This window comes from Butyricimonas paravirosa (assembly GCF_032878955.1).
Lineage (GTDB): Bacteria > Bacteroidota > Bacteroidia > Bacteroidales > Marinifilaceae > Butyricimonas > Butyricimonas paravirosa.
Genome location: NZ_CP043839.1, coordinates 3,746,708 through 3,977,393, shown reverse-complemented (window position 1 = coordinate 3,977,393; position 230,686 = coordinate 3,746,708). Strand labels below are relative to the sequence as shown.

General features: G+C 42.5%; 173 protein-coding genes, 4 tRNA genes, 3 rRNA genes and 1 riboswitch (1 of these 181 only partly in view). Of the genes, 50 read left to right on the top strand and 130 right to left on the bottom strand.

Annotated elements, in window-relative coordinates:
- Positions 1-52: 52 nt before the first annotated feature.
- Positions 53-1,090, bottom strand: a complete 1,038-nt coding sequence (locus F1644_RS16150; protein ID WP_118305524.1) for a hypothetical protein — start codon at positions 1,088-1,090, stop codon at positions 53-55.
- Complete coding sequence (locus F1644_RS16145) at positions 1,080-1,577, bottom strand: hypothetical protein (protein ID WP_118305523.1); 498 nt, start codon at positions 1,575-1,577, stop codon at positions 1,080-1,082. Before F1644_RS16145 ends, F1644_RS16150 begins: the two co-directional genes overlap by 11 nt.
- A 741-nt stretch (positions 1,578-2,318) precedes the next feature.
- Here F1644_RS16145 and F1644_RS16140 point away from each other — a divergent pair.
- Together F1644_RS16140 and F1644_RS16135 are read left to right on the top strand one after the other, a co-directional pair.
- The gene (locus tag F1644_RS16140; protein WP_158572065.1) at positions 2,319-2,717 is read left to right on the top strand and encodes a carboxypeptidase-like regulatory domain-containing protein; all 399 of its coding nucleotides are present in this window, start codon (positions 2,319-2,321) and stop codon (positions 2,715-2,717) included.
- Positions 2,718-2,757: 40 nt separating this feature from the next.
- A complete protein-coding gene (locus F1644_RS16135; RefSeq protein WP_118305521.1) occupies positions 2,758-6,024 on the top strand; it encodes a golvesin C-terminal-like domain-containing protein in 3,267 nt (1,088 codons plus the stop codon).
- Between the two features lie 67 nt (positions 6,025-6,091).
- Here F1644_RS16135 and F1644_RS16130 read toward each other — a convergent pair whose 3' ends face one another.
- The 6 genes from F1644_RS16130 to F1644_RS16105 all read right to left on the bottom strand — a co-directional run bounded on the left by F1644_RS16130 (position 6,092) and on the right by F1644_RS16105 (position 15,194).
- Positions 6,092-7,567 (bottom strand): PKD-like family lipoprotein, encoded by a 1,476-nt coding sequence (locus F1644_RS16130; RefSeq protein ID WP_118305520.1) that lies wholly within the window; start codon positions 7,565-7,567, stop codon positions 6,092-6,094.
- A gap of 18 nt (positions 7,568-7,585) precedes the next feature.
- Positions 7,586-8,371, bottom strand: coding sequence for a DUF4843 domain-containing protein (locus tag F1644_RS16125; RefSeq protein WP_118305519.1), 786 nt, complete (start codon positions 8,369-8,371; stop codon positions 7,586-7,588).
- 20 nt (positions 8,372-8,391) lie between these two features.
- A complete protein-coding gene (locus F1644_RS16120) occupies positions 8,392-9,894 on the bottom strand; it encodes a RagB/SusD family nutrient uptake outer membrane protein (protein ID WP_158572064.1) in 1,503 nt (500 codons plus the stop codon).
- Between the two features lie 17 nt (positions 9,895-9,911).
- On the bottom strand, positions 9,912-13,286 hold the full coding sequence (locus tag F1644_RS16115; protein WP_087420759.1) for a SusC/RagA family TonB-linked outer membrane protein: 3,375 nt from the start codon (positions 13,284-13,286) through the stop codon (positions 9,912-9,914).
- Positions 13,287-13,357: 71 nt separating this feature from the next.
- On the bottom strand, positions 13,358-14,524 hold the full coding sequence (locus tag F1644_RS16110) for a FecR family protein (protein WP_087420758.1): 1,167 nt from the start codon (positions 14,522-14,524) through the stop codon (positions 13,358-13,360).
- Positions 14,525-14,636: 112 nt separating this feature from the next.
- Positions 14,637-15,194 carry an RNA polymerase sigma factor gene (locus tag F1644_RS16105; protein WP_087421284.1) on the bottom strand — a complete coding sequence of 186 codons (558 nt, stop codon included), beginning with the start codon at positions 15,192-15,194 and terminating at the stop codon, positions 14,637-14,639.
- Between the two features lie 188 nt (positions 15,195-15,382).
- Between F1644_RS16105 and F1644_RS16100 the strand changes: the two genes are divergently transcribed.
- The gene (locus tag F1644_RS16100; RefSeq protein WP_087420757.1) at positions 15,383-15,574 is read left to right on the top strand and encodes a hypothetical protein; all 192 of its coding nucleotides are present in this window, start codon (positions 15,383-15,385) and stop codon (positions 15,572-15,574) included.
- A 207-nt stretch (positions 15,575-15,781) separates the two neighbouring features.
- Here F1644_RS16100 and ribH read toward each other — a convergent pair whose 3' ends face one another.
- The 26 genes from ribH to F1644_RS15970 form a co-directional block, all read right to left on the bottom strand.
- Positions 15,782-16,243: a 6,7-dimethyl-8-ribityllumazine synthase gene (gene ribH, locus F1644_RS16095; protein ID WP_027202226.1), complete on the bottom strand. Its 462-nt coding sequence runs from the start codon at positions 16,241-16,243 to the stop codon at positions 15,782-15,784.
- 11 nt (positions 16,244-16,254) lie between these two features.
- Entirely contained in the window at positions 16,255-17,508 is a 1,254-nt protein-coding gene (locus tag F1644_RS16090; RefSeq protein ID WP_118305517.1) for a bifunctional 3,4-dihydroxy-2-butanone-4-phosphate synthase/GTP cyclohydrolase II, read from the bottom strand.
- A 64-nt stretch (positions 17,509-17,572) separates the two neighbouring features.
- Entirely contained in the window at positions 17,573-18,220 is a 648-nt protein-coding gene (locus F1644_RS16085) for a riboflavin synthase (protein ID WP_118305516.1), read from the bottom strand.
- An 82-nt stretch (positions 18,221-18,302) separates the two neighbouring features.
- Positions 18,303-19,409 (bottom strand): bifunctional diaminohydroxyphosphoribosylaminopyrimidine deaminase/5-amino-6-(5-phosphoribosylamino)uracil reductase RibD, encoded by a 1,107-nt coding sequence (ribD, locus tag F1644_RS16080; RefSeq protein ID WP_118305544.1) that lies wholly within the window; start codon positions 19,407-19,409, stop codon positions 18,303-18,305.
- A 93-nt stretch (positions 19,410-19,502) separates the two neighbouring features.
- Positions 19,503-19,624: riboswitch (FMN riboswitch) on the bottom strand.
- A 62-nt stretch (positions 19,625-19,686) separates the two neighbouring features.
- A complete protein-coding gene (locus F1644_RS16075; RefSeq protein ID WP_118305515.1) occupies positions 19,687-21,600 on the bottom strand; it encodes a protein-disulfide reductase DsbD domain-containing protein in 1,914 nt (637 codons plus the stop codon).
- A gap of 51 nt (positions 21,601-21,651) precedes the next feature.
- Positions 21,652-23,061 (bottom strand): RagB/SusD family nutrient uptake outer membrane protein, encoded by a 1,410-nt coding sequence (locus F1644_RS16070; protein WP_118305514.1) that lies wholly within the window; start codon positions 23,059-23,061, stop codon positions 21,652-21,654.
- Positions 23,062-23,073: 12 nt separating this feature from the next.
- A complete protein-coding gene (locus F1644_RS16065) occupies positions 23,074-26,568 on the bottom strand; it encodes a SusC/RagA family TonB-linked outer membrane protein (protein WP_118305513.1) in 3,495 nt (1,164 codons plus the stop codon).
- A gap of 82 nt (positions 26,569-26,650) precedes the next feature.
- On the bottom strand, positions 26,651-27,772 hold the full coding sequence (locus F1644_RS16060) for a FecR family protein (protein WP_118305512.1): 1,122 nt from the start codon (positions 27,770-27,772) through the stop codon (positions 26,651-26,653).
- Positions 27,773-27,836: 64 nt separating this feature from the next.
- Complete coding sequence (locus F1644_RS16055) at positions 27,837-28,433, bottom strand: RNA polymerase sigma factor (protein ID WP_118305511.1); 597 nt, start codon at positions 28,431-28,433, stop codon at positions 27,837-27,839.
- Positions 28,434-28,535: 102 nt separating this feature from the next.
- Entirely contained in the window at positions 28,536-29,846 is a 1,311-nt protein-coding gene (locus F1644_RS16050; RefSeq protein WP_158572063.1) for a MutS-related protein, read from the bottom strand.
- Positions 29,827-30,501: an ATP-binding cassette domain-containing protein gene (locus F1644_RS16045; protein WP_118305509.1), complete on the bottom strand. Its 675-nt coding sequence runs from the start codon at positions 30,499-30,501 to the stop codon at positions 29,827-29,829. The genes F1644_RS16050 and F1644_RS16045 overlap by 20 nt, the downstream gene beginning before the upstream one ends.
- Positions 30,502-30,503: 2 nt before the next feature.
- On the bottom strand, positions 30,504-30,857 hold the full coding sequence (locus F1644_RS16040; RefSeq protein ID WP_273492705.1) for a hypothetical protein: 354 nt from the start codon (positions 30,855-30,857) through the stop codon (positions 30,504-30,506).
- Positions 30,830-31,570 (bottom strand): DUF169 domain-containing protein, encoded by a 741-nt coding sequence (locus tag F1644_RS16035; RefSeq protein ID WP_118305507.1) that lies wholly within the window; start codon positions 31,568-31,570, stop codon positions 30,830-30,832. Before F1644_RS16035 ends, F1644_RS16040 begins: the two co-directional genes overlap by 28 nt.
- Before the next feature lie 361 nt (positions 31,571-31,931).
- Entirely contained in the window at positions 31,932-33,968 is a 2,037-nt protein-coding gene (locus F1644_RS16030) for a M13 family metallopeptidase (protein ID WP_118305506.1), read from the bottom strand.
- Positions 33,969-34,181: 213 nt separating this feature from the next.
- A complete protein-coding gene (locus F1644_RS16025; protein ID WP_118305505.1) occupies positions 34,182-34,502 on the bottom strand; it encodes a 50S ribosome-binding protein YggL in 321 nt (106 codons plus the stop codon).
- 13 nt (positions 34,503-34,515) lie between these two features.
- A complete protein-coding gene (locus tag F1644_RS16020) occupies positions 34,516-36,594 on the bottom strand; it encodes an alpha-L-fucosidase (RefSeq protein ID WP_118305504.1) in 2,079 nt (692 codons plus the stop codon).
- 526 nt (positions 36,595-37,120) lie between these two features.
- Positions 37,121-39,415, bottom strand: coding sequence for a Gldg family protein (locus F1644_RS16015; protein ID WP_118305503.1), 2,295 nt, complete (start codon positions 39,413-39,415; stop codon positions 37,121-37,123).
- 21 nt (positions 39,416-39,436) lie between these two features.
- Complete coding sequence (locus F1644_RS16010) at positions 39,437-40,357, bottom strand: ABC transporter ATP-binding protein (protein WP_118305502.1); 921 nt, start codon at positions 40,355-40,357, stop codon at positions 39,437-39,439.
- A gap of 191 nt (positions 40,358-40,548) precedes the next feature.
- Positions 40,549-43,149, bottom strand: coding sequence for a zinc-dependent metalloprotease (locus tag F1644_RS16005; RefSeq protein ID WP_118305501.1), 2,601 nt, complete (start codon positions 43,147-43,149; stop codon positions 40,549-40,551).
- Positions 43,150-43,176: 27 nt separating this feature from the next.
- Complete coding sequence (locus F1644_RS16000) at positions 43,177-45,831, bottom strand: zinc-dependent metalloprotease (protein ID WP_168044486.1); 2,655 nt, start codon at positions 45,829-45,831, stop codon at positions 43,177-43,179.
- Between the two features lie 289 nt (positions 45,832-46,120).
- Complete coding sequence (locus F1644_RS15995) at positions 46,121-47,665, bottom strand: PKD-like family lipoprotein (protein WP_158572062.1); 1,545 nt, start codon at positions 47,663-47,665, stop codon at positions 46,121-46,123.
- Positions 47,666-47,681: 16 nt separating this feature from the next.
- The gene (locus tag F1644_RS15990; RefSeq protein ID WP_118305498.1) at positions 47,682-48,374 is read right to left on the bottom strand and encodes a DUF4843 domain-containing protein; all 693 of its coding nucleotides are present in this window, start codon (positions 48,372-48,374) and stop codon (positions 47,682-47,684) included.
- Between the two features lie 17 nt (positions 48,375-48,391).
- On the bottom strand, positions 48,392-49,885 hold the full coding sequence (locus F1644_RS15985; RefSeq protein ID WP_118305497.1) for a RagB/SusD family nutrient uptake outer membrane protein: 1,494 nt from the start codon (positions 49,883-49,885) through the stop codon (positions 48,392-48,394).
- 11 nt (positions 49,886-49,896) lie between these two features.
- Positions 49,897-53,346 (bottom strand): SusC/RagA family TonB-linked outer membrane protein, encoded by a 3,450-nt coding sequence (locus tag F1644_RS15980; protein ID WP_229782472.1) that lies wholly within the window; start codon positions 53,344-53,346, stop codon positions 49,897-49,899.
- Positions 53,347-53,447: 101 nt separating this feature from the next.
- Positions 53,448-54,608 (bottom strand): FecR family protein, encoded by a 1,161-nt coding sequence (locus tag F1644_RS15975; RefSeq protein WP_168044487.1) that lies wholly within the window; start codon positions 54,606-54,608, stop codon positions 53,448-53,450.
- 175 nt (positions 54,609-54,783) lie between these two features.
- Positions 54,784-55,353: an RNA polymerase sigma factor gene (locus tag F1644_RS15970; RefSeq protein ID WP_087420738.1), complete on the bottom strand. Its 570-nt coding sequence runs from the start codon at positions 55,351-55,353 to the stop codon at positions 54,784-54,786.
- A 227-nt stretch (positions 55,354-55,580) separates the two neighbouring features.
- Here F1644_RS15970 and F1644_RS15965 point away from each other — a divergent pair.
- The 3 genes from F1644_RS15965 (at position 55,581) to F1644_RS15955 (ending at position 58,769) form a co-directional block, all read left to right on the top strand.
- Positions 55,581-55,654 (top strand) — tRNA-Asn (locus F1644_RS15965).
- Positions 55,655-56,072: 418 nt separating this feature from the next.
- On the top strand, positions 56,073-57,725 hold the full coding sequence (locus tag F1644_RS15960; RefSeq protein ID WP_317147133.1) for a hypothetical protein: 1,653 nt from the start codon (positions 56,073-56,075) through the stop codon (positions 57,723-57,725).
- A 3-nt stretch (positions 57,726-57,728) separates the two neighbouring features.
- The gene (locus F1644_RS15955; protein WP_168044489.1) at positions 57,729-58,769 is read left to right on the top strand and encodes a WD40/YVTN/BNR-like repeat-containing protein; all 1,041 of its coding nucleotides are present in this window, start codon (positions 57,729-57,731) and stop codon (positions 58,767-58,769) included.
- 190 nt (positions 58,770-58,959) lie between these two features.
- Here F1644_RS15955 and F1644_RS15950 read toward each other — a convergent pair whose 3' ends face one another.
- Positions 58,960-61,614, bottom strand: a complete 2,655-nt coding sequence (locus tag F1644_RS15950; protein WP_168044490.1) for a sensor histidine kinase — start codon at positions 61,612-61,614, stop codon at positions 58,960-58,962.
- 272 nt (positions 61,615-61,886) lie between these two features.
- On the opposite strand from F1644_RS15950, the gene F1644_RS15945 reads away from it, so the two are divergent.
- The 6 genes from F1644_RS15945 (at position 61,887) to F1644_RS15920 (ending at position 68,568) form a co-directional block, all read left to right on the top strand.
- Positions 61,887-62,204 carry a TusE/DsrC/DsvC family sulfur relay protein gene (locus tag F1644_RS15945; RefSeq protein WP_087420736.1) on the top strand — a complete coding sequence of 106 codons (318 nt, stop codon included), beginning with the start codon at positions 61,887-61,889 and terminating at the stop codon, positions 62,202-62,204.
- A gap of 11 nt (positions 62,205-62,215) precedes the next feature.
- Positions 62,216-62,878, top strand: coding sequence for a hypothetical protein (locus tag F1644_RS15940; protein ID WP_168044491.1), 663 nt, complete (start codon positions 62,216-62,218; stop codon positions 62,876-62,878).
- Positions 62,868-64,169, top strand: coding sequence for a (Fe-S)-binding protein (locus tag F1644_RS15935; RefSeq protein ID WP_168044492.1), 1,302 nt, complete (start codon positions 62,868-62,870; stop codon positions 64,167-64,169). The genes F1644_RS15940 and F1644_RS15935 overlap by 11 nt, the downstream gene beginning before the upstream one ends.
- 188 nt (positions 64,170-64,357) lie before the next feature.
- On the top strand, positions 64,358-65,521 hold the full coding sequence (locus F1644_RS15930) for an aminotransferase class V-fold PLP-dependent enzyme (RefSeq protein WP_168044493.1): 1,164 nt from the start codon (positions 64,358-64,360) through the stop codon (positions 65,519-65,521).
- 286 nt (positions 65,522-65,807) lie between these two features.
- Positions 65,808-66,998, top strand: coding sequence for a glycine C-acetyltransferase (kbl, locus tag F1644_RS15925; RefSeq protein ID WP_087420732.1), 1,191 nt, complete (start codon positions 65,808-65,810; stop codon positions 66,996-66,998).
- 274 nt (positions 66,999-67,272) lie between these two features.
- Positions 67,273-68,568, top strand: a complete 1,296-nt coding sequence (locus tag F1644_RS15920; RefSeq protein ID WP_087420731.1) for an LruC domain-containing protein — start codon at positions 67,273-67,275, stop codon at positions 68,566-68,568.
- 432 nt (positions 68,569-69,000) lie between these two features.
- Here F1644_RS15920 and F1644_RS15915 read toward each other — a convergent pair whose 3' ends face one another.
- Together F1644_RS15915 and F1644_RS15910 are read right to left on the bottom strand one after the other, a co-directional pair.
- Positions 69,001-69,678, bottom strand: coding sequence for an HhH-GPD family protein (locus F1644_RS15915; protein WP_162613749.1), 678 nt, complete (start codon positions 69,676-69,678; stop codon positions 69,001-69,003).
- Between the two features lie 84 nt (positions 69,679-69,762).
- On the bottom strand, positions 69,763-70,665 hold the full coding sequence (locus F1644_RS15910) for a helix-turn-helix domain-containing protein (RefSeq protein ID WP_168044494.1): 903 nt from the start codon (positions 70,663-70,665) through the stop codon (positions 69,763-69,765).
- 211 nt (positions 70,666-70,876) lie between these two features.
- Between F1644_RS15910 and F1644_RS15905 the strand changes: the two genes are divergently transcribed.
- The 17 genes from F1644_RS15905 (at position 70,877) to F1644_RS15825 (ending at position 88,669) form a co-directional block, all read left to right on the top strand.
- On the top strand, positions 70,877-71,404 hold the full coding sequence (locus F1644_RS15905) for a flavodoxin (RefSeq protein ID WP_229128243.1): 528 nt from the start codon (positions 70,877-70,879) through the stop codon (positions 71,402-71,404).
- 160 nt (positions 71,405-71,564) lie between these two features.
- A complete protein-coding gene (locus F1644_RS15900; RefSeq protein ID WP_168044495.1) occupies positions 71,565-72,479 on the top strand; it encodes a helix-turn-helix domain-containing protein in 915 nt (304 codons plus the stop codon).
- Between the two features lie 276 nt (positions 72,480-72,755).
- A complete protein-coding gene (locus F1644_RS15895; RefSeq protein ID WP_087420727.1) occupies positions 72,756-73,403 on the top strand; it encodes a CoA transferase subunit A in 648 nt (215 codons plus the stop codon).
- 51 nt (positions 73,404-73,454) lie between these two features.
- Positions 73,455-73,841, top strand: a complete 387-nt coding sequence (gene kal / locus F1644_RS15890) for a 3-aminobutyryl-CoA ammonia lyase (RefSeq protein WP_087420726.1) — start codon at positions 73,455-73,457, stop codon at positions 73,839-73,841.
- Positions 73,842-73,855: 14 nt separating this feature from the next.
- A complete protein-coding gene (gene kce / locus F1644_RS15885) occupies positions 73,856-74,683 on the top strand; it encodes a 3-keto-5-aminohexanoate cleavage enzyme (RefSeq protein WP_087420725.1) in 828 nt (275 codons plus the stop codon).
- A gap of 32 nt (positions 74,684-74,715) precedes the next feature.
- Positions 74,716-75,759 (top strand): L-erythro-3,5-diaminohexanoate dehydrogenase, encoded by a 1,044-nt coding sequence (gene kdd / locus F1644_RS15880; protein ID WP_027201907.1) that lies wholly within the window; start codon positions 74,716-74,718, stop codon positions 75,757-75,759.
- A gap of 217 nt (positions 75,760-75,976) precedes the next feature.
- Positions 75,977-77,014, top strand: coding sequence for an L-erythro-3,5-diaminohexanoate dehydrogenase (gene kdd / locus F1644_RS15875; protein ID WP_118305607.1), 1,038 nt, complete (start codon positions 75,977-75,979; stop codon positions 77,012-77,014).
- A 318-nt stretch (positions 77,015-77,332) separates the two neighbouring features.
- Positions 77,333-78,577, top strand: coding sequence for a lysine 2,3-aminomutase (kamA, locus tag F1644_RS15870; RefSeq protein WP_087420723.1), 1,245 nt, complete (start codon positions 77,333-77,335; stop codon positions 78,575-78,577).
- Positions 78,578-78,670: 93 nt separating this feature from the next.
- Positions 78,671-79,675, top strand: coding sequence for a lysine 5,6-aminomutase reactivase subunit KamB (gene kamB / locus F1644_RS15865; RefSeq protein WP_189021507.1), 1,005 nt, complete (start codon positions 78,671-78,673; stop codon positions 79,673-79,675).
- A gap of 144 nt (positions 79,676-79,819) precedes the next feature.
- Complete coding sequence (gene kamC / locus F1644_RS15860; protein WP_229782471.1) at positions 79,820-81,232, top strand: lysine 5,6-aminomutase reactivase ATPase KamC; 1,413 nt, start codon at positions 79,820-79,822, stop codon at positions 81,230-81,232.
- A 15-nt stretch (positions 81,233-81,247) separates the two neighbouring features.
- Positions 81,248-82,804 (top strand): lysine 5,6-aminomutase subunit alpha, encoded by a 1,557-nt coding sequence (gene kamD, locus F1644_RS15855; protein WP_168044496.1) that lies wholly within the window; start codon positions 81,248-81,250, stop codon positions 82,802-82,804.
- 133 nt (positions 82,805-82,937) lie between these two features.
- Positions 82,938-83,726 (top strand): lysine 5,6-aminomutase subunit beta, encoded by a 789-nt coding sequence (gene kamE / locus F1644_RS15850; protein ID WP_027201901.1) that lies wholly within the window; start codon positions 82,938-82,940, stop codon positions 83,724-83,726.
- 92 nt (positions 83,727-83,818) lie between these two features.
- A complete protein-coding gene (locus F1644_RS15845) occupies positions 83,819-84,478 on the top strand; it encodes a 3-oxoacid CoA-transferase subunit B (protein ID WP_087420719.1) in 660 nt (219 codons plus the stop codon).
- Positions 84,475-85,680, top strand: a complete 1,206-nt coding sequence (locus tag F1644_RS15840; RefSeq protein WP_087420718.1) for an acetyl-CoA C-acetyltransferase — start codon at positions 84,475-84,477, stop codon at positions 85,678-85,680. The genes F1644_RS15845 and F1644_RS15840 overlap by 4 nt, the downstream gene beginning before the upstream one ends.
- A 46-nt stretch (positions 85,681-85,726) precedes the next feature.
- Positions 85,727-86,866, top strand: coding sequence for an acyl-CoA dehydrogenase (locus tag F1644_RS15835; RefSeq protein ID WP_087420717.1), 1,140 nt, complete (start codon positions 85,727-85,729; stop codon positions 86,864-86,866).
- A gap of 12 nt (positions 86,867-86,878) precedes the next feature.
- On the top strand, positions 86,879-87,661 hold the full coding sequence (locus F1644_RS15830) for an electron transfer flavoprotein subunit beta/FixA family protein (protein ID WP_087420716.1): 783 nt from the start codon (positions 86,879-86,881) through the stop codon (positions 87,659-87,661).
- 15 nt (positions 87,662-87,676) lie between these two features.
- Positions 87,677-88,669 (top strand): electron transfer flavoprotein subunit alpha/FixB family protein, encoded by a 993-nt coding sequence (locus F1644_RS15825; RefSeq protein ID WP_118305612.1) that lies wholly within the window; start codon positions 87,677-87,679, stop codon positions 88,667-88,669.
- A gap of 35 nt (positions 88,670-88,704) precedes the next feature.
- Here F1644_RS15825 and F1644_RS15820 read toward each other — a convergent pair whose 3' ends face one another.
- From F1644_RS15820 to F1644_RS15660, 33 genes are all read right to left on the bottom strand, one after another.
- Positions 88,705-89,907: an ATP-binding protein gene (locus F1644_RS15820; protein WP_373291460.1), complete on the bottom strand. Its 1,203-nt coding sequence runs from the start codon at positions 89,905-89,907 to the stop codon at positions 88,705-88,707.
- A gap of 147 nt (positions 89,908-90,054) precedes the next feature.
- On the bottom strand, positions 90,055-90,231 hold the full coding sequence (locus F1644_RS15815; protein WP_158572071.1) for a hypothetical protein: 177 nt from the start codon (positions 90,229-90,231) through the stop codon (positions 90,055-90,057).
- Positions 90,228-90,857 carry a hypothetical protein gene (locus F1644_RS15810; RefSeq protein ID WP_168044498.1) on the bottom strand — a complete coding sequence of 210 codons (630 nt, stop codon included), beginning with the start codon at positions 90,855-90,857 and terminating at the stop codon, positions 90,228-90,230. Before F1644_RS15810 ends, F1644_RS15815 begins: the two co-directional genes overlap by 4 nt.
- A gap of 216 nt (positions 90,858-91,073) precedes the next feature.
- A complete protein-coding gene (locus F1644_RS15805; RefSeq protein ID WP_168044499.1) occupies positions 91,074-91,679 on the bottom strand; it encodes an N-acetylmuramoyl-L-alanine amidase in 606 nt (201 codons plus the stop codon).
- Between the two features lie 19 nt (positions 91,680-91,698).
- Positions 91,699-92,073 carry a 3TM-type holin gene (locus F1644_RS15800; RefSeq protein ID WP_168044500.1) on the bottom strand — a complete coding sequence of 125 codons (375 nt, stop codon included), beginning with the start codon at positions 92,071-92,073 and terminating at the stop codon, positions 91,699-91,701.
- Between the two features lie 7 nt (positions 92,074-92,080).
- On the bottom strand, positions 92,081-92,704 hold the full coding sequence (locus F1644_RS15795; protein WP_168044501.1) for a DUF6266 family protein: 624 nt from the start codon (positions 92,702-92,704) through the stop codon (positions 92,081-92,083).
- Between the two features lie 268 nt (positions 92,705-92,972).
- Complete coding sequence (locus F1644_RS15790) at positions 92,973-93,374, bottom strand: hypothetical protein (protein ID WP_140402571.1); 402 nt, start codon at positions 93,372-93,374, stop codon at positions 92,973-92,975.
- Complete coding sequence (locus F1644_RS15785; RefSeq protein WP_168044502.1) at positions 93,310-93,588, bottom strand: hypothetical protein; 279 nt, start codon at positions 93,586-93,588, stop codon at positions 93,310-93,312. The genes F1644_RS15790 and F1644_RS15785 overlap by 65 nt, the downstream gene beginning before the upstream one ends.
- 165 nt (positions 93,589-93,753) lie before the next feature.
- Complete coding sequence (locus F1644_RS15780; protein WP_168044503.1) at positions 93,754-94,914, bottom strand: DegT/DnrJ/EryC1/StrS family aminotransferase; 1,161 nt, start codon at positions 94,912-94,914, stop codon at positions 93,754-93,756.
- Positions 94,915-94,923: 9 nt separating this feature from the next.
- On the bottom strand, positions 94,924-95,592 hold the full coding sequence (locus tag F1644_RS15775) for an LbetaH domain-containing protein (RefSeq protein WP_168044504.1): 669 nt from the start codon (positions 95,590-95,592) through the stop codon (positions 94,924-94,926).
- A gap of 9 nt (positions 95,593-95,601) precedes the next feature.
- Positions 95,602-96,234 (bottom strand): MBL fold metallo-hydrolase, encoded by a 633-nt coding sequence (locus F1644_RS15770; RefSeq protein WP_168044505.1) that lies wholly within the window; start codon positions 96,232-96,234, stop codon positions 95,602-95,604.
- Entirely contained in the window at positions 96,234-96,983 is a 750-nt protein-coding gene (locus F1644_RS15765; RefSeq protein ID WP_168044506.1) for an SDR family NAD(P)-dependent oxidoreductase, read from the bottom strand. Before F1644_RS15765 ends, F1644_RS15770 begins: the two co-directional genes overlap by 1 nt.
- A 2-nt stretch (positions 96,984-96,985) precedes the next feature.
- On the bottom strand, positions 96,986-97,747 hold the full coding sequence (locus tag F1644_RS15760) for an SDR family NAD(P)-dependent oxidoreductase (protein WP_168044507.1): 762 nt from the start codon (positions 97,745-97,747) through the stop codon (positions 96,986-96,988).
- Positions 97,747-97,953, bottom strand: coding sequence for a phosphopantetheine-binding protein (locus F1644_RS15755; protein ID WP_168044508.1), 207 nt, complete (start codon positions 97,951-97,953; stop codon positions 97,747-97,749). Before F1644_RS15755 ends, F1644_RS15760 begins: the two co-directional genes overlap by 1 nt.
- A gap of 9 nt (positions 97,954-97,962) precedes the next feature.
- Entirely contained in the window at positions 97,963-99,027 is a 1,065-nt protein-coding gene (locus F1644_RS15750; RefSeq protein WP_168044509.1) for a 3-oxoacyl-ACP synthase III family protein, read from the bottom strand.
- On the bottom strand, positions 99,024-99,257 hold the full coding sequence (locus tag F1644_RS15745; protein WP_168044510.1) for an acyl carrier protein: 234 nt from the start codon (positions 99,255-99,257) through the stop codon (positions 99,024-99,026). Before F1644_RS15745 ends, F1644_RS15750 begins: the two co-directional genes overlap by 4 nt.
- Before the next feature lie 2 nt (positions 99,258-99,259).
- Positions 99,260-100,066 (bottom strand): GNAT family N-acetyltransferase, encoded by an 807-nt coding sequence (locus F1644_RS15740; protein WP_168044511.1) that lies wholly within the window; start codon positions 100,064-100,066, stop codon positions 99,260-99,262.
- Positions 100,066-101,601: an AMP-binding protein gene (locus tag F1644_RS15735; RefSeq protein WP_209279554.1), complete on the bottom strand. Its 1,536-nt coding sequence runs from the start codon at positions 101,599-101,601 to the stop codon at positions 100,066-100,068. The genes F1644_RS15740 and F1644_RS15735 overlap by 1 nt, the downstream gene beginning before the upstream one ends.
- A 10-nt stretch (positions 101,602-101,611) precedes the next feature.
- Positions 101,612-102,220 (bottom strand): sugar transferase, encoded by a 609-nt coding sequence (locus F1644_RS15730; RefSeq protein WP_168044512.1) that lies wholly within the window; start codon positions 102,218-102,220, stop codon positions 101,612-101,614.
- Between the two features lies 1 nt (position 102,221).
- Entirely contained in the window at positions 102,222-103,424 is a 1,203-nt protein-coding gene (locus F1644_RS15725; protein WP_168044513.1) for a glycosyltransferase family 4 protein, read from the bottom strand.
- Positions 103,425-103,428: 4 nt separating this feature from the next.
- Positions 103,429-104,613, bottom strand: a complete 1,185-nt coding sequence (locus F1644_RS15720; protein ID WP_168044514.1) for a UDP-N-acetyl glucosamine 2-epimerase — start codon at positions 104,611-104,613, stop codon at positions 103,429-103,431.
- A gap of 22 nt (positions 104,614-104,635) precedes the next feature.
- Positions 104,636-105,784 carry a capsular polysaccharide biosynthesis protein CapF gene (locus tag F1644_RS15715; protein ID WP_168044515.1) on the bottom strand — a complete coding sequence of 383 codons (1,149 nt, stop codon included), beginning with the start codon at positions 105,782-105,784 and terminating at the stop codon, positions 104,636-104,638.
- 67 nt (positions 105,785-105,851) lie between these two features.
- Positions 105,852-106,907: a polysaccharide biosynthesis protein gene (locus F1644_RS15710; protein ID WP_168044516.1), complete on the bottom strand. Its 1,056-nt coding sequence runs from the start codon at positions 106,905-106,907 to the stop codon at positions 105,852-105,854.
- A 3-nt stretch (positions 106,908-106,910) separates the two neighbouring features.
- Positions 106,911-108,041, bottom strand: coding sequence for a glycosyltransferase (locus F1644_RS15705; RefSeq protein ID WP_168044517.1), 1,131 nt, complete (start codon positions 108,039-108,041; stop codon positions 106,911-106,913).
- A gap of 42 nt (positions 108,042-108,083) precedes the next feature.
- Entirely contained in the window at positions 108,084-109,100 is a 1,017-nt protein-coding gene (locus F1644_RS15700) for an EpsG family protein (protein WP_168044518.1), read from the bottom strand.
- Positions 109,101-109,117: 17 nt separating this feature from the next.
- Positions 109,118-109,987 carry a glycosyltransferase gene (locus tag F1644_RS15695; RefSeq protein WP_229782470.1) on the bottom strand — a complete coding sequence of 290 codons (870 nt, stop codon included), beginning with the start codon at positions 109,985-109,987 and terminating at the stop codon, positions 109,118-109,120.
- Between the two features lie 177 nt (positions 109,988-110,164).
- Entirely contained in the window at positions 110,165-110,782 is a 618-nt protein-coding gene (locus F1644_RS15690) for a PglD-related sugar-binding protein (protein WP_168044520.1), read from the bottom strand.
- On the bottom strand, positions 110,779-111,771 hold the full coding sequence (locus F1644_RS15685) for a hypothetical protein (RefSeq protein WP_229782469.1): 993 nt from the start codon (positions 111,769-111,771) through the stop codon (positions 110,779-110,781). Before F1644_RS15685 ends, F1644_RS15690 begins: the two co-directional genes overlap by 4 nt.
- Positions 111,772-112,212: 441 nt before the next feature.
- Positions 112,213-113,439, bottom strand: coding sequence for an ATP-grasp domain-containing protein (locus F1644_RS15680; RefSeq protein WP_168044521.1), 1,227 nt, complete (start codon positions 113,437-113,439; stop codon positions 112,213-112,215).
- Entirely contained in the window at positions 113,436-114,545 is a 1,110-nt protein-coding gene (locus F1644_RS15675; RefSeq protein WP_168044522.1) for a DegT/DnrJ/EryC1/StrS family aminotransferase, read from the bottom strand. Before F1644_RS15675 ends, F1644_RS15680 begins: the two co-directional genes overlap by 4 nt.
- Positions 114,545-115,996, bottom strand: coding sequence for a lipopolysaccharide biosynthesis protein (locus F1644_RS15670; protein WP_168044523.1), 1,452 nt, complete (start codon positions 115,994-115,996; stop codon positions 114,545-114,547). Before F1644_RS15670 ends, F1644_RS15675 begins: the two co-directional genes overlap by 1 nt.
- A gap of 276 nt (positions 115,997-116,272) precedes the next feature.
- Complete coding sequence (locus tag F1644_RS15665) at positions 116,273-117,028, bottom strand: hypothetical protein (protein WP_168044524.1); 756 nt, start codon at positions 117,026-117,028, stop codon at positions 116,273-116,275.
- Between the two features lie 9 nt (positions 117,029-117,037).
- Positions 117,038-117,559, bottom strand: a complete 522-nt coding sequence (locus F1644_RS15660) for a UpxY family transcription antiterminator (protein ID WP_168044525.1) — start codon at positions 117,557-117,559, stop codon at positions 117,038-117,040.
- 726 nt (positions 117,560-118,285) lie between these two features.
- Here F1644_RS15660 and F1644_RS15655 point away from each other — a divergent pair.
- A complete protein-coding gene (locus F1644_RS15655) occupies positions 118,286-120,052 on the top strand; it encodes an outer membrane beta-barrel family protein (protein ID WP_168044526.1) in 1,767 nt (588 codons plus the stop codon).
- A gap of 93 nt (positions 120,053-120,145) precedes the next feature.
- Positions 120,146-120,964, top strand: coding sequence for a KilA-N domain-containing protein (locus tag F1644_RS15650; protein ID WP_168044527.1), 819 nt, complete (start codon positions 120,146-120,148; stop codon positions 120,962-120,964).
- Between the two features lie 118 nt (positions 120,965-121,082).
- On the opposite strand, the gene F1644_RS15645 is transcribed toward F1644_RS15650, so the two are convergent.
- On the bottom strand, positions 121,083-121,928 hold the full coding sequence (locus F1644_RS15645; RefSeq protein WP_027201871.1) for a 3-hydroxybutyryl-CoA dehydrogenase: 846 nt from the start codon (positions 121,926-121,928) through the stop codon (positions 121,083-121,085).
- 75 nt (positions 121,929-122,003) lie between these two features.
- On the bottom strand, positions 122,004-122,783 hold the full coding sequence (locus F1644_RS15640; RefSeq protein WP_168044528.1) for a short-chain-enoyl-CoA hydratase: 780 nt from the start codon (positions 122,781-122,783) through the stop codon (positions 122,004-122,006).
- 97 nt (positions 122,784-122,880) lie between these two features.
- Here F1644_RS15640 and F1644_RS15635 point away from each other — a divergent pair, with 97 nt between their 5' ends.
- Both F1644_RS15635 and F1644_RS15630 read left to right on the top strand, forming a co-directional pair.
- Positions 122,881-123,477, top strand: coding sequence for a MarC family protein (locus tag F1644_RS15635; RefSeq protein ID WP_087420684.1), 597 nt, complete (start codon positions 122,881-122,883; stop codon positions 123,475-123,477).
- Positions 123,478-123,621: 144 nt separating this feature from the next.
- Complete coding sequence (locus tag F1644_RS15630; RefSeq protein WP_168044529.1) at positions 123,622-124,422, top strand: hypothetical protein; 801 nt, start codon at positions 123,622-123,624, stop codon at positions 124,420-124,422.
- A gap of 59 nt (positions 124,423-124,481) precedes the next feature.
- Here F1644_RS15630 and F1644_RS15625 read toward each other — a convergent pair whose 3' ends face one another.
- The 5 genes from F1644_RS15625 to F1644_RS15605 all read right to left on the bottom strand — a co-directional run bounded on the left by F1644_RS15625 (position 124,482) and on the right by F1644_RS15605 (position 131,257).
- The gene (locus F1644_RS15625) at positions 124,482-125,132 is read right to left on the bottom strand and encodes a tetratricopeptide repeat protein (protein WP_087420682.1); all 651 of its coding nucleotides are present in this window, start codon (positions 125,130-125,132) and stop codon (positions 124,482-124,484) included.
- Positions 125,133-125,404: 272 nt separating this feature from the next.
- Entirely contained in the window at positions 125,405-126,760 is a 1,356-nt protein-coding gene (locus tag F1644_RS15620; RefSeq protein WP_087421275.1) for a porin, read from the bottom strand.
- Positions 126,761-126,784: 24 nt separating this feature from the next.
- Positions 126,785-128,206, bottom strand: a complete 1,422-nt coding sequence (locus F1644_RS15615) for a glycerophosphodiester phosphodiesterase family protein (protein WP_168044530.1) — start codon at positions 128,204-128,206, stop codon at positions 126,785-126,787.
- 20 nt (positions 128,207-128,226) lie between these two features.
- Entirely contained in the window at positions 128,227-129,576 is a 1,350-nt protein-coding gene (gene glpT, locus F1644_RS15610) for a glycerol-3-phosphate transporter (protein WP_087420680.1), read from the bottom strand.
- 103 nt (positions 129,577-129,679) lie between these two features.
- Positions 129,680-131,257: a glycerol-3-phosphate dehydrogenase/oxidase gene (locus F1644_RS15605; RefSeq protein ID WP_087420679.1), complete on the bottom strand. Its 1,578-nt coding sequence runs from the start codon at positions 131,255-131,257 to the stop codon at positions 129,680-129,682.
- A 315-nt stretch (positions 131,258-131,572) separates the two neighbouring features.
- Between F1644_RS15605 and F1644_RS15600 the strand changes: the two genes are divergently transcribed.
- The gene (locus F1644_RS15600) at positions 131,573-132,346 is read left to right on the top strand and encodes a DeoR/GlpR family DNA-binding transcription regulator (protein ID WP_027201863.1); all 774 of its coding nucleotides are present in this window, start codon (positions 131,573-131,575) and stop codon (positions 132,344-132,346) included.
- A gap of 65 nt (positions 132,347-132,411) precedes the next feature.
- Here the strand turns inward: F1644_RS15600 and F1644_RS15595 are convergent, their stop codons facing one another.
- The 15 genes from F1644_RS15595 to F1644_RS15525 all read right to left on the bottom strand — a co-directional run bounded on the left by F1644_RS15595 (position 132,412) and on the right by F1644_RS15525 (position 150,080).
- Positions 132,412-133,557 (bottom strand): IS256 family transposase, encoded by a 1,146-nt coding sequence (locus F1644_RS15595; RefSeq protein WP_273493712.1) that lies wholly within the window; start codon positions 133,555-133,557, stop codon positions 132,412-132,414.
- Positions 133,558-133,765: 208 nt separating this feature from the next.
- A tRNA-Met gene (locus F1644_RS15590) sits at positions 133,766-133,839 on the bottom strand.
- Positions 133,840-133,876: 37 nt separating this feature from the next.
- Positions 133,877-133,987 (bottom strand): 5S ribosomal RNA (gene rrf, locus F1644_RS15585).
- A gap of 142 nt (positions 133,988-134,129) precedes the next feature.
- A 23S ribosomal RNA gene (locus F1644_RS15580) occupies positions 134,130-137,016 on the bottom strand.
- A gap of 139 nt (positions 137,017-137,155) precedes the next feature.
- Positions 137,156-137,229, bottom strand: a tRNA-Ala gene (locus tag F1644_RS15575).
- 106 nt (positions 137,230-137,335) lie between these two features.
- Positions 137,336-137,409 (bottom strand) — tRNA-Ile (locus tag F1644_RS15570).
- An 81-nt stretch (positions 137,410-137,490) separates the two neighbouring features.
- Positions 137,491-139,015, bottom strand: a 16S ribosomal RNA gene (locus F1644_RS15565).
- Together the 16S, 23S and 5S rRNA genes with 3 tRNA genes alongside form the textbook arrangement of a ribosomal RNA operon.
- 908 nt (positions 139,016-139,923) lie before the next feature.
- Positions 139,924-140,355: a hypothetical protein gene (locus tag F1644_RS15560; RefSeq protein ID WP_118305329.1), complete on the bottom strand. Its 432-nt coding sequence runs from the start codon at positions 140,353-140,355 to the stop codon at positions 139,924-139,926.
- Positions 140,356-140,385: 30 nt separating this feature from the next.
- Positions 140,386-140,943 (bottom strand): hypothetical protein, encoded by a 558-nt coding sequence (locus tag F1644_RS15555; RefSeq protein WP_118305330.1) that lies wholly within the window; start codon positions 140,941-140,943, stop codon positions 140,386-140,388.
- Between the two features lie 23 nt (positions 140,944-140,966).
- The gene (locus F1644_RS15550; RefSeq protein WP_118305331.1) at positions 140,967-142,541 is read right to left on the bottom strand and encodes a RagB/SusD family nutrient uptake outer membrane protein; all 1,575 of its coding nucleotides are present in this window, start codon (positions 142,539-142,541) and stop codon (positions 140,967-140,969) included.
- Positions 142,542-142,544: 3 nt separating this feature from the next.
- Positions 142,545-146,009 (bottom strand): TonB-dependent receptor, encoded by a 3,465-nt coding sequence (locus F1644_RS15545; RefSeq protein ID WP_118305375.1) that lies wholly within the window; start codon positions 146,007-146,009, stop codon positions 142,545-142,547.
- A 170-nt stretch (positions 146,010-146,179) separates the two neighbouring features.
- The gene (locus F1644_RS15540; RefSeq protein WP_118305332.1) at positions 146,180-147,343 is read right to left on the bottom strand and encodes a FecR family protein; all 1,164 of its coding nucleotides are present in this window, start codon (positions 147,341-147,343) and stop codon (positions 146,180-146,182) included.
- A gap of 96 nt (positions 147,344-147,439) precedes the next feature.
- A complete protein-coding gene (locus F1644_RS15535) occupies positions 147,440-148,609 on the bottom strand; it encodes an AraC family transcriptional regulator (protein ID WP_118305333.1) in 1,170 nt (389 codons plus the stop codon).
- A gap of 313 nt (positions 148,610-148,922) precedes the next feature.
- Positions 148,923-149,444: an FUSC family protein gene (locus F1644_RS15530; protein ID WP_087419730.1), complete on the bottom strand. Its 522-nt coding sequence runs from the start codon at positions 149,442-149,444 to the stop codon at positions 148,923-148,925.
- A gap of 51 nt (positions 149,445-149,495) precedes the next feature.
- Positions 149,496-150,080 carry an RNA polymerase sigma-70 factor gene (locus F1644_RS15525; protein WP_118305334.1) on the bottom strand — a complete coding sequence of 195 codons (585 nt, stop codon included), beginning with the start codon at positions 150,078-150,080 and terminating at the stop codon, positions 149,496-149,498.
- 381 nt (positions 150,081-150,461) lie between these two features.
- Here F1644_RS15525 and hisS point away from each other — a divergent pair, with 381 nt between their 5' ends.
- Together hisS and hutH are read left to right on the top strand one after the other, a co-directional pair.
- A complete protein-coding gene (hisS, locus tag F1644_RS15520; protein ID WP_118305335.1) occupies positions 150,462-151,832 on the top strand; it encodes a histidine--tRNA ligase in 1,371 nt (456 codons plus the stop codon).
- 240 nt (positions 151,833-152,072) lie between these two features.
- The gene (gene hutH / locus F1644_RS15515; RefSeq protein ID WP_087419727.1) at positions 152,073-153,569 is read left to right on the top strand and encodes a histidine ammonia-lyase; all 1,497 of its coding nucleotides are present in this window, start codon (positions 152,073-152,075) and stop codon (positions 153,567-153,569) included.
- A gap of 52 nt (positions 153,570-153,621) precedes the next feature.
- Here hutH and F1644_RS15510 read toward each other — a convergent pair whose 3' ends face one another.
- The 16 genes from F1644_RS15510 to F1644_RS15435 all read right to left on the bottom strand — a co-directional run bounded on the left by F1644_RS15510 (position 153,622) and on the right by F1644_RS15435 (position 176,975).
- Positions 153,622-156,888, bottom strand: coding sequence for a golvesin C-terminal-like domain-containing protein (locus F1644_RS15510; protein ID WP_118305336.1), 3,267 nt, complete (start codon positions 156,886-156,888; stop codon positions 153,622-153,624).
- Between the two features lie 51 nt (positions 156,889-156,939).
- Entirely contained in the window at positions 156,940-157,587 is a 648-nt protein-coding gene (locus tag F1644_RS15505) for a YiiX/YebB-like N1pC/P60 family cysteine hydrolase (RefSeq protein WP_229128350.1), read from the bottom strand.
- A 7-nt stretch (positions 157,588-157,594) separates the two neighbouring features.
- Positions 157,595-158,836: a DUF4857 domain-containing protein gene (locus F1644_RS15500; RefSeq protein ID WP_158572044.1), complete on the bottom strand. Its 1,242-nt coding sequence runs from the start codon at positions 158,834-158,836 to the stop codon at positions 157,595-157,597.
- Positions 158,837-158,849: 13 nt separating this feature from the next.
- Positions 158,850-159,515 (bottom strand): hypothetical protein, encoded by a 666-nt coding sequence (locus F1644_RS15495; RefSeq protein WP_087419724.1) that lies wholly within the window; start codon positions 159,513-159,515, stop codon positions 158,850-158,852.
- 4 nt (positions 159,516-159,519) lie between these two features.
- Positions 159,520-160,410: an ABC transporter ATP-binding protein gene (locus F1644_RS15490; protein ID WP_087419723.1), complete on the bottom strand. Its 891-nt coding sequence runs from the start codon at positions 160,408-160,410 to the stop codon at positions 159,520-159,522.
- A 16-nt stretch (positions 160,411-160,426) separates the two neighbouring features.
- On the bottom strand, positions 160,427-161,656 hold the full coding sequence (locus tag F1644_RS15485) for a DUF4857 domain-containing protein (protein ID WP_118305338.1): 1,230 nt from the start codon (positions 161,654-161,656) through the stop codon (positions 160,427-160,429).
- A gap of 2 nt (positions 161,657-161,658) precedes the next feature.
- Positions 161,659-162,336 carry a hypothetical protein gene (locus F1644_RS15480; protein ID WP_087419721.1) on the bottom strand — a complete coding sequence of 226 codons (678 nt, stop codon included), beginning with the start codon at positions 162,334-162,336 and terminating at the stop codon, positions 161,659-161,661.
- A 4-nt stretch (positions 162,337-162,340) separates the two neighbouring features.
- The gene (locus F1644_RS15475) at positions 162,341-163,231 is read right to left on the bottom strand and encodes an ABC transporter ATP-binding protein (protein ID WP_087419720.1); all 891 of its coding nucleotides are present in this window, start codon (positions 163,229-163,231) and stop codon (positions 162,341-162,343) included.
- Positions 163,232-163,409: 178 nt separating this feature from the next.
- Positions 163,410-164,990, bottom strand: a complete 1,581-nt coding sequence (locus F1644_RS15470) for a PKD-like family lipoprotein (RefSeq protein WP_087419719.1) — start codon at positions 164,988-164,990, stop codon at positions 163,410-163,412.
- A gap of 14 nt (positions 164,991-165,004) precedes the next feature.
- Positions 165,005-165,739: a DUF4843 domain-containing protein gene (locus F1644_RS15465; RefSeq protein ID WP_118305339.1), complete on the bottom strand. Its 735-nt coding sequence runs from the start codon at positions 165,737-165,739 to the stop codon at positions 165,005-165,007.
- 14 nt (positions 165,740-165,753) lie between these two features.
- Entirely contained in the window at positions 165,754-167,253 is a 1,500-nt protein-coding gene (locus F1644_RS15460; protein ID WP_087419717.1) for a RagB/SusD family nutrient uptake outer membrane protein, read from the bottom strand.
- A gap of 12 nt (positions 167,254-167,265) precedes the next feature.
- Positions 167,266-170,784, bottom strand: coding sequence for a SusC/RagA family TonB-linked outer membrane protein (locus tag F1644_RS15455; protein ID WP_229782493.1), 3,519 nt, complete (start codon positions 170,782-170,784; stop codon positions 167,266-167,268).
- Between the two features lie 30 nt (positions 170,785-170,814).
- Positions 170,815-172,197: a RagB/SusD family nutrient uptake outer membrane protein gene (locus tag F1644_RS15450; RefSeq protein WP_168044581.1), complete on the bottom strand. Its 1,383-nt coding sequence runs from the start codon at positions 172,195-172,197 to the stop codon at positions 170,815-170,817.
- 12 nt (positions 172,198-172,209) lie between these two features.
- Positions 172,210-174,996 (bottom strand): TonB-dependent receptor plug domain-containing protein, encoded by a 2,787-nt coding sequence (locus F1644_RS15445; protein ID WP_118594363.1) that lies wholly within the window; start codon positions 174,994-174,996, stop codon positions 172,210-172,212.
- A gap of 37 nt (positions 174,997-175,033) precedes the next feature.
- The gene (locus F1644_RS15440; protein ID WP_087419714.1) at positions 175,034-176,230 is read right to left on the bottom strand and encodes a FecR family protein; all 1,197 of its coding nucleotides are present in this window, start codon (positions 176,228-176,230) and stop codon (positions 175,034-175,036) included.
- Positions 176,231-176,396: 166 nt separating this feature from the next.
- Positions 176,397-176,975, bottom strand: a complete 579-nt coding sequence (locus F1644_RS15435; RefSeq protein WP_087419713.1) for an RNA polymerase sigma factor — start codon at positions 176,973-176,975, stop codon at positions 176,397-176,399.
- A 267-nt stretch (positions 176,976-177,242) separates the two neighbouring features.
- Between F1644_RS15435 and F1644_RS15430 the strand changes: the two genes are divergently transcribed.
- On the top strand, positions 177,243-182,966 hold the full coding sequence (locus F1644_RS15430) for an alpha-2-macroglobulin family protein (protein ID WP_168044580.1): 5,724 nt from the start codon (positions 177,243-177,245) through the stop codon (positions 182,964-182,966).
- A gap of 55 nt (positions 182,967-183,021) precedes the next feature.
- Here F1644_RS15430 and F1644_RS15425 read toward each other — a convergent pair whose 3' ends face one another.
- The 6 genes from F1644_RS15425 to alaS form a co-directional block, all read right to left on the bottom strand.
- Entirely contained in the window at positions 183,022-183,714 is a 693-nt protein-coding gene (locus F1644_RS15425; RefSeq protein ID WP_087419711.1) for a response regulator transcription factor, read from the bottom strand.
- Between the two features lie 26 nt (positions 183,715-183,740).
- Positions 183,741-185,342: a sensor histidine kinase gene (locus F1644_RS15420; protein WP_229782492.1), complete on the bottom strand. Its 1,602-nt coding sequence runs from the start codon at positions 185,340-185,342 to the stop codon at positions 183,741-183,743.
- A 161-nt stretch (positions 185,343-185,503) separates the two neighbouring features.
- A complete protein-coding gene (locus F1644_RS15415; RefSeq protein WP_118305377.1) occupies positions 185,504-186,187 on the bottom strand; it encodes a hypothetical protein in 684 nt (227 codons plus the stop codon).
- A gap of 140 nt (positions 186,188-186,327) precedes the next feature.
- Entirely contained in the window at positions 186,328-187,623 is a 1,296-nt protein-coding gene (locus F1644_RS15410) for a TlpA family protein disulfide reductase (RefSeq protein ID WP_118305345.1), read from the bottom strand.
- A 121-nt stretch (positions 187,624-187,744) separates the two neighbouring features.
- Positions 187,745-189,466, bottom strand: a complete 1,722-nt coding sequence (locus F1644_RS15405; RefSeq protein ID WP_118305346.1) for a tetratricopeptide repeat protein — start codon at positions 189,464-189,466, stop codon at positions 187,745-187,747.
- Positions 189,467-189,578: 112 nt separating this feature from the next.
- A complete protein-coding gene (alaS, locus tag F1644_RS15400; protein ID WP_087419797.1) occupies positions 189,579-192,206 on the bottom strand; it encodes an alanine--tRNA ligase in 2,628 nt (875 codons plus the stop codon).
- Between the two features lie 239 nt (positions 192,207-192,445).
- Between alaS and F1644_RS15395 the strand changes: the two genes are divergently transcribed.
- The 6 genes from F1644_RS15395 to F1644_RS15370 all read left to right on the top strand — a co-directional run bounded on the left by F1644_RS15395 (position 192,446) and on the right by F1644_RS15370 (position 199,193).
- Positions 192,446-193,420 carry a M23 family metallopeptidase gene (locus F1644_RS15395; RefSeq protein WP_027200388.1) on the top strand — a complete coding sequence of 325 codons (975 nt, stop codon included), beginning with the start codon at positions 192,446-192,448 and terminating at the stop codon, positions 193,418-193,420.
- Between the two features lie 106 nt (positions 193,421-193,526).
- Positions 193,527-193,859, top strand: coding sequence for a MerR family transcriptional regulator (locus F1644_RS15390; RefSeq protein ID WP_118305347.1), 333 nt, complete (start codon positions 193,527-193,529; stop codon positions 193,857-193,859).
- 45 nt (positions 193,860-193,904) lie between these two features.
- Positions 193,905-194,690, top strand: a complete 786-nt coding sequence (locus F1644_RS15385) for a Nif3-like dinuclear metal center hexameric protein (protein ID WP_118305348.1) — start codon at positions 193,905-193,907, stop codon at positions 194,688-194,690.
- A 3-nt stretch (positions 194,691-194,693) separates the two neighbouring features.
- Entirely contained in the window at positions 194,694-195,536 is an 843-nt protein-coding gene (locus tag F1644_RS15380; protein WP_087419705.1) for a zinc ribbon domain-containing protein, read from the top strand.
- A gap of 62 nt (positions 195,537-195,598) precedes the next feature.
- Positions 195,599-198,223, top strand: coding sequence for a valine--tRNA ligase (locus F1644_RS15375; protein ID WP_118305349.1), 2,625 nt, complete (start codon positions 195,599-195,601; stop codon positions 198,221-198,223).
- A gap of 67 nt (positions 198,224-198,290) precedes the next feature.
- Entirely contained in the window at positions 198,291-199,193 is a 903-nt protein-coding gene (locus F1644_RS15370) for a hypothetical protein (protein ID WP_118305350.1), read from the top strand.
- 373 nt (positions 199,194-199,566) lie between these two features.
- On the opposite strand, the gene F1644_RS15365 is transcribed toward F1644_RS15370, so the two are convergent.
- The 9 genes from F1644_RS15365 to F1644_RS15325 all read right to left on the bottom strand — a co-directional run bounded on the left by F1644_RS15365 (position 199,567) and on the right by F1644_RS15325 (position 214,137).
- Positions 199,567-201,645, bottom strand: coding sequence for a TlpA family protein disulfide reductase (locus F1644_RS15365; RefSeq protein WP_118305351.1), 2,079 nt, complete (start codon positions 201,643-201,645; stop codon positions 199,567-199,569).
- 70 nt (positions 201,646-201,715) lie between these two features.
- Entirely contained in the window at positions 201,716-202,885 is a 1,170-nt protein-coding gene (locus F1644_RS15360; RefSeq protein ID WP_118305352.1) for a thioredoxin family protein, read from the bottom strand.
- 9 nt (positions 202,886-202,894) lie between these two features.
- Positions 202,895-204,712 carry a CE1 family esterase gene (locus F1644_RS15355; RefSeq protein WP_118305353.1) on the bottom strand — a complete coding sequence of 606 codons (1,818 nt, stop codon included), beginning with the start codon at positions 204,710-204,712 and terminating at the stop codon, positions 202,895-202,897.
- Between the two features lie 19 nt (positions 204,713-204,731).
- On the bottom strand, positions 204,732-206,441 hold the full coding sequence (locus tag F1644_RS15350; RefSeq protein WP_158572046.1) for a PKD-like family lipoprotein: 1,710 nt from the start codon (positions 206,439-206,441) through the stop codon (positions 204,732-204,734).
- A 22-nt stretch (positions 206,442-206,463) separates the two neighbouring features.
- Positions 206,464-207,222, bottom strand: a complete 759-nt coding sequence (locus F1644_RS15345; RefSeq protein WP_158572047.1) for a DUF4843 domain-containing protein — start codon at positions 207,220-207,222, stop codon at positions 206,464-206,466.
- A 13-nt stretch (positions 207,223-207,235) separates the two neighbouring features.
- Positions 207,236-208,663: a RagB/SusD family nutrient uptake outer membrane protein gene (locus F1644_RS15340; protein ID WP_118305355.1), complete on the bottom strand. Its 1,428-nt coding sequence runs from the start codon at positions 208,661-208,663 to the stop codon at positions 207,236-207,238.
- 11 nt (positions 208,664-208,674) lie between these two features.
- Positions 208,675-212,040 (bottom strand): SusC/RagA family TonB-linked outer membrane protein, encoded by a 3,366-nt coding sequence (locus F1644_RS15335; protein WP_118305356.1) that lies wholly within the window; start codon positions 212,038-212,040, stop codon positions 208,675-208,677.
- Positions 212,041-212,173: 133 nt separating this feature from the next.
- Positions 212,174-213,316 (bottom strand): FecR domain-containing protein, encoded by a 1,143-nt coding sequence (locus tag F1644_RS15330; protein ID WP_158572048.1) that lies wholly within the window; start codon positions 213,314-213,316, stop codon positions 212,174-212,176.
- Between the two features lie 233 nt (positions 213,317-213,549).
- The gene (locus F1644_RS15325) at positions 213,550-214,137 is read right to left on the bottom strand and encodes an RNA polymerase sigma factor (protein WP_118305358.1); all 588 of its coding nucleotides are present in this window, start codon (positions 214,135-214,137) and stop codon (positions 213,550-213,552) included.
- Between the two features lie 148 nt (positions 214,138-214,285).
- On the opposite strand from F1644_RS15325, the gene F1644_RS15320 reads away from it, so the two are divergent.
- From F1644_RS15320 to F1644_RS15290, 7 genes are all read left to right on the top strand, one after another.
- Positions 214,286-215,092: a M48 family metallopeptidase gene (locus F1644_RS15320; protein WP_118305359.1), complete on the top strand. Its 807-nt coding sequence runs from the start codon at positions 214,286-214,288 to the stop codon at positions 215,090-215,092.
- Between the two features lie 125 nt (positions 215,093-215,217).
- On the top strand, positions 215,218-216,687 hold the full coding sequence (gene cysS, locus F1644_RS15315) for a cysteine--tRNA ligase (protein ID WP_118305360.1): 1,470 nt from the start codon (positions 215,218-215,220) through the stop codon (positions 216,685-216,687).
- A 92-nt stretch (positions 216,688-216,779) separates the two neighbouring features.
- Positions 216,780-217,898 (top strand): glutaminyl-peptide cyclotransferase, encoded by a 1,119-nt coding sequence (locus F1644_RS15310; protein ID WP_118305361.1) that lies wholly within the window; start codon positions 216,780-216,782, stop codon positions 217,896-217,898.
- A 95-nt stretch (positions 217,899-217,993) separates the two neighbouring features.
- Entirely contained in the window at positions 217,994-218,662 is a 669-nt protein-coding gene (gene ung, locus F1644_RS15305) for a uracil-DNA glycosylase (protein ID WP_118305362.1), read from the top strand.
- A gap of 240 nt (positions 218,663-218,902) precedes the next feature.
- Entirely contained in the window at positions 218,903-219,898 is a 996-nt protein-coding gene (locus F1644_RS15300; protein WP_087419689.1) for a class II fructose-bisphosphate aldolase, read from the top strand.
- Positions 219,899-219,979: 81 nt separating this feature from the next.
- On the top strand, positions 219,980-221,788 hold the full coding sequence (typA, locus tag F1644_RS15295) for a translational GTPase TypA (RefSeq protein ID WP_118260925.1): 1,809 nt from the start codon (positions 219,980-219,982) through the stop codon (positions 221,786-221,788).
- A 108-nt stretch (positions 221,789-221,896) separates the two neighbouring features.
- A complete protein-coding gene (locus F1644_RS15290) occupies positions 221,897-222,136 on the top strand; it encodes a hypothetical protein (RefSeq protein ID WP_087419687.1) in 240 nt (79 codons plus the stop codon).
- A gap of 3 nt (positions 222,137-222,139) precedes the next feature.
- Here F1644_RS15290 and cobC read toward each other — a convergent pair whose 3' ends face one another.
- The 7 genes from cobC to F1644_RS15255 all read right to left on the bottom strand — a co-directional run.
- Positions 222,140-222,667, bottom strand: coding sequence for an alpha-ribazole phosphatase (gene cobC, locus F1644_RS15285; protein ID WP_118305363.1), 528 nt, complete (start codon positions 222,665-222,667; stop codon positions 222,140-222,142).
- Positions 222,668-223,163: 496 nt separating this feature from the next.
- Positions 223,164-224,297, bottom strand: coding sequence for a hypothetical protein (locus F1644_RS15280; protein WP_118305364.1), 1,134 nt, complete (start codon positions 224,295-224,297; stop codon positions 223,164-223,166).
- Positions 224,298-224,387: 90 nt separating this feature from the next.
- On the bottom strand, positions 224,388-225,533 hold the full coding sequence (locus F1644_RS15275; protein WP_118305365.1) for a PDDEXK nuclease domain-containing protein: 1,146 nt from the start codon (positions 225,531-225,533) through the stop codon (positions 224,388-224,390).
- 552 nt (positions 225,534-226,085) lie between these two features.
- A complete protein-coding gene (locus tag F1644_RS15270) occupies positions 226,086-227,606 on the bottom strand; it encodes a PKD-like family lipoprotein (protein WP_158572049.1) in 1,521 nt (506 codons plus the stop codon).
- A 21-nt stretch (positions 227,607-227,627) separates the two neighbouring features.
- Positions 227,628-228,425, bottom strand: coding sequence for a DUF4843 domain-containing protein (locus F1644_RS15265; protein ID WP_118305367.1), 798 nt, complete (start codon positions 228,423-228,425; stop codon positions 227,628-227,630).
- A 15-nt stretch (positions 228,426-228,440) separates the two neighbouring features.
- Positions 228,441-229,928, bottom strand: a complete 1,488-nt coding sequence (locus tag F1644_RS15260; protein WP_118305368.1) for a RagB/SusD family nutrient uptake outer membrane protein — start codon at positions 229,926-229,928, stop codon at positions 228,441-228,443.
- 13 nt (positions 229,929-229,941) lie between these two features.
- Positions 229,942-230,686 carry the 3' portion of a SusC/RagA family TonB-linked outer membrane protein gene (locus tag F1644_RS15255; protein ID WP_229782491.1) on the bottom strand. 2,432 nt of this gene lie beyond the right edge of the window, so only the last 745 of its 3,177 coding nucleotides appear in the window; its start codon lies off the right edge, out of view; it ends in the stop codon at positions 229,942-229,944.

The following is a 230,686-nucleotide window of genomic DNA, read 5'->3' as shown; positions in this document are numbered from 1 at the left end:
CCGGGAGGGAGTTTGAAAAATGACTTTTTGGACTCCCTCGTTTTATAACCCACTAATTCAAAAAACTCCCCAATTGCCGATAAAACGATATGAATTCCTCAAAAGACAAATTTACAGATTCCAATTCGTTCACATTAATATCGTAACTGATCTCTACTCCCCGATCTTCCACCTTATCAATATGCTTTCGAACATAAGGTGGTGTCATGAAATGTGAAGCTCGGGAATCTTCATTCACTCTAAAATAAATTTCCCGACCAGACACAACAGGAGAATAATCCGCAACATCCCAACAAACCTTCCGATCTCCATTCTCTCCATACATTTTCAAGAATTCATAAATAATATCCGCCACCCTTTTCAATTGATCTGCCGACATACAATTCAAACTGGATTCAAACGTGTCAAGACCATATTCAACAAAAAACACTTCCTTACGTGCATCAAAATTTATACTCTTATCAATACTAATCGGATATCTGTTATACCCTTTAATATTGCAATCAAAAGGAGCTTTTTCTCGCTTGATGAATAAACCGACCGTCTTGTAAAGTTCTTCGAGTTGCTCGTACGTCACACCGTAGATTTCACTATTCCCCACGGTCATACAATAAGTCGTGGCTTCCATGGCAGGTTTATCATTACTGACAACTTTTTGCTTCTGTTTCTTAAACACCCGCTTCAGTTCTTTTTCTTGATGACAAAGGAATTGTTGCATCTGACAGATAAAATCATACCATTCCGTGAAATAACAGATCGAAGATATAAAGCCATTTGACGCATCAATAACAGCCTCATTCTCTTGTTTTGACTGTTTAGCGTTAGCGACATAATAGGCACAAGCTTTTTGTATTTTTCCACACTCGAAACTCCATGGACGACGAAGTACCCGGAAAAGATTATTGAGATGACAAATACAATTATAGATCGTTTCCAACGGATCTTCAGAAACCAAATCCACGTTACATTTTTTAAGATCCTCGACCATCTGTCGGTAAAAACGATTCTCGGTTAAGGAATCGGAAAGACATTCATCGCCTGCAAATTTTTCCGACACATTCGATGCTGGGATAAAATCACTATTCCCCATAATCCTGACTATTAATTGATTGTCCATCTACATTCAACGACATATCCTCCGTTTTCAATAACTCATTCAATTCACACGCTTGACGCTGATGATATTGTAAAAATCGGCCAAGCAACACCCGAAAGCGAGAATTATCTAACAAAAAAGTAGTCCAATCACCCCATACTTCTACAATCCGTAACCGCTCCTTTTTAGAAATACCCTCGGTAGTCAAATATTGCAGAACAGCTTTTTGAATCACCGAAATTTCATCTGCCCACGACCGATCGAATAATGTCAACATTTCAATCAATCTCGTGTTTCTTTTTTGGAGAGTCACAAGCCCCGCTTTATCCGTCATTCCCGGTGACGCAATCGGATACATCATTTCGAGTTGTTTCGAATAATACTCCATCAATTTTTGTTTCTCCTCAATTGATAACTGATTGGCTACCCGCCCGGGTACTTCCATGTCTACCGCAGACACACGGTTTACATCTTCTTCCATAATAATATGTATTAATTTAGACGGGTATTCCAAAAAGAACGGTCCCGCCTGACCCGTTGTACGTCACTTCAGCGAAGCCGGAGGCACATTAATGCACTCCACGGGGGTGCGGAACCGAATATCGGCAACAGCAGCAGGCAAAAAAAATGCCTGCCACTGAAATTGAAGCAGATCCACTACTTCGCTGATTATGACGTACGCCACAAATATACAACATTTTTAAACAAAGCAAACAGTAACAGGAGAATAAATTCATCAAAAATGTAACTATATACCCTAATCTATGGAAATTCCTATGGCAACGCAGCCACGAAAATTTATCGTTGCGCCCCTATTGACACCCGATTGCTTTCCATTACCCAAGTCCCGACAATGTTATTTTTACTTATATCCTGTTAAAATGGCGGCGATAATCGGGCGATGATCGGGCGACAATCGGGCGATGGCGCCTAACTGTCGCCCAACAGTCTGCCAACCATCAAGAAACGGGGCTGCTTATCCTTTAGAAAGGTATGTAAAGCTTGCTAAAGAAGGGATGGGGCTTTGATTCCTTCAATAATTGCATGGACCAGACTGCCCAAAGTACAATATATACCGAACATGGTAATTATATTGAACATTTCCTTTATCTCACTCATCTCTTCCATGTTTCAGTGGTGTCTTTATAAAAAGAGTATAAAGTTTGTGTACAGTACAAATTTTAAATTAAAACACCATGAAAATAGAAAAATCATAAAAACGATGGCAATCATAGCATTGCTTATTATAACATATCCTACAATTTCTCTGTCACGGGAAATTTCTGGAACAGTACGGAAGTATGGTTCACATGAAAAGTTATCGAACATTAAGGTTATTTTCAAAGGAACAACAAATGGAGTAACTACAGATTACAATGGTTCTTTCATGATAAAAACGACTTCTATCTCAGACACCATATTAGTTTTCAGTTACATTGGTTACATTACACAAGAACTCAATGTTGCTAAAACTAAGTATCATGTTATATATATGCGAGAAGACGATTCTACCAAAACAAACTACAATTTTCTTAATTCTTTAAACATTTTATATCAATTTCTAAGACAAGAAGATAAAGAAAAACCCATAAAAATACCCATGAGACCAGAAACAAATTAATTATACAACAATATTACACAAACTTTATTTCGACTACAACATGAAATATGATCACGTCATAACAATCGCAAAATACGAAGCAAGGTTATTGAGAAGAAGTACTTTGTTTCAAGTATTCACAGGATTGGCGATTTTAGGGATTCCATTTTTACAACTTATAAATCAAGGAGGAGACAATCTATTTTGGTATAAAATAGCCCTTCCTTCTTCTTTCCCATTCATAAATATTTACCTGTATAACCTATTGCAAACATTAGTAATTATCTTCGCTTGTACAGAGCGAGAAAAACAAAGTATGACTCAATACACAATCGAGGTTTTACAATGTCATCCCGCAAGTAATTACGAGTTTTGTATCGGTAAAATTCTTGGGATATTTAAAGAATTCATTAAAATCAACTTTTGTGTACTTATAATAGGCGTATTTATAAATATATGGGGAAGTAACGCTCCATTTCGGATTGAATTCTATTTATTTTATTTTTTGACATTAACTTTACCGACATTATTTTTCATAAGTGGATTTACATTATGGATGACTCGAATAATAAAAAGTCAGGTTTTAATTATCCTACTTTTAATTATTTATCTTCTATGCAATTATTTCTATTTTTCTAAAATACAATTCGGAACATTTGATTTTTTATCGCGCACGCTATCATATCAATTTTCCGATATAACAGGGTATACAGCACTACCAAAATATTTGTTGGTACGTCTCGGATATACATTACTAGGAATTGGATTCATGTACTTATGGGGTGGGATGTGGCAACGCCTTACCAACAAAATATCCAGTAAAGGAAACACGTACATGATTAGTATTCTATTCTTCCTACCGGGAAGTATTGCAATTCTTTACTCTTGGTACGATTGTAAAACCTTAGAAAACCGGAGAGAATTGTACAAAACAACTTATTTACGTTATCAGCCGGAAAATAAAGCCCGAGTTATACAGAACGACATTACCTATCGTTCATCCGGCAAACAGATGTCTGCCACAAGTAAATTAAGCGTGCAAAATCAAACTAAAGAAATCCTGTCACATATTATTCTCTATTTAAACCCAGCCCTACACGTGACCCGAATTCTGGATAAATCACAGGGCCTTGATTATTCTAGAGAAAATCAAGTAATTGTTTTGCATCGGAAATTGGCTCCGGCAGAAAAAATCACCTTAAATATAGATTATCATGGAAAAATTGACGATGCTATTTGTTATTTGGATTTCCCAACAAATGAAATCTCGAATGAAACGAGAATAAAACAAAACAACATCTTTCGATTTGGCCAACAATATACTTTTCTTACCGAGAACTACACCTTATTACACCCGGAATGCGTTTGGTATCCTGTTTGCGTTCCGCCAGTAAATATAGTATTCCCATATGCCCGTGAAACAAACTTCACTCATTTTACCCTAAAAGTAGAGACCTCCAAAGAAAAGGAAGTACTATCACAAGGGATCTCGAAAATAACAGATGAAGGCATTCTTTTTATCAACAAGCAAGCTCTCACGGGAATTAGTTTGTGCATCGGGAAGTACGAGAAAAAAGAGATGCTACTTGACAACACTTTATTGGAATTATACTATTTCCCGAAACATAAATTCATGTTTAGCTCTTATCAAATAACAGACGAACAACTACGAATACAGTTTGCTCAAATCAAAAATAGGATACAATCCAATTTTGGACGATATTATCCATTCAAAAAAATAATGTTTATCGAAAGTCCGACCACCTACACTTCTCACGAGAGAAAATGGAAAGGGGGAAGTGAATACATACAACCCGAAATAGTATTTTTTCCAGAAAGATTCTTCACGTTAACTTACAGTCCTCTTGGCATTAATAAAAAAATCGCCAGAAAAATGAATCCATCAGAAGATCAAGAATTATTGAATGTACAAGTAGAGAAAAATACGCTACATTCTTTCGGGACATCTTTACTAGGAGGTCCGTACAGCCTTTCCCCTATGTTCTACGACTACACAAGCTTTATATCATCAGACAAATATCCTGGGGTAAACACACTATTAAATGATTTAATTTTCCAACAAGATCAAAGAATAATGCTAATAAACAACGAGTTTTCCGAAGAATATATTGCCGTCACAGAATATTTGAAAAATAGATGTTTACAAGATGGCTTTCGGGAAGAAAATTTGTCAACAAAAACATTACGAGAAATCATTCGGTTAAAAGCACAATATTTAAAAGCTTATCTCTCGACTCAGATTTCCCTCGACGAACTTAAACAATTTTGCAATGACATGGCCTCTCGCCTCCAGTTCTCAGAAATAAAACTAGAACAGTTTTGCGAAGAATTTGCCCATCGTTATTCATTCGATCTACAAAAAATTTTAAATCATTTATACCAAGAAAAAGGATTACCCTCATTCATGATCAAAGATTTACGAGCGACAAAGATTGCAGGCGAAGAAAATAAATATCAAATCCACTACAAAGTGTGGAATACGGCACAAACACTAGGTATCATCTCACTTGGCGTACTTGATGTGGCAGGAAATAGTCTGGTAGAGCAAAATGATATTATCCCTCCTCAAACGTGCAATGAAATTTATTTGGAAACGACGCAGGAGCCAAGCCAATTATATATACAAACCCATTTATCACAAAACATCCCATCAGTTTATTACGTGGAATATGAAAACGGGATTCATCAATATGCGGATAAAAAAGCCATTGGTATATTACACACGGATAGTTCTGCTTTTTTATCCGGGGATATCATCATAGACAATGATTCCGACAATTTCCATTTTACAGATTCCGTGGAACAGAAAAGAGTCTTATTATCTTCAAAATTAGAACAAAAAAAATATACCCTTGTTTGCGATCCTTCCCAATGGATCGAAACGATAACCCACCACAGTTTCGGAAATCCTATCCGTAGCGCGTATTGTAAACTAGTCGGTCGTGGAAAAAGAAATGCAGTCTGGACAACCGACATTTCCCAAGAGGGAACCTATGAAATTTTCTTTTATCATCAAGATATCTCTGTAAGTTTCCCTCCCGTCAGCTCTATTTTTCCGGGAGCAAAGTTACATTATACCATATTATACTCCGGAATAAAAAAAGAAATTACAATTGAAGCTGACCTTGAAACTGAAGGCTGGGTTTCCTTAGGTAAGTTCGAACTGCCTAAAGGGAAAGTACAAGTTATTCTAAACGACAAAGGTGGTATCGTCGAGAAGGATGATTCCAAACAAGGTATTGAAGCTAAACGACAATTAATCATTGCCGACGCAATAAAATGGGTTCAGGTAAAGGGAAGTAACTAATAAGTGGCAACACTAATTATCAAATGGTTTTCCCCTCCCGGACAAGGAGGGGAAAGGAAATCCAATACTAGAACCACGGGTTCGCATCATATCCTTTTGCCACCACACATTTTCCCATCACGTTACGATGCACTTTAACTTCTTTCGTCGTAAGATCTACAAGAGCGAACGATCCTTTATTCTCGTGACTGCTGCCGGCATCATAAGTAGCGATGATCAAATGCGTCTCTTTTGACGACACGGCCACGGCAACCGGTACCCCCAAGTCATCCGGCAAGGTTGTCAAATCTGCAAGTTGCGGTTTCAAAACCGGAGAAGTGTACACTTTGTTACCTACCACGAAATACCAGTCCTGTCCGACCAAAATACCCCGTGTATTAGCATCCGCCCCCGCCAAAGAGAGAGATTCGGAAGTTTTCAATATACCCTGTTCCTTGATTTCAGGGTCTTCATCTTTTGCTGCCCTGAAATCAATATATTGCAGTGAAACCAGATTAATTTTTCCAGATTCAGCCAAAGCCAACGACAGGACATGAGCATCGGCATCCATCCCCACGGATTGTGTAATAAGAGTCTGTCCCTCGTAACTCGGTTGCTCCTTGATCTCGATAACCCGATCCAGCGCGTAGCTATCTGACACCAAGCCCTGCTCCGGATCGTTAATCTGATTCTTCAGTACATAATACTTCTTGCTCAATTCATCAAAAACAAACACGTAGCTATAATAAGAGGCCGGATGACTCCACTTATACTCCTTGTCATGTTGTGCCGGACGATATAACAGCCCCGAATTATAGGAATAAATCTTCTCGTTCGAGATAAAATAAGGAGTACCCGTGGCCATCATCACGCCATCTGTCGGGTTATAGGAATCTCCCTCGAACATAAAACTGGAATTCGTGATCAACCCGGTAGGCATGAAAGCCCCGTTATCCGTGATAATCGTGGGAGTCTCCCCCTTGGCGGAGATCACGTAAAACGTGTAATAATAATCCCCTAAAGAAGAGATATTACCGAATTGTTCGATGATCGCCTTCGGCTCGCTCCCTAGGGAATATCCCCCGATATTATCCACGTGAATACAATCCGTCGTACCTTCTTTGGCAGAAAAATAGGACAAAATTGATTCCTTGTTCGCCCCCTCACACAAGAAATAATAGCCCCAGGAGAAAGGCGACGTCACGGAAATATTAAAAGAGTAGAAATATTTCATGTCATTCTTCGAATCCGTGACAATGTAACGACAATCATGTTTACCCACGTTCAAACTACCGGGAATCGTATATTCCAAATCTCGGGTCGTGGCAACTTCCTCTCCCTCGATCGTCCAACTGTACACGAGTCCCTCTTCCGACGGGAGCAGGGAACGCTCAAATTCCGGCACCAACTTCAATACCTCGTAACTCTGCACGGCGGTATCCGTGGGAATACCTTTAATTTTCAAATTATTGGCAGGGGCATAATCGTAATTTCCTTTATCTTCCGAACAAGCGAAAAATATCGCTGCCAGCAAAAGTAGATATATCGTTATATTCTTTTTCATAATAAACAGGTTTAAGGATTAAGGAAGAGTGATTCTGGGTTTGGAAGTATCCCCGTCCGGGTACACCTCGTTATCAATAAAATACTGCTTCAACTTACGAATAAACATAAATGTTGAAGGGTACCAACTGGACATCGTGTAATAAGGCATTTGTCCCCAGTATAACTGTTTACCGGTATCCGGACCGTATTTCTCCAAATTGGGATCGGCTCCCAAATAATAGATTTCCTGCCACTTGGCATACTTCTCACGAGAAAATTCACCAAAATATCTTTCCCAGGTAGCCCACCAAGTTGGGGGTTGCAAAATATCGGTGAAGGATATTTTAGCCTTCAACAACTCCGCGGCTCCCAGTGCAAAATGTTCATTCTGTTCCAAACGAAAGGTGATTGTTCTCCACTCTTTTTTCAAGACATCGGTACGTTTCACGGTCACCCGCAAAGTATCAATCAATTCACCTGCCGGGATCATCCCTTTGGATAAAGACGTTTCATCCCAATCATTTCCAGTAGCGGTTCCCGATTCAACAACCACTTTAAAACCCCGGTCCTGATCGGTCACCAGACCAACAGAATTTACCGGAATTTTAAACGTGTATTCCGTCATCGACGGATCGTCCATAGCAAAAGAATACATCAAGCTATCCTCCCGGACAGTTGTCTTTCTCCCGTATTGATCCAGAACGAATGGCATATCGAAATAAATATAATTCGTTGAGTTATCAAACTCATCTATCGCCTTATCACAGGACACGGCTATCATGCCGGCAATAGCCATGATCATATATAATATTATCTTTTTCATAGTATAACTCGCTTATTAGGTTACTTGTCTCCTTTGGGGTTCGTGTTGGGGGAATACTCGTATTCTTCATCCGGGATAGGGAACACGTACTTGTCCTCCGTCGGGGCAATAATTACCCCTTGACGCACGTAGAAATCCCGGTACAGCCTCTTGTAAATAGGCCACATCCGACCTTCCCCTATAAAATCTTTTCGCATCTCCCGCATCAAGTATTCCATCAATTCCTCATTTCCGTATGGACCTGCCAATTTAGCCAGATTCCGGGAATCCCTTACCTCGTTCAGATACTCCAACGCTTTCCCGTTATCCACTCCAATCGATGTTTCGCAGGCGACATAGTACACTTCGGACAGTTTCAAGATAGCCACCTCCGGGTAGTAAGGCAAATATATCGTGCCGGGATGCGAGGTTTCGTAAAGTTTCTGGAAATTGTAATAATCCGCACCGGAAGAAGGCCTCTGGAACCAAACACGCAAACGATTATCCGTACCCGAACCATCCGGGGCCCGCCCGTAAAGTTCATTCAGGTATATATCATACTGGTTGGGAGTAATACAGAAATTTGCCTCGGCATTCCCTTTTTCCATTCCGAAAGTATCTCGGGCCACTTCCCACAGGTCATTCTTGTAGAATCCCAACAACATCTCCTCGCCCATGTTAATATCATACAGTTTATCCGTCTTGTCCGTCAAGGTAAATAACTCGGTGGATTTACACTCATCAATCAAGTTCACGGCCAACTGCCGGGCCCCCGCTTTATTCATCAATGCCAGTTCCACCCGCATCAACAATCCTTTCACGGCATACAGGTTCATCCGGTCACCCCTTCTTTCCAACACGGCATGATAATCAAGCATAGAACTATTTCCGTTCCCGTAACGTTTATTCTCAACGATCGGATCATTTTTCAACAATTCTTCTGCCTTTGTCAAGTCTTCCTTGGCTTTCGTCAACACGGAACGCATGGATTCAAATTCCTGTGCCTTCACGTTATACTCCGTGCGGTAAGCGATACATTCCTTATCCAAATCGGCCTCCGTGCGAATCACCGGACCATACATAGACGCCAATTCCATGTGGATAAAAGCTCTCAAAGCATACGCCTCTCCCTCTATCAATTCGGCATACTTGATCTTGTCCCGGTTCCCTTCCAAAGATTCCAAAATATAATTGGCCTGCGTGATCCCCTGGTACATCATGGACCAAATTGCCTTGAAACGAGTTTTTGAAGTTGCATCCTCGTAGTCAAACAACGATTGTTTGTAATAAGGATTCTTCGTCTTCGTGGACAAATCCCAGTATTGAGCCAACACGTCCATCATCCCGAACGATAATTCCATCCCGTAAAGTGTCTCCGAAGTCAACTTATAATAAATACCATCCAAGGCAGAATTATATCCCTTCTCGTCCGTAAGCAAATCTTCGCCCTGCACTTGTCCCTGCGGAACCACGTCCAGCCAGTCGTTACATGACGAGAACGACAACAGAGCGATCAACACGATAATTACATATTTCAATTTCATAACCTGATCCATTTAAATTAAAAACTGACATTTAACCCGAACACGAAACTACGTTGGAAAGGATAGTCAATTCCCCGTTCATTCTTCACGGTTGAAGCTCGGAACACGTCGTTCATGTAAAAGCTCAACCTCAACGTATTCATTCCAAACCGACTGATCCACGCCTTGTTCACCTCGTAAGACAAAGAGAGCGTCGACAACTGCACCGTGTTATCCTTTTGCACGAAACGACTGGAAATATAAGTCGTCTTGTAATCCTTTATATTTTTGTAGAGAGCATGTTGTCCCGGTTCTTTCCACCGATCCTTCAACACCCGACGGTCTGCATTCTTTGCGGGATCGGCACCTTCAACCCGTTGAGCCAATGTCGAATTATAATAATCCGCACCGAAATTATACTTAAATACCATATTCAAATTCCAGCCCTTCCAATACAGGTTGGTTCCGAAGTTCCCGAAGACCTTGGGTTCCGTGTCCCCGCAAATCACTTTGTCTTCCGCATCCCACGTGTAAGTCAGTTCTCCGTTTTTCTTCACGAACAACTCCTTACCGGTTGTCGGGTCAATACCTAGAGAACGGACAGCCTTAATCGCGCTCATCGATTCGCCTTCCTCGTAAACTGCTCCTGGAACTTGAGTATTTTTATTATTCTCATCGTTCACCGTTTTCAAGGCAGTGGAGATCTTTCTAATCTTATTTTTATTGTTGGCAGCCTGAAACATCACCGACCATTCCAATTCCTTTTCCATATCACGGATAATCACGGCATTCAGATTCACCTCCAGTCCTTTATTCTGAATCTCTCCCAAATTTGCCGTGTAGTTATCCGAGGGGAAACCCAGAGAAGGAGCCACGGTGATCGTAGTCAACAATCCCTGTGTCTTTTTCAAATAATAGTTGAACTGCACACGAATACGGTCTTTCGCATAACCAAAATCCAACCCGAAATTCGATTGGTACTGGTTCTGCCATTCCAGATCCGGATTCCCGTACCCCATCAACTCCGCCGTAACGGAAGAATTATACAAACGATCCGTGTTGAACTGGAACATCGTCTGGGCCTGGTAAGCCGAGAACTCCTGGTTACCCGTTACACCGTATGAATAACGCAGTTTTAGCATACTCACCTTTGTCGATTTAAAGAACTTCTCGTTATGCACGTTCCACCCGGCACCCACGGACCAGAAAGGTGCAAAACGTTTGTCTACTCCAAATTTGGAAGAGCCGTCAATACGCACGGATACATCCGCAAAATAACGATCATCATAAATATAGTTCCCGTTAGCGAAGAAACCGATGGAACGGGATTTACTCTCGTCACTGGTAGCTCTTGAATTTTCCTTGAACTGGATGGCAAAAGCCGGGTCGGAATAGCGATCGTCCGGGAATCCGGTTAACGTGAAACCATGTGAATTACTATCATCCTGTTTCACCTCACACCCGATACCCGCGTAAAGAATATGTTTCTCCCCGAACAGAGTATTATAGTTCAATGTAATATTCCCGTTATACCCCAAGCTACTCCCGTCCGTCATGGACAAATACCCACGCTTTGCTATCGGAAGATATTCCTGCATTCGATTTTCTGAATTATAAACGGTATTCAAAAACTCCGCGGAGAATGGAGACTTATAGTTCTCCCCACTGGTTTCACCTTTCACGATCGAGATTTGTCCTTTCAAACGTAGTCCCTCCCGGATAAACCAGTCCACGCTCAATTGTTCCGTGAACTCCTGCATCTTCGTGAAATTGCGATTAGGCAAAAAAGCATCATACAGGGGATTCGTCGTCCCGTCGCTCAACTTGGCAATCAGCTCCCCGTTTTCATCATAAATCCGTTCGTAGGGATTCAACGCAGCATACGTGGAAAAACTGCCATAAGGAGAATTATAAGCCTTCGTGTGAGCATAGGACATATAATTCCGAATCGTCACCTTATCCTTTATCCGGTAGATCAAGGTAAACCCCAACCCCAAACGATCACGCCCGGATTCCTTCATCACCCCCTTATTCTGATTGTACGAGGCATCGATACCGTAACGCACGTTATCCGCCCCACCTTCCACGAATATGGAATGAGCATGAGAGAACGAGGACTCTACCGGTTGAGATAACCAGTAAGTGTTCACTCCCTCTACAATATTTTTATATTTCGTGTAATATGACTCATCCAATTTCGCCTGCTCCCGACGATTATTCTCCTCGTAACCGACACTTCCCTCATACTCATACAACCCCGCCTCTTTCTCGTACTGCAATTTCTCCCGGGCATTCATCAAATCATAATCCGTCAGGTCTACCACCCCGATGGTCGGTTTGAAATCGTAAGTCACTCGTAACTTCCCCGCCTGGGGAGCTGTCGTCTCGATTACGATCACCCCGTTCGATGCTCGAGAACCGTAAAGAATCGTGGCCGAGGCATCCTTCAGCAAGGTAATACTTTCGATACGATTAACATCCATGTCGAAAACTTTTTGGGCTGACACTTCAAAACCGTCCAAAATAAAAATAGGGGTCGTCGACCCATTCTGAAAAGACCCTTTACCACGGATAGTAAAGTCGGGTAACACGTTCGGGTTAGACCCGTCCAGATTATTCTCGTTAATCTTGAATCCCGCATCAATAGCCGAAATCGTGGTAAAAATATTCCCCGTCGACACCTTGGCTAATTCCTGCTTCGTGATCATGGTTGTTGTTCCCGCGAAACCGCTTTTCTTGCGGGTCAATAATCCGGTCACGACCACCTCGTCCACCTCCATCACCTCTTCTTTCATGACCACCGTCCAATCACCCTTCGGCATATTACGGTAAAGAACGGTTTGCGGGATCATCCCCACGAACGAGAAAAGAAATTCCGCATTCGGAGATTCCGGTATCGTTAAAGAAAACTTTCCATCCTCGTCAGTTGTTACCCCGATCGTGGTCCCTTTCAGTAAAACAGTGACACCCGGTAACGTGGCCCCCTTTTCATCCTTGACAACCCCTTTTACTGTCACGCTCTTTTGCACGGAATCCCGTGCCGTGACGACTATCGGATAAATGACAATCACGTCCTTCTCCAGACGATAGGTCAAATTCGTCCCTCTCAACACCTCATTCATCACCTCACGAATCGGAGTGTTGGCAAACTTCACGCTCTTCGTTCCCGCAGTTCTCAACTCCTCGTGATTAAACAAAAACTTGTACCCCGAAATACTCCGCACGTGTTTAATTATCTCCTCCACCCTCATATTTTCCGCAGAAAAACTAACACTACCTTCTTGACTATACGCGGCCGAAAAGGCGGGTATAGAAAAGACGAAAACCAGTAAGGTCATCAATTTCATGGGCAAACATCGATTTAAATGTACCCGCAGACCAAGCAATGGATACAACACATTGTTTTTTTTCATAACTTTGTTTCAATTAAATATGATTATTTTTGACCGGCAGAGAAATGGCAGTTTCTTCACCGGTCTCTTTTTTATTTGTATTTCACGATAATATTCCTTCCATTTACGACAAATTCGACATTCGTGGTTAACCCGATTAACTTCAGCACCTCCATGAAATCTTCATACCGCCCCAGATCCCCAGTAAAATGCAAATCCTTGATAGACTCGTTCTGATAAAATATATCCACATTATACCATCTGGACAAACGATTCAATATGCTCTCCAATCGTTCTTCCTCAAAAATAAATGTTCCGTTTCTCCAGGAACAATACGCATCCGCATTCACCCTGTACTTAACAACAGTTCCGGTTGCAACCGTCACGTCAGCTTGATCCCCGGGGACCAAACGATATTCTTTCTCCCCAACCCAAAGTCCCACGCTTCCGGTTTCCAGCGTTGTTATCATATTGGCATCTTCCCGATAAGCACTCACGTTAAATGAAGTTCCATATACCCGTACTGCATTCTTGCCTACCCGGACAACAAAAGGCATGGTCGTGTCACGAGCGACCTGGAAATAAGCTTCTCCATCAAGCTCAATTACTCTCTCCGAACCCACGAAACAAGTCGGGTAAACCAGGCGTGTCTGAGAATTCAACCACACCCGGGTACCATCACTCAATTCCAGCACGTATTCGCCACCCCGAGGTACTTCCATCGTGTTGTACTCCACTTTATCCGGGGATTTCTCGCTTCCTTTGACATAGGTCACCCGTCCTTCACCCCTCCGGATAAAAGAATTACCCGCATCAATCATGGTTTCATCCTTTTGCATCTTATCAAGCAATACCACCCGCCCGTCGGACAAAGTCAATTTCGCCCGGCTCTCTCCCGGCATCAACAACGTATTAACAGCAACCTGTTCTACCGGTTTCATCCCTCGATTCCAATAAATAACGGTCCCCAGTACGATCAGAGGAATTACCACGGCTGCCACTTGTATCCAGCGACGACGGATCGAAATTCTCTTTCTCTTCTCCACGTGTCTGTCAAAGTCACGAATCATGGCCTCCACATCCACCCGGATCTCGCTCTCTTCCCCCGAATCCCACAACTTCCCCAGCCGTTCGAAATATTTCCGATGTCGTATGCTCGCATCATACCAAGCCTGAAACTCCTGTTCCTCCTTGCTTGAAAGAGTTCCCCGAAGTTTTCCGGCAAGTATTCTCCATTCTATAAAATTATCTTCACGCATACTCGATTCATTTTACCACAAGTACACACGGAGATTCAAAACGGGGGACAATGTTTTAAAATATTTTCAAAGAAAAGTTCTGCATCTCAAGAACACTTCTCCAAGAGGACCATCACACGGAAAAAAGAATAAATGACAGATGTTCTCTCAAATACTTTAACGAACGTTTCAAATGGGTTTTTACCGTAGATTCCGCCACATCCATCTCCAAGGCAATGTCTTTCACCTTTTTCCCTTCCACGATATGCTCCAACAACACGAATCTACCCTTGTCCGGTAGTTCCTGTAATACCTGTTTCAATCGGGCCCGAATATCATCATCCACTCCTTCATCATCTACCCCCGAAAACAACATTGCCTCCACAATTTTGTCTCCATGACTATCCTTAATTTTAATCGATCGCAAATAATTCAGACAATTATTTTTCACGATTATCAACAGATAAAGAAAAATGTTCTTGTTCTCGTCATACTGGGAAAGATTCTCCCATAACGAAAAAAAAGCATTCTGTACCAAATCCGTAGCCTCCTCGACATCGCAGGTATAACGAACAGCATAACGAACATAACGTTCAAAGTAACAGCGATAAAGCGTGTGAAAAGCTTCATGATCACCTCTCTTTACACGACACCCTATTTCCTTTAACTCCTGTTCGTTTAATGTTCCCATACAACCCACCTTCAACTATTAACAATTATAGATGTACGAAAATACTTATTTATTGAAACAAAACAATAAACAAGAACAAATTTTATATGTATGAGCTTTAAAGAACCACGTTAAATAGATTTTACATCAATACAAGATGATTATCATGCATATATCATACTATTGCATATCCTTTGCAGAAAACAGAAATGGTAAAAACAGAATCATTGGAGCTTGAAAACACCGCAAACCCAAGTCCAAGCAACGATCCATGGTTTAATGCTCCAGACAACATGGCATCCATAGAAGGTGGGATAGAAGAATCCCCAAATGGTGACGTGAAAACATACACCATCAATGAAATTAGAGAACTCTTAGATATACGAATGCCCAAAAACTAAAAAGGGGCTGTCCCCAAAGTCATTTCTCAAACTCCCTCCCGGCTTCGCCGTACTCCCTCTATAAACAGAGGGAGAGTTGAAATACTCCCTGTCTTCGGGAAGAGTCACCAGCTCTTCCTCTGTTTATAGAGGAGGTGGCACGAAGTGACGGAGGAGTTTTTTGAGTGAAAATGACCTTTGGGACAGTCCCTTTCCAATTTATAAAAATCAAATCTGTTTCAACAAATTAATCATTTCGATAGCCGTAGTTACCGCCTCGAAACCTTTATTTCCGGCTTTTGTTCCGGCTCTTTCAACAGCTTGTTCGATCGTGTCGGTAGTCAGGACACCGAAGATAATCGGGGTTCCCGTTTGCAGCCCGACATTAGCAATCCCTTTGGTTGCCTCGTTAGCCACCATATCGAAATGAGGAGTTGCCCCACGAATCACGGCACCCAAGCAAACAACGGCATCATACTTTTTCGTCTCAGCCATCTTCTTAGCCACTAACGGAATTTCAAAAGCACCCGGAACCCAAGCCAAATCAATATTTGCCTCATCTCCGCCATGACGTTTGAAAGCATCCAAAGCACCACCCAACAATTTACTCGTGATAAACTCGTTAAAACGTCCTGCAACGATACCAATTCGTTGGCCTTCTGCCAATAATTTCCCTTCCAGTAAATTCATAGTCTTTATATTTATTTGTTTTCTAATCCTTCTTTCAATTTCTCGATCTCTTCTCGCTGACGCACGTGAATCATGTGTCCCATCTTCTTGTACTTCGTGTACATATAAAACTCGTTCTTTTCGTTACAAGTCATTTCAATCGGCTCACGTCCCACGATTTCAATACCGTATCCGGTCAAACCATTAATTTTTAACGGGTTATTCGTCATCAAGATCATTTTCTTCACGCCCAGATCTGCCAAAATCTCTGCCCCGGTACCGTATTCACGCAAGTCGGCCTTAAACCCAAGAGCGATATTCGCCTCCACGGTATCCATTCCCTCGTCTTGCAGGTGATAAGCCTTCAATTTATTAATCAAACCGATACCCCGGCCTTCCTGACGCATATACAACAACACTCCCCGACCTCTCTCTCCGATCCGACGCATGGCCTCGGCCAGCTGGTCTCCACAATCACAACGCAAAGAACCGAACACGTCTCCCGTCAAACACTCCGAATGTACCCGGCACAATACAGGTTCCCCGTCTGTCACGTCACCTTTCACTAAAGCGATATGATGTTCCCCGTTAATCTTGTTCACATACCCGTAGGCTTTGAAGTCCCCGTATTTTGTTGGCATATCAGCCTCGGTTACCCGTTCGATCAATATCTCTGTTTTCCGACGATAGGTGATCAAATCGGCCACCGTGATCATTTTCATTCCATGCGCTTTAGCAAACACCTTCAACTCCGGTGTACGCATCATCGTTCCATCCTCCCGCATAATCTCGCAACACAAGCCACACTCTTTCAACCCAGCAATTCGCATCAAGTCCACCGTGGCCTCCGTGTGTCCCATACGCTCCAGCACGCCCCCCTTCTTTGCCTCCAACGGGAACATATGTCCCGGACGACGGAAATCTTCCGGTTTCGCATTATCCTCTACCGCTTTCATCGCGGTCACGGAACGCTCCAACGCGGAAATACCCGTGGTCGTGTCCACGTGATCGATTGACACCGTGAACGCCGTGCAATGGTTATCCGTGTTCGTGGCAACCATCTGTTCCAACCCCAACTTCGTGGTCAAAGCCTTGCTCATCGGCATACAAATCAATCCTTTAGCATAAGAAGCCATGAAGTTCACGTTCTCCAACGTGGCAAACTCGGCCGCACAAATCAAATCCCCCTCGTTCTCCCGATCCGGGTCATCCACGGCGATAATCATCTTTCCGGCTCTCAAATCTGCAACAGCCTCTTCAATCGTACTAAATTTAAATTCTTCCATATCTCAATACTCCTAAATTTATCTCCTTAAACTTTTATCTTTTAGTTTTTACCTTTTAACTTCCCTAGAATCCATTCGCCAGCAAAAAATCCAACGTCAACCCGCCTTTAGGCTCTACCGGGGCTGTCGGACGCATTAACTTCTCCACGTATTTGGCAATCACGTCATTTTCAAGGTTCACCACGTCCCCAATCTTTTTCTTCACTAACGTCGTTTCATCCTGCGTGTGAGGAATAATAGAAACCGTAAAACCCGTATCCGTCACGTCCACGACCGTTAGGCTTATCCCGTCAATCGTGATAGAACCTTTATCCACGATATAACGCAACAGCTCTGCCGGGGCTGAAATCATGATCCAAATGGCATTCTCGTCTTTCTCTCTCCCAACAATCTTCCCCAGCCCGTCAACATGACCCGACACGATATGTCCCCCCAAGCGCCCGTTCAACGTCAACGCCCTCTCCAGATTCACCCGGTCTCCGACGTGCAGCTCTCCTAAATTGCTACGCTGCATCGTCTCCGGCATCACATCTGCACAGAAACTCCCGTTAGCAAAAGAGATCACGGTCAGGCAAACCCCGTTCGTGGCAATACTATCCCCCACGTGCAAATCCTCCAACACCTTCTTTGCCTGCACTTCCAGCACCACGCTCCGGTTTCCCCGCTTGATACCCCGTATGGTTCCTATTTCTTCGATTATACCTGTAAACATCTTAATTTTAGATTTACAATTTATGATTTTAGATTTCCTCGCTCAATGCCCTCACTTTTTTAATCACGAAATCTATTATCTTTTAGTTTTTAACTTTTAGTTTTAAAAGGACATCATGACCAATGTTCAGTACGTTTTCCAATTCAAGGTTAATAGCGTCAGCCATTTTCTCCATCCCTGCACCTTCTACCGGAGTCTTGGCATTCATTCCCCCCACGATCTTCGGGGCAATAAAAGCATACAATTCATCCGCAAGCCCCTCCGACAAAAACGTGTAATTCAAACTTCCTCCTCCTTCTAACAAGATGGAATCAATTCCGGACTGCCCTAACAATTCCAACAAGTTCCTGACATCTACAAGTCCTTCCTTCTCCTTGCAAAGTAACATCTCCACACCTATCTCCCGCAAGGCTTTCACTCTCTCTTCCGGAGCGAAACAGGTATGAGCCACGATGGTACGATACTCTCCGGCCGTTTTCACGAGCTGGCTATCCAAAGACAAACGGGCATTACTATCTACCACCACTCGTATCGGCTGTCTGACACCACGGCCCTCAATCCGGCAATTCAATAAAGGATCGTCCGCCACGGCCGTCCCGATTCCCACTAATATAGCCATAAAACGATGCCGCAATTCATGCACGTAAGCTCGCGCTTCCGCTCCCGTGATCCATTTCGAATCTCCCGTCCGGGTCGCGATCTTCCCGTCCAACGTCATCGCGGTCTTCATTGCCACCCAAGGCAACTTTGTCGATATATATTTCAAAAATACTCGATTCTGTTCCCGCAAAGCCTCTTCCTCAACCCCGCAAACCACCTCTATCCCAGCCTCTCGTAACAAGGCAATACCTTTCCCTGCCACCAACGGGTTCGGATCTTCCATCCCGACCACCACCCGGGCAATCCCATGTTCAATAATGGCCTCCGTGCAAGGCGGGGTCTTTCCATAATGGCAACAAGGTTCCAACGTCACGTACATCGTGGCACCCTCCGCAGGAACCGTACAATTCCTGAAAGCGTTCCTCTCCGCATGCCATTCACCGCATCTCTCGTGCCATCCTTCCCCGATCACCTTTCCTCCCTTCACGATCACGGCTCCCACCATCGGATTCGGATTCGTGAATCCTACTCCCCGTTCGGCAAGCTCTATCGCCCGTCGCATATATTCAATGTCTTCCTGTCTAACCATGTTCAAAACCTCCTTTAAACAAAAATGCCCCGAATGCATACACATTCGGGGCATAGATTTATATTGTATTAATATAATATCAATTACAACTAAATATCTCCTCTATCATCCGGACTTTAACCGTCGGTTTCAGAATTTCACTGAATCAGTCCCTCGAAAGGGAGTCGCGGACTATAACCGCCGGTAGGGAGTTGCACCCTGCCCCGAAGAAACATTTTACAAACGCAAAAATAGAAATAATTCTAATGATAACAAACAATATTACCGCAATATTTCTTTAATTTACTTGAATGGAAAACTTTTGTTCTGTTGGAGGAAAACAAATATGATTATCACAACTTTGGTAACTGATTACACATTCTATCGTCCCTGGGCCCTTCCCGGCAATTTTTTGACCAAACACAACTGTTTCATCATATATCGTCGTCCCGCTTTGACTATAGAAACGAGCAGCTGGAACCTGTAAACCGCCAACTTTTTCATAGCCTTCTGGAAGTTGAATATCAATTTTTGTAGGAACAAACGGAGCATCCGAAGCCACGTTAGCATAAATATGGAAACCCGGATGTATCTTAACCTTTATGTAAACAAATTGCTCTCCCGATTGTAACACTTCTCTACTTACTACTACAGCCACCGGATTTCTCTCATCCGTCTCATTCATTGTTAAGGAATTTAATTTCTTTCGAACCTCCCACGCTACATAATCATTAACTCCCGGTTCTCGGCTATCAACAAGGAACACCCAACCTCCAGATTCCGTGAAGAACATTTTTTTCTTATTCTTCTCAAACCAATTACGCCATTCTATTGCAGCCGGGAAATCAACTAAAGTATAGCGAGCCAATATACGCTTGGCTTTATCCACTTCTGTTTTATTCTCTAACATTTTAATTGCCGTATCTATTAACCGCAAATCATTATTAGGGATACCCAAACTTTTCACATCCTCATCCACCACAAGTTTATTAACCCCATCTCCCCCATAAAAATAATCCCGATTTTCATCAAAATAACTTGCATAAGCTTTTTCATCCATTCCAAACATATCATAATACTCTCGCATATAGAGTTTCACAACTTCTTCATGACTTCTCATCTGCATTGGTTTAAAGTTTAGATAATATTGCTCTTCTTCTGTCAACTTTTCCCCTCGATCTTGTTTTGCCTGAACCTCTTTAGACATTTTTTGCAACAATCTGTTGGCTTCATCATTTATTTCAAGCATATTTTTATAAGCTTCTTTCGTGGGAATATACTTAAATTCATTTAAAGTAGCCCTTGTTGCAATTCCTTCATTATATTTTCGGGCAATCATTCCCTGTCCTTTAAACTTCGCAATATAAGCAATCGCATTCGCTAACACGGAGATCGCTTCATCCGTCATATACGTGGGAGATGCGGCAAATCCCCAATGAAAGAAATTAGCATGACGACCGATAGCCACTGCATTCAATGACTTTTGACATACTCCACTCGAAATATATTCAGCTTCAGGCGAATCCTCATATCCCCATGGACGTGAAACCAAACCAACACGAAATCCCTTATCCGTGGCGTATCCTTTGGTTTGGACTTTCCACATGGGTAACTTTTTAGGCATTTCTCCATCGTAATCATGAGCATAGTGAAAAGCCTCGGCTGGAGTTGGTTTATTTACCACAGTCATTTTAACCGGAAAAGGTCCCTTGAAAATAGGATGATCCTTACGCCAACTATGAGCATCCGCATCTAAACAAAGACAATACCAGTCGTTTTTACTCCCCACTCGACTACCCAATGTAGCACCCAATTCTCCAATCGTAAGCACTGGTTGATCAAAATCCGAAGTAAAATATCCTGCTTTCAAGTACATCTGTTTCGCCATATCCACGAATTCCGGAATAATACTCTTCGGGGTTCCATCCATAACAGTCACATCGTAATCATTCGACATCTGTTGTGAATAATCATCTGCATTTACGATAGTGACAGAAGTAAAATACGTTTTCAACATCTTTTCAAAAGATGCCATACGTTCCTTCACATTGTTTTGAAAAGCAACATCATCATTAAAATGCTCCTTACTCCAATCTGCAGACCCGCCAACATACAATACTCTCAGTTTACTCTTTTTCACTTGAGCAGATACATGAGTTGCTAAACTCGCACAAAAAATGGCGAGTACGAATAAAATCATAACCTTTTTCATAAAAATCTAATATTTAATTTACTATTTTGCTTAAAAGTTCACACCCTCTGCTTATCTCTCATTTTGAATCAATTGTGGGTTAAGTTCCATCACATTTAAAGGAATGGCCAATTGATAACGTACATCACCCACAGGCAGGGTATAGGTCTCACCATACACGGTACGTGTCATCGGACGAGCCGTGGCCGGATCGGCATTTAATCGCTTACGATCAAGAAATGCCATCTCAGTAAAAGTAATCTCACGTCGACGTTCATTCAATATTTCTGTCAATAATAAATCCGGATTGGTTTCCGTTGTTTCTTGATAGAACGACTGCACGTAGCGATGACGCCGCACGTAATCCAATGCATCTATTGCCTCCGACACGTTAGGTTGAGATTTACGTAACGCAGCCTCTGCTTTGGTTAACCAAACTTCCGAGGTGTTTATTCCCGAATGAACATGTCGCGTCCAAGACATTGGAACGAAAATGCCTGCTTCTTCATACGTCCCATAAAACAAACAATAGCGTAAATCATTATCTGTATCAATAATCGCCAACATATTAGACGAAAAGGGACAATTACTACGACTCATCCGGTAACGAGAATACATGATCTCCGGGTTAATCTGCATAATACTTTCATAACCGTTCACTCCGGCTGCAATCATACCTGGAACTCGTAATGAACAATTATTATAATCAATCAACTCCCCTCGTAATTTTAATGCCTCAATAGCATCTGCATAAGCTTGATCATAATTTTGCTGCCAGAGATAATATCTAGCCCGAAGCGCGTAAGCCGTTGCTTTCCCCGGAATATTATTATATTCGGGGGCATCAACTTTTAATAAAGAAATAGCATCATTCAAATCCTGCAACATCCGCTCATACACTTGAGCAACTGTAGCTCTAGGATACTGCTTATTTATATCCGCTTCCAAAACCAAAGGTACACCAAGATCAGTAGAGGCTGTCGCTGCATCATATTGTTTCCCGTACAAGTTTACTAATAGGAAATAATTCATAGCCCGGTGCACGAGAGCTTGCCCTTTCACGTCATTACGATCATAAGCCACACCATTCTCAACGACATCAATTTTATCAAGCACATAATTTGCCACGTAATTCGACTTATAAAGCCCATCCCAATTATAATCACTCTCTGCATTTGCATATATATAATCCGCCCATTTCAGTGTATTCTGAAAAATAGGAAGTGTGAAATAAGTATCATAATTAGAAGAGTTCGGATTTTCAATAGCAGTATAATCATCACTATAAAATTCAAAATACTGAATACTATACGAAATATCGCTAAACGTGTATAAAGGAGATGACATCGAGCCACAAGTCATTAGTTTAGCTAAATCATCCACGGTTTCAGGTATCGTATTCCCTTTAGGGATCACATCGACAAAATCATTACAAGAAGCCGTAACACAAAAGAAAATAACGGCAATAAGTATCTTTTTCATCACTTTTCAGAATTAGAATTTAACATTTAAAGTAAAAGAGTAATAAGTCGGTTGATCTCCCAAATATGCAGACCCGCCGTAAGCCCCCGTTCCCAAACGATCCGGATCTAATCCATCTCGATTAGCCGCCCAAAACCACGGGTTCTCCACGGAAAATTTCAAATTCAAATCCGAAATTACATTTGTTTTGATCAAACGTTTAAAATCATACGAAAGCCCCACGGATTTTAAGCGAATCAAATCTGCCTTTTCAATCTGGCGATCGATATTCTCCATCACGCTGATAGAAAAACCCGTATTACTCCCATACATAGAACGAGGCACCCAAGTCGTCTCTTCATCTCCCGGTTTTCGCCAACGCTGGTCATACGTTTTATAAACTCGATCTTGAATATACACGTTACCAATGGAAGGCATTCGCAATTTATGCCCCAATTTATACGTAAACATGATGTCAAATTCAAATCCTCTACATGAAACGGTATTACTCCATGCACCAAAGTACTTGGGAGAAGTCCGCCCGGGGAACAAAAAATCTTTCGTTTCAAAGGTATTCACAGCTGCATAATCCAATGTCTCACCTGCGGCATTTATGACCTGCACAGCCCCTTCCGGGCTAAGCTTTCCCGAACGATAAGCAAAAATATAATCCACCGGCTTGCCTTTTATCGGATCGCCGTTCATCATCGTGTTAACCGTACTGACCCCCGAATTCACCTTAGTAACCTCATTATAATTATATGATAAGGTCAACGTGGTATTCCAACGCACATTCTCATTCACAACAGGAGCTCCACTAACACTCAAATCAAGTCCTCGATTCACCAATGAAGCTGTATTCTTTTTTACCGAAGCCCAACCACTTGTCGGATCCATAATAGAGGTTCCCAAAGCGTCCCGGGTTTCTCGATTATAGTAATCTACAGATAGATTAAATCGATTGCCAAACATCGCCAGATCCACGCCACTATTAAAAGTATATACTTTTTCCCACCCTAATTCTGGATTTTCCGGATTCTGGATCACCAACGTAGCTTGTCCTGTAAACATATCACGAGCATTTGCTGCAATCAGATAAGGAGATGTCGTTTTGTCAATATTTCCACTTAAACCATACGAAAACTTTATCGCTAACCGGTCAATTAGCGGTACTTTAAAAAAAGGCTCATTCGAAACTTCCCATTTACCTCCCACAGACCAAGTTGGTTGATCTCGGTATTTACCGGAACGCCCGTAAAGATTTGTTTTATCATAACGAATACTTCCAAATAACGTGTATCGCTCTGCATAAGAAATATTTCCGGTAAAAAATACAGAAAAATAACGATCTTCTGTATCCGAATGAGAAGGAGCATAACTAAGAGTCTGCCGATACGAGTTAGAATAACCATAAACACCGGTATTTACCAACTCATAGAAATTCATCGTGGAATTGTAAGTCATTCCCTGCGGGTCATATCCATAATAAGTATCAGACTCCATCTTCGTCCGAATGGCAAACAACTCACAACCAGCCATTGCCGAAGTACTCCACTTCTCTCCGTTAAAATTATAATTCAACACATTACGAAACGTATAACTTGAACTATTATGATGTGCTATATTCTTTATTCCACCATCAGCCAAATAATTGGTTAATTGCCTCGTTGTTTCATCATAAGCCGTAAATTTATTAAACAAATCACGCGCATAATAACTATTTTTTCCATACAAAATCTCTTGAGTCGAATGATCTATAGTATACATCCCACTCGTGGAAAATTTAAAGCCAAAGGGAAGATCTACATCCAATTGTAGATTTGCAGCGACATTATAACTTTTTGTATTATTATCCGCCTCCGAACGATCCTTCAGACGATTATAACTCCAATCAGAATATCCTTTGGCTTGTAAATCCTCCTTCAACACCTGAGATACGCCATAATATTCATTAACATACTTCCCTTTAGTATCCTTAATTCTCACATAAGGAGCAATACTCGTCGGAGTTTCGGTATAAGCGTCTTTATCCGCATAATTTGCCCGGAAACCCGTGGATAACTTGATACGTTCGTTTAAGTCAAACGTACTGTTCAACTGCACCCCGACTCGATTCAAGGAATTATCAATCAAATCTCCCAAGGAATTTTCGAAATTAACAGAAAAATAATTCGTGGTTGTCTGTGATCCTCCCGTGATTATAATATTATGAGTCTGCAACAATGACCGACGATAAAAATACTTTTCAATATCTTTCGTGTTATCATATGAAGCCAATTGCGAGTAGGCCGCATTTCGCTCTCCCTCATCCATCTGACCATTCTGATAACGATACTCGATCATAGCTGCTTCCGAAAAGTAGGTTTCAGAACTCGTTCCAATGGCAGAAATCATATTCGTGTTGGCATAATATTCACGTTCCCATTCTACTTGTTGTACGGAATTCAAATATCCCAAAGAAGAGACATCAAAACGAGACCCCACTTTCACGCTGCCATTATAAGATACCGAAACCTTCTGATTTTTCTTTCCCTTTTTCGTCGTAATTACAATGACGCCATTAGCAGCCCGCACTCCCCATATAGAAGCCGCAGCAGCATCCTTCAGCACCGAAATCTGTTCTATATCATTAGGATTAATATTATACGTCCCATACTCCATCGGGAAACCATCCACAACAACCAATGGTTTCGTTTCAGCATAAATTGTCGCCTGCCCTCGAATAATCATATTCCCTTCTCCATCCAAGGCCAATCCGGGTACCACACCCTCCAGCTTATCGACAACATCGTTAGACACGACCATCTGCAAATCTTTTGATTTCACCACATCAAATGATCCCGTAGCCCGTCCGCGTTCAATCGTTTGATAACCTGTCGTAACAACAACCTCATCCACTTTTATCGATTCATCTTTTAATGACACCGAATACTCCGTTTTCCCCTTTACAACTTTCACTTCAACAGTTGTTTTCCCGATAAATTTCACGTCAACCATCACATTCAAGGGAACATTCTTTAATTCAACCACACCATTCACATCTGTTGCGGCCCCTTGTGTCGTTCCTCGAATCACGGCAGTTGCCCCAATCATCGGTTCTCCGGTTTCCTCATCTCGCACCGTAATTTTTATCGTTTGGACTTGAGACTTTTCCACCACGACATTTTTCACCCGGGTAATAATCACGTTCTTATCAACAATTTCATAGGTGAATCCCGACCCTAAAAGTAACTTTTGTAGAATCTCTTCTAAAGTTACATTACGTATGGACAACGTAATTCCCCGCACCTCTTCCACCTCCCGAGACTCGTAGAAGAAACCCATGTCAACTTGCTTTTCCAATTGTTTCAAAGCCTCCTTCAAAGTGCTGTTACGCACAGAAAAGCTTTCAATCTTCTGTCCTGAAGCCGATGTAAACGACATCACCATCAAGATCATACAAATCGCCGAAGCGTACAAAAAACGACGTACAACCATTCTCTGAAATTTTTTACAGAGATTTGCTCGTCCATGTTGATTTTTTTCCATAATTTTACAGGTATTATTAGGTAAATTGTAGGGAAAAGTCTGATCGTGACCGGCCAAAGTTTCGATCTACATTTCCCTCTTTTTATTTTTTTCCAATTCTAATCTGACCGTTAGAGCAATTAATTTCCGCTCCAACTCCACGCTCGATCACTTTTAGAATAGTCTCGAGACCATCAGATTTCTTAAATTTCCCGCTAAATAATTGCCGTTCAAGAGCCGGATCAAAGAATATCACCTCCTTGATTTCGAACCATTTTCCTAGCTCTAACAAAACTTGATCAAGAGTTTGATTATCGAAATAATACTCGCCTCTGATCCATGATGTATAAACGTCAGTATTTACTTCCGCAACCACGACCTCTCCTTGTTTATCAACGGACAATTGCTGTCCGGGACTCAAAAACACAGGTTTTCCCACAGAGGCTTCAACAATCACTTGCCCTTGACAGAGGGTCGTTCGGCTCACTTCTCCAACATAGGCTTCCACGTTGAATGCAGTTCCTGTCACAACAATTGTTTGATTCACCGTTTTCACCCGAAAAGGATGTACCGTATCACGGGCTACTTCAAAAAAGCCCTCCCCAACAAGTTCAACGATGCGTTCAGCGGAACCTTCAAATGATGATGGAAACTTCAGACTAGACAATGCATTTACCCAAACCCGCGTACCATCAGCAAGAGTAATGGAATAACTTTCACCATGAGGAACCTTCAATGTATTATAAGCAATCACTTTGCTCTCAACCTTCGTTTCTACATTTGTAGCTTGAACTTTAATCTCACCATTAGCCACGTCAATATTTGCCTCTCTCAAACGATGATTCAAAACCGTATCACCTAACCGCACCTCTTCCCCGTTACTTAAAACAATTGTTGCACCGTGAGATTGAGATTCCACTTTTACAGGAACAGTCTGTACAACCGGCCACAAAAGAACCGTAACCAGCACGACAGCAGCAATTCCCGCCACAAGCGAAGAAATCGTAACAATCGCTTTACGTCTTCTACGCCTAATTCGTCCCAACGCCCTCTCAACATCAACCTCTGCCAAAAATTGTACAGCATCCCGACTCTCCAAATGGCCCCGAATCCGTTCATAAAGGCCTCTATTCCCCGCCTCCCCAAGCCAAACCTCCAATTTCCTCCTCTCGTCATCAGAAAGTTTTCCGTAAATCGCTTTTAGTATAATTTGTTTTATATCCATAGGTGACTCTTTTACCTAAAGACGAAACAATATCCCCATCTGGTTAAAAAAAAGTCATTTTTTTTCAAAAAAACAACAAAAGGAAAGTTTTATCAAATTTTTCACGCAGTAACACCACACCCCGTTTCGTGTGGCTACGTACGGTTTCATACTGGATACCAAGTCGTTTTGCGATCTCATGATCATCAAGTCCTTCCATCTTCAAACGTAATACCTCTGCACATTTTTTAGGAAGATTCTCAATGGCCTCTCTCAATTGCACATATAACTCCACCTCAAAAATAGTCTCCTCAATAGATTCTTCTGAAACGAAATCCATCAGTTCTTCTTGTTGGAATCGTTTCTTATAGCGAAGCAAATCTATCACTTTGTTACGCAACAACGTAAAAATATACCCTTGTTCTGATTTCACCTCATATAACTGTGATCGCTTATTCCACAAAGAACAAAATAAATCAACCACCAAATCTTCACTCTCGGACTTACTTTTAAGCATCCGATCAGCATACAACACCATCGATGCATAATATTTACGAAACAATTGGTCATAAGCCACGGTATCTCCAGCAGCAATGCGAACTAATAAGTTTTGCAAATTATGAACTTCAGTCATCGTATCTATTTCATTTGAGTCAAAACGATTGCACACAACAATAGACATAAAATCTATTTTTTCTTTCACAGCCAAACCGACATCGTGTATTGACAAATATAAACAAAAGTCTCAAATAATTATTACCCTCTCCTACATTATAAATTACTATCACATTTTTTCTATCAAATCCACCACCCCCGCTTTCTTCAAAATATACATCCCGATCCGTTCGTCGGAAACTCCTTCCCGCAAACGATAGGTGTAACGGGGTTCTTCCGTTGTCATGTCTATTTCAAAGAAACGGAAACATACCGAAGGAAACGGTTTCAAAAATTCCGCCACCTCGACAATATGCGTGGAAATCATAAACACCCCATATTCCAACTGGGCCAATCCACCAATTACCGCACAAGAGGCATCATACGCATCCTTCACGTTAGTTCCCCGGAATAGTTCATCAAAAACCACCACCACTTCCTGTAAATCCCGCACCTGTTCCACGATATATTTTACCCGGGCAACCTCATTATAATAATGACTGTATCCCAATGACAGATTATCCGACAAATTAATCGTGGTAAATAACCCTTTAAACACGGACAATTCCATCCGATCTGCCGGTACGGGAAAGCCGCAATGAGCCAGATAAACCGCCACCCCGAAAGCCTTCATGCAAGTTGATTTCCCCGCCATATTCGGCCCTGTCAGGAAACATAGATGCTGCCGTTCGTCAAGCAAAACATCATTCTTCACCGGATTTTTCAAAAACAAGTGATACAATCCCTCGATCCTCACCGTTCTCCCACTTTCCGTGAAAATCGGAAACGTCAACTCCTCCCCTTTAGTCATAATCCCCAACGATCGTAAAGCATCCAGCATATACAAGGTATCCAGCACAACACGAACCCCATCAAGTTCTTTCCCCCGAAAATAAAGATCCAGGCTTTCTCGTGTCCAAAAAGAATCTTTTTTCTGATTCACCAAGTATTGCATCCCTTCACGGGCAAGCGTTTCTTTCACCCTCTGTTGCATATCCCTTACCATCTCCGGCACTCTCCCCGCTGGCAACTCGTCCATAAAAGTCCCCAACTCACGGATAAGCCGCCCAAGATACGGGACTGCACGTTGGCGCAGATAACAATCGTTATCCGGTTTCAACCATCCTTTCACCGCCCGACTCGTTAAATGATACACATTGCGTTGAGGCACATCCTCCTGTTGCAGGTAAACCTCGATAAAACTCAATTCTTCCCGACGAATATCCAAAAAGAACGGCAATTGCCCCAGATAGCGAATCGCCTCTACTCGAGCCCGGATTTTATTGACATCTGTCAACGGCCTTTCTAACATCTTTCTTACACAAGCCTTACCCCCGTCAGAACAAGCGGTATTGAAACAAGAGAAAATACTTTTCCCGTCCAAAGCCTGATTAAACAACTCCAGATCGTTCAACGTCTGTTCATCTATCTTGAATTCCATCTGCATTCCTTATATATCCTAACAATTCGAGATCCTCACGTCCATTGACCCGCCAGGTCTTACCACTTCTCAATATAAATAACTCGTCACTAATATCTATCACGTCATCGAAATAGTGATTGGTAATTACAATCCCTTTCCGTTTCTTTTCCCGCCGGATCACCTCTTTCATTTTCTGCACGTGCAGGGGCATCATAAAAGAGAACGGCTCATCCAACAAACAAAATTTCGAATCCGAGGCCAGAACCGCGTACACCTCAATCATCCTTCGCTCCCCCGTGGAAAAAGTCTTCATCCGCTTTCGGGCTGTCCCTACAAAATCGGGAAAGTCCTCCACGAAACTCTCGAACGCCACCCCGAAATCATCAAACACCTGTTTTACAGACAAACCCGGTAGCACGAAACTCTGTTGCAAAAGATAACGCATATCCTCCGGGTGCCTTTCCCTCGTCAACAAGGCCCTTCCGTCGATAGCCACGTATTGATCCTTCAACCTCAACTCCCCGTAAATAACTTGCATCAGACAACTTTTCCCACCCCCGTTCCGGCCAAGGATACCGACGACCTGCCCCGTTTCACAGTGCAGGCAAGTATCCCACAGGACACGCTTAAACCCGTATTCCAGGTGGAGATTACTTACATCAAGCGTATGCATGATTACAATTGATAAGCGATTAACATACAGACCACGTACGTCAGGAAATCAAACACCAAAGCCATACCCCAAAGCCACCGGATCGACATCCCCACGTTCTTGTAATAATAGAAAAAACGTCCTGATTTCCGTTTTGTAGTAAACCGGATGAATACCATCGTGGCTACCTTGAACCAAAAGGTAGCCACAACGATCACCGCCACCACGGCCGGTGATTTCATCCGGTAAATGAACATAATCAGCCCGCAGGCAAAGGACACGGCAAGAGCGGAAGCCGCGAACATCTCGTAAAACGAGACGCATAACCGGGCTCCCCGTTTCACGTCCATCACATCCGTTTTTGCATCATCTTCCACGTATTCGTGATCAGGAAACTCTCCTCCATCTGGTCAATCATCTCCATGAATTTCGAGATCGGCACGGCAAAAGACAATAGATTACTACCCGTACATAACCTTGCCGACGGGTCGAACATCCCAAGCACCGCTCTTTTCGTACCCTCTATTTGTTCCCGGTAAGGATAGTAAATAATAGAAGTACAGCCGGCCCCGAAAGGAGAGATTACCGCCTCCTGTTTCGAACTGTCAAAACCGGCTAACGTGAAAAGACCCGAGATAACATCCGCCGGGGCAAAGAAAAACACAGCCTCCGGCTCGTCTTGCTCCGTCAAGTGATCCCAACGTTTAAACACTAGGCAATCGCCTTTTCTCGGAAGTTCATGGACTGTTTTCAAAAAAGCATTCACCTGTTCCGGGGTTCGTTTATAGCGCTCGCAGTGAGGCGTGTTTTCCCCGTGAGACAGGAAATATTCGAATCCCTCCCTCATACTTTTACTGAATCCCAGGTAAAACTTTCCCCCGCCACATCCCACTGAATCCGGTAAGAAACAAAGCGATTCACCTTTACGAACCCGCCCAAGCTGGGCTATAATACAAGTATGCCCCATCGCCTTCTTCACGATCGTGGCGTTATTATTTTCCTTTGAATAATAAAATGCAACAGGAAGTTCCGCATCATTGAAATATTTCTTCCAAAGAGCAATAAACTGATCTCGCTTAACTATGTCCATAACCCTTTTAATTTTAGTATCAAGCAAATATAAATTATTTTTTGGTTAAAAACAAATCTATGCAGGTAACAATCCTAGTTCCTAGCCCCTTCCCGATTTATACCTTCTTTAGACACGCTTAGTAATCTCACCGTACTCTCCTTGATGTCTCCTGTATATATACATGATGTATGAAGAAAATATCGCCCATAAATTGATAGTCCACACCGTTAACCTATCGTTGACCTTTCGTTAACCTATCGTTAACCTACTAACGAGACACCGACGCAAGTATACTGTAATACAGGCGAGATACCCCTATAAAACATTCCCCGGATCAGCATGGCCAACCCGGGGAATCAATATCATAAAAACTAACCTATTACCAAATAGAAGCTCTCTTTTCAACCGGCAAATACAAAGCATCACCTTCTTTCACGCCAAACGCGTCATACCACATACTGATGTGAGGAAGTGCTGCATTCACGCGCCACCGTCCCAAAGAGTGAGGATCGGATTTCGTTTGCAAACGGATTTGTTCATCACGGGTGTTATCTGCCCAAACATTAGCGTATGACAAGAAGAAACGTTGTTCCGGGGTGAAACCATGCTCGTCTTTTCCAAGCGGGTTTTCAGCCATCGCTTTCTGTAATGCCAAGAATGACACCTGCAAACCACCGTGGTCAGCAATATTTTCACCTAATGTCAGTTCTCCATTCGCTTTCAAGCCCGGTAACACCTCGATATTTCCAAAATAGTCTACTAACACTTGGGCTCTTTCCTTGAAGTTCTTGGCATCCTCCGGAGTCCACCAGTCTTTCAAGTTTCCATCCTTATCATATTGACGCCCTTGATCATCAAAACCATGAGTCATTTCGTGACCGATAACAACTCCAATAGCACCATAATTACAAGCATCATCCGCATTCATGTCAAAGAACGGGTATTGAAGAATAGCTGCCGGGAAACAAATTTCGTTCGTCGTCGGATTATAATAAGCATTTACAGTTTGCGGGGTCATCAACCATTCGTCCTTATCGACCGGTTTACCTGCCTTGGCAATCATTTTATCATGATCGAAATGATTGGAACGAATAATATTCGCCCAGTAAGAATCATTCTTTATTTCCAGACTGGAATAATCTCTCCATTTATCAGGATAACCCACTTTTACATGGAAGGCGGCCAATTTTTCCAAAGCTTTCGCTTTCGTCTCTTCACTCATCCATTCCAATCCTTGAATCCGTTCTCCTAAAGCTTTCTGCAAGTTTCCAACCAACTTAATCATACGCTCTTTAGCCGCAGCAGGGAAATATTTTTCGGTATACATTTGTCCGACGGCCTCTCCCAGCACACCATTCACAGCGCTAACAGCACGTTTCCATCGAGGTTGCATTTCTTTCGTTCCGGAAAGAGTTCTTCCATAAAAATCAAAGTTCTGTGCAACAAAGTTATCACTCAAATAAGAAGATGCCGTATTAATCACATTCCACTGTAAATAAGCCTTCAACACATCCAAATCTTCTTTTTTCAATAAATCGGCAACCGTTTTGATCTCATCCATTTGTCCCACGTTCACATCCTGCAAATCTTTCAACCCGATCGTCGTGAAATAAGCATCCCAATCTATTGACGGAACTTCTTTCTTCAATTGTGCCACTGTAATTTTATTGTAATTCGCGTACGGGTCACGCAATTCCACGGCAGACTTAGAAGCTTCAGCCAAACGAGTCTCAACCTTCATCACATTCTTTGCAGCTTTTTGAGCTTCTTCCGCGGTAAACCCGGCCAATTGGAACATCTTGTCCACGTGTTCTTCAAACTTCGTGCGAATTTCCTTCGTATGGTCATCACCATCCAAATAATATTCACGTTCCCCCAAGCTTAAACCTCCTTGATACAACTGGGCTATGTTCATAGAACTGTTCATGTCGTCAGCCCCCACGTACAAACCGAAGAAAGGTCCGAAACCATCCCGGTGCATAGTTGCTATCTCCTGAGATAAACCATTTCTATCTTTGATTGACGCCAATTTATCCAAGTATTCTTTAATCGGGGCAACCCCGTCCGCATTCAACTTAGCACTATCCATGGCGATATTATACAAATCCCCGATTTTCTGGGTGATACTGCCCGGCTGAGATTGTTTTTTAGCCAGTTCCTCGATCAATCCTTTGATCTGGGTACGATTATTTTCGGCCAATTGATCGAATGAACCGAAACTTGAATACTCATCCGTGAGCGGGTTAGCTTTCATCCAACCTCCACAGGCATACTGGTAAAAATCATTTCTCGGATTAATCGTCTGATCCAGATTCGTAAGGCGGATTCCACTTTCCTGGGTCGCCTCTTTTTTACTATTGCAACTTGTAGCTATCAATGCTAAAGCAATAAAAGGTAAATAAAATTTTGTTCTCATATAATCAGTTTTCTAGTCATCTCGCCATAACGGAAAATACCCGTAAAGTTCTTTCAACCAATAAAATCACATACACGATTCATGTTAACCCTGAAAAGAAGTTGAGCATAAACAACCCACGAGAACCTTACAAACTTGGGGCTGTAAATACAGCCCCAAGCGCAGACAAAAATATAATATTTTACAATGAAATGAAAACTGATCGGTGTTTTTTTACCACCCGTACCAGGCATCTTTCAACTCTCCGACAGTAATGGATTCCAAATTCTGCCCGTGTTCATCAAACCATTTCCGCACGATGTCCTGTTCTTCCGGAGTAACACTACCCCGTTCACGGGTAATGAATCCCCCACAAACATTAGAATTCCAACCTCCCCCCATTTCCAAAGAATGAGAATTCAACAAGCTTGCTAACTCCTGCAACCATGCTTCAACCACTTGCATTTCCGTATCTGCCTTGAATTTGGCATCAAAAGAAAATCCCAGTTCCCGGAACTCTCCTCTATGTAATTTCTTACGTAATCTCTTTTTCATATTCTATATTTTATTATTCTAATTCTACTCGTATATCCCGTAATCCCATATCGCTATTCTTGTTGGCAGGATGAGCCATTCCAAGACTGCAATCATGAATTTCCCCGGAGTAAAGCTTCATTGATTTCAAACGAAGTTTATACTCTTCTTGTTTCACGTTCGGATTCATCAAATAGGTTACTTCTATCCCGTAACGATTGTGTAACTTCACGACCAACTGATTATTTCCCTTCTTCAAATGTAGTTTTATCACCTCATTTGTCCGGGGTATTCCGCCAACATACGTACGCAACAATACATCCTTACCATTCAAGGCTACCTGCACCCCGTCAGCAACCCCTAATTCAACCAGTACATCCTGCTCCCGATCACTCGTTAATTCGTGTAATATATGCACCGACTGTTTCTCCTGCATTGGGATATTTAAGGCTTTTCCCGGTTTAAAATCATCCCACAAACGCCAAGCTACCGTATTTACTTTCGGATCAAGAATCGTACCATTAAAGCGTTTCTCTTGAGGATCGAACATATACACCTTACCCCACGTGATCCCCTCCGGGTGGTTATTCAACTTTTGTACCTCCCCGCCAACCAAAGTCACATCCTGCTCTTTCCCGTCAATGACCAAACGGAGTTCTTTTCCCTGCTCTCCAGCCGTGTAAACAATTATCGGGGTAATGGTCTTTCCGGATTTTCTGAAATGCCAGCTAAACCCAACCGTACTCCGGAAACTGGAATAATAATCCATACTGGAATAAGCATACACGGGAATTGCATTCACAGCCGACAATTCACTCGTTTCAAGTATCTGGTCGGGAACAACCCGGAAGGCTCCGGCAAATTCCAGTTTCACCACGATCATGCCCCGATCCGGTTTCACATCCCCGGGAATATTTACCGACACGGATTGCCCATCCTGTTTCAAGTTCAAGGCCTTCCCGTCAACTAACAAACTTGCTTTTTTCGCTTTCCCGATCAACCCGTTCAAAATAATCTCCCGGTTAGCCGGGATCTTCTCAACAAACAAGTAGAGATTACTCCCCTTACAAGTAATGTCCCCCCATTTAACTGCATGATCAAAAGGATTAGCTGTCGTATTATAAATTCCTTCTCCGTAACGTTTCATCCATTTCCCCATTGCTAATAAAGCATCCCGTTCGAATTCTACCACGGAACCATCCCCTCTCGGACCAATGTTCAGTAAAAAGTTACCGCCACGGCTTACCACCTTCACTAAACTACGTAACTTCTCATCAATCTTTTTATCCAGACTCCCCCGTTCCTGCCAAGAGCGATAACTCCATGTCTCGTCGAAAAACGAGGCCGGTGTCTGCCAAGGCACTCCAATCTTGTAATCCGGATAAGCATTATCCGCCATCACGGCAAAGTCACCCCGGTCATTTCCCAAACGCCCACTCACCATACACTGCGGTTGCAGACGACTCACAAGGTCATACAACTCTTTACTCTGTTGCCTGCTCAAAGACCCCATGTCAAACCAAATTTCAGAAATCGGACCGTAATTCGTCATGATCTCTTCCACTTGGTGCATACTGAACGCATGGTGTTCCTTCGAGATGGCATCCGCATTATGAGGGGTAATGCCATTTCCGGGGAAATTCCAATCAATCAACGAATAATAAACCGCAAACTTCACCCCCTGCCGGCGGCAAGCATCCGACAATTCTTTCATCACGTCCCGCTTGAAAGGGGTTGCATCCACGATATTATACTTCGTGTATTTGGAATGATACATACAAAAACCGTCATGATGTTTCGACGTGAACACGATGGATTTCATCCCCGCCGCCTTTGCCAAAGCCACCACGGAATCGGCATTCCATTTCTCCGGATCAAATTCTTTCGCCACCGCCTCGTACTCCGCCTTCGGGATCTTGGCAAAAGACTGTATCTGCTCACTATACCCGGAACGAACCGGTTGTCCCTTCCAAACTCCCCCCAGCTCCGAATACAATCCCCAGTGAATAAACATGGAAAACTTCTGATTCACCCAATCCGGATTGGGTTTCTGTTGTCCAAAAGCGAATTGCACGCCTAACAACAAAATAACTAAACATCCGCGTAATAACATAATAAACACTTTTACAATTTAAACACTTTACACAAAATAGAGGTCGTAAATATAGCATTTATTGATGTTTTTAAAGCCCATTAACCTACAAATTATTCACGATCCGACTCAATTTATGACATAAAATTAATAGTAAAAAATTAAGGGATACCCCGGAAAGAACCGGGATATCCCAACACAACAGGAAAACTCACGGGGTTGCCCAAAAAGTCATTTTATTTCAAAAAACTCCTCCGTCACTTCGTGCCACCTCTTTCTTCCCCTGCCTGAGGGGAAGTACCCCGAAGGGGGGATGGGGAGGGAGAACAGAGGAGGAGCTGGTGACTATCCCCGAATACAGAGAGCATTTCAGCTCTCCCTCTGTTTATAGAGGGAAATCGGCGAGTAAGCGAGAACAGACAGAGAGTTTACTCGTTGTCTGTCGAGCGAGAGCCGATTCGAGACTGCTTGCAGGCTCAATACCCCGAAGGGGGGAGGGAGTTAAAAAATGACTTTTTGGATATCCCCACTAAATTTTCACTTCTATTTATCGCCCTCGTCTCCTAATCCATATAAAGATCGCCCAGAAAGCTAACAGACCGGGCCAAACACCCATGAGTACCACTTTCCAGAAATACATCCAATCCATGCTCACGTACACTTTATTATCAGGCGGGGTAGGACGGCGCACGTCAATCGGTACCTCTTCATTGGATAACCAGAAGAAAGAACCGGATATTAAAGAGTAGTTTGCTGCAGCAACATCCTTACGCCCGATACTGATTTCCCCGTTACTCAGGCAATCCGCATCACCCAAGATAATAATGCGTTGTTCTTTCCCTCCCATCGGACGGGACATCGCCAAAGCCGTGACATACGAACGCTCAACTTCTCCTATCGAAGGATTAAGAGAAACCGTATCATCTAAGAAATCAACCGTTTCCAATTCATTCCAACTGCCGATCGTGTCGCTCACGAATAAAGGCGTGATAGAAAATCCTTTATCCGCGAAACACTCCAACCCTGTCGTACCCGGCATGGTCACCACGTATTCCCGACGAATCATCTGGTTGAAGATATAGGAAAACTCTCCGGCCTCCTTGGTCGGCGTGGCGATAATAAAATCGGGCTGGAAATGCTCGCTCTTCTTCACCAAGCGCCCCGGCATAAACCGCACTCCGAAAGATTCCACCAACGGGTTCATAAACTCCTGACGACGAGGTTCCCCGGCGATCAACAGATTCCCTCCGCGGGCGATATAAGCATCCAAATTTGCTCGTTCATCCGCCGTCATCGGGTTTCTCATGTCCGCAATCACGATAATATCCACCTGTTCCGGGATCGGCTTATCCAATGTCACTTCTGTAAAGTCAAAACCTTGATTAACCAAAGAATAGCGGAACAGTTTATCTTGAGCGAAACGATTGTAGTCCCGGTCTCCTTCCCGAATACAATCCCTTTCCCCGTGCCCTTTCACGAAACCGACAAGAGGCAATTCCATCACCAACCGCTTGAAGGCGGCAGAGATTTCCGTCTCGAAGGGAAAACGCTGAATGTCATCGAATATCCGCAAGAATGTCTTCTCCCCGTTGTCCCGTTCCAGCAACCGTACGAAACGATTCCCTTCCGGTCCGAGATCAGCTATCTTTCTCACCTCTTCCGGGCGCATAAACATATTGGAATCCAAATTCCAGATTTCAGCACGTTTCAACATTCGCTCCCGGTCGGACAAATTGGGATAAGCCTTATCCAGTTCCGGATTCTTCGCCTTATCGTAATAATAGACGTATTTCATTTTAATTTCCGGCTTAAAGCGGGTGTACATCTTGAAACGTCGCAGATCATCGTTCACGCTACGGGGCAATCCGGCCCAATAGTTCTCCTCCAAGATATTCACGAAAGTCGTCATCGTCAAGCCCCCGTCCATCCGGGCCACGATATTCTGACTATTAGGAGTCAGCGTCCGTTGTTTCGTGGCTGTCGTGTCATAAAAACACATCAGCTTCGGCCGGGAAGTCATATATCCCAACAACATCGCGATCACGATAACACTCCCGTATTTCCCGACGGTCGTCATCCACGTCGTCTTCTGCCTCCGGGACTGCAAGCGGATAATTGAAAGGAAAAGAAACAACGCCACCACGATCACAAAGTAGAGTACATCCTCGCTACAAATCAAACCGTTAATAAACTCCTGCGCCCGACCGTTAATCGCCAGCCAATACGTTATATCACGCACGAAATCAATATCCTGCCACATATCCCCCACGAAGTTCAGCACCGCCAACACCGCCAAGGTTCCCATGGCTGCCACGACCTGATAGGAAGTAATGCTCGACATGAATAACCCGATCGCGGCGTACGCGCACACGAGCAAGTAAAGCCCGAGCATACCGGAAAGTATCAAGGGAACATCTGCCGATTTTATAGTAATAGCGGCAAATACAAGGTACACGGCCAGAATACACATCAACACCAAGTTATAGATCATCATAGAAAGATATTTTCCCAAAATAATCTGCGTATTGGTAACCGGGGAAGAGTACAGCAACTTGATCGATCCGCTACTCAATTCCCGGCTCATCAACCCCATGGTCAACAACGGAATATAAAGATACAAGTATTGTTGCATCGCGATAAACATCCCCCGCCATCCGGCAAAGACGCCCATCGTCACGTTGTAAAGCCCGTACCCCAATTCCTGACTTCTCACGTTACCCGCCAAGCCGTTCGTGAACGCCATACTCGCTTGAAAGGTGAATATCACCAGAATCAACCACGCGATCGGAGAGTAAAACAAGGTTTGTAACTCCGTGCGGGCTATTTTATATATTGTCTTCATCTCGTTATCTGTTTTTAGTCATTATTTCTTTGATAATTCAGCAAAAATCTCATCCAAGGAGCTCTTTTCCTGACGGATTTCGACTAATCGCCACCCTTTTGTCACGCTGGCCTCGACCAAACGTTCCGTTGCTTCCAGCGCATCCGAAAACTGAATCCGGAACTTCGATCCGCCCAGTTCTTCCACGGCAACCACACCCGGAATTTTCCGGATCATCTCTACCGGTGGTGCGGCTATTAACGACACAAATAACGTATTGGGAACAATATAATTATCAAACTCATCCACCGTACCGGCAAAGACCACCTGCCCCTCCTCGATCATCCGGATATAATCACAAGTTGCCTGTACCTCAGAAAGAATATGTGTAGATAGAATCACGGTTCGGTCCACCGCGATCTCCCGGATCAGTTCCCGGATCTCCACGATCTGGTTCGGGTCGAGCCCGTTTGTCGGTTCATCCAACACCACGAAATCCGGATTATGAATGATGGCCTGTGCTATACCCAATCGTTGTTGGTACCCTCCCGACAAGTTCCTGATCAATCGCCGACTGAAATGGGAAATTCCACAACGCCCCATCACGTCTTTCACGGCCCCTTGAACCTCATGAGCGGGAATTAGCCGCATATTGGCACAATGCACCAAATACTCCTCCACCGTCAAATCCATATGCAGGGGCGGTTTCTGCGGTAAAAAGCCCAAATGCTTTTTGGCCTCTACCGGATTCTCCCGTAAATTAATTCCCTTAATATACACCTCCCCCTCCGTCTGTTTCAACACGCCACAAATAATGTTCATCGTGGTTGACTTTCCTGCCCCGTTGGAGCCTAGTAACCCGTAAATGCCATTTCGCGTAATTTCAATATTAATATCCCGAATCGCCCATTGAATACTGTAACGATGAGATAAATGCTCCACTTTTACAATAGATTCTTCCATACATTTATTTTAAATTCATACAATACACACAAACCACGGGGTTGCCCGAAAGTCTCATCTAGTAAAACTACCCCCTCCAACTCCCCCTTACACAGGGGGAGAGTTGATTACCAAGCGGTTTCCCCTCCTGTGTAAGGAGGGGCTAGGGGAGGTAGTCGTTCCCGAACAGACTTTTTCAGCCCCCTCTTCTTTTACTTGTTAGCTAACATCTTATTAATCTTATACAGCAAATACTCGTAATGCAATTTTGTTTCCCCGGAACTCTTCGTCACCGCTCCTTTCAACAAATCTTGAATTTTGAACAACAGATCGAAATAGTAATTCACCGGGATATAATCACCCGGCATCACCACCTGCATCGTGGGATAAAACCCACTCCGTTCTTCCGGACTCATCCCTTTCTCCGGCAAAACAGCAAGTTGTTCTCGTATCAAATCTAACTGCTTGCGATCAATCGTCTCCGGTACAATCGCCCCTTCATGACCAGCCATAGCAATCCCCCTTCTCGGAGTAAAATTACCCGCCGTTGTTGCGATCGTGGAGGATGCCACCACGCTACCCAAGAACTCCTTCTGCAAATCCATCTCGTACTTCTCCAAAGGACGATTCTTCAACGTCCCGTCCCACACGTTCCTGTAAATATCCTCGACATACTCGGCTAACGAATAATCCCCGCCCTTCTCAGCCCCAAGAGCCACGTACTTCAACCGGAACGTTAAAGTCCCCAGGATAAAACTCCGAATTTGGTCCACATTGGAGTTTCGAATCTCCAACTTCTTCTCAATCGCCTTGTTTTCCAACCAAGCAAGGTCTTTCGCCATATCGATCATACATTTCACGGCCGCTTTCTGTATCGCCCCGGGTACAACCACGTAACTCGGCTCCTCCTCCGTGGAGAAAGCCTCCATCTGATAAAAACCACCTAGATTCACCGACACATCGTTGATCCGCTTTTGCAACTGACCGCGTAACGAGTTATACAACTGACTTCTCAAGCTCAGGTCTTCATCCCCCTCGGCATACCAGTCATAGAAATTCCGAACCGCTATCTTCAAATTATTCACGGCATACGCCAAAGCCTTCAAATGATCATCTCCCAAGTCTCCGGTAAAACAACGGGGATCATAGTAATAATAAGGCACTTTCCCGAAACGATACTTCGGATTTGTCCGTCCCTCCCGAATCCAACGATCCAAGGTTGCAAACTCATCTTTCGGCATAGAGGCCGTCTGAATCGGTTCATACAACCACCTGATCACGTAATAATCGTATTCTCCCAATCCCCCGGGAACCATCCTCACGCCCTTTTCCACGTCCCCCGGTTGGGCAATATAGTTACACGGCACATAATCCATCACGGAAGGGCTCAAACCATGCTCCCGGGTGAAAGACGGGGAACGTAACGAATCAACCGGGTACACGGCAGATGCTCCCGCGTTATAGACCAGACCCAGATTAATTCCCGCCTCCCGCATAACCTCCACACGGATCAGCTCCCCGATCATTTCTTCAGAGAAACGAGTTGTCCGAACACTCGGATCAGTTGCCATAGTCGTCAACATCCGGTTCGTCTTCAACCCGGACACCAACCCGTCATAAATATAAAGAGAGGCGTTCAGGATCTCCCCCGTACGAGGGTCCACGTGCATCGAATTCTGTATATCAAGCCACAACGGGGCATACCTGATCGTGGAATACTTTATATTGTTGGCATTAAAATCCGGATCATCTTTCGGGAAATCCATCACCCGTACCACATCCTTAAAACCTATCTTCTCGAAAGCCTCATTCCACGCCTCGATCCCCTCTTTAATATAAGGCTGCCACTCCTTGGGCATCAGCGTGTCCATGTAAAACACGATCGGTTTCTTCACCTCGACCATTTCTCCCCGGCGATGAGCGGCCTCATCTACCGGTTCCACCCGCCAACGTTTCGTGTAAAACGTGGATTTCAACCCCTTCCGGTCATTCTCGACCTGCGAAACCTCCATGAAAGAGACTCCCAGCCGGGGATCGGCCAAGCGGGGACGCATGGGTTCTTCCGGCAACAACATCAACATCTTATTCGTCGTCACGGAAACTTTCACGTCCCCGGGAATCACCTTAAAAGCCCCGAACAGATACTGGTTCTCGATAAATCCCAGCTCACACGTCACCATGATATTATTATCGAAAGCGTCAACGTCTTTCAACATTGAACACTCCTTTTTATACTCATGCTCCCGGGAAATCAGTCCAAAGAAAGAATTTCCCCCGATAGCCGTAAACGGGGTCGTGTACGGGGAATACTCCATGAATAAAGGAGTCATATCCACCACAACTGCCGAGCTATCCGGGGTATAAGCCTTTATTTTAAACGTGCCATACACTCCCCCGGCATTCGATCGCTCGATGGACTCATTCCAATTTGTCTCCAAACTATTATTCAGAGGTTTATCGATCAGGAATATCCGGGCCTGCAAGGTCGAATCCAAACGGGTAAAACAGAACGGTAAGCCATATCCGGCAAACTGTCCGACCACCCCTTCCCCATTGTCACTGATATTCTCGATAGAGGAGGTCAGCATCATATCTTTGCCCAACAACCTTATCGGGAACTCGACCAGCACTTTATCCCCGATCTTATGAACCGTCATCAGTCCACGAGCCGTTTTCACCTGCTTGCCCTTGAATAATTTCTGGTAAGCCGTCAATGTCTCCTTCTTCTCCTTATTCTTTTTCTTCGCTTGTCCTTGTACCCCCCAACCGAACAGGAAAAAAGAAAGAAAACAGATATATAATATATTTCTCATATCCTTTCGCGTATTAGAAAATCAAACCTATTTCAATGCTTGTTCTATCTTGTACAACAACAACCGATAGTGCTGGCGGGTATCCTCTGATCCCGTATTTGCCTTGCTCTTTAGTAACACCTGAATCCGTTTCAACATATCGAAATACAGATGATCCAACGGTTCGACCACCATATTGGAATTCACGTTCACCCAATAGCCGAAACCTTGTCTTTCCGACATATTCAACGGCAACTTTGTCACGGGGGCCTCAGCGCAAGGCTGTACCGCCTCCACGTTCGAAAAACCTCCCAGCACTTCCAACGGCAACTCGCCATACCGCTCCCGGCTCATCAACTTCACTTGCTCCGGCACCTCGATCATCTTGCACCCGTCAGCCAGCGACAACGGATCCCCGGACATCCCCTTTTTCCCCAAGTCCGTGAAGAGTAACATCTGCCTTAAAATCTCCATCTGCATCTTTTTATCTTGCGTGGTCAGCGTCTTTCCCTGACGGGTAGGAGCAAAAACGAAGTCCTGCACGTGTGTCAAAAACTCTCTCGTGGAATAGGTATCCTTGTTATCATCCTTCACCGCACTCAAAGCTACCGCCCATCTCCGGGATAATAACGCCCCGAATATTTTCTCTTCCAACTCGGTCGAGATATTACTCATCAGGGGCAATTTCTGCTGCATATCGGGAGCGTTCAACCATGCCAAGTCTTTCATTTGTCCCAACAAGAAATCGACGGCCTGTTTCTGTCTCTCTTTCGGAACCACCGCGTAACTCGGCAATTCATCCCCATCATACCGCTCGTTCAAATATATTCCCCCGATATTCAGCAACACGTGATTCACGTAACGCACGTACTGGAACACGATTTCATTGTACATATTCTGCTGGAACGTGTAGTCCGGATCATCCCGTGCCACCCAGTCGCCCATATTCGCCAACACGTACTTTAAATTCTTCACCCCGTAAGTAGCCGATTTAACCGCGTCGTCACCCAAATCTTCCTCTACCGAACTGGGGTCCAGTCTTGACGAAATCTGTTGTTTCCCGTAACGATAAACCGGATCTCCCGACTTCTCCGTAATCCAACGGCTTAATGTCGGAACTTCCTCTTTCGAACTCTTGGCATCTAACAGAGGGGTATATAGCCATTGAATCGTGAAATAATCGTACAAACCCAATTTAGGCGGGGTCAGTTTCACTCCTCGTTCCTTGTCCCCCGGTTGAGCGACATAATTATTCCGGGCATAATCCATGATCGAATACGTCGTCCCGTATTTTTGAGTAAACGAAGGCGAACGCAACGAGTCTGTCGGGATCGCCGCGGACCCGGACATATTATGCATTAACGCCAAACAATGCCCCACTTCATGGGATACCACGTAACGGATACAATCCCCCAATACCTCCTCATCCAGAATTACCTTACGAGCATCCGGGTCTGCCGGAGAAGTCTGCAGGAAACGCCAATCATGCACCAACTGGATCAAATTGTGATACAAATAAACAGAAGCATTCAGAATCTCCCCGGTCCTCGGGTCCGTCCATGAAGGGCCCATGGCATTCGCCACCTGTGAAGGAGAATAGCGTACACAAGAATACTTCATGTTATCCGGGTCAAATTCCGGATCATCCACCGGGAAATCTCTTGCCACGATTGCATTCTTAAAACCGATCTTCTCGAACGCATCCTTCCACTCCTCTACCCCGGCCTTGATATACTTTTTCCAGCTTTCCGGAAAAGCATTATCCACGTAAAAAACAATCGGTTTCTTTGGTTCCACAAGCCGCCCCATCCGGAAAGCCGTTTCATCCGACGGCTCCAACCGCCAGCGTTGAGCATAATATATATTCTTCAATCCGGAATCCCCATTCCGAAAATCCGACACTCCCTGATAAAATATCCCGATACGAGGGTCCGCCATCCGGGGACGCATCGGTTCCTCCGGCAAGAGAATAAAACTGCGTGTCATCAAAGAGGTGAACGGAAGTTTATAGATGTAATAATACCTCCCGTCCCGCAGATTGACCTCGTAACTCAAAGACGTCTGTACACTCACGTTATCCTCAAACGCTTTTATCCGACCCAACTGGGAATTATCCTTTTTAAACTCTTTCACGATCCATCTCCCGCCCCAAGTTGCCGGAGCGTATGCAGAGAAAGGAGTCAACTGCTCGTCATCCCGTAGGAAGAATTCAGTCATCTCAACAACTACCGCCGTGCTATCCGGGTTATAGGCCAATATTCCGCTATTGTACATCACGGCAGGTTTCATACTCTCCCGAATCCGTTGTGCCACGTTTGCCAACTCCGTCGTGTAACCATGATTCACTTGCCGCAGACTAATGATCGAATCCGTCTGTGTAAACTGCACGCACAAGGGATCGGTCGGTTTCTCTCCCACGCTCCCGAACAAATTATTGGTCGTTTCGGAAATCGTTGATCCTAATAACATATCTTTCTCCAACAGATTCCGGGGAATCTCAAAATATACTTTCCCATCCATCTTATGAATAGTCAGTAATCCTTTTACCGTTTCGCAGGTCTTGCCTTTGAATAATTTCTGATAAGGTGTCTCTTTTTCCACCTCTTTCACGCCTTTTTTCTTTTTCCGAGCGAACCCGTCCTGCACGCCACAGGTAAATAGGAACAGCACGATGAAGAAAAAACTCACTGATAATTTTCTCATAATCTTCTCATTTTAATTTACATATAATAGCTACACACCCTTCACTTTTGACATGGTTTTCCCAAGAGGACATCCTCAAAATCCTACTTGTTGTTTAAAAACTCCTCCGGCCTTCGGCCACCTCCTCTATAAACAGAGGAGGAGCTGTAACTCTTCCCAAAGATGGTGAGTAACTTAGCTCTCCCTCTGTTTATAGAGGGAGTACCCCGAAGGGGGGAGGGAGTTTAAAAAAGGACTTTTCAGCCAGCCTCTTTTCAAGAAAACATAACACTCAAGCCTAAGAAAACTTTTACTCGTAACGCTTGAACGCCCAATTATAAGAGCCGCCCCATTTCCATTCAATATCTACAATCCGTCCCAAACCGGAAACATGGAATAACAGCCCTTTCTCACCCGGATTCGCATCCGCCAACACTTCCGTGCTCAATTTATAGATATAGAAATTTCCATCGTCCAGTGCCACACCGATCTCTCCGGCATTTGCATCCTGCAATATTTCCACGATATTACCGCTTGTATAATCCGTGAATAGCTTTACGCTTTTCGTGTTCACATCATAGAAGTACAACTTACTGCCTTCACCCATGAAAAGATAAGAACTAGGGCGAATCCGGAAATATACCGTATTATCAGAGATAACACTGCTACCGGCAAAAAGCTCCTGAGTACAATCAAAAATATTGAACCCATCCCAATTGTCAATCTCCATATTTTGATAGTAATAGTTTCCAGAACTCTCCTCTTTCAGGATAATATTAAGCCCACTTCCGTCACCATAATCACCCACGTGCATAATCTTATACCCGGTCAGATCCGTCAGTTTTACCACACCCGGATCATCCGGAGTATAAACAAACTCGACAGGTCCACTATCCGAATTACTATTAAAGCTGGTCAATCGACCTACCACACGATTATTGCCTTCATCATACATCAGCACGGCACCACAATCCTTCGTGTCCAAATCAAAGAATTGAGTGATTCGTCCTCCATCCGTCGTTCCTGAAAAATAAAGCGGAATATCGATAAAAGCTGTCACGTGCTGAATCTCGGAACCCGTATTCCTCCTCCAGTAAACTTCACCATTAGCACTTAACACGAAATCTTGCCATCCGCCATTACGTACCTCCACGGGGTCAAGGCCGGTAGGGTATGCACTTCCGGGGAATTCCTCGTGAAGAGCCATCACCTTCGTGAAATCCATCCCGCTCAAGTAATAGGAACCTCCGGTACGCTGCACGACCATCACTTCATCCGCTTCACCTCCCGTCATCACGTTTTCCAACTTCAACGGCCCTGTACCTAACGGATTATCGGGGTACAACATCGCATACACATCCGGATAAGCCACCCACTCGTAATGTGTCTTTTTATCCTCATCCTGCCAGCTATCCCGCCGGATGTAGCTCAAACTTGTCCGGTTGTCCTTTTCCGCCAAAATAAGCCATCCGACCTTATACGGTGATCTCACCTCTATCGCCGTGTGACTATCATGGAACTCGATCCCGGTACTCCGATCCGTCATATAAAAATTCACATCAAACTGCCCGCAACTCGCGGGAATATACTCGAAATTCCGATCCGTCGAAACGACATTACCCAATCCCATCTCCCAACGATAATCGTATGCCAACGTGTCCCGATCGGGATATTTCCACGCCATCTTCGGAACAATACGCACCGTATCTCCCAGAATAATCGTCTTTTTCGTCAAAGAAGTCACGACATCCAGTGTAACATCATTATAATCAATCAGGCTGTATTTACCTTTATCCTCGTAACATGCGCTAAACCAAAAGCTCACGAACAGGGAGAACAATATAAATCTTTTCATAAACATTCAATTTTAATTATCCGACTACTAATGCCACGGTCATTTCCGTTCCGTCGTCTTCACGAACCATCTCGTTCGCATCTTTCTTCTTTTGCAGGTAATGTTTGAATATAATCGTGTTATAACGAAGTTCTTCTATGTTATCACTATCTATATCCGCTTTACCCGTCTCTTGAATAAACAACCGGTATTTCTTATCCGAATACGCACCCAGATAATTCCGCGTCACGTTATCAGTCCACCAATTCGGCTTGGCCACCACGTTAGAGACGTAGATAATTGCCGAGCGACATTCGGTTTGTCCCAGCAAGAAATCAGTGGTAGATTCCAGTTTTAAAGTCAACCGTAACGCGACAGTTGATATTTCCGCTGTTTTAACAAACGTAATTTTACACGTGTCTCGAACTTTACCGGGCTTCATCGTGAATTTGTCCGGCAACCTGTAATTAGCAGTCGTGGCAGTTGACTTTGCCTGATCCACGCTGATTTTATATTCCTGTTCTCTATCAGAAGGCAAACCGATCACCTCCACTTCCACGGGAAATTCCAATTCATTATCATTCGGGTAAGCCAAGAACGAACAGACGGATGAATCCGTTACCACCTTCACGAACTGAAGATAATTATCACCTCTGTATGTTTTTATATCATCCTTCGAACAGGCCCCCAGAACAAGTATAAATCCTAACAACAAATATATCTTTCTCATAACTATTCGATTTTTAATTATTGATATGCCGATTCACTATAAGGAATAGGAATCACCCACTTTTCCGGGGTCATCTTAATATTATCACTACCGTTAAAAATATCCTGGTTCAGACGCTTGAGCATGAAAAATGTCTGCCCCTCAGTCAACGTTTCCCGGATAATATCATACATCAATTTCAATCGTAGATCGTCAGGTGACATATCAGAAGTCAATCTAGTCTTGGCTCCACGACTTGTTCTCAAAGAATTAAACAATTCGATAGCCTCTCCTTTACGCCCCTTATTCAGTAAATATTCAATCTGTATGTGGTACATCTCCGAAGCCCGAATCACGGGTAACAAAGGCAACTGATCCAATACTTCTTTAAAAGTAGCCCCCGAAAGCCTCAACCACGTGGCATATCGTTGCGCTCCATACGCAAGGGTTGTCTTGTTGTAGAAACCCGTGTAACGATAATCATCCATATCCCCGGCAAAAAGGACATCCATATTTTTCATCCGTAAGGCACTTGAATAACCTTTTAATATGTTTTCCACGTTATCAACCACATCGTTATTCGAAAAACAAAGGAAAAGTTCATTATAACGTTTAGGGTATAGAAAGTTTATATTAGAAACACTTCCCTGATTAGAATTACCCGTCCAACGGAACCATCGCAAATGGAAACCATAGGCAAGACGGGCATTCTCGTAAGCCTTCTCCTCATCCCCTTTATACATATACATCCGGGCAAGTAAAGCATTTGCCGCAAAGTAATTCATCCGGGTTGCCCGGTACAGGAAAAAGTCATCCGGAGAATCAACCAGACCACGATCCAGACTACGTACTCTAGAATATATACTCGTATTTTGTCGCCGATTAAACACGGTATCCACAACTGCCAATAAACTCTGGGCCCGAGTCATATCCATGATCACAGAATCCATAAAAGCCGGAGAATTTTGATAACCCGGTTGTAAATCCGGATATTTCGTCACGTAAGGAATTGCCTGTCCAGTATGCTTTGTCACCGGAGCCGGACAGAACAAACGGAACAGATCAAAATGTACCAATGCACGCACTCCGTACATCTCCCCCAAGATCATATCTTTCTCCATTTTCCCCTGGCCGAAAAAGCTGGTGTCTTTTGCAATCACCTGCTGGATAATATCATTACAACTGGCGATCACGTTATATCCCTTTGACCAAATACTTTCTGTTAAACTTTGAGCAGAGGCATTTTCCCAATCGAAAGAGGCCGCTTCATACAACCCGTAAGGCAAATAGTACTGACTACTAGATTGATAATTATGCCCAATAGCACTGGCAAATCCCCACGTCAGATTCTGTCCGTACAAACTCGTCGATGAGAGAGTTCGATACACCCCGTTCACCGCCATTCTCACCCCTTTATAGTCTCCAAAAATCTCTTTTTGTAACAATTCATTATCTGCCGAAACATCTAGAAAACTGTTACACGATGTCAGCCAAAAGACCGGCAACAATAATATTAAATATAACTTTCTCATAATCTTCAGTATTAGAAACTAGCATTCAAAGTAAACGTAAATGTCCTGGCAAACGGATAGTTCAACCCCATTTCCCGCTTGATCGTTGACATCGTGGCAATATCCTTCATATTGAACTGTAACCTCAACGAACTCAGGTGTATTTTCCGCAACCATACAGGGGCAACGTCATAGCCCACAGAAAGAGAATTAAAGACCACATTATTGTTCTTTTGCACAAAACGAGAAGTTGCACGGGTCACGTACAAACGGTCTTTTATGTCTTTCAGAGGAACAACATCCCCGACATTCTGCCAACGATCCGAACTCACTCGCTTATCAGCGTTATACTTGATCAAATTGGCATTCTCCACGTTATTCACCAAAGTCGTGTTATACTCGTCACCACCATATTCATAGAGGAAGGTCGTGTAAAATGTAAAGTTCCGATAGCGGACATTCAACCCGAAAGCCCCTTGAATCTTCGGCTCGGTATCCCCTATCTTTTGCTGTTCATTCGATTCCCACGTGTATGTCAGGGTCCCATCTCGTTTCACGTAAACCTCTTGACCGTTAGCGGGGTTAATTCCCATCGATTTCATCCCATAAATCGCTGTCAAGGAACTCCCTTCTTCATATTTCATAAACGGCTTGGCATACTTCGAATCCTCTGAAGGCGTACCGTATATCGAGTAATAATTCTGGAAATACTCGTCAATCCGTTCGTTATACTGTTTCAACGACTCCGAAATCTTCAGTATCTTATTCTTATTATGAGCCAAGTTACCGAACACGATAACATCCCAATCCTTATCACTATAAGCTCGCACGTTCAAATCAAGTTCAACCCCTTCATTCAGGATCTCACCCATATTATCCGTGTACTTCGTGAAACCGGAAGATGTCGGCAAAGAGACTTCTGTCACCAAATCAATGGTCTTTTTATAATAATAATCAAAACCCAAAGTCACCCGGTTATTCCACGTGATTATATCCGTACCGATATTCCACGACAATTGCTTTTCCCAAGTCAAATCATCATTCCCCATGTAAATCAGATTTGCCCCGATACCCGTCTGGTACCAGTCGTCCAATAACACCTCGTAAGTATTTCGTGCCATATAAGGCTGGAAATTCGATTTACCGGTCTGTCCCACATTTCCCTTTATCCGGAATTGGTTGATCCACTCGTTCCCTTTCAAGAAATCGTAATTATGCACATTTATACCAGCACCGACAGACCAGAAAGGAGCCCATTTATTTTCCGTTCCGAACTCGGAAGACCCATCGTAACGGAACGAGAAATCGGCCAGGTAAATATCATTATAGCTATAATTCAACATTAAGAACACTCCAAACAATCGGGTCTTATTGTCGGTAAACGTTGGTTTCGTCACGATTTCGTAAGCATACGCTGGAGAATGCCGATGAGCATCCGGAAAACCTCGATAATGAGAATAGGAATACGAGATATTAGAATACGTTGCGTTGAATCCTAAAGAGAAATTCAGATTGTGCAGCCCGAACAATCGATTATAAGCGGCAAACACATTCGTGTTCCATCGGGTCGTTGTTGTTGAAGCTTCTGTCAACTCTCCCCGCAAGAATGCTGTCACTCCATCTCCATACTTGGCCGATTCCGGATCCGTAAACACCTTGGTCTTATCCAATTTATAACTGATCGCGAACTGCCCCTTCACCAGTAAATAATCATTCACGTACCAGTTCAATGCTAGATTATCTGTCCACTCCTTGTAATTACTTTTGTTGAAATTTCCCAATGTCGCCTCGTACAAAGGATTGATAAAACTTTCACCATAATTACGTTGTGGCAATTTCTTGATTAACTTTCCGTTTTTGTCTTTCCACGATTCATACGGATGCTTATTCGTATAGTCCCCGAAAGAACCATAAGGCGAAGCCTTCGAAGTCATGATGTCATAGGAAATCTTATTTTGCATCTGGAAACCCTTGTAACGATATTCCAGTGTCAGGCCGGCACCGATACGATCTCGTAAAGATCTCTTCATCACACCGTTCTGGTTATCATAGCGCAACTCGATACCAAACCGGATCGCATCAGACCCTCCTTCGATATAAACACTATGCTTATGGTTAAACATCGTCGTTAACGGCTGTGACAACCAGTAATAATTTCCTCCCGCCAGAATCACATTCTTCTTATCCAAGTAAATGCCATACTGGTATGCCTTATCTCGCTCATAATTACTTTTCTCAGGATCGCTTGCATAGATTCCGGCCGCCCATTCCGTGTTCAGATTCTGGCGAGCATTCATCATATTGTAACTACTTAAATCCGGAGCCGTGATCTCGTAATTACCATTATAACTCACCACGAAGCGCCCGGGACGGGGTGCAACTGTCTCGATCACGACAACCCCGTTAGAAGCCCTAGAACCATACATGGCCGTGGCGGCAGCATCCTTCAATATCGTAATATCCTTGATCCTGTTCACGTCAAAGTCATACACTTTCTCCACGGACACCTCAAACCCGTCCAGAATAAATATCGGAGTATTCGGGTTATTGGTTATCGCAAACTGAGATACATCAGAAGCCTCTAATGCATCCAACTCCTTCACCCCAGTAATACCTGAACGCCCCCGCACGTAGAACTCCGGCAAGGTATTCGGGTCCGATCCCATCAAATTATTTTTCATGATTCGCAAAGACGGGTCAAACACCTGCAAGGCATCGATCACGTTCCGACCCGCCACTTTCAAAATATCCTCCCGCTTCACTTGCGTGGCCGTTCCCGTGAAACTCGATTTCTTGATATTCGCGTAGCCGGTCACCACCACGTCCTCCAAAGCGATCTTATCCTCCTTCATCACGATGCGCAAATCTTTACGCACTTCCCCTACTTTCAATGGCAATATTTTAACCTCCCGTGTCTCCATCCCCACAAAGGTAAACACCAGCGTGGCGGTATCCGCAGGTAAAGCTACCCCAAAAAGGCCATCCGCACTCGTTGCCACTCCCGTACTAGTCCCCTTTATCACGACAGTCACACCCGGTAACGGTTTTCCCATCTCATCCACAACCCTTCCTTTAATCAACCGGACCTCGTTCTTCACAGTGGTATCCCTCACGGCCACAATTTGATTCTTTTTAATAATAATCAACTGGTCTTCGACAGAATAAGTTAAACCGGTTCCTTTCAGACATTCTTCAAGAACTTCGTCGATACTCACGGATTTAAACCGTTTATTTAGTTTTGTCACCTGAGCCACCTCGCTATCCTTATAGATAAAATAATAGTCGCTGTGTTGACGAATCTCCTTCATGAGATCCTCAAACGTGGCATTTTTCAAGTTAAAACTAAACACGACATTCTGCGAATGTACTGATGCAGATAAATGCATAGCCGTACAAAAAAGAAAAAGAGCTAGAAAACGCATAGTCAATAAGATTTTTCGCACCCCCGACGAACGGGGATAACATCCTCGAATTTTTTTCATACATTTGTACTATTATATGATTAAACAATACTCGTCCGGTTGCACCCGGTCGAGGTTCGTACATGAATGGAAAGCAGTTGCACCTTCTTTCCATTCACTTTTTACTCGTCTTCGACAATAACGGTCTTACCTTGAATGGAGAATCTCACTCCCCCCAAGCGTTCGAACACTTTTAACAAAGTTTCCGCATTCTCGTAACGTTTTAAGCGTCCTGAAAATATAATATCTTTTACGGTGGAATTCTGGTAAAATACATCAACATCATACCATTTCGATATTAGCAACATAATATCCTCCAATCGTTGAGAAACAAACACGTAGACCCCATCTTTCCAAGATACATACAATTCGGTATCAACCTCCCGTACCTCATGTTTTCCATTCTGGGCATTATACAACAATTGTTCGGAAGGAGCCAACACGGCCACTTCCCCCAATGAGTTATCCACCCGTACACATCCCTCCACAAGAGTCGTCTGAATACATTTCTCATCCGGATAAGCCCGGACATTAAATTGCGTTCCCAAAACTTTGATATCCAACTTTTCCGTGTTTACAACAAACGGACGTTCGGAATCTTTCGTAACCTCCAAGAAAACCTCCCCGGAAACCCAAATCCGACGCTCATCACCATGAAATACAACCGGGAAACGGATGTAACTTTCCGAGTTCACCCATATCCGTGTTCCGTCATCCAACGTCACCTTATACTCTCCGCCCCGGGGAACCGTTATTTCGTTATATGCCGTCTCCATGCACTCACTCGTATCTTCAACTTGATAACTCAGCCCGCCGGGATCATTTACAATCCGTTTCGAACCATCCATCAAGTCAAAATTTTCCGGGCTCAATAGCTTGGAACTCCCGTCCGACAAGGTTAACGTTGCCATTGATTTACCCGGTAGTAAAGAAATTTCCCGCATACGCTCTTCCGGGAAAATTCCCTCTTGTCTGATCTGTAATAAAAGCGAGACCAGTAAAGGCAATGCAATAACAGCAGCCGCAGCAACATATTTCCACATACCCCGCTTTCTCCCCCGGATAGCTCCCCGCAAGCGGTCAAAATCATAATACGAGTCAAAACGGCGATACACGGCTTCCTTGTCCTGATAAGATACCGAAGTCACTATTTGCTGAAACAATTCCCGATGCTCCTCCGCAGCCTCCACCCATTTGGTCAACTCCTCCAGCTCGCACTCGGAAATCGTTCCTTTAATATAGGCAAAAAGAATATCCGCTATCTTTAAATTTTCTTCTGACATAATCTACTTCTTTTTATCGTTATAACACGAAAATTGTCAAAGCATACTAGTCCCGATGCAGTTTTTTTCGAGAAAAAAAGCATTTTGTTATTTTGCAACACCGACAAATCCTTATGGTAGGCCAAAGAAACCAATTACATAACCCACCATAAAAATACAATTCAGAGTATCGTGATTAATAAATATCACATAATAAGAACAAAAAGAATATTTTGTCCTTCAACCTAGCCCGTAAAATTTCCCTGGCCCGTGCCCGTTGATTACGCACCGTATTTTCCGAAATATCCAAGGCCTCCGCAATTTCGGGAATAGACATATCTAGTAATGTCAAATTAAAAACTTTCCGCATCGCCTCCGGCAGACGCTCCACTTCGTTACGAATCTGGCGATGCACGTCCTCCTCTATCATAAAAACGTCCTCCCGCTCCTCCGCAAACTTTTCCGACTCCGCGTCATTAAAAGAAATTTTCCTCTCCTTCACACGATCCCGGTTATAATTTAAACAAGCATTGCGAACAGAAAGATACATGAACGAACGCAATGAATAAATAGCCTGAAAATCCGTCCTCCTAGCCCACACTTTTATAAATACCTCCTGCACTATATCAGCCACCACCGCATCATCTTTCACGAAACGGGTTCCAAACGCACATAACGCATGAAAAAACAAACGGTAAACCTCTTTCAGCGCACTTTCTTTACCCTTGTTCAAATTTTGAAGTATATTTGATTCTATATCTACCATCACTTCCGTTTCTATGTTTTACAAATATATTAAAAAACTCAACACTTTTCACATCTCTCCAAAAACAAAATACGCTATTCTCCTTTTACGCCACGAAATACAATTCATTGATTCTCAAAACTCCCGTCTACTACTATATTTTTTTTAGCTAATCAACCTGTTTTTTCCCCTTTTTTATTTTGCAGGATTCAACAAAACCCCTATATTTGCATCGCTTTTGAGAAAATTCCTTAGTAGCTCAGTTGGTTAGAGCGGCGGACTGTTAATCCGTAGGTCGTAGGTTCAAGTCCTACCTGAGGAGCTAAGAAGCTGAAAGCCAGTAGAAATACTGGCTTTTTTCATGCTCGCAAGTTTCGATTTTCATGCAAAAATTCAAACCATCCATTAAATAAACACTTGTTTTAAAACAACTTAGCTACTTTATCCAAAATCATAAACACATTCAGACAAACAAGATATTAAAATACCATATTTGCCATCATTTACACTTCATTTGCTATCAACTGGTCACCAAACAGGGAGCATTATAGGTTACGTCACAATAACACGTATTCTTAAAATAAGCTATATTGATCCATTTGAGACATTATTAAGAATATTTCTATTTAATCAGAAATCTAAGTAATATTCATATCACATTCTTCTTTATACTAATAAAAAATATTAAATTGCGAGAACACATAGTTCAAGGCGTTATCTGGGAATATATTAAATAGAGGATGAAAATCAGATGGAGCAGAAAGGAAATTTCAAATAACGTAATTATCAATCAAAAAAATTACATTGCTATGAAAAAAATTTGGATTTTATTGATTTACGTTACATTTGAATTATTCACGTTATCTTGCACCAAAGATTCCGAAGTGATAATTGGAATTAATGAATTAACACCAATTGGACAAACATTTATGAAACAAGTCATGAAGACGAAAAATTGGGAAAATAACTGGAAGAATATAACCAAAAGAGGAATACCATTACCAGACAAAGCTCGATTGGCATTTGGTGGTAATATCGGATGGTATTACATTCTACCTCTTCAATTGTCTGAAAATAGAGTTGGAATCGTACTCTACCCTATTAATGATGTTAAAGACAATGAAACCCCTAATATAGGGATATTAGGATTACCCCAAATATTAAACAAAGAATGGGCTATACCTGTTGCATCTGTTGATTCATTATTACTTTCAACAATTATTCGTCTTGAAGATTCAGACGAGAATACAGAAGATTCTTTGCCTCTCACAAGTCGAGCAACGTCTGCAACAACCATTGATTTTAATTATTCCATTTTGAGTGATAATTATGTAATTGATTACGGTGATGGGAAAGGAGAAGAGGTCATCTGCCACTCACTTTCACGACAAACAATTATACAGATATTTAATACAGCAGCTCAATACACAGCATATTCCAAAGGAGTAAAGATAACTTTGGGAAATGTGATATTAAAATTAGATAATATATATGAACAAGAAGTTGTAAACATGGCCTGTTCAATGTTCTGCACCAAGGCATCGTCAGGCTTTACATCATTCGGAAGTGTACTTATTATTAATTCATCCAAAATATATAACATACGAGGCAACTCTGGCGAAATAATTCCTTATATAGACGGGAACAACTCTAATTCTAAACCAAATCCTAATCCCGCCCCTGAACCTAACCCAAAACCTGATCTAAATAAACCAATGAAATTATCACATTTAATTGGAAAAGATAATTATTATCTTATGAGGTTAAATGATTTCAAGCGAAGATATCCCGATCAACCCGTGCCTAGTTATTACAAAAATTATGCGGATTTTTATTTGCACGAATTCAAAGATAAGACATATAATTTATTAAGCTCAGAAGGTAAAGAATGGGTATCCAAAACATTAAGTAAATTACAGGAATTAATGGAAGATATTTTAAATAAAGATCCTTACATCGAACTTCGTGAAGAGGACTTTTTAGATGTAGCTTTTGATTCGCATGTTGTCGCATATGAGGATGCTGGTATTTTACAATTGGGTATAATGGACAAATTTAGAATTAGTACAACAGTTTATCCTGATGATTTGTTTTCAGGCCGGGGATTAATACAAGTTGAGAGAATTGCAAGAGATCAAATTGAATGTTACAAAAAAAATCCTAGTTTTGCTATACAACAGGCTCATGAATTATCCATCAACTGGCTAAATATAAAAGCCGAAACATTAAAATATATCTTGGAGAAAAATTCTCAAGATCCTAGAAAACAAAAAAAATCAATGAACTCTAGGAACACTGGACATACGGTTGATGAGATATTAAATATATTGTATGGAGAACAAATAAAATACTTTAAAGCAACAATTTCTAATTTTGAACTACCAGAACAATAAACGATGAAGACAGGTATTTTGATATTGACAATAGGTTTACTTGTTGCTTGCAATCACGGGGGAAAGCACGAAATCTTTGATGCCAACGGATTAACCACCGGCGAACTAAAATCATGCATGTTGTTCACAACGTATAAAGATGGAATTTTAGGAGGATCAGCAAGTAAACCAACCACTCCAAATTACGGTGAAGATCGTAAAATTGGAACCGAATACAACGAGGCGTTATGCTGGATCACTCATGATGGCGGACGGAATTGGAAAAAAATGAAAATAGACGAAGGGAATGTGCATTATTTGATGCAAAACGGGAAGAACGTGTACGCATGGGTTTGGAAGAACTCGGAGAGGGGAGATCTTTCCGCACTTCACGTTTCCCGAGATAAAGGCAAAACATGGCAGAAACAAACGGAAATTAAAGGAATCGCAACACGTCCTCACGTGATTGATTCCAACCGGATGTTTTTCTGGGGTGGAATTGACCACTACGCCCTCCACGAGACAAAAGATGGGGGAAAAACATGGATTGTTCACGAAAATCACTACGATTATATTGATGAAGTATTTTACGATGGATTAACAGCTTATTTCCTCACTCACATTTTTGAACGTTCCGCACCAAGTTTACTCGTGAAAAGGGATTTGGAAACAGGGAAAGGCAAGTTAATATCAATGCCACCGGGACGAACGGGACGAAAAGGGTTCAAAGACATCGTGGCATTAAATAACAATGAAAAACTCGAACTCTACAGGATTATGAATGATTCCTTACTTTATCTTACAACATTTAATTACGGACGACAATACTTGAATTATTTGAAACAGCAAGGAGATAAAATCTATGCTTGCCTTCGGATTCATCGGGGAGGCTCCTTAACTCCGGAAAAGATGATCCTCTTCAGTGAAGATGGCGGCAAAACATGGACAGAAAAAGACTCGGGTATTTCAATATACAGCGATTGTGTTTCAGCCATAGGGAATGAAAAAAATTTCAAAATATGGTACCTTGGTAGTGTTTCAAGAATCGGAACTTACGAAGATTAGTTGGACAGGAACAAGATACTGATAAAACCCGTTGAACTCAGGTAGAAGACAGGGATCAATGACGTATCATTCTCGTATCAAAGACGTATCAAAGACGTTCAGCGAGTGTCTTTGATACGAAAGTGACAGGCAATGAGGCCGAAATAAAAGCGAAACCACAACCTTACCACCACGATTCTCACAGGGCTAATCATATATCCTCCTCTTCCGGCCTCCGGTAAGGAATTCTAAAATAAAACGTCGTTCCTTTGCCTAGAGTTGACTCCACCCAGATCCGGCCTCCCAGAAGTTCTATAATAGCCTCGCAAATGGAAAGCCCGAGCCCAGTGCCTTGCTTAAACTCATTCACCTTATAAAACCGATCGAAAATATGTTCCAGATTTTCAGGAGAAATACCTATCCCCGTATCCTCTACCCGACACTCAACCCATGTACCATCAGAGGTAATCTCGGCCCCAACGGCAATATGTCCTCGTACTGTAAATTTCTTGGCATTCCCGATTAAATTCATAAATACCTTTGTCAACTTCACCTCATCCGTCATAACCAACAATTTTTCCCGGGGGCCTTCATTCACCAATTCAACACCTTGTGCCATATTTAAATGCCCGACATCCAACATAGAATGGACCCAAAAATGTAAATCACAAACACTAAGAAATACCTTATCCATCCCGGCCTCCAAACGGGACAAATCAAGCACGTCATCCAGCAATCCCAACAACGCCCGGCTATTACTCGTGATCATATCACTGCTCAATTTTCTCTCCTCCTCGGGTAACCCTTCCTCCACCATCAAATTGGCAAAACCAACAATACTATTTAAAGGGGTCCGGATCTCGTGCGAAATATTCGCCACGAAAGCGGATTTCAACCGATCGGATTCCTCTGCCTTGCGCATTGCTATCGCCATTTCTTCCTCCACGATCTTGTAACGATTAATATCTATCCCCATCCCGTACACGTATTTCGCCTTCCGCCCATTACTCATTTCCACGGTTTCAACAATTCCACGATTCTCCAACCAGCGATACTCCCCGGGGCACAAGTAATCCACTCGAAAAACAACAACAAACTCTTTCAGTTCATCCTTGGCAATCCCTTCCAGACAGACCGATAACTCCCTCCGGTCATCCGGATGAATATGAGACATATATTTCTCAATCGTACTCAAATCCCGATTTAAAGTCTCATCCTTCGGGAAACCCTCCCCGACCGTCATGAGATTATTATCCACGTCATAACACCAAGAGTAAGCTCGCAAGGCATTTATCGAAATACGTAAGAAGGTTTGTTGCTGCCACTCTCGAGTAACATCACGCAACATAATGACTGCACCGTTCACCTCCCCGCTTTCATTCAACAAGGGAGAAACACTCCCTGTCACTTGCTGCACGGGAGCCCCGCACGAGATTAAGACCGTGTTCAACGCCAAGTCCCGACGCTTTCTCTCCCTCATCACCTTCTGCACGAAATCTTCAATTCCTTCCCCGACTCGATTCCGGTTGATCTCGCAAACCTCCTTCAAGGGTTTACCAATCACATCTCCTTCACATCCCAAACCGACCACCGAGGCATGGTTTAACTCGATCACCCGCAATTCCTTATCCACCACCAAAATACCTTCACTCATTGAAGACAATGTATTAGACAATATTTCAGTCTTTTTCTTCAACATCTCGGCCATCTGCTGTGCCGCTTTCTCTAAAAAGATACTTCGATGCAACATTTTCCGGTATCTCAAGTGAGATAACACCAGAAACAGGACAAGTAACAATAATAATATAAAGGCAATTCCCGCAATCAGAATATAATTTCCGTAAGTCCGCCAAAAAGCATCCCGTTCATTAACGATCAAACTTTTAGCCGGAAGGTTCTTACGTTCTACCCGCCAACGTTTCAATTGATTTTCATCAAAAACCGGAATAGGATGAACCGTATCTATCGGTATGACTTTCGCCTGCTCGCCATTCAAAATTCTCACCCCGATTTTTCCGGCTTTTGCCCCCATCTGATCGGCAAACGTCACGATTCCCCCAAAAATTCCCTTTCCCAAACCGTTATCCATCACCGTCAAAATCGGAACCGGACATTCATGAGCATACATGGAATAATAAATATCCGGATCGAGATACACTCCCTGTTTACCTTGTTGCCAAGTGGTCAAGATAACAAAAGAAAGCGGATAAACCTCTTGCAACTCCTTTAAAAAACTATTCACGCCCGAGATCGTGTCGCCTGCAAAAATAACCGGGAAACGATCCTTATATTTGGCTAATTGCCGCCGAGCCAAAACCTCATGTGCCTGCCCCGCTCCCGATTGATCCGAAAACACGTAAACTTTTCGAGCCTCCGGGAATAATTTCCGCCCCAACAGAAACACTTTTTCATAATCAATATCACAAATAACTCCCGTCACCTGATCAAAGCCAAGTTTCTTCGAATATCGCATAACTCCACAAAACACGATAGGCGTTTCCTTTACCAAAGGTATATCCAGGGAGAAAAGGGCGTTATTGGCCTCTTCATCCGAAACAATAATCAAATCTAACTTTCCCTTAACCTCCCGCAACTGTGTTTCCAACAAGGAATTCCTCACCTCCGTATTTGTCAGTCGTTTGGAATCCAGATAAATCACCCTCAAATCCACATTAAACCCCGCTCGGTCAAGCTGTTTTCTCACCCCATTCAACACCTTGCGTCCCCAGATTTGCTCCGAATGATACGAGCTGACAAACAAAACCTGCCTAATCTCGGGAGGTGTACCAGTCTCCCCTTCAGCATGTTGAACATATCCCAACACCCCGCTCAAAAAGAATAATATAAATAATAAAAAGACTTTCATACGCCAATATATTTTTCCGGGACCCTACGCATATTTTCAAATGTAAAGATAATATTTTTATCACAAAACACGCATAAATACAACTATTTTGCAATATTCACACCTAAAATACATCCAATATTCAAATATAATTCCCGAATCATACCTCCAACCCCTTACTCCCACGCGGGAAAGCCCCCTATCGCATATATTTCTTCAATCCACAACAAAAATCATTGTTGTTTTTTCAAATATTTATTATATTGCAAATCAATCTAAAACCAATAAACATTATGGCAACACTAGAAATTCAAGGAAAGACGTTCGAAGTGGACGGAGACGGTTTCCTCACCGATCCTTCAATCTGGAATGAAGACGTGGCAAAACTCTTTGCCGAGGCAGATGGAATCACAGAATTAAATGACAAACATTGGGCTATTATCAAAATCATTCGTGATAATTTTGAAGAAAAGGGAAATGCCCCGATGGTTCGTACCATCTGCAAAGAGACCGGATTAAAATTGAAAGACATTTATGAATTGTTCCCATTAGGACCAGCCCGAGGAGCGTGTCGGGTGGCCGGGTTACCGAAACCCGACGGGTGCGTCTAATACCCACGACCATGTCTTGGTATATTTGGACCTCGTTAGCTGCACTTCTTTTTTGTGTAGTACTACTGGGGGGATATTTTGTACGACTTTTAAAACACGGTTCTCCCAAGGACCTTTCGCAAAAGTCAGGGAATATCGCCCAAGCAGTCTGTTACTCTTGTATTGGAGCTATGTCACCTATGCAAAAAGAATCAGCATACTTACACCTGCCCACTTACACGGCAGGTATATTTTTTCATATAGGAAACTTCCTGGCAATAGCCGTGTACCTTCTTTTCACGCTTGCGGTTATTTTCAACTTTCAAATTCCTATTGAAAACGCAACAAACCTCATCGTCATGATCTTGGCTGCAATCATCTTTATTGCTGCCGTTTGCGGGTTGGCTTTATTCATTAAGCGACTAGCCAAAAAAGAGTTGAGAGACTTATCGTGCGCGGATGATTACATTTCTAATCTTCTCTGCACCATCATGCTCTTCCTGACGACTTATTCTCTGCTGACCTTACAATTCGGGGCAGCGTATTATATTATAATGGCACTTCTTTTCGTGTGGATGCCTTTGGGCAAAATCAAACACGTGCTTTACTTTTTCTTTGCCAGGTATCATTTGGGCTTTTTCTACGGCTGGCGTGGAACATGGCCTCCTAAAAAAGCGATTCAATATGACAAATAATATCACGAACGAACAAAAAGCCAAAGCCCTCGCCATCATTTCAAACACGAATGACAGCAAGCTGGAAACCCATCTAAACGCTTGTGTACGTTGTGGTTTGTGTGCATCGAGTTGCATGTACTACCTCACGATGAAAGAGGGGAAATACATCCCGGCACGAAAGGTAGACCTCGTCAGTTCCATTTACCGACGCTACAAGACCTGGCAGGGAGCCATGTTCCCATCGTTATTCCATGCCCGGGAGTTAAACCAAGAGACATGCGACGAGATGGTCGACTCCCTGTTCGGAGCCTGTACCATGTGCGGACGCTGCGTGAAACATTGCTCGATCGGGGTAGACATTCCCTTCCTTGTGAAAAAAGGACGTGAAATGCTTGCCGTCATGGGCCTCGTTCCTAAAACCCTCCAAGCAACTGTCGACGCGGCAGTCAACACCGGAAACAACATGGGTATTCCCACGGAAGAGTTTGTTGACACGATCCAATGGATGGAAGAGGAACTCCAGGACGAACTGGAAGACGAGAAAGCCGGAATCTTTCTTGATCAACCAGACAAGAACGTTTTTTACACCTTGAACCCCCGGGAGCCGAAATTTTTCCCGCTTTCCATCTCTGCCATGGCAAAAGTATTCTATGCCGCGGGAGAAGAGTGGACCCTCTCGTCTAAATACTACGACGTGACCAACTACGGGTATTTCAACGGTAATAATGAAGAGGCGACTCAAATCGCCCGGAATCTTTACGATGAGATTCACCGCCTGCACGGCAAACGCCTCGTACTCGGGGAATGTGGCCACGGTTCGAGAGCCATGCGCTGGGAAGGCCCCAATTATCTCAAAACACAGTATGATTTTGACACTCTCACGGTAGTTGAACTCATCGGGGAATATATCCGAAGCGGAAGAATAAAACTCGACAAAACGCTGAATAGCAAGATTGTCACCATACATGACCCATGTAACTTGGTTCGAAACGGGGGACTTCTCAATGAAATCCGTTTCGTGGTCAATGCAGCTGCCGCAAACGTGGTGGAAATGACACCCTACGGCACGGACAACTTCTGTTGTGGTGGCGGTGGCGGAGCCCTTGCCATGAGCGAGTACAACGAACGTCGTCTCAAAATCGGCAAAATCAAAGCCGACCAAATCACCGCAACGAAAGCCGAGATCGTCGTGACCCCGTGCCACAATTGCGTGGACCAGCTAACTCAAATTAATCACACGTACAAACTGGGTATCACCATAAAGACAGTGGCGGAATTGGTCGCTGATGCCCTGGTAATTGAAAATTAATAATGAAAAAGTTTATAAAGTCCATAAAGTTCATAAGGTCCATAAAGTCTATGGACCCTTGCGGGGCTTTGTTCATGACAGCAGAGCTGTCGATAAATTTTGTCCAAAAATCTCCCGTGAATTCAACCTTATAAACTTTACGAACCTTACAAACTTTATAAACTTAAAACCTAAAATTTATAAATCTTATGAGCAAATTAATCTACCTAGACAATTCAGCAACCAGCTTTCCAAAGCCGGATGTAGTTTATGATTTCATGAACGACTTTTATCGCAAACATGGTGTAAATCCCGGACGTTCAGGATTTGATGCTGCCGTCGAGACAGAGGAAGTCGTGAACTCAACCCGCAAAATGCTAACCAAGTTATTCAACGGCGGGAATGACCATAACAGATTAACGTTCAGTTATAACGCCACGGACTCCTTGAACCTGATCATCAACGGATTGGTAGAGAAAGGGATTCATGTGGTATCTACCATGTTGGAACACAATTCCGTGTTGCGCCCGCTTAACATGCACCACCAAAACGGAACCATAGATTTAACTTACGTGCCTTTTGACGAACATGGCTATGTACACCCCGACGACATAAAGAATGCCATCCGTCCGAACACGAAATTTGTTGTCGTAACCCATTGTTCCAACGTGCTGGGAACGATTCAGCCACTGACCGAAATCGGGAAAATCTGTAAAGAGAAAGGCGTGATCTTCGTGGTTGATGGTAGTCAGGGTGCCGGAGCCGTAGACTTGGATATGCAAGCATCCGGAATCGACGTGTATTGTTTCACTGGTCACAAATGCCTCATGGGACCGACGGGAATCGGTGGTTCATACGTGCGCGAAGGTATCGAAATCAAACATACCCGTGCCGGGGGGACTGGGGTTCGCTCCGCTTATCCCGTACATCTGGATGAATATCCTTACCGCTTGGAATACGGGACCCTCAACTTGCTAGGAGTTGCCGGACTGAATGCCGGGGTAAAATGGATTCAAGAACAAGGAATCATGAACATCCATCACCGGGAAATCCAACTCTGGGATAAACTTCGTAAAGCCTTACAAGACATCGAGGGTGTAACTACCTATTGCGCCAACAGCATAGAAAACCAGAATCCGGTATTAAGTTTCAACATCAACGGTTTCGATTCCGGAGACGTGGGAACCATGCTTGACGTGGATTACAACATCGCCGTACGTACGGGACTACAATGCGCTCCGAAAGTACACGAGGTCATCGGCACATTCGATATTCATGGAACCGTCCGTATGAGCATCGGCGCTTTCACGACGGAAGAAGACGTGAATACTGCTATCGAAGCCGTGAAAGAAATCGCTGCCATTAGAAATTAGAGGCCATCTAACATAAAACTACCCCCTCCAACTCCCCCTTGCACAGGGGGAGAGCTGATTACCAAGCGGTTTCTCCCCCTGTGCAAGGGGGAGTTAGTGGGGGTAGTTTTTCAAAATAGATTTTTCGAACAGCCCCAGCTTATAAAAACTCTAAGTTTTTATCCCCAAATAATAATACTTCAAAACTTATTTACCAAATAAAACACGATATATTCATTTTCGAGTACGCCATAATCAAAAAATCATTACTTTTGAGGCCATTAAAACAAACAAAAAAATTAGTTATATGTACGGAAAATTTCAAGACTTTTTAAAGACTGAATTGCAGTCCATAAAAGACGCCGGCTTATACAAGAGCGAAAGAATTATCGTTACCCCGCAAGATGCTGAAATCAAACTTGCCACGGGAGAAACTGTATTAAACTTTTGTGCAAACAACTACTTAGGACTTTCTTCTAACCCGACGGTAATCGAAGGAGCAAAGAAAGCATTGGACAGCCGTGGATACGGAATGTCTTCAGTGCGTTTCATCTGCGGAACCCAAGATATTCATAAAGAACTGGAAGCTAAAATCTCTCAATTCTTCGGAACGGAAGATACCATTCTTTACGCCGCTTGTTTCGATGCTAACGGTGGTGTATTCGAACCGTTATTCGGTCAGGAAGATGCCATCATCTCTGATGAACTGAATCACGCTTCTATCATTGACGGTGTTCGTCTTTGTAAAGCCGTACGCTACAGATACAAACATGCCAACATGGCTGACCTCGAAGAACAATTGAAGATTTCTCAAGCTCAACGTTACCGAATCATTGTTACCGATGGTGTATTCTCTATGGACGGGGATATTGCCAAGATGAACGAAATCTGTGACCTAGCTGAAAAATACAACGCATTGGTAATGGTTGACGATAGCCATGCTGCCGGATTTATCGGTAAAACCGGTCGTGGTTCTGCCGAACATCACCACTGCATGGATCGTGTGGACATTTTCACTGGTACTCTAGGTAAAGCTCTTGGTGGAGCCATGGGTGGTTACACGACTGGTAAAAAAGAAGTGATCGATATGTTGCGTCAACGTTCAAGACCTTACTTGTTCTCCAACTCCTTGTCTCCGGCAATCTGCGGTGCGTCTATCGCTGTATTCGACATGCTGTCAAAGAGCACTGAATTAAGAGACCGTGTCATGGATAATGCTAACTATTTCCGTGCAAAATTAACCGAGGCCGGATTCGATCTGAAACCGTCAGAATCAGCAATCTGTGCCTTGATGCTTTACGATGCAGTTCTTTCTCAACAATTCGCCGCCGAATTACAGAAAGAAAACATCTACGTTACCGGATTCTATTACCCGGTTGTACCGAAAGGACAAGCTCGTATCCGTATCCAATTGTCTGCCGCTCACACGCGTGAACAACTGGATCGTGCATTGGCCGCCTTTATCAAGATTGGTAAAAAATTGGGCGTTATCAAATAAAGAAGATAACACCTACGTCATACAAAACAGTTTGGGAGCAATCTCAAACTGTTTTTTTATTTCTCCCCTCACCACATTTTTTAATCTTCCGGCAACACAGCAAGCACTTGTTTCAAACCAAGATTATTTGTCTCTATCAAATAAAAAAATATAAATCTGACACATTAATTGCTAAATAGTTTGAATTTCGAAAAATAGACCATATCTTTACACCAACATTATAGCAATATAATACAATAACGGCGTCTAGTTGCAATAACAAAAAAATCTAATCATGAAAACAAAGGCTTTAATTTTGGCCCTATTTTTCTTATCCACAATTATAAGTAGTTGTGCCAAGAAAGATATTGAGCACAAGGAAAAGGAAACAACAGGATTCACGGAATTAGTCGTTCCTGCTGATTTCGATTGGAAAATGTCCGAAAACGTGACTTGTAATTTCACTTCGGAACACGTTTCTAAAGTGTACGTTTCCACGGGAGCAGACACGGCTCCTTTTGCCTCGTTCTATGTCGGACAGGATGTAGACCAAGTCAAATTGAACATACCAACTTACATTAACACGCTTTACGTCAAATACGAAACGGAAGCAGGATTATCAGCAGCCAAAGCTCTTGATATAAACAATAATACCGTGACTTATGTAGTTCCCTCTGACAGTGAAAAAGTGGAAACAGCTCTTGCTTACTCGGCAAAAACAAACTTGAGCAGAGGAAATGATCAAGCTGTTATATTTTACCCCGCCCGGGAAAATGGTTGGGGAACTTTGATGTTCGAAGACCTTTGGCCTGCCTATGGGGATTACGACTTTAATGACTTAGTTGTAAACTACAAAATGCAGCTTTATCCCAATAACAAAAACATGGTAAAGGAAATGATCCTCGGAATTCGAGTCAAAGCCATTGGAGGCTCGCTACCTTATGATTTATGCCTTGCCATAAAAGGGATAAAGGCAGGAGAAATAGACGAGTTCGAAAAACAAGAATCGAACAATGCTTTAGAAAATGCCGATATGGAATTACTTAACCCAGGCAATAGTGAGAAAAATCCTCCTATATTCAGGTTCAATAACATTAGAACCAACACGAAGGCTCCCAAAGGTTTCGCATTCCTTAATACAGATCCTGATAAAAAAGCACGAATACAAGAGGGCGATATGGTAAATATTACTTTTTACATTACATTCCGCAATTCAATTCCTCAAGCAGATCTTACCCTTGATGCATTTGACTTTTTCATAGCCAAACCCATAAAGGAAAAAGCCGCCCAATGGCAAGAAATTCACACGAGAGGATACGCTCCGACAGAAGAATTCGGACAAACCGTTTATGAACAAACAAAAGAAGGGAATTCCTATATCGGGAAAAGTAGTATTTATTACACCTCCAACTCCAACCTAATATGGGCTATCAATGTTCCGACAGACATTCCCCATACTTACGAAAAAGCAGACTTTTTGGAGGCTTATCCTCATTTCAAAGACTGGGCTACTTCAGGCGGGAATCAAAACAAAGACTGGTACGAGAACTCAACAGGAAATCGCAACGATAGCTACCTGATCAAACAATGACTTCAACAATAAAAACTAAAGAGACTTTTGGGCATATCAAAAGCCTCTTTAGTTTTATTACTGATCTAATCTCTCCCTTAAACTCTTTAGCCACTCTCTATTCCTTTTTTCAAACAAGAGTGTACCCCACCCGATAGCTAATATACTACACGACACACCCGACTCGCAAATATAACCGTATCAAAAATCAATTTTATCGAAGATAAATGCAAGATGAATGCTTGTTGAATACTCCTTGGTCTAAATGAACTATCAGGAAACTATTGGGAGAATGACAAGTCGACATAACCTAAAGCTAGGGCAAAGCCAGCCTTTTCCCAGAGCAATCATCTCCCATAACCCTTTCACCTCTCATTCATCGCCCTTTCATCGCCCTTTGCCAATATACGAACAAGAACGAAAGAAACTTGTTACAAAGATGGCAGGAGATTACTACTCCGGCTCTTCGGTTACATCACCTTGGGATAACCCATAATACTTACAATGCTTATTTAGAACGCACTCCCCGCACAACGGATTCCGGCTTTTACACACCAATGCTGCATAATCCAGAATAGCCCAATTCAATTCCTTGCATCGACGCACCTCGATAATATCATTTGCCAACTCCTGAATCTCCTTATCATGACGCACGTCAATAAAATCTCCCGGTTTAAAATAACGTTTCAGCAACCGGGACATATTCACGTCTAAAAGCGGTTTGCGATTCCTCAAGATAAACAATTCGAAAGCATTGGTCACGTATAACCCGATAAAACCGGAATCCCTCAACTCGTTTTCGTTTCCCGGAATCTTACCTCCCCGTCGTCGAATATCTTCCCCCAGCTTATACAATCGTCGAGCCCGGTGACGATATAATCCCAAAGGTTTCATAATCTCTTCCAACTCTTCAAGCGAAGCATTAGCCAAAGCGTTCCAATCGGGAAATTTAGAGAAAAAAGTATCGTAGTACTTTGCCACCGTCTCCGCTTTCGTGCGCTGCAACAGGATTTCAGAAACAATTTGCTGGTACTTCGTCGCCCGATCTTCCCGCCACGGAAATATCCTCTGGTTCTCGTCAAACCACTTCAACAAACGATGTTGCAGATATTGAACCATGACTTCCCGCATAAATCTCAATTTATTCCGACCTCTTTACCTTTTACCCCAATATATCTATTATGACAAAGATAGCGCAAATCGTTTCTTCACCATCTAGTAATTCAATGCCACCCTGTACTCATTAGGAGAACACCCCTCCATTTTCTTAAACAAGCGGCTCAAATGATGAGGATATTTGAATCCCATCTCATAGGCAATTTCACTCACGGACTTGGACGAATCGGCAAAACGTTCCTTAACTTTCTCGATAATGGTGAATTGGATATACTCTTGAGCCGATTTTCCCGTTTCCTTCTTTATCAGATCTCCGAAATAATTCGCAGAAAGATTAAGTTTATCCGCACAAAAAGCAACAGAAGGTAAACCATAAGAAACCGGGGCATCCGACTCGAAATAACCGTTCAACAAATCTTCAAACCGGGTAAGAATATCCTTATTCACATCCTTACGAGTTATAAATTGCCGATCGTAAAAGCGGACACAATGATTCAAAAATACTTCAATATTAGCGGTAATGATGGATCGACTATGTTTATCGATAGCGTGTTCCAACTCCTCCCGGATCTCTTGAAAACAATTAATCACGATCTCTCGTTCCCGGTCAGACATGTGAAGAGCCTCGTTCGCCTCGTAAGAAAAAAAAGAATAGTCCTTCATCTTGCGCCCCAAAGACGTCCCCAATAATAAATCGGGATGGAAAAGCAACGCCCATCCTTTCACCTGTACCCTAGTTCCATTATCATCATCCCCCACGATTTGACCGGGTGCGATAAAAACTAAAGTACCTTCCTGGTAATCGTACATCTTGCGTCCATAACGAAGATCCCCGCACTTGACATCTTTCAGAAAGACCGTGTAAAAACCAAAATTCTTACGAGCTAAACGAACCGGAGGCACTTCCGACAGGTCAATCACGCTCACCAAAGGATGCAAAGTCTTTACTCCTAAAAATTCATGATAATCATGAATCGTATTCATTTTCAATATTTCACCCATAACATTCAAGGCTTTTGTTTGAAACAAAAATAATAATTCTCGCTTAAGTTTTTTCACCGGATATTCAAAATCAGTAAAAATGGTACACATATCTGTAATTTATCTACACACAATCCCCGCCACACCCTATATATTTGTATCACAAAATAAATGGACAATTTTATAATATATCATGATGAAAACAATGTATTTTTTAATAATTGCAACAGTTATGGCAACATTTAGCATGAATGTAGAAGCACAAAAAACTTCTAACGGGAAGAAAGTACTGGTCGCTTATTTTTCACGTAGCGGAAACACCAAAGCGATAGCGAATCATATCAAAGAGCTGACAGGCGGAGATTTATTCGAAATACAGACAGCAAAACCGTACCCGGCAGATTATCACGCTTGCACGGAAGTAGCCAAAAAAGAAAAAAATGACAACGCCCGCCCCGAATTAAAAGAGAAGGTGAAGAACATGGAAGAGTATGATATTATCTTTATCGGCTTCCCGAACTGGTGGGGAACAATGCCCATGCCGATCTTGACATTCCTAGAGAGCTATAAGCTAGAAGGTAAAATCGTGATCCCGTTCTGCACACACGGTGGAGGTGGTGAACAAAACTGTTTTAAGGATTTCGTGAAAAACACAAGCAAGGCCACGAATAAAAAAGGATTCATCACCAGTGGCGGATCGGCAAGTTCAGCCCGCCCGCAAGTAGAAAAATGGCTGAAAGAAATTGATGTGATAAAATAAAAATCATTTTAGACTCCCTCTATAAACAGAGAGAGTTGGAATACTCACCATCTTCGGGAAGAGTTACCAGCTCCTCCTCTGTTTATAGAGGAGGTGGCCGAAGGCCGGAGGAGTTTATCTAGCGACAAGCAAAGTTTTACCGACTACGAACCATATCATTATGGCCAACCACGCGCAGAAAATAGAATCTATCAGTCAGCTAAACACGCAAATCGGACAAAAGACATTACACCCGCTCCTAAGTGTTATTGACCTAGCCGAAGCCACACGCCTCGGTCAACTCTCTATTTCCGGCGATTTCTACGCTCTATTCTTCAAACAAGTACAATGTGGTGATTTCAGATACGGTCGCAGGTGTCATGATTTTCAATCCTGCACGTTAGTATTCAAAGCTCCCGAACAAACTATTGACATCACCCAGCACGACGCTCCGGAACAGACCAGCATTTTAGGCATCGCGTTCCACCCCAAAGTTTTCAACGAAACATCATTGGTCTGTAAGAAATCCGAATACTCGTTCTTCTCCTACCAAGAAAACGAATCCCTTCATTTATCCGAACGGGAAAAACAAATTATCCTGGGATGCATAAGTAATTTTCAGAAAGAATTACAAAGAGACATTGACCGGTTCAGCCTCCGGTTACTAGCCGTACATCTCGAATTACTCCTAGATTACTGCCTGCGATTTTACGAACGTCAATTCATCACCCGATGCAATATAAATAATGATATTTTGGCGTATTTCAATCAACTTTTGGAACAATATCTCCAAGCGGAACACGGGACAAAAACGGAATTACGCTCGATCGAGTACGTTCATGAAAGGATCCCCCAATCTCTTGCCTATCTCAATGATCTCGTACGGGTAGAAACCGGAAAAACACTCCGGGAATACGTGCGTCTGAAAAAAATAGACATGGCGAAATACCTCGTAACAAGCTCGAATAAAACAATTTCAGAAATTGCTCTCGCATTAGGCTTTCCCAATACCCAAACATTTCTCTGCCTGTTTAAAAAATTCGTAGGTTGCTCTCCAAACGAATACAGACAACAATGGAACAATAAACCCAATTAGTCCCTTCACGCTCTCTTTAAAATTGATTCTCAGAGAAATAATCATATCTTTTTCAATCAAGCCGTTGGTTTTTATCTTAAAATTTCATAATTTAATACCGCAAATTCAGAGGCGGTGACAGATATTTATTTTCGACTACGTAAAATGATTCTCAATAAAGAATTATTTCCGTTTTTGTGTTGAAAATATTTCATTTATTGCCCCAAATGATATAAATTTGACAAATCAATGCGAATGTGTTAAATATTTAACTGAAACAATATAAAAATGCTTCCTATGAGTAAATTTATTTCTATCGAAGAGGCTGTATCAAAAGTAAAAGATGGTATGACCATCATGGTAGGCGGATTCCTCGCAAACGGAACCCCTAACAAAATCGTTGATGCGTTAGCGAAATCAGGCGTTAAGAACCTGACGTTGATCTGTAATGACACGGCTTACCCGGACAAAGGAGTGGGTCAATTGATTGCCAACAAACAAGTAAAGAAACTTTTCGTGTCACATATCGGGACGAACCCGCACACGAGCGAACAAATGAATAGCGGAGAACTTGAAATCGAATTCTGCCCGCAAGGTTCATTGGCAGAGCGTGTACGTGCCGGCGGTTGCGGGCTGGGAGGAATCCTGACTCAAACCGGAATGGGTACCATCGTGGCCGAAGGAAAACAGATCGTCAACGTGGATGGCAAAGACTACTTGTTGGAAAAACCGTTGAGAGCCGATATCGCGTTGGTTGGCGCCAGCCTTGGAGATAAAGCAGGAAATCTGGTTTACCGGGGAACATCTCAAAACTTCAACCCGTTAATGGCTTCTGCCGCTGATTTGGTAATTGCCGAAATTAACGAACTGGTTGAAGTCGGTGAAATCGCCGCAGAGAACGTGAAGACTCCGTCAATCATGGTGGACTTCATAATTGAGAATTGAAAATTGGAAATGGGTTCTCAATTTAAAATCTAAAATTTAAAATCAACAAGTATGGAAAAATCAATGATAAGATTAAGAATGAGTGCAAAAGACGCTCATTACGGTGGTAATTTGGTTGACGGGGCTCACATGGTACATTTGTTCGGAGACGTGGCCACGGAATTATTAATCATGCATGACGGTGACGAAGGGTTGTTTGTGGCTTATGACAACGTGGAGTTTTTGGCACCTGTTTATGCCGGAGATTATATCGAGGCTACCGGAGAGATCGTGAAAGTAGGAAATACTTCTCGGAAAATGGTTTTCGAGGCAAAGAAAGTAATCGCATCCAGACCTGACATTTCGGCTTCGGCAGCAGATGTACTGGAAGAACCGATCGTAGTTTGCCGTGCAAGCGGAACCTGCGTGGTGAAAAAAGAAGACCAGAGAAAGAAATAATCTAAATTATTATTATGGAGAAATTAATTATCACAGCAGCCATTTGCGGGGCAGAAGTCACCAAAGAACAAAACCCCGCCGTTCCTTATACAGTAGAAGAGATCGTGAGAGAAGCGAAATCCGCTGTAGACGCAGGTGCAGCTATTGTCCACCTTCACGTTCGTGAAGATGACGGTACCCCGACTCAAAGCAAAGCACGCTTCAAAGAGTGTATCGACGCTATTTATAAGGTATGCCCGGACGTGATCTTGATCCCCTCTACCGGAGGAGCCGTGGGAATGACCGCAGAAGAACGTCTTCAGCCGACAGAACTATTCCCCGAAATGGCCACACTGGATTGTGGTACCTGTAACTTCGGAGACGAGGTGTTCGAGAATACCATGCCGATGATGAGAGACTTCGGAAAGAGAATGATCGAAAACAATATCAAACCGGAATACGAATGTTTCGAAATGGGACATCTTGACACCGTATTAACCATGGCTAAAAAAGGTCAGGTTCCCGGAGCCCCGATGCAATTCAACTTTGTTCTCGGTGTTCCCGGATGTACTCCTGCCACGGTACCGAATCTTTGCTGGCTTGTAAACGCAATTCCCGCAGGTTCTACGTGGACAGCAACCGGGATCGGTCGTCATGCTTTCACGCTTGCAGCTCCCGCTATCGCAATGGGGGGTAATGTGAGAGTAGGTTTTGAAGACAATCTTTATCTGGAAAGAGGCGTGTTGGCTAAATCTAATGGTGAATTAGTTGCCAAAGTGGTTCGTATCGCCAAAGAATTAGGTCGTCCGATCGCCACCTCCGCAGAAGCAAGAGAAATTTTAGGATTAAAACCTTTAAAATAATCGATTTATAAATTTTCAAATTTAATTATACTATGCAAAAGAAAGGAAATAAATACGGAACCCACCGTGTAATCGAACCGAAGGGAGTATTACCACAACCCGCCAACAAGATTGACAACAACATGGACGAGATCTACGACAACGAAATCCTGATCGACGTTCAGACTTTAAATATCGACTCAGCTAGTTTCACTCAGATCGAGCAACAAGCTGGTGGTGATAAAGCAAAGATCGCTGAAATCATGATGGACATTGTTGCAAAACAAGGAAAACATCGTAACCCGGTAACCGGATCAGGCGGTATGTTGTTAGGTACGGTTGAAAAAATCGGTGATGCATTGAAAGGCAAAATCGATTTGAAAGAAGGTGATAAGATTGCCACTTTGGTTTCTCTTTCTTTGACCCCGCTTCGCATTGACAAGATCAAAGATATTCGCCCGGACATCGACCAAGTAGACATCGACGGTAAGGCCATCCTTTTCGAGAGTGGTATCTACGCTAAGATCCCGGCTGATCTTCCTGAAAACTTGGCCTTGTCAGCATTGGACGTGGCAGGAGCCCCCGCTCAAACCGCTAAATTGGTTAAACCGGGCGACACCGTGTTAATCATTGGTGCTGGTGGTAAATCAGGAATGTTGTGCTGTTACGAGGCTAAAAAACGTGCAGGCGTTACTGGTAAAGTAATCGGCTTGTGCCACAGCCAAAAGAGTACCGAACGTTTACAGAAACTTGGTTTCTGCGACTATGTATTCTCTGCCGATGCAACTCAACCCGTTCCGGTAATGGAGAAAATCGAGGAGTTAACCAATGGTGAAATGTGCGACGTTACGATCAACAACGTGAACATCACCGATACGGAAATGACTTCTATCCTTTGTACGAAGAACACGGGAGTTGTTTACTTCTTCTCTATGGCAACCAGCTTCACGAAAGCAGCTCTTGGAGCAGAAGGTGTTGGTAGCGACGTGACCATGATCGTTGGTAACGGTTACACGAAAGGACACGCAGAGATCACTCTTCAAGAACTGAGAGAAAGCGAAGCTTTGAGAAAGATCTTTACTGAACTTTACGCTTAATATAATTAAGTATTTATGAAGATGTCTCAGAAACTCCTCCGTCAGCAAAGCTGCCACCTCCTCTATAAACAGAGGAGGAGTTAAATTACTACCCGGTTTCAAGAAGATTTACCAGCTCTCCCTCTGTTTATAGAGGGAGTACGGCGGAGCCGGGAGGGAGTTTTTGATACATCTTCATAAATCATTAAATTTAAAATCTAAAATTTAAAATCATTTGATGGACAAGGGTTGTAGATACGGAACACACAGGGTAATTACTCCGGAAGGTACACTTCCGCAACCGGCATTAAAGCTGGATAACACGATGAGCATTTATGACAACGAATTGCTGATAGATGTGCAAACATTAAACATTGATTCGGCCAGTTACACGCAGATCAAAAGCGCTTGTAACGGGGATGCGGACAAAATGAAAGAGATGATTCTTTCTATCGTGGCAGAGAGAGGTAAAATGCAAAATCCTGTTACCGGATCGGGTGGTATGCTTATCGGAACGGTCAAAGAGATCGGGCCTAATTTCCCGGACAAATCACTGAAGGTCGGAGATAAAATTGCCACACTGGTTTCCTTATCCTTGACCCCATTAAAAATAAACAAGATCAAGCATCTTGACCCGGCATCAGATCAGGTTGACGTGGACGCACAAGCGATCCTGTTTGAAAGCGGCTTATATGCCGTGCTACCGAATGATATTCCGGAAAAACTGGCATTAGCCGTGTTGGACGTGGCTGGGGCCCCGGCTCAAGTGGCCCGTCTGGTAAAAGAAGGAGATACGGTATGTATCATCGGAGGGGGAGGAAAGTCTGGAGTACTTTGTTGCTACCAGGCCATGAAAAACGTTGGACCTTACGGAAAGGTCATCGTGGTGGAATACTCGGAAGAGAACGCCCGAAGAATTAAAGAGATGAATCTCGCCACTCACGTTATTGTTGCCGATGCGACAAAAGTGATGGACGTGTATAAAAAAGTGACTGCCATTGCAGGGGAAAGAGGTTGCGAGGTAACGATTAACAATGTAAACGTTCCCTCGACAGAAATGACCTCGATTCTCGTCACAAAAGGACAAGGATGCGTTTATTTCTTCTCCATGGCGACCAGCTTTACGAAAGCGGCATTGGGAGCCGAAGGAGTAGGAAAAGATATAAATTTAATCGTGGGGAACGGATACGCCAAAGGACACGCCGAACTGACATTGAGTATCATTCGGGAGTCTGAGGAGATTCGGGAACTATTTAATAGACTATACGTGAAATAAAATCGCGATGCGATTTTATAGATAAAAGATAAAAATTAAAAGATAAAAGTTTTAATGAAGTTTAGAGTTTAGAGTTTAAAGTTTAGAATTTAGGATGAAAGAACTACCCCCTCTGGCTCCCCCTTACACAGGGGGAGAAACAAACGCAAGAAGACGCCACAATGCAACAATGCAGCGTATCTCCCCCTGTGTAAGGGGGAGTTAGAGGGGGTTGTTAAAGCGTCGCCCCGCACAGCTGGAATCTAAAATCTAAAATTTAAAAAGCGCTTATGGCAATTTAAAATTTAAAATCATAAAATCTAAAATAAATAAACTGAGATGGCTGAAAGCAGACGAAAAGAATTTTTTCCGGAAGTAACAGATGAACAATGGAACGACTGGAAATGGCAAGTGAAAAACAGAATCGAGACTGTGGATCAATTAAAAAAATATCTTGATCTGGATCCCAGCGAAGAAGAGGGTATTCGTAAAGCATTACAAATGCTGAGAATGGCGATCACCCCGTATTATTTAAGTTTAATCGACAAGAACGACCCGCATTGCCCGATACGCAAACAAGCCGTTCCTTCTGCATTGGAGTTACACAAAGCCAGCGCAGACTTGGAAGACCCGTTACACGAAGACAGCGATTCTCCCGTACCGGGATTAACTCACCGTTATCCGGACCGAGTGTTGTTCCTGATCACGGACCAATGTTCCATGTACTGCCGTCACTGTACCCGCAGACGTTTTGCAGGACAAAAAGACAGTGCCTCCCCGACCGAACGTATTGACAGATGTATCGAGTACATCGCCAAGACTCCGCAAGTAAGAGACGTGCTGTTGTCCGGTGGTGACGCATTGTTGGTAAGCGACGATCGTTTGGAGTATATTATCAGCCGTTTGAGAGCTATTCCTCACGTGGAAATCATCCGTATCGGTAGCCGGACACCGGTAGTATGCCCACAAAGAATTACCCCGGAGTTAGTGAATATGCTGAAAAAATATCACCCGATCTGGTTAAATACCCACTTCAATCACCCGAGCGAAATCACAGAAGAATCAGCTGCCGCTTGCGCTCGCCTAGCTGATGCAGGTATTCCGTTAGGAAACCAGACCGTGTTACTGAGAGGTATCAACGATTGTACCTACGTGATGAAGAAATTAATGCACGGATTGGTAAAAATGCGTGTTCGTCCGTACTACATCTATCAATGTGACCTTTCCATGGGTATCGAACACTTCCGTACTCCGGTTTCCAAAGGTATCGAGATCATCGAGAACTTACGCGGACACACTTCCGGATATGCTGTTCCCACGTTCGTGGTTGACGCACCCGGTGGTGGTGGTAAGACCCCGGTAATGCCGAACTACGTGATCTCTCAATCTCCGAACCGGGTTGTATTGAGAAACTACGAAGGTGTTATCACGACCTACACGGAACCGACAGATTACAAGGAAGAGTGCCACTGCCCGGAATGTGAGCGAGCTCGCAAAGAAGGTGTTGCCGCTCTGTTAAATGGCGATATGCTCTCCATCGAACCGAAACATTTGGCTCGTAACGAGAGAAATCATCACGAATAAAATAATTAAGTGATTCCGTGATTTCCGATTAAGTGATTTAGTCTCTTCTCTGGAAATCACAGAATCACTTAATCAATAAATCATCAATAACCAATGTTTATCGAGGAGATTCTAAAATACAATAGTATAGCAATCGTGGGTCTGGCAAAAAATGCCGGAAAAACGGAATGTCTGAACTATATTCTTCGGAAAGTGAAGAATACGGGAAAGCGTTTCGCCCTTACCTCAATAGGCATCGACGGGGAAAACAGGGATCAGGTTTGCCAAACGCCCAAGCCGGAAATTGAAATCTTTGAAGACATGATATTCATCACGTCGGAGATGCATTACCGATCTAAACGTCTGGTGGCAGAGATCATGGATGTCAGCACACAACAAACCTCGTTAGGACGTCTGGTAACCGCCAGAGCTGTCAGTTCGGGAAAAGCCTTGTTATCAGGGCCTGCCGACACGGGATCATTGAAAGCCCTCATCCAAGAGATGAAACGTTTCGACGTGGATACCACCATCGTCGACGGGGCACTCTCCCGCCTCAGTCTCAGCTCTCCGGCTGTGACGGAAGCCATGGTGTTAGCCACGGGAGCCGCGGTATCTTGTAACATTCCTCAATTGGTTAGAAAAACAAAATACGTGTATGACCTCATTTGCTTGGAGAAAGCAGAGCCGGAAATTATCCGGCAACTGATTGACATCGAGCAGGGGATGTGGTCCATTGACGAAAACGGGAAAGTTCACGATCTGAACATACCTTCCGTGTTTATGCTTGAAAATAACAAAGACGAAGTTTTCAAGTACGGGAACACGTTATACGTGGCAGGCGCCATCAGTGATAAATTATTGCAATTCCTACGGCAGCAGAAACAAATCAAGGAGATCACATTGATCATCCGTGATTTCACCAAAATGTTTGCCTCCATGGAAACATACTACGCCTTCCTTAAAAAAGGTGGTACCATGAAGGTATTGCAAAAAAGTAAACTACTGGCCGTTTGCATCAATCCCCAATCTCCGGAAGGCTATTGTTTGGATTCCGACGAACTAAGAGTAGCCATGCAAGAGAGCTTGGGAATTCCTGTTTATGACGTGAAGAAAATGTAGAATTTAAAATGTAGAATTTAGAATGAAATGTTTCCCGAAAACGATGAGTATTCCAACTCTCCCTCTGTTTATAGAGGGAGCACGGCAAAGCCGGGAGGGAGTTCAATCTAAAATCATAAATCATTAAATCTAAAATTAGTAGCGGTGTTTTTAAGAAGTGCCATAGAAGAAATTAACGGATTCAGATTCATGATCGACAAACTGGAAATTCAATCCGGTCTGGCGAAACGGATCTTGAACACATTACCTTATTTGCGTACCCCGGAAGCAATTGCCCAGGAATTGGACAAAACCGAGGTCATGCGCAATATTCTACAAACCTCCGAACTAACAGACACCATTACCAAGATCAAAGTCAAACTGATGCAAGTGAAGGATGTCCGGGGAACAGCGAACCGGGTGACGGAATCACAGATACTGGATGACATTGAACTATTTGAATTAAAAGCTTTTTCTTTGCTGGTCGTGGAGATGCGGGAATTGCTCCTATCAGCAAATATCACGGTTGTTTCACTCCCGGACTTGGAACCGGTAGTAAACATTCTAGATCCCGAAAAGATGCGTATTCCTCATTTTTACGTGTACGATGCCTATTCCCCGGAACTGGCAGCCCTGCGGGCAAAAATGAAGACGCTCAAAATGGATGAAAAAACAGAAGAACGAGTACTGGATCAACTTCAATTCGAACACACAGAATTAGAAGACCAAATCCGGGAAAAGTTATCTGAACAGATTCATCCCTATAAAAAAGAAATTAATGAAGCCCTGACAAACACGGCAACTTTAGATATCTTGTTGGCAAAAGCCCAACAGACCATTGATATGCAGTTGTGCAAACCGGAAATTTCCTCTGGCACAACTCGCTATATAAAAATATTCAACCCACAAGTAAAAGAGGTTCTTTGGCAGGAAGGCAAGAAATTCCAGGCAATTGACATTGACATCGAGCAAGGAGCCTGTTTAATTACCGGAGCCAATATGGCCGGGAAAAGCGTTATCCTGAAAACCGTGGCACTGTCACAAGCGCTATTCCAATTTGGTTTTTACGTTCCGGCAGAACAAGCCGAGATTGCCTTGGTTGACGAAGTTCTCCTTTGCATCGGGGACGAGCAATCCGAATTAAGCGGACTGTCCTCGTATGCCTCGGAAATGCTACGGGTAAATGCTATCGTGCAAGACGTGAAAGCAGGTAAAAACGCCTTGATCCTGATTGATGAACTGGCTAGAACCACCAACCCCACGGAAGGGAAAGCAATCGTGAATGCCATGCTCGACTTCTTGACGGATAAAGGAGCCCGCTCCTTGATTACCAGCCATTACAGCGGGATCAAAGCCCATTGTAAAAAAATGCGGGTAAAAGGATTTGTAAAAGAACACGTGAAAGGTCAATTGACCATCAATAATATAAACGAGTTCATCGATTACTCGCTAATCGAAGATACTCACGACTCCGTGCCGCAAGAAGCCATGCGCATCGCCCGTATTCTGGGCGTTGACGAAGAATTGTTGGACAAAGCAGAGGAGTTTTTGGATGACGAAGAGAAGAACAGAAATTAATAACAGAACAAAGATATGCAGAACAGTAAACTAGGGCTTGATTTCACCAAAGTGGCACACGCGAAGGACGTGGCCCGGAAGATAGCCGACGATGTACAAAAATTCGTGGAACAATACTCTACCGTTGCCGTTGAGCGTACGTTATGCCGTTTGCTCGGTATTGACGGGGTCGACGCTAACACCGTGCCCCTACCCAACGTGCTGGTAGATGAGATCAAAGACAAAGGCGTGTTAGGTGAAGGTATCCTATTCTTCCTCGGAAACGCTATCGTGGAAACCGGAATGAACCCGCAACAAATTGCAGAGAAAGTTGCAGAGGGGACTCTGGACATCACCACGTTACCCGTTCACCCGACAGATGAGATTAAAGCCGCACTGAAACCACACGTTGACGCAAGTATCAAACGGATCAGTGATCGCCGTGCCAAGAAGGAAAACTACTTGAACACGATCGGGGAAGGTCCGAAACCTTACCTCTACGTGATCGTGGCTACCGGAAATATCTACGAAGACGTGGTACAGGCACAGGCTGCCGCACGTCAGGGGGCTGACATCATTGCCGTAATCCGTACAACAGGGCAGAGTTTGTTGGATTACGTGCCTTATGGAGCTACCACGGAAGGATTCGGGGGAACATTCGCTACACAAGAAAACTTCCGCATCATGCGTAAGGCTTTGGATGAAGTGGGCGAAGAAGTAGGCCGTTACATTCGCTTGTGTAACTATTGCTCCGGCCTGTGTATGCCGGAAATCGCGGCAATGGGAGCCTTGGAAGGTTTGGACGTGATGTTGAACGACGCTCTTTACGGGATCTTGTTCCGGGATATTAATATGCAACGTACACTGGTTGACCAGTTCATGTCAAGGGTAATCAACGGATTCGCCGGGGTGATCATCAACACCGGAGAGGACAACTACCTGACAACCGCTGATGCCGTGGAACAGGCACACACCGTGCTGGCATCCGACTTGATCAACGAGCAATTGGCCTTGATCGCCGGACTGAAAGAAGAACAAATGGGATTAGGACACGCTTTCGAAATGGACCCGTCTCTTGAAAACGGTTTCTTACTGGAATTGTCTCAGGCTCAAATGACCCGTGAGATTTTCCCGAAAGCCACTTTAAAATATATGCCTCCAACCAAATTCATGACGGGAAATATTTTCCGCGGACACATTCAGGATGCACTTTTCAACATGATCGGAATCTGGACTTCACAAGGAATCCAATTATTGGGTATGCCGACAGAAGCTATCCACACACCGTTCATGTCCGACCGTTATCTTTCTATCGAGAATGCCAAGTATATCTTCGGTAACATGAAGAATATCGGTGACGAGGTAGAGTTCAAAAAGGACGGTATCATCCAAAGTCGTGCCAAAGAAGTATTGAACAACGCTATCGCATTACTTGAGAACATTGAACGTGAAGGTCTTTTCACCGCTTTGGAAAAAGGAATCTTCGGTGACGTGAAACGTCCGAAGAATGGCGGTAAAGGACTTGACGGAGTTGCAGCCAGAGGTGCCAATTATTACAATCCGTTTATCGAGTTAATGCTGAAAGGCAATTGAAAATTGAAAATTGAGAATTGAAAATGACGACTTGTCATTTTTAGTTCCAAGTTTCAAGAGAGTGAATAAAAATAAAATTTAAACCGATGCGATTGATAATTTTCAATTTTGCATTTTCAATTTTCAATTCATTATGAGTGGAGGATTATATTCTACCGAAAAAAATGATTTCGACCAGACGCTGGATCTGAAAAAAATAAAACCCTACGGGGACACGATGAACGACGGGAAAACTCAATTGAGTTTCACGTTGCCCGTGCCTGCCGGGGATGAGGCTATCGAAGCTGCAAAACAATTATTGAAAAAAATGGGTTTTGAAAACCCGCAAGTAGTATTCCACAAAGAGTTGACCGAGGGCTACACCTTCTTCAACTGTTACGGAAGCTGCACGCACACCGTGGATTTCACGAGTATTCATGTTCCGAAAGTAGAAGGAACGAAATGGGATATGCACGAAACTGACGAGTTCATCCGTGAAAATATCGGACGTCCTTTGATTGTTGTAGGTGCAAGTACCGGAACCGACGCTCACACCGTGGGTATCGACGCCATCATGAACATGAAAGGCTTTGCCGGACACTACGGACTGGAACGTTACGACATGATCGAGGCTCACAACTTGGGAAGTCAGGTGCCCAATGAAGAGTTCATTGCCAAAGCTATCGAGCTGAAAGCAGACGCTCTTCTGGTATCCCAGACCGTCACCCAGAAAGATGTTCACATCAAGAACATGATCGAACTCGTGGAAATGCTGGAGGCAGAAGGCCTGCGGGATAAAGTAATCTTGGCTTGCGGTGGTCCTCGTATCTCCCACGAGCTGGCAAAAGAGCTGGGTTACGATGCAGGCTTCGGCATGAACACCTATGCAGATGACGTGGCGTCATTTGTTGCGCAAGAATTTGTTAGAAGAAAAAATAAATAGCATTTTAAATTTTAGATTTTAAATTTTAAATTACAGGACTCATCGGTAATCAATTTACAATCTAAAATTTACAATTTAAAATTGAAAACGGTATGGATAAAGATCAAGTAAGAGAAGTTATCGCAAAACGGGTAGCTCTCGAATTAAAAGACGGCGACGTGGTAAACTTGGGAATCGGACTGCCAACGATGGTACCGAACTACTTGCCCAAAAACGTACACGTGATCCTACAATCCGAAAACGGATTATTAGGTATGGGTCCGAAACCGGAAGAAGGTAAAGAAAATCCGGAATTGACGGATGCCGGTGGTGGCTACATCACGGCGATCGAAGGCGCCTGCAGCTTTGACAGCGCAACCTCTTTCGGACTTATCCGCGGTGGACACGTGGATGTCACCATTCTTGGTGCTTTACAGGTAGACGAGAAAGGAAACTTGGCAAACTGGATCATCCCCGGTAAGAAAGCCCCGGGTATGGGTGGAGCCATGGACCTGTTGGTAGGTGCTAAAAAAGTGATCCTTGCCATGGAACACACGGCAAAAGGCAATCACAAGATTTTGAAAGAATGCACGCTGCCGTTAACCGCTGCCGGGGAAGTTGACATGATTATCACCGAAATGGGTGTTATGAACATTACCCCTGCCGGAATCGAACTGGTAGAATTAAACCCTGAATTTACTTTAGATGACATCAAAGCAGCTACAGGCTGTGAATTAATAATTTCCAAAAACTTAAAAGCAATGCCTCAATGACAAAAACCTATATCGTAGCAGCAAAAAGAACTGCGATCGGCAAATTTTTAGGAACAACTCTTTCAATGACAGCAGCAGACTTGGGTGCCGCCGTAATAAAAAACATTATCGCGGAAACCGGAGTCAATCCCGCCAATATTGATGAAGTGATCGTCGGCAACGTACTATCCGCCGGACAGGGTCAAGGTGTAGCCCGTCAGGCATCCATCAAAGGAGGGATCCCACAAGAAGTTCCGGCTTACGGAATCAACATGATATGCGGGAGCGGTATGAAAGCCGTACTCAATGGTGTAACCGCTATCAAATCGGGGCTGGCGAACCTGATCATTGCAGGAGGAACCGAATCCATGTCCAATGCGGGCTATATCCTCCCGGCACGAGTACGTGACGGGCACAAGATGGGCGACGTGACAGTAGTGGACCATATGGTGTATGATGGTCTGACGGACGCCTTCGAAGGCTACCACATGGGCATAACGGCTGAAAACATCGCGGAGAAATACGCGATCAGCCGGGAAGAACAGGATGAATTTGCAATCGAATCGCAACAACGTGCTATTGCGGCTATCGATAATGGTAAATTCAAGTCAGAGATCGTGCCTATAGAGTACAAGGTGAAAAAAGAAACTCACGTGTTCGACACGGATGAATTCCCGAACCGGACGACCTCCCTGGAAAAATTATCGACCTTACGTCCCGCTTTCAAAAAAGAGGGTTCCGTCACGGCCGGTAACGCTTCGGGAATCAACGACGGGGCATCATTCGTACTGATCGCATCGGAAGAGGCTGTTAAGCAATACAACTTAACCCCTCTATGCGAAATCATTGGTGTCGGACAAGGCGGTGTAGACCCGGCCATCATGGGTATGGGCCCTGTGCCAGCCATTGCCAACGCGCTCAAGAATGCCGGTATCAAACTATCCGATATCGACGTGATCGAGTTAAACGAGGCTTTTGCGGCACAATCACTGGGAGTCATTCACGAACTCATGGCACAACACGGTGTTACGAGAGAATGGATAAATGAACGTACGAACATCAACGGTGGTGCAATTGCACTGGGACATCCCATCGGGGCATCAGGAAACCGTATCGTTGTATCATTAGTACATGAAATGATAAACAATGAAGCAAAATTAGGTCTTGCATCCCTCTGTATCGGAGGGGGCATGGGGACGGCCTTAATTCTGAAGAAATGTTGATTTAGAATTAAAAACTAGCTTCGATCAATTAAAAACATTTATAATAATGGATTTCAGTCTATCAAAACAAGACCAACTCTTCTTACAAATGATAAGAGAGTTTGCAGAGAAAGAGGTAAAACCTCTGGCGGCGGAAGTGGACGAATCAGAAAGATTCCCGATGGAAACCGTTCAAAAAATGGCAAAACTTGGTATTATGGGTATCCCATTCCCGGTTGAATACGGCGGTGCCGGTGGTAACAACATCCTTTACACGATGGCGGTAGAGGAGTTATCCCGTGTATGTGCCACGACCGGAGTAATCGTGTCCGCACACACCTCTTTGTGTTGCGCACCGATCATGGAACACGGTACGCCCGAACAAAAAGCCAAGTATCTTCCCAAGTTGACTTCCGGTGAATGGATCGGAGCATTCGGTCTGACAGAACCGAACGCCGGAACCGACGCATCCGCACAACAGACTTTCGCGGTGAAAGAGGGAGATCATTACGTGCTTAACGGATCTAAAATTTTCATCACCAATGCCGGCTATGCACATGTGTATATCATCATGGCGATGACCGATAAATCCAAAGGGACCAAGGGAATTTCCGCCTTTATCGTGGAAAAAGACTTCCCGGGATTCTCTATCGGTAAAAAAGAGAAGAAAATGGGTATCCGCGGTTCGGCTACTTGCGAGCTGATCATGGAAAACTGCATCGTTCCTGCCGAGAACTTACTCGGACAAGAAGGTAAAGGTTTTGGCATTGCCATGAAAACACTTGACGGCGGACGTATCGGTATCGCTTCTCAAGCATTGGGTATCGCCCAAGGAGCTATGGACGAAACCGTGAAATACGTGAAAGAGCGTAAACAATTCGGTAAATCCCTTGGTCAATTCCAGAACACTCAATTCCAATTGGCTGATCTGCAAACCAAAGTGGAAGCATCCCGCTTATTAGTAAGACAAGCTGCCTACAAAAAAGACCTGAAAGTGCCTTATTCCGCAGATGCAGCTATGGCTAAACTATTCGCGGCAGAGACGGCCATGGAAGTAACGACCAAAGCCGTACAGTTCCACGGAGGATACGGATATACCCGTGAATATCCTGTTGAAAGAATGATGAGAGATGCCAAGATTACTGAAATCTACGAGGGTACGTCAGAAGTTCAGAGAATGGTGATTGCAGCAAATTTATTAAAGTAAAAGACAGTTGACATGAAGATCGTTGTTTGTATTAAACAAGTTCCGGATACCACGGAAATCAAACTGGACCCCGTTACAGGAACCCTTATCAGAGACGGTGTACCCAGTATTATGAATCCCGATGACAAGGGAGGACTTGAATTTGCCCTTCAATTAAAAGATCAATATGGAGCACACGTAACCGTGATCACCATGGGACCGCCCCAGGCTGAAGCAATCTTGAGAGAAGCATACGCCATGGGAGTGGATCGTGCCATCCTGTTAAGCGACCGCAAATTCGGTGGAGCCGATACGTTGGCCACTTCTAATACAATTGCCGCAGCCTTGAGATCTCTGGAATTCGACTTAGTGATCACCGGACGTCAGGCTATCGACGGGGATACCGCACAGGTGGGTCCGCAGATCGCCGAGCATCTGGATTTACCGCAAGTAACTTACGTGGAAAGCTTGACTTTCGACGGGAACAAGACTTTCACGGTGAAGAAATCCATGGAAGACGGTTACCAGATGGTACAGGTAGACACTCCTTGCGTGTTCACCGCATTGGCATCCGGAGTGAAACCCCGTTATATGTCTGTAAGAGGAATCGTTGAGGCTTACAACCACCCCATCGAAACATGGACCTACAATGACATCACCGTGGATGACCAGAAGATCGGATTGAACGGATCACCGACCCGTGTATTCAAATCATTCACCAAGGGTGTGAAAGCTGCCGGACAAATCTACGAGGTTGACCCTGCAGAAGCTGTAGACATTATTATCAGCAAATTGAAAGAAAAATTTATTATCTAATAAAGAAATTAGAAGATGGATAAGGCACAATATAAAAACGTTTACGTCTTCGTTGAACAAAGAGAAGGCGTTATCCAAAACGTGGGTCTGGAATTGTTAGGTAAAGCCAGAGAATTAGCTGATGCTTTAAATGAAAAAGTATATGCCATGTTATTGGGACATGACCTGACGACACAAGCTCAGGAATGTATTGCTTATGGGGCTGACACCGTGCTACGTGTGGATGCACCGGAATTGGCAACCTACGTTACCGAACCTTACGCACAGGCTATTTACCAGATCATCCGTGACAACAAACCGAGCATCGTGCTGATCGGGGCAACTACCATCGGCCGTGACCTCGGCCCGCGCTTGTCTGCCCGTGTAGAAACTGGATTGACTGCAGACTGTACCGGATTGGAAGTTTCTGAAGAACGGGATTTGTTAATGACCCGTCCGGCATTCGGTGGAAACTTGATGGCAACCATCATCTGTAAGGAACACCGTCCTCAAATGTCAACCGTTCGTCCGGGCGTAATGCGCATGGGACAACGTGACGAGAACCGGAAAGGAACGATCGAAGATGTAAAAATCAACTTCGATAAATCTAAATTCCGTGTACGTGTTCTTGAAACAGTTAAACAAACCAAGAATTTGGTTGATATCACCGAAGCTCATGTATTGATTTCCGGAGGTCGTGGAGTGGGTAATGCAGAAGGATTCGATATGTTACGTGCAATGGCAAACACCATCGGTGCTGAAGTATCCGCATCTCGTGCCATGGTTGATGCCGGAGTATTGGGACACGAACGTCAGGTAGGACAAACCGGTAAAACTGTACGTCCCGACTTGTACTTCGCCATGGGAATCTCCGGAGCTATCCAGCACTTGGCCGGTATGGAAGAATCCGAATACATCATCGCCATCAACAAAGACAAATTTGCCCCGATCTTCAACGTGGCAGACTTGGGTATCGTCGGCGATGTTCGCAAGATCGTTCCGCTTTTAACTGAAAAGTTGAAAAGATAATACGAAAAAAGAGACTGATTATTCAGTCTCTTTTTTTACCTAACATTCATTAAAAAATCACGAATCCCCAAATATTGTATTCCCTCATAAGTATTTCCATGAAATAAATCTTGTGAGACGACAAACTTGGGATAATTATCTTCTATTTTTAAAAGATTGCCAAATTCCCGTTGGATAGTTGCCTCATCATTTAATTGTAATGCAACCTGTACATACACCTTTTCTCCCTCCCGCTCACCAATAAAATCAACTTCTTGTTTCTCCAATACTCCCACGGAAACCTTATACCCTTGATAAAGCAAATGATTATAAACAATATTTTCTAATACTTTCCCTTGATCTTGGAGTTTAAAACCTGCTATAACATTTCTAATTCCCAGATTTTCAAAATAATACTTATTTCCTACCTCAAAAATACGCTTCCCCACAATATCATACCGATCAACACAAGAAATAATAAAAGCATTTGTAAAATGCTCGATATAAGTCAGGATCTGATTCACGCCCAGCGTGACTCGTTGCGATTTCAAATAATCACTTATCCCTTTGGCTGAAAATATACTTCCCACATTATCTGCAAGAAACAGAAGTAACCTCTCTAAGAAATCAGTATTCCGTAAAGCATATCGGCTAACCACATCCCGATAAACAATCGTGGAATATATACTCTTCAAATATTCAAAAACAATTCCATCTTCTAATTTCAAATGCATCAAATAGGGCAATCCTCCATACCTAGTATATAATCTAAAACTTTCATCCGAATTTTCAAGTTCATGAAATTGTAAAAACTCAGGATATGACAAACTATATATCGTGAACTCAATATACCGTCCCCCCAAATAAGTAGCTAATTCTCCAGACAACATTTTTGCATTACTCCCAGTCACGTATATATCGTTATTTTCATCCAAAACCAGTGAACGTAGAGCTTTCTCGAATTCACGAACCTCCTGTACCTCATCAATAAATATATAATTCTTACTCTCTTTTAAACATTTACTCATCACGTAAGCATATAGCTCCTTTGCAGATTTTATAAAATCAAAAGCGATATCTTCCAGATTTATATAAATAATATTTGCCTCTGATTCCTTTTTCCGGATCAATTCTATTAGTTGAAATAAAATATAACTTTTCCCAACCCGGCGTTGTCCGGTCATAACTTTGATCAAAGACGTTCCCATAAAGGGCTCTATTTTCCTCAAATAATGTTCTCTATATTTTATATTCTCCATTTTCATTATAATTAAAACTCTTCCAAAAATACGAAAAAGTTTTCATTATAATGAAAACTTCAAGCAAATTAGATCAAAGTTTTCATCATGATGAAAACTCCCCCTCACTTTACAAACCAAAGGGGCAGCCGAAGCCACCCCTTTCCCTTATCGTCCGGAACGTTTCCGTTCCCATCGATCCTTACACCAAGCCACCACAACCGAGCTAATCACTCCTCCCACGATACTCAACACCCCCGTCACGAAATCATCAGCCACCTGTGAGAGGAAAGCATTAAATCCCAGCGTGAAAAATATTCCGGTAAAAAAGTACACGCTTATCATACCGTCAAATAACGACTGTCCGATGCCGCACTCCCGTTCTTCAAGGTTGCGAAACAATACACCTTCACGTTAGCCTCATCCCAATCTTCGGGAAGCGCATAACTCGTGTTACCATTCTCTCCCCGATCTCTCAACGGAACGATCTTGGCACGATTCAACACGGCTTCCAGCAACACTCCATACACCTTGTCATCCGCCAACGCATACCCCTCCTCTTCTTCTTGCATCTCCTGTTCGAAAGAATACATCTTACTCTCCGACGCATACGTTACAGTTACCTTAGGCGTGTACAACAACCCGGTAGCCATTTTTAACTGATCAAACACGATGGTTGCCACGTGTTTCTCGTCCACTTCCACGGCTACTTGATTCGCTTTCACGAAAGCATTCGAAGTCGTACCATTTCCCATACCCACGAAACCTTTCCGAATCACCGGAATCAATCTCCGAGACAACTGAACCAGCACCTTCATCTTCGCCCGTTGATCAAGCATCTCCGGTGTCGGGTTATCCCTCCTTGAAAAGATCTTCGCCTTCGCGATATTCTGCTTGTTCGTGTAACACATCGTCACGTTACCAACGGACTTCTTTACCTTGCCTAATAAATAAGAATTAAACTTTGCCATAACATTAAAATTTAAAAATGAATAAATCAGAAAATTTAAAATAATCCCGCACTCCCCGCATGGGCCCTACACGAAGAATGGAATTTAAAATGTAAAATTTAAAAGTTAGAATGAAAAGCTTCCCCAAAACAACGAGTAATCCAACTCTCCCTCTGTTTATAGAGGGAGTACCCCGAAGGGGGGAGGGAGTTCCAATCTAAAATTTAAAATCTAAAATCAATAATACCGAATCCAGTCCGCCACCCTCAATGCCGGTCCCGGATCCACCTTTCTCGATGTCACGTCCGAATGCCCCACGATATCCCTGATAGGATAAGTATCCACCAGCAAACCACACACCTCGTTCAACACCCGCATCTGCACGTCCGTGTAATCATGCCAATATGTTGGCACTTCACCCGAATCTTCCGTGTACACCTCCTTCACGGGAACTTCCCGACCACACTCCGCCACGAACTTTCCCTCTTCCAGTCGCAACTGTCCCAGGTTATCCAGCTCAATCCCAATTGAATAATGATTCAGCTCACTCCTTCCCCCGTAACTACTCTTCCCTGCGTGCCAAGCCTCGATATTAAACGGCACCAATTGTATCACCTGCCCATCCCGCCCGATCACCACGTGAGCCGACGCCTTCACATCCGACCTGGCCAAGAATTTTGCCGAAGACATGGCACTAGTACCTCCCGTGTAATGCAAAATAATCATATCCGGCTCTCCCAATCCTCGCCTATTCTTCTCACACACAACATGAATTACCCCACCACCCACCAAACGATGGTTTACAATTGAAAATGGTGAATTAGAACTTGAAAATACCTCCATAACAAAAAATTTAAATTGATTAGTTTTTACCTTTTATCTTAAAAATGGCCTCTGCCATTTTTTCCCCACTTCTCCCCACCACGTACCCACCCAACCCGATCTCCAATAAATCCCAGAACCGCGAAGTTTCATCCGGAATCGGTAAACTAGTAAAAGTCCCGATCAAAATAACACTGACAAATGTCAACATCACCAGCGGCCGCCACGATCGCTGCAACCAATTCCCCCTCACTTCCTCCTGTACCGTGACCGCTCTCGCCTGTGCTAATTCCCGTTCCAATTCCTGAATCAATTTCAATAACCCGGTTTCCAGCTCTTTTTTCTCCCTCGCAGGGAGTGTTAATTGACCAATCAACTCGCTGATCGAATTAACAATTCCACTTATCGGTTTCATTCCCCGTTCACAATTTAATATACTGCGAATTCGAGAATCGCTTCCCATCCGGGGACTCGAAAAAACAATACAAATGTATCTTCACCTCCTTGCCACGCTCTAACGGGAAAGTAGCCTTTTCTGCCGCCCGCAATACCTCCAATCCCTCCAACAACTTCGGGCTAAATGAACGATTCGACGGAAGCACTATAACCTTCAAACGATCTGCCGCCTCAAAATTGTACGCCTCCTCGTCATTCTCCCAATCCAGCGTGACCATTCCTTGATCATCCATTCTCCCCTGCAGATTATACGCCTGTTGTCGCTTCCCGGCAGAAAAATGCAATTGCGAAAAATCACCGATCTTTCCGTTTGCCCGAAACGCCTTCAAATTCTTTTTCATAAAAAGCGCATACCCACTACTACAGATCTTGTCAGCCGAAAGAGCCAGAATACCCTTCAAAGGAGTCTCCTTTATCTTCTTGTAAAAACGCACGACCACCCGGAAACGAGATCTCACTTCCTGTTGTTTCGGCGTGTTAGGATCAATTCTATCCGGCAAACTCCTCATATAAGACTTCCCGTTCAGCTTGCAGAAAACGACATTTCCGACTCGCCCCCTTATTCCAAATTCATTACGAACTAAAGCCATAATTCTTTTTTTAAATGAATACTATTTTTATCTCATCAACTCTCGTTGATTTCCAAATGCAATATTACAACACTTCAACTCCCCGCTTGGTATACGCCACGGTTCCGTCAAACAAAATAATCCCAACCCAATGATTACCAGCATTCAAAAAAGTACTCATCCCCCCACTTTCAAGACAACAAAAAAGGGTAGCAAAAGTGTTTTAAACTCCTACTACCCTAAAATCTTACCAACTTTTTACTCTAGATTCTAAACTCTAAATTTTAATCTACTTGTAAACCTGTACCCTCAATTTCTCAATCAACCTCTCCAATTGATCCAAAACCGTCTCCTCCTTATACCGTTTCAATACCCTGCTTTTCAACTGCCGATAATTTTTGATCTGGATCCCCAAAACCTGCTCTGCAATGGCCACCAACTCGCAAAACTCCAACAACTTTCCAGTCGGAGAATAAAATTCTTCAAGAGCCTCGAAACCAATCAACAATTCCATCACCTTCGTCTGTACATTTTCCGTCTTCCAATAGACCAACACCTTCTTCTCCTTATTTTTCAGGAACCTCGCCGGATTATCCATCCTCTCATGAAAAAGCCGCCACTCGTCCTCAACCACTTGCAATCCTCGCCCGATAAAACATAACCGCCACGCACCTTTTTTCCCCCACTCCATCACAGTCCCTATACATCTCCGATAACACCTGCAATCGAGCTTTCGTGTAATTCAACGTCCGACACGTCGCCAAATAATCACCCCCCGAGTCGCATAGTCCCGCAACCTCTTCAACAAATTTTCCTAATTCTTCCTCTAAACATTCTTTCGTAATTTCCTCCTGCGATTCTCCTGCCAATAATGCTAAGAACCTCGTCTTAAACAATTCTGTCATAGTTTTTAAATTTAAAATAATAAAAAATCCCGGGCGTTATTACCCGGGACATATTCTTAATTTAAAAATCGGAATCAGGAAATCACATCATCATACCCCCTCAAATCTCTCAACCATTCAATCCAAAATTATCAATCTTTCAATCCTTCAATCTAAAATTTAAAATCATAAATCGTAAATCACTTTCACCACTCTCTCCACGTCCTCATCCGTCAACGTCGGCCCCGACGGCAAGCACAACCCGATCTCGAACAAACGTTCACTTGTCCCGTTACCATAGAATGGCGCATCCTTGAACACCGGCTGCAAGTGCATCGGCTTCCACAACGGCCGACTCTCTATATTCTCCCCGTCCAAGGCTAACCTGACATCTTCTCTCGTGAAACCCGCCTCTTCCGGTTCCACCGTGATACACGTCAGCCAGTAATTCGAGTTAAAACCCATCCCTTCCGGCTGGCACATTACCTTCACCCCCTTCACCCCGGCTAGCAATTTCACGTACAAATCATGAATCGCCCGTCTCCGGGCAACGTGTTCATCCAGCACGAACATCTGCCCCCTCCCGATTCCTGCACAAATATTACTCATCCGGTAATTATACCCGATCTTCTCGTGCTGGTAATGCGGGGCTTGTTCTCTAGCCTGCGTGGCATAGAACAAAGCTCTTTTCGCCTTCTCCTCGTTCGGACAAATCAAGGCACCACCTCCCGACGTCGTGATCATCTTGTTCCCGTTAAATGACAGAACCCCGTACTCCCCGAACGTCCCACACTTCTGCCCCTTGTACTCCGACCCCAACGCTTCCGCAGAATCCTCTAGCACCGGAATCCCGTAACGATTCGCCACCTCCATCACCTCGTCCATCTTCACAGGCATCCCATACAAATGTACCGGAATAATCGCCTTCGGTAACTTCCCCGTCTTTTCCAACCGATCCTTGATCGCCTCCTCCAACAACACCGGGTCCATATTCCACGTCTCCTTCTCGCTATCCACGAAAACCGGAGTTGCCTCCAAGTAAGCGATCGGATTCGCTGATGCCGCAAAAGTAAACGACTGACAAATCACTTCATCTCCCGGTTGTACCCCTAGTAATATCAACCCCAAATGTAATGCCGCAGTCCCCGCACTCAACGCCACGATCCGCATTCCCTCATTTTCAATTTTCAATTCTCCATTTTCAATTAAAAAATCTCGCAGAGATTTTTCAAAGGCATTCACATTCGGCCCCAAGGGGACCACCCAATTCGTATCAAACGCCTCTTGTATAAATTCCTGCTCCCGCCCGCTCATGTGGGCTAACGAAAGCCAAATTCGTGATTTCATATTTCAATTTTATTTTTTATCCGGAATCGCTAATAGTTTTTCCTTGTAGCGATAGAAAATTGTTGAATCGTCCTCCACATTTTTATCGACAATCATTCCAGCCTGAATCACATTTCTATTCCCGATAGAAATATCCGGTAATGTAGTACCTCGTATTCCGAAATAATTATCATCACCCACCACATTATATCCACATAACAACGATGTCGCGAAAAAATTATAATCTCCAACGACACAGTCATGACTAATAATCGATTGCGATGTTAGCAGGTTAAAATTCCCTAACTTCACGTTAGGTCCCACTATCGTGAAAGGATCTAGTATATTACCTTCCCCGATCAATGCCGTTTTGGCAACAATAGCAGTCGGGTGTACCAACGTTATAAACTTTCCCCCCCGCCTCTTTATTTCACAAACAACCTGTCTTTTCACCTTGTAATTTCCTAAAGCCAAAACAAAATAATCCTCTTCCTTTATTTCATAATTTAAGAAATCACCCAAATAAGGACTTTGATACTTGTATTCTTTCCAATGTTGCAAACCAGCGGCATCTGAAGCAACATACCCTTTTATCTTTATCCCGGCCTCTTCTCCCCAACTGCTATCTTCAAGCTGGGAAGTTATTTCTGCCGCAACTGCCCCCGTCCCAAAGATTACAATATTCTTTATGTCTTTCATGCTTGATTTTTAAAATGCTTTGTTCAGATCATAACTATCCAGATCAAAACAATCCCCGTGACCAGGATAAACACGTAGCCCCTCTCCCTGCAATTTTTTTATTTGATCTATAGTTACAACCAACTTATCCTTCGAACCACAAAATAATTTTGTCACCGTTTTCAGATCTTTCAAAAGAGTATCCCCCGTGAATAAGTTCTTCCCAATTCGAAAGTAAATCCCCGCATTTGTATGTCCCTCTGCAAGGGAAAAGGTAATTTGCTTACCATTCCACTCCCATGTCCAATCAATATCCTCCACGCATATATCGGCCGGGGGTAACACGAATCCCTTTTGATTGTAAAACATGGAATGATTCTTTTTGGCATCTTGAATAGCCTCAGAACAGATTGTCGAACAAATTATTTGCGCATGATATTTTTGCACGAGGGCGTTACATCCCCAAACATGATCGAAATGCTCGTGTGTCAACACGATAAACTTTGGGCACAAACGTAACTCTGATAACTTCCGGTCAAGAACATCCGGGATCTCGCACCCGGGGTCAACCACCAAACAATCGTTATTGACCTCCCGGTCAAAAAGCAAAAAACAATTTGATGAAACGGGTTCGTTAATAACCCGAATAATTTCTAAAGCCATCACCCAGTGATATTAATCGTTCGTCCTCCATCCACCGTAAATTGTTGCCCTGTTACCCATCTCGCTTCATCTGATAACAAAAACTTCACGGCCATGTAAATATCTTTCACCTCTCCCAGGCCCAAGGGATAATCCGCAGCCATCCGTTCAATCAAATTCTCATCTTGATACATGTGTTCTGTCATTGCAGTCCGAACCCCTCCAGGTAAAACGGAATTTACCCTTACCCTCGGGGCCAGTTCCACGGCAAGCGAACGCATCAAGGAATCCACCGCACCCTTGGAAGCCCCGTAAACAGAAAAAGCTTTTGCTCCGAAATTACTAATATTGCTAGAGATCAAGACCACGCTTTTCAAGGCACTCGCATTAACTTTACGATTCATCAACGACTTCACGATCAAGGCTCCCGCTATAACGTTAACATTAAACGTGCTTTGGAAAAGAGTCGCAGAAACCATCTTCAGCGGGTAAGCTTTCATGAAACCGGCACAATGCACGAAATAGTTTACTTGCACGTTGTTTTCCGCCAAGAAACCAATAAAAGCCATTTCCAACTCCTCCACGTTACCCAAATCATATTGCCAGATCAGCTGCTTATCCGAATCCTCACACAATTGCCGGGTCTCTTCCAAACGTTCAAAATCCCGACCGTTCAAAATCACCCGGAAAACAGAAGAGAACCGGATTGCCATCTCCCGCCCCATGCCGGAAGAAGCCCCTGTAATTAATATCCACTCTTTATTATCCATATCTATTGTGCCGTAAAACCACCATCAACATTCATAACCGAACCGGTAACCCATTTAGCCATGTCAGAAAATAAATAAGCCACGGCGAAAGCAATATCATCGGGTTCTCCAAGCCCGAGAGGATGCAAATTATTTAACGTGTCCAAATAATCTTGATCAAAAGAATTCACGTTCGCATCCATCATCGGCGTCTTAATGAAACCGGGGGCAATACAATTAAATCTAATTTTTTTAGAAGCGAACTCCATCGCCAAAGCCTTCGTTATCCCGATTATCCCCGACTTTGTCATCGCATAACCAACATTTGCAGCTGATCCCACAACCCCGTACACGGAAGATATCAAAACAACAGAACCATGCTCTCCTGCATAAACCTTTCGATTGGTGAAAATTTTGGCTAATTCAATAGCAGCATAAGTATTCAACTTGTAAACTTCCGTACACACATTTTCACTTACTCCTTTCAACGGTGCGATATATGGTCGTCCGGCAATATGCGCAAATCCATTCAACTTCCCGAAATCTACAACCATATCGGAGATCTTTTGCTTTATCGCCCCCGAATCTGTCAAGTTTATATCCAAAAGATAGGTACTATTCGGACACAGAGATTGAGTACATTTTAATCCATCTACATTCAAATCCACGAGAACAAGCTCCGCACCCAAACGAGACAAAAGAATACTTGTAGCCTTACCAATACCAGAGGAGGCACCAGTAACCAGATACCGTCGTCCTCTCAAATTCAACGGGTTACATTCCATCATTTTAACAACGCAACGAGTCCTCCCACTGTCTTGACTCCATTTACATCTTTAGCCAAAAGGGTCTTTCCATAATTTTCAGAAGCCCAGGCTATAATAGAAAGAACCGTCAAGGAATCCCAACACTCGAACTCTGACAAAATTTCATTATCTTTTACTTCATCAACCTCCAGCAATTCAGCTAATTCTTCATACATATTTTCCATAACTATTCCTTAATAATAAATGATTTCATTAAAATTCAAATTACCTATATTCAAAAGCAAGGCTCCCCAGGTCAGTCCAACCCCGAAACCCGCCAAACAGAAAACATACTGCTCCCGCATCAATCGATCCCCGAGATTAAACCCTATATTAGTTGGTATCGTGGCACCACTGGCATTACCAAAATTCTCGACAATATTAGAAGGCATTTTTTCACGAGGAACCCCCAACTTATCCGCCAATTTATGCAACATAAAACGGTTGGGTTGGTGAAACATGTACCAGTCAACACGTTCCTTTGAACTCCCCGCCACGTGCAACAAATTTTCAATCATAGGAGGCACTTCTCTTTGAACGAAGTTAAACACCTCATCCCCTTTCATGACAAGATTATCCTGAGAGCGAAAATTACCAGCCTCATCTTCAACCATTTGTCGTGTATCATCGGAAGCGGGTAATCGAAAACCACCAGCTGGAATCATTAACACATCAGCATTGGTTCCATCCATTTTCAACAAGCCATGAATAACAACAGGTTCCATGCTCTTCTCCACGATCGTTATCGTTGCAGCATCACCAATTAACGGGTTACTATTACGATCTCTCTTTGACACCTTTCGGCTCAGCACGTCAGCATTCAACAGCACGACCTTGTTTATACTTTCCTGTTCTAATAACATAAACGCCTCAATCAACCCCACGACAAAACCACAACATCCCTGGTTTATATCCATGCAAAAAGTATCCGTTCCCAACCCCACTTTACCTTGAATGATACTACTCGTTGCAGGCATAAAATGATCCGGGGATTGCGTGACCAATAATAACGCATCCACATCTTCCCTGCGCAACAGATTATTTTCAAACAGGTAATTCAGCCCATGCACGCACAAATCTGACACACAAGTCCCGTCCTCTACTACCCGATGCTTGTTGTAACCCATCGCCATTTTCAATTTCATTGACTTGGCCACGGAAAAGTTATAATTTTCCAATTCCTCCTCGAAAAAAATTTCTTTGGAAGGTAACACGGTCAATATTCCCGTGATCTTTTTATCATGAAATTTCAAATTCATACTTCCACCCCATTTTTTTTCAACAATGCCTCGATTCTTTCTACTGACGAAAAATTATCAGGTAACACATCCATCCCATCTATGGATATGCTAAACTCACTATCTAAAGCGGTGACGAGATTAATAATATCGAAAGAATCCAGCATCCCTTCTTCTATAAAATTCAAGGGCTCATTAAAATCAAACTCCGGACGGAGTTCCGACAAAATACTTATTATTTTCTTTTTCATATTCATTTTCTTATTAACACGTGATCAAACATTTTCTCTTGCGAAAAACCGTAATGCATGTAACGCTTTATCGCATTTTCATTAGACGTTATTACCCAAAACAACTGTCGCTTTGTCATTTTACCCCGGTAGAAAAATTCTCGAAACAAAGAGGCTCCAATTTTACAATCCCTGTAATCCGGGTGTACAAACCAATAGCGCAAATAAAGAGTCACCCCGATCAATTCATAAATTAAAAAACCCACGACTTTTTCCCCGACACGACTAACCAGAATACTCTTCGAGCTTACCCATTGAACCAACTCCTCCTGCAAAGGAATTTGTTCCGAGTAAGGATCAAAATATTGATGGTACAAATCTAAAATTGAAGAAATATCTTGATCTGTTGCCTCACTCACGACACCCGGTACCCGTTCATGAACAGAAGGCCCCCCTACCCGACTCATCCTCACTAATGTTGTATGCTCTTCAAATCCCTTGTCTACAAACAACTGCTTACAAGATAATACAGAATCACCACCAACAATATCAACAACAAGAAACGGTTGGTCGTGCTCTTTCAAGAAAGTAGATAGGTTATCTTTTAAGACACCCTCACCCGTTGCACAATAATACAAATTAACCAATCGCGATCTTTTCCTTAAAAAAAAGATTGTATTACCGTAACAAACATGAAAAAAACTATCATGCTTACACCATAAAGATACCTTGAACGGATCCGGAAAAAAATTGGTCACGAACCCCATCTTTAACCCTCGAATTTCGCTAACGAGGGATTGCACCTCTTCAAAAGAAGTAACCCGTTTCATCAATTATTTATTTGCCTGTTATAAAATAAACGGTCAATTTTTCCGTTAGTATTTCGTTGAAGCTCGGGTAAATAATGGTAAACAACCGGGATCATATATTTAGGCAACTCTCGCCCTATCGCCACTCGAAATTCCGAAGCCGTCATCTCCTTCTCCGCCTCGTAAAATAACGTGATCTCCTTCTTGGCAAAATTGTAAACGACACACCCATTTTTCACGAGCTTCAATTTATTGATAATCACGTGCTCAATCTCGCCTAATTCGATTCGGTACCCCAAGTGTTTTACCAGCGAATCACGCCTCCCTTTAAACACGATCTCCCCCCTCTCGTTGATAAAGACAATATCCCCGGTTCGATAAATAATTTCGGGATAGGACTTGTTTAAAGGATTTTGAACAAAAGCAGCAGCTGTTTTCTCCGGGTTATTGTAATATCCCATCGCCAGAGAGGTTCCTCGAACACACAATTCACCCTCCACATTTTTTACTATCACTTGTCGGTCGTTCTCATCCAAAATTAAAATATTTGTATTACGGCAAGGGAAGCCTATCGGGATCGGTTCCTCATCTCTCAATTCTCGCTCGACTTTAAAATAAGTGCAATCCAGGGTAATTTCAATTGGACCGTAAAGGTTAGCAAACTCCACGTTTGGCAATTTGTGATGCCAGTAATTAAATTGTTTCGTGGGAAATACTTCCCCGGCAAACCAGCATAATTTCAAATCGGGTAACGACATCTGGCTCAACAAATCCATGTTAGCGATATTCACCATGATTGTTGGCACCCAAAAAATAAAAGATACCTTTTTCTCTTGTAATAATTTTAAAATTGTCACTGGAAACGCAGAAAGATTATCCGGAATCAAAACCATCGAACATCCTTTCGACATCAACAAGCACAACTCGAAGCTATAGATATCAAAAACGAGAGGGGATAGCGAACCTATCACGTCATTTCCAGTGAACTTGAACTCTTCCAAAGCCCATTCGGTAAAGTCAAAAAAACTTCGATGGTTCAAAACAACTCCTTTAGGAGTCCCTGTCGAACCAGAAGTGTTGATGATACATAACGGGTCCGTGTCTATCAATAATAACAAACGACTTTTTAACTCATCATCATTCCATGATAATTGCTCCCAATCGATTAAATCTAAATTTATCAAAGATATTCCATCCGGAACAACATCTTTTATATTCTTTTCAAATTGGTTATTAGTAATGATAGCTACCGGCTGCACGAGTTCTAAAATATTTTTTATTCTCTCAACCGGTGTTTTTACATCCAGATTCATGTAAAAGTTACCACTATAGACAATACCTAAATCAGCATAAACACTTTCGATACTCTTGTTAAGATACACCGCAATAGGCCGCTTTATCGCGTTCTCATTCTGAACGATCTCCCAGGCCAAAGATTTACTATACTTTCCAAGACTATCAAACGTGATTTCCCTTTCTTTATCCCACACGGCAGTTTTACCCGCGCATTCCCTTAGCGTGGTTTCAAAATATTCGATAAGATTGATTTTTATCATAGACTTAAAATTAATTATACCCGTTAAATGGTTCTGTTGTAGCCATCCCTTCTTTTGACACGCCATCCCTTTTCAAGACTTTCCAGATTGTCAAAAAAATGATTTTCATGTCCAACCAAAACGAAAGATGGTCCACGTACCAAACATCTAATTCAAATTTCTTTCCCCAACTAACATCATTTCTCCCGTTAACTTGTGCCCATCCCGTAATTCCAGGACGAACGTCGTGACGGCGACCTTGTTCCGTCGAATACAATGGCAAATATTGTGGCAACAGAGGGCGCGGACCAATTAACGACATATCACCCTTCAGCACGTTAATCAATTGCGGTAATTCGTCCAAAGAAGTCGTACGAATAAATTTTCCAATTTTCGTCAAGCGTTCTTCATCAGGCAATAAATTCCCCATAAGATCTCGTTTATCAGTCATTGACTTGAACTTTATCACTTTAAAGATTTTCCCGCCTCTTCCCGGACGTTCCTGTGTAAAAAAAGCACCAGCACCTTTATTGACAAAATGCAATCCAAGCGCAATCACGACCAAGATTGGCCAAATTACAAATAGCACACAAAAGACTATTAAAAAATCCAAGCACCTTTTAAAACAACCTCTATACATTTCATTTAAAATGATTCATGATTATTTCATAACCTTTCTCTACCGTGTAATTTTCTTTCAGGAATTGATATCCCCGTTGTCCCATCTCCTCTCGCAAGTTAACATTCCAAACTAATTTTTTAACAAGACTAAAAAATCCTTCCAAATCCCCACTCTCAACCCAACAACCATAACCGTTCTCAACCGCAATCATCCCAATATCCGTGTTCCGATCTGTTGCCAACAACACCGGTACCCGACTTTCTAAATACGATAACAAACGAGAAGGATAATTGGGAATTGTAAAACGACGATCTAAAAATATCAAACCGATATCACACACCCGAACCAAATTATCGTATTGTTCTTTGGGTAAAGCAGATAATAATTTTGAGTTCTGAAGATCATTATCTAAAAACCAACGTTTCAACCTCGGGTATTCTGTTCCACTGCCAATTACCACGAAATAAGAGTTACTCCTTCGCTCATTCACTTCTAAAACTTCCATCAAAAAATCTACCCCTTGAGGTTTTCCTAAATTTCCACCATACACGAATATCGTTTTCTCGGAAGGGATACCTAACTCGCCTAATACTTGTTCACGGTCAACCTCCTTCTCCATCTCCTCTAATTTTACACAATTAGGACAAACTTCCACTTTTCGAGGATCCACTCCCGGGTTATATCTTAACACGAACTGCACGTTAGCCGGAGACATACAACCTATATAATCGGAAATTTGATACAACTTTTGTTCTTTCTTACGAAAAAAACGATAAAATAAGCCTTTTCGAGAAAACATCCCTAAATCTACCGCATTTTGAGGGAATATATCTTTTAACAGCAAATAAGTTCTCGCCCCACACCTTTTCTTTTCACTCTCAATCACCTGGTTAAAAGTAATTGGCGGCGTAGAGTAAAGAATCAAATCGAAATAAACATTCGCAAAATATTTCCGTATTGCATACAAATACTGTCTTTCCAACAACAACATCCCGATCCCTTTCTCCACTATATTCGTTTTCTGAATATTCAACGTCTTAACCCCAAGAATCTTTCCCCCAGGGAAATCTGTTACACTTGTAGGTTCTCCCGTCGAACGTTCTTTCGGTGTCACGATATAGCAACGATGTCCATGGTGAATGAATTCCCGAAGTAAGTCTGTGTATATTCCTCGTGCGTTAATATCTGTAATCCAACCTAATGTTAAGAACAATACATTCATTATCTTAATACTTTCTCCACACCATTTTATCAACCACTCCCGTGTAACTTTGAATCAATTTTACCACTTTAGTCGACACATTTTTTTCGATATAATCAGGAATAGGTAAACCATTGTCTCCTTTCACCGTCATCTCTACAGCCGTTCCCACAGCCTGAAGTAACGACTTCTCGTCGATCCCGGCAAGGATAAATCCTCCCTTATCCAACGCCTCCGGCCGCTCCGTTGAAGTACGAATGCACACGGCCGGGAAGGGATAACCTATCGAAGTAAAAAAGCTACTCTCTTCCGGTAAAGTCCCACTATCGGAAATCACCGCATAAGCGTTCATCTGGAGACAATTGTAATCATGAAAACCTAATGGTTCGTGTTGTATCACCCGCCGATCCAATTTAAAACCACTCTGCTCCAAACGTTTTCTTGATCTCGGGTGACAACTATATAATATTGGCATGCCATACTTTTCTGCCATAGCGTTAATCGCCGTGAAAAGGGAAAGAAAATTCTTTTCCGTGTCGATATTCTCTTCCCGGTGAGCCGAGAGCAACAAGTATTTTCCCTTCTCCAAACCCAATCTTGCATGAATGTTAGATGCCTCGATATCTCTTAAATTAGCCTGTAACACTTCTGCCATCGGAGACCCAGTCACGTAAGTTCTCTCTTTGGGTAACCCGTTCTCAGCCAGATAACGACGGGCATGCTCGCTATAACATATGTTCACGTCAGATATAATATCCACTATCCGACGGTTCGTTTCCTCCGGCAAGCACTCGTCCTTGCAACGATTTCCCGCCTCCATGTGAAATATTGGAATATGTAATCGTTTCGCCGCTATCGCAGAAAGACAACTATTCGTGTCTCCCAAAATCAACAAGGCATCAGGCCTCGTGGCCACCATCAATTTATAACTACAATTGATAACATTCCCCACCGTGGCCCCCAAATCATCTCCCACTGCGTTCATGTATACCTCCGGGTCCTCCAACTTCAAATCCCGGAAGAATATCCCGTTCAAGTTATAATCATAATTTTGTCCAGTGTGGGCCAAGATGCAGTCAAAATATATTCTACATTTATTGATCACAGCCGACAGCCGGATAATCTCCGGGCGGGTACCCACGATAATCAATAACTTCAACTTCCCGTTATCTCGAAAACGGATTTCGGAATAATCTATATTTATATCCATGATTTCGTCACTTTACCATAAATTAAACTTTCTCGAAATAGGCATCCGGACGTTCTGGATCAAAACACTCGTTACACCACATGAACGTGACCATTTCCCCTTTTCCAAGATTCTCTATGTTATGTGTGTATCCCGTGGGAATATCAATCACCTCCATCTTTTCTCCGGAAACAAAATACTCGATCACCTCTCCGTTCGGGGTATTCATATCCCGGAAACGGATCACACCTCGCCCACTCACCACTAAAAATTTCTCGTTTTTCGTGTGATGCCAGTGATTACCCTTAGTTATTCCTGGTTTAGAGATGTTCACTGAAAATTGTCCCCGATCGCTTGTACGAATTATCTCTGTAAAACTTCCCCGGTCATCCACGTTCATCTTTAACGGGTAACCGAAACCGTATTTCGGTAGGTACGATAGGTACGTGGAATACAACTTCTTCGTGAAAGGATCTTCCATATCCGGAACATTCAAGCTCTCCCGATCCTTCTTGAACGAGAGTATCAAATCCACGATCTTGCTAAGCTCAATCTCGTGTACCGTGGGGACGAAACAATAATTCCCATCCCGATGCTCGTCCCCCGAGAGAGCCCCGATCAACTCGTCCACCACGTCATCCACGTACACAAGCCTCATCATCACACTCCCATCATTCACCTGCACCGGTAAATCATTGGCGATATTGTGACAAAACGTGGCCACTGCACTGTTATAATTCGGACGACACCATTTCCCAAACACATTCGGGAAACGATAAACCAATACCCTTGCACCCGTCTCCCTCGCATACTCAAACATCAAATCTTCTCCTGCTCGTTTAGACTCCCCATAAGGGTTATCCAAAGCGGCTTGAATCGAGGACGAGATCATAACCGGACATGAGTTACTATGCTTCTTTAGCGTTTCTAATAAGGTCGAAGCAAACTCGAAATTTCCCTTCTTGAATTCAGATTCATCCTTCGGGCGATTCACTCCTGCCAAATTAAAAACGAAATCTGCTTCCTTGCAATAGTCCTCCAACTTCTTCGAGTCACTATCCACGTCATATTCAAAAACGTTTAACTCTCCAGACACGTTATAATTTTTTACCTTACCTGACTGGATATTCCTCAATTGGGACACGAGGTTTCGCCCAATGAAACCCTTGGCTCCCGTTATTAATACATTCATGTTATGAAATTATAATCTTACCAGACCCGGTAAGGTTTCTATTAAGTATAATTCAAATCTCAGTCTATTATTCCGAGCGTATCTCAGAAGATTTTCTTCTTTCCTCCAAACCCAGGTCTTCCCGAATAAACCGAAGTTTCAACAACAACTCTTTCATCCCTTCCACATTGAGACGGGTCGTGTTATGGCTATGATAATCCTCGATCGTGGCAATTTTTTCATCTCCTTCTTTGAAATACTTGTCATAATTCAAATCTCGGTTATCACAAGGAATCCGGTAATATTCTCCCATGTCTATCGCTTTCGCCATCTCTTCCCGAGTTACCAATGTCTCGTAAAGTTTTTCCCCGTGACGGGTTCCTATCACTTTCACTTCCATATCAGTCTTGTACAACTGTTTCAACGCCTCTGCAAGTACATCCAATGTTGCAGCTGGGGCTTTTTGAACAAACAAATCCCCATTATGACCATGCTCGAAAGCATACAGAACTAGATCAACCGCATTATCCAACGTCATCATAAAACGAGTCATGTTCGGATCAGTAATCGTAATAGGTTTTCCCGATTTAATCTGTTCTACCCACAACGGAATCACACTCCCTCGACTAGCCATAACATTACCATAACGAGTACAACAAATTATTGTCGTCGCTCCTTCCCCGAGGGCTCTTCCCTTGGCTATCGCCACCTTTTCCATCATTGCCTTCGAGATGCCCATGGCGTTAATCGGATAAGCCGCCTTGTCTGTTGACAATACGACCACATTTTTCACACCATGCGCTATTGCCGACTCTAACACGTTATCCGTACCGATCACGTTCGTCTGTACCGCTTGCAACGGGAAAAACTCACAACTTGGTACCTGCTTCAATGCCGCCGCAGCAAACACGTAATCCACCCCGTTCATAGCCTCATCTACAGATTGCCGATCTCTCACATTCCCAATATAAAATTTCACCTTTGAATTCTGTAACTGATGACGCATGTCATCCTGTTTTTTTTCGTCTCGGCTAAATATTCGGATTTCTTTAATATCTGAATCTAAAAACCTCCGAAGTACAGCATTACCAAATGATCCTGTACCTCCAGTAATTAAAAGAATTTTATCTTCAAAAGTAGACATATTTCAATTAGATTTATTTACATCTATCAAATGTTCTAACAAACGCACCAATTTACTTACCCTTTCGTCATAAGTATCGTACGTTTTAAGTTGTTGTTTTCCAGCATCTATCAATTGTTTTCGAAGAGATACATTTGTTCCCACTTGATAAATAGCCTCCGCAGCCTCAACCGCAGAAAGTGGAGAATAATAACGTGCCGCATTACCACATAAACCTTTAGCAAATTCCAAATCTGTTGTCACTATTGGACATTCCATTTTCATCGCTTCTGGATAAGTTGCCGAGAAACATTCCAAAAGAGTCGGCAAAAACATGATATCACTCTGTTCATAAAGCGAAGGACATTCGACAATATCAACCCTACCAACAAAAACAAAATGCCCCTGCAATTCCTCTTCAATAACAGGGAATTGAGCCTCTTCTACTGTGAATACAAAACGAAAAATAAAATTAGGATACTTCTTCCTTAAAACACGAGCAATCTCGATAGAAATTGGCAAATTTTTATGTGTGTAATATGCTGTTACCGTTAACAGTGTTATCCCTTCAAACGGCGGCAATACTTTCTTTACCCAATTCTCAGGATGGTCGTACACTTGATTATAATAATTCGTAATCGTGTACACCGAGCTTTTTCTAAATAATTGCCCTACCAATTTAGAAATATATGGATTCTCCGTAAAAAAGAAATGTGTACTCCGTGCAAACATATATTTCAACAATATATTCTGCAATTTTTCCTTAAGTCGAGCAAGATACGACAATTGTCGGAAATAAGGAGATAACGGCATTACAAGATGGGGCCTAGCAAAACCACTTAAATGAACACATTTAGGATTCCAACGAGAAGGCCCAAACACCGTCAATACTCCATCTATTCTTCTGTTTTTCACTAACCCATCCAAAAAAGAATCTCTTCCGAAGAGCAATGTTGACACATTATTGTTTACATCGTGTATCACAACCTCTACGTTTTTCACATTCTTCATTTTATATCGAGTTGCCTGCATAAAAGAAGACAATACTACAACAAAATGATATTGGGTAAAACCTTCCAATAAACAACATATTGAGTCGGCAACCTGTACCCCTCCCCCCTTTTTCAAGTTCGAAGCATTAACTAATATATTCATAAAATAATAATCTATTTATATTCTTTGCCAAGAACGTGATTATCAAAAAACATTTTCAAAAAAGAATGTATATGGAACAATCTCTCCAACATTATTCAATAATAAACTAGAAAAAACGGCCAATGCGTATAAATAAACACTCAATTTTATAAGTGGTCTATATTTTTTCAAATATTTCAAGTCCATGTTGGGATAAAATATAACTTGAGCAGCAACAAAATAATATGAAATTCTCGCAATAGCAGGTTGAATTGCAAGAAGATTCATCATCATTATTCCAACAAAAATAATTTTAAGATAAATATTATTTCGATCTGCCACACATATAATAAATGCAAAAAACACATTCAATAGCATCCTTGATGCGGAAAAAACCGTTTCACCATTTGAAACAAGAGCATGAATATATTCCTCATAATTTCCAACAATACTAGATAAAAATAACAAAAGAAATTTTATATTCGTAGAACCCAATAAAAATGTCGAAACAAGAAGGCTGCAAGCAATAACTGGCGACAATTTTATTTTATTAATATAATAAATAGGTAATGCGATAAACACAGATGAATGAAAACAAAATGCCAATAATATAGTTAAAGAATATTTCAAAATATTACGTTGAATTATATATTGATATCCATAAAGGACAATTGCAACCGCTATCATCTGTCTCGTGATATTAAATGAATAACAATAATAAAACAGAAGATAACTCAAACAAACAGAAAATAAAGGTTTCTTACTTTGTTTATAGATTCCTCCGTATAAAGGAAGAAGAAAGAAACAAGAAGAAAGAAATATAATCCATTGATAATCTAGCCCTAATTTATAAACAAATAAATTCAAATATGTCCACCCATACTCAAAAGCTTTGTAGTACGATGTCATATCTTCTCCGGCAAGAAAAAACATTGCATAATTTGACGTATCTGTTCCTATTTCTATTGAGCGTAATCCCGCAACAAATAACAATATAAAGAAACTTAACATCAAAAACCTTTTATTTTTGAAAAAAGATAGTATTATTAAAAATAAAGCAATTACCCAATAAATAATCATGCTATTTCAGAACTAACCTAACATTTTTTTCCTAGAATAATCCTTATAAAGAAAAGTAGCAACAACTTCCAATTTAACAATAAACTTGGATAATACTTTACTCCATCAAAATAAGATAATATAAAATCTTTCCTACCAAAAGATGCCATATTCCTAATTAATGTTCCATAATACTTTTTACAAATAACACTTTCAGGTATTCCTATCTCATATTGATTATTAAAATACAACAAAATATCTCTTGTATTAGCAATAAATGAAGTTACTCGTTCCTTACTTTTTGAATGGCTTGCAGATTCACTCAAAATCCGATAAGAAGTTGTTTTATCTTCTATATATTTAAATTTTCCATGTAAACTAATATAAATCCATAATGGTAAATCTCCCATTTTTAAGCCAAACGGGATTTTCTTTATCTCCTCTCCGTATCCCAACAAATATTTACTACGAAAACAAACCGTGGCCGTTACAACAGGATTTCCCTGTGTAAAAAAATATTTCGTAATATTTCCAGAAACACTCTTCAACATGTTACGCACCATAGGTTCAGAGTTACTATTTACTTTTTGTACCCCAGTATAAACTAATGCATAGTCTACATTTACCTCCAAAAAAAACACCTGTTTCTGTAACTTCAATGGATCCGTCCAATAATCATCCCCCTCACATAAAGCGATATATTTCCCTCTTGCTTTTTGTGTAAACAAATACCCCAAAATATCTTTGCCTTGCGAATACCAATTTTCTGTTCGATAGATATTATTGAATAAATGGGGATGTTTTTTCTCATACTCTTTTACAATAGCAGCGGTAGAGTCTGTAGAAGCATCATCATGTACAATAATCTCTATTGGAAAATTTGTTCGTTGCATTACAAATCCATCCAAACATTCCCGAATATATAATTCATGATTATATGTTGTACAGACGACTGACACTAAAGGTTGGCTCAACATATTCATCTTATAACTTCATATATGATAAATAGTTAGTATTCATATGTAAGTTTATACGTACGAAAAAGTTGGTAATAGAATCGTATAGTCCCATTGTCATGTTAATATTCAAATCTCTTTCGCAGGATTACCAAATACAGTCGTACCTGGTTTTACATTTCTAATTACAATACTACCAGCTCCAATTTTAGCATCATCACCTATTGTTTTTCCATTTAGAATCACAGCTTGACTACCAACAAATACACGTTTCCCAAGTATTGCACCTGCTATATTTGAAAAGCCTGTTGTTGTAGCAAAATCTCCAATGGTTGCTTCACCAATCATTGAAGACATTACGGTGACGCAATTACCTAAAATCACATCTACTCCAAACCAAGCGTGCCCAATTAAACAACATTCTCCTAAAATTGTTTCAGTAGGAATAAACGCAGTGGGTAATACTAGTGTTGCAAATTGAGCTCCTTTATTTTTAAATAAATTGTATATTGTTTCTTTTGCTTGTGGATTGGAAATTCCGATTGAAAAATATTGATTATTAGATGGTTCCCAATCTTTTATCGTACCTATCGTTCTAAAACCTCTAAATATTTCAGTATTAATAGGCTTTGTATCGTCTAAAAAACCAAGTATATTCCATTGCGGATTGTTTTTGTTCATTTCTTGAGCTATTACAAGAGCTTCTTTTCCAAAACCACCTGCCCCTATTATTATTAAGTCTTTCATTTAATATTTATAATTTTTACTATACGATGCATATCTTCTATTCCATATCTCTGATCTATTGGCATTGCTATAATTCTATCTGCAAAATGATATTCGAGTTGCTCTAATTCACACGATTCAAATACATTGGGCCAGTAAGTTGCTACAAAAATTTTGTTTTCAATGAGTCGTTTCTTTAAACCGGCATCGGAAGTCAAATAGGGATAAATCATCGGGCAAACTATATTATCTATCTCCGGAATATAAAGTCCATTATTACTACCCAATATTTTATGCAGGTACTCAAAATTTGCTCTACGCTGACGCTTCACAACCTCATAATTTATACTACTCATCAAGCTATCTGTGAGATTTGACATCTTTCTGATAGGCTGATTAGTCAATGCATCGTCATTTGCTCGAAAAACTGCATAACCTGCAGACGCACCATCATCAATGCGTTGTAACAAATGTTGCATACGAGTAAATGAACGATCTTGTTCAAATTCGTCATTAAGCAGACTATCGGTATATAAATAAGCACCATCTGCCACCCCAAAGAATTTACGACACGAATAAAACGTGTCTATACCTTCAATTCTTGGCGAATAAAATGCTTGAGCATTATCAACAATCAAGTGCAAATCGTACTCGGTAGCCAAGCGCTCCACACATTTCTGTTTCAAACCCCAATAGTTCGTATATAAAAAAGCCTCATCTGCTTTTAAGTGATAGTGTCCTACCGGTTCAAAACACTTATCTATATGATAAAATTCCCATTCAATCCCACATTTCTGTAACGGTTGTAACATCACTTCGCAAGTGTAATAAGGAATATAAACCTTCCGATAATGCCTAGTTCTAAGTATGTACTCGAAACAATTGCGGGCCGTATTCAACTTTATCGCATCCTTGTGATAATGCTCTCCATTCCACAATTCCAACCCGAAATATCCTCCTATAGCCTTGTCTATCATTTTACAATAACTTTCAAATAATTCTTCTGTCAAACTAATACCAATTGCAACTCTTCTTCCGAATCAAACTACAATACCTACCACCCTTAAAAAGGAAAAACACTCACCGCAACAACACACGAATCTTCTTTGTTATATATAATTATTGCTATACAAGGAAAAAATATTTCCTTGTCATTAAAATCTTCAATACTGGAAACAAAATGATACTAAGGATTCTTATACCTGCATTCTTGAATATTTCTTGTATTACATATTCGTTCAATTTTTTATACTATACGTATAATTGTTGGAAGAGCAAATTCCAATAAGAAAGATATTATACCATCAACTTTTTTTCCGTAACAAACTTCAAGCATATTATCTTTATACTTACAATAATACAAGAAGAATCTGTCACAATACTTTTTGTATACAACTGTAAGCTATTCCTACCTCTTTTTGCTTGGCGATAATATACTTCCAAGTTTTTTATTATTCCACTACAATTTTAATGAGTTCATCTAGCCTCAAATAGTAGGCTTCTGCTGTTTTCGTGTCAGGAAAGTGAAGAAACATCATGCCAATGGCATTCCACGCATTATCGTATGCCTCTATCTGTTCTCCTTTTTCTATATAGTAATTCACACGATAAACAAACGGCTTTATTTTGTCATCTATATTGATATCCACAAATCGTCCACTTTGAAGAGAATGCAAGACATACAAACAATATTTACCGTCCATCTCTTTGTTTATTTCCTTAATTCCAGAAGGAATGCCCAATGCTGTATTGATCTGTGCCCTTACCAAATCAAACTTAAACGCATCAGATAAAACTATAGGAATCATATTACCCCCAGCCCTAGGACCTATTTCAATAAACTGAACTTCATTGTCTTCGTTGATTATAAGCTCAGAATTCATCTCTCCTGCCTTAATATCCAAAATGTCAATTATCCGTTGAAGTTCATTTTTGATTTTTTCTTTATATCCGTCAGGCAATTCACTTGACCACAAATAACCAAGAGGTAATAATCCTTCATTACTTTTATTACGAAGACTTATCGTATATGCAATCATTTCAATTTTACCATGTTCAACATACAACTCCACCTCTATGATATACGGATAACCTCTTTTTATATATTCTTCACAAACAAAAATTCCATTTCTTGAAAAATTCCCACCTTTAACGATTGCAGTTTTCAACTGACTTTCATCATGTATTATACTGATGCCTTTGGATCCTGAACTATCTGTAGGCTTTATTAAATATGGATACTTTAAATTTTTTGTCTTTTCTATTATCAATTTAATAGAGTCGTCTGAATTAAAAATAAAAAAATTCGGACAGACAAATCCATTATTTTTAAGAAATTCTCTAAATTTATATTTCAGACCAAGGATTTCGACAGACTTGAACGGGTTTGAAGGAAGATTAAGGAGACTACACACTATAGAAGCAGGAAGTGCAGCTGGATCAGAACAATACGGCAGTATTCCGTCAACAGCCTCCTTTTTGGCAACTTCATAGACAGCATTTACATCTGTTGTTGATACTTGATAAAATTTATCTGCTATATATTGACCTGGATTATCAGGTAAATAGTCGCAAAGGACAGTATAAAAACCTAATTCTTTCGCCTTTTGTATAGCAATTAGCTGTTGGGGCGAACCTCCCAACAATAATAATTTCTTTTGCTTGGATTCCTGATTCATTTCACAATACAACTTATGACTTTGGCAATATCTTCTTCCGACAATCCATGGTGCATAGGTAAACAAATAACCTGTTCTGCAATTCTTTGTGCCACAGGAAGATTTTCCCACTTTGAACTTTCTAATCCACGATATGTCGAGAATGTACTAATTAACGGATAAAAATATCTTCGTCCTAATACATTTTGCTCTCTCATCTTGAAATACAATTCATCACGAGACATTCCATATTTTTTCGCATCTATGAAAATCGGGAAATATGAATAATTGTGTCTGATACCGGGAATATCATCAAAAAAAGAAACACCATCAACATTTCTTAACGTCTCCCGATACCTAATAGCCACTTGACAACGTGCCGCAATAGCCATATCCACTTGTCTAAGATTTAGTATCCCATACGCAGCCCGAACTTCATCGAGTTTACCATTAATACCAGGTGCGATTACTTCCGTTTCTCCAGCAAAACCGAAATTTTTAAGATAGTCTATCCTCTGTTTCATCTTCTCATCTTTCACAACCAAAGCTCCTCCTTCAAGGGTATTATATACTTTGGTAGCATGAAAACTGAGGGTGCTCATATCTCCATATTCCAAAACAGACTTTCCGTCAACCTCCACTCCAAAAGCATGTGCAGCATCATAAATAACTTTTAACCCATATTTATCAGCCACATTTTGAATTCCATCCATATCACATGGCTTGCCATAGCAGTGAACCGGCATAATAGCAGTTGTCTTAGGGGTAATTGCGGCTTCAATCTTTTCCGGATCCAAGCCGCAGTTATTCGGATCTATATCCACAAATACAGGCTTTATCCCATTCCACCACAGTGAATGTGTAGTTGCCACGAAACTATAAGGAGTAGTAATCACTTCTCCTGTAATACGCATTGCCTGTAAGGCTGTAATTAATGGCAAAGTTCCATTGGTAAATAAACACACATATGGTACTTTTAAATAATCCGCCAACTCTTTTTCAAGTTGCCTATGATACTTGCCATTATTCGTAACCCATTTACTATCCCAAATATCCTTCAACCTCTCGTTGAATTCATTCAAATCCGGAAGTAAAGGCGAAGTAACTGTAATTTGATGATTCTCCATTATTTTCTTAATTTAGACAGCATTGATAATGCAATACTTTTTATTTCCACATATTCTTCAAGTTTGAATAATTCACATAAAACGAATGTTATCAATGCTCCTACTGTTATTTGAATCAATAATAACCACATAGCAGATATATTGATGTAAGAAATGACATAAACGACCAAAGCCATAGTCAGAGCCACCCCGAAACTCGGAAGAATATCTTTTATCTGTTCTGTTATACTGTATTTTAAAAACGGACCTGAATACCTGGCATTCAGATAATATGCAAAAAATCCTGTCATCACACTACCTATGAGCATCCAATATATACCGACAAAGATTCCTAACAAAAGAGGTCCTACTGCTACAATTTTTTTAATAATTTCAAGTTTCAAGAATAAATCACTTCTTCCCTGTACTTGTAACATATTCAAATTTATAGCATGCAATGGATAGAGCATCATACTAAAACAAACAATTTGCAACATCGGAACTGCAGGAAGCCATTGTTCTCCGATAAGGCTTACGATCATCGGCTCCGCAATAGCTGCTAATCCCAGCATTAAAACAAATGCTACAAGCATAGTAACTTTAATCACTCTTTTATAACCTGCTTTTAACCTCTCCCTATCATCCTGAAGTTCACTTAATATAGGATAACTAACCCTTTGTACTATTGAAGTCAAATTACTAGAGGATATGGAAGAAAACTGATGGGCACGAGTATATTGTCCTAAAGTGGCTGGAGTATAACATTTTCCAATAACCAATTGATATGTCTCATTCCAAATAGTATTTATAAGCCCTGATACCAACAATTTCCATCCGAATCCGAATAACTCCTTGAATGACTTCATGGAAAACTGAATCTTAGGATACCACTTTGTAAAAATCCACAAAAATAAAGTATCTAGAAATTGGCGGGAGAGTTGTTGCCCTACTAGGCACCATACTCCAAAACCATATAAAGCCATTCCGATACCTATTAATCCACTAACCATAGAAGATATCAAGGATGCTTTGGTTTGGGTCTTAAAATCTACATTTTTTGTCAGTCTTGTTTTCTGTATTAAGGAAAAAGAATTGATAATCAACACAGTACTCATCACCCTAATCAGAGAAATAAGTTCCATGCGTTCGAAAAAAAGCGATATGCCAGGAGCTGTAAAATATAATAATACGACTACCACAATACTGACACATAAATTTGTGATGAATGTCGTATTATAGTCTATATCTTCTGCATTCTTTTTCCTTATAAGAGCATTCGAGAAACCACTATCGACTAAACTATTCGATACCGATATCAAAATCGTAAGATATGCCAGCAACCCATAATCTTCCGGGGTAAGTAATCTTGCAAGAACCAATCCCACAAGAAAGATCATGCCCTGCCCCAATATGCTGTCAGCAAAACTCCACCCGACACCTTTTATAGCTTTATTTTTTAACGCTTCCGCCATTAAATACCTTAGTATTTCCTATCTATCAACCTTATATAATTAATACCTCACATACTTCCTACCAGCGATATTATTCATCCACTTCGATTCACCAAATATCATTTCACGGTCTTCTCAATCCCTTCCTCGAACTGAAGTGAAGGCTCAACAGAGTCCTTTTTAAAGTTTAGTAGAATCTATTACGTAACACATATCATGTCCTACACAATCAGTAAGGTAGGTGATACGTATCATTCTTCATTTTACCAATTCTGCTATCATTTTTGTGAAAATGATTCACTTCTTCCCGTGCAATCCGTTGCACATTTCAAACTCCCGTTTCGCCAAAATATAAAAGACCTCCGCCACCAGCCCCATATCTGCATCCTGTCCCATCTGTCGGAAGCATTCGATTCTCTCATTTTCCTCCCGCTCTACACTGCCCAGTAAACGAGCTCGTTCTTCATTCAATCGCTCCTGTTCTTCCTTGGGTAATTCCATGGTTCCGATCACGTCATCGTACAAGCAAATGGCATCCCACCAAGTCAATAACACACCACGATCGCCACCTCGAATATATCCCAAAGCCTCCATCACTAGCCTCCCGGCTAGTTCACCACACTCCTCATCTCCGGCAAAATAGTAGCAATTACACAGCAATCGACAAACATTAGGTGTACGGCAAGGTAACATGATCTTACCATTCTCCCGAGCTGAAAGAATCTCGTAAGCCACATCCACTCCATTTTTCAGATAACCCAAGTCTGAATATACTTGATAGACATCCATCAAGTCCGCCGCATATCCCGCTCGCTTATCCACGGGAACGTCCTCGTTCCTCAATTGCCCCGAATACAACCGGGCGATCTCTTTTGCCTGTTCGTGAATCCCTCCCGGATGCCCGAAATCTTCCTCCAACCACGGGTACACCCGTACCATGGAATACACCGTCAAGTAGCCATGTAACAAGCCCGACAATTGATCCGGGGAATAGGCCCGGACGTCAAGCATATTCAATCGCTTGTACAAATCGTGAAACAAACCTTTTTCCATTGTTTTATTTTACTCTATTCTCTCTAAGAATGAACCCGGAATATAAGACGTAGCTATTGATGCCACCCCTTCCAAACGGATCACGACCCGTTTGTGCCCCCTCAAACGTACCAACTCACCTTTCAATCCCTGCAAAGGCCCTTTGATCACTCGCACTTTATCTCCCCGCTTTAAATCCTTATTCAATATCTCTACCCCATCTGGGGAGAAATCCAAAAGGAACATGAAATCTTCCATCTGCTTGTCGGGAACAATCAAGGTATGGTGTCCCTCTATATCTTTTAGGTAAATGATATTTAAAGCATACTCGTTGATCAAAGAGAAGCTTGTGGCTTTATCCGTGCGGATAAAAATCATCCCGTGAATCAAAAGCACACGAATCATCTTCCGGCCAAGCGGAGTTTCCCGCACCTGCTCCTCACACGGGAGGAAGTTCTCGATTCCCAACTCGTCCAGTTTTTTCTTGATAAATAATTCTTGGTTTACCCGCGTGTGAGCGACATACCAATTCATTTTCTTATCCCCGATCATGTAATTATTGATTCTGCTTTAAAGCGACTTTTTCTTCCTCTCTATCCCTAAAAAGAAACCGGCCGGATGCGCTTCGCGCACTAACCCTGTTACCGGTCTTGATTTATTGCCATGCGTTTCACGCACCCCACTTAAACAGTGATATTGATTATAGATGCACGAAAACTGTCGCACCAAACGCTATTTTAAACTAAAAAACGATCGTTTAATGCTATTAACATCTAATTAATTTTTACAATTTCCAACAGACTCGTTAACCGACTGACTGTTAAATCGAAAAAAATATTTCATATCCATTTGCGCTAAATGAAAATTTAGTATATTTGCATCGCATTAAACGATCGTTTTAAGATATATAAATCACCCTTAAATCAAGCTTTACTGCCACCATTCCTATAAAAACAAATTCAAATTATATTTAACTACACATCACCCCCATTCCTACCCTAAACCAACCCAAATAAAGAAGTAATCTAACCCAAATAATCCCCCTTATTCAGAGCTTATTCGAAGCTTACACGTAGCTCATACATCACCGGATAAATAAGCACTGACCAAGCGTCGAGACATCATCGAAAAAGTGGGATTATCACCTTAGCATCTCCATCACTTCTCTTGAGTTTCTCTCCAGAAACCACAAATTACAAAAAATCTTAAAACATCTCTAACAAACACAAGTTTTCACATATATCCCTTGTCAAACATACAAAACAACAATGTAGATATATGAAAAAGCACATCACACAACTCCTCTTCAGCCTTCTTACCTTTTGCACGAATACGGACATTTACGCTCAAGAAAACGAGAAAAAGACCAAGAGCCCATGGAGCGGCTCTGTTTCCCTCAACTATGATTTCACGAACAATTTCACGGGAAACGTAAACTTGGGATATACACAAAAGAATTGGGATCTATTCCTAGATTATTCCGGACATTCGGATCGGATTGAAATCAGCAGTGAGTTATTTCGCTCTTTTTCGGCAGAAACATCTCAACTATTAGAGACAGAACAACACCATTTAAGCCATTCCATAGCCCTCCAATTGGATATGCGACCCTCTTCTCGCAATCTTTTCCTATGGAATCTCAAACTACAATTCCCCAAGATCACGACAAACCGGGATATAAATAATCGCACGCAAACAAAAGAATATGACCTACACCATCGAATAGCATTCAGCCGGAAAACAATTGAAGGTTCCTTATTCTACAAACACATCTACGAAACAAACAAACACGAACTATCGCTAAACGGGATCTTCTCCCACACGAAAGATTCCCGTCCAAGCACGTATCAAATCGATGATATCCTCACCCATACCTCTACCGGAAACGAGAAACCGGAATTCGTCCGCCTGCAAATGGATTATCTCTATACATTCGAAAATCAAGGCCAATTCGAAACCGGAATTCAATTTTTTTCCAGATGGAACAAAACCCGATACAATCTTCACGGCACGGAAGAAACCCTCGACAATTGGTTATCAAATTTGCCCCTTAACGACGGCCTCAACCACCATGAATACATCTACACGGCACATCTCTCCTACTCCCGACAACAAGGAGAATTTTGGCTCTATAAAATAGGGCTACACGCCGATTACGATATTACCCACACCAAGCTCATGGAAAACACGGACAAACATAATTTTGATCGATTCTACTTTTACCCGCACTTAACACTCCAATACACGCCTTCTGATCAGCAAGAACTGGCCTTTCATTTTACTAGAAAGGCCACACGCCCGGATTACACCCAACTAAACCCATTTACAAATCCGATCGACCACCAAACATTCGAGCAAGGTAACCCGCTATTACGCCCCGAAATCACGAACCGGGCCGAAATCAATTATCTTCTACACGGGGAAAAGATCCAGCTGAACGGGAATTTTTATTTCAATTCCACCGAAAGGTTTATCACCCCCGTCACGTTATTTTCGGAAAACAACACGTTAACCCTGTCTTACACGAATGGTAGCATGGAAAACAAGGTCGGCTTGGACATCAATCTATCCGGATCTCCCACCTCATGGATGACAATCACACCTTCCATATCCCTCGTCCACGCTCATGCCAACGGGAAATATCAAGGAATAAACCTTCATGTTGACGATTTCTCCTGGTCGGGCAACTTGGAATTAAACTTAAATTCTAAAAAACATACCGAATTTCAGGCCCTCTTCTCTTATCAATCACCAACAAAGGTTCCACAATTCAAAATTGAAGAGAATTACTATCTCGATCTGGCAATCAAACAAGGCTTCTTTAATAATCGCCTTCAAGTCAGTTTCTCCGTTTCCGACGTCTTCGACACTTCCGAATGGCAAGCCCGTTCAAACACTGACACCTATCGTCTGGCAAATTACAGCAAAGAAGCCACCCATGCTTACTGGATCGGGCTAACATTCAATTTCAACAACTTTACATCCCGTTCATCAGCAGACGATTCTCACCCGCAAAAACGCCAAGTAATACAACTAGGACAATAAAACATTACAGGAAATTCCACTTTTCAGCGCAGCAAGCAATCATTTCATTAATAATAACTACCTTTGTGACTGAAATTCAAAGCATCAATTACAATGGCGAAGATTATTGTTCAAAATACACAGATTACGGTTCTCAATTTTGAAAAACAGGACTATATATCTCTTACTGACATGGCTTCTGCCAAAGAGGGGGACAATAGAGCAGCAGATGTAATTAAGAACTGGATAAGAAACCGTTATACAATCGAATTCCTTGGTACATGGGAAGTTATCCATAATTCCAATTTTAAAGTGGTCGAATTCGACCACTTTAGAAAGAGTGCGGGCCTACCGTCTTTTGTACTAAGTGCTTCCGAATGGATAGAATGTACCAATGCCATCGGTATTATCGTAAGAAAAGGGCGTTACGGAGGAACTTATGCCCATAAGGATATTGCATTTGAATTCGGTTCTGCAATCAGTGTTCCTTTCAAGCTCTATCTTATTGAGGAATTTCAGCGTTTGAAGGCGGAAGAACAACGGCAACTCGGCTGGTCGGCAAAGCGTGAACTATCGAAAATCAACTATCACATACATACCGATGCCATCAAACAAAACCTTATCCCACCAGAAGTTACTCCAACACAAGCAAGCGTTATTTACGCCAATGAAGCTGACGTACTGAACGTAGCAATGTTCGGTATGACCGCAAAACAATGGCGAGAAATGAATCCCACGCAGAAAGGTAACATCCGTGATTATGCTACTATCAACGAACTTATCTGTTTGTCGAACATGGAGAACCTAAATGCCGTGTTTATCGAACAGAGTATAGCACAAAGAGAGCGTCTTGTTAAGCTAAATCAAATAGCCATTCATCAAATGAGTGTATTGGAAAGTCGTGATAATAACGATAGAAAATTGCTAAAATAAGGGGAGGTGAGTAAATACTTGTCAAAAACAAAGTTCACAAAATTTATAAGATCCATTGCACTCAAATGCAACTTTATGAACCTTACAAACTTTATGAACTTTATAAACTTTTTATTCCCTATTTCCGATAATCATAGAAACCGATTCCAGTCTTACGTCCCAACAAGTTGGCACGAACCATCTTCCGTAATAACGGGTGAGGGCGATACTTGGAATCACCGAATTCATTATACAGCACTTCCATGATAGCCAGACACACGTCCAAACCGATCAAGTCTCCCAAAGCCAAAGGTCCCATCGGGTGGTTAGCCCCTAATTTCATGGCCTCGTCAATCTCTTCCTTGGTAGCAACACCGTCAGCGTAAATTCCAATACCCTCGTTCACCATCGGGATCAGGATTCTATTTACCACGAAACCGGGAGCCTCGTTCACGCTTACCGGGGTTTTACCCACTTCTGCAGCGATTGCCATCACCTTGTCGTGAACCTCCTGGGAAGTCAACTGCCCTTTAATCACCTCAACCAATTTCATCATCGGCACCGGATTAAAGAAGTGCATACCGATCACTTTCTCCGGACGACTCGTTGCGGCAGCAATTTCCGTGATAGAAAGAGAAGAAGTATTCGTGGCCAGGATTGCTTCCGGCTTGCAGATCGCATCCAATGTTTTGAATATCTCGTTCTTGGTTGCCATATCCTCGGCAACCACCTCGATCACTAAATCGGCATCTTTACAATCCTCGTATGCCATCGTGTCCTTGATGCGGGCATTGATAGCATCCTTCTCGGCAGCTTCCATCTTGCCTTTTTCCACCAACTTGGAAAGGCTCTTCTCGATAGCCTTATGAGCTTTACCTAAAGATGCCTCTGAACGACCTTTTAACAACACGTCATGCCCGGCTTGAGCAAAGGTTTGGGCAATACCATTACCCATCGTACCTGTACCTACAACGCAAATTTTCATTTCCTCTTAATTTAAAACCTTCAACTATATAATATCAAATTCTCTATTATCGTACAAACGCCAGCTTTTCAGCTTTTATCTTTTCTTGAATTCCGCTCCTCTTTTGCCTAGAAATGCCTGCATTCCTTCTTTCTGATCCTCGGTTGAAAAACACAACCCGAACAAATTACTTTCGATCGAAATACCCGTGTCAATATCTGTCTCCACTCCCCGGTTAATCGCCTCTTTAGCATAACGCACAGCCAGCGGGGCCTTTGCCGCGATCTTCTTCGCCATGGCCATACATTCATCCATCAGCGCTTCCGGTTCCACCACCTTGTTCACCAACCCGATACGATAGGCCTCCTCGGCGACAATCACGTCTGCCGTGTAGATCAGCTCTTTTGCCTTACCCAATCCCACGATACGCGGTAACCGTTGCGTACCGGAGAATCCCGGGGTGATCCCCAAACCTACTTCCGGTTGTCCGAATTTAGCTTTCACCGAAGCGATACGGATGTCACAAGCCATGGCTAACTCACATCCACCCCCTAGCGCGAAACCATTTACACCGGCAATAACCACCTTGTTCAACAATTCGATTTTGCGGAAAACAGCCGCTCCCAGCTCTCCAAACGCTTTCCCCTCCACCGCGTTCAACGTACTCATCTGGGATATATCCGCTCCCGCCACGAACGAGCGTCCTTCACCCGTCAGAATGACAACATCAACACTATCATCCTCTCCGATAGCCGAGAAGGCAGCATCCAATTCTTTCAAAATCGTCGAATTCAAAGCATTCAACGCCTCCGGGTTATTAATTTTAACCGTGCAAATATTATCCTGTTTCTCGACAATTAGTTTCGTATACGCCATAACTTTTCTATTTTGATTCATTTTGATAACACCTCTTGTTTCTGTATCTTTGTAGGCAAAAATAACCTTTAATCAAGAATAAACCAATCTTTTTGATATGAGTTTTTCAGACATTAGTATACAAGAACTTGCAAGTGCATTCATGGTCCTGTTTGCCGTAATTGACATCACGGGAGCCGTGCCTATCATTAATGATATTCAAAATAAAGGACACAAAATTAGTGCCATAAAAGCCGCTCTGGCATCGTATATTCTTCTCGTGGCATTCCTTTTCGTTGGGGATGGTCTGCTCAACTTGTTCAGCGTGGACATTTCCTCGTTTGCCGTGGCCGGATCCCTCGTGATCTTCGTACTGGCAGTAGAAATGATATTCGGAATCCCTATTTTCAAAAATGACGGTCCATCAGGAACGGCATCCATTGTACCGCTAGTATTCCCCTTGATCGTGGGAGCCGGAACATTAACGACGTTGTTGGCTTTACGGGCGGAATATCATACCATCAATATTATTATCGCCTTAACCCTAAACATTATTGTTGTCTATTTCGTACTAAAAAATGTATCGCTGGTCGAAAAGGTATTCGGGAAAGGCGGGGTTTATATATTACGTAAATTCTTAGGTATCATTCTCCTCGCCATTTCGGTTAAACTCTTTACCAGCAACCTCACATCACTGATTGATATTTTCAAATAGCAAGTGGCAGGAATATTCCTGCCACTTGTCGATATACTCATACGATAATTTGGGCGTTATTTTTACCGGTCATATCCAAAGTTCTCGCTTAATTATATATACTTTTGTCCCCGGAAAAAATTAATCACTAATTTTATTTAAAGTATGAGAAAATTATTATTCATTCTGGTTGTCGTACTTATCGTTTCTAACAATGTATCAGCACAACAAAAACCTAAAAAAGGTTCATTTGGTACTGAAATTCAATTCAATCCCTTCGATCAGGATGGCAAAACGTTCCAATTAGACGGACTCAAATTCCGTTATTTCATTTCTGACAGGGATGCTATTCGCTTGAAATTCGGAATCAATTCAACTCAAAACAAGTTCACAGACTCGGATTCTCAAGAAGAAAATGAGATAAAAACCAGCTACAAAAATGAATTCAAAAGCACGACCGGGGATTTTAACCTGGACTTGGGTTATGAACGTCACTTCGATCTGGCAAAAAGACTAAATGCTTACGTGGGCGGAAGTATCGGGTACAAGAAACACTTTGCCTCAACTAAAATAGAAGGTTACTCCGAAAGAATAAGTGAATCAAACACCTCTTCCAGCAAATTCAACGGTAAAATTAAAAACGGAGCTATACTTACACTTGACGGCAACTGGGATGAAGAAGATCTACTTGACGCGGTAAATGATCCCGCAACCTCTGGTGCGACATTTGCCATATTCACGGGATTAGATTTTTACTTGTACAAAGGTTTGTACATTGGAACAGAATTCGGTTTAAGCCTCAAGACTGAAAGCAGCCAAAAAGCAAAATATACCGGAAAATCAACACTGAATAGCCAAGGAGAAACAACCATCACGGAATACGATGAAAAAATGACGGAAAAAATACGTCAAACAAATGTCAAAACATACATCGAACCGGTTCTTCGATTAGGCTGGACCTTCTAATTCCTAGAAAAATTAAGCGAGCCAAAAATCATTTGACTCGCTTATTTTATTTGAATCCTCTATCGACAATAGCGATTAATGTAAGCATTCACACTCGTCACTCCCAGTGATTTAGCTTTCCTCCAATCGGCACACGCCTCCTTGCGTTTTCCGGTACTGAAATAAGCAATTCCCCGGTTCGCGTAAATAGCACCGTTATCCTTGTTCAGCTTGAGAGAATAGGTATAATCCGGTATCGCCTTTGCGAATTCACGCTGTTTCAAGTAACAATTCCCCCGGTTCAAGTAATAAGCATATACCAACTCGTACTCTTCCCCATTTTTCTTGGCATACTGTATTGCCAGAGAATACTCCTTTATGGCTGCCGCGTAATTCTGTTGATTCTGGTAAATATTTCCCAAATAATAACAAAGCTCATCATCTTCCTCAAATATCCCCTTTCCTTTCACTAGAAACTCCTTCAGCAAAGAAATCTGGTTCGTGTGAGTACAAGCTGTATTCAAAGACGAGTAAACCTCCCTCAATTTCGGATTCAATCGATTAGCCGCGATCAATTTTTGAACAGCATCTTTATAATCTCCATTTTCAATATCCGTGTTTGCCTCGTTCAACAACTCGATCGGTTTATTGACCGCACTCACGTCAACCTGACCTGTTGCCATACTGGTTATAGCAACCAAGGTCATCAATAACAAAGTGACTTTTCTCATAATCTGGCGATAAATTAGTGTTTGTGTGTTTCGAATCCCAAAAATAATGAAAAGGAATTAAAAAGCAAATCCACCTCGCTAAAAAAAGTCTACATAGTCCACTAAGTTTATAAAGTTCATAAGGTTTATAAAGTTCATAAAGTGACGGGCGTCCTTCGGACCGTGTTTTAACGGCAGCTTGTGCTGCCGTAAACAATACGCCCGCAGAGGGCCATGTACCTTATGAACTTTATAAACTTTATGAACCTTATAAACTTTGTTCTTCTCTCCTATCAGAACGACACCATCAAACGCATCTGCAACTGATGGAAATTCTTATCCAACGGGAAATAAACATTCTTTAAATTACTATACTGGTACTCGCCCATCACCTTCACGTACTGGTTGAACGTGTAGTTCACGCCAATCGTGGCCGCATGTAACCGTCCCCCGCCAATACTCGTTGACACGGCCGGGTAATCTGCCACCACTCCCCCGGGATAAAATACCTGCTTACCAATTAAAAAGAAATCACCTTTATTAATGTCATTCAAATCCGTGTAACTGTAACGGGCCACAATCTCCAGATCTCCTCTCTCGTTACTTCCCCGCAACAATCCGTACTCGTCGTCATAACCGTATCCTTCACCGCAAAGCAAGTATCCCATTTCCACGTACGCCCCTTGGAACTTGGAACTCCGTATCGGGTTTCCGGCCTGCCAGGATGCCAAGGTAGTCCAGCTCCAAACGCCTCCCAACTGATTCTCGAACAAAGCCTCGTCATTTCTTTTCTTGTACAATCTCTTGTAAATATACTCGCCCCGCAAAAACATATTACTGGTAACCACCAGCACTTCCGGCCCTACCGTGATCGTATTCTTCGCCCAAGGCACCTGCGCGTTCAGAAATTCCGTCGTACCGTCCACGTAGGTCTGCATATTCGACTCCAACTCCACATTCGTCTTGAACACGTTATTCACCACCTCACCCGTGTTAATCCGTCCGTAGCGGAAAGAGGCTCCCACGTGTAAGGTTATAAACTCATTATTAAGCGGCTTGTACAACCAGCGTCCACTCAAGCTTACTCCTTGGAAACCGGAAATCTGATCATTATACTTGTTCTCAGCGAAAAGCCCTTGATCCGCGAAGAAAGTGGCATCATAATACTTGTAGGTAATCCCCAAACCACGCCCGGCCGATAAAGCCATGGCCGGAGCCGCACGGGAAATAAAATGGTAATTATACAAACTCGCGTTCAGACTCATACTCGACGGTTCGTTAAAATAGCCCGCCTTCACGCTATGAATCCCGTACGCCGATTCGTGAAAATTATATCGCACGAAAATATTCTTTTGCTTGAAAGTTCCTTTCGAAAAATCGAAATCAGCGTAAAAATACAACGGTCCGTATGTCAACGACGTCCGTATGCGAGCATCCGTGAGCGCTGCCCCCGACTTCATCGGCGTGTACTCCGAATGATAATAAGCCACATCAGCAAACAAACGGGCGCCTGCCGTGAAACGAATTCCTTTATCCTTATTGATATATTGTAAAAGAGGATTGGAAACATCCTCGGCCTGAGCTTTCACCATATTAGACGACAACACGAGGGCGACTAATACAACAGGAAATAATATATATTTTTTCATACTGGTCTGCATTTAAACAATTATTTAGTAACCTAATCTCTCCAACACCACCTTCGCATCAACCAACGTCTCGGAAGCCGGACTCTTTCGCCAGCCTTGAGTAATCATATAGTTGATACTCATATCAGAATGGTTCGTAAACAATGCATCCAGATAAGGTGCTTTATATTTCCCGTCAATCTCAACACCGAAATTATATTGTCCGAAATACTTGGCCATCTGGTCATACGTGTCAAACGTGTAGGGATGATTCTTCATTCCAGCCTTGTGAATCAAGTAATCCTGCCACGGTTGGTTCAGTTCCGGGTAATTATTCGGGGCTCCGGCAATACACGGTCCGATAAAATGAGCCTTGTACTTCACTCCCAGATTAATAAACGAGGCATAACCCAGCGGATCGTCATACGTGATATCCGTCGCTCCCGTACCTTTCCACAACAAGAAACACATCGGGACCTTGCCTTCAAAATGCTCGGCTACCCTCACCAGGCTCTCCAACGAGAAGGTCTGCAGAATCACCTTACCATTCGTGTTCCCCGTGTTCACCTTGCCATTCACGTAGAATGGGTTGCTTTCCGGTTCCGGCTGCGTGATAATATTCATTCCCAAACGATCCAGTTCCTTGTAGACAATCTCCTCGAACCCGGTAGGATTCAGCCACGGCTCCTTAAACTCGATATAAATTCCCGGACGGTTTCCCGTGTCTTTCGGATCATCCACGTAACCGAACGTATACTTGATCACGTCGGCTGTACCGCTTAAACTTTTAATCTTCTCTCCGGTCTTCTGTCCCATCGTGAACACTCGTTTTCCCTGCGCGTCCCGTTCCAGCATTTTCCCCTTGGAATAAGCCACGAGATCCTCCAATGTAGAAATGTATTGATGTTGTGAGGCAAAGCTCGGGCGGGCCTGTTCGATACTCGTTTCATTAAACCATGTTCCGGCATCCAGCATCATCAACTCCTCGTAGGTATAATAAGCCGGAAGATTCGGAACAAAATTCTTGGCATCCTCTTTCACCAACGCATCAGCCTCCTCGGCCGAGTAGCCGATCTTCTGGTAATACGCTTTCCTAATCTCGTAAGGGATAGTCTCCCCGAACACGTTCTCGATATTCGTGGTCCGTTTCAAGTTGTCATCATGCAATGCCAACACCACCCCATCTTTCGAAACCTGCATATCACATTCCAGATAGTCAGCCCCAATTTCTCTCGCCCAGCGATACGCTGCTTCCGTCTCCTCAGGGGTCCAGAACGTCGATCCCCGGTGAGCGACAACAGCATACTCCGGCACGTAATCCCGCACTTTAATCATATCGGGAGTCAAATGATCCAATTCAACCTTGTCGACATCGACATTTATGTTGTTGAATTTTTGATCTTCACACGACATGACCAAGGCTATCACCCCGCATGCCATCACTGCATGAAAAAACTTTTTAATCATAATTTTGAATTTTAGAGCGTTTAATGTTTGTTAGTACTCTCTTTTACCAGATATTGTTCTTCTCTTACTGTAAATGCCGTAAAAATGAATGCCAGAGCGCAGGCTCCCAACAGGATAATGAAACTCCAGTCCCATCCGAGGTGATCCACCACGTACCCCAACATGATATTTGCTAACAAAGCCGTTCCAAAGAAATAACCGAAAAAGCCGGTCAGTCCGGCAGCCGTTCCCGCCGCTTTTTTGGGCGCCAAATCCAAGGCGTGTACCCCGATCAACATCACCGGCCCGTAAATCAAGAACCCGATAGCGATCAGGCATATACTATCCATCACCAGATTATGTTCCGTCTGCCAGTAAATAAACACGAACAAGGCCACCAGCACCATGTAAATCATCGTCGTGATCGCCCGTCGTCCCTTGAACACGTAGTCACTCACGATACCGCAGATAATCGTACCGGGAATGGCCGCGATCTCGTAAGCTGAATAAATCCAGCCCACCGCCCCGCTATCGTAACCTTTCACATCCTTCAGGTAAGTCGGCGCCCAGTCAAGCACCCCGTATCTTACCAAGTAGATAAAAGCATTAGCGATAGCGATATACCATAATATCTTGTTATTCAAAACATATTTGAAAAAGATCTCTTTTGCCGTCAGCTCTTCCTCCGACTTCGCACTGTAATTTTTCGGATAATCATTACGATATTCCTCGATCGGCGGCAGACCACACGATTGCGGCGTATCCCGGATCAGAATAAACGCGATCACGGCAACCACCAAGGCCACAACAGCCGGAAAAATAAACGTGGCAGATTGCCAGGAACCGAACCACACCAACCCCACGGAAAACATGATCCCGACCAAACTACCTCCCACATTATGGGCCACGTTCCAAATTGACATTTTAGTCCCCCGCTCCTTCAAGGAAAACCAGTGCGTCATCACCCGGCCGCTAGGTGGCCAGCCCATCCCCTGGAACCAACCAATCAAAAACTGGGTAATAAACATGACCACGATTGAAGAGACTCCTGCACTTGTTCCCAAAAACAACGTCACGAGTGCCGATAACACCAGTCCCAACGGCAAAAACTTACGGGCACTACTCCGGTCGGAAACCCCTCCCATCAAAAACTTCGATATCCCGTAAGCAATAGCATTAGCCGAAAGAGCCACCCCTAAATCTCCCTTGTCAAATCCCAACTCCTGCAAATAGGGCATTGCCAGAGTAAAATTCTTACGTACTAAATAATACCCCGCATACCCTATAAATATACCTAAAAAGACCTGTAAACGTAACTTCTTGTACGTGGGGTCAATTTTCTCTTTAGGCAACAAGGGTTTGTGAGGCTCAGGCTTCAGAAAACTCCACATGATATTAATTTTTAATAAATATTATATTGATTCCAATCTGATTATCGTAAACGTTTCCATTACTACTCGCGGCTCTTTCCGGATGAAATACACCGGGCTAAGATCAAAACATGATCTTAGCCGCGATGTAATTTTCTGCCAGTTCAGTGAACTCCTTCACTTCTTCATCAATCCATGCCTGATCCTTCCCAAGTTCTTTCGCCATCACTTCTGCCACCAGCGGGGCTGCCTTAATCGCCTCTCTCGCATCAACAAACAACAATCGAACCCTCCGTGCAAGAACATCCTCTACCTCTCTGGCCATCTCCTCCCGAACTGCCCAAACAACTTCGGCTACGGTATAATCATATTTATCTGACAGTTTCTTTCCGTATTCCGGATTTTCAGCGATCAACTTCATAATCGCATCCTGATCACTACCATAAACGTACATGTGATCTTTCAGGTTCGGGTTCTTCCGGTACCCGTGTATATGGAATTTTTTCGTCACGCAGGGTCTGGCATCCACCAGTTTCATGGCAATCGCTTTATCCACCGTATCTTCGGCCATCAAACGATAAGAAGTCCATTTACCTCCCGTGATCGTGATTAAATTATTATCGGAAACTATAATCTTGTGTCCGCGGGAAAGTTCTTTCGTACTCTTTCCCTCGTGTTTCGGGGCTGCCAACGGCCGTTGCCCCGCAAACACGGATTCAATATCAGCATACGTCGGGGCCGGGTCCATGTATAAAGAAGCCGTTTTCAGAATAAAATCAATTTCTTCCTTCAACGGTTTCGGCTCTATTTCCGGAACCGGACGCATAATATCCGTCGTTCCCACAACAACTTTATTGTGCCAAGGTACGGCAAACAACACCCGTCCATCACTCGTCTTTGGCACCATGATCGCGTAATCACTCTGCAAAAACTTCATATCTAACACCAGATGTACTCCTTGGCTCGGTGTCACCATCTTACTATGTCCAGGAGAATCCATCGCCATCAGGTCATCCACGAGAATTCCACAGGCATTGATCACACTCTTCGCCTTCAACTGCATCTCTTTTCCGGACTCCATATCCACGAACTTCACCCCGGCAACCTTCCCGTTCTGGTCATGCACAATCCCGGAAACCTTCGCTTTGTTAAGTATCACACCCCCATTATCCGCACTGGTCTGGGCCAAATTAATTGCCATCCGCGAATCATCAAACTGCCCGTCATGATAAACAATACCTCCCTTCAATCCTTTTTTCACCGATGTCGGTAAATACTCCATCACCTTCTTGGGGGAAATAAAACGGCTTCTCCCGTACCCGAAACCAAAAGACAACAGATCATAAAGCGTAAGCCCGCAGAAATACAGGAAATTATCCCAGTATGTATAATTCGATATTACAAAAGCTTGATCCTTCACGAGATGCGGGGCATTAGCCTTCATTCGCCCTCTCTCCCTTAATGCTTCTAATACTAAAGCGACATCGCCTTTTTGAAGATAACGTACACCACCGTGTACCAATTTCGTACTCCGACTGGAAGTACTCTTGGCAAAATCTGCCATTTCTAAGAGGACAACGCTATATCCTCTTGTTGCGGCGTCAACCGCCACTCCTAAACCCGTAGCTCCCCCTCCAACCACAACCATATCCCATACTTTCTCAGGTTCCTGAAGTTTATTCAACATATCTTTTCGGTTCATAACACAATTATTTATGTATTCAACAATCTATAAAATTCCAATAACGTTCCGCAAGCATACCATATACTTACGAACTGAAACTTCGTTTTCCTAAATTTCGTTCTTTGTTATTGGTCTCCATGGCTCATTTCTCGTTACGAGTAGTGCCATCTCTTTCTTTGGTATTGATCTTAATTTACGGAAACTCAGAGCAAAAGTTTCTATTTTTTAAGAAATATATTTCCCCAGTTTAAAATTAATTACAACACTTGATAAGTAATATTCAATAAAACAGATGTATATTTGCAGTGGTGGAAATATGATTATCGAAACAAAATGAAAACATTATCTCTAAGTGAAAGGCACAACTACATATTAGAAACATTACGCCAACAAGGTTCCGTTTCAGTTGTTGATCTCGCCAACCAATTAAAAGTATCTTCTGTAACGATTCGCAAGGATCTTACCTTACTTGAGGAAAAGGAAATGCTCTATCGCACACACGGTAGTGCCATTTTAATCAACCCTTATATCAATGATCGCCATGTAAACGAGAAAGAAAAGTCCTATCCCGAAGAAAAACGACTGATAGGTAGATATGCTGCAAGTCTAATTACCGCAGACGACTCTATTCTCATTGCATCCGGAACAACAATGCATGCGTTGGCCCGGGAGATCGTGCCTCAAGGCCACCTCACGGTAATCGCTGCAGCCATCAACGTTACAAATATTCTAGCTCGTAACAAGAACATAGATATAATACAACTCGGAGGTTTCGTACGGAATAGTTCTGTCTCTGTCGTTGGAAATTATGCAGAAAAAATGCTGGAAAACTTTTCTTGTAGTAAACTCTTCATGGGAGTTGACGGAATAGACCTAGACTACGGTTTAACGACCACGAACATGATGGAAGCTAATTTAAATCAAGTAATGATACAAGCAGCACAAAAAGTAGTCGTTCTGGCTGACTCTTCTAAATTCGGACGTAGAGGTTTCGGAAAAATATGCGATCTGGATGCCGTTGATCACATCATCACGGATAAATATGTACCTAGTAAAACTCTCGAAGGATTGCGTGAACGCGGTATCGAGGTAACTGTTGCCGAATAAAAAGATAGTGTTTCAAAAAGTGTGTAAATTCCTTCTTTTCTCATGACTGCAAAATTATAAATAGTTCAATAAAATAATCTTGATTCTAAAAAATTATAAATAGGATATTTATAAATATCTGCATTTTGGGCTACCGTTCCCATTAGGAGAATAACGGCTTGGGGGTTTGGCATGGCGCCCCTCATGTTGATGACCCTCTTGTAATCCCTGTTCAGCCTTTCGATCCAGTTTGTGGTGTAAATCATCCCCCTGATTTCCCTCTCGTACTTGAAGTAGGTGAAATAGAACCTGTACCTGTCGTGGCAATATCTTTTCAAAACGGGATAACTTTTCTGCCACCTGGCAATAAACTCTTTAAATTTTTCGAAAGCCTTTTCCGGGGAGATCTCCCACTGGTCGGGAGCGCAAACCTGCTTGAGTTCTTCCATGACCTGTTTCTTGTCCCTGGGCTTGACTTTCCCAGCTATATTCCTCTTCAGGTGCACGGTACATAATTGTAAATCTGCTTTTGGAAAGGTTTCTGCCAGCACGTTTTCAATACCGGGCAATCCATCACACACCAGGAGATCAATCACGGCCACGCCTCTTTCCTTGAGGTCTTCAAACACGTCCTTCCAGTTCGTGGCACTTTCCGTGGGGAAATTCACCACGGCCAGCACCTCGCGGGTTCGGTCTTCTTTCACCCCCAAAACCGTGTAGTAAGCCTCGTTGGAAACGGAATCATCACGACGGGTGAGGACATAGGTGGCATCGATGTAAATTATCGGGTAACGATTATCCAGTTCACGACCTAGCCAGGCATTTACATCCTCGCGGGCCGTGTTCAACAAGCGGCTAACCTGGCTTTTACTGTAATGTTTGCCGTAAAATTGCTCGTAAATTTTACCCACCTGTTCCGTGGTTAAACCGCTGCAATAAAGGCTACTCACTAGCTTTTGAGCCTCTTCTTCCTGGTCTTTTAGCACCCCCAGTAACATCGGGTAAAAATGGTTGTTACGACTACGCGGGACCCGAAGTTCGAAGACCTTACCGCCATGACATACTCGACGACCACGAAAACCGTTACTCACGTCACCACGTGTCTCGTTATGAAGATCACGTTCCGATAACATTAAACTCTCTAAACCTTGTTTAACCAAGCCTTGTAAACCTAGTTCACCGTTTGTGATTTCGGAAATTATTTCCGAGATTTGTTCATGTGTAAATTCCATAATTATTCATTTTTGAAAATTGCATTACAAAAATAATCAATTCGGAATTTACACACTTTTTGAAACACTATCATAATTATTCATTTTTGAAAATTGCATTACAAAAATAATCAATTCGGAATTTACACACTTTTTGAAACACTATCAATAAAAATATTAATTTGATTCAAATAAAAAACCCATTGATTTCTCAATGGGTTTCATTTTGTAGCGAGATCCGGGATTGAACCGGAGACCTCATGATTATGAATCATGCGCTCTAACCAGCTGAGCTACCTCGCCATAAAAATCGCTGAAACAAATTCCAGCGATTTTGAAAATTCGGCATCGACCTACTCTCCCACCCAAGGGCAGTACCATCGGCGCTAACGGGCTTAACTTCTCTGTTCGGAATGGGAAGAGGTGGATCACCGTCGCTATAGACACCTTTTAATGTTTTCCAGTCACTTCATCGAGCCCTCCGGCTTCTCGTGACAATATCTTTAAAGTTCATTTATTCATGCTTTTCTATCGACCGCCAATCACCTTGATTGACAATCGCTTGGAACGTTAACTGAATCATCTCACCCACCGAACGTCAACTTTCGGGTGATTAGTACCACTCGGCTTTGCCGTCACCGGCTTTACACCTGTGGCCTATCAACGTCGTCGTCTACGACGACCCTGTAAGGAGATCTCATCTCGAGGCAGGCTTCGCGCTTAGATGCTTTCAGCGCTTATCCCGTCCGCGCGTGGCTACCCTGCCGTACGACTGGCGTCATAACAGGTTCACTAGCGGCGCGTCCAACCCGGTCCTCTCGTACTAGAGTCAGGACCTCTCGAATCTCCAGCGCCCACGACAGATAGGGACCGAACTGTCTCACGACGTTCTGAACCCAGCTCGCGTGCCACTTTAATCGGCGAACAGCCGAACCCTTGGGACCTTCTCCAGCCCCAGGATGTGACGAGCCGACATCGAGGTGCCAAACCGCCCCGTCGATATGAGCTCTTGGGGGCGATCAGCCTGTTATCCCCGGAGTACCTTTTATCCTTTGAGCGATGACCCTTCCACGCGGGATCACCGGATCACTATGCCCTGCTTTCGCACCCGATCGACTTGTTGGTCTCCCGGTCAAGCACCCTTGTGCCATTGCACTCTACGGTTGATTACCAACCAACCCGAGGGTACCTTTGGAAGCCTCCGTTACGCTTTTGGAGGCGACCACCCCAGTCAAACTACCCACCACGCGGTGTCCCCTATACAAAGGGTTAGATCCCAGACAAGAGAAGGGTCGTATTTCAACGATGGCTCCTCGATTCCTGGCGAAACCGACTCGTAGCCTCCGACCTATCCTACACGTCCCGTGCCCGGGAACAACGCGAAGCTGCAGTAAAGGTTCACGGGGTCTTTCCGTCCCGTCGCGGGTACCCGGCATCTTCACCGGAACTACAATTTCACCGAGCTCATGGTCGAGACAGTGCCCAGATCGTTACACCATTCGTGCAGGTCGGAACTTACCCGACAAGGAATTTCGCTACCTTAGGACCGTTATAGTTACGGCCGCCGTTTACCGGGGCTTCAATTCAAACCTTCTCCTTTCGGATGAGCTCTCCTCTTAACCTTCCGGCACCGGGCAGGTGTCAGGCCATATACGTCATCTTTCGATTTGGCATAGCCATGTGTTTTTGGTAAACAGTCGCCTGGGCCATTACTCTGCGGCTCTATCACTAGAGCGTCCTTTTTCCCGAAGTTACAGGACTATTTTGCCTAGTTCCTTGACCATGAATCACTCGAGCGCCTTGGTATGTTCTACCCGACCACGTGTGTCCGTTTACAGTACGGTTCCTCGTCACTTGAAGTTTAGCGGGTTTTCTAGGGGGTAAATTGCCTGGACGCTATCCCCTCGGCCGAGGCCTCGAGGTACTATCGACTTTCGCCTCCGGTGGCGTGCTTGACTACCACCGTCACAGGGTACGGCCTTCAACGCGCTATTCCGTCAGCGCGCGGTCCATTCATCACCCCGTCACCGCGTCACGGTGACGAGAAGCACGGGAATGTTAACCCGTTTCTCGTCGGCATCCCCCTTCGGGTGAGCCTTAGAGGCCGGCTGACCCCCGGCTGATTGACATTGCCGGGGAATCCTTGGTCTTGCGGCGTGGGGGGTTCTCGCCCCCATTATCGTTACTTATGCCTACATTTGCTTTTCATGCCGCTCCAGTCACTCTCGCGGGTGACCTTCTAAGCTGGCAGGAATGCTCTCCTACCGGTCAGTCATTAACTAACCCCACGGCTTCGGTTGACAGTTTGATGCCCGTGTATTATCCACGCGGGATCGCTCGACTAGTGAGCTGTTACGCACTCTTTAAATGAATGGCTGCTTCCAAGCCAACATCCTAGCTGTCTCCGCGATCCCACCTCGTTTGATCAACTTAACTGTCCATCCGGGACCTTAGCCGGTGGTCCGGGTTCTTTCCCTCTCGTCCGCGGACCTTAGCACCCGCGGGCTCACTCCATGATTTCGTGTTCCAGCATTCGGAGTTTATCCGGATTTGATAGGCGGTGAAGCCCTCGCGTCCAACCAGTAGCTCTACCTCTGGAACAGAACATCACAGGCTGCACCGAAATGCATTTCGGAGAGTACGAGCTATTTCCCAGTTTGATTGGCCTTTCACCCCTACCCGCGAGTCATCCGAAAACTTTTCAACGTTTACCGGTTCGGTCCTCCATCACGTGTTACCGCGACTTCAACCTGCTCGTGGGTAGATCACAAGGTTTCGCGTCTAGCGCCACCAACTCGACGCCCTGTTAAGGCTCGCTTTCACTTCGGCTAACGGGCCTGAAGCCCTTAACCTCGCTGGTGACGACTAACTCGTAGGCTCATTATGCAAAAGGCACGCCGTCACCATATTTCATGGCTCCGACCGCTTGTAGGCGCGCGGGTTCAGGGTCTATTTCACCCCCCTGCTCGGGGTACTTTTCACCTTTCCCTCGCGGTACTGGTTCACTATCGGTCTCTCGGGAGTATTTAGCCTTGCCAGGCGGTCCTGGCGAATTCAGACAGGATTTCTCGTGTCCCGCCCTACTCGGGATTCCGCTATCTTCGAAAGAGGTGTCGTGCACGGGGCTGTCACCCTCCACGGCTTACCTTTCCAGGTAATTGCACTTCGTCTTCCGTCGAATGTCGCGGTCCCATGACCCCGCTGTCGCCGAAACGGCAACGGTTTGGGCTCTTCCCCGTTCGCTCGCCACTACTGGGGGAATCACATGTTGTTTTCTTCTCCTGCGGGTAATGAGATGTTTCAGTTCCCCGCGTTCGCCTGCATTACTGCATGACCGTCATCTAGACGGCCGGGTTGCCCCATTCGGAAATCCACGGGTCAAGGGTTACTTGCACCTCGCCGTGGCCTATCGCGGCTTATCGCGTCCTTCATCGCCTCCGAGAGCCTAGGCATCCACCGCGCGCCCTTGGTTGTTCACGTTCGTTAGCGTCGTGTTTTTTAATAATTTTACCTTGTCCCGTGTATCACTACAGGGACGGCTCTGTGTTATTCTACTACATTTTTACTTCGTGGATCAAATGATCCATTAACGTTCCAGCATGTCAAAGAACTTTATACGTGGAGAATAAGGGAGTCGAACCCTTGACCTCCTGAATGCAAATCAGGCGCTCTAGCCAACTGAGCTAATCCCCCGGTAAACTGAAAACTTAAAACTAAAAGTTAAAAGTTTCAAGCATCGCGGAAGTTCGAGCCGGGTAAACTTTTAGTTTTTACCTTTTAACTTTTAACTTCTCGCTCGTAGTCCCTCGCGGAGTTGAACCGCGGACCTCTACATTATCAGTGTAGCGCTCTAACCAACTGAGCTAAGAGACTATGGTTAACCCGCTATCGGGCAATCATCTAGCGTGAAAAAAACGTGAAACGTGTAGCGAGCCACATGAGCTCCTGCTCCAGAAAGGAGGTGTTCCAGCCGCACCTTCCGGTACGGCTACCTTGTTACGACTTAGCCCCAGTTACCGGTATTACCCTAGCCCGTTCCTCGCGGTCACGATCTTCAGGTACTCCCGGCTTCCATGGCTTGACGGGCGGTGTGTACAAGGCCCGGGAACGTATTCACCGCGCCATGGCTGATGCGCGATTACTAGCGAATCCAACTTCGTGGAGTCGGGTTGCAGACTCCAGTCCGAACTACGACCGGCTTTAGAGATTCGCTCCGGGTCACCCCGTGGCTGCCCTCTGTACCGGCCATTGTAACACGTGTGTCGCCCCGGGTGTAAGGGCCGTGCTGATTTGACGTCATCCCCGCCTTCCTCGCACCTTACGGTGGCAGTCTCGACAGAGTGCCCGGCCTCAGCCGCTGGCAACTGGCGATAGGGGTTGCGCTCGTTATGGGACTTAACCCGACACCTCACGGCACGAGCTGACGACAACCATGCAGCACCTTGTGAAGAGTCCCGAGGGAAAGAACTGTTTCCAGCTCATGCACTCCACATTTAAACCCGGGTAAGGTTCCTCGCGTATCATCGAATTAAACCACATGTTCCTCCGCTTGTGCGGGCCCCCGTCAATTCCTTTGAGTTTCATCGTTGCCGACGTACTCCCCAGGTGGCTCACTTAATACTTTCGCTTGAACCCTGGCAGTGTATCGCCAAGATCCAGTGAGCATCGTTTACGGCGTGGACTACCAGGGTATCTAATCCTGTTCGCTACCCACGCTCTCGCGCATCAGCGTCAGATCAAGCCTGGGAAGCTGCCTTCGCTATCGGGGTTCCAAGTGATATCTAAGCATTTCACCGCTACTTCACTTGTTCCGCCTCCCTCGTCTCGTCTCGAGGTCGCCAGTTTCAACGGCGTGCTACAGTTTAGCTGCAGTCTTTTACCGCTGACTTGGCGTCCCGCCTACGCGCCCTTTAAACCCAATAAATCCGGATAACGCTCGCATCCCCCGTATTACCGCGGCTGCTGGCACGGAGTTAGCCGATGCTTATTCGTCAGGTACTGGCAAGATCGCACGCGTGCAATTTATTCTTCCCTGGCAAAAGAGGTTTACAGGCCATAGACCATTCTTCCCTCACGCGACTTGGCTGGTTCAGGCTCTCGCCCATTGACCAATATTCCTCACTGCTGCCTCCCGTAGGAGTCTGGACCGTGTCTCAGTTCCAGTGTGGGGGACCTTCCTCTCAGAACCCCTAGACATCGTCGGCTTGGTGGGCCGTTACCCCGCCAACTACCTAATGTCGCGCGTGCCCGTCCCGTACCACCGGAATTTTAAATGCATCACCATGCGATGATACAGTGTTATGGGATGTTAGTCCACGTTTCCGCGGGTTATCTCCCGGTACGGGGTTGGTTGCACACGTGTTACTCACCCGTGCGCCGGTCGCCGGCGAAGTATTGCTACTCCCCGCTGCCCCTCGACTTGCATGTGTTAAGCCTGTCGCTAGCGTTCATCCTGAGCCAGGATCAAACTCTTCATGGTAAAGTTATTTACAGAAATTTTGTTCTGGCCGGGTCATGTGTTTCATGAATCTCGACTACCGTCGATTTCGATTCACGCTCGCTACGTTGTTTATTTTCACGTCAATATTGTTAAAGAACTCTTCTTGTCATTTTCATCGCCCTCGCTTTTTCAGGAGCGAAAGCGGATGCAAAGATAAGGCGTTTTTATCTTTCCTTCCAAATCTTTTTCGAAGTTTTTTCAAACTTTTTTTCGAGGGCCTCGTTTAAGGGACTTCCCGTCGTCAAAGATCGTCATCAACACCACCAGAACGCCGCCTCCACGTGAACTCGACTCCCTCTTTCATCCTCCCCTGTCCCGTTTTAGCGGGTGCAAAGATAAGGTAAACATTTACCCTTTTCCAAACTTTTCAACCACTTTTTTTCAAACTTTTTTAATCGACACTGGAATCCAGACTTTTAGAACGAGAAGAGCCAGGCTAGAACCAACCCGGGAAGCGGGAGGAAACGGGGTAAACCCCCTTCAATACCCGGACAGGCACGCTTCAAGGACACTCCCGAACGCCTTTGAAACGTCTTTGATTCGAATGTGATACGTCTTTGAACCCTGCCTTCTCCCTCTCTTCAACGGGAAAACTACGGGAAATGGACCACCTCGCAACCCTCACTCTAGGGTTAGGCCGGGGATCCACTAGGGCATGAACATACCATCTACATACCATCTACATACCATCTACATACCATGAACACTCCCCGGAGTTCATGACGTGTCCGGAAACTGTAGTTTCCGGGACCTTGCCATAGTCCAAGGGGTAGCAAACTCCGGAGAAACACCGGACAAGTGAGGGAGAAAAAAGAGTCCGGGAAGAGAAACCGGTTGGCTACAGTCCCTCTCCCCGGGCAACTTTGTAAACGCACCACGAATATTTGCTATTTCACGATTATCGTGAAACAATCGTTCACATCTTTGGAATACCCTTCGTTCCTAAAATTCAACGAGATCACGTAACGCCCAGCAGGAACATCGTGATATAACGGTATTTCAAACGTCCCATCCCCACGCACGGAAAGGACTTTCCACAATTTCTCGGGATCACCCGAAGTTGAAGTTATATTTTTTATTGATACATAAATCGCAATTGTTCCTTCCACCCCTTCTATCGGGGTACTTACCCAAGGAGCCCCCCACTTCGAACGATAATAATCTTCCTCTCCTAGTTCATCATCCAACACGGTTTTCACCACGAGCGTGTCCGGGTTATAACTCGCATCTTCTGTCAGCAAGTACCCCACGGTTACATCCTGACACCCGATCATCGATAGTACTAAAACGGTAAATAGTAATAATATGACGTTCTTCATAACTTCAATTCTAAATTTTAAATCTTAAACCTAAATTTTCCCCAGTACGAAATTATAATTCAGCGCGTGTACTACCCCGTTCAGCGGCTGGATGTCCGGCGTGGCCAAGGGTACTTGTGTTTGAGCCGAATACGAATACAGGTACATTGTCTCCGCTCCCACGTCGGGCACGCCCCCGTATGACGATTTATCCACGTACGCTTTCAATTTCCTACCACCCACCGTAGTTAATGCAGTCCCACCATCCTGCTTCTGGTCCGTGATCAAATAGTCCGGGTTTCGGTAAGCGATATCGGCTTTCAGATCATTATCCCACAGGTAACGCAAGATCGTGTAACTCGGGATGGCAAAGAACGTGATTTTCTCGTAATCGGGATCCGTTCCCTCGAACATGGCCGTCAGCCCTCCCCGTTCAATCATTTGAACCGTCAATTCCCAGTTATATTGATCTCCCCGCAAATATTCCATTATCGAGCAATCGTGATAGGGAGAAGAAACTCCCGTGTCGATCCAATCCTGTGCCGTGTCACAACTTGTCAAACAAAACGGCACGAGTAAACTCGCCAATATATATTTTAATGTTCTCATTAGATTCTAAATTTTAAATTATTCTACATCCTTTTCAGCCAATACGTGTTCTGACGAGCCAAGGGATTTTCTGAAAACTCGTTATTATCAACAGCATTAAAGAATACTCCATCAAGAATATCTTGCTTTGACACGTTCCGGAATCCCCCGTACAATTCAGTTTTGTAATACTCGTTCCGGATCACGTCATACCATCTACATCCCTCCATCAATAATTCCTTTTCCCGTTCCTTGAATATAGCATAACGCAAATCCCCACCATATTCCGAAGAATGATAAAGCTCGGCATTCGCACGTTCCCGTATCGTGTTCAAATCGGCAATAGCCCCCTCGTTATTTCCCAACCGGACCCGACACTCTGCCCTCAACAGGATAATATCTGCCAACCGGAATACGATTCGGTTCTGGTCGAAATTAATAAACTCACCTGCAGACCAACCGGAAGTACCAAGTTTTACCAAGCGAAATTTCCATGGATAAGCGTATCCCTCAGTAATATCCAGTAACGTATCGTGTGCCATAGAATCTACCTTATAGAAATAAGCATCTTTCCTCAAATCGGTTATCGTGTCGTTTCCGACAATTCGTTCCGAGTACATCTCACACACCGTGGTACTTAATATTTTCCAAGAGCGAAACGCAAGGCTCCCAGCACTCATTCCCGGTATCACCGGCCAGGTCTGGTACATTGGTCCAAAATAATAAAAAAGATCATGAACAGAATAAGGAGATTCGTTTTCCAATTCATTCCAGTAATCGCGCAACACGATTTCATAAATGCTTTCCGCATCACTACCAACCAATGTACTCGTACATACCTCCTCCGGGGTTTTTGCCAACTTATAAATACCCGACGAAATCAATGCGGTACAAACAGAATCTGCTTCTACCCACAAAGCTCGTTCATCATAAGTTGCCTCTTCTGGCTGTGCCATATATTTACACCCTGCTTTCCAAGCACACAGATTCGCCAATAAAGCTTGAGCAGCACCCTTGTTGGGAGTACATTTATACGTGATGGAATTCCCTTTATAATCTGTCATTTCCGAATAATCCGGAAGTAAACGTACGGCCTCCCGGGCTAATTCTAACGCATAATCAATTACTTCTACCCAAGAAGAATAGGTAATCGGAGCGTACTCTACCTCATCTCGAATTACCGGACAATCACCCCACTTACGCCCCAATTCAAAGTAAGCCAGTGCTTTCGTGAAATAAACCTGCCCTTTATAAAAATCACGACGTTCCTGTGACATCTCCACTCTATCGATATAAGGTAACATTACATTTACTAGCGCAATAATTTCATAATAATGCGACCAAGCTGCCGTATAAGCTTGTGGATTACTCTCCCGTAACAAACCGGCATCGCCTTTATACCGATAATCCGTATATTCACCGTGAGACGATGGTATTGTCGTAAGATACAAACTTTTACGAACATACCTCTCCACGGTAAGTAACCCAATTTCAATCTCGTGCTCGTTTTCGAATGCGTTCTCAAACGTAACTGAATTTTCCGGAATCATCCTCAACGTGTCCTCGCAAGACAAAAACAAGGAAGACAATAATAATACCAGAAGATAATAATATTTCATTGTTTAAAATTTTAAAGTTAAACCCAACGTGTATTTTCTAGCTAAAGGATAATTCGACATTAAGTCAAATCCACTTGTGATATCCACGGTTTCCGGATCCAAACCGGAGTAATTTGTCCAAGTAAACAGGTTCTCCCCGCTAACAAACACTCTCAACTCGTCAATCCCCGCCTTCCGACTCCATTTTTTCGGGAAGCTATATCCCACGGTCAACGTTTTCAATTTTAAATAATTGACCTTTTCCACGTCCCGGTCCACATAACTCCACATACTATTCATTCTATCACTCTCTAATTTCGGGTAATCGGGATGATCACCCGGTTTTTCCCAAAAACTAATAGCATTCAAATCAGTCATGAGGGCATACTTCCCATTTGTCAAAACCGCTTTTGACAAATTATTCACGATATGACGCCCTAATGAATAAGCCATTAACATGTTCAAATCAAAGTTCTTCCAGCGAAATTCATTCACGATTCCCCCGCTGACTATCGGTAGAGCACTCCCACAGTACACGGCATCACCAGAACCGATTGTCCCATCCCCGTTAACATCAACAAACTTGTAATCTCCTGGCTTGTAGAATGCACCTTTATAAAAGTTTGACAAGTAATTACTAACTCCCTGCTGATTATAAAACACTTTCATCTCATCCTGTTCGTTAATAAAACCATCTGTTTTTAAAGCATATATCCCATTCAAAGGCTTTCCTATGATATTTCCCCCAAAATCCTTCCCATCATACGATTTCTCGAAACGATTCCAGTTTCTCGCCCCATTTACTGAAATTTTCCAATATAAATCTTCCCGGTTGAAAATATCATATTTAATCATCACCTCGATCCCCTCGTTTGAAATGGCACCCGCATTTCGCCATTGTGAACTATAACCATTATGGATCCCTGGCAACCAAATTGTAGTCAACAACTTATCAGTATACCGATAATAATAGTCCAAGGTAATACCCAACCGATGATTGAAAAGATCCAAATCCAGACCGAAGTCATATTGATCTGTTTCCTCCCAAGAAAGATCATGATTGTACAACCCTCTTACCCACTCCGGCTCTATCGTCGCCTGCCCCCGATAAGGAGTCGCTCCCACGTTCATAATTCCAAGCGCCAGATAATTCTGGGAAAAATGCATCCCCGAGCGCCCCCAGCTTGCCCTGATCTTCCCGAAAGAAAGCCAACTGAGATTATCTTTCACGAAAGATTCTTCCGAAAAAGTCCATCCTGCAGCCACCGAAGGAAAGGTTCCCCAGCGATTATCTTCCCCGAAGGTGGAACTCCCGTCCCGGCGCAAACTGAATGAAACCAAATACTTATCCCTAAAACCATATTCCAAACGGGCAAAATAGGACAACAACGTTTTTTCTTGCATGTCTGACTGGTAATGTTTCAAGGCGATCGTTTCCTTCGTTCCGTTAGATTCCTGTATTCCAAGATCAGGCATTCCTGCCGGGGCATAATAGATTTTATCACTAGGAGCGTTTTGCGCCGATCCCCCGTTGTATTCCGTTTGGTCATACTGGTAAGAGAATCCCGCCACGAAATTAACCATGTGTTCTTCCTTGAACGTGCGATTATATGATACCAGATTCTCGTTCAGTACCATCAGGTTAATCCCTGTCTCCCCGACACTCTTGGAATAATCGTCATCACTCATATAGGATGGTTGAAAATAATTCCGGCGATCGATGGAGTAATCCGCCGCCAATGAAGTCGAGATGTTCAGTCCGTCTATCGGTTCATATCCTAGTCGGAAATTCGTCCGCAAACGTACTCCTCGATTTTTCTCCTTTGTACCTTTTAATGCATCCAGAACAGCATTCCACGCTACAGATCCTTCACCGGGTAATAAAGATGATAATTCTTGAGGATCCCCCGGAACTGTCTCCACGGGAGAAGCCGATTGCAATGTCCCATCCCCGCTCGTTCTATCACGATTCGATAAAGAGGCATTTAAACGCAAATCCACGTTCAACCGATTTACGGGAGTCACGTTCATCGTAGAATTCAAATCCACCCGGTTATACCCTGTTCCCCGGAAAATACCTTTTTCATTATAATACCCTAACCCGATGCCGTAAGTCATCTTTTCCGAACCTCCATAAGTCTGGATATTTGCATTGATTACTTTCCCTTTCACGTAATAAATCGGGAAATAATTGGTAGAATTATTATAAAAAGAGTTCAAACTATCCTGCAACATACTACCATTCTCCGTATTCCTAGGAACCACAATAAAATTTGCATCCAACTTCGCCCCCTGTGAGCTATAATCATATTGTTCCCGAAGCGTGGTGGGGTATTTGTATCGATTAGTTTCCGGATCAACATAAGCCCAAGGAAAATCTCGGGCAACACGTAAACGATGTAACCGTTCTCCTCGTCCCGTTGTCACGGTTGGCAACTCCGGCAACATACTCCACGTGTACGAAACATTCGCCGTGAATGTCGCTTTCTGATTTTGTTTCCCTTTCTTTGTCGTAACAAGAATAACACCGTTCGCGGCACGGCTACCGTAAATTGCCGCAGAAGATGCATCTTTTAAAACTTGAATCGATTCGATCATATCCGGGTTCAAATCCGACAACAGATTCGTTCCGGTAATCGGAGAACTGAAAGAATTCATCGGTACACCGTCCACAACCCATAACGGATTCGAAAATCGACGTCCTTGTTCCACGTCTAACGAGTTATAACCCCGAATTGTAACTGCCGTTCCACCACCACCCGGGGCTCCAGACATTTGCGTAACATCCATTCCGGCCACACGTCCCTGCAATAAGGTGGCGATGCTGGCTGCCGGGATTCCTCGCAATTCCTCCCCTTTCACCACGGAGATCGCACCCGTACTCTTTCGACGGGTCGTGTTTCCATACGCCACGACAATCGTTTCATCCAACGCCTGTATATCTTCTTCCATGATCACCCGTAAGGTATCGCTTTGAGCATTAAAAGCGACCATCTTCTTTTTAAAGCCTACAAAAGAAAATTCCAACGTACCACTCGTCACGGGTAAATCCATAGCGAACCATCCCCTCGTATCCGTTGCCGTACCCAAAGATACTCCCGCCACCTTCACCGTCACACCGGGCATGGGAACTCTTTGCATATCGTACACGAATCCCTTCACCCGCAATGATTTCTTTTCCGGTTCATCAGGGAGGGCAGGCTTGATGATCACCATCCGATCGATATATTCCCAAGTAAATTTATCTCCAAACATTTGTTGCAACACCTCATCAATCTTCGAGTTTTTAACATCCAGAGAAATCGTTTGTTTCACGTCCACCTCGTCAAAACTATAAAAGAAGTCCAGTTGCGTCTGACGTTTCAACTCGGAAATAACCTTGGTAAAAGGCATTCCTTCCACTTTCAGCGTTACCATCTGATCCTGTGCCCTCACTCCCGCCGATAGGGAAAAAACAAACGCACACATCATCAAAAAAGTCAATTTCATAATCATCAAAATTTTGGCACACCGATTTCTTAACGGAATCCACGTGCCCGTTCGATTTTTTTTCATACTTTTGTAATAAGAGTTAAACAATCATCCTTCAGGGATCGCGAGTCCCCGGGGGACGTTTACCACACCGGGAGTTGTTGCTGCAATTCCCGGTTTGTTTTTAATTATTCCTGTTTATTATTTATTTCACTCACCGTCACCACCCGGCCGTTCACGTTAAAGCGTACCCGCGTGGTTTTCTCGATAATCGAGAATATCTTGTTTGCTGAATATTCCTTGTTAATCACCCCGGCAAAAGCAAAACGTTTCACGTTCTCGGAAGTAAAGAAGAAATCGATGTCATACCAACGTTCCAGTTGTGACGCAATTTCCTCCAACGTGGCTCCCTCGAAATAGAATTTCCCGTTGATCCAAGCGGTATAAATTGACGTGTCGACCTCTTTTGTCGTAAAAGTTCCGTCTTCCCATTCCGCTTGTTGCCCCGGTAAAATAATCTCACCCTTTCCGGTTAACCGATCTCCAACCCGCACTTTACCATCCACGAGCGTCGTCCGTACAGCCTGTTCCGAAACATAAGCACTCACGTTAAAACTCGTTCCCAGCACCCGCACATCCACCTCTTTCGCCTCCACGATAAAAGGTTTCGCAGTATCCTTCGCCACCTCGAAATACCCTTCCCCTTCCAGATACACTCGCCGCTCCTTTCCCTCGAAACGAGTCGGGAAACGAAGTTTTGATTCCGAATTTAAGTAAACTTTCGAACCATCAGCCAGAATCAATTGATATTCGCCTTTGCGAGGTACGATGATCGTGTTGTACTCGATCTTAGCGGGTGTCCCGGCCACCCGTTCATACGTCACGCTTTTAGAGGAATCGAGCCGGATTCGGACATCTCCTTTATTCAGGATAGTGTCACCGGCAAATAGCGACAAGTCTATCCTTTCCCCTTGTTCTATAAGCAATACGGCACGAGGTGTTCCTGCCTCAATCTCCGGTATAACTTCCGTAACAAGCATCTCCCTTTTCTCTCGCAGATTCATCCATAAAGTTCCACCCAATAACAAAGGTAACATCACGGCAGCCACCCAACGCCACGCAGGAATACGCCTCCGGTTCATTCCTTCACCCCGGTATTGCTCGATGACTTGCCACATCTTTTCACGATCCGCCACCAACTCATCCTTTTTCCACATCCCGACTTCTCTCAACACACGCCTCACAGCGGTAAAATCCCTCTCCTTCCATATTCTCTCCCACCCGGCATCTCCCGGCTTGACCTTGCCCTCCAATATCGCCTGTAACCAATATTTTTCGTCTTTTGTACTCATATTATCTCGTTTTTAGAGTAAAGCCTTCCCTTTTCAGCTTTCTACACGTAAAGCGAGAAACAGATCAATTAGGGTGAAAAGAAATCATGATTTTTTTTAGAAATTTGTGATATTTCTCTTTTTTGCCCGTCGATAACTATGATAACAACCAAAACCGGCACGAATCGCCAAATCCGTCATGCTCACTCCCGCACAAGTTGAATCAGCCAAAAAAGCTTTCATCTCACGCAGGCGACAATCATTAATATAGGTATTAAAATTCATCCCATACGTACGGTTAATAAACGTGGAAAGATACGTACGATTGGTCTGTAACTCCCCGGTTAGGTCCGTTATTTTCAATTCCGGGTTCAAGTAAGGCTTTTCTTCCCGGATATATTTCTCGAACCTCTCCTTGTTCAGTAGGGGCGTTTTTTTGATCTCCTGCCGATCACCGGACGATTCCTCCACGCAAGAACACAAAACGTAATTTCCGACAATAATATTATAAGCCACGATCGAATATTGTAACAACAAAATTCCAATCGGGAGAAAATCAAGCCAGTAACTCTCGGCGAAAAGAGGATCCAACAAGGGCATACATAAAGAAAAGAGAAACAGGAGCAACACGCATCCCAGCCAACGCAAGGGTGGCTCTTTCATATCTCCCAACCGTTCCCGCATAACACGCCAGTAGCGGAACAGACGTTTCAGCCCCAGCAAAGTATAACAAAGACAAAACAGGAACGCCACCATCAACTGGGAAGTGAAAAAACGAGTAAAATAAAAATAAACATCTTCCAGCGGGCTATCCACGGCCACGATCGCCACCTGCACGTCCAAAGGCACGAAAAGGCTCCACACAAGGAGAATCACCGGGATCAACACGGGCAGATAGTAGTGCCGCATGGAAAAATGCTCGGAAGAATCTACCCGCGTCAACCAGAAAACAACATGATAGAATGTCACGGACATCATGATAAATGAACAATAACACAAGCTATTCAAATAGACGAAAAGACGAGGCGACCACGTGTAGATGATCACGCAGGCCCACCCGAAAGCGACCGAGAAATAGAAAAAGAATAAACCCCGTTTCAAGTAACGCTCTTCCTCCCGCACACTATCCTTGTAGGTAAGTATCATTAACAGGCAACAGGTCAAGGCCGAGATCACCGGAAACAGGTTCGTGAGAATCGAAATCCATGTTTGCATACTCATATCATGCAAATATATCAAAAAACGTGCAATAACATTCTGGCAAACAAGCTCTTTAATTATCATCATTTGTGCATATCATTCAAAATTCTCCCTCTACAAGCGCATATCGTACAATTTGTCACGTCGTTTTTTCTTACTTTTGAACGATTTGAACGGTCGATTTATATACTTTGCACGTTGAAGTTTCCATCTTTACCCTACTTTTATCGGTAAGAATTTTTATTGATAAAACGATGGATGACGAAAACTTATTTGAAATAAACCTTGCAGATTCGGTCTGGCGATGGGATTTTATCGATTTCTGGGCTCAACCGTTAAGCCAAAGGGGAACTAAACCCGGAAGAGAAAAGGATGACAAGCCCCCAGCCCCGGAAAAGGATCAATGATTCGTCCTTTTCCTGATCTGCTCCACACCCCATGCCAAAGCGATCCCGATCAAAGCTCCAACTGTGGCCTCACTAAAGCGCAGGACACCATTCACGAAAGGAGAAATCGAGGGAGACATTTTAGATATAAGCAGGATAATTACCAAAGTAATGGTGGCCATCTTACCATCATCGGGGATGCCCAAAAGCATACATAAAATATCCAATAAAAACACGGTGACAATCATTCCCAAAAGGGTGAATGGAAAAAGAAGTAGATACACGTAAGCAATCACGGCCCCGATAAACGTCCCGAACACCCGCAGACCTCCCTGATGAATAGAAGTTTTCACGTCTTCCTGCAACACGACAATAGCGGAGATTACCGCAAGCATGGACCCCATCCAACGGGATTCCACGTGAAAATGCCCCGTGAGGTAAGCCCCAACCAAATAGGACAAAAGTACGGCCACCCCTTTCGCCGTGGCCATCAATGGGCTCACCGGATGAAATACTCGTTTCACGTCTAACTTCATAAAAAACAGATTTTCTAGCTTTTACCGTTCCCACGGAAGAAAAGTTACAACCTATTTCTCCACCTCTTCTTTGAAAAAAGAATTACACAGGATTAACATGAAATTTTTATCCCGATCGCCAAACTCGGATTTAATTTTCTTGTAAGCGACCTTGACCTGTGTCTTCACGGTATTCACGGACACGCCCAATTGTTCGGCCACGTCCTTGTAACTCAATCCCTCGACACATCCCAAAATAAAAATCTCCTTGCACTTGGGCGGCAAGCTATCCATCACGATTTGCAATCGCTCGTACAACTCTTCGAAACTCTCATAATCCTCACTTACTTCTTCCCCTGACGCCATCATTTCCCGCTGGTACCTTTGTTTCACCTCCTCGTGAAGTTTACGATCAATACAAGAATTCTTGACGGAACGACTTAAATAAGCATAGATCGATCCCGAGTGAGAGATTTTCGCCCGGTTGACCCATAGGTAAATAAACGTATCCTGCACGATGTCCTCCGCTTCCGCCCGGTTCCCGACAAAACCTAACGCGTAAAGGTATAACCGTTCCGAGTAAGACTCGAAAAAAGAATTGAACGCATTCCAATCCCCTTCCTGCATTTTCCGGAACAAAGTTAACTCATCCTGCATAAGCCATAATATTTATAACAAAAGTAATGATTCTCTTTATAATTTATTCCCCTCATGTCGGGAAATTACAAATAAAAGACAGCTTAATACTATCGCAATACCAACCCTTTCACAAGGTAATAATCCCCCATGTCCCATTCCACGCCCTTTCATTCCCCTTTCATAGCCCTTTTACCATACACGGGAAAAGGGGAGAAAAGCCTGAAACAAGGCTTATAGAGAATTATTACTTATATATATCCCAGATATTTCAATGGTTTTATCTTAAAAATACAAGACCACCCCGTCAACACCCAATATTTATTCCACCGAAGAGTTTCAAAAGAAATCAGAATCGTTTATATTTGCATCACTATTAAGATAAAAGCTAAAAAAGAAGACATGGCACAGACTCCATCTATCCCGAAAGGAACAAGAGACTATTCACCGGAAGTTATGGTGAAAAGAAATTATATATTCGACACGATCAAATCCGTATTCAAACTTTATGGTTACCTGCCGCTGGAAACTCCGGCAATGGAAAATCTTTCGACCCTTATGGGGAAATACGGCGAGGAAGGGGATAAATTACTTTTCAAAATACTGAACTCCGGGGATTTCTTGGCTCCTGTCACCAATAGCGAAGTGGAGGAACGTAATATTCCCCGGTTGACCAACAAGATTTGCGAGAAGGGATTGCGTTATGACCTGACCGTGCCTTTCGCCCGATTCGTGGTACAACACCAAAATGAAATATCGTTCCCGTTCAAGCGCTACCAGATTCAACCCGTGTGGCGGGCTGACCGTCCGCAGAAGGGACGCTATCGCGAGTTCTACCAGTGTGACGTGGATGTCGTGGGAAGTGATTCCTTGCTGAACGAGGTGGAATTGGTTCAAATCGTGGACGAGGTATACAAACGGCTGAAAATAAACGTACGCTTGTTGATCAACAACCGGAAAGTGCTGGCGGGAATTGCCGAGACAATCGGGCATCCCGACAAGCTGGTTGACATCACCGTTGCCATTGACAAGATGGACAAGATTGGAGCCGAGAACGTGAACGCCGAACTCCGGGAAAAAGGAGTGTCAGAAGAGGCCATCGAGAAACTGCAGCCGATACTACGCCTGGAAGGTTCCAACGAGGAGAAATTGACCCGCTTGCAGGAAGTCCTGAAAGGCAGCGAAACCGGATTAAAAGGAGTTGCAGAACTCTCCACCGTGTTCCGTTACCTGAATCAATTGGACATCCAAACGGAAGTAAAACTGGACCTAACGCTTGCCCGCGGTTTGAGCTACTACACCGGAGCCATTTTTGAGGTAAAAGCCAAGGACGTGGAGATCGGGAGTATCACCGGGGGGGGACGTTATGACGACTTGACCGGTATCTTCGGGATGAAAAACATGTCGGGTGTCGGCATATCCTTCGGAGCCGACCGAATCTTCGACGTGATGAACCAACTGGACATCTTCCCCAAGGATTCCACGGCAACGCCCCGTGTACTTTTCGTGAACTTCGGGGAAAAAGAGGAGGCTTTCTGTCTTCCCGTGCTGAAAACCCTACGGGCCGCGGGAATCAACTCCGAGATATACCCCGAAGCCGCCAAGATGAAGAAGCAAATGACTTACGCCGACAAAAAGAGTATTCCCTACGTGGCCTTAGTCGGTGAAAACGAAATAAACAATAACGTGGTCACGCTGAAAAATATGCTCACCGGAGAACAAGAAAGTGTAGCCGTTTCCAGCCTGGTTGACAAACTAAAAAGCGAGAATTAAAATATGCAACTCTATCGCAAAGAACAACGTCCGCTGAAAAGCCACGGATTTGATGTCAGATTCCCGTGATCGGGAAATAGGTTATAAAGTTTGTAAGGTTCATAAAGTTTATAAAGTAACGAAACTTTAAAAACCGAAGGTTTAACCTTATGAACCTTATAGACTTTACAAACTCGCGAGGCTCCCGCCTCGCTCGTGTGCGTACAATTTAAAATCTAAAATTTAAAATCTAAAATTCCAATGACTCATTATATTACCCCAGAGAAATTAACTTTCGAGCAGATCGAAAAAATCTTAACTAAAAAGTATAAGTTAGCTTTATCAGACGAAAGCAAGAAACTGATCAATGATTGCAAGGCTTACTTGGATCACAAAATCGCGACTTCCGACAAACCGTTGTACGGGATCACGACCGGGTTCGGCTCTCTATGCAAAATTTCTATTTCGCAAGAAGACTTAAGCCAATTACAGGCTAATTTGGTAATGTCTCACGCTTGCAGCTTGGGAGAACCCGTGCATAAAGATATTATCCGTTTGATGCTGTTGTTGAAGGCTCACGCTCTCTCTTTAGGAAAATCCGGGGTACAACAAGTGACAGTAGAACGTATTATTGATATGTTCAACCATGACGTTCTTCCCGTGGTGAAAGAGTTGGGTTCTTTGGGTGCATCCGGAGACTTGGCCCCACTGGCAAACTTGTTCTTGCCGTTGATCGGTGAGGGTGAAGTATTCTACAAGGGAAAAATCTATCCGGCAAAAGAAATTAATGCCAAATTTGGATGGGAACCCATCCAACTGGGAGCCAAAGAAGGATTGGCCTTGTTGAACGGTACTCAATTCATGAGTTCTCACGCTGTTTACGCTTTATTGAATGCCTTCAAAGTGGTAAAATACGCTGACATTATCGGGGCGTTATCACTGGAAGCATACGACGGACGTATCGACCCGTTCTTACCACAAATTCACGAGGCCCGTCCTCATCCGGGACAAATTGAAACGGCTCGCAATATCCGCACCTTACTGGAAGGTTCAGAATTCCAGAAAATGGAAAAAACTCACGTGCAAGACCCGTACTCTTTCCGCTGTATGCCGCAAGTACACGGGGCAGTGAAAGACACCGTGGCTTACGTGGCCTCTGTCGTTGAACGGGAAATCAACTCGGTAACCGACAACCCGACGATTTTCATGGAGGACGATTTGATCATTTCCGGGGGTAATTTCCACGGAGAACCGCTAGCACTGGTATTAGATTTCTTGAGCATCGCTATTGCCGAATTGGGTAGTATCTCAGAAAGACGGGTATATCGTTTGATTGCCGGAGATCGTAAAACACCTGAATTCCTCGTTGCCAATTCCGGCTTGAATTCCGGTTTCATGATCCCGCAATACGCCGCTGCCGCTATTGTTAGCAAGAACAAACAATTGTGTTCCCCGTGTTCCGTGGACTCCATCCCGTCCTCCAACGAGCAGGAAGACCATGTCAGCATGGGTGGTAATGCCGCAACCAAGACCGTGAAAGTGATCGAGAACGTGGAACGCGTGTTAGCTATCGAATTGATGAACGCCGCACAAGCCATCGATATGCAACGTCCGACGAAAACATCAGAATATCTGGAAAACTTCTTGGCTGAATTCCGTACCATCGTACCGTTCAACAGCCAAGACCGGGTAATGTACCAAGACATTGAGGCTGCCGTTGAATTCTTGAAACAAGGAGAATTTGCTAACTTCGAATAAATCAATATAGTGATATGAAAAAAGCCGGTGAAAACCGGCTTTTTTCATATCATTATTCGACTTTAACCCACTTCACGGCATCTGCAATGATTATTTGGTAACAAGTAACATTTGTATTTCTTCTTAACATTCTTGTTTTTATTACCGGTTGCAAATCAGTTCCACCCTTATCACTTAATCGTACAAAGTAGTCCCCCTCACGGAACTCATATGTTCCCAACTCAATCCATCCCGGAGTTTCCTCGTTCAGATCCAGCTCTACATAAGTATCTCCTTCCTCCGAAAATACTTGATAATACAACCTTGCATTTTTCAAAAAGGACCCCAAGAAGGTTGCATACAAAGATTCAGGGACATGAGCGACAACACGATATTTTCCCGGTTCTTTAATCTTCACCATCCACTCGGCATACTCTTCCCCAATCCCAGCCTTTTTACAGTAAGCACTCTTTATTTTATGCCCATATAAAGAAGAAGAAATTGAAAGAATCCATTCATCACCCACATCCTCCACATTCTGGTACTCTCGTTCTTCTTGAAGATGTTCGCCCCATTTCTTACGCTTATCCTTTCCCACCAAACGGAAACCGACATCTTCATTATCCACAACAATTTCATTCGGCGATAACCTAAAACTACTACTATCAGCATCTCTAATTCCTTCCCAATCCCACTCTGTTTTCTCTGTATCATTGTACATTATAGAAATTCTATCAGGTAAATTACAACATAAACCCAGTTCCACGGAAAAACTCGGTATAGTATAGTTCCTCACTCGAACCTCTTTACAACTTTTCGCTGGAATTAAAAAATAGTTCGGTCGTTGCCGACGTAATTTCTGATCATACCCATCCACCTTTAGTATACCATCGACATCCGAAGGATTATATACCTTACAATACCCTAAGGGAATATCATTATAAGATTCCATTTTCAAGTCTTGAACAAACAAGATTGGTAATCGATTATCATCATAGTAGCGATCCAACAGACTATCTATATTCACATTGAATTGATCTTTAAATTCACGAGCAAAAACATCAAAATCAACTCGTTGATAAGAATGACGTTTTACAAAATCCTCGATAAAATCCCACATATACATCATCTCTACCCGAGTCGCAATTAATGAATTGATATGCTCTCTTTTCTTTTTGAGCATCATGTATTCAACCGGATTATCCCTATCCATCAATGCTCCACGCAAGCTTTTTCCATCCCAATATTGAATGATTTTCACCTTTTCATTTAATGATAAATGATCTTTAGACTGACCGGAAAACCGCATCTCGTATATCAAATCTCCAATACAAGGAAACTTATCCGAATATATTGTGGCTCGAAATTCCTGATACATAGGCATAATATTATAAATCGGTTCGAAAAAACGATTTATCACGTTTGACCGCAGTACAACCCCTTCTCTCTCAAGAACTCTCTCGGTCTTTATTACTTTCAAAATATCCTTCATCGACCTATAGGATTCGGTAAAAAGTTTCTCCGGGAAGAACACAAATTCAGGTTGTACGAAATTACTTCCCAATTGGCCCTGTCTAAGATAAGCTCTAAAATTCAATGGTATTTCGACTATCGACAAACGATTCGTTGGAAGTGAATTTCCTATTTGATGTTTCAACATTCCCAACTGATCAGATATTAATAATCTCAAGGAATCTGACGACAAACGATGATCTTTAACCCAAAAATCATGCCCCGGGAAATAATATACCCCGAATGAAAGTGAATCAACGGTTATCGTCTTCTGTTCATAATCCCCTATACATAAACTGAGACGAGGCAACGGATGAGCATTGGAATAACTAATCCCTTTTTCATTTCTCTCCATGCAGCCTTGAGAAATAACAGCCTTACCTTCTTGCCCTTCCACCTCCAATTGATAATCCGTGAAATCGAAATCTTTCATTGAAGGCATTTGCAGGTTCACTGGTGGTACTGCCGATAAATACCACAAACATTCGGGCAAAAGAATTGTATATTTATTCCCAACATGGGCAAAACGTCCTCCATTACTATACAGTTCATGCCGGGTTTTAGGCATCTTCCCCGATGGATCAGCAGAAAACGGAAGAACTCCCATTCGCGTATTATGATATTCTTCATCAGATAGTTCTAAATAACAAATAGCCTCATCAATTGTTCCCTCATATTCTACCCGCAAAGGTAATTCCTCCCCACACTCCATTTTCCGATTCATGACGACCACGTGTCCTTCTCGATTATAAGCCAACTCCTGCCCTTCACTTGTCAAAGAAACAATGCCTAATCCGGGATTCAAATAAAGTATCGGGGAGTCTATCGGTTGCTTACTCTTATTCACCAGAAGTAAAAGACTTTTAACGTTCAGCCTGTTCCCGGATTGTTTATACACCATACGGTTGGAGACAATCTGGACCCGATCATTCTTCATATATTTTTCCTGAGCAATCCTGAATCTTACACGTCGTTGATTTATATCCAGGTAAGTATTCAAATATAATGTACCCGCTAAGATTCCCAATAGGACGAAACCACCCGCTAAGATTCCCAATACTTTCCGAAAAGCAGAACGTTTATCATCCATACGTTTCATTAACAGCATCGACAAAAATATCAGACCGACTCCACAAGAAAAGTATGCCAAGCGATGTAACAGGAAGATCCCGATATTGGCAAAACCGATTGCATCAGAAAATAACAACGGCTGGGAACGAGCCCATGGATCAAACATTCCATATAATGTCCACGGAGCGGCAAAATAACACCCGATGAACCCAATTATCAAAAGCAATAATGCCAGATAATGATTACGAATCAACATCGCAACAAACAACGAGATTCCAAGAACAAACACCAAGGCAGGGAAAGTCAACGTCAATAAATAAAACAAATAGAGAAATGGATTAAAAGCTACCGTCTCCATGAATAACAAATGAATCATGATAGCGATTCCTATTGAAACAAGATTCAACAAGAGACAGATCTTCATTACTCCCCATATCTTTCCAAACATATACTCCACGTTTGTCTCGGAACGACTTAAAAAGGTTTCATTGGTACCTAACTGCCGATCCCTCCAGACAAATTCCACCCCGACAAAGATAACCAATAAAGATTGTAACAAATTGAACAACCATGCGTTCATGTAAGGTACCGTAGCAGATAAAGCAGATTCCACCCATACAGTGGAATCTACTTGTAAATACCATTGTACACCTGTAATTCCAAAAACAATACAAATAAGAAAAATCCAAAACAACAAATGTCGCCGAATGATCTTTCTCTCATAACTTGCAATTAGTCGAATTTTATCAAGTGCCATACTTTATTGGTTTTAATTGAAATTCAAACAACGGAGCGAATTGAATCCCGTTTAAAAATAACGGTGTACGATCTTTATCGCTTTAGAACGAGACATCTCACCGGGGCTTGTTCCAAGAATACCCTCCGGGATCGGAGTTTTATGGCGCTCGAAATGTTTCTTCCACAAGGGACTGGTTTCCCCCGTCTCCTTGTCTTTAAATGACATTGGAGTCGCCTTGAAAATCGGCTTCCCGTTAGGACGCAAAAAAGCCAAATAGATGATCTCACTACAATAATATTTATCATTATCCGGTAAAAACACGTAATCATAAGGTTTCCCTAAAAATGACTTCAATATTTCTATCGCACGGGGAATGGACTTCTGATATTTCGGTTTCAGCCTCCCGACCACAACCAACGGATTCCCGTTCACGGATTTAGCCTGTTTAAGAAATTTTTCTAACGGGGTTTTACAAACATCGGGCTGAGTGGCCTCCAACACGAAAACCTGTCCGTCCTCAACCAGCACAACCCCGACATGGGAAAAGTTCAAGTCATCCAAACTGGTTGTCACGTTTTCGATTGCCTTCACAAAAGAGGTTCGAGCCTTATTGGTCTGAAACAGGATATCTCCTGTTTTCAGATCAAAAGGTTTTTGGGCGTAAAGAGCTATCGTTAGTAACAAAACGCCCAAGCTTAATATAATTTTTTTCATCATGCTGTCATTATTTACGATTCGGGAAAATAAGTACGGCAATAAAACCATAAATTCCACATACCAATGTCACGGCCAGATCCAAATAATTAAATAAATTCCGCATACTCCGTTTATGGTACAACTTGATACAGAGTAACAATAAGGTTAACGCTATATTCAAATAAATAAACCGTTGCATATCATAGGCCTCCACTTTCAACTTTTTGGCTCCATCACGGGTGAAACGAGCTTTAAAGGGGAATACATAGTTCTCTCTCTGTCCCACTTTCGAATTTTCGTAGAGAGGATAAACCAATGTTTCGGAAGCCAGCAAATTATGCTCCTTGTCCACCACGTAAATTTTTACACGATCCAAACCGTACAATTGATAGGTATAAAAGAAAAGATCCTCACTCATCGTAATCAGACTCCCATAGTCCTTGTAATCATATATCGGGAGCTGGAAGAAACTATAATCTTTGATACGCATCAAATAGATGTTATAGTTCTGATCGTACACGTATCCATAATTTACATTATCCACGAGACAATTCATTCCATTTACCTGCATACCGACAGGAAGAGGTATTTTATGACATTGAGGTTCTCCATCATACATTTTTAAATGGAAAAAATCGTCCTTATTGTCCACCATAAAATAGCCATCATCTTTTGATTTGGAAGTGGAAGGAAGTCCATAAATATTCTTTATCGGGAATTGTATGCCTTCATTCTTCATGGCCCGGGTAAAACGTTCACTCTTTTCCTTATTCACGCCTTTAACCCGATTAATATCCGTTTCAATAAATTCAATCCCGTCATCTGTCAAGCGAAACATATCTTCAGGAAGTTCCATTTTTATCCGATCCGTATGGGATTCAAACATCCACAATAAAGATTTTCGTCCGGGTCCAGCCCCAAGGAACAAGGGGAAACGTGCCGCATCCTGTATCATCTGCAAGGTCACGTGTTGCCCGCGAATTGTATCGGGGAACCGGTTCTCGTACATTAATTGCCGACAATTCTTCATCGGGAATATATCCATCAATGCTTTCGTATCGTAAGTATTCCCGGCCCGATCTCTTCCGACCTGAATCTCACGTAACTGTACCGTGTCGTATTCATATTTCAAGGTAACAAAATCATTCAATATCTCGCTAAATACGAGCTGAGTACGTCTTTCCCTTTGTTCGAATGTTTTCTTATATATTTTAGGGAACTCCAACGCCATTACCAATACAGCCAATAGCACCAGAGCTAATCTTATCATCTTTGGTATCATATTATTTTTCTCCTATTTTAAAACGATTAGCCGTATATATCATTCCAAGACTCGCGATGACCAGTACTATAATCATTAGTACATAGAGATTCGACATATTACCTCCCAACAGGTAAATATCCAATAATTCATACACCACGATCGCATATAAACACCGAAATTTCCAACTGGGTTCCATGGCAATCATTGCCACGAAGAAATAGGTCGTGAATCCTCCCAATATCCAAGGCAAGAAAGCATTTATAGCCATAACATGCATCTCCACCGGAAAGAAATAAAGGTCTATCGTGAAAAACAGTATCATGAAGATGACCATCAATGAAAGAATCATGAGAAACCCATATAAAACCATCGTGTAAAGCATCACAATTTCATTCAACGGTAAATGCAGGGTTAATTTGATTCTTTTTTGCAGGACCTCCGGCAAATACTGCGATCCACCAATCAATAAGGCAATGATAAAAGGGATATTCTTGAAAATCCCATAATGCGGCCGTCCGGCTTGTGTAAACCATTCAAAAACATAATTCGATCCTCCATCAGCATTTATAATATTGCTATTCAAGCCAATGAATGCATATAATATTGTTCCCACTCCCAACACCAGAGAAGCAAGTACAAACCATTTCGTTTTTAACCATTCTTTATAAAAAAGATGTAATGCCATAATCTTAATATTTACCTGTTAAACCAATAAAAGCATCTTCCAAAGTCATCTTTACAGGTTTAAAATCAGAATATTCCAACCCTTTTGCCTGCAACATGGCCTGTACTTCTTCTGCCGATGCATACGTGTAAAGTTCATAGTGATTTTTAATTCGATCCATCTCAACAGTCAGTGATTCTTCTTTAAGATTCACATCATCCCGGTTCAGATCAAATGTAAACTGGTGGAACTTTTCCATAAATTCAGATGCCGATCCTCGCATTAATACCCGGTTATAATCCATGATCAACACGTCGTCGATCAATCGCTCCATATCCTGAATAATATGAGAAGTCAAGAATACGGTTTTATTTCCGGCCTTGGCATATTCACGCATATGATCCACGAACAAGCGACGATAGCCAGGATCTAATCCTAGAGAGAAGTCATCCAAGATCAACAAATCCGGATCTTGAGCAAGAATCAGTCCTAAAGCTACTTGAGCCCGCTGGCCGCATGACATACTGGAAACTTTTTGAGAAGGAAGTATTTTCATCCTTTTCATCAGATCAAAATAGGCATCCCGATTCCAGTTTTTATAAAAACCGGAATAAAATTTCTCGATCTGGTAAATATTCATAAACGAGTACTGTATATGTCCCTCGATCAAATATCCTAAACGCCGTTTTGTTTCCGGACTCAAATTCTGGGTCGATTCCCCATAAATCAAACACTCCCCGGAACGAGGTTGCAGAAAGCCATTCAATATATTAATCGTGGTCGTTTTACCACATCCGTTTTTTCCCAATAATCCCATGATATGCCCTTTCTTCACCGAAAAATTGAGATTTTCATAGATTAACCGTTTCCCATAATAGTGGGTCAGATTTTTACACTCTATTATATTTTCTTCCATTACTATCTAGATTAATTTATTTTCGAATCGGATAAATCAACACGCTTATGAATCCAAAGACTCCAAATGCCACGACCATGAATAGATCAATGATATGGAACGGATTCTTCACATTCAAACCTTTACGTCGTTTTATATACAATAGAACTCCGGCTAACACGAGATTCAACCAAATGAACTTGACGAATGGTTGTCCATCGGAACTTATATAATATCCATTAATATAAGAGTAGGTGGAAGTTACAAACGGGAAGAGGAAACCTTCAACAACTCCCGCAGCCGATTCTTCATACACGTCGGAATGAACCCCGTATTTATCCAGTAGTTTATAGTCCCGGTCAAAAATATATAGTTTCTCGTAACCATCTTTCTGGATAGAGATCATGTGGTAGAAGAGATTACCCATCACGTCAAAAACTTTAAATTGATCGTAGTTAAACTCATCCAAATCCAATTTGATAATCTGATTGTCCACGGTCAGAATATATACTCCGTTATTATCTCCAAAAAGATAAGCCACAACTTCCGGATGATCGGGTTCACATTCAACTCTTCGCAATTTGATTTGATCGGGAAGTTCAATTTTACGGCAATCCGGCTTATAAGCATGGTAGCGTACTTGAAATAACTGATCTTTACTATCCACAAAGAATAAACCGTCATCCCGCTTATATCCCGTGGCAGATCGGCCATACAATTTCTTTGCCGGGGGACAATATCCCAATTTCCGTAGTTCCTGATCAAAAAGGGCACTTTTTTCTTTATCTACTCGTCCATCCTCGCAGTTATAGAATTCAATCCCGTTCCGGTTTACCCGCATCATATCATTTGTGTAAATATACCCGACACGATCCGTCCCCCCGTGAACAAGCGGAGACATGGCATAATACCGACCCCGCTCTGTCAGATTTACGATATGTCGATAATTATTTTCTGCCACAAGCTGAGGAGTCACCGGTACACCTGCCACGGTATCCGGGAATTCATTCCGTTTTAGTAATTGCGGCATACTGGAGAAAGGTACCATCCGTTCATATTCCTGACGAGAATATTCATTTCCAAGCGTATCTAACAGAACACCATCTTTTAATCCCCATATCACAAACTGTTTAGTCACCTCACTATAATTCAGCGAGACATATTTTACATTCCGTCTGAACGAGGTTTTATAAAAATCCGGTAGAACTATTGACGCTATAAAAACCGTCAATAGTATCATTATGATTCGTACTACTTTTGCTGTCATAATTATCTCTCTCCTTTCATAAACCGATATGATGTATACAATAATGCCGTACACGGCACAAAAGCCATGATGGCTAACGCCGGAATGATATGGCGGGTATCCGCATGTTCTACTCCGATATAGAATTGTTTCACCAGATAATAGGCCACAAGTGCATAAATAAATTGGTAGAATAAATTAGGTTCCATGGCGATCATGGCAATCATGAAATAAGCCGCAATTCCACCCAAGAGCCAAGGCATCATGGAAGTAAGTACTGCCCAACTTTCCTCGAAAGGGAAATAGCTGTTATTCAGATAAAAGAATGTCCCAAACACCACTCCATACGACAAGATTAACAAAAGAAATCCATAACAAAGCATCGTGTACAAAGCCATCGTGTTACGCAAAGGGAGATGAAGTGTCAACTTGATTCGCTTATCCAACACTTCCGGTACATATTGCGACAAACCGATACAAACCCCGATTAATAAAGGGACATATTTGATCAGAGCATTATAATAGTTTGCCTGAGGCATTCCGTAAAAAACACTCATCAAATAATTGAACGAACCTTTCATTCGCACGTTGTTATCCACATCCAAAAATATATAGACAACAATTGCCAGACCAACGAGAGAGACAAAAAAAGCTGCCCACCGGGTCTTTAACCATTCCTTATAAAAAAGGTGTAATATCATATTTTTAATATTTTCCAGTTAAACCAATAAATGCATCTTCCAACGTCATCTTTACGGATGCAAAATTTCGATACGCCAATCCTTTCGTTTCTAACATCGCTTTTACTTCACTTTCTGAAGCATAAGTGTAAATTTCATAGTGATTTTTTATACGATCAGCCTCAACAATCAGAGGATCTGACTTAAAATCCAGATCATCCCTGTCTAGATCAAAAGTAAATTGATGGAATTTTTCCATAAATTCGGATGCCGATCCTCTCATCAATACCCGATTATAATCCATAATCAAGACATCATCAATCAGACGTTCCATATCTTGAATAATATGAGAAGTCAGAAATACGGTTTTATTCCCGGATTTTGCATACTCTCGCATATGATCAACAAATAAACGACGGTAACCGGGATCCAGTCCCAACGAGAAGTCATCTAAAATCAACAGATCAGGGTCCTGTGCCAGAATCAACCCCAATGCCACTTGAGCCCGCTGTCCACAAGACATACTCGATACTTTTTGCGAGGGTAATATTTTCATCCGGTTCATCAGTTCGAAATAAGCATCCCGATTCCAATTTTTGTAAAAACCGGAATAAAACTTCTCGATCTGATAGATATTCATAAACGAATACTGAATATGCCCTTCTATCAAATATCCCAAACGACGTTTGGTTTCCGGGCTCAGATTCTGTGTACTCTCACCATAGATCAAACATTCTCCGGAACGAGGTTGAAGAAAACCATTCAAAATATTGATCGTGGTCGTTTTACCACACCCATTTTTTCCCAACAATCCCATGATATGCCCTTTCTTCACCGAAAAATTCAAATTCTCATAGATCAATCGGGAACCATAGTAATGAGTCAGGTTTTTACACTCAATCACATTCTCTTCCATAATTCATTTTTTTAAACATATATAATTTTTACATACAAAACGTCTATTTCCAGACAATAGAATACCTATAAGAAAAAGATTAGAGGTGGACAGGCTACCTCCGATAGCCTTGATAACCACGAGCCTGTCCCTCTTAATTTATTTCCAAAACACAATAAATTTCAATCACTCGAATAACTTAATTCGACAAATAAGGCAGGTACATCAATACCTTACCCGGTATGGAGTTCTCGCTCGATGCGAATTCTTCCACAACCGTTGTACGAGGGTTGATAATGTACATTGATCCTGTCTGAGTTGTTGAATTATAAGTAAATACTGCCGTGTATAACTCATTACTTTCATCATCTCCGAAAAGAGAAGCATTCGGTGTCGGTACAACCGAAACAATATCATCCGGGAAACTCTTGACAATAGTGGGAGTTTCCAACCCTTCATAACTATACCGCCACAAATCTTTACCCTTGGCAATGTAAGCATAGTTCCAACCAACAGGCAGAACCGTGGTGAACCAAATAGCGTTATCCGTCATTCCACCTGCCCATTGGGTCACATCTTTTTCCGATAGGTAAGAAATAACATCTGTTGCTCTTGCAAATTGTTGATATTCGTAAATATACATCTTATATTCATTGCCTTTTTTGCCCACAAGGAAGAATTTCAATTTGGTATTCGATTGTCCTGTCGGCTCATGGTATAACCCAACCATTTTATCCAATCTCACGACCTCCCCATTGCCATCGAACAAAGGCTGACGACTATATCCTTTATTGGCATTGTAGAAATAATAATAGATACTACCATCCGTTAAGCGTTGTAAGGTCACGGGAGCATTACGATTATACGGCAAAGCCCCAATTACTTGCTCCACTCCCGTCTCTTCACCCGGAGAATTCGGATTGATTAACTGATAGGGATAATCACTATTCATGGTAGAAAGGAACAATTCGTTTCCGATCAATATTTCCTGCATATGGTTGAAATAAGCATTTTTAGCCTTTACAACAGCCGTCGGTTTCTCCGTGAAAGTAAGACTTTGAACAGAACCCATTACCTGACCAAACGGGTACGTTTGTCCATCCGCAGCCTGAATCATCGTGCCATATCCATCCGGATCTTGCGTGTAAATACTTAATTGTCTTGTATCAAACGTTGCCCCGACAAACGGACCTTTGATTACTTTATCCGAATTATAACGTTTAAACATTTCGGTGAAAACCGTTGTAAATTGTTGCGGAGCTGCCCGGTTACTTCCTTTAATAGATCCCCATTCAAGGGTTCCATCGGCCTTCTCGTAAATCATCACTCCAATCAACGGAATCGCCGTCGGGACAATCTTGACCTTTACCATATAAGCACCATTATTGGAAGTAGCATAATGTTTCCAGCTTTCCCCGGTCACTTTATTACGAATAGCCAACCAGAAATAAGCCTCACCACTTAAGAATTCGATATTCCCAAAAGCAACTTCCCAAGAAAGCTTCAGACTGGTTCCGATAGTGTCACCCCCCATAACCCATGCATACTCAAAATCATTAGGATTCGTCCCCTCCTTAAAGGTGATTTTAGGATCTATCTCTAAAAGTTCTCCCTCGGACAAAGAGATACGTCCGTAAGAACTTCCCGGAATTTCTACTCCGGTCACGGAATCAATACCCGTCCACTCGGAATAGTTATAACTCCCCTTATCCTCGTAACATCCCGTAATGATCAACATCAAAACAAAGGACATACATATAAAATCTTTTATCACTTTCATAGACCTGTTTTTTTTCAATATTCTATCGTTCCTTTAAATACCACTAACTCGCCATTGTCATACGTCGGGTTATTCTCAAACCATTCATAAGTTTTCTTCGCATAGGCGTAGAGTATTGCTTTATTAGGAGCTTTCCAGTCTTCTTCCAATATACCATTCAGTTCAATGAACTTTTCCGCTTTCACGGACGAATAGGTTCCACCGTATGTATCTAAAGAATTTGTTCGCCAGAGTGTGGGCTGACTACTTAATCCCACTCCAGATACGTTTACAATCATGTATTGATAAAAATCTAAACCACGTACAAAGTTCTCATTAGGAACCAACTCTATATATATTCTTCCTTCAACTGCATCATCTTTTATTGCCTGTACATTGATTTTCACCACGGTTGAATCTATATATCTTCCGGCTCGAAATAATTGTGTTGTTTCCAAGGTATAATGAGTATTCTCCTTGATACCAAATGTTTCTTCCGGATTCACCCGCAATCTATATTCACGATCTTGATCTGACACCGATCCTGCCACGCGAATAGGAATATAAAAATCAGCCACTTCATTTCCTCCACTGAACACGGAAGAAAATTGAAGGCTATCATATTTGTAGGTCGTAGAAAGATACTGGTATTTAGGGAAATTCAAACTATTTTGCTCTTCCTTAAAAATCATGATCTCATCTCGACTGCATGCATTTATGCAGACACCAAGTAACAAACAAAAAATCAATAGTTTTATAGTCTCCATCATTTCTCGTTTTTAAGTTAATACGTTCTTCCACCATCAAACTCCGTCGTTGGAATATCAGGGGTATATTTTTCAACCGACATGGTAACAACACCACTTGTTGCATACCCCTTTTCAATTTCTGGCACATTACGTCGTTTATACGCATAGAACACCTGCCCATCTCCGATCATTTCACGTCGATATTCTTTCAATATTTCCGAGATAATCGCCTCTTTATCATCACTCGTGAATATTCCTCCGTTACGAGATTGTTGCAAGATGTTCAACAAACGAATCGCCTCTCCGGTAGAGACAGATTCCGCGGCACCTTCTGCCGCAATCAGGTACATTTCTCCTAATTTCAACATAGAAACAATAGGCCGCGGGAAAAGAGCCAAATCTTTCTTTAATGTAGGGCGTTCATATTTTGCCAAATACATACTTGAACCGGAACCTTTTTTCCATGCCGTAATCCGGATGTCACCCGTGGAAGAATAGAATTTCGGGTAACGGGTTGATTGTAACCGGAAACGTTCATAATAAGAATTCCCTGTCGTGTGGTCCTCTTCGATATAATCCCCTAACTCATCGACAAGCAAGCCAAAGATATTTTCCATTGGACAACTCCGATTCACGTAATTATTACCGGAATCCGTACTCCCCAAGTCCGCATTTGTCAAGAATCGAATACCCAGACCTTCTGCCGCACCAATAACCTCCATAGCTGCATCATAGGCAGCTTTATACTCTCCTTTAAAAAGATAAACCCGCGCTTGCAATGCTCTTACTGCATAGTAGTTCATCTTATATTTGCGTTCACTCTTTAAAATGGTTGCATTATAAGTTTTCCCGGAAGAAATTGGGTCGGTATCTTTCAATAACTTTTCCGCACGCTCCAAGTCCCCAACCAAATAACCCAATATTTCATCAGATGATGATGAAGGGGTAAATTCCATTCCAAAATCCGTTTTGTACGGAATTCGTTTCTGAGTTTTTCCTTCCTCCGTTAGATAAGGAGGCTGGAACAGACGTAACATATCAAAATGGATATAAGCTCGCAAAGCAAGAGCCTCTCCCAACACGACATCTCTCGCTCCTTCCTCAAAAATCGAAGGATCTTGCTTCTCCAAATTAGAAATCAATTCATTGGCATTTGCAATTGCATTATAGGACGCTTTCCACATTCCCGTTATTGCATCCTCCACTTGATTAAAACGGGTTGTCCGTTCATAATAATAAGTTGCCAGCCCATTAAACCATCCCTGATCATAATAAGGTTCAATAAATGAAGCCTGAGCCATAGACAACGTTTGTCCCATGATTTCAACCGAGCTAACCGTCATATGTTTTCCATAGGCGCTTTTATCTGCCATTTTCACGTATATACCGGCTAATGCAGAATAATAACCGTCTTCATTATCAAAAATCCCCTCTTCCGTCATTTGAGACTTCGGAAGTACATCCAGCCAATCTCCACAAGAACTAAACAGAAGAAGTCCGAACGCTATAGTTAATAAAACACATATTCTCTTCATACGCTTTCTCTTTTAAAAATTAGCTTGTAATGAAAAATAGAAGGTACGGGCAAACGGGTAAGACAATCCACGTTCTTGCTTAATTGTTGAAACATAGAACAGATCATTTGTTGAAAGCGTGAACTTTAACAACGAAATGCCAAGCGACTGTAAATCATTTGCATTTAATGTATAACTCAATCTCGCTGATGTCATGGACAAGAAATCATCTTTTTGAACGAAACGAGACGTGGGTTTCAATTGACCCGTATTTCCATACCCCCGATATTTGGCTACATCTCCCGGTTTGGTCCAACGCTGAGTTAAAGCCCGGCGATCTGCGTTTTGAGCAAAATTACCTCCTTCGATCTTCTCGTATAAAGTCTTGTTGTAACGATCCGCCCCGAAAGAATATTGGAAATTAGCCCCGAAACTCCAGCGCTTATAGTCAACATTAAGACCAAAATACCCTTTCAAGGTCGGTTCCGTGTTCCCAACGACAACTTGATCTGCAGCATTCCATTGGAATGTCTGAACACCATCTGCCGTAACAAAAATCTCCTGCCCTGTTCCCGGATCAATTCCCATTGAACGCACGGCAAAGATCGAATTCAGAGATTGCCCTTCCTCAAATAAGAAAATTCGTTCCAATTGAGTATACCCCGCATAATTCAAATGGGCTGTCTGGTTTTCTTTAATCACTTCATTATAATCTCTTAAAGCATCAGAAATATTTAATAACTTATTCTTGTTATGAGCGCCATTCACAAAAGCATTGACAATCCAACCATTCTTCTTGATCGGAGTTATACTCAAGCTAAACTCATACCCTTGGTTACGTACTTTACCCATATTCGCTTTATAAGTAGAGAAACCGGTAGAAGGTAAAATCGCAATATCCGTCAAATTGTTCTTTGTTATATTTGAGTAGTAATTGAAATCCAAGTTCACTAAACCTTGTAATAAACTAAATTCCAATCCAATGTTACGATTTAAAGTAGTTTGCCATTTCAATTCCGGGTTTGCAATCGACATAATCTCAGCTCCCATTACCCCATCATACATTTTCAAGAAATTATAAAGCGTCATGATCTGACTCAACTGGAAATTCTGATTCCCCACGGTACCAATATTTGCTCGAACAGCCAGGTTTTCAAACCAACCATGAGTCTTCATAAATTTCTCATTATAAATATTCCAACGAACTCCGGCTGACCAGAAAGGTGCTGAACGTTGTTTACTTGCAAAATTAGATGAACCGTCTATACGTCCCGTCAAGTCTATCAAATAACGATTATCCCATGAATAATTGAAGTTCGCAAACATTCCGGCTGAACGAGAAATAGAACTACTTCCTGAAGGTCCTGTATAGGAATCAAATTGCACGGCGTAAGAAGGGTATCCTAGAGGGTCATCCAAGAAACCAACGGTCTTGTATGCATCACTCTCAGAATTCGTCTCTTTCAGTTCTCCCCCCACGATTCCTTGTACCAAATGTCTCCCGAATGACTTGGTATATGAAACATTTATGCTACCATAATAATCAAACTGGGATGAATTTGTCATCGTATAAGTTCCCCGTTTGTAAATATTCTCCAAATTATACCCGTCATTCGTTTCCTCCCCGTCTGTCACGGAGGTATAGTCAAAGAAATCCGCTGAAAGAGGAGAACGATACACTTCGGCTTTATCCTGTACATTACTAATAGAGAAAGTACTTCTTACTCGTAATCCTTCTATGACTTCCCAGTTTAAGCCCAGATTGTAAGTCAGATTTGTTGTCTCCCCTCTACTGAAGCTATTCAGATATTTCGCCTCATAAAGCGGATTCAATTGGGCTGAAAAAGTACTTCCCGTAAAATCCGGGGCAGGCAGTCCCTCGTAGGCTGGAATATTCTCGTAAGAAAGTCTGGGGAAGTATTTCCCATTCTCATCTTTCATCCGATAGATAGGTAACAAATTTGAATACGTTGAGAAACTTCCATAAGGAGAGTCTGTATTCTTCACTAAAGCAACTTGTATGTCACTTGTTATTTGCACATGAAGATCATTGTACAATAATTTCAATCCAGCTCCATAACGATCTCGCTTTGAGCCTTTCATAACGCCATTACTCGGAGCTGCCGACAAATTTACTTGATAACGCATACTTCTCCGGTCTTTCTCACCAAACCGCACGCCACCTTCTAACATCAAAGAATGGGAATGTTGAACAGATGTCTGAAGTGGCTGAGACAACCAATAGGAATCCACACCATTCTCGACTTCTTTAGATAGCAAGGTGTACAAATTCTGACGCCCCGGATTTCCCCCGACCAAATCTTCATAAATATTCGTAGAGGTATTATCTCCTTTATTTCCATTATTGAAAAGCTGGGCTTTTTCAAAATATTCCAATAATTCAGACGCATTCATTAAATTATAAGAAGTCAAGTCAGGCACCTGAATACTTCCGTTGAAAGTGTAAGAAAAACGTAATTTTCCACCTTCCGGCACTTTCGTTTCAATCACAATGACACCATTAGCAGCACGGGAACCATAGATAGATGCTGCCGCTGCATCTTTCAAAATCGTCACGGATTGTACCCGATTCATATCCAAGTCAAATACTTGTTGAACAGTAATCTGAAAACCATCCATAATAAAAATCGGCAAAGAAGTATAAGTCTGTAAGTTGCCCTGTGAAATGTCAGGCATACTATTCTGGCCCCGAATCTCTATTTTGTCCGGAACTCTATTAGGGTCAGATCCAAACATTCCTTCATCATCCAAAACAGCAAAAGACGGGTCAAATACTTTCAGTGCGGCAAATAGATTTGTCGGATTAACCTTACGTAAATCATCTCCTTTCACTTGTACGGCTGTTCCCGTAAAACTATTTTTTGCTTTCGGAACATACCCTGTTACGATAACCTCATCCATCTCTGTCGCTTCCTCCACCATCGTAACATCTATCTTTACTCGTTTTTTTATTGCTACAGTTTGTGTTTTCATTCCGATAAAAGAGAAAACCAATTCTCCATCCAAAGAAGGAACTAAAATCCGGTAGAAACCTTTTTCGTCAGTAGCCCGCCCTAGCGTAGGCGTACTCTTATAAATCACAGTTACTCCCGGTATTGGCATCCCCTTCTTATCTTTTACAAAACCTGTAATTTCCAAAAGTTCCGGCTGAGCTTTAGCCGTAACCGGTTTTAAATTGGATACAACGATTGTTTTATTTACAAGCTTGTAAGTCATATCCAAAGGGGTAAGTAATGTGTGTAATGCACTATCCAGCGATACATTCGTCACCCGTATTGACACTTTTTGTTTGGCATCCACCAATTCATTATTATAAAATACTTTATATCCGACTTGTTGCTGAATCATCATAAACACAGATTCCAATTCCACATTTTGTACATTCAGATTCACCTTTGTCGTCTGGGCATAACTTCGGGTTACCATTGTCCCCTGCAAAAAGAGGAACAAGCATACACCCAAAATAACTTTCAGGATATATCCCTCTCTATTCCTGATCTTGATCAAATTATCTAATTTTTCCTTCATCATCTTATTCCATTTACAATTCCATAAATAGAGTTAATTCGCAGGAATCGGCCACACATACTTAGCCTTTGTCATCTCTATATTCCGACCATCATAAGACGGAATAGAGGATAAATTCCAACGTTTATAGCAATAGAACAACTGCCCTTCTCCCAAAAATTCCCGTATGTACTGTCTTTCAATCTCTTCCATAAGCTCCGTGGCTGTCGAAGTTTCCACGATAGAAGTCTTGGAGAAACGCTTATCCACAAACGTACTCAAGTAAGCATACGCCCCGGAGAGGTCATTCAATTTTAAAGCTGCCTCCGCACCTATTAAATAAATCTCTCCTAACTTGATATAGGGAATCTGTTGCGGAGCCCCACTAAACACGGCAATACTTAAACTATCGTATTTAGGAAGTAAGTTTTGTAAGGTATTGTTCATGGACCTGAAACGAATATCATCAGGAGCTTCCTGTTTCCATTCCTCAACCTGCACAATAGGAGATAAAACGACCCCTTTGTCTCGGAATAAGGTGTATCCTAATGCTTGTAATCCCTCTTTCGGAGAAGGTAACCCCAACAAATGCTCTCTAGAAAATGCCAAATCAGTCCCGGCAGAAGTTGCAAAAGAAAAATATCCGCCTTCAAGGATTTCATCCACACAAGCCCGGGCATCAAGGTATCCGGCTTCCGTCCCTAACGCTAATGCAATACGTGCTTTTAATCCTAAAGCTGCATAATAATTCATTTTCCACACCCGATTAGAAGGTGCCATTCCGAACAACCCATCTGAATTCAAAGATTCACCAGTATAAATAGGATCATATTTTTTCAGAATTGCAATCGCCTCTGTCAATTGAGCTAACATTTTCGTACACAATTCTTGCGTAGACAATTGTTGCAGTTCATCCCCCGTACTCTCTTTCCAATATATGCCTTTAAAAGAAGGCTCAGAGGTATATGCCGGATGGAACAAACGGACCAAATCATAATGCATTGCCACCCGCAACACTTTCAATTCTGCCAACATGACTTCTCTCGCTCCTTTTATAAAAATCACATCTTGATTCTTATCGAATAACCGGAGCAAATTATTGCATGAATAGATCGCATGGTACATGGATGCCCAAACCTGCTCTATTTTTTCTTTCATGATCTGAGAATCGTAATCAAATTCTGCAATCGGTTTCAATTCTGAATCAGGCACAAGAGTTTGTCCCATAAACTCTATTCCCCCTAAACCTAAATTTGAACCAAACAACTCAGATGAACGTAATTCCGTGTAAATCCCATTCAGTGCATTACGAAATGCAGATTCACTACTGAACAAAGCGTCCTCATCTATGTATTCCTCTTTCGGGGCGACATCAAACCAATTGTTACATGAACTTAGCGCCAATACCGCCACTACCATATATAGTAATTTCTTCATAATTATTTCTTTTTAAAAGGTAGCTTGAAGTGACAACGTGAAACTGCGGGCAAAAGGATAAATCAACCCTCTAGGCATTTTAACCGATGAATAATGGAATAAGTCATTACAACTTAATCCAAGATGCAAATCCTGCATATATAATTTATTAGCCAGATTTTTATCAAATTGATAATCCACCCGTAAAGATGCTAAAGAAATCATATTCCTTGACTCAACAAAACGAGATGTTGGTAACGTCGTGGAATTATCAAAGCCTAAATATTCGGTCTGATCCCCGGCCTTTTGCCATTTATCCATCATATCAACCGGCCCGTTTTGTCCAATAGAGGCCTCATCCACGTATCTCACCGCCGTTATATTGTATATCTTAGATCCGAAAGAATAACGGAACATACAATTAAAACTCCAATTTTTCAGACTTCCCAATAAACCAAAACTACCTGCCAACTTAGGAGTCGGATCTCCTTGGTAGACCAAGTTCGTTGCCTCCCATTGATTCGTTTCGGTTCCATTCTGTGTAATGAAGATTTCTTTACCTGTTTGTGCATCAATTCCCTTTGAATCTACGGCATAAATCGCATTGACCGCTTTCCCTTCCTTTAGCTGAAGAGTTGATGTTTGATTACTTTCATTCCACTCAGCCATAAAATCATTCGGGCAAGTTTCCAGTTTATTTTTATTGAATGTTCCATTCCATAAAAGGCCTAAAGACAACCCGTTTACATCTTTCAAGATGTCTGCATTTAGCCCAAACTCTAACCCGCTATTCCGAATTTCTCCCCCATTATTCCATTTCCAAGCGGAGCCATTTACAACATTATCCTTTATCCGGGTAACAACATCCTTACTCAACGTATTGTAATAACGTACGTTTGCTGATAAGTGGTCGAACAGAGTAAACCGGATTCCAACGTAGAAGTTATGATCACTTCTCCATTTCAATTTTTTATTATAATCATTGATCGGATTCAATGTCACTAAACCCAGTTTATTGGAGCTACTTGTCGCGTTCAAATAAGGATTATCAATATCATAAGCATACATTGGATTCACTTGATCGTAATCGAACTGAAATCCCGGAGTCATACCAATACCTGCCGACAATACAAGTTGATTTAGAACATTGCTCTCTTGCAGGAATTTCTCGTTACGAACATTCCAATATCCCCCCACGGACCAAGCCATTGTAACTCGTTTTTTAGGAGCTAAACGAGATGACTTGTCCGCCCGTAGGCTAACATCCACCCCATAACGCTGATCAAAATTATAGCTACCACTTAAATATCCGCTAAAAAGACGATCAAATGCCTCCCGGCCTCCCGGTCTTGTATTAAACGCATAAGTCTTTGCAAAAGAAATATAGTCCATATGATCACTAGGCAAACCAACACCTATATAATTATCACTATAATCTTTTGCCGCATACCCGTGAATCCCTAATGACACGTTCAAATGGTGACGATCAAACTGATTCGAATAATTTAAAACCAAATCTTCTTCATAAATTGTGGTATTTTCCCGACGAATTTTATATTGACCGGCTAGCTCGGCACTATCTAAAGGTAGATCACTAAAATATTCCGATTTAAAAGAAATATACTGATCGAACTTATTAAAATCTTTGGTAAAAGTGAAATTACCAGATAACTCCAGATGTTCCATAATCTGCCAAGTCATATTCAAGGTATTCATTACCCTTGTAGCTCTCGATTTTGAAAAACTGGATAAAGAGGCCTCATAATACGGGGATACTTGTTCACTAAAAGTTCCCTCTCCCATAACAGATGCGGAGTGTTGTCCCCCACTTCCCTTACGATAATATGGATTAATCAACATATAATCCTGAAATACACCATAAGGAGACTCTTTTCCATAAATCACATCTATACGTAACTCATCAGAAACATATAACTTACTATTTCGATAATCTAAACGGGTTCCGATAGCATAATGATCTCGCTTAGAGCCTTTCATGACACCTTTATTACCCGGTGTAGCCAAGAAATAGGCCCGATACAAAATTGAACTGTCCCCTCCCTCTATCTCAAGTTGATGTTTATGCCGGAATGGTTTTTGTAGAGGTACTTTCAACCAATTCGTGTTACCATTTTTCAACCGCTCTTGATAAAGAGCATCATTCCCATCATACATACCCATACTTTTCTCTAATGCCAGTTTCTGAGAAGCATTCATTATATCGTAACTACTCAGATCTGCAACATCAATTCCTCCATCAAAACGATAATACAAGCGAAGACTTCCTGCTTGCATTTTTTTAGTTGTAATTGCGATTACACCATTCCCGGCCCGAACACCATAAATAGCTGTTCCGGTTGCATCTTTAAGAATGGTTACACGTTCTACCCGATTTATATCGAAATCAGCCAAGCGATCCATCGATATTTCATAGCCATCAACAATAATCAATGGTAACACTCCTCCCTCTTTTCCCAAAATTGTTTTTACACCTCGAAAAGTAATTTCAGACGGTACGTAATTAGGATCAGAGCCATACCACTCCTCAGCCCTATCTATTATCATAGAGGGTTCCACTACCTGCAAAGCTTTCAAGAGATTAGTCGGATGAAAACGTTTCAATTGATTCCCACTGAAACTATTTCCAAGGATTGCCTTCTCATCACGAGTTTGTACATTTTTCTTTATTCCGGTCTGTGCTGCCACCAATACAGAACTTCCAACCAGAATCATGACCCCGAAAATAGCTCGCCAAACAAAAATGTTATTTCGACTTTTTCCAGGATACTTTCTTTTTTTCCCTCGCAAAAGTTTAATCATAAGTTAATGAATTAATTGATTTAAGTATAAACAGTTATTATGCTTCTTCCCGAATAATTACTTTACCATTTTTAATGTCTAAAACGAAAGGAATACCTGTCGAGCGAATAATTTCAAGCACTCGATCAAGATTATCAAAACGTTTAAACTCTCCGGAGAAATGGTATTTATCCAAAAGCATATCAGGTACCTCATATTCAAAATCATACCATCGAGATAGTTGTTGCATAACCTCCCTCAACGTCGAATATCTAAAAATAAAATAACCATCCTTCCAAGCTGTATAAATCCGAGGATCAACATGGCGTAAAGAGATACTCTTATTGTTCGGGTTATAAACACTCTGTCTACCATTTTCTTGTAGAACTTGCCCTATATCCGGGCGATTAACCACACCCACGTTTACTTTCCCTTCAATTAACGTGGTGTAGATCATCGGAGCCCCTAAATAAGCATTAACATTAAATTCTGTCCCTAACACTTTCACCTCATGCTCGCCGGAAATAATCTTAAAAGGACGTTGCTCGTTTTTAGCAATTTTAAAATAAGCCTCCCCTTGAAGATATACAACACGTTCCTTTGCTATATCATGCACAAAATATTGCAATGTAGATTCTGCATTTAACCAGATTTCACTGCCATCAGCCAATACCAGATGAAATTCTCCGCCCTTAGGAACAACAATTTTATTGTATTTTTCTTCTTTTTCGATCTGATCTTTTGAATAAGTGATCATTTTCTTTCCAACTTCTATACCTCTTGTTCCTTCAATATCTAATGTGTCTGCATTCAAGGCAATCTGTCTATCATCATCAAGATATAAAACAGGAACTCCACGTCCCGGTAATATATTGGCAATCGCTTGATGGACCTCCACATTTTCCTTTACAATGTCATCCTGTTGAAACAAATAAACGGTAGCACTCAACAAAACGGTCACAGCTGCCGCAGCACCCCAGACCAACTTCCGCATCTTAGAGTGCATGCTCTTCTGTTGAGCCAATTTCCGGACTTTTGCCCGTTTCCAGGCTCCCGCTATATCAAAACTTTTATAATACAATGTTTTTTCTTGGATATAATCCGGGTCTGATAATTTTTCTAACACCTCCTCTTTACCAGATGCGGTTTCATCCCAATCAGAAATTCTCCGTTTATCTGTTTCAGTCGCATTATCAGACAGTTTTCTTCCAACACTCTCTCCTAATTTAATTACATCAACAATCTTTTTCATCATCTTATTTCTCCTTTTCAATGCCTACAACACTCGTAAGAAAAAACAAGACGACACCTTTCTTTAAAAAAACGACATTTTTTTAAAGAATTATTTACACAGAAGTAATTATCAATGGATTACAAACGACTCAAATATAAAATATTCTAAAAATCACCACGACATTACGCTACCATGGCTGTAACAAGAGAAGCAAGATTCGTAATTCATTCAGACGTCCCCGAAGATATTGATAAGCTCGTGCCTTGTGTGTCCTGACCGTATTCACCGAGATTCCCAACTTTTCTGCAATCTCATCATTAGAATATCCTTCTAATGCCAACAACATCACTTGTCGACCGACTTCAGACAATTTTAAAATTTCTTCATACACCATTCGAGATGCTTCCTCTTGAATAACAGCATCCACATAATAAGTTGTACTTTCAAGCTCTCCTTGAGTCTTTTGAACGGAATCTGCATATTTAGAGGCAATCCTCCGATGGCGGATATGATTCAAGCATTTATGACGTATTGTCTTATAAAAAAACGCCTTTACATAGTAGATATTTTCAAAGGACTCTTTCTGCTCCCAAAAAGTAACAAAAGTATCCTGTACAATATCCTCACAAGCATCATCTCGCCCTAAAAAATCTTGAGCAAAAGCAACAAACAAAGCAAAGGTATCATCAAAGAAATTCTTCAGAACCTTTTGATCTCCTTGTTGCAATTTTTCAAACAAGACTTTTTCCGTGAGCCGATTCATCATTCTCTAAAATGTAAAAGTATATATATAAATCACTAATAATCAATAGATCACGCTATTATTTCCATCGCCACAAATATATAGTAAAATTCACCAATATCCAAAGATTTAAATTTCTCGACTTAATATCAATTACATAATTCTAAAAAACTTCAATTATTTATCTTACATTTATGGAATTTCTGTTCTCCCCGCATCTATGTAATAACATTTCCCCCGGGAATTGCGAATAAACATAGAAAGGAAAAGAATAATTAAACAGATAACGATATGATGAAAAGATTACTTATTATCACGGTATTAATATTCGGCGTACTTGCCGCTTTCGGACAAAAAAATGTTTCCGACAAAGAAAAAGAGGCAGCACCGAAAACAGCCTTAATCGAGGCGCAAAAGGATTATCAGAAAGCAGTAAAAGAAAAAAATTCTCCATTACTGATTCAATCATTAATCCGCCAGATCAAATACCAATCTTTGATTGACATGGACAGTATTCCTCCCATGTTACAAAACTTGGAAGAATACATAGAAACAGACCAGAATATTGTTGAAAAAAGTATTCTCCACTCGTTATTGGCAGAACTTTATCAAATGTACTTCAATACCCAGCAAGGCAAGATCAACCGTAGAACACCAATCACGGGTTACGTACCCCGTAATATGTCAGAATGGACAGGTAACATATATCGAGAAAAAATATTCCAACACGCACTGGATGCGGTAAAAGCCCAACCCCAACTCTCCGAGGTAAATTGCCTCTCGTACAAAGAAATTCTCGTACTTGGGAAAAACTCACCGGCACTTCGCCCAACGATGTACGATTTTCTCGTGTATCGCAGTATTGACATTCTAAACACTATTTCTCGTTACGATAAACAAGAAGCTATCACGAACAAGCAACTACTGTTCGCCCCGATGAAAGAATTTGTACAAATGCCCATCGAGGTAAAAAAGATGGATGCTTATTCAAACACGCTCAAACTTTATCAATCGTTATTACAATCCGAGATCGCGGCTCAACGCACGGATGCCATTCTTATTTCCGATCTGGACCGTTTGGAGTATGCGAACAATATCATCGGTTTAAGTCTGAACGATTCTTTATACATTCAGGCTTTAGAACAATTGTCACAACAATATAGCAAAAACCCTTACAAAGTTGAAATTCTTTACAAACTTGCCCAATATTATTACCAGGGAAATTATATTTCAAGTAACAGAGATCCTCAAAAAGCCTTGGATATATGTAATAGCGGGATACGCCAGTTCCCCAAGTATTTCCGGATAGACGTTTTAAAACAATTAGCCAAGGAAATCACCCAAACTACCGTATCTTATTCTATAAATCCCAACGTGTACCCGGGACACAAACAAGAGGTGAACCTTTCCTTCAAGAACTTATCAGAAATTTCAATCTCGCTGTACAAAATCACGGAACCCACTCTGGAATACCTGAATTTGAACAAAAGAGTTCCGAAACTGGAAAAAATATCGACTCACACGTATCGTCTTCCCAAGCGACTGGATTCTCAGGACACGATTCTACGACTTCCCGTACCTAACACGGGACGTTACCAGTTAACCGTGTCTTACGCAAATAATTCCAAAGCGGACTCATCCTATTTCAGTTCCAGTCGTCTATCTACCATTGCCCGCAAAACGGGAGAAACAACTTATAATGTCCTCGTTTGTGATCTCATTAGCGGGAAACCCATCGAAGGAGCAAAAGTAAAAATCTACAAGAGAAACGGACAAAAGTACAGTCTCGCAGGAGAATTTTCTTCCGACAAAAACGGGATTGCCACGTTGAATGAATCCAATCCTGACAATTATTATCAAGTTACCCTGGGAGAAGATAATCATGGTACAATAAACCGCCTTCCCTACCAATACATTGGTCGTACCGATGCCCAATTATCTTCGGTAAACCTTTTTACGGACAGGGCAATATATCGTCCCGGACAAATAGTATATTTCAGCGGCATCAGTTGGGAATCCACCCAAGATGCGTCCAAAGCGATTGTCGGAAAAAACTATACGGTAACTTTACAAGACGTGAATCAACAGGTTATCGCAAAACAAGAAGTCCGGACAAACAAGTTCGGATCCTTTGCCGGAAAGTTCTCCTTGCCCAAAGAAGTGTTGAATGGTATGTTTATCATCTCTACTGATGGAGGTAGACAAATGATCACCGTAGCAGAATACAAACGTCCAAAATTCGAGATCACGTTTAACCCACTGAAGGATGCCTATAAATTAGGGGACCGGCTTACCGTTTCCGGTATTGCCAAAACTTATTCCGGAGTCAACATCGAAAATAGCAAGGTTACCTACACCATCCAAACCCGTACTTTTGATTGGGGCCTCCAGGAAAATACGATTGCAGCAGGAAAAACACAAACGAATACAAAAGGAGAATTTGAGATCTCTTTCCAAACGAAAGAAGCTCCCAATACTCCTGCAATATACAGAGGATTCAATACTTATACCGTTTCCGTCACGGTTACAACGTCCAACGGGGAAACTCAGGAGGCGCAATACCCGATTATCATCACAAATCAACGTTATCAGTTAAACTCCCTCATAACCCCTGAAATCAATAAAGATCTTCCAAGTAAGATTCTGGTTACAACCCAAAATCAACTCGGTTATCCCTTGACAGAAAATATCACATACGAACTGTTCTCTCTTAAACCGTTACAGAAATTAGGAGAGCAATATGACGAAGGGAATCTACCCATTGACAAAAAAGTTCGAGAAGGAACGTTCACTACCGGAGAAGACAAAAAACTGGAAATGAACTTGTCATCCTTACCTTCCGGTGCATACCTGTTGAAATTTGCAGGGACAGGGAACGATCAAGATATTACTTACCAAAGAATCGTCTATCTTTATTCCACGCAAGACGAACGTCCTCCCTATCCGACTTACTATTGGTGCGTGCAAGAGAAAACGGAATGTACTCCCGGTGAAGATGCCAAAATTCTGGTGGGTTCGTCCGCTAGAGAGGTGTACGTGTTATATGAGGTATATTCCAATCAGAAATTCATGGAACGCAAACGCTTCATGCTGAATAATTCCAATACAACCTTGTCTATCCCTTACAAGGAAACTTACGGTCCAACAGCTGAAGTCTTTATCAGTTACATAAAGGATGACAAATTCTTCCTAGAAAACATTACTTTAACTCGTAAAGAAACAAGCAAACAACTGGATATTACCACGAAAACATTCCGAGATCACCTTACTCCCGGACAACAGGAAGAATGGTCATTCATTATCAAAACCGAACAAGGGAAAGCCGTTATTGCGGAAATGATGGCAGGAATGTACGATGTCTCGCTGGATAAAATTCGTTCACATCACTGGAACTTCAATCCTGTCTACTCCACTTATAGCATGCCCCCCAGATGGAGATATACCACCTATCCGCTAAACGGTTATTTAAGCGAACACATCAAATGGGCAAATGTCCCTAGATTTAAATATGATGTATTAAATCTATATGGCCTAAATCAGTTTGGATTCTCTAACGAGGCACAGATCATGGTAAGAGGATACGATGGAGTACCGGGAGCCTTAGCAGAAGAATCTACGACAGAAGACGTAGCGGTTGTTGCTTTCGGAAAAGTAGCAGGAGTTTCCAACTTAAGTAATTCCGACCCGAAACTCTACATCAGAGGAATATCTTCTTTTAAAGAATCCAGGGACGAGGCCTTTGTAACCGGCGAACTTGCCAGCCCGGAAATCAGGCAAAATTTCCAAGAAACAGCCTTTTTCTTCTCTCAACTCTTGACAGATTCAACCGGTAACGTGGTCATTAAATTTACAGTACCGGAATCAACCACCACGTGGAAATTCATGGCTCTGGCACACACACCGACCATGCAGTTCGGACAAATTGAAAAACTCGTCGTTACAAGTAAGAAATTCATGGTTAACACGAACTTACCACGATTCGTACGTACAGGGGATAAAGTCGTATTACAAGCCACAATTAATAATCTCTCGTTGGAAATACAGCAAGGAGAAGCCTACCTTGAGTTATTCGTTCCCTCAACCAATGCTGTGATCAGCAAACAGCAGGTAACGTTTAACGTGAAGGCACAGGAAAATCAAACCGTCAACTTTGAATTTACCGCCCCGGAGAACATAGATTTACTCGGCTGTCGCATTGTTGCCTCTTCTTCAGAATTCAGTGATGGAGAACAGCACGTACTGCCCGTGGTTCCTAACGCAACTTTAGTCACCCAGACACTACCCATATTCACGAGTCAACAAGGCCAACAAACATTCAAGCTGAATGCCCCGAAAGGTGTCACCCCGTATCGCCTGACCCTGGAACTCACGGCAAACCCGATATGGTATGCAGTGTTAGCTCTACCGACTATAAACACTCCACAAACAGATAACGTGACCGAAATCACGGCATCCTATTATGTCAGTACACTTGCCACGGCCATTGCCAACGCAAACCCGCAGATCACAAATACCATCCAGCAGTGGATGCAAAAACCAGATGCCACCCTAACCTCTCCGTTAGAAAAGAACCCGGAATTGAAATCTATCCTATTGCAACTTTCTCCCTGGGTAACCGATGCCCAGAATGAAACTCAACAGATGCATTCATTAGGAGAACTTCTGGATGTTAATCGCCAAAATTACATCTCACAACAAGCGATCAACAAACTTGCCGAACTGCAAAATGAAGATGGCGGATGGTCTTGGTTTAAAGGATTTAATTCCAGTACCTTCATGACAGAAAACGTGCTGGAAGCTATGGCAAGACTTGTCTCTTTAAACGTCACAAGTCACCCGGAACAGGTGAAAAAGATGCAAATCAAGGCATTACAATTCCTGGATAAACAAATACAGGAATCCTACAAACACGTGGAGACAGCCGGATATTCTCAAATCTTGTACTTGTACACACGTAGCGCATACAGAGATATTCCACTGACAGAGGCTCTGGAGGCACATAAATATTATCTCGGCCAACTGGAAACGTCATGGACAAAACTTTCTCTTTACGAAAAAGCCTTAACTGCCATCGCTATGCAACGTTACGGTAAAACGGATATTGCCAAACAAATTATCCGTTCTCTGAAAGAATATTCCACGACAACCCCCGAAATGGGAATGTATTGGGCAAACAACCGTTCTACCCTGTTCACGAATTCCACTATTCAAACCCACGTGACCATCATGAGCGCCTTCCGGGAGATCGAAGGAAATTCCATGGATACGGAGTTGATGAAACAATGGTTATTACGGCAGAAACAAACCCAAAGCTGGGGATCAACGCCAAGTACGGTAGACGCCATTTATGCCTTGTTACTCACGGGAAATAATCAATTGGCATCAGAAGAAGAACTGACTATCAAACTCGGAAACAAGAACCTGAATGTTTCCCCGGAAGAAAAAACACTCGGTTACATCAAACAAACTTTCACGAGTAAAGAAATTACCTCGAAGATGATGAACGTAACCCTTTCAAAGAAACAGCAACAAACAAGTTGGGGTGGTCTATATTTACAATACTTTGAAAAATTAGACAAGATTACCAGTCATTCAGGTGGTATCTCCGTGAAGAAAAATCTTTTCATTCAGAAAGAAAATGCCAATGGCAATACACTTACCCCACTGGTAGGACAGGAGTTACAAGTCGGAGACCGAATTTGTATCCGTATCACGGTAACCAATGATCAGGATATGCAATTCGTACATCTGAAAGATTTGAGAGCCGGATGTTTCGAACCCACAGAACAGCTATCTGGTAACCGCTGGCAAGACAATCTTGGATACTATCAAGAAACCACAGATGTCGCAACAAATTTATTCTTTGATTTCCTCCCCAAAGGCACGCACGTGTTCGAATACACGGTATGGATTGCCCAAAGTGGGACTTATCAAGATGGCATTACCACCTTACAATGTATTTATGCTCCACAATATTCAGCGAATAGTGACGCAGGAAGCGTTACCGTTCAGTAAACAAAAAGAAAAGTTGAGAATTTGATTCTCAACTTTTCTTTTTGTAGTCTCACATTTATTTCTCTTCCAAAATTAAGCGGAAACCTGATCCATGTACATTTTCTATTTTGATCGCTGGATCATCTTTAAAATATTTTCTCAACTTGGTCACGTAAACATCCATACTACGGGCCGTGAAATAATCGCTGGCTCCCCAGATCTCATTCAAGGCCTTATCACGTTGTAACAGACCATCCCGATGATAATATAATAATTCCAGCAAACGAGACTCTTTCGGGGTCAACTTAATAACTTCATCACCTTTTGTAATCGTACGCAACTCCGTGTTAAACAAGTAAGCTCCCAATTCTATCAATTTAGGTTTCACTTCCGTTTCTTCATGTTCGCAACGGCTGAGAATAGCTTTAATCTTAAAGATCAACAATTCGGAATCAAACGGCTTAACAATATAATCATCTGCCCCAATCTCGTAACCCAATTTCATGTCATCCTTCATACTTTTAGCGGTGATATACACGAAAGGTACTGTAACGTCCAGCTCCCGGATTTTCTTACCTAAAGTAAAACCATCCATCTCGGGCATCATCACATCCAATAGACACAAATCGAACTTTTCCTTACGAAATGCTTCAAAGCCATCGACTCCGTTCGTGCAGTGTATCACATCGTAATCGGATAACTCCAAATAAGATTTCAGAACCGACCCGAAACAAGGATCGTCTTCTACCAAGAGTATTTTATGTCCCATATCTATTTATTTATATATTTACTATTTCAACTCTCCATTTTAAAAATAATCTCTACTTGAGTCCCCTTATTCTTCTTCGAGGTTAACTGGATCTCTCCGCCATGCAATTCCACGATCGATTTTGCATAGCTCAACCCCAATCCGAACCCTTTCACGTTATGCACGTTCCCGCTAGGTACCCGATAGAAACGTTTGAACACCTTGTCCTGCGCCTCCTTCGGAATTCCGATTCCCGTGTCTCGAACTCCAATAATAAAACGGTTACCCTCCTGTTTCGTGTATATGTATATATTCAACGAATCATGGGAATATTTGATGGCATTATCAATCAAATTACAGACAACATTCAGCATATGTACCTCGTCCGCAGATATTACATAACCTTCCGGATCTAGTTCGGCTCGAATAACTCCTCCCTTCTCTTCGACTTGTAGTCTGAAATGTTCTACGGCCTCATCCACCAGCACGTTCAAGTTTACAGGAACTTTTTTCAAATGTACTTCTCTCCGGTCCAGCTTAGCCTGCAACAAGATTCTTTCCACGTATTTATTCATCCGCTCGTTCTCGTTACGGATCATTGAATTAAACTTCAATATCTGTGTTCGATCGTTCAACACCTTTTCTTTCTCAATAGCAGACGTGGCCAGTGAAATCGTTGCCAACGGGGTCTTGAACTCGTGTGTCATGTTATTGATAAAATCATTCTTGATCACAGACAATTTCTGCTGCCGCATGATAATCACGATCGTAATAATAAACACGCTCATCAAACCGATAATACAAAAACCCGAAGCGATAAACATCCATCCCATATTATTATAGAAAAGAGAATCCTTCGTGTCAAACATCACACACAGGTTAGCATCTTTCGTGGTCTGGTCATTAGGGAACAATTCCACGTAATAAAATCCTTTTGTTCCCTTTTCCTTGATATATTGTACGATTTGCTCCCGGGTCATAATCTTCCACGTGAACGGGTTATCAATTCCCGTATTGATCATTTCCTCTTTCAAGTAAGGATTTAAATCAACGTTCTCCAAACGTTTCTCCACCTGCGCCATCTGCGGATCTTTCTCCCTCAAATAACGAATCACAAACTCCCGTACCAGATCCATCATTCGCTGACGTTCCAACGAATCGGCTAATCTTTCGGCCTCCGATGTCGCAGAACGCATCACCTGATAAAGGATATTATTATCCCGGTCCGTTTCCAAGATATAGCCGGGGCCCATCCGTCCTCCCGGATTCATGAAAATCCTCAACATGCTAGAGATATTTCCCCCCTGCCCTTCTCCGACTTTACCTTTAGAGAAAGCAAGCGAAAAAAGAGAGATTTCGTTATTACCCGGATCTTCATCCGCCAATACAGAATCCTGAGCATGATTCATCGTAGAAATAACTTCCTCCACCTGCGTGTAGCGTTCTTTCAAATCATTAAAAAGACGAATATTATTAGTTTGCTCAACCAGATTAACAGCCTTCCCTAAAACATCGTACACCTTTGAGGTGAAACGAGCCTCACCTTCCCGCATACTATATTTCATCCAAATCCATTGCACGCTCACCACCGCGATAAAAGCGATAAGCATAATGATAGATAATATTCTGATTATTATTTTTTTAATCATAAGCTGCCATATACAATCAGCGAAAATAGCATTTTTTATTTCATCATGCAATGACTTGAAAAGAAAATATCATGAAAAAGAGGTACCCGGGTAAGGTACCTCTAAAAAACAACTAAGTAATAAAAACGGGAAAATTAAAACCACTATAATGGTTTTATGCTTTATTTTAGTTTGCTCTCTAACACTTTGTAAATGTTACTTTCTTTATTTTCAACCGTCATTTTGTTAAATAGTTTCTTTTGCAAATCCAAACTATCCACTAACTGGTCTTTAATCAAAAATAAAGAAATTTCTTTACGCGGGTTAGCAACAATCAAATCTCTTGTCCAATTGGCTTGTTTTTTCAGAAAACGTTGTTTTTGCAACTGGTGAATACCCAGCATAACTTCATCATCCTTGGTAAGTTTTTCTTTTTTACTGATCTTTTCTATACGCTTGTCAATCTTGGCAATATCTTCACCAAATCTTTCCTTGTACATCTTCTTGATTTCCTTGTACTCGTCCATCAAACCAGAACCATCAGCTTCGATTTGATCCGGGAATTTGATTTTACCTTTGATCCAGATCATATCTTTTGTATCCAGAATAGCCTCAACCGTGGCCTTTCCATCAATATCAACCCATACTCTTCCCGGGATTTTAAACTGATCTGTTCTTAAATCTATTTTACCATCTTTCACCTCTTGTTGAGCCAAAATCGTCAAACCCGGTTCGCCCGGCATCTCTGCCAGTAATTTTACAGTTCCGTTCAGTCCTTCTACTTCTCCCCGTACTTTTACAGTATCACTATCGCATGCACAGAACAAAAGTGTGGCAAGTGCTAAAAATAAACTAAATCTTTTCATAATAAATAAGTTTTGTCTCCCATTCATGTCTTATCATGAATGTAAATTTCATCTGTTATTTTATCAAGCTCTTATAATAAACCATACATCACAGCGAGCAATATTACCCCCTGTAAACATGGACAAATATACAAAAAAATTTATAACCCCACACTTCTTAAAAGTAATTTAGCAGAGCTTGATGGTTTCGGTGCATCAACATCGACAATTCGCCCCTCCGGATCAATCAGCATATAGCGGGGCATTACAGTAACCATATAGCGAGAATAGAATGCATACGTATTGTTTACGACATAATGTTCTCCGGGGAGATTCTTTACTTGTCCCAGCCATTGGGAAGGTCCCATGCAAAAAGTAGCAAAAAGAATATTCTTATCTTTATACTCTTCGACAAGTTTTTTCCACTCAGCCTGAACCTCTTTATCCATCTCTCCATAGCTAGAAGCCCAAACAGATATGTATAGGAATTTACCCCTCAAATCTTTTAAGTACAATGCCTTTCCGTTACTATCCTGTAAAGAAATATTCGGAGCGGTAGCCCCCGGAGACAACTTACGCCAGCGATCTACCAGTTGTTTTATCTTCACCATTTTACTGGTATCAGACACTTCATTCCAACATACTGCCAATAAATAATCGGCATCTTTCAACCCATTTTCCTGAAAATAATTATAAACAACCTCGGATAATAAATAATCCCGAACCTTTACACTATTAACATTTGAGCGGATATAATTAACCAAGCGACGCATACTGAAATTTTGTCCCTTGTAATAAATATAATTCAAAACAAAACGTTGGTAACAATCAAAAGCTAACATATCCTCGTTGTTAATGTCAAACTCGGACACGAAATTATCATACAACACTCCCGGTTTATACAATGTATCAAAAGCAACATGACTACGAGGATAATGTATTGCCTGCTCTGCAACACGATACCTGATCCGTTCACGTTCTTGCTTCGTGAATTCTTCTCCCAAGTTCTTTGCCTCTAACAAAACGGTACTGGTATTAATATTTTCCCGCATCCGATTCACAAAATCCTTCTCATTCAGTTTATATAAATTAGGATCGTAAATGAAATATCGATTTTGTTGTTCCTTCAAATAAGTATTAATTGCACTCAATGTACCTTTAAACTGCAAGGAATTGGACACATTCCTCACGTTATTCATACTGATTTCTAAATCTTCTCCAGGTGTTAAAAAAACTTGAATCGAATAAGGAATGAAACGAGCATAGGTACCCTTTTCCAGTTCTATTTTACCGGAAAAATAATGTTTCTCATCCAGGCGGAATTTATGAAGGCTATCGTTTACTTGAAAATAAACAACAGTATCACCTGTCTCTACCCGGCCCGATACTTGCACACTTTTATTACGAGTACAAGCAACGAAAAGAATAATAATTATTATACCTACAAAACTCCTCATGCGTCAACACATTAATTTTTAGAATACAAAGATATATATTCAGCAAAAAACTATGTGTTAAAAAAAAGGTAAATAAAAAAGGCAACCGCATGGTTGCCTTTTTGCATATCTTAACAGATAATTATTTTGTTATTGCAATGAAGTCGTTGTTTTCAAAGAATTTAGCAAATTCCATATCGGTTGCAGCCAATTGTTTGAATGAACCATCCAAAGAACATGCTTTTCTCAAGTTTTCGATTACTGCAGTTGCATCATTGGTTCTAGCACCAATAACAGCTTTCAAGTAATAAGACATCGGACATTCTTTGTTTTCAGCATTCAATTTCTTCAACGCCTCGTTATTATTTCCAGCAAGCACGTTAGCTAAAGCAGCATTCACGCAATTGCATTGACCGAAATAATTTACAGCAGCAGTATAGTCACCGCTCTTGATAGCCACGATACCTTTGTTATAGTTTACTTCGTCACCAGCACCGGTAGCAGCACCAAAATAAATTTCAGCTTGTTTCAAATCACCATTTTTCAAAGCTACAGCACCCAAGTTGTTTTGAACAACTGGATTGTTAGCTGACATGGAATTAGCTTTATTGAAATTAGATTGAGCAGCAGCGATATTACCCATTTCAAATTGAATCATACCTGCATCGTTGAAACCTCTCCAGTCATTCGGGAATTGTTTCATACAAGCCTCATAAATAGCTAATTTATCATTGTTATTATCGAACAAAGTAGCAGAATAAAGTAATTCTTCTACATTCAAGTCTGCCGGATTTGATTTAGCTAAAGCTTTCAATTCATCGTCTGACTTACCAATCAATTCGGTATTTACAACAAACAAAGATCTTCTTAATTTCGGAAGGATCTGATCAGCAACAACTGCGAAAGCAGATGCGATATTTCTGATTTCTCTCTCTCTTACTTCAGGATCAGAGTGCATTGACAATACGCGAAGGATCAATTCTTTATCCTGAATATTCGATTCTTCCATAGCTTTCTTGAATCCGTCCCAGTCTTCAGCTACAACGAAATTCTTGAAGAAATTCTCGTCTTTATACTGATCAACTTTACCTTTCTTCATTTGTTTTTTCAAGAAAGTAGAAGAACTCTTTTCACGTTGGTTAGCTAATTTCTCGTTGAAATCATAAGCACCATCAGGAGAAGCGTATGATCTAACATCAATTCCGTTCAAGTTCATATTTTCTTTCGCTGCAGCTTCTTTGATGTAAGCCTCTAACTTTTTCATTTCTTCAGAAGTCATTTCTTTAGAACGAATGTTTGCAGAGTTAATCAAATAATAGATAGCAGCCTCTTCCTGTTGCTTGATAATCCGTTGGAATTTATCCTCTCCGACTGAAGTTGCAGGAGCATTTACTACCAAGGTTTCAGTAGCAATCACACCATCGCCAATTTTTCTCGGATCGAATTTCACGGTTTTGGCACCTTTTGCCCCGGTAATATCGATTTCCAAATCAGAAAGTCTCATTGCATCCTCGTAAGGAATACGGCTCATGTAAGAAACGGTCTTACCAGCTTCGTAAGGAATCACTTCTGCATTACCCTGAACTTTCTCACCTTGGATAGCTTTCATTTCATAAGCTTTCTCTCCTCCTTTGAAACGCAATACAGGGGTAGCCTCAATAGCCACTTTTTTGTTAAAATATTTAGCCGGGAAAGTTACGTCTATCTTCAAATCAACCATTCCTCCTTTAGCCACTAATGTCTCCGGAGTAACAGAATACGTGATTTCTCCTGCACGTTTCTTCATTTTATTCAATGAAGAACAGGACACAGTTATTAACCCAGATAAGGCAACAACGGCAACAAAACCTAATGTTTTTTTCATACTCGTCTTAATTTTTATTGTAATACTCAAATTAGTTCACTTCCTTTTTCACAAAACAAATGTATAAATTTTTATTAATATATAAAAGGCTACACAAATTTTGTACCAAAAACTAATGAATTTTATCCAAAATCAGTTTCTCCGCTCTTTCCAGAGCTTTACTAACCCCCTCAGGATTTGATCCTCCGGCAGTTGCGAAAAATGGTTGTCCACCACCACCACCTTTAATTTCTTGAGCAGCATCCTTGACGATCTGCCCGGCATGCAATCCAAAGTCTTTCACCAGAGTATCGCTGAACATCACGGTCAAATGAGGCTTATTATTAAAGACACCACCAATCACCAGAATGAGGTTATTCAACTCCCCTTTTAGCTGGAAAGCAATATCTTTCACGTTTGCCGGGGGCATCATAACCGTCTTCACAATCATGTTAATATCACGGATTACACGCTTTTCGTTCTTCCACCCTTCTTTCATGATCCGTAAACTCTCCTGCGTGAATTTCTCTACATCTTTCTTTAACCCCTCGTTTTCGTTCAACAGTTCTCTAACATTCTCTAATACACCTCGGTTAGACTTAAACATACTATCAATTTCCTTCATCATCTTGAAATAATTCAAGATATATTCTTCCGCCTTCGCTGCCGTAATGGCTTCTATACGACGAACCCCGGCAGAAACGGAACTCTCTGAAATAATCTTGAAGAACCCGATTTGACCCGTGGCATGGGCATGCGTACCTCCACACAATTCCACAGATTCCCCAAATTTCACCACACGAACCAAATCCCCATACTTCTCCCCGAAGATGGCCATCGCACCCATTTTCTTGGCTTGTCCGATAGGTATAGCCCGACTTTCTTCCAACGGATAATTCTTACGAATTTCCTGGTTCACTATGGCTGCAACTTTCTCCAACTCTTCGTCAGTCACCTTCTGAAAATGGGAAAAGTCAAAACGCAAATACTCGTCACTCACGTATGATCCTTTCTGCTCCACGTGCGTTCCCAACACTTTCCGCAAAGCATAATGCAACAAGTGAGTTGACGTGTGATTATTCTCCGTGGCAACCCGTTTGTCCAAATCCACCTTTGCCGTGAACACCTGAGTCAAATCCTCCGGCAAACGGTCTGTTATATGAACCGTCAACCCATTTTCTTTATGAGTATCTAAAACATTAATCTTTTCCGTTTCTGAAATCAACCAGCCACGATCACCGACCTGTCCTCCGCTCTCTCCGTAGAATGGAGTTATATTAAACACCAGTTGATAAAGCGTTTTTCCTTTCGTACTCACCCGGCGATAACGGGTAATCTGCACTTCTGTTTCCGTGTAATCATACCCCACAAACTCCTGGGTATCATCGGCAATCAATTCCACCCAATCATCCGTGTTCACGGCAGCAGCCGAACGGGAACGTTCTTTCTGAGCTTCCATCTCGGCCTTGAACTCCCGACGATTTACCACCAATCCGTTTTCTTTCAAAATTAACTCGGTCAAATCCAACGGGAAACCATAAGTATCATACAACTCAAAAGCCACATTCCCCGGTACAGTCAAGAAATCTTCCGCCTTGGTTTTCTCAATAATCTTATCCAATAACTTTATACCTTTATCTAATGTACGCAAGAAAGCATTTTCCTCTTCTTGTATTACCCGCTCAATCAATACCCGCTGGGAAGAGAGTTCCGGATAGTGTTGCCCCATAACCTCAATCAACACCGGCACCAACTTATACATGAATGCATCCTTCTGATCCAAGAATGTATAAGCATAACGAACAGCCCGACGTAAGATTCTCCTGATCACGTAACCAGCTTTCACGTTCGAAGGTAACTGCCCGTCTGTAATTGAAAATGCGATCGTACGCAAGTGATCTGCAATCACCCGCATTGCGACATCCGCAGCCGCATCCTTCCCGTATTCTTTTCCACTTAATCGGGCAATCTCCCCGATGATCGGAGTAAATACATCCGTGTCATAATTGGACGTCTTTCCCTGTACGGCCATACACAAACGCTCGAATCCCATCCCAGTGTCCACGTGATGACTGGGTAAATTCTCCAAACTACCATCAGCCTTACGGTTATACTGCATAAACACCAGATTCCAGATCTCGATCACTAACGGGTTATCCTTATTCACTAATTCACGCCCCGGTTTCAATGCCCGTTCGGCCTCCGGGCGCAAGTCTATGTGAATCTCCGAACAAGGTCCGCAAGGTCCCATATCCCCCATTTCCCAGAAATTATCTTTTTTATTCCCGTACAGAATCCGATCTTCAGGCAAGTACAATTTCCAATACTCCAACGCCTCTTTATCTTCTTCCAAACGATCATCCTTACTTCCCTCAAAAACGGTTGCATACAATCGATTTTTATCCAACCCCATCTCTCCCGTAAGGAACTCCCAAGCGTAAGCAATCGCCTCTTTCTTGAAATAATCACCGAATGACCAGTTACCCAACATCTCGAACATCGTGTGATGATAGGTATCATGTCCCACCTCCTCCAAATCATTGTGCTTTCCGGAAACACGCAAACACTTCTGGGAATCCGCCACCCGAGTTGCTTTCGGACGCACATTTCCTAGAATTATATCTTTAAATTGATTCATTCCGGCATTCGTGAACATCAAGGTCGGGTCCCCTTTGATCACCATCGGTGCCGATGGTACTATTGTATGTGATTTCTTCTCAAAAAAATCTAAAAATCTCTGTCTGATTTCTGCTGATTTCATACCTTCTAAATTTAAAAATGACATACGCAGATTCTGTCTTTCACTCTCTATCAACTCCATGCTTATTGCCCTAATCCTCGCTCGAAAAGAAATTCAGCTCCCTTTTTGACATCCTTCCTACCAAGCGCATTTCAACCGGGATTATCATGCTATCACTTTGATCTGCCTTGTTTACCAAGTTGCAAATTTAGATTATTTCTTTAACTTTGCATCGCAAACACTATTTTTTATTAGTAACTATGCGAAAAGCAGGGTATCATTTTAATTCGGACACATTATCTTTTGATAAAATAGAATCATCTTTAAGAAAAAGGCTTTGGAGATTATTCAAGAAATTCTTTTCTAGTTTCTCCTTGGCTATTGTCATGCTATACTTGGTATATGCTTTCATTGATTCCCCGAAAGAAAAACTTTTAAAACGGAAATACGAGGAAGTTCTCACTCAATATAGTTTATTAAGTAACAAGGTAGAACACCTGGATAACGTCTTAAAAGATATGGAATCCCGGGATGATAACATTTATCGGGTGATCTTCGAAACCGACCCGATCCCGTCATCCATTCGCCGGGCAGGTTCCGGGGGTGTTGACCAGTACGAACATCTGAGACAAATCGACAACGCGGATCTGATTATCGGAACAGCCAAGAAAATAGATGAATTATCAAAAGCAATCTATATTCAAAGTAAATCCTTTGACAAGATTGAAGAACTGGCCAAAAACAAAATCGACATGTTAGCCTCCATTCCGGCTATCCTTCCGGTATCGTTGAAAGACAAAAATACACATCAGGTAACATCTTCATTCGGCTATCGGATGCATCCCATCTACAAAACCCCAAAATTCCATGCAGGCATGGACTTCACGGGTACTATCGGGACCCCGATCTATGCAACTGGCAACGGTGTAGTTATCGAAAGTAAATTTGATAAGGGATATGGCCGTCACGTGGTTATCGACCACGGATTCAGTTACAAAACGCTATATGCCCACATGGATAAAATCCTGGCTAAAAAAGGCCAAAAAATCAAGCGAGGGGACGTTATCGGATATTTGGGCAACACCGGACTATCCACGGGACCTCACCTACACTATGAAGTACGGAAAAATGACAAGCCGATAGATCCCATAAACTTTTATTTCAACGATCTCACCCCCGACGAGTTCGAGTTGTTAGTGGAGACCGCAAATAACACGGGACAAAGCATGGACTGATCCAATTTAAATTTTAGATTTAGAGATTCTAAATGAATGTATAACACCGAAAAACGAAACTTGAAAAGCTAATTTTCAATTTTCAATTTTCAATTTTCAATTAAACATGGTGGCTGAAGAATCATTAAAGTTGTATTATTCTATCGGAGAAGTAGCCGAGATGTTCGGAGTCAACACGTCATTGATCCGGTTCTGGGAAAAAGAATTCGACGTGATTAAACCTCACAAAAATAAAAAAGGGAACCGTCAATTTACGAAAGCGGATGTCGATAATTTCCATCTGATCTACCATCTAGTCAAGGAAAAAGGAATGACCCTAAAAGGAGCCCAGCAACAACTCAAGAACCGGAAGGACGAAACCGAATTACACTTCGAGGTCATAAAACGCCTGAAAGGAATTAAGGAAGAATTGTTATCCATCAAAAGCCAGCTACCGTAATAATTTAGATTTTAGATTTTAAATTCTAAATTTTAAATTCCAAATATGTATATAAAAGAGATTATTTCGCTCATAGAAGCCTATGCCCCGTTAAAACTTCAGGCAAGTTTCGATAATTCCGGATTACTTTGCGGGGATCCGGAACGGGTATTAACATCCATACTACTATGTATTGATGTCACCGAAGAGGTTGTAAAGGAAGCGATTGATAAGGGACACAATTTAATTATTTCCCACCATCCACTCATTTTCAGCGGGCTAAAACATATTACTCCGGCAACTTACGTGGAGCGCTGCGTGATTGATGCCATCAAACACGACATCACTATTTACGCTGCACACACGAACATGGACGTGGTTGCCAACGGTGTAAGCGGACGTATGGCAGATAAACTCGACCTGCACCATCGACAGATTCTTCAACCGGAAGGAGACCCGATGGACGGTAACGGATTCGGGATTATCGGCGAGTTACAACAACCCGTTGAAAGCATGGCCTTTTTGCAGCAAGTAAAAGAAATATTCCGGTGTGATAGGTTACGTTACACAACACCTCATACATCCTCCATACAACGGGTTGCCGTTTGTGGTGGAGCCGGAGCCTCCTTTTTCAAGCAGACCTTGGCCAGACAGGCCGACATATATATATCCGGGGATTTCAAATATCATGACTTTTTCCTCACGGAAAACCGCATTATGATTGCCGATATTGGCCATTACGAAAGCGAACAATTCACAAAAGAGATATTTTATGAGATACTTACAAAAAAAATATCTAAATTTGCGGTTCAGTTTTCTGAGATTAATACAAATCCGATTAAGTATTTATAATATATGGTGACGAATAACAATGAGAAAATGCAAGAGCTGACAGTTGAAGAAAAACTGCAGAACCTGTATGAATTACAAAGAATTGACACCGAGATCGATAAAATCAAGACTCTACGGGGAGAATTACCGTTAGAAGTTCAAGACCTTGAAGACGAGATCGCGGGATTGGAAACACGTATCGAAAACTTGAAGGTTGAATTAGGCGAACTTGACAAAACCTCTTCCACTCGGAAAATGGACATCAAGAAAGCCGAGGAAGCGATCAAAAAATACAGTGAACAATTGGATAATGTTCGTAACAATCGCGAATACGATGCTTTAAGCAAGGAAATCGAATTCCAGAAACTGGAAATTGAATTACAGGAAAAGAGAATCCGGGAAGCTCAAAAAGCAAAAGCAGAAAAAGAAGCGCTAATGGAAGAATCCAAAAAGCGTTACGAAGACAAAGTATCTGACTTGGAGGCTAAAAAAGGTGAATTGAACGACATTATCAATGAAACTCACAAAGATGAAGAGTCTTTGCAAACCAAATCGGAAGAACTCGCAGCAACCATTGACGAACGTCTATTAACGGCATATCGCCGTATCCGTTCCAACGCCCGCAATGGATTAGCCGTTGTAACCGTTGACCGTGATGCATGTGGTGGATGTTTCAACAAAATCCCGCCACAGAGACAGTTAGACATCCGTTCTCGGAAGAAAATCATCGTCTGCGAGTACTGTGGTCGTATTCTCATCGATAAATACATCTGTGACTACGACGGTTCGCAACAAAAAGCAGACCTTGAAGCTCTCCTGGATGCACAAAAGAAAAAAGGAAGAAGACTTAGAAAATCAGAAGAATAAAAAAACAAGGCTGCTCGACAAGGCAGCCTTTTTACGAATATATAATTTTAATCTGAATTAAAATGATCCCAACAAACTATGATCCGCGAACGAGCGAAGAGAAATGGTATCAATACTGGTTGGAACACAGATTTTTCCATTCCACTGTTGATAAAAAGAGAACTCCGTATTGTATTGTAATCCCGCCACCTAACGTCACGGGAGTCCTGCACATGGGACACATGCTGAACAACACGATACAGGACGTACTCGTCAGACGCGCCCGTTTACTGGGTAAAAATGCTTGTTGGGTTCCGGGAACCGACCATGCCTCCATTGCCACGGAAGCCAAAGTAGTAGCCAAACTTAAAAGTGAAGGCATCGAGAAAAGGGACCTTTCCCGGGATGAGTTTTTAAAACACGCTTGGGCATGGACTGAAAAGCACGGGGGGATCATCCTCGAACAATTAAAGCGATTGGGTGCATCCTGCGATTGGGACAGAACCTGTTTTACAATGGACGAAGTCCGTTCTGCCAGCGTGATAAAGGTATTTATCGACCTGTATAACAAAGGACTTATCTATAAAGGAGTCCGGATGGTTAACTGGGACCCGTCGGCCAAAACAGCCGTATCCGATGAAGAAGTTGTTTACAAAGAGGAACACAGTAAATTATATTACCTACGTTACCGTATTGAAGGGACAGAGGACGAATATATCATCATTGCCACGACCCGCCCGGAAACTATCTTGGGTGATAGCGCCGTGTGCGTGAATCCCAATGACGAGCGTTTTCGTCATCTGGCCGGCAAGAAATGTATTGTCCCCTTGGTTAACCGGGTGATCCCGATTATTCAGGACGAATACGTGGATATGGAATTCGGTACCGGAGCATTAAAAATCACCCCGGCACACGACATCAATGACTACGAAATCGGTTATAAACACCATCTTGAAACCATCGATATTTTCAATGACGATGGTACATTAAACGAGAATGCACAGCTTTTCGTGGGTAAAGATCGTTTTGTTGTGCGTCAAGAAATCATCCCTGAACTGGAAAAAGCGGGTAACCTTGTAAAGATAGAAGACTACAATAACAAGGTAGGATATTCCGAGCGGACTAACGTGGTTATCGAACCTAAACTATCCATGCAATGGTTCCTGAAAATGAAGGAACTAGCCAAACCGGCCTTGGATGCCGTGATGAACGACGATATTCTCCTAACCCCGGCCAAATACAAGAACACGTATCGCTATTGGATGGAGAACGTGAAAGATTGGTGTATCAGCCGCCAATTATGGTGGGGTCACCAGATTCCGGTATACTACTTGCCGGATAGCAACGACTATGTGGTTGCCGCAACTCCCACGGAAGCAGTACAACTGGTGAAGGAGAAATTCGGCAAAGACATCCCGGTTGACCAATTACGTCAAGATGAAGATTGTTTGGACACTTGGTTCTCGTCTTGGCTGTGGCCTATCTCCGTGTTCAACGGCATTTTGGAACCGGACAATGAAGATATTAACTATTACTACCCGACAAATGACCTAGTTTCCGGACCTGATATTCTGTTCTTCTGGATGGCAAGAATGATCATGGCCGGTTATGAATATCGCCACGAGAAACCGTTCTCGAACCTGTACCTCACGGGAATCGTTCGAGATAAACTCCATCGCAAGATGTCCAAATCTCTTGGTAACTCTCCGGACCCGATTGACCTGATCAATCAATATGGGGCTGACGGTGTACGGGTTGGTATGTTATTGTGCGCTCCCGCCGGGGGAGACCTTCTTTTTGATGAAAGTCTTCCGGAACAAGGACGTAATTTCACGACTAAAATATGGAATGCATTCCGCCTAGTCAGCAACTGGAAAGTCGCAGACTTGGAACAACCCTTGCATTCTAAATTAGCTCTTGAATGGTTCGAACAATACTTGAACAAGTGCAAAGAAACCTTGAACACCCAATTCGAGCAATACCGGATCTCCGAGGCTCTTATGACCGTGTACACCGGATTCCGTGATGAGTTCTCCTCTTGGTTATTGGAAATCATCAAACCGGGATTCGAACAACCGATTGACCAGATCACTTATAATAAGACCATTTACCTCTTCGAGGAAATGTTACAATTACTTCACCCGTTCATGCCGTTCATCACGGAAGAGATCTGGCAGAACTTGAGAGAGCGGAAAGACGGAGAAAGTATCATGGTTTCCGTGATGCCAATCCCTGGAAAATACGACGAAAACTTCTTGAATACCTTTGAAAACACGAAAGAAGTGATCGCCGGAATCCGCACGATTCGCAAGCAAAACAACATTGCCTTCAAAGATGCGATTTCTTTAAGAGTGAAAAGTAACGACCGCTACCCGCTACAATTCGAGAGCATTATCTGTAAAATGGGTAATATCCAAGATGTAGAAATGGTCAACGACACGGTAAAAGGAGCATGGAGCTTTATCTGCGACACGGTTGAATACTTCATCCCCGCTGTCGGAGAGGTCAACACAGAAGAAGTCAGAGCCAAACTGCAAGCTGATCTAGCTTACGCCCAAGGCTTCTTGGCATCCGTGATGAAAAAACTCTCGAACGAGAAGTTTGTCAGTGGAGCCCCGGCACAAGTTGTCGAGAACGAACGTAAGAAACAAGCTGATGCCGAAGCAAAAATCAAAGCCATTGAACAACAATTGGCAGAATTGAACTAAGGTATCATTTCAAACATAAAACAAGCAGTCCGACAGCGGACTGCTTGTTTTAAAAAAGATATAAGCCATGAGACCGTTGATACTTTTACTATTCATCTTGAACTCAGCCCTGATTATTTCATGTAACTCAAATCGGAATCGCTCGGAAAATAAACAAAAACCGGAACAATCCTTTCTGTTACACGGCCCAATACAAGAAAGCACGGCACCTAAAAATCTCACGGCATATTTCGATTCCTTACAACAACAAGGTTTCTTCATTCCCTATCACACAGATTCCACCGAGCAGCAAAAAGTCATACACACGGTAGCACTCCTACAAAAATACCAAATAGGAGAACGTAAATACTACCCGGCAGAAGAGGTTCAAGCAGCCTTGGAACTCATGCGACATGAATTAGGCTACCGCCAGAACCATCGGGGTGAAGAGCTAACAACCGAAGAAACAGGCTTCTTCTTCCGTTTTCTCGAACAAGCAGCCCGCCTATGTCCGGATGTACATTTATTAGCTGACGTAGCCTCTGCAGACCACAAAGTCGGAGTCATAAATTTTCAAGAATGGTCATACAACCCCTTGTATTCATTCCTCCTTTACGAGAACGGTAAAGGTGGTTGGAACACCGTAGCCATTGATACCACCGGATACATAAAGATCGAGAAGATATTCACCTTACAAAAGGACGGACAAACCTACTATCTTCTTTCCAACAACTTCCAACTACTCGGCTTTTCACAATTCATTTTTATGATTGAAAACGGGATCGCCTCATTATTCCAAGGCAAACAATATGAGGAATCTATAAACCAATGGTGTGAATTCTACCCGGAAGACGCAACCATCATCTTCAATCCTCAAAAGATATGTTGGAACTTCTGCCATAAAGTCGGAGAACATTACCAGCAAATCGAAGGTACAAAAACGCTTTATTTAGAACTTGCTAAAGAACAGTCATATTTTCATGTAGAATAGTTTAATTATTAATTTTCCGTTTTTTTAAAAGTGATCCCAAAGGCATTAATATCGGCATAAAGAACACCAAAGCTATAATCGAAAATAATAGCCCACCGATTGTACCGATCGCAAATGAAAACCAAAACTCTTCTGCTTTCGGCCCATCAATCAAAAATGGGACCAAGCCAAGTACCGTTGAAAACTATCACTTTGTCCGGGAGCAAAGATAGTTCAAGTAATGATATGAAGCAGAGTATTCACAACAAGCAAACAATAAAACATTGCGATATCAAACTCACATTATATTTTAGCACTTTAAATAACATGAGTTCGATATAAGAATAAATTTATATCTCTGAATAATAAAAAATAGACTTATTAAACGGCCCACCTATTCACGCTCCAGTTCCGCCTTGATCTCATTTATCACGCTTTGAGGCCGCAACGGATATTCCAATACCCTACTCGTCACGTTCCCGGCCTTATCTATAATTTTATACGTTGGGTATCCGCGTACCCTCATCTTCTCGATGATCATCTGCTGTTGTAGAGGTGGTAAATTATAATGCACAATATTTTTTCCCGTAAGATCAAATTCTTTGATAACATTTTTCCACGCCTCTTCCGGTGAGCTATAAGCAAAATACATAAATACCACTTTCTCGTTCTCGAACACCTTCTCAATGTCACCCATCAATGCCAACATATTCTTACAAGGTTCACACCACGATCCCCAGAAATCGAGCAAAATCACATTTCCTCGATAAGGTTCAATCAACGCCTGCCAAAGAGAATCAGCATCCGAGATATGACTAAATTGCCCAACATCAATCAGACTCGCCTCGTAAGCTAATTTCTTACTAGCAATCTTCTGGTAAACAGCACTGGTCTCCTTCACCTTCCGGTTTAATATAGGATTTGAAATTCTAGCATCTGCCAATTTCATCATTCCCGGTAACAATGGCTTATGATCATACTCCATTCCTGTCATAAACAATTGTGCATAGCAAAGTTCTTTCAATAAAAGATCGGAAACCAGCGTGTCATAGAGTAACAACTCGTATTCCCGGGTGATAACTTCCTCCTGTTCCCGCACTTCCGGTATGGAACGATATGCATTCAATTTACCATAAAGCATAGAGTTGCCCGCTATTACCGCCTGAAACGCATTTGTATCCGCAATTTGCTGCCGACTCAAGTCCAAAATCTTTCTGTTGATATTTTCACAAGTTGCTATATCTTCTGTTGTCAATTCCTCAAACCTTCCGCCCTCCTTCAATCTCCTTAACGCCTCATAAAAACGATCATCGGGAATATAAGCCATCCCCATCCCCTCAATATACCTAAATTTTTGATGATCCACGTAACCGGTATAATCTCGCAAAAATGTTGAGTAACGTTGAGTTATAAAATAACATAAAGGTTCATTTACCGAAAAATGAGCGTTCACATACTCCATGTATTCAGGCTCAAACCGTTGCCTCCTACCTAGATTAAACCGATTTTGCATCAACGTCGCCGCGAAGTAGTATTTCCATTCATTTTCTATCGCCTCCCTGCATCTCTTTGAAAAATTCGGATATTTCCCACAAATAGAATCGAAACATGCCACCGACTTCAAATAATCGGCCTCAGCCAAGCGCAAGAACTCCATATCCGAACGGGCAATTTCCCTCAACTCGTACATATCTCTCATCCATAACGGATAAGGGAAACACGTGTACTCCTGATGAAAACGAGCATTCTTCCCCATGAATAACACATCCTTTTTCCCGTTAATCATCTCTTCCTTCGACACATTCGGAACCGTTTTCCAGTCCGAAGCATCCGCATATAACAAAACCGTCTCCCCCGGCTCAACAATAATATTTTTCCACATCCGTCCCCACTCCAATATAACACGCTGAGGCGCACTTACGGTAAAATGAAGTGTAAACCGCCCGGAAGAATCGATTGGAGCAACGATTTCTCCTCCATCTTCTCCCAACAATCCATTATAGCTACAAGTAAATGTGTACCCCCGTAACGCCGGATGTGTCACCTTATCAAGGTTACGAATATAACCGCGTATCGTGACGGTATCGGTAATCACGAGAGGTCTTGAAAAGGAAACAGTATCAACTCCTACCCATGCGACAAAATTTTTACCATTACACGGCCGAAATTCTTCTGCTTTTGCACCATCACGTGCTATAAAAATATTCCCGTTCTTCCCCTGCTTGATCTTGAGTGCTATCGTCTGATTGCCATTTTCCAGTACAACCTCCATTCGTTTTTTTCCGAATTCCACTCGTTTATATTTCCAGAAATCAGAACATGCAACAGCCCCATCTTCATAAAAACCATACTCCCAAGCTCCCGTTCCGGAATTCGCCCAGTTACCCAAAAAATTACTGTTTACAACTTTTTGCCCCACAACTACCGAGGGAATCACGAACAGCACAAGAAAGACCAGTTTTAAATAATTCATACATTACATTTTTGTTGTTCCTTCACTCGAAATCATCCGAGTGAAGGCTATAAAGGTAACAAATATATCTTTACCTTCGTTTGGGTTTCACTTTTAAATCCGGGTGACGCATATCATACACTTTTTTCCCGTATGCCGGAGTGGCGACCAAATCAGTAGGGATTTGCTTTCCTTCTTCCAAGGCTCGTTTCAACAGGTATTCCAAACCCTGCACGTAATAAAAATGGGGCATGGCATCATCCCGATCATACACATTATAAGCGACATATCTCAATCCTCGAACTTTGTTTACCAACGTTTCATAAGGCAATTCTTTATCTGTATATTCCGGGGATACTCGCACATAAAACGCAAGTAATTTCACGAACTTATGCTGGTCGATCGACGGATCTGCTTTCAAACGCTCGACTTCGGCAAATGCCTCATCATACTTTTTCTGATTAAAAAGATCGGTCATCACACGCATCTTGATATTAAAATCTTTTCCCTCGAAATCACATAACTCCTTTATAAACTGAACCGGGGCATAAGAGGTCGCCTCCATTAATTTCGTATCTACTTCCTTTTTACCGAATAATTCCGTGAATTGTGAATAATTATCAGAAACTTCCTTCACGTAAGGATTTTGATACCCGATGATACATTTACAATACAACTTCCACACGTCAGGCTCTGTTAATTTTGCCCCTTTAGAAATCAACTCATCAAAATATTTCTGAACCTCCCGACTTCCAGAAGACTTTTTATAACGGATATAATCTTTCAGAAAATCCAAATCATATTTTCCCACAGCATACTTCTTATCCATGTACACAGAGCCTAATTTCGGGTTAATTCCCCCTTGAGCATCATAAAGAAAATCCTCTACCGGTTTGTTACTTCCACTCCGATGTACAATCTCTTGATTCTTCGGGTTTACAAAAATATAAGTCGGGTAAGAATTTACTCCATAGCGTTTTGCCAGCTCCCGTCCCTCTCCTTTTTCAGCATCAATCTTCAGACAAACAAAGTTCTTATTATACACATCGCCTACCTGCGGAAGTACAAACACGGTCAACGACATGTTCAAGCACGGACCACACCATTCCGTGTAAAAGTCCACAAAAATCTTCTTTTTCTCTTTTTTCGCTAAAGCAATAGCCTCATCCCACGTTCCATGAAAAAAGCGAATTCCGCTTTCCTGCGCAGTAACAGGAAGCAGAATCGCTAAAAATAATAAATTCAGTATTATTTTTTTCATCTTTCAATTCTATTTTATGATTACCTTTTTAAATGCACGTGCTCTATAATAAGAAGTATTCTCTCTAACCTGAGTTACTTCCATATTGCTAGTGAAATTCATCATGTGGAAGCATTTTGTACCACTCGCATCAGTTACCGTTGATGAAAGATATGCATCCAATTTATTGGTATTCACCACACTTTCTCCTCCAATCTCTTGCAACTTCTCATTTATCAACGTCAACTTGCCACTGATTGCCTGCAATTCATTGAAAGCGGGAAGATACCAACCGCCTACCCCTTTATACTCGTATTGGGCAGCCCAGATCAATCCGCTCTGGATATTGTTCAAAGGTTTTGACAGGGTGGCATTTTGCTGCACGTGTAACAACGTGTTATTTTCTCCATCATCATAATCCGGAGTAATAAAATTCGTACCGAAATCACCAAAATTAATCGTTTGATAACTTCCTTGTGTGGTAACTTCCTGTAAATTGATAATTTTTGCTTCCCGGATATTCTTATTATTCACCCAACAAACCACACCTACGGGTTCAAATTTCTCGTTATAATAAATATCCCCCACTTCAAAATAGGTCTTCGGGGCGTTCAGATAGAACGGGATTTCACAATTTGCTGTTGCTTGATTACTCGTAACTGTGAAGGTGATCGTTCCTTCACGTTCAATATTCCCGAAATAATCAAGAGGGGCCGTCAACGTTAATTTCTTCCCTTCAATTCTAGGATTCCAACTTTGAGGGGCATCTATCGAAATTTCAGCACCTTCGCTGTAATTGAATGAGATTTCGAAAGTCTGATTACATTGGGCATCTATCTCCTTAATATTGGTTGACACAAATAAATTTGCGGGATTATAGTTCAAGGGGTGACTATTCATAAATTCCCACATATCATCCAAACACTTTCCGGCATTAATCCCGTGTCCGATACCAGCAAGCGAATAGATTTCGTAATCCGCTTTACCCCCACGCCAAGAACGAATCGTAACATCCGCATATCCTTCATACCTAGCCGTATCTATTTGCATATCAGATTCAAAATACCCACCAATCTCCCGAGCCCACTTGGTCATATTCGTGAGGACAGCACTATGCTGCACTATGTCATCTATCTCTCCGGCAAATACCCTCACGGGTACCGCACGACTCGGAAACGGCTCCACGGAAGCACTTTGTCCTGCACGAGGAGTAATCGCAGCAAACACATCCGACCTATGCAATGCCAACGTGAAAGAAAATATGGCACCACTCGACTGTCCCGTGGAATAAATCCGGTTGGGATCCACCCGCGGCTCATTGTCTTGGGTAAAATATTTCACCATGGCATCCACGAACGGAAGACTCTTCGTGTAACCATCCCCGGCCCAGTTCACCGCACCACTGGTATCGGCCTCATTGCTAATCTCTACCGATCCCGCAGGATAACAGATAACAATATTCTCCTTGATCGCCTTTTGACATAAGAAATTTGCTTCCGAAATATTAGCGAGCGGATCCGCAATTTCATCCGGTCCGTCAAACTCATAACTTCCATGGAACTCGAAAATCAAGGAAATCGGTTTATCGGGACTCAACGTCACAGGCATGAAATACTTGAATCTCCGCTCGACCAAACTATCCCCCTGCTGTACCATTAACTTCACCAAATGCATACCGGGAACAAGTTGTCCCTCGGGAAGGAGAGTATCTTTTTTCGTCGTGTCAACAGGAACCTCATCCACATTCACGTCTTCCTTATCTTGGGACAAGTAAGCACTCGTGTCGTCCGTACAGGAAAACATGGCAATAAAAGAAATCAATATAAATAAAATCCAATATTTTCTCATAACTCAAAATCTTTATAACTTAAATGTTATCTTTTAAAGTAACCCCGTCTTGTAAACACCCGTTACGCCAATACGTCTGGTATTTAATCTCCACATCCACGGGAATTCCAGCGATACCACGGGCTGATTTAGCCTCATTGTATTTGATTTGTTTATTGGAAACATCCAAATCAAAATAGAGGATATCCCCCATCAGCTCATCGGTCATGGCTTCTGCATCCGTGCCATAACGAGACACACCCAACAACAACGTTTTCTCGCTACGAGACACGCACACATCCGTGATAACGGCATTAGCATCGTAGCCGTATTGAGTCAAGTCGAACAACTTATGACTATTCCCCGGAACAACATTTCCCAACATATCACTAATCGTATAGCAATACACCGCATTCCCGACCGTAAAATACAAATGATCAACATAATTGGGGACATAGAACTTCGAGGAACTCGTGATAACTCCCCCGCTAACCTCTTTCACCAAGGCTTTCGTGCGAACCTTACCTCCAATTCCAATACCCGGACCATTTTCAAGCATCACCAAACGCGTCTGTGTGCCGTTATTCAAAATCGCCAAACAACGATTGTTCGGACTCAAATTGGTCGCACTTCCCCATATCAACTCATAACCAGCATACGTTGGAATAGGATCCACGTCTCTCCCTCCGTCACCTTCACGCATGAAACCACCGTCATAGAAAGTGAATTTCCCGTGAACCTTATCAAACATGATGAAATCTCCTTGCTTTCTCCCCATATCTCCATTAGGTCCCAGTTCACTATCAGACATATCATCCCAAAAACCGAAAGGACACAAATAACCACCATCATAACGACTCCCTATATTCGCCTTAAACGTCGCTTTAGCAGAAGTATTCGTAGCCGTGTAAACGGTAAACAACTCTCCCCCGGAAATTTCAAAAAAATACTCTCCTTTCTGGAATCCGCTTCCGTACGGATTTGTTCTCCAAAAAGAAACCGAAGAGGCCATAAATTGCGTTTGATAAATAAACCCATCCCCCTCATCTTCATCCTCCGGAGGCCAAGTAGCAATCCCCTTGTACGCCCCTGCCGTTAAATAAGGCATCACCGTATCCCTCATCATCGTGCTTTTATCCAAAAGAGAAGCCTGATCATCACACAACACCAACAAACGCCCCTGTGGACATGTCACCGGCCAACCTTGATTTGACTCCATATAAGTCAGCTGAAGTCGTTGAGGATTCATCCCCAGATTCTCTCCATAACGATCGGCATAATAATTCATAACCCAATTAGAAGGCTTGTCCAAACGTAAGTAAGAAAGCTCCGCACGTCCTTTATACTTGCTGAGCACGACAATCAAATCGGCCGCAGTAGAAGAACGGATACTCAAATTAAATGGAGTATAATATTGAACCCCCGTTTTCTTGTCCGTCACGATGTAACGACACTTTTTCTCTCCGGTCGTCAAGTTGATTCTCAAATTCAAATCTTGAGTTTCGGCAAGAATACTGCTTTGGATTTCCCACGCATACGTGAATCGAGAAGTATCGCTGTATTGCGTGCCCTGCAAAACGGGTACTATTTTTAAACTATCGTCCACATCCCGCACGTAATCACGTTCAATTCCCTCCACGTGCAACTCGTTAATATCCCGGTAACTATAATTTCCAAGATCATCATAACAAGCGGTTACTGCCAAACCGCCCAACAACATACTGAATAATGATGCGTGTACTTTTTTCATATTCGTCATTTTTCAATGTTTACTATTCTATAGGTTCCAAACCATTCATGGTAACTCGCATTCCCGTAACATCATCAATCACGACCGTATTTCTCAAATATCGATCCATACTATTAACGTAAGATTTAATTTCAGGAGAATTACGATCATAAGGAATACTTCCGTACGTGGCTAACTCCTCATCTCCAATCTCTTCGATAAGAAACTTCCATTTTTTCGGGTGGTAAAAACCAAATGAACCGGACAGACTCCCTTGCCACCACGTCGGCTCTGCCATAAAATCGTTGAAAACAATCTTTCGTTGAATCCCACCGTCCAATCCTAAAGCAAAATCATCCGTGGCCTCCAATTTCAACTCCAACCGTATATTCTCTCCTTCAGCATAATCCTTAGACAACGCCTCCCGAAGGACCACAATATACAACGTGTCTGTCAACTCGTTGGCACGGAACGTCTGCAGGCTATTAAAAGCCAAATAGTGTACGCCTTCTACAGCCGTGGTGGAATCAGCAACAATCGACACTTTATAGGTTCTATCTCTATCGGAACCATTTCCCAAATATTCCACGGGTAATTTCAACGTATCCTCTCTTACTTCACTGGGTATAAGCCCGAAAGAAAATAACGTCGAATCGCTATAATTACGATTTCCATTCCAGTCAACGGTATAATGTTGAAACTGTATTCTATCCTTTCCTTGATAAGGATAATCAATATCTTGATCGCAACTCCATAATAGTGCGACACAACTCAATAAGAAATAATATGATAATCTATTCATTTTCATCTATATTTTAACGTTCATTCCGATTCCCTGATTCTATTTCCGCATCCGGTAAAGGGAATACGAAAATATCATCACTCGCCTCGATAGTTCCCGTGAGTCCTCCCGACAAATTCAATCTGTTGCGCTTATGCGCAAACCACATTTGCCCTTCTCCAATGTATTCGCGTCTCATCTCCTTAAATATATCTTCTCTCGATAAGTACATCCAATCGCCTGCTCCCTCTTGATTTCCCCTGATTCGATGCCTACGCAACATATTCACGTAACGTCTGGCCTCATCCGGATCCGTGTCGTAAGTACACTCGGCAATCAACAAATACATCTCGGAAAGCTTGATCAAGGGCACTTTCGTCGTAAATATACTGTTACTGTCGGGAACATATTTGATGAAATCAAAATCGACATACCATTTGGAGTAACGGAAATCATCCTGGTTCCCATCATATAAATTATAAGATCCCTCCATACGTAAAGCTGTTGTACCTCCGGAAGTTTCCTTAAAAATCGATTTCGTGTAGGTGCTTAACTCTTTATTACGAAGCGAAAAAATATGCTCGTCAGAGAACAACAAATCGACCATATTCTCACTCTGGTCAATACTCGTGGCCTCCAATAGACGGAACTTTCCACTATCAATCACCTCTTTGGCCTTGCTGACAGCAGCAACATATTCTCCGCGAGCCTGATAAGCGCGAGCCAACATGGCTTTCACCGAATACAAATTCACGCGAGCCACGTATTTATCCATCTCGTCTTTCGCAGCCTTATCCACCACATCACCTGCCGACGTTGAAGTTCTGATCATATAGGGAACGACATTCTGTATCGGATCGTTTTGCAAGCATTTTTCTGCTTCCAACAAATCGTTAATCACCAATTGCACCACCTCTTTCGTCGAATACATCGGGGGCAAAGAAACGCCAAACTCTTTATTATACGGGATTCCTTCCGCATTCTGCGCCCACTTCACATCAGGAGCGAACAAACGATAGAGATCGAAATGCAAGAAAGCCCTTAAAGCCAACGCCTCGCCACGAATTTGATTACGATCTGACTCGCTCAACACTCCCGCATTTTTATCTGCCCACTCCAATATACAGTTGGCTTGCGAAATACAAGAATACAAATTATTCCACATCCCACTGATAATCGAACGACATCCGCTATTCTCGTAATCATAGTCTTCCCAATACTCGTAAGTTGAATTGGAATTGTAATATTGAGCCAAGACATCAACATACTCCATGGTCAACCGTCCTCCGTACATACTGGACTTTGACATGCTACTGTAAACACCGGCAAGTGCTTCTTTAAAACCTTCTGCCGTATTGAATAATTTATCGTCATCCACTTTGTTGTCCAATTCCACATCCAACCAATCATTGCAGGAGGTCAGCGAAAACAACAATCCGATGAAAATATATAATCTCTTCATACCAATTGATTTTAAAATGTTAAGTTAAATCCCAAAGAAACAGTCCGTGCGAACGGGTAAGAAGTTCCTCTCTCCTCCTTTATCGTGGATATACGGAACACATCCGTCATGGAGAAGGTAAATTTACACCGTTCGATGAAAGTCTTTTTCAGCATGTCCCTCGGAATATCATACGTCAACGAAAGACTCGATAACTTCAAAAAGTTGCTCTTTTGCACCAAACGCGTAGACTGATAAACCGGGGTCTGGTCGTCAATACGACGGAACATTGCCTTATCACCCGGTTTTTTCCAACGATCGTACAATACGCGGCGGTCCGCATTTTTCTTGGGATCAGCCCCCTCCACCTTCGTGGCAAGTGTTTGATTGAATTGTTTCGCTCCCATCTCGTAGCCGAAATTCATGTAGAGATTAAGACCTTTCCACGTCAAGTTACTATTAAAAAAACCTTGCAGCTTCGGGTTTGTATTTCCCACCTCCACTTTATCATTCGGATCATATTCAAAAGTCAAAGAACCATCACGTTTGATGTACACCTCGTTACCGGTTGCCGGATCGATACCCATAGAGCGCACCAACATCAATGCGGTTTGAGAACGTCCCACTTCATACATCCGGAACACCTCGCTACCCCCCTTGTTATTTTCTATATCCATCGCCTCCTGATTCATCGCCTTCATCGCATTGGAAAGTTTCCGAATCTTGTTCTCCTCGTGAGCCGCACTCAACGTAACGTTCCAACTCAAATCGTTTTGTCTATCGTTAATCAAATTCAACCGCAAACGGGCTTCAAATCCTTTGTTATCCAAAGAACCCATGTTTTCCGTATAAGATGTGAATCCGGTTGAAGGAGCCACGTCGATATTAAGCAAAAGATTCTCTGTTCGTTCCAAATAAGCATCAAAATTCAAGGTGATGATATTTCTCCACACGCTCATGTCTAAACCGACATTATATTTCAACACATTTTGCCACTTTAATGCCGGATTACCGTAAGCATTAACAACAGCACCATAGATTCCGTTATACTCGTTATCACTATTATACGTGAATCGAGTTAAGGCTTGATCGGCAGAGAAATTGGTGGAACCCGTACTTCCTACAGAGGCACGCAGTTTCATGTAACCGCTCCCCGTCCAGAAATTCTCTTGATTAATATTCCATGCCGCACCGACAGACCAGAAAGGAGCAAAACGAGATTTACGTCCGAAACGACTGGAACCGTCAGTTCGATACGTCACATCAAGAATGTAACGATTATCCCAGTTCATATTGGCATTCCCAAAAAAGCCTACCAACCTCGACTTATCAAAATACCCGGTCGGTTTTGAATTTTTCTGGAATTGCAAAGCGTACGACGGATAAATCAACTTGTCGTTCAAGAAACCGGTCGCCACATACCCGTCATCCGTAGATTTTGAAGTCTGCAATTCCGTTCCAAGACCAAGACTGAAATAAAGTTTATCAAAGAAATTGTTATTATAGTTTACCGTAAGACTACCCTCCAAATCAACACTATTACCATTGCTTATCGTATAACTTCCTTTTTCTGACGCATCCGTTTTCCCCTCGAACTCAACAGATTCCGGTGACAAGTAAGCCTCATCACGATCCGTTTGTTTCGTAATGGCAATATTTCCCCGGAACATCAAGTGAGAGTTTGCCCACCACTGCAATTGAAAGTTATCGCGGATTTGGGTGTACTTCTCATAAGAGAAATTAGGTAACAACGAATTCACTAAAACGTTACGCACGACCGTCCCGTTCGCATCAAATTCCCGAATCATCTCTCCCGTTTCGGCATCGTAAATACGCTCATACGGGTTCATTTGAGCGTATTGATAAAACGCCCCGTAAGGAGAATTCGTCGCTTTCACATCATCAATAATCACATCATTCCGCGCAATCAATTTACCAGCGATGTCATAACTAAAATAAACGTTAATGCCATATTTCTCGCGTCCTGATTTTTTCATCACACCCTTGTCATTATCATATTTCAAGTTGACCCCGTAACGGAAATGCTCGTCACCACCCTCCAAGAATGCGCTGTATCGCTGATTCACAGAAGTTCTCAACGGTTGTGACAACCAATACGTGTTTACACCCCGTTCGATTTCCATCAAAACATCATTATACATGATATCTTTCTGTGCTTGCCCATCATAACTGTTAGCCTTATACACACCTGCAAGACGCTCGTACTCCAGTTTCTCGCGAGCTTCCATCAAATTATACGAGCGAAGATCCGGAATCGAGATATTGAAATTACCGTTCAACGTCACCTTGATTTCCCCGGCTTGCGGACGAACCGTCGTGATCAAAATAACCCCATTCGCACCCCGAGATCCATACAACGATGTTGCGGAAGCATCTTTCAAAATAGAAAATGCCGCAATACGGTTCATATCCATATCATACACTGTTTGGGCCGACACCTCGATTCCGTCCATAATATAAAGCGGGGCATTGGGATCCGTCCGGGAATCGTCCGCTTCACCACGTAAATCGAATCCTTTCTGACCGCGCACTGTAATTTCTGGCATACGGTTCGGGTCACTACCGAACTCATTATTTTCCAATGTACGAACACCCGGGTCGAAAGCTGAAATCGCCTGCAACAAGTTCAAAGAACCTACCTTACGAAGTTCCTCTCCTTCCACAACAACCTCCGAACCGGTTTGACTCACCTTCTTACGTTGGAAATACCCCGTGATTACGACGTCTTCCAACGCTTTCGTTTCCTCTTTCATCACCACGTCTATTTCCTTTTGGTTGGTATACGCCACTTCTTGCGTTTCCATCCCGACAAAAGAGAAGACCAGCGATACGTTCTTCTGATCAACCCACGACAACTCGTACTTTCCGTTCACGTCAGTCGAGGTTCCAATCGTGTTCGCCGTAGCACCCGGGATCTTCACTACCACGGTTACCCCGGGTAGAGGGCTTTTGGTTTCATCCGTCACCCGTCCTTTCACAGTCACTTTTTTTACAGGATCAGCGGCAATCGCCCGTTGTTTATCGACAACCACCAAGATCACATCTCCCTCGAAAGTACACTTTAAAGAAGTCTTCGCAAAAACCTCTTCCAGCACCTTCTCTACGGCTTCACTTTCGGCTTTCACGTCAAAACGTGAAATACTCGCCACATCCTTGTCGTTGTAAACGAAACGCAACCCCGTCTGTTTCCAAATCTCTTGGAACAACGTACTCATGTCGCATTGTCGCAAATCCAACGTAACGACCTGCTTTTGTGAAAAACCACTAGCCGTGGCCCCAAACACGAAAACAAGCATACAAATCGTAAACACTCTCATGATTTTAAAAATTTGAGAAAATTTCACCCTAGATAAGGCATAAAGTCCTTTCCATTCCATAAATTTGTATTTGAACAATTAAACATTGAATAGACCCGGTATTTCCGGCCATCTATTCTTTTTACCAATTCAAGAGATGGAGATGTGCCACCATCTTCATCTTTTTTACATACACACTATTAATAATTACACATTATTTACAACTGATCACGACGCTTTTTCCTTCCACCTGAAAACGAGCATCGGAAATCTTCTCGAAAAGAGTGAATAATTGATTCACATCCCCGTATCGGAATAAATTGCCGGACAAACGGATACCCCTCAACTCGTCATTCGTGTAGAACACATCCAAATTATACCAGATGCTCAATTTGTCCATAATATCTTCCAAGGATTCACTTCTAAATATAAAATTCCCGTCTTTCCATGCCACATGAGGTAAAACGTCCACTTCCATCATATGCAAGTTACCATCTGTTTCCCGGTACTCACCCATCTGTCGGGGATGCAGATCGATCTCTCCCATTCTTCCTCGTAGATTTACACGTCCTTCCACCAACACGGTTTTCACGATACCTGCGGTATAAGCATTAACATTAAACTGGGTTCCCAAAACACTTATATCCAAATCATTTACCTTGACAACGAACGGATGTTCCGGGTCTCCGACCACATCAAAATACGCCTCTCCTGCCAAGATAACTTCACGTTTCTTTCCTGTAAAATTGACCGGATAACGCAACTCGCTGAACGAATTCAACCACACCTTTGTCCCGTCACTCAATGTCAATTTAAACTCTCCTCCTTTAGGTACGACCACCCGATTATACAATACTTCCGAGCTACTTTCCCCCGCCGTAACATTATAAGTCATTCCCACAACCGAATCGACATTGATACAAGTTCCATCCACTTCCTTCAATTCTTGGGCATCCTTATCCACGTTAACAACCTGTCCGGATGCCATATAAAGTATAGCCTGCGACTTCCCCGGTTGTATACACTCCTGAACAGGTCGCATTTCCGGTTTTTCATCCCAGTACCGGAAAACACCTCCTACGGACAACAAGATAATGGCACAAGCGACACTCCTGTAAAAAACTCTCCGAAAATGTTGTTTCCGACGTAGCCGATCAAATTGAATAAAGTTCCCTTCGATCTTTTTCGATCTCTCCATCCAGCGCAACTCCAAATGAGTTTTTTGATAGGCCTGATAGTACTGACGATTTTCCTCGTTTGCCACAATCCACTCTTCCACTTTCTTCCGGTCCTCCGGGTCAAGTTCATTCAGTAAATAGCGCAATAAAAATGAATCCACATCCTCTTCAAATATCATAATTCGATCAATTAATGACATTTAGTAGAAGAGACTTGTTTTAAATTAAAGAGACTTGATTACTAAGTAGAAAGCATTACACAAGAGACAATAAATGCAAATAATTACGAGTATTATTAAACGATCGTTAAATAATACACGATCCATGTTCTATATATAATACAGATTCAAAAGCAAAGTCATTGAACGAGAAACATTATTTAACACATTAAAATGAAGTACAATTCACGAGATCACGCTTTGGCTACTGATTTACAACAAGACAGGCACAACCAATATATTAAAATACTTTCTTCCTTACCCGTAGTCTGCCTTAACTTTTTCAAGGCATTTACCAATAAAGTATTGACCGTTGCCACAGAAATATTCAACTCTGCCGCAACCTCCTTATATCGCATTCCTTTCAGGTATACACATTCAATTATGTCACGACTCCGGGAAGGCAATTTTTTGATTTCACGCTCTATCCGTTGAATAACCTCTTCTTCAATATTGTCATACTCCTCCCACGGTTTTTCAAGATGGGCAAAATCACAAACATACCGTACGGGATCAACTTTCACTTTAGCATTTAACGCCAAGTTACGAATAGAAACAAAAAGATAAGATCGTAACGTTGAAGGTTCCAATTTTTCCCCGATCCGTTTTTCCCACAATTTAATCAGAAAATCCTGAACCAAATCCTCCGACCGGGAAACATCGTTCAAAAAAGTATCCCCCCACACAACCAAAGGCTTATAATATTCCTCGAAAAGGAATTCCATCCCTTTCGCATCCTTATTTTTCAGTAAATCACATATCTGAACATCCTTCTGTTGCATATTTTCACGTTCACTTTGGCACAAAGGTATAAAATATTCTCTTTACATCATATCAACAAATGTAAACAAGTACGTAATAAAACATTGCAAATATCAAATCCGTATTATATTTTAGCACTTAAAATATAACCGTTCAATTATTCAGCTTATGAAAAGAACCATTTTACGTCTTACGTTCATCGTAGGAATCGTTCTGCTTTTCTTCCGATGCGCCACCGTGCCGCTTACGGGAAGACACCAACTTATCCTATTCCCGGAAGACCAAATGGTCTCCATGAGTTTAACCTCATACAGTAGCTTTTTAAAGGAAAACAAGCTATCCACCGATGCCGTCAATAAACAACGGATCAAAAATGTCGGGGCAAAGATCTCGAAAGCCGTTGAACAATATCTTGCCACAAATGGGCTGCAAGACCAGATTGCCAATTTTCAATGGGAATTCAACCTCGTGGCCAGCAACGAACCCAACGCATGGTGTATGCCGGGAGGTAAGGTCGTTTTCTACGAGGGGATATTACCCTACTGTCAGAATGACGCAGGAATCGCTGTCGTCATGGGGCACGAGATCGCCCACGCCGTGGCTCACCACAGCAACGAGCGCATGAGCCAGCAGGCACTCATACAATACGGGCAGGCCGCTGCCACCGAAATCCTTGGTCACGACCAGAGTGATGCGAGAAAAGCCATCTTGGCTGCCGCGATAGGTATGGGAACCAACGTAGGAATCACACTCCCCTTCTCCCGTAAACACGAGTACGAGGCGGATCACTTGGGACTGATCTTCATGGCTATGGCCGGCTACGACCCGAATGAGGCTGTCGCTTTCTGGACCCGTATGGCAAACGCATCAACAGGCAAGCAGCCCGAATTCCTATCCACTCACCCTGCCGACACAAAACGGATTGCCAAACTAAAAGAGGCCATCCCGGAAGCGTTGAAATACAAGAAAAACTAGAGTAACAACAAACGAGAAACAAACCATGAATGACAAGAATAAGGCATTAATTTACCCTTTCCCGTCATTTTCAAGGAGAAAATTTCTACTTTTGTTGAATCATATCAATAAAGCATTATAGTATCATGGAAAACAAGTTAACGATATACAACACGTTAAGTCGAAAAAAAGAGTTATTTGAACCCATTAACCCGCCTTTCGTAGGATTATATGTTTGTGGACCGACCGTATACGGGGACGCTCATCTGGGCCATGCCCGTCCGGCAATCACCTTTGACTTGTTATTCCGTTATCTTAAATTCATGGGATACCGGGTAAGATACGTCCGCAACATCACTGACGTGGGGCACCTCGTGAATGATGCGGATGAGGGAGAAGACAAGATCGCCAAGAAAGCCAAACTGGAACAATTGGAACCGATGGAAGTGGTACAATTCTACTCGAACCGTTACCACAAAAACATGGAGCAACTGAACACGCTGCCCCCCAGCATCGAGCCACACGCATCCGGTCACATTATCGAACAACAGGAATTAATCAAGCAGATCATCGAAAACGGTTTTGCCTACGAAAGCGAGGGAAATATCTATTTCGACGTGGAACGCTATAACCAAAAATATCACTATGGTAAACTATCCGGTCGTAAAATCGATGAATTGTTTGCCAACACGAGAGAACTGAGCGGACAACAGGAAAAACGTAACCCGTTTGATTTCGCTTTGTGGAAAAAGGCCTCCCCGGAACATATCATGCGTTGGCCCTCACCTTGGGGTGTAGGATTCCCGGGCTGGCACCTTGAATGTTCCTGCATGAGTCAGAAATACCTGGGAGAAACATTTGACATCCACGGGGGCGGTTTGGACTTGCAATTCCCGCACCACGAATGTGAAATCGCCCAAAACGTGGCGGCACAAGGACACGAGGCAGTAAAATACTGGATGCACAACAACATGGTGACCATCAACGGGCAGAAGATGGGTAAATCCCTGGGGAACTTCATCACGCTGGATCAGCTCTTCACGGGCGACAACAACGTGCTGGAACAAGCTTACTCCCCCATGACAGTTCGATTCTTCATCCTGCAAGCACACTATCGCAGCCCGCTTGACTTCTCGAACGAGGCATTAAAGGCAGCGGAGAAAGGTTACGAGCGAATGATGGCCGCCGTTTCACAACTTAACAGGTTGAAAGCGTCCAACGAGAACACGGTAGACATCGCCACCTTGCAAGCGAACTGTTTCGAGGCCATGAACGACGACTTGAACACGCCGATACTAATCGCCCACTTGTTCGAAGGCGTCCGCATCATCAACTCCATTGCGGCAGGCTCGGAAAAGATCAACGCGGAAAACTTGGAAATGTTGAAAAACCTGTTCCACAGTTTCGTGTTCGACATCCTCGGTCTCAAGGGAGAAGAGGACTCCAGTGCTAGCAACCAAGCCCTAGGCAAGGTGATCGACGCCATGATGAACGTGCGGAAAACCGCCCGGGCGAACAAGGACTGGGCGACCTCCGACAGCATCCGCGACGAGCTGAAAAACGCAGGTATCCAGATAAAAGACACGAAGGACGGTTACGAATGGAACCTTGAATGATTGCAGATGAAGTGATTTACGATTGAGTGATTACACTTGATCGTAAACACAAGAATCACTAAATCATAAATCACTAAATCACATAATACATTATGCCTTATCTCTACTACATACTACTTTCGCTCCTGTTGCTCTCTGCCTGTCAGGGAGAAAAAAAGAGTAAAGGGAACCAGAACCAGATTACGGTAGACAGCGCCCAAAGCCGCAAAACTACGGGACCTAAATACGTGAAAAGCGTGCAATTCGTGTATCCCATGAAATTCGACACCTGTCGGTTTAACGAGGAACTCAAAATTGTATACGCGAACAACAAGCACTATAAAATAGACTCCGCCCACCTGTTCTTCAACCAGAAACAGATTGCCACGCTCGACAGCGCAACCCGGGAATTCGTGTTCAAAATCCCGAAAGAAAAATGTGGTACCAACACGCTCAAAGTGATCGCGTTCCATCCCAACAACAAATGCGGGGTAGCAACCCAATCCTTTATCGTGAAACCGGATAAGGCACCCCAACCACTTCAATACCAACTGGTGAAAACCTATTCCCATGCCACGGATGCCTCCACGCAGGGATTAGTATATATAGACGGCATTATCTACGAGGGAACCGGGATCAAAGGCCAATCCACCCTGCGCAAGATCGACTTGGAGAACAACAAGACGCTCGCTATGCTGGGGTTGGACAGCCAATATTTCGGAGAGGGGATCACGGTTTACAAGGACAAGATATACCAGCTTACCTGGACTTCCCAGAAAGCATTCGTTTACGACTTGGCTTCTTTCACCCTGTTAACGACATTCGACTACTCTATGGAGCAAGGCTGGGGACTGACCACGATGGGTGACAAACTCGTCATGAGTGACGGTTCACACAACTTATACCACCTGGACCCTAACCTCTTCAGCGTAGTCAAAACCGTGGAAGTCTTCGACAACAAAGGTCCGGTGACCAACTTAAACGAACTGGAATACATAAACGGTTATATCTGGGCAAACGAATGGCTCACAGACCGGATTGTCATCATCGACCCAGAATCAGGCGAAGTAGTACAGGAGCTACTACTTCCGAACCTACTCTCCGCCTCTGAAAGAGCCAAACTAGACCAGAACGACGATGTTTTAAACGGTATCGCGTACAACGAAAAGAAGGGCACGATTTACGTTACCGGAAAACACTGGCCGAAGTTATTTGAGATAAAAACAAAATAATTAAGTGATTCTACGATTTCCGATTCAGTGATGCAGGAATCACCCAATCACGGAATCGGTAATCACCCAATCATTAAATCTAAAATCAAAATTCTATGGTTGACGTAAAAATCGAGCCCTCTTGGAAAGAACTCTTAAAAGATGAATTTGAGAAACCTTATTTCTCCGAGTTGATCCAATTCGTGAAAAACGAGTACAAGACCACGAAGATATATCCTCCGGGAAAACTCATTTTCAATGCCTTTGATCATTGTCCCGCGGAACAAACCAAGGTTGTCATTCTCGGGCAAGACCCGTACCACGGTCCCGGACAGGCGCACGGACTTTGTTTTTCCGTCCCGGAAGGTATCGAGCAACCACCTTCATTACAGAACATTTTCAAAGAAATAAATAACGATTTGGGTAAACCCGTCCCCACGTCCGGCAACCTCGAACGCTGGGCGGAACAGGGAGTGCTATTACTCAACGCCACGTTGACCGTGAGAGCCCATCAGGCTGGTTCACATCAAAACAAAGGTTGGGAAACCTTCACCGATGCCGTCATCAAAATCATTTCCGAGAAAAAAGAAAACCTCGTTTTCTTCCTTTGGGGTTCCTACGCCCAACGCAAAGGCGCCTTCATCAACACCCAACGGCATTTGGTGCTGAAATCCGTACACCCCTCCCCCTTGTCTGCCAACCGGGGCGGCTGGTTCGGCAATCACCAATTCAGTCAGGCAAATGCTTATTTGAAATTGCACGGCTTAAAAGAAATAGAGTGGTAACCACTCTATTTTTTTTCACCCGTGCGATTTCAAGTTACAAGTTACAGGTTAACAAGTTGCAAGTTCAGACAAAACAGGACCTTCATACTTCGAACCTGTAACTTGTAACCCGTTAACCTGCAACTTGAAAATTCAGGGAATTTTCAATCTCCGCAAACGTTTGAAATTTTTCCTTCGTTTCCTTGCATATCTCTGTTTTTAATGCTTAACTTTGATGCACGAATATAAAATATAGCAGCTATGGTTAATTACAAAGACTTAGGACTGGTTAATTCCAGAGAAATGTTCAAGAAAGCAATGGAAGGTAAATATGCTATTCCGGCTTTCAATTTCAATAACATGGAGCAAATGCAGGCTATTGTTGCAGCTTGCGTGGAAACTAAATCTCCTGTTATCTTACAAGTATCCAGCGGTGCCCGTAAATATGCAAATCAAACCATTTTACGCTACATGGCACAAGGTGCGGTTGAATATGCCAAAGAACTTGGATGCAATATTCCAATTTGTCTTCACCTAGACCATGGCGACACGTACGAGTTGTGCGTATCTTGTATCGAAATGGGATTCTCCTCTGTCATGATTGACGGATCGGCCCTTCCTTATGACGAGAACGTGGCATTAACCAAGAAAGTGGTTGAATATGCTCATAAATATGATGTTACCGTAGAAGGTGAACTTGGAGTACTGGCCGGAATCGAAGACGACGTGGTTGCCGCAGCCAGCGTTTACACCAGCCCGGACTTGGTGGAAGACTTCGTGAAGAAAACCGGAGTGGATTCATTGGCCATCTCCATCGGAACTTCCCACGGGGCAAATAAATTCAAACCGGAGCAATGTACCCGTAACGCGGACGGAATCCTCGTTCCTCCCCCATTACGTTTCGACATCCTGGAAGAAATCGAAAGACGTATCCCCGGATTCCCGATCGTTCTTCACGGATCATCCTCCGTACCACAAGACAAAGTTGCTATTATCAATAAATATGGCGGTGCATTAAAAGACGCCGTAGGTATCCCCGAAGAACAATTGCGTAGAGCCGCAACTTCTGCCGTATGCAAAATCAACATCGACTCCGACGGTCGTTTGGCAATGACCGCAGCCGTTCGTGAAGTCTTCGCAAACAAGCCGGCAGAATTCGACCCGCGTAAGTACCTAGGCCCCGCCAGAGATGCATTAAAAGAATTATACAAGCACAAAACGGTACACGTTTTAGGAAGTGCCAACAGGGTAGAATAAAAAAAGGGGCTCAATGAGCCCCTTTTCTTTAAAAAAATACTAACTTTGCGCCCTATTTGGATTTAATACCATAGGAGCAAAATGCAGAAGATTAGAAACATCGCGATTATCGCGCACGTTGACCACGGGAAAACCACATTGGTCGACAAAATGATTTTTCAAGGAAACTTATTCAGAGAAACAGAAAATACGGGTGATCTATTGCTGGATAACAACGACCTGGAGAGAGAACGAGGGATCACCATCCTAGCCAAGAACGTATCCGTTCATTATAAAGATTACAAGATTAATATTATCGATACCCCGGGCCACGCCGACTTCGGTGGAGAGGTGGAACGCGTGTTGAACATGGCTGACGGAGTATTATTATTGGTTGACGCTTTTGAAGGTACCATGCCTCAAACACGTTTCGTACTTCAAAAAGCGCTTGCCCTCGGCAAGAAACCGATCGTTGTCGTGAACAAGGTAGACAAACCGAACTGTCGTCCGGACTTCGTGTACGAGCAAGTATTCGACTTGATGTTCTCTTTGGATGCCACGGAAGAACAATTGGACTTCACCGTAGTTTACGGTAGTGCCAAACAAGGTTGGATGTCCACCGACTGGCACAAACCCACGACGGACATTACCCCGTTATTGGATGCCATCATCAAAGATATTCCCGCCCCGAAAATACAGGAAGGAACCCCGCAGATGCTAATCACGTCTCTGGAATACTCCTCTTACGTGGGACGAATTGCCATTGGTAAACTGACCCGCGGAACATTAAAATCCGGTATGCCAGTCACCCTCTGCAAAAGAGACGGTGTAACACTGGTTAAAACCCGCATCAAAGATTTAATGACTTTCGAGGGAATGGGAAAACAGAAAGTTGACGAGGTGCAATGTGGAGAAATCTGTGCGCTTGTCGGGATCGAGGGATTCGAGATCGGTGATACCATCGCAGACTTCGAGAACCCGGAAGCACTGGCTCCTATCGCAATCGACGAACCAACCATGAGTATGTTGTTCACCATCAACGACTCGCCATTCTTTGGCCGGGACGGTAAATACGTGACCTCCCGCCACATCAAGGAACGTCTGGACCGGGAGCTGGAGAAGAATCTGGCCTTACGGGTGGAACCGGGCCTGACAGCTGATTCATTCGTCGTGTTCGGACGTGGTGTACTTCACTTGAGCGTGCTGATCGAAACCATGCGTCGTGAAGGTTACGAATTACAGGTTGGTCAACCGAAAGTGATCATCAAAGAAGTAAACGGGGTGAAATGCGAACCTGTCGAGGAACTGACCATCGACCTCCCGGAAGAAGTGTCGGGAAAAGCCATCGAGATGGTAAACCGTCGCAAGGGAGTCATGACCAACATGGAACATCGTGACGAACGGGTACATCTGACGTTTAATATTCCTTCACGGGGAATCATCGGTCTGAGAAGTAATCTACTTACCGCTACTGCCGGAGAGGCTGTCATGTCCCACCGTTTGAAAGGTTTCGAACCCTACGCCGGAGAAATTGAAATGCGTACCAACGGCTCTTTGATCGCCATGGAAACCGGAGATTCATTCGCTTATGCCATCAACAAACTGCAAGATAGAGGTAGATTCTTCATCAACCCGGGAGACGAGGTTTACGCCGGACAGGTGATCGGTGAAAGTACCCGGCAGGATGACATCGTGATTAACGTGTGCAAGTCCAAAAAACTGACCAATATGCGTGCCAGTGGTTCCGACGAGAAGACAAACATCGCTCCTCCCATCCTTTTCAGCTTGGAAGAGGCTCTCGAATACATCAAAGAGGACGAATACGTGGAAGTCACCCCGAAATCCATGAGGCTTCGCAAGATTTACCTCGATGAAAACGAAAGGAAAAGAAGAAGCAAAACGATAGAATAACTCAAAACCACCTTCGGGTGGTTTTTTTATTTATTTTCTCTCCCCAAATAAATTTGAATATTATTTCATATCTTTACAAGGCAGTACTCGTCATTAAAATACCAAGTCATGGAAACCGAAAAGAAAGCAACTGAAAAGAATGTCGAACTTACCACCGAGAAGAAGTTGCGGAACGTGCGTACGTGCCTGTATATCCTGATACTTGCAGCCATCACAAAACTGGCCATGACCGATTTCACCGAGTTATCATACCAATCTTGGATCAGCGTGATCATCATCGTGCTGGTCATCATCCTCGTTCTAGCCATAGAAAGAGGTATCCGCAAAAAGTTGAAAGAAGAAGAGTAACCCCTATATCGTCATTTTCACCTGAGAACCATAATCCACGTCATCCGTGAATGCCTGATTAAAATTATATTTTCCGGCATAAATCAATGCAGCCCGGATCGTCCCTCCGTGAGCGAATACACACACCTTCTCGTGTCCCGTCTCCTTCAAATCATCCAAGAAAGCCGACACCCGGTTATACTGTTCCAAAAAACTTTCCGCCCCTCCGGCAGGCATACTCAACCAATCATCATACCATTCCTGCAAACAAGGATCTTGAATCTCATCCCAACGTTGCCCCTCCCAGCTCCCAAAATTCAATTCCTTCAGCCGGTCATCCAGAATCGGATTTTCGTAACCACAGTAAACCGCCAACTTTCTGCAACGTTGTAACGGACTGGAATACACCGCATCAAAGCTCTCCCCTTTCAGTCTCTCCCTCACCTTCCCTGCCTCTTCGAGGAAAGAATCGGCCACGTCAACATCCGAATTCCCGTAACACGTTCCCGGAATAACCGCCGTTTTCGTATGTCTGATCAAAAATACTTCCATATATAAATCGTTTATCTTGTAAAATTCGCTATTTTTTCGATATATCACGAAGATTTACCAATAAATTTAATTTCATAAACAACCTACCAAACTCCACTTGAAATTTACCAAAACAATTCACGAATATTCAATCTTTTGGCAAGATACAGATAAATAGTTGAAAATGTATATCTTATATCCAAGAACAATTACTACATTTGTACAACCCAAGTAAAACATACTGCTTATAAGGTGTAATCCATCTAAAATATGGATAGAACAACTAAAGAATGAAATGTATACCCCAGATTCCCTAGTACAAAAAATCATGGATAGTTTACCCTAACAAAGGCAAGAGTCGCTTGAATAATCAAACGACTCCGTAACTCCTTTAACAACTTGGTTAATGAGCTAATACAAAGATCAGAATAATATTTAATATTACAATAGAAAAACAACAAATTAACAATTCACATAAAACCAACAACACACAAGTCTCTTAACTTCCAGTCTGACTTCATTTAAACTTGACCTTCACCAATCGGGTAAACGTCTTTTCTCCCAACGAAAGGGCAAACTGTTTAAATATCTGCCGTAATAACGGGTCTTGCGTCTCCCGGATCATCTCTTCCGGAACGGGTTCTAAAAGCGCATAAAAATAGTCCTCATCTGCTGAGAGAAAATGAATTTCCAAATCGGGATCCGCTTTCCAATAAATCCCCGAATCCTTACCCCGGGCATAAAGGAAATTATACGCCTCTGCCTGAGGTCCGCAACTGGTGAAATAAAAGAATTTTCCACCCTCACACAAATAGATCGGCATCTTGTAATAATCTGCCCTCATGTAATCCTGTAACATCAAATCACCTTTTAACATCCCGTAAGTATCCGGTATCCCCCGTTTGCCAAAATCAAAGGTGTAGGCCTTCTCCAACTCTCCTTTCGTATTCACCCGGTAACACGCGTTATCACCTCCTTGCGTGCGAATCAGATAAGTATTACCTACGGCCTGCGATACGAGGAAAATATTCACCGTGAACCCGACCTGCGGAATAGAACTCTCCAACTTTTTCCCGTTTTTGTCAAACCGGGTCACTAAGAGGTGTCCCCGTTCAAAATTATTGGTACAAGGAGCCGAGATCGAATAATAATAAAACCCTCCATCCGGAGCCGGAGCAATCTCTTCAAACAATTGTAGAGGCTTGTTCATCGGGAGACGCTCAATTTCACGCCCATCATTCAAATCAAAAAACACGACTTCACTATCTCCATGCGCAAACAACAATTTTTTCTGATCCACACTGATACAGGCATCCTGATGATAAGGACATTCTTTCCCTTGATTATATTTCATTGAAAATTGATATTTCCCGGCAGCATCAAAACACATCACCTCCCGCCCGTACACGAGAAACAAATCCCCATTAGGTCCGATCAGCAATTTTTTCCTCATCCATTCCAATGACTCGGCATCAAAACGCTGTTTAATCGGGATCACTTGTATTTCCTCAATCCGGTCCGCCAGATCGGTAACCAAAGTACATTGTTCCAACGGCCGCAGCGCCCGAACTTGTTCTTGGGCAGAAAGCGTATGCCCCCAAAAGCCCAGACAACAAAAGCAAAAACAGATCATCATTGATTTCATTTCCATAAATTGTTTTGGTATCCTACAAATTTATCACAAATATCTGTAAATACGTTGCTTTTAACCGATTTATAAACGAATCAATTCCCTCCACACCTAGGGATGCTCAAGTTCATCATGGTTCGCTTTAAACTCTTCTGCCCACTGGTTCAATTTTGCTTGCAATAATTGTTTATTAGGCAGATAGAGTGCATATTGCGTAGCGTAAATATTAGCATCGTCCGGTAATGTCAGTTTCACCAAAGCCTCATTTTGTTCTTTACAAAGTAAGATGCCAATAGTAGGTTTCTCGAAAGACTGCTTCACATATCTGTCATAATAATTGACATACATTTGCATCTGCCCCAAGTCTTGATGTGTCAGTTTATCTATCTTCAAGTCAATCAAACAATAACACTGTAACAAGCGATTGTAAAATACTAAATCAACAAAAAAATGTTCTTCATTAAACGTGAAACGCTTTTGTCTTGCTTCAAATAGGAAACCCTTGCCCAATTCAAGTAAAAAATCTTGTAGCTTATCTATGATTGCTGTTTCCAATTTACTTTCTGAATATGTCGTCTCTGACTTCAATCCTAAAAATTCTAACGTCAAGGGGTTCTTTATAAGATCCAATGATTTTTCTACTGTTTGGCCCTCCTTTGACAAACGAACGACCTCATGTTTGTTGCGACTTAATGCCAAACGTTCATACAGACTGGAATTCACTTGACGCTGTAACTGCCGGACACTCCATTGTTGCTGTGCACATTCTATCTCATAAAAACTACGTTCAGAAGGATTTTCTATACGCATCAATATCAGATAGTGTGACCAACTTAGCGTAAAACTCTTTTGAGAAATTTGCGAGAACGCTTCAAACTTACCAATTTCGTAAACAGTGTTTACGAAATCCTTTCCAAGTGACTTTTTCTGAATCGGATCAATCATGTTTACCGAATCTGCATAAACCAAATAAAATTTTCGATAGAGTGTCAAATTCTCAACAGACCATCCCCTTCCGTATTTTTCTATTAGTTTTTGAGATAACTGTTTCAGAACAGATTTCCCATATTCAGCCCGATGCGCCCCCTGTTGTTCATCCTCAACAATATACTTACCTGTTTCAAAATTAGCATATACCATTGTGATATTTACCGTAGATGCAATATTTTTACGTGCAGTCTCTATTAATAAAGAAATTCTAGCGAATAGAGCCTCTGCTCTTTCATCTAATTTTCTATCTATGTTACAATTATCCATTTCCTTATTCTCTGTTACTTAGAATTTTATTAACACCTAGTATTCGCTATATTTCTGCAAGCATTTTATATTTATCTCGGTCATCTCATTCTAAAATGTCTCGTAGTTATATGCCATCAAGAGTTACAAAAATAACAAAAGAAACTGATATTTAGCGAGCTTTTACACTGAAAATCAGTGCCATTAAGTAATTTTATCCCAATAAATCAACATCAATACAAATCTTCATGTTGCCTTTTGTACTTATTCATGCCAACGTCAATTCTGAATTTGTTTACGATAGATGATCAATACCTGATCACTACCTAACACAATATTTTCAATAACTTGTTAATATACTTTATGAACCTTATTTAGAATAAGGTTCATATAAGGTTTCTATAAGGTATCTATAAGGTTCATGACGGTAATCATCCGGTATTCATCAACTAATAAAAATGTAATCGGAACTAACGTCAGCACTAATCATGCATCATCTCGGACATAAAAAGCACCATTCTCCCGTGTATTCCACGTTAGAATGGTGCCTTTCTCAAAATTCAAACAGCTATACTAGTATCTTTTGAAATCAATACTTTTGATCTTGCACAACCCGGACCAGCTAAAGCCGGGAACCTCCTCCACGATAATATTATTCGGATCATTCATCACCTTGTACATTGTCAGCGTTCCTCCCGTCTCCTTTGGTAACGAGGGATCGTAAGTACCCACGTAGAAGAAATCATCACCGGCTCCCACGTCAATCAAAATGTCGTAGTGTAGCAACGTTATTTCCTGACCACCAAAATCCCTAAGTAATTGCACTTTTTCCGCCACGTAATCATACGCGTACAGTTTCGAACCGGTAGCGTAAATCAAATAGGTTCTTTGCGCACTAACCCCGAAGAATTTCGCCTTGTCAATATCCGTGACTTTATCCAAAGAGTATTTTTTCTTCTTCTCGATACTTTCCCAGCCCCACTGGTACTTCAACGCATAGCAATACAAGTAGTAACTCCCCTTGCTATCAGTCAACACGGTAAACGAATACCCGTCCAACAAACGACTACTTATACTTGTCACGTAATCCAGCCCCGTTTTCCAAGAGAAAATTTCCACGTCATCCCGTGTATCTTTCAGCGTGTCACAATATCCCACAGGTGACCCGTAAGATCTTCCCCCGGTATAAACAAAACGTTTCGCATCATTATTGTACAACATATAATAATACGCCATAGCCTTCGGATTATAAGCAATCTTGTCCCCGATAGAGAAAAGATCGTAAGTTCCCTGATAATGATTCGCCGGATTCTGGAATACGGAACTGGAGATCAAGAAACCGTTATGAAACAACTTATTATCAATAATTGCTGCCCTGTTATAGCTACGAAGTTGAGCAACCTCCTGAAGAACGAAATGATCCAATGCCTCCGGGTCATAAAAATTATACTTCAGATGCGTGTGGTCACCTCCCTTGAAATTATCCCGATCCAAACGGTACGTACCGTCTTCCGTCGAAATGTGAATCATGTTATCCCTGTAATTATCAACCACCCATACTTTCACCGGACCTCTCAACACGGGCAGCCCGCTATCGTGCAACATATCTTTCAACACCATCGTGTCCACGGAATAAGTAATCATGTCCAGTTGGGCCTCCCCGTTACTGTTCTCCCCGAGAATAATCCAACCGCTGGTAAGCAAATCTTGAACCTGCATCGCTGTCGCATTCCAATATTCCATTGTATTCAGCGTATCCGTCACCTTAAAATACAACGTGTAGGTCTCCGTTGGCAGACTTACGGGAAAGACCAAATCACGCTCATTCCCAAGAGGGTATTCTGTAAAATCGACTCCATTAGACCGGGCCACCCACTCGAATTTCAGATGTGAGTTTTCCGCCAACTTGAAATCAATTTCGGGTGAAATCCGGAGCGTGTCCACGAACGACGTGAGGATATAAGCCGTGTCAAAACCACGATCACCGATAGTGATTTCATTAAATTCATGGTAATCGTAATTCCCTTTATCATCATAACATCCCATGCATAAAGCTATCGCGAATAGCACGAGTAAACTTAGTTTCTTTTTCATAACTTTCATTATTCAACATTACTAAATTAAAGGTCCCACGGCCATTTTCACCGGATTACCATCCTTGTCCTTCTCGTCCTCGTAAACGGTCTGCCCCTTTGCCTCCATCTCCTTCAAGTATTTATCCAACCCTTGGGCATACGTGCGTTGTCTTTCCATATCCATTTCGATCACGTTATCAAAATCAGCCATCTTCAAACCGAACATCTCGCACAGTAATTTGACTTTCTTTTTAGAGTAGGGACCAAAATAATTCACCGTCCACGCCTTCGGCATGAAAACCTCGTCTGAAAGACCCACCACGTGACGAACAACATTCTGTATCTCTTTCGTGTAATCCTTGTTTTCCAAGGGTCTCCACACATCCATCGGTAACGAGAAATACTCATTTTCCATCAACTGCAAGGTCACGTAATACGTCGAATCCAACATTTTCGCCTGACGGAATCCCGTGAATTCCACGAATCCGTCACGTTCCCCGGCGGTAATCACGTAACGTTCCTCCAGGGGAGCGTAATCCTCGTTCACTAACGCGGTAGTCAACGAATCGACGACCGATACGGTAAAATAGCGGTCATAATTCACGACATCCCCCATCACCCGGACTTTCAATCGCACCGTACTATCATTTTCCAACAACAAGGAAAAGGGGATCAATGTAGTGTCCATATGAGACCAAATTTCCGGATCACCATATAAACTGGGTGGTACTTCCTGTACCGAAAAATAAACCCCGTCTTTCCCCTCGTAATCCATCATTTCTTTCTCACACCCAAGAAATGACAAAACGACAACTAATAGAAATATATATTTTTTCATACGAAGACATTTTAATTATTTACCAAGATCGTTTTCTTTTCTATAATCTTGTTCCGACTGCGGCAGATCAAACAAGTAAAAGCGTTCTTCCATCGAAACAACGTTTCCCTGTTTCTCGCCGGATGCAATCTCGGTTTTCCCCTTGCGTTTATAAAGCCAGAATAACTGTCCTTCACCCACAAACTCCCGCTTGTACTCTTGCTCGATACTCGCAGTCAGATCGGCATCATCCTGAATGTTTTTCACATTACGTGCCGTTCTCACCGCATTCAGATAATTCCGTCCCTCTTTCGGGTCCGGACAGCACTCGGCCGCGATAAGATACACTTCGGACACCCGGAGTACAGGCATGATATAACGATAGCCCTTGCTAATTTTCGTTTTCGTGTCAATATCATCCACATCCTTGTACTTGATCACGTGGAGATACGAGTTATTATCCGGATCAACCATTTCCGCGAACCAGTATGCAAGCCGGAAATCATTGTCATCTCCGTCGTATATATTCTGCATAATGTCCTTATCAATACGTAACACGCTACCTTGTTTCAAGTTAGCCCCGAAACCGACCTCATAAACACTTTCCTTTCTTTTCAGGTTATACAGGCCAAACAAGATTTCACTTTGGAAAATACGATCTTCTTTATCTGTCGTCACCACTTCTTCCCGGGTCACGAAGGGGAACCATTTATGTTCCTCGTGTATCCCGCGAATCATTTTCTCCGCGTACTCCCAAGCGACCTCCTTTTCCCCGCAGTAGAGAGCCACACGGGCCAATAAAGCCTGGACGGCATAGTAATTCAGACGCATGGAGCGATAACGCATATCATTCACGCCCCCTTCCGGATCATCACCCCACACGGCCCCTGTTTCAATCACGGGGTCATACCCGGTCAACGACTCCTCCGCATTTTTCAAATCTTCCATAATCAGCCGGGCGATTTCCTTTGCCGGTAGTAAAGGATTCACCTTTGTCTCGGAAGTCAAAGCATAAGGGATACACTCTTTTTCCTTGTCCTTGCTATAACTGGGACCGAATATACGGAACAGTTCGAAATGTAACAAAGCACGTAGAGCCAGAGCCTCTCCCTTGATCATGTGATAATAGGTATCATCCAGCACATTCCGGTCGGATTCGCAATGCTCCAGTATAGTATTGACGTTATTCAAAAGGGCGTACGACCGATTCCAACAACCACTCACGGCATTATTCCGGGTCACGTTATCAAAATCTGCCAAAGATTTATAACTATGATCCTTCTCCCGGCAGGTATAGTATTGTGCCAAAATATCAGTCATTCCCCACGTCAGAGTCTTCCCGTACATACTTGAATTCAACAAGTCTATATAAATACCATTCAACGCCGTCATGAATCCCCGGGGAGTACGGAAAAGATCGTTCTCCATGATCCGGTCCTCCGAACTGACTTTCAACCAATCGGAGCAAGACAACGTGAGGGCGCCAAGCACCACGCACACTAATAATTTCAATTTTCGTATCATATCCACACTTGTTTTAAAATCTTACACCTAAGGAAAAACTTACCGAACGGGCAAAAGGATAATCCAGACCCCGCTCCTCTTTAAAAGAAGAGATCCGGAAAATATCATTCATGTAAACCCGGAAATTCATTCCCTGAATTCCCGCTACCCGCAACCATGCAGCGTCCATATCGTAACCGATTGAAATGGATTCACCGGAAAAAGTGTTCTCCGTCACCACGAAACGGGAAGACATCGGCGTGGAAGAATAATCATCTATCGCCTTGAATTTTGCCTTATCTCCCGGTTTCTTCCAACGGTCGTACAAAGCTCGTTTGTCTTGATTCCTACCGATATTGTCTTGGGTGATATTCTCCACTTTATCATACAATGCCGAGGCCATGGTCTCTTTGCCCAAGCTATAACGGAAACTGAAAGAGGCAGACAATTTCTTGTAATAGAATGACATTCCGACAATTCCCTCTACATCCGGAACGGATGATCCCACGATCACCTCGTCGGACGCGGAATACAAGAAAGTTTGCGTTCCATCCTTTTTCAAGAAGACTTCACGCCCGGTAGCCGGATCGATTCCCAAAGAAGGAACAGCCCACAAATCGTCCGGGCTACCACCCTCGTAATAACGATTTAAGGCAGTAGAACTCCCCACTTTGTTCAAGTAATCCAATTTATCCCCGATGTCACGATATTCCGAATGGTTCGCCCGTGCGTTCATGTTTACGCTGCAAGACAAATCCTTTTTCCGCAGAAAAACATAA

Excerpts from the sequence above, each read along its gene's own strand:
- F1644_RS16150 (WP_118305524.1), bottom strand. The coding sequence starts at position 1,090 with ATGGGGAATAGTGATTTTATCCCAGCATCGAATGTGTCGGAAAAATTT.
- F1644_RS16145 (WP_118305523.1), bottom strand. The coding sequence starts at position 1,577 with ATGGAAGAAGATGTAAACCGTGTGTCTGCGGTAGACATGGAAGTACCC.
- F1644_RS16140 (WP_158572065.1), top strand. The coding sequence starts at position 2,319 with ATGGCAATCATAGCATTGCTTATTATAACATATCCTACAATTTCTCTG.
- F1644_RS16135 (WP_118305521.1), top strand. The coding sequence starts at position 2,758 with ATGAAATATGATCACGTCATAACAATCGCAAAATACGAAGCAAGGTTA.
- F1644_RS16130 (WP_118305520.1), bottom strand. The coding sequence starts at position 7,567 with ATGAAAAAGAATATAACGATATATCTACTTTTGCTGGCAGCGATATTT.
- F1644_RS16125 (WP_118305519.1), bottom strand. The coding sequence starts at position 8,371 with ATGAAAAAGATAATATTATATATGATCATGGCTATTGCCGGCATGATA.
- F1644_RS16120 (WP_158572064.1), bottom strand. The coding sequence starts at position 9,894 with ATGAAATTGAAATATGTAATTATCGTGTTGATCGCTCTGTTGTCGTTC.
- F1644_RS16115 (WP_087420759.1), bottom strand. The coding sequence starts at position 13,286 with ATGAAAAAAAACAATGTGTTGTATCCATTGCTTGGTCTGCGGGTACAT.
- F1644_RS16110 (WP_087420758.1), bottom strand. The coding sequence starts at position 14,524 with ATGCGTGAAGATAATTTTATAGAATGGAGAATACTTGCCGGAAAACTT.
- F1644_RS16105 (WP_087421284.1), bottom strand. The coding sequence starts at position 15,194 with ATGGGAACATTAAACGAACAGGAGTTAAAGGAAATAGGGTGTCGTGTA.
- F1644_RS16100 (WP_087420757.1), top strand. The coding sequence starts at position 15,383 with ATGGTAAAAACAGAATCATTGGAGCTTGAAAACACCGCAAACCCAAGT.
- ribH (WP_027202226.1), bottom strand. The coding sequence starts at position 16,243 with ATGAATTTACTGGAAGGGAAATTATTGGCAGAAGGCCAACGAATTGGT.
- F1644_RS16090 (WP_118305517.1), bottom strand. The coding sequence starts at position 17,508 with ATGGAAGAATTTAAATTTAGTACGATTGAAGAGGCTGTTGCAGATTTG.
- F1644_RS16085 (WP_118305516.1), bottom strand. The coding sequence starts at position 18,220 with ATGTTTACAGGTATAATCGAAGAAATAGGAACCATACGGGGTATCAAG.
- ribD (WP_118305544.1), bottom strand. The coding sequence starts at position 19,409 with ATGGTTAGACAGGAAGACATTGAATATATGCGACGGGCGATAGAGCTT.
- F1644_RS16075 (WP_118305515.1), bottom strand. The coding sequence starts at position 21,600 with ATGAAAAAGGTTATGATTTTATTCGTACTCGCCATTTTTTGTGCGAGT.
- F1644_RS16070 (WP_118305514.1), bottom strand. The coding sequence starts at position 23,061 with ATGAAAAAGATACTTATTGCCGTTATTTTCTTTTGTGTTACGGCTTCT.
- F1644_RS16065 (WP_118305513.1), bottom strand. The coding sequence starts at position 26,568 with ATGGAAAAAAATCAACATGGACGAGCAAATCTCTGTAAAAAATTTCAG.
- F1644_RS16060 (WP_118305512.1), bottom strand. The coding sequence starts at position 27,772 with ATGGATATAAAACAAATTATACTAAAAGCGATTTACGGAAAACTTTCT.
- F1644_RS16055 (WP_118305511.1), bottom strand. The coding sequence starts at position 28,433 with ATGTCTATTGTTGTGTGCAATCGTTTTGACTCAAATGAAATAGATACG.
- F1644_RS16050 (WP_158572063.1), bottom strand. The coding sequence starts at position 29,846 with ATGGAATTCAAGATAGATGAACAGACGTTGAACGATCTGGAGTTGTTT.
- F1644_RS16045 (WP_118305509.1), bottom strand. The coding sequence starts at position 30,501 with ATGCATACGCTTGATGTAAGTAATCTCCACCTGGAATACGGGTTTAAG.
- F1644_RS16035 (WP_118305507.1), bottom strand. The coding sequence starts at position 31,570 with ATGGACATAGTTAAGCGAGATCAGTTTATTGCTCTTTGGAAGAAATAT.
- F1644_RS16030 (WP_118305506.1), bottom strand. The coding sequence starts at position 33,968 with ATGAGAACAAAATTTTATTTACCTTTTATTGCTTTAGCATTGATAGCT.
- F1644_RS16025 (WP_118305505.1), bottom strand. The coding sequence starts at position 34,502 with ATGAAAAAGAGATTACGTAAGAAATTACATAGAGGAGAGTTCCGGGAA.
- F1644_RS16020 (WP_118305504.1), bottom strand. The coding sequence starts at position 36,594 with ATGTTATTACGCGGATGTTTAGTTATTTTGTTGTTAGGCGTGCAATTC.
- F1644_RS16015 (WP_118305503.1), bottom strand. The coding sequence starts at position 39,415 with ATGAAGACAATATATAAAATAGCCCGCACGGAGTTACAAACCTTGTTT.
- F1644_RS16010 (WP_118305502.1), bottom strand. The coding sequence starts at position 40,357 with ATGGAAGAATCTATTGTAAAAGTGGAGCATTTATCTCATCGTTACAGT.
- F1644_RS16005 (WP_118305501.1), bottom strand. The coding sequence starts at position 43,149 with ATGAGAAATATATTATATATCTGTTTTCTTTCTTTTTTCCTGTTCGGT.
- F1644_RS16000 (WP_168044486.1), bottom strand. The coding sequence starts at position 45,831 with ATGAGAAAATTATCAGTGAGTTTTTTCTTCATCGTGCTGTTCCTATTT.
- F1644_RS15995 (WP_158572062.1), bottom strand. The coding sequence starts at position 47,665 with ATGAAAAGATTTATATTGTTCTCCCTGTTCGTGAGCTTTTGGTTTAGC.
- F1644_RS15990 (WP_118305498.1), bottom strand. The coding sequence starts at position 48,374 with ATGAGAAAGATATATTTGTTGTTAGGATTTATACTTGTTCTGGGGGCC.
- F1644_RS15985 (WP_118305497.1), bottom strand. The coding sequence starts at position 49,885 with ATGAGAAAGTTATATTTAATATTATTGTTGCCGGTCTTTTGGCTGACA.
- F1644_RS15980 (WP_229782472.1), bottom strand. The coding sequence starts at position 53,346 with ATGAAAAAAATTCGAGGATGTTATCCCCGTTCGTCGGGGGTGCGAAAA.
- F1644_RS15975 (WP_168044487.1), bottom strand. The coding sequence starts at position 54,608 with ATGTCAGAAGAAAATTTAAAGATAGCGGATATTCTTTTTGCCTATATT.
- F1644_RS15970 (WP_087420738.1), bottom strand. The coding sequence starts at position 55,353 with ATGGTAGATATAGAATCAAATATACTTCAAAATTTGAACAAGGGTAAA.
- F1644_RS15960 (WP_317147133.1), top strand. The coding sequence starts at position 56,073 with ATGAAAATCAGATGGAGCAGAAAGGAAATTTCAAATAACGTAATTATC.
- F1644_RS15955 (WP_168044489.1), top strand. The coding sequence starts at position 57,729 with ATGAAGACAGGTATTTTGATATTGACAATAGGTTTACTTGTTGCTTGC.
- F1644_RS15950 (WP_168044490.1), bottom strand. The coding sequence starts at position 61,614 with ATGAAAGTCTTTTTATTATTTATATTATTCTTTTTGAGCGGGGTGTTG.
- F1644_RS15945 (WP_087420736.1), top strand. The coding sequence starts at position 61,887 with ATGGCAACACTAGAAATTCAAGGAAAGACGTTCGAAGTGGACGGAGAC.
- F1644_RS15940 (WP_168044491.1), top strand. The coding sequence starts at position 62,216 with ATGTCTTGGTATATTTGGACCTCGTTAGCTGCACTTCTTTTTTGTGTA.
- F1644_RS15935 (WP_168044492.1), top strand. The coding sequence starts at position 62,868 with ATGACAAATAATATCACGAACGAACAAAAAGCCAAAGCCCTCGCCATC.
- F1644_RS15930 (WP_168044493.1), top strand. The coding sequence starts at position 64,358 with ATGAGCAAATTAATCTACCTAGACAATTCAGCAACCAGCTTTCCAAAG.
- kbl (WP_087420732.1), top strand. The coding sequence starts at position 65,808 with ATGTACGGAAAATTTCAAGACTTTTTAAAGACTGAATTGCAGTCCATA.
- F1644_RS15920 (WP_087420731.1), top strand. The coding sequence starts at position 67,273 with ATGAAAACAAAGGCTTTAATTTTGGCCCTATTTTTCTTATCCACAATT.
- F1644_RS15915 (WP_162613749.1), bottom strand. The coding sequence starts at position 69,678 with ATGCGGGAAGTCATGGTTCAATATCTGCAACATCGTTTGTTGAAGTGG.
- F1644_RS15910 (WP_168044494.1), bottom strand. The coding sequence starts at position 70,665 with ATGGGTGAAATATTGAAAATGAATACGATTCATGATTATCATGAATTT.
- F1644_RS15905 (WP_229128243.1), top strand. The coding sequence starts at position 70,877 with ATGGCAACATTTAGCATGAATGTAGAAGCACAAAAAACTTCTAACGGG.
- F1644_RS15900 (WP_168044495.1), top strand. The coding sequence starts at position 71,565 with ATGGCCAACCACGCGCAGAAAATAGAATCTATCAGTCAGCTAAACACG.
- F1644_RS15895 (WP_087420727.1), top strand. The coding sequence starts at position 72,756 with ATGAGTAAATTTATTTCTATCGAAGAGGCTGTATCAAAAGTAAAAGAT.
- kal (WP_087420726.1), top strand. The coding sequence starts at position 73,455 with ATGGAAAAATCAATGATAAGATTAAGAATGAGTGCAAAAGACGCTCAT.
- kce (WP_087420725.1), top strand. The coding sequence starts at position 73,856 with ATGGAGAAATTAATTATCACAGCAGCCATTTGCGGGGCAGAAGTCACC.
- kdd (WP_027201907.1), top strand. The coding sequence starts at position 74,716 with ATGCAAAAGAAAGGAAATAAATACGGAACCCACCGTGTAATCGAACCG.
- kdd (WP_118305607.1), top strand. The coding sequence starts at position 75,977 with ATGGACAAGGGTTGTAGATACGGAACACACAGGGTAATTACTCCGGAA.
- kamA (WP_087420723.1), top strand. The coding sequence starts at position 77,333 with ATGGCTGAAAGCAGACGAAAAGAATTTTTTCCGGAAGTAACAGATGAA.
- kamB (WP_189021507.1), top strand. The coding sequence starts at position 78,671 with ATGTTTATCGAGGAGATTCTAAAATACAATAGTATAGCAATCGTGGGT.
- kamD (WP_168044496.1), top strand. The coding sequence starts at position 81,248 with ATGCAGAACAGTAAACTAGGGCTTGATTTCACCAAAGTGGCACACGCG.
- kamE (WP_027201901.1), top strand. The coding sequence starts at position 82,938 with ATGAGTGGAGGATTATATTCTACCGAAAAAAATGATTTCGACCAGACG.
- F1644_RS15845 (WP_087420719.1), top strand. The coding sequence starts at position 83,819 with ATGGATAAAGATCAAGTAAGAGAAGTTATCGCAAAACGGGTAGCTCTC.
- F1644_RS15840 (WP_087420718.1), top strand. The coding sequence starts at position 84,475 with ATGACAAAAACCTATATCGTAGCAGCAAAAAGAACTGCGATCGGCAAA.
- F1644_RS15835 (WP_087420717.1), top strand. The coding sequence starts at position 85,727 with ATGGATTTCAGTCTATCAAAACAAGACCAACTCTTCTTACAAATGATA.
- F1644_RS15830 (WP_087420716.1), top strand. The coding sequence starts at position 86,879 with ATGAAGATCGTTGTTTGTATTAAACAAGTTCCGGATACCACGGAAATC.
- F1644_RS15825 (WP_118305612.1), top strand. The coding sequence starts at position 87,677 with ATGGATAAGGCACAATATAAAAACGTTTACGTCTTCGTTGAACAAAGA.
- F1644_RS15820 (WP_373291460.1), bottom strand. The coding sequence starts at position 89,907 with ATGGAGAATATAAAATATAGAGAACATTATTTGAGGAAAATAGAGCCC.
- F1644_RS15815 (WP_158572071.1), bottom strand. The coding sequence starts at position 90,231 with ATGATAAGCGTGTACTTTTTTACCGGAATATTTTTCACGCTGGGATTT.
- F1644_RS15810 (WP_168044498.1), bottom strand. The coding sequence starts at position 90,857 with ATGGCAAAGTTTAATTCTTATTTATTAGGCAAGGTAAAGAAGTCCGTT.
- F1644_RS15805 (WP_168044499.1), bottom strand. The coding sequence starts at position 91,679 with ATGGAGGTATTTTCAAGTTCTAATTCACCATTTTCAATTGTAAACCAT.
- F1644_RS15800 (WP_168044500.1), bottom strand. The coding sequence starts at position 92,073 with ATGAAACCGATAAGTGGAATTGTTAATTCGATCAGCGAGTTGATTGGT.
- F1644_RS15795 (WP_168044501.1), bottom strand. The coding sequence starts at position 92,704 with ATGGCTTTAGTTCGTAATGAATTTGGAATAAGGGGGCGAGTCGGAAAT.
- F1644_RS15790 (WP_140402571.1), bottom strand. The coding sequence starts at position 93,374 with ATGGAGTGGGGGAAAAAAGGTGCGTGGCGGTTATGTTTTATCGGGCGA.
- F1644_RS15785 (WP_168044502.1), bottom strand. The coding sequence starts at position 93,588 with ATGACAGAATTGTTTAAGACGAGGTTCTTAGCATTATTGGCAGGAGAA.
- F1644_RS15780 (WP_168044503.1), bottom strand. The coding sequence starts at position 94,914 with ATGAAATCACGAATTTGGCTTTCGTTAGCCCACATGAGCGGGCGGGAG.
- F1644_RS15775 (WP_168044504.1), bottom strand. The coding sequence starts at position 95,592 with ATGAAAGACATAAAGAATATTGTAATCTTTGGGACGGGGGCAGTTGCG.
- F1644_RS15770 (WP_168044505.1), bottom strand. The coding sequence starts at position 96,234 with ATGGCTTTAGAAATTATTCGGGTTATTAACGAACCCGTTTCATCAAAT.
- F1644_RS15765 (WP_168044506.1), bottom strand. The coding sequence starts at position 96,983 with ATGGATAATAAAGAGTGGATATTAATTACAGGGGCTTCTTCCGGCATG.
- F1644_RS15760 (WP_168044507.1), bottom strand. The coding sequence starts at position 97,747 with ATGGAATGTAACCCGTTGAATTTGAGAGGACGACGGTATCTGGTTACT.
- F1644_RS15755 (WP_168044508.1), bottom strand. The coding sequence starts at position 97,953 with ATGGAAAATATGTATGAAGAATTAGCTGAATTGCTGGAGGTTGATGAA.
- F1644_RS15750 (WP_168044509.1), bottom strand. The coding sequence starts at position 99,027 with ATGAATTTGAAATTTCATGATAAAAAGATCACGGGAATATTGACCGTG.
- F1644_RS15745 (WP_168044510.1), bottom strand. The coding sequence starts at position 99,257 with ATGAAAAAGAAAATAATAAGTATTTTGTCGGAACTCCGTCCGGAGTTT.
- F1644_RS15740 (WP_168044511.1), bottom strand. The coding sequence starts at position 100,066 with ATGAAACGGGTTACTTCTTTTGAAGAGGTGCAATCCCTCGTTAGCGAA.
- F1644_RS15735 (WP_209279554.1), bottom strand. The coding sequence starts at position 101,601 with ATGATAAAAATCAATCTTATCGAATATTTTGAAACCACGCTAAGGGAA.
- F1644_RS15730 (WP_168044512.1), bottom strand. The coding sequence starts at position 102,220 with ATGTATAGAGGTTGTTTTAAAAGGTGCTTGGATTTTTTAATAGTCTTT.
- F1644_RS15725 (WP_168044513.1), bottom strand. The coding sequence starts at position 103,424 with ATGAATGTATTGTTCTTAACATTAGGTTGGATTACAGATATTAACGCA.
- F1644_RS15720 (WP_168044514.1), bottom strand. The coding sequence starts at position 104,613 with ATGGATATAAATATAGATTATTCCGAAATCCGTTTTCGAGATAACGGG.
- F1644_RS15715 (WP_168044515.1), bottom strand. The coding sequence starts at position 105,784 with ATGAATGTATTAATAACGGGAGCCAAGGGTTTCATTGGGCGAAACCTC.
- F1644_RS15710 (WP_168044516.1), bottom strand. The coding sequence starts at position 106,907 with ATGTCTACTTTTGAAGATAAAATTCTTTTAATTACTGGAGGTACAGGA.
- F1644_RS15705 (WP_168044517.1), bottom strand. The coding sequence starts at position 108,041 with ATGAATATATTAGTTAATGCTTCGAACTTGAAAAAGGGGGGAGGGGTA.
- F1644_RS15700 (WP_168044518.1), bottom strand. The coding sequence starts at position 109,100 with ATGATTATTTATTGGGTAATTGCTTTATTTTTAATAATACTATCTTTT.
- F1644_RS15690 (WP_168044520.1), bottom strand. The coding sequence starts at position 110,782 with ATGAAAGACTTAATAATAATAGGGGCAGGTGGTTTTGGAAAAGAAGCT.
- F1644_RS15680 (WP_168044521.1), bottom strand. The coding sequence starts at position 113,439 with ATGAATCAGGAATCCAAGCAAAAGAAATTATTATTGTTGGGAGGTTCG.
- F1644_RS15675 (WP_168044522.1), bottom strand. The coding sequence starts at position 114,545 with ATGGAGAATCATCAAATTACAGTTACTTCGCCTTTACTTCCGGATTTG.
- F1644_RS15670 (WP_168044523.1), bottom strand. The coding sequence starts at position 115,996 with ATGGCGGAAGCGTTAAAAAATAAAGCTATAAAAGGTGTCGGGTGGAGT.
- F1644_RS15665 (WP_168044524.1), bottom strand. The coding sequence starts at position 117,028 with ATGGAAAAAGGTTTGTTTCACGATTTGTACAAGCGATTGAATATGCTT.
- F1644_RS15660 (WP_168044525.1), bottom strand. The coding sequence starts at position 117,559 with ATGATCGGGGATAAGAAAATGAATTGGTATGTCGCTCACACGCGGGTA.
- F1644_RS15655 (WP_168044526.1), top strand. The coding sequence starts at position 118,286 with ATGAAAAAGCACATCACACAACTCCTCTTCAGCCTTCTTACCTTTTGC.
- F1644_RS15650 (WP_168044527.1), top strand. The coding sequence starts at position 120,146 with ATGGCGAAGATTATTGTTCAAAATACACAGATTACGGTTCTCAATTTT.
- F1644_RS15645 (WP_027201871.1), bottom strand. The coding sequence starts at position 121,928 with ATGAAAATTTGCGTTGTAGGTACAGGTACGATGGGTAATGGTATTGCC.
- F1644_RS15640 (WP_168044528.1), bottom strand. The coding sequence starts at position 122,783 with ATGGCGTATACGAAACTAATTGTCGAGAAACAGGATAATATTTGCACG.
- F1644_RS15635 (WP_087420684.1), top strand. The coding sequence starts at position 122,881 with ATGAGTTTTTCAGACATTAGTATACAAGAACTTGCAAGTGCATTCATG.
- F1644_RS15630 (WP_168044529.1), top strand. The coding sequence starts at position 123,622 with ATGAGAAAATTATTATTCATTCTGGTTGTCGTACTTATCGTTTCTAAC.
- F1644_RS15625 (WP_087420682.1), bottom strand. The coding sequence starts at position 125,132 with ATGAGAAAAGTCACTTTGTTATTGATGACCTTGGTTGCTATAACCAGT.
- F1644_RS15620 (WP_087421275.1), bottom strand. The coding sequence starts at position 126,760 with ATGAAAAAATATATATTATTTCCTGTTGTATTAGTCGCCCTCGTGTTG.
- F1644_RS15615 (WP_168044530.1), bottom strand. The coding sequence starts at position 128,206 with ATGATTAAAAAGTTTTTTCATGCAGTGATGGCATGCGGGGTGATAGCC.
- glpT (WP_087420680.1), bottom strand. The coding sequence starts at position 129,576 with ATGTGGAGTTTTCTGAAGCCTGAGCCTCACAAACCCTTGTTGCCTAAA.
- F1644_RS15605 (WP_087420679.1), bottom strand. The coding sequence starts at position 131,257 with ATGAACCGAAAAGATATGTTGAATAAACTTCAGGAACCTGAGAAAGTA.
- F1644_RS15600 (WP_027201863.1), top strand. The coding sequence starts at position 131,573 with ATGAAAACATTATCTCTAAGTGAAAGGCACAACTACATATTAGAAACA.
- F1644_RS15595 (WP_273493712.1), bottom strand. The coding sequence starts at position 133,557 with ATGGAATTTACACATGAACAAATCTCGGAAATAATTTCCGAAATCACA.
- F1644_RS15560 (WP_118305329.1), bottom strand. The coding sequence starts at position 140,355 with ATGAAGAACGTCATATTATTACTATTTACCGTTTTAGTACTATCGATG.
- F1644_RS15555 (WP_118305330.1), bottom strand. The coding sequence starts at position 140,943 with ATGAGAACATTAAAATATATATTGGCGAGTTTACTCGTGCCGTTTTGT.
- F1644_RS15550 (WP_118305331.1), bottom strand. The coding sequence starts at position 142,541 with ATGAAATATTATTATCTTCTGGTATTATTATTGTCTTCCTTGTTTTTG.
- F1644_RS15545 (WP_118305375.1), bottom strand. The coding sequence starts at position 146,009 with ATGAAATTGACTTTTTTGATGATGTGTGCGTTTGTTTTTTCCCTATCG.
- F1644_RS15540 (WP_118305332.1), bottom strand. The coding sequence starts at position 147,343 with ATGAGTACAAAAGACGAAAAATATTGGTTACAGGCGATATTGGAGGGC.
- F1644_RS15535 (WP_118305333.1), bottom strand. The coding sequence starts at position 148,609 with ATGATGATAATTAAAGAGCTTGTTTGCCAGAATGTTATTGCACGTTTT.
- F1644_RS15530 (WP_087419730.1), bottom strand. The coding sequence starts at position 149,444 with ATGAAGTTAGACGTGAAACGAGTATTTCATCCGGTGAGCCCATTGATG.
- F1644_RS15525 (WP_118305334.1), bottom strand. The coding sequence starts at position 150,080 with ATGCAGGATGAGTTAACTTTGTTCCGGAAAATGCAGGAAGGGGATTGG.
- hisS (WP_118305335.1), top strand. The coding sequence starts at position 150,462 with ATGGCACAGACTCCATCTATCCCGAAAGGAACAAGAGACTATTCACCG.
- hutH (WP_087419727.1), top strand. The coding sequence starts at position 152,073 with ATGACTCATTATATTACCCCAGAGAAATTAACTTTCGAGCAGATCGAA.
- F1644_RS15510 (WP_118305336.1), bottom strand. The coding sequence starts at position 156,888 with ATGGCACTTGATAAAATTCGACTAATTGCAAGTTATGAGAGAAAGATC.
- F1644_RS15505 (WP_229128350.1), bottom strand. The coding sequence starts at position 157,587 with ATGATGAAAAAAATTATATTAAGCTTGGGCGTTTTGTTACTAACGATA.
- F1644_RS15500 (WP_158572044.1), bottom strand. The coding sequence starts at position 158,836 with ATGATAAGATTAGCTCTGGTGCTATTGGCTGTATTGGTAATGGCGTTG.
- F1644_RS15495 (WP_087419724.1), bottom strand. The coding sequence starts at position 159,515 with ATGGCATTACATCTTTTTTATAAAGAATGGTTAAAAACGAAATGGTTT.
- F1644_RS15490 (WP_087419723.1), bottom strand. The coding sequence starts at position 160,410 with ATGGAAGAAAATATAATAGAGTGTAAAAATCTGACCCACTATTATGGG.
- F1644_RS15485 (WP_118305338.1), bottom strand. The coding sequence starts at position 161,656 with ATGACAGCAAAAGTAGTACGAATCATAATGATACTATTGACGGTTTTT.
- F1644_RS15480 (WP_087419721.1), bottom strand. The coding sequence starts at position 162,336 with ATGATATTACACCTTTTTTATAAGGAATGGTTAAAGACCCGGTGGGCA.
- F1644_RS15475 (WP_087419720.1), bottom strand. The coding sequence starts at position 163,231 with ATGGAAGAGAATGTGATTGAGTGTAAAAACCTGACTCATTACTATGGT.
- F1644_RS15470 (WP_087419719.1), bottom strand. The coding sequence starts at position 164,990 with ATGAAAGTGATAAAAGATTTTATATGTATGTCCTTTGTTTTGATGTTG.
- F1644_RS15465 (WP_118305339.1), bottom strand. The coding sequence starts at position 165,739 with ATGATGGAGACTATAAAACTATTGATTTTTTGTTTGTTACTTGGTGTC.
- F1644_RS15460 (WP_087419717.1), bottom strand. The coding sequence starts at position 167,253 with ATGAAGAGAATATGTGTTTTATTAACTATAGCGTTCGGACTTCTTCTG.
- F1644_RS15455 (WP_229782493.1), bottom strand. The coding sequence starts at position 170,784 with ATGATGAAGGAAAAATTAGATAATTTGATCAAGATCAGGAATAGAGAG.
- F1644_RS15450 (WP_168044581.1), bottom strand. The coding sequence starts at position 172,197 with ATGAAGAAATTACTATATATGGTAGTGGCGGTATTGGCGCTAAGTTCA.
- F1644_RS15445 (WP_118594363.1), bottom strand. The coding sequence starts at position 174,996 with ATGATTAAACTTTTGCGAGGGAAAAAAAGAAAGTATCCTGGAAAAAGT.
- F1644_RS15440 (WP_087419714.1), bottom strand. The coding sequence starts at position 176,230 with ATGATGAAAAAGATTGTTGATGTAATTAAATTAGGAGAGAGTGTTGGA.
- F1644_RS15435 (WP_087419713.1), bottom strand. The coding sequence starts at position 176,975 with ATGATGAATCGGCTCACGGAAAAAGTCTTGTTTGAAAAATTGCAACAA.
- F1644_RS15430 (WP_168044580.1), top strand. The coding sequence starts at position 177,243 with ATGATGAAAAGATTACTTATTATCACGGTATTAATATTCGGCGTACTT.
- F1644_RS15425 (WP_087419711.1), bottom strand. The coding sequence starts at position 183,714 with ATGGGACATAAAATACTCTTGGTAGAAGACGATCCTTGTTTCGGGTCG.
- F1644_RS15420 (WP_229782492.1), bottom strand. The coding sequence starts at position 185,342 with ATGATTAAAAAAATAATAATCAGAATATTATCTATCATTATGCTTATC.
- F1644_RS15415 (WP_118305377.1), bottom strand. The coding sequence starts at position 186,187 with ATGAAAAGATTTAGTTTATTTTTAGCACTTGCCACACTTTTGTTCTGT.
- F1644_RS15410 (WP_118305345.1), bottom strand. The coding sequence starts at position 187,623 with ATGAGGAGTTTTGTAGGTATAATAATTATTATTCTTTTCGTTGCTTGT.
- F1644_RS15405 (WP_118305346.1), bottom strand. The coding sequence starts at position 189,466 with ATGAAAAAAACATTAGGTTTTGTTGCCGTTGTTGCCTTATCTGGGTTA.
- alaS (WP_087419797.1), bottom strand. The coding sequence starts at position 192,206 with ATGAAATCAGCAGAAATCAGACAGAGATTTTTAGATTTTTTTGAGAAG.
- F1644_RS15395 (WP_027200388.1), top strand. The coding sequence starts at position 192,446 with ATGCGAAAAGCAGGGTATCATTTTAATTCGGACACATTATCTTTTGAT.
- F1644_RS15390 (WP_118305347.1), top strand. The coding sequence starts at position 193,527 with ATGGTGGCTGAAGAATCATTAAAGTTGTATTATTCTATCGGAGAAGTA.
- F1644_RS15385 (WP_118305348.1), top strand. The coding sequence starts at position 193,905 with ATGTATATAAAAGAGATTATTTCGCTCATAGAAGCCTATGCCCCGTTA.
- F1644_RS15380 (WP_087419705.1), top strand. The coding sequence starts at position 194,694 with ATGGTGACGAATAACAATGAGAAAATGCAAGAGCTGACAGTTGAAGAA.
- F1644_RS15375 (WP_118305349.1), top strand. The coding sequence starts at position 195,599 with ATGATCCCAACAAACTATGATCCGCGAACGAGCGAAGAGAAATGGTAT.
- F1644_RS15370 (WP_118305350.1), top strand. The coding sequence starts at position 198,291 with ATGAGACCGTTGATACTTTTACTATTCATCTTGAACTCAGCCCTGATT.
- F1644_RS15365 (WP_118305351.1), bottom strand. The coding sequence starts at position 201,645 with ATGAATTATTTAAAACTGGTCTTTCTTGTGCTGTTCGTGATTCCCTCG.
- F1644_RS15360 (WP_118305352.1), bottom strand. The coding sequence starts at position 202,885 with ATGAAAAAAATAATACTGAATTTATTATTTTTAGCGATTCTGCTTCCT.
- F1644_RS15355 (WP_118305353.1), bottom strand. The coding sequence starts at position 204,712 with ATGAGAAAATATTGGATTTTATTTATATTGATTTCTTTTATTGCCATG.
- F1644_RS15350 (WP_158572046.1), bottom strand. The coding sequence starts at position 206,441 with ATGAAAAAAGTACACGCATCATTATTCAGTATGTTGTTGGGCGGTTTG.
- F1644_RS15345 (WP_158572047.1), bottom strand. The coding sequence starts at position 207,222 with ATGAATAGATTATCATATTATTTCTTATTGAGTTGTGTCGCACTATTA.
- F1644_RS15340 (WP_118305355.1), bottom strand. The coding sequence starts at position 208,663 with ATGAAGAGATTATATATTTTCATCGGATTGTTGTTTTCGCTGACCTCC.
- F1644_RS15335 (WP_118305356.1), bottom strand. The coding sequence starts at position 212,040 with ATGGAATGGAAAGGACTTTATGCCTTATCTAGGGTGAAATTTTCTCAA.
- F1644_RS15330 (WP_158572048.1), bottom strand. The coding sequence starts at position 213,316 with ATGATATTTGAAGAGGATGTGGATTCATTTTTATTGCGCTATTTACTG.
- F1644_RS15325 (WP_118305358.1), bottom strand. The coding sequence starts at position 214,137 with ATGCAACAGAAGGATGTTCAGATATGTGATTTACTGAAAAATAAGGAT.
- F1644_RS15320 (WP_118305359.1), top strand. The coding sequence starts at position 214,286 with ATGAAAAGAACCATTTTACGTCTTACGTTCATCGTAGGAATCGTTCTG.
- cysS (WP_118305360.1), top strand. The coding sequence starts at position 215,218 with ATGGAAAACAAGTTAACGATATACAACACGTTAAGTCGAAAAAAAGAG.
- F1644_RS15310 (WP_118305361.1), top strand. The coding sequence starts at position 216,780 with ATGCCTTATCTCTACTACATACTACTTTCGCTCCTGTTGCTCTCTGCC.
- ung (WP_118305362.1), top strand. The coding sequence starts at position 217,994 with ATGGTTGACGTAAAAATCGAGCCCTCTTGGAAAGAACTCTTAAAAGAT.
- F1644_RS15300 (WP_087419689.1), top strand. The coding sequence starts at position 218,903 with ATGGTTAATTACAAAGACTTAGGACTGGTTAATTCCAGAGAAATGTTC.
- typA (WP_118260925.1), top strand. The coding sequence starts at position 219,980 with ATGCAGAAGATTAGAAACATCGCGATTATCGCGCACGTTGACCACGGG.
- F1644_RS15290 (WP_087419687.1), top strand. The coding sequence starts at position 221,897 with ATGGAAACCGAAAAGAAAGCAACTGAAAAGAATGTCGAACTTACCACC.
- cobC (WP_118305363.1), bottom strand. The coding sequence starts at position 222,667 with ATGGAAGTATTTTTGATCAGACATACGAAAACGGCGGTTATTCCGGGA.
- F1644_RS15280 (WP_118305364.1), bottom strand. The coding sequence starts at position 224,297 with ATGGAAATGAAATCAATGATGATCTGTTTTTGCTTTTGTTGTCTGGGC.
- F1644_RS15275 (WP_118305365.1), bottom strand. The coding sequence starts at position 225,533 with ATGGATAATTGTAACATAGATAGAAAATTAGATGAAAGAGCAGAGGCT.
- F1644_RS15270 (WP_158572049.1), bottom strand. The coding sequence starts at position 227,606 with ATGAAAAAGAAACTAAGTTTACTCGTGCTATTCGCGATAGCTTTATGC.
- F1644_RS15265 (WP_118305367.1), bottom strand. The coding sequence starts at position 228,425 with ATGAAAAAATATATATTTCTATTAGTTGTCGTTTTGTCATTTCTTGGG.
- F1644_RS15260 (WP_118305368.1), bottom strand. The coding sequence starts at position 229,928 with ATGATACGAAAATTGAAATTATTAGTGTGCGTGGTGCTTGGCGCCCTC.